At 64.7% G+C, this 223,063-nt stretch carries 219 protein-coding genes, 9 tRNA genes and 1 pseudogene (2 of these 229 only partly in view); 76 read left to right on the forward strand and 153 right to left on the reverse strand.

Annotation, left to right across the window (positions count from 1 at the left end; genetic code table 11):
* The 3 genes in view from AC5P98_RS11440 to AC5P98_RS11450 are tightly spaced (each overlapping or abutting the next) and all read left to right on the forward strand, a layout consistent with a single transcriptional unit that may run on beyond the window.
* On the forward strand, window positions 1-2,440 hold the 3' portion of the coding sequence (locus tag AC5P98_RS11440; protein ID WP_049406197.1) for a TonB-dependent receptor. The gene continues 32 nt to the left of window position 1, outside the view; 2,440 of the gene's 2,472 nt are visible here — the last part of the coding sequence; its start codon lies off the left edge, out of view; it ends in the stop codon at window positions 2,438-2,440.
* Window positions 2,427-3,227 (forward strand): ChaN family lipoprotein, encoded by an 801-nt coding sequence (locus tag AC5P98_RS11445; RefSeq protein WP_049406195.1) that lies wholly within the window; start codon window positions 2,427-2,429, stop codon window positions 3,225-3,227. Before AC5P98_RS11440 ends, AC5P98_RS11445 begins: the two co-directional genes overlap by 14 nt.
* Complete coding sequence (locus tag AC5P98_RS11450) at window positions 3,220-3,933, forward strand: energy transducer TonB family protein (protein ID WP_049406194.1); 714 nt, start codon at window positions 3,220-3,222, stop codon at window positions 3,931-3,933. The genes AC5P98_RS11445 and AC5P98_RS11450 overlap by 8 nt, the downstream gene beginning before the upstream one ends.
* Here AC5P98_RS11450 and AC5P98_RS11455 read toward each other — a convergent pair.
* The 8 genes from AC5P98_RS11455 to AC5P98_RS11490 form a co-directional block, all read right to left on the reverse strand.
* Entirely contained in the window at window positions 3,930-4,364 is a 435-nt protein-coding gene (locus tag AC5P98_RS11455) for a RidA family protein (RefSeq protein WP_049406192.1), read from the reverse strand. The genes AC5P98_RS11450 and AC5P98_RS11455 overlap by 4 nt on opposite strands.
* 181 nt (window positions 4,365-4,545) lie before the next feature.
* Window positions 4,546-5,448, reverse strand: coding sequence for a cation diffusion facilitator family transporter (locus tag AC5P98_RS11460; RefSeq protein ID WP_049406190.1), 903 nt, complete (start codon window positions 5,446-5,448; stop codon window positions 4,546-4,548).
* A gap of 28 nt (window positions 5,449-5,476) precedes the next feature.
* Window positions 5,477-7,765 (reverse strand): Orn/Lys/Arg family decarboxylase, encoded by a 2,289-nt coding sequence (locus AC5P98_RS11465; protein ID WP_049440967.1) that lies wholly within the window; start codon window positions 7,763-7,765, stop codon window positions 5,477-5,479.
* A 20-nt stretch (window positions 7,766-7,785) separates the two neighbouring features.
* Window positions 7,786-9,138: an arginine/agmatine antiporter gene (adiC, locus tag AC5P98_RS11470; protein ID WP_049406187.1), complete on the reverse strand. Its 1,353-nt coding sequence runs from the start codon at window positions 9,136-9,138 to the stop codon at window positions 7,786-7,788.
* A 76-nt stretch (window positions 9,139-9,214) separates the two neighbouring features.
* Complete coding sequence (locus AC5P98_RS11475) at window positions 9,215-10,648, reverse strand: DcaP family trimeric outer membrane transporter (RefSeq protein WP_049406184.1); 1,434 nt, start codon at window positions 10,646-10,648, stop codon at window positions 9,215-9,217.
* 525 nt (window positions 10,649-11,173) lie between these two features.
* Entirely contained in the window at window positions 11,174-12,016 is an 843-nt protein-coding gene (gene dsbG / locus AC5P98_RS11480; protein WP_032957294.1) for a thiol:disulfide interchange protein DsbG, read from the reverse strand.
* Window positions 12,017-12,046: 30 nt separating this feature from the next.
* Window positions 12,047-12,850, reverse strand: a complete 804-nt coding sequence (locus AC5P98_RS11485) for a redoxin family protein (protein WP_032957295.1) — start codon at window positions 12,848-12,850, stop codon at window positions 12,047-12,049.
* An 81-nt stretch (window positions 12,851-12,931) separates the two neighbouring features.
* Window positions 12,932-13,999, reverse strand: coding sequence for a GlxA family transcriptional regulator (locus AC5P98_RS11490; protein WP_032957296.1), 1,068 nt, complete (start codon window positions 13,997-13,999; stop codon window positions 12,932-12,934).
* Window positions 14,000-14,185: 186 nt separating this feature from the next.
* Between AC5P98_RS11490 and AC5P98_RS11495 the strand changes: the two genes are divergently transcribed.
* The 7 genes from AC5P98_RS11495 (at window position 14,186) to AC5P98_RS11525 (ending at window position 15,497) form a co-directional block, all read left to right on the forward strand.
* Window positions 14,186-14,584 carry a heavy metal-responsive transcriptional regulator gene (locus AC5P98_RS11495; protein ID WP_032957298.1) on the forward strand — a complete coding sequence of 133 codons (399 nt, stop codon included), beginning with the start codon at window positions 14,186-14,188 and terminating at the stop codon, window positions 14,582-14,584.
* A 78-nt stretch (window positions 14,585-14,662) separates the two neighbouring features.
* Window positions 14,663-14,738, forward strand: a tRNA-Ala gene (locus AC5P98_RS11500).
* A gap of 54 nt (window positions 14,739-14,792) precedes the next feature.
* Window positions 14,793-14,868: transfer RNA gene (locus AC5P98_RS11505), tRNA-Glu, on the forward strand.
* 184 nt (window positions 14,869-15,052) lie between these two features.
* Window positions 15,053-15,128: transfer RNA gene (locus tag AC5P98_RS11510), tRNA-Ala, on the forward strand.
* Window positions 15,129-15,177: 49 nt separating this feature from the next.
* Window positions 15,178-15,253: transfer RNA gene (locus AC5P98_RS11515), tRNA-Glu, on the forward strand.
* A gap of 45 nt (window positions 15,254-15,298) precedes the next feature.
* Window positions 15,299-15,374 (forward strand) — tRNA-Ala (locus AC5P98_RS11520).
* Between the two features lie 47 nt (window positions 15,375-15,421).
* Window positions 15,422-15,497, forward strand: a tRNA-Glu gene (locus AC5P98_RS11525).
* Between the two features lie 101 nt (window positions 15,498-15,598).
* Here the strand turns inward: AC5P98_RS11525 and AC5P98_RS11530 are convergent.
* Window positions 15,599-16,015 (reverse strand): GNAT family N-acetyltransferase, encoded by a 417-nt coding sequence (locus AC5P98_RS11530; protein WP_014647532.1) that lies wholly within the window; start codon window positions 16,013-16,015, stop codon window positions 15,599-15,601.
* 76 nt (window positions 16,016-16,091) lie between these two features.
* Here AC5P98_RS11530 and AC5P98_RS11535 point away from each other — a divergent pair, with 76 nt between their 5' ends.
* Window positions 16,092-17,048 (forward strand): SOS response-associated peptidase family protein, encoded by a 957-nt coding sequence (locus tag AC5P98_RS11535; RefSeq protein WP_049404942.1) that lies wholly within the window; start codon window positions 16,092-16,094, stop codon window positions 17,046-17,048.
* Window positions 17,049-17,171: 123 nt separating this feature from the next.
* Here AC5P98_RS11535 and AC5P98_RS11540 read toward each other — a convergent pair whose 3' ends face one another.
* On the reverse strand, window positions 17,172-17,552 hold the full coding sequence (locus tag AC5P98_RS11540; RefSeq protein ID WP_032957303.1) for a response regulator: 381 nt from the start codon (window positions 17,550-17,552) through the stop codon (window positions 17,172-17,174).
* A gap of 132 nt (window positions 17,553-17,684) precedes the next feature.
* Here AC5P98_RS11540 and AC5P98_RS11545 point away from each other — a divergent pair.
* Both AC5P98_RS11545 and AC5P98_RS11550 read left to right on the forward strand, forming a co-directional pair.
* Window positions 17,685-17,770: transfer RNA gene (locus AC5P98_RS11545), tRNA-Leu, on the forward strand.
* Window positions 17,771-18,075: 305 nt separating this feature from the next.
* Window positions 18,076-19,515 (forward strand): GGDEF domain-containing protein, encoded by a 1,440-nt coding sequence (locus AC5P98_RS11550; protein WP_049404943.1) that lies wholly within the window; start codon window positions 18,076-18,078, stop codon window positions 19,513-19,515.
* On the opposite strand, the gene AC5P98_RS11555 is transcribed toward AC5P98_RS11550, so the two are convergent.
* A complete protein-coding gene (locus AC5P98_RS11555) occupies window positions 19,512-21,338 on the reverse strand; it encodes a methyl-accepting chemotaxis protein (protein WP_049404944.1) in 1,827 nt (608 codons plus the stop codon). The genes AC5P98_RS11550 and AC5P98_RS11555 overlap by 4 nt on opposite strands.
* 580 nt (window positions 21,339-21,918) lie before the next feature.
* Here AC5P98_RS11555 and AC5P98_RS11560 point away from each other — a divergent pair.
* The 3 genes from AC5P98_RS11560 to AC5P98_RS11570 all read left to right on the forward strand — a co-directional run bounded on the left by AC5P98_RS11560 (window position 21,919) and on the right by AC5P98_RS11570 (window position 23,526).
* A complete protein-coding gene (locus AC5P98_RS11560; RefSeq protein ID WP_495230032.1) occupies window positions 21,919-23,007 on the forward strand; it encodes a DUF5694 domain-containing protein in 1,089 nt (362 codons plus the stop codon).
* Between the two features lie 62 nt (window positions 23,008-23,069).
* Entirely contained in the window at window positions 23,070-23,360 is a 291-nt protein-coding gene (locus AC5P98_RS11565) for a putative quinol monooxygenase (protein WP_075075594.1), read from the forward strand.
* A 19-nt stretch (window positions 23,361-23,379) separates the two neighbouring features.
* Window positions 23,380-23,526, forward strand: a complete 147-nt coding sequence (locus AC5P98_RS11570; RefSeq protein WP_154582529.1) for a hypothetical protein — start codon at window positions 23,380-23,382, stop codon at window positions 23,524-23,526.
* A 140-nt stretch (window positions 23,527-23,666) separates the two neighbouring features.
* On the opposite strand, the gene AC5P98_RS11575 is transcribed toward AC5P98_RS11570, so the two are convergent.
* The 14 genes from AC5P98_RS11575 to ppsR all read right to left on the reverse strand — a co-directional run bounded on the left by AC5P98_RS11575 (window position 23,667) and on the right by ppsR (window position 38,318).
* On the reverse strand, window positions 23,667-25,856 hold the full coding sequence (locus tag AC5P98_RS11575) for a PAS domain S-box protein (RefSeq protein ID WP_495230033.1): 2,190 nt from the start codon (window positions 25,854-25,856) through the stop codon (window positions 23,667-23,669).
* A 207-nt stretch (window positions 25,857-26,063) separates the two neighbouring features.
* Window positions 26,064-28,451: a Tex family protein gene (locus AC5P98_RS11580; protein WP_495230034.1), complete on the reverse strand. Its 2,388-nt coding sequence runs from the start codon at window positions 28,449-28,451 to the stop codon at window positions 26,064-26,066.
* Window positions 28,452-28,658: 207 nt separating this feature from the next.
* Window positions 28,659-28,874 (reverse strand): hypothetical protein, encoded by a 216-nt coding sequence (locus AC5P98_RS11585; protein WP_005410085.1) that lies wholly within the window; start codon window positions 28,872-28,874, stop codon window positions 28,659-28,661.
* A gap of 827 nt (window positions 28,875-29,701) precedes the next feature.
* The gene (locus AC5P98_RS11590) at window positions 29,702-30,154 is read right to left on the reverse strand and encodes a hypothetical protein (RefSeq protein ID WP_049408098.1); all 453 of its coding nucleotides are present in this window, start codon (window positions 30,152-30,154) and stop codon (window positions 29,702-29,704) included.
* A complete protein-coding gene (locus AC5P98_RS11595; RefSeq protein ID WP_014647543.1) occupies window positions 30,151-30,354 on the reverse strand; it encodes a PspC domain-containing protein in 204 nt (67 codons plus the stop codon). Before AC5P98_RS11595 ends, AC5P98_RS11590 begins: the two co-directional genes overlap by 4 nt.
* A gap of 64 nt (window positions 30,355-30,418) precedes the next feature.
* Window positions 30,419-30,787, reverse strand: coding sequence for a YfeK family protein (locus tag AC5P98_RS11600; protein ID WP_032956112.1), 369 nt, complete (start codon window positions 30,785-30,787; stop codon window positions 30,419-30,421).
* Between the two features lie 33 nt (window positions 30,788-30,820).
* Window positions 30,821-31,888, reverse strand: coding sequence for a class III poly(R)-hydroxyalkanoic acid synthase subunit PhaC (gene phaC, locus AC5P98_RS11605; protein ID WP_046431281.1), 1,068 nt, complete (start codon window positions 31,886-31,888; stop codon window positions 30,821-30,823).
* Window positions 31,885-32,964, reverse strand: coding sequence for a class III poly(R)-hydroxyalkanoic acid synthase subunit PhaE (phaE, locus tag AC5P98_RS11610; RefSeq protein ID WP_478443649.1), 1,080 nt, complete (start codon window positions 32,962-32,964; stop codon window positions 31,885-31,887). Before phaE ends, phaC begins: the two co-directional genes overlap by 4 nt.
* Before the next feature lie 22 nt (window positions 32,965-32,986).
* The gene (locus AC5P98_RS11615) at window positions 32,987-33,601 is read right to left on the reverse strand and encodes a CDP-alcohol phosphatidyltransferase family protein (protein WP_014647547.1); all 615 of its coding nucleotides are present in this window, start codon (window positions 33,599-33,601) and stop codon (window positions 32,987-32,989) included.
* Window positions 33,602-34,056: 455 nt separating this feature from the next.
* Window positions 34,057-35,418, reverse strand: a complete 1,362-nt coding sequence (locus AC5P98_RS11620) for an MATE family efflux transporter (RefSeq protein WP_495230035.1) — start codon at window positions 35,416-35,418, stop codon at window positions 34,057-34,059.
* A gap of 118 nt (window positions 35,419-35,536) precedes the next feature.
* The gene (locus AC5P98_RS11625; protein ID WP_478443651.1) at window positions 35,537-36,154 is read right to left on the reverse strand and encodes a DUF2239 family protein; all 618 of its coding nucleotides are present in this window, start codon (window positions 36,152-36,154) and stop codon (window positions 35,537-35,539) included.
* A gap of 124 nt (window positions 36,155-36,278) precedes the next feature.
* Entirely contained in the window at window positions 36,279-36,767 is a 489-nt protein-coding gene (locus tag AC5P98_RS11630; protein ID WP_014647550.1) for an NUDIX hydrolase, read from the reverse strand.
* Window positions 36,768-36,808: 41 nt separating this feature from the next.
* Window positions 36,809-37,318 (reverse strand): DUF1249 domain-containing protein, encoded by a 510-nt coding sequence (locus AC5P98_RS11635; protein WP_032956108.1) that lies wholly within the window; start codon window positions 37,316-37,318, stop codon window positions 36,809-36,811.
* A gap of 178 nt (window positions 37,319-37,496) precedes the next feature.
* Window positions 37,497-38,318, reverse strand: a complete 822-nt coding sequence (gene ppsR, locus AC5P98_RS11640; RefSeq protein WP_014647552.1) for a posphoenolpyruvate synthetase regulatory kinase/phosphorylase PpsR — start codon at window positions 38,316-38,318, stop codon at window positions 37,497-37,499.
* A gap of 144 nt (window positions 38,319-38,462) precedes the next feature.
* On the opposite strand from ppsR, the gene ppsA reads away from it, so the two are divergent.
* Both ppsA and AC5P98_RS11650 read left to right on the forward strand, forming a co-directional pair.
* The gene (gene ppsA, locus AC5P98_RS11645; protein ID WP_032956111.1) at window positions 38,463-40,841 is read left to right on the forward strand and encodes a phosphoenolpyruvate synthase; all 2,379 of its coding nucleotides are present in this window, start codon (window positions 38,463-38,465) and stop codon (window positions 40,839-40,841) included.
* Window positions 40,842-40,989: 148 nt separating this feature from the next.
* Window positions 40,990-41,883, forward strand: a complete 894-nt coding sequence (locus AC5P98_RS11650; RefSeq protein ID WP_049408109.1) for a mechanosensitive ion channel family protein — start codon at window positions 40,990-40,992, stop codon at window positions 41,881-41,883.
* 129 nt (window positions 41,884-42,012) lie between these two features.
* Here AC5P98_RS11650 and AC5P98_RS11655 read toward each other — a convergent pair whose 3' ends face one another.
* From AC5P98_RS11655 to AC5P98_RS11675, 5 genes are all read right to left on the reverse strand, one after another.
* Window positions 42,013-43,128 (reverse strand): alkene reductase, encoded by a 1,116-nt coding sequence (locus AC5P98_RS11655; RefSeq protein ID WP_100450272.1) that lies wholly within the window; start codon window positions 43,126-43,128, stop codon window positions 42,013-42,015.
* A 208-nt stretch (window positions 43,129-43,336) separates the two neighbouring features.
* Complete coding sequence (locus AC5P98_RS11660) at window positions 43,337-44,209, reverse strand: EcsC family protein (RefSeq protein WP_049408113.1); 873 nt, start codon at window positions 44,207-44,209, stop codon at window positions 43,337-43,339.
* Window positions 44,210-44,379: 170 nt separating this feature from the next.
* On the reverse strand, window positions 44,380-44,952 hold the full coding sequence (gene orn / locus AC5P98_RS11665; protein WP_049408115.1) for an oligoribonuclease: 573 nt from the start codon (window positions 44,950-44,952) through the stop codon (window positions 44,380-44,382).
* A 75-nt stretch (window positions 44,953-45,027) separates the two neighbouring features.
* Window positions 45,028-45,552, reverse strand: coding sequence for a tRNA adenosine(34) deaminase TadA (gene tadA, locus AC5P98_RS11670; protein WP_014647558.1), 525 nt, complete (start codon window positions 45,550-45,552; stop codon window positions 45,028-45,030).
* A gap of 75 nt (window positions 45,553-45,627) precedes the next feature.
* Complete coding sequence (locus tag AC5P98_RS11675; protein WP_032961582.1) at window positions 45,628-45,987, reverse strand: winged helix-turn-helix transcriptional regulator; 360 nt, start codon at window positions 45,985-45,987, stop codon at window positions 45,628-45,630.
* Between the two features lie 78 nt (window positions 45,988-46,065).
* Here AC5P98_RS11675 and AC5P98_RS11680 point away from each other — a divergent pair, with 78 nt between their 5' ends.
* Together AC5P98_RS11680 and AC5P98_RS11685 are read left to right on the forward strand one after the other, a co-directional pair.
* On the forward strand, window positions 46,066-46,833 hold the full coding sequence (locus tag AC5P98_RS11680; RefSeq protein ID WP_046431296.1) for an NAD(P)H-dependent oxidoreductase: 768 nt from the start codon (window positions 46,066-46,068) through the stop codon (window positions 46,831-46,833).
* Window positions 46,834-46,901: 68 nt separating this feature from the next.
* Window positions 46,902-47,339: an acetyltransferase gene (locus AC5P98_RS11685; protein ID WP_049408117.1), complete on the forward strand. Its 438-nt coding sequence runs from the start codon at window positions 46,902-46,904 to the stop codon at window positions 47,337-47,339.
* A 33-nt stretch (window positions 47,340-47,372) separates the two neighbouring features.
* On the opposite strand, the gene AC5P98_RS11690 is transcribed toward AC5P98_RS11685, so the two are convergent.
* On the reverse strand, window positions 47,373-47,879 hold the full coding sequence (locus AC5P98_RS11690) for a GNAT family N-acetyltransferase (protein ID WP_049419048.1): 507 nt from the start codon (window positions 47,877-47,879) through the stop codon (window positions 47,373-47,375).
* Window positions 47,880-48,137: 258 nt separating this feature from the next.
* On the opposite strand from AC5P98_RS11690, the gene AC5P98_RS11695 reads away from it, so the two are divergent.
* Genes AC5P98_RS11695 through AC5P98_RS11705 form a run of 3 tightly spaced genes read left to right on the forward strand, consistent with a single transcriptional unit; the run spans window position 48,138 to window position 50,816 of the window.
* Window positions 48,138-48,794 carry a hypothetical protein gene (locus tag AC5P98_RS11695; protein ID WP_049408122.1) on the forward strand — a complete coding sequence of 219 codons (657 nt, stop codon included), beginning with the start codon at window positions 48,138-48,140 and terminating at the stop codon, window positions 48,792-48,794.
* 43 nt (window positions 48,795-48,837) lie between these two features.
* Complete coding sequence (locus tag AC5P98_RS11700; RefSeq protein ID WP_014647564.1) at window positions 48,838-49,491, forward strand: hypothetical protein; 654 nt, start codon at window positions 48,838-48,840, stop codon at window positions 49,489-49,491.
* A complete protein-coding gene (locus AC5P98_RS11705; protein ID WP_049408125.1) occupies window positions 49,488-50,816 on the forward strand; it encodes an XVIPCD domain-containing protein in 1,329 nt (442 codons plus the stop codon). The genes AC5P98_RS11700 and AC5P98_RS11705 overlap by 4 nt, the downstream gene beginning before the upstream one ends.
* 54 nt (window positions 50,817-50,870) lie before the next feature.
* Here the strand turns inward: AC5P98_RS11705 and AC5P98_RS11710 are convergent, their stop codons facing one another.
* The 19 genes and pseudogenes from AC5P98_RS11710 to AC5P98_RS11800 form a co-directional block, all read right to left on the reverse strand.
* Window positions 50,871-52,139, reverse strand: coding sequence for a hypothetical protein (locus AC5P98_RS11710; RefSeq protein ID WP_414614022.1), 1,269 nt, complete (start codon window positions 52,137-52,139; stop codon window positions 50,871-50,873).
* Window positions 52,140-52,235: 96 nt separating this feature from the next.
* Window positions 52,236-53,243, reverse strand: coding sequence for an XVIPCD domain-containing protein (locus tag AC5P98_RS11715; RefSeq protein WP_049408128.1), 1,008 nt, complete (start codon window positions 53,241-53,243; stop codon window positions 52,236-52,238).
* Window positions 53,244-53,300: 57 nt separating this feature from the next.
* Window positions 53,301-53,837, reverse strand: coding sequence for a hypothetical protein (locus AC5P98_RS11720; RefSeq protein WP_049408130.1), 537 nt, complete (start codon window positions 53,835-53,837; stop codon window positions 53,301-53,303).
* Between the two features lie 490 nt (window positions 53,838-54,327).
* The gene (locus AC5P98_RS11725; protein ID WP_049408132.1) at window positions 54,328-55,341 is read right to left on the reverse strand and encodes a hypothetical protein; all 1,014 of its coding nucleotides are present in this window, start codon (window positions 55,339-55,341) and stop codon (window positions 54,328-54,330) included.
* Window positions 55,342-55,707: 366 nt separating this feature from the next.
* Window positions 55,708-56,241, reverse strand: coding sequence for a DUF4189 domain-containing protein (locus AC5P98_RS11730; RefSeq protein WP_321212206.1), 534 nt, complete (start codon window positions 56,239-56,241; stop codon window positions 55,708-55,710).
* Between the two features lie 283 nt (window positions 56,242-56,524).
* Complete coding sequence (locus AC5P98_RS11735) at window positions 56,525-57,049, reverse strand: DUF4189 domain-containing protein (protein ID WP_153643293.1); 525 nt, start codon at window positions 57,047-57,049, stop codon at window positions 56,525-56,527.
* Window positions 57,050-57,079: 30 nt separating this feature from the next.
* Window positions 57,080-58,222, reverse strand: coding sequence for a TrbL/VirB6 family protein (locus tag AC5P98_RS11740; RefSeq protein ID WP_049408134.1), 1,143 nt, complete (start codon window positions 58,220-58,222; stop codon window positions 57,080-57,082).
* An 83-nt stretch (window positions 58,223-58,305) separates the two neighbouring features.
* Window positions 58,306-59,121: a hypothetical protein gene (locus tag AC5P98_RS11745; protein ID WP_053091844.1), complete on the reverse strand. Its 816-nt coding sequence runs from the start codon at window positions 59,119-59,121 to the stop codon at window positions 58,306-58,308.
* A 52-nt stretch (window positions 59,122-59,173) separates the two neighbouring features.
* A complete protein-coding gene (locus tag AC5P98_RS11750) occupies window positions 59,174-61,621 on the reverse strand; it encodes a VirB4 family type IV secretion/conjugal transfer ATPase (RefSeq protein WP_049408136.1) in 2,448 nt (815 codons plus the stop codon).
* A gap of 81 nt (window positions 61,622-61,702) precedes the next feature.
* The gene (locus AC5P98_RS11755) at window positions 61,703-62,011 is read right to left on the reverse strand and encodes a VirB3 family type IV secretion system protein (RefSeq protein ID WP_019660289.1); all 309 of its coding nucleotides are present in this window, start codon (window positions 62,009-62,011) and stop codon (window positions 61,703-61,705) included.
* Window positions 62,004-62,411, reverse strand: coding sequence for a TrbC/VirB2 family protein (locus AC5P98_RS11760; RefSeq protein WP_046431329.1), 408 nt, complete (start codon window positions 62,409-62,411; stop codon window positions 62,004-62,006). The genes AC5P98_RS11755 and AC5P98_RS11760 overlap by 8 nt, the downstream gene beginning before the upstream one ends.
* 579 nt (window positions 62,412-62,990) lie before the next feature.
* Window positions 62,991-63,468 (reverse strand): annotated as a pseudogene (locus AC5P98_RS11765) (lytic transglycosylase domain-containing protein); the annotation flags it as partial.
* Between the two features lie 3 nt (window positions 63,469-63,471).
* Window positions 63,472-64,515 carry a P-type DNA transfer ATPase VirB11 gene (gene virB11, locus AC5P98_RS11770; RefSeq protein WP_049408142.1) on the reverse strand — a complete coding sequence of 348 codons (1,044 nt, stop codon included), beginning with the start codon at window positions 64,513-64,515 and terminating at the stop codon, window positions 63,472-63,474.
* A 14-nt stretch (window positions 64,516-64,529) separates the two neighbouring features.
* Window positions 64,530-65,801 carry a TrbI/VirB10 family protein gene (locus AC5P98_RS11775; protein WP_049408143.1) on the reverse strand — a complete coding sequence of 424 codons (1,272 nt, stop codon included), beginning with the start codon at window positions 65,799-65,801 and terminating at the stop codon, window positions 64,530-64,532.
* Window positions 65,798-66,577 carry a TrbG/VirB9 family P-type conjugative transfer protein gene (locus AC5P98_RS11780; RefSeq protein WP_014037652.1) on the reverse strand — a complete coding sequence of 260 codons (780 nt, stop codon included), beginning with the start codon at window positions 66,575-66,577 and terminating at the stop codon, window positions 65,798-65,800. The genes AC5P98_RS11775 and AC5P98_RS11780 overlap by 4 nt, the downstream gene beginning before the upstream one ends.
* On the reverse strand, window positions 66,574-67,629 hold the full coding sequence (locus tag AC5P98_RS11785; protein ID WP_049408147.1) for a VirB8 family type IV secretion system protein: 1,056 nt from the start codon (window positions 67,627-67,629) through the stop codon (window positions 66,574-66,576). The genes AC5P98_RS11780 and AC5P98_RS11785 overlap by 4 nt, the downstream gene beginning before the upstream one ends.
* Before the next feature lie 89 nt (window positions 67,630-67,718).
* Window positions 67,719-68,165: a hypothetical protein gene (locus tag AC5P98_RS11790; RefSeq protein WP_032957008.1), complete on the reverse strand. Its 447-nt coding sequence runs from the start codon at window positions 68,163-68,165 to the stop codon at window positions 67,719-67,721.
* Between the two features lie 424 nt (window positions 68,166-68,589).
* Window positions 68,590-70,269: a type IV secretory system conjugative DNA transfer family protein gene (locus tag AC5P98_RS11795; RefSeq protein ID WP_014647580.1), complete on the reverse strand. Its 1,680-nt coding sequence runs from the start codon at window positions 70,267-70,269 to the stop codon at window positions 68,590-68,592.
* A 35-nt stretch (window positions 70,270-70,304) separates the two neighbouring features.
* Complete coding sequence (locus AC5P98_RS11800) at window positions 70,305-70,562, reverse strand: hypothetical protein (RefSeq protein ID WP_014647581.1); 258 nt, start codon at window positions 70,560-70,562, stop codon at window positions 70,305-70,307.
* 130 nt (window positions 70,563-70,692) lie between these two features.
* On the opposite strand from AC5P98_RS11800, the gene AC5P98_RS11805 reads away from it, so the two are divergent.
* Window positions 70,693-71,112 carry an HD domain-containing protein gene (locus AC5P98_RS11805; protein WP_032957003.1) on the forward strand — a complete coding sequence of 140 codons (420 nt, stop codon included), beginning with the start codon at window positions 70,693-70,695 and terminating at the stop codon, window positions 71,110-71,112.
* A 127-nt stretch (window positions 71,113-71,239) separates the two neighbouring features.
* Window positions 71,240-72,451 (forward strand): MFS transporter, encoded by a 1,212-nt coding sequence (locus AC5P98_RS11810; RefSeq protein WP_014647583.1) that lies wholly within the window; start codon window positions 71,240-71,242, stop codon window positions 72,449-72,451.
* A 16-nt stretch (window positions 72,452-72,467) separates the two neighbouring features.
* Here AC5P98_RS11810 and AC5P98_RS11815 read toward each other — a convergent pair whose 3' ends face one another.
* A complete protein-coding gene (locus tag AC5P98_RS11815; protein ID WP_032957429.1) occupies window positions 72,468-72,947 on the reverse strand; it encodes a MerR family transcriptional regulator in 480 nt (159 codons plus the stop codon).
* 89 nt (window positions 72,948-73,036) lie between these two features.
* Here AC5P98_RS11815 and AC5P98_RS11820 point away from each other — a divergent pair, with 89 nt between their 5' ends.
* From AC5P98_RS11820 to AC5P98_RS11850, 7 genes are all read left to right on the forward strand, one after another.
* Entirely contained in the window at window positions 73,037-74,275 is a 1,239-nt protein-coding gene (locus AC5P98_RS11820; protein WP_049408534.1) for an NADH:flavin oxidoreductase/NADH oxidase family protein, read from the forward strand.
* A gap of 92 nt (window positions 74,276-74,367) precedes the next feature.
* On the forward strand, window positions 74,368-74,844 hold the full coding sequence (locus tag AC5P98_RS11825) for a hypothetical protein (protein WP_046431353.1): 477 nt from the start codon (window positions 74,368-74,370) through the stop codon (window positions 74,842-74,844).
* A 103-nt stretch (window positions 74,845-74,947) separates the two neighbouring features.
* Window positions 74,948-75,217, forward strand: coding sequence for a hypothetical protein (locus tag AC5P98_RS11830; RefSeq protein ID WP_032957425.1), 270 nt, complete (start codon window positions 74,948-74,950; stop codon window positions 75,215-75,217).
* A 124-nt stretch (window positions 75,218-75,341) separates the two neighbouring features.
* Window positions 75,342-75,587 carry a hypothetical protein gene (locus tag AC5P98_RS11835; protein ID WP_014647588.1) on the forward strand — a complete coding sequence of 82 codons (246 nt, stop codon included), beginning with the start codon at window positions 75,342-75,344 and terminating at the stop codon, window positions 75,585-75,587.
* A 114-nt stretch (window positions 75,588-75,701) separates the two neighbouring features.
* Window positions 75,702-75,950: a hypothetical protein gene (locus tag AC5P98_RS11840; RefSeq protein WP_014647589.1), complete on the forward strand. Its 249-nt coding sequence runs from the start codon at window positions 75,702-75,704 to the stop codon at window positions 75,948-75,950.
* A gap of 16 nt (window positions 75,951-75,966) precedes the next feature.
* A complete protein-coding gene (locus AC5P98_RS11845; RefSeq protein ID WP_172980598.1) occupies window positions 75,967-76,143 on the forward strand; it encodes a hypothetical protein in 177 nt (58 codons plus the stop codon).
* 185 nt (window positions 76,144-76,328) lie between these two features.
* The gene (locus AC5P98_RS11850; protein ID WP_041864224.1) at window positions 76,329-78,032 is read left to right on the forward strand and encodes an ATP-binding protein; all 1,704 of its coding nucleotides are present in this window, start codon (window positions 76,329-76,331) and stop codon (window positions 78,030-78,032) included.
* A gap of 7 nt (window positions 78,033-78,039) precedes the next feature.
* Here AC5P98_RS11850 and AC5P98_RS11855 read toward each other — a convergent pair whose 3' ends face one another.
* Window positions 78,040-79,563 (reverse strand): FAD-dependent monooxygenase, encoded by a 1,524-nt coding sequence (locus tag AC5P98_RS11855; RefSeq protein ID WP_049408532.1) that lies wholly within the window; start codon window positions 79,561-79,563, stop codon window positions 78,040-78,042.
* A gap of 82 nt (window positions 79,564-79,645) precedes the next feature.
* Here AC5P98_RS11855 and AC5P98_RS11860 point away from each other — a divergent pair, with 82 nt between their 5' ends.
* The 4 genes from AC5P98_RS11860 (at window position 79,646) to AC5P98_RS11875 (ending at window position 83,728) form a co-directional block, all read left to right on the forward strand.
* Window positions 79,646-80,290, forward strand: a complete 645-nt coding sequence (locus AC5P98_RS11860; RefSeq protein ID WP_046431363.1) for a TetR/AcrR family transcriptional regulator — start codon at window positions 79,646-79,648, stop codon at window positions 80,288-80,290.
* A 73-nt stretch (window positions 80,291-80,363) separates the two neighbouring features.
* Complete coding sequence (locus AC5P98_RS11865; protein ID WP_049419054.1) at window positions 80,364-82,505, forward strand: TonB-dependent siderophore receptor; 2,142 nt, start codon at window positions 80,364-80,366, stop codon at window positions 82,503-82,505.
* 189 nt (window positions 82,506-82,694) lie between these two features.
* Complete coding sequence (locus tag AC5P98_RS11870; RefSeq protein ID WP_032957416.1) at window positions 82,695-83,261, forward strand: putative periplasmic lipoprotein; 567 nt, start codon at window positions 82,695-82,697, stop codon at window positions 83,259-83,261.
* The gene (locus AC5P98_RS11875) at window positions 83,258-83,728 is read left to right on the forward strand and encodes an outer membrane lipoprotein (protein ID WP_032957414.1); all 471 of its coding nucleotides are present in this window, start codon (window positions 83,258-83,260) and stop codon (window positions 83,726-83,728) included. Before AC5P98_RS11870 ends, AC5P98_RS11875 begins: the two co-directional genes overlap by 4 nt.
* Window positions 83,729-83,808: 80 nt before the next feature.
* Here the strand turns inward: AC5P98_RS11875 and AC5P98_RS11880 are convergent, their stop codons facing one another.
* On the reverse strand, window positions 83,809-84,090 hold the full coding sequence (locus AC5P98_RS11880) for a hypothetical protein (RefSeq protein WP_032957412.1): 282 nt from the start codon (window positions 84,088-84,090) through the stop codon (window positions 83,809-83,811).
* A gap of 210 nt (window positions 84,091-84,300) precedes the next feature.
* Here AC5P98_RS11880 and AC5P98_RS11885 point away from each other — a divergent pair, with 210 nt between their 5' ends.
* The 7 genes from AC5P98_RS11885 (at window position 84,301) to AC5P98_RS11915 (ending at window position 91,258) form a co-directional block, all read left to right on the forward strand.
* A complete protein-coding gene (locus AC5P98_RS11885; protein WP_014647595.1) occupies window positions 84,301-84,975 on the forward strand; it encodes a response regulator transcription factor in 675 nt (224 codons plus the stop codon).
* Window positions 84,975-86,324, forward strand: a complete 1,350-nt coding sequence (locus AC5P98_RS11890; RefSeq protein ID WP_049419057.1) for a sensor histidine kinase — start codon at window positions 84,975-84,977, stop codon at window positions 86,322-86,324. The genes AC5P98_RS11885 and AC5P98_RS11890 overlap by 1 nt, the downstream gene beginning before the upstream one ends.
* Window positions 86,325-86,600: 276 nt before the next feature.
* Complete coding sequence (locus tag AC5P98_RS11895; RefSeq protein ID WP_234413064.1) at window positions 86,601-87,077, forward strand: hypothetical protein; 477 nt, start codon at window positions 86,601-86,603, stop codon at window positions 87,075-87,077.
* 135 nt (window positions 87,078-87,212) lie between these two features.
* A complete protein-coding gene (locus AC5P98_RS11900) occupies window positions 87,213-88,403 on the forward strand; it encodes an efflux RND transporter periplasmic adaptor subunit (RefSeq protein WP_049419060.1) in 1,191 nt (396 codons plus the stop codon).
* Complete coding sequence (locus tag AC5P98_RS11905; protein ID WP_049477348.1) at window positions 88,400-90,364, forward strand: MacB family efflux pump subunit; 1,965 nt, start codon at window positions 88,400-88,402, stop codon at window positions 90,362-90,364. The genes AC5P98_RS11900 and AC5P98_RS11905 overlap by 4 nt, the downstream gene beginning before the upstream one ends.
* A gap of 330 nt (window positions 90,365-90,694) precedes the next feature.
* On the forward strand, window positions 90,695-90,853 hold the full coding sequence (locus AC5P98_RS11910; protein WP_234413066.1) for a hypothetical protein: 159 nt from the start codon (window positions 90,695-90,697) through the stop codon (window positions 90,851-90,853).
* Between the two features lie 27 nt (window positions 90,854-90,880).
* The gene (locus AC5P98_RS11915; RefSeq protein WP_495230036.1) at window positions 90,881-91,258 is read left to right on the forward strand and encodes an EF-hand domain-containing protein; all 378 of its coding nucleotides are present in this window, start codon (window positions 90,881-90,883) and stop codon (window positions 91,256-91,258) included.
* 245 nt (window positions 91,259-91,503) lie between these two features.
* Here the strand turns inward: AC5P98_RS11915 and AC5P98_RS11920 are convergent, their stop codons facing one another.
* The 3 genes from AC5P98_RS11920 to AC5P98_RS11930 form a co-directional block, all read right to left on the reverse strand.
* Window positions 91,504-92,826 (reverse strand): Smlt3024 family type IV secretion system effector, encoded by a 1,323-nt coding sequence (locus tag AC5P98_RS11920; RefSeq protein WP_495230037.1) that lies wholly within the window; start codon window positions 92,824-92,826, stop codon window positions 91,504-91,506.
* A 24-nt stretch (window positions 92,827-92,850) separates the two neighbouring features.
* On the reverse strand, window positions 92,851-93,714 hold the full coding sequence (locus tag AC5P98_RS11925; RefSeq protein WP_053451571.1) for a Smlt3025 familytype IV secretion system inhibitor: 864 nt from the start codon (window positions 93,712-93,714) through the stop codon (window positions 92,851-92,853).
* A gap of 76 nt (window positions 93,715-93,790) precedes the next feature.
* Window positions 93,791-94,198 carry a hypothetical protein gene (locus AC5P98_RS11930; RefSeq protein WP_049419600.1) on the reverse strand — a complete coding sequence of 136 codons (408 nt, stop codon included), beginning with the start codon at window positions 94,196-94,198 and terminating at the stop codon, window positions 93,791-93,793.
* Between the two features lie 632 nt (window positions 94,199-94,830).
* Here AC5P98_RS11930 and AC5P98_RS11935 point away from each other — a divergent pair.
* Window positions 94,831-95,280: a DUF3592 domain-containing protein gene (locus tag AC5P98_RS11935; RefSeq protein WP_049415020.1), complete on the forward strand. Its 450-nt coding sequence runs from the start codon at window positions 94,831-94,833 to the stop codon at window positions 95,278-95,280.
* A gap of 54 nt (window positions 95,281-95,334) precedes the next feature.
* Here the strand turns inward: AC5P98_RS11935 and AC5P98_RS11940 are convergent, their stop codons facing one another.
* Window positions 95,335-95,688 carry a winged helix-turn-helix transcriptional regulator gene (locus tag AC5P98_RS11940; protein WP_049419599.1) on the reverse strand — a complete coding sequence of 118 codons (354 nt, stop codon included), beginning with the start codon at window positions 95,686-95,688 and terminating at the stop codon, window positions 95,335-95,337.
* A gap of 102 nt (window positions 95,689-95,790) precedes the next feature.
* Between AC5P98_RS11940 and acuI the strand changes: the two genes are divergently transcribed.
* Both acuI and AC5P98_RS11950 read left to right on the forward strand, forming a co-directional pair.
* A complete protein-coding gene (acuI, locus tag AC5P98_RS11945; protein WP_014647607.1) occupies window positions 95,791-96,780 on the forward strand; it encodes an acrylyl-CoA reductase (NADPH) in 990 nt (329 codons plus the stop codon).
* A 150-nt stretch (window positions 96,781-96,930) separates the two neighbouring features.
* Window positions 96,931-99,684, forward strand: a complete 2,754-nt coding sequence (locus AC5P98_RS11950) for a UvrD-helicase domain-containing protein (protein ID WP_049419598.1) — start codon at window positions 96,931-96,933, stop codon at window positions 99,682-99,684.
* Window positions 99,685-100,577: 893 nt separating this feature from the next.
* Here AC5P98_RS11950 and AC5P98_RS11955 read toward each other — a convergent pair.
* Window positions 100,578-101,372, reverse strand: a complete 795-nt coding sequence (locus AC5P98_RS11955) for a M15 family metallopeptidase (RefSeq protein WP_049406650.1) — start codon at window positions 101,370-101,372, stop codon at window positions 100,578-100,580.
* Between the two features lie 256 nt (window positions 101,373-101,628).
* Here AC5P98_RS11955 and AC5P98_RS11960 point away from each other — a divergent pair, with 256 nt between their 5' ends.
* Window positions 101,629-103,080, forward strand: a complete 1,452-nt coding sequence (locus AC5P98_RS11960; protein ID WP_088470586.1) for an adhesin — start codon at window positions 101,629-101,631, stop codon at window positions 103,078-103,080.
* Between the two features lie 184 nt (window positions 103,081-103,264).
* Entirely contained in the window at window positions 103,265-103,720 is a 456-nt protein-coding gene (locus tag AC5P98_RS11965; RefSeq protein WP_049406656.1) for a GIY-YIG nuclease family protein, read from the forward strand.
* Here the strand turns inward: AC5P98_RS11965 and mobF are convergent.
* From mobF to AC5P98_RS12020, 11 genes are all read right to left on the reverse strand, one after another.
* Complete coding sequence (mobF, locus tag AC5P98_RS11970) at window positions 103,710-106,544, reverse strand: MobF family relaxase (protein ID WP_049406659.1); 2,835 nt, start codon at window positions 106,542-106,544, stop codon at window positions 103,710-103,712. The genes AC5P98_RS11965 and mobF overlap by 11 nt on opposite strands.
* A 64-nt stretch (window positions 106,545-106,608) precedes the next feature.
* Window positions 106,609-108,495 (reverse strand): helicase HerA-like domain-containing protein, encoded by a 1,887-nt coding sequence (locus AC5P98_RS11975; RefSeq protein WP_049406662.1) that lies wholly within the window; start codon window positions 108,493-108,495, stop codon window positions 106,609-106,611.
* Window positions 108,473-109,231: an ankyrin repeat domain-containing protein gene (locus AC5P98_RS11980; protein ID WP_231347416.1), complete on the reverse strand. Its 759-nt coding sequence runs from the start codon at window positions 109,229-109,231 to the stop codon at window positions 108,473-108,475. Before AC5P98_RS11980 ends, AC5P98_RS11975 begins: the two co-directional genes overlap by 23 nt.
* 113 nt (window positions 109,232-109,344) lie before the next feature.
* Window positions 109,345-109,431, reverse strand: a tRNA-Tyr gene (locus tag AC5P98_RS11985).
* 151 nt (window positions 109,432-109,582) lie between these two features.
* Window positions 109,583-109,786 carry a hypothetical protein gene (locus AC5P98_RS11990; RefSeq protein ID WP_049406668.1) on the reverse strand — a complete coding sequence of 68 codons (204 nt, stop codon included), beginning with the start codon at window positions 109,784-109,786 and terminating at the stop codon, window positions 109,583-109,585.
* Between the two features lie 137 nt (window positions 109,787-109,923).
* On the reverse strand, window positions 109,924-110,448 hold the full coding sequence (locus tag AC5P98_RS11995) for a hypothetical protein (protein ID WP_088470584.1): 525 nt from the start codon (window positions 110,446-110,448) through the stop codon (window positions 109,924-109,926).
* Window positions 110,449-110,535: 87 nt separating this feature from the next.
* Window positions 110,536-113,514 carry a TraM recognition domain-containing protein gene (locus AC5P98_RS12000; protein ID WP_154344371.1) on the reverse strand — a complete coding sequence of 993 codons (2,979 nt, stop codon included), beginning with the start codon at window positions 113,512-113,514 and terminating at the stop codon, window positions 110,536-110,538.
* Between the two features lie 23 nt (window positions 113,515-113,537).
* Complete coding sequence (locus AC5P98_RS12005) at window positions 113,538-113,870, reverse strand: hypothetical protein (RefSeq protein ID WP_049406675.1); 333 nt, start codon at window positions 113,868-113,870, stop codon at window positions 113,538-113,540.
* 65 nt (window positions 113,871-113,935) lie between these two features.
* Entirely contained in the window at window positions 113,936-115,177 is a 1,242-nt protein-coding gene (locus AC5P98_RS12010; protein WP_049406678.1) for a hypothetical protein, read from the reverse strand.
* A 62-nt stretch (window positions 115,178-115,239) separates the two neighbouring features.
* Complete coding sequence (locus AC5P98_RS12015) at window positions 115,240-115,875, reverse strand: hypothetical protein (RefSeq protein WP_049406679.1); 636 nt, start codon at window positions 115,873-115,875, stop codon at window positions 115,240-115,242.
* 28 nt (window positions 115,876-115,903) lie between these two features.
* Window positions 115,904-116,305, reverse strand: a complete 402-nt coding sequence (locus AC5P98_RS12020; protein ID WP_049406680.1) for a hypothetical protein — start codon at window positions 116,303-116,305, stop codon at window positions 115,904-115,906.
* Between the two features lie 766 nt (window positions 116,306-117,071).
* On the opposite strand from AC5P98_RS12020, the gene AC5P98_RS12025 reads away from it, so the two are divergent.
* Window positions 117,072-118,172 (forward strand): HNH endonuclease, encoded by a 1,101-nt coding sequence (locus AC5P98_RS12025; protein ID WP_049406682.1) that lies wholly within the window; start codon window positions 117,072-117,074, stop codon window positions 118,170-118,172.
* On the opposite strand, the gene AC5P98_RS12030 is transcribed toward AC5P98_RS12025, so the two are convergent.
* The 5 genes from AC5P98_RS12030 to AC5P98_RS12050 form a co-directional block, all read right to left on the reverse strand.
* Window positions 118,131-119,327 (reverse strand): AlbA family DNA-binding domain-containing protein, encoded by a 1,197-nt coding sequence (locus tag AC5P98_RS12030; RefSeq protein ID WP_495230038.1) that lies wholly within the window; start codon window positions 119,325-119,327, stop codon window positions 118,131-118,133. The genes AC5P98_RS12025 and AC5P98_RS12030 overlap by 42 nt on opposite strands.
* A 16-nt stretch (window positions 119,328-119,343) precedes the next feature.
* A complete protein-coding gene (locus AC5P98_RS12035; RefSeq protein ID WP_229302645.1) occupies window positions 119,344-119,913 on the reverse strand; it encodes a hypothetical protein in 570 nt (189 codons plus the stop codon).
* Between the two features lie 35 nt (window positions 119,914-119,948).
* Window positions 119,949-120,545: an AAA family ATPase gene (locus AC5P98_RS12040; protein WP_495230039.1), complete on the reverse strand. Its 597-nt coding sequence runs from the start codon at window positions 120,543-120,545 to the stop codon at window positions 119,949-119,951.
* A 113-nt stretch (window positions 120,546-120,658) separates the two neighbouring features.
* Window positions 120,659-121,123, reverse strand: coding sequence for a hypothetical protein (locus AC5P98_RS12045; RefSeq protein WP_049406688.1), 465 nt, complete (start codon window positions 121,121-121,123; stop codon window positions 120,659-120,661).
* Complete coding sequence (locus tag AC5P98_RS12050; RefSeq protein WP_495230040.1) at window positions 121,114-121,287, reverse strand: hypothetical protein; 174 nt, start codon at window positions 121,285-121,287, stop codon at window positions 121,114-121,116. The genes AC5P98_RS12045 and AC5P98_RS12050 overlap by 10 nt, the downstream gene beginning before the upstream one ends.
* Before the next feature lie 395 nt (window positions 121,288-121,682).
* On the opposite strand from AC5P98_RS12050, the gene AC5P98_RS12055 reads away from it, so the two are divergent.
* Window positions 121,683-123,044: a type 4 pilus major pilin gene (locus tag AC5P98_RS12055; RefSeq protein WP_495230078.1), complete on the forward strand. Its 1,362-nt coding sequence runs from the start codon at window positions 121,683-121,685 to the stop codon at window positions 123,042-123,044.
* Between the two features lie 367 nt (window positions 123,045-123,411).
* On the opposite strand, the gene AC5P98_RS12060 is transcribed toward AC5P98_RS12055, so the two are convergent.
* The 12 genes from AC5P98_RS12060 to AC5P98_RS12115 form a co-directional block, all read right to left on the reverse strand.
* A complete protein-coding gene (locus tag AC5P98_RS12060; RefSeq protein ID WP_080356390.1) occupies window positions 123,412-124,173 on the reverse strand; it encodes an AbiU2 domain-containing protein in 762 nt (253 codons plus the stop codon).
* Entirely contained in the window at window positions 124,170-125,087 is a 918-nt protein-coding gene (locus AC5P98_RS12065; RefSeq protein ID WP_049406691.1) for a hypothetical protein, read from the reverse strand. Before AC5P98_RS12065 ends, AC5P98_RS12060 begins: the two co-directional genes overlap by 4 nt.
* Window positions 125,088-125,176: 89 nt before the next feature.
* Window positions 125,177-125,617, reverse strand: a complete 441-nt coding sequence (locus AC5P98_RS12070; RefSeq protein WP_239591828.1) for a DUF6573 family protein — start codon at window positions 125,615-125,617, stop codon at window positions 125,177-125,179.
* Between the two features lie 244 nt (window positions 125,618-125,861).
* Window positions 125,862-126,095, reverse strand: a complete 234-nt coding sequence (locus AC5P98_RS12075) for a hypothetical protein (protein WP_495230041.1) — start codon at window positions 126,093-126,095, stop codon at window positions 125,862-125,864.
* A gap of 359 nt (window positions 126,096-126,454) precedes the next feature.
* Window positions 126,455-126,943, reverse strand: coding sequence for an ankyrin repeat domain-containing protein (locus AC5P98_RS12080; RefSeq protein ID WP_143048163.1), 489 nt, complete (start codon window positions 126,941-126,943; stop codon window positions 126,455-126,457).
* Window positions 126,936-127,220, reverse strand: a complete 285-nt coding sequence (locus AC5P98_RS12085; protein ID WP_088475617.1) for a hypothetical protein — start codon at window positions 127,218-127,220, stop codon at window positions 126,936-126,938. Before AC5P98_RS12085 ends, AC5P98_RS12080 begins: the two co-directional genes overlap by 8 nt.
* A gap of 88 nt (window positions 127,221-127,308) precedes the next feature.
* On the reverse strand, window positions 127,309-127,530 hold the full coding sequence (locus AC5P98_RS12090) for a hypothetical protein (protein ID WP_024956690.1): 222 nt from the start codon (window positions 127,528-127,530) through the stop codon (window positions 127,309-127,311).
* 38 nt (window positions 127,531-127,568) lie between these two features.
* Window positions 127,569-128,072 carry a hypothetical protein gene (locus AC5P98_RS12095; protein WP_049406704.1) on the reverse strand — a complete coding sequence of 168 codons (504 nt, stop codon included), beginning with the start codon at window positions 128,070-128,072 and terminating at the stop codon, window positions 127,569-127,571.
* Between the two features lie 323 nt (window positions 128,073-128,395).
* Window positions 128,396-128,794: a hypothetical protein gene (locus AC5P98_RS12100; RefSeq protein WP_049406706.1), complete on the reverse strand. Its 399-nt coding sequence runs from the start codon at window positions 128,792-128,794 to the stop codon at window positions 128,396-128,398.
* 294 nt (window positions 128,795-129,088) lie between these two features.
* Window positions 129,089-129,571, reverse strand: a complete 483-nt coding sequence (locus AC5P98_RS12105; protein ID WP_049396648.1) for a hypothetical protein — start codon at window positions 129,569-129,571, stop codon at window positions 129,089-129,091.
* Between the two features lie 59 nt (window positions 129,572-129,630).
* On the reverse strand, window positions 129,631-129,993 hold the full coding sequence (locus AC5P98_RS12110; RefSeq protein ID WP_049396649.1) for a hypothetical protein: 363 nt from the start codon (window positions 129,991-129,993) through the stop codon (window positions 129,631-129,633).
* Complete coding sequence (locus AC5P98_RS12115) at window positions 129,990-130,589, reverse strand: hypothetical protein (RefSeq protein WP_231347412.1); 600 nt, start codon at window positions 130,587-130,589, stop codon at window positions 129,990-129,992. Before AC5P98_RS12115 ends, AC5P98_RS12110 begins: the two co-directional genes overlap by 4 nt.
* A gap of 503 nt (window positions 130,590-131,092) precedes the next feature.
* Between AC5P98_RS12115 and AC5P98_RS12120 the strand changes: the two genes are divergently transcribed.
* The gene (locus AC5P98_RS12120) at window positions 131,093-131,371 is read left to right on the forward strand and encodes a helix-turn-helix domain-containing protein (RefSeq protein WP_478416874.1); all 279 of its coding nucleotides are present in this window, start codon (window positions 131,093-131,095) and stop codon (window positions 131,369-131,371) included.
* Window positions 131,372-131,760: 389 nt separating this feature from the next.
* On the opposite strand, the gene AC5P98_RS12125 is transcribed toward AC5P98_RS12120, so the two are convergent.
* Together AC5P98_RS12125 and AC5P98_RS12130 are read right to left on the reverse strand one after the other, a co-directional pair.
* On the reverse strand, window positions 131,761-132,549 hold the full coding sequence (locus tag AC5P98_RS12125; RefSeq protein WP_049396653.1) for a DUF6988 family protein: 789 nt from the start codon (window positions 132,547-132,549) through the stop codon (window positions 131,761-131,763).
* A complete protein-coding gene (locus AC5P98_RS12130; protein ID WP_049396654.1) occupies window positions 132,546-133,247 on the reverse strand; it encodes a uracil-DNA glycosylase family protein in 702 nt (233 codons plus the stop codon). Before AC5P98_RS12130 ends, AC5P98_RS12125 begins: the two co-directional genes overlap by 4 nt.
* Before the next feature lie 175 nt (window positions 133,248-133,422).
* Between AC5P98_RS12130 and AC5P98_RS12135 the strand changes: the two genes are divergently transcribed.
* On the forward strand, window positions 133,423-134,529 hold the full coding sequence (locus tag AC5P98_RS12135; RefSeq protein ID WP_495230042.1) for a hypothetical protein: 1,107 nt from the start codon (window positions 133,423-133,425) through the stop codon (window positions 134,527-134,529).
* Between the two features lie 144 nt (window positions 134,530-134,673).
* Here the strand turns inward: AC5P98_RS12135 and AC5P98_RS12140 are convergent, their stop codons facing one another.
* From AC5P98_RS12140 to AC5P98_RS12155, 4 genes are all read right to left on the reverse strand, one after another.
* Window positions 134,674-134,871: a hypothetical protein gene (locus AC5P98_RS12140; protein ID WP_049396656.1), complete on the reverse strand. Its 198-nt coding sequence runs from the start codon at window positions 134,869-134,871 to the stop codon at window positions 134,674-134,676.
* The gene (locus tag AC5P98_RS12145) at window positions 134,868-135,056 is read right to left on the reverse strand and encodes a hypothetical protein (RefSeq protein WP_049396657.1); all 189 of its coding nucleotides are present in this window, start codon (window positions 135,054-135,056) and stop codon (window positions 134,868-134,870) included. Before AC5P98_RS12145 ends, AC5P98_RS12140 begins: the two co-directional genes overlap by 4 nt.
* Window positions 135,037-135,405 (reverse strand): hypothetical protein, encoded by a 369-nt coding sequence (locus tag AC5P98_RS12150; RefSeq protein WP_049396658.1) that lies wholly within the window; start codon window positions 135,403-135,405, stop codon window positions 135,037-135,039. Before AC5P98_RS12150 ends, AC5P98_RS12145 begins: the two co-directional genes overlap by 20 nt.
* A gap of 223 nt (window positions 135,406-135,628) precedes the next feature.
* Window positions 135,629-135,796, reverse strand: coding sequence for a hypothetical protein (locus AC5P98_RS12155; protein WP_153643641.1), 168 nt, complete (start codon window positions 135,794-135,796; stop codon window positions 135,629-135,631).
* A gap of 241 nt (window positions 135,797-136,037) precedes the next feature.
* Here AC5P98_RS12155 and AC5P98_RS12160 point away from each other — a divergent pair, with 241 nt between their 5' ends.
* Window positions 136,038-137,483, forward strand: coding sequence for an EAL domain-containing protein (locus tag AC5P98_RS12160; protein ID WP_049396727.1), 1,446 nt, complete (start codon window positions 136,038-136,040; stop codon window positions 137,481-137,483).
* A 478-nt stretch (window positions 137,484-137,961) separates the two neighbouring features.
* Here AC5P98_RS12160 and AC5P98_RS12165 read toward each other — a convergent pair whose 3' ends face one another.
* The 10 genes from AC5P98_RS12165 to AC5P98_RS12210 form a co-directional block, all read right to left on the reverse strand.
* Window positions 137,962-138,147, reverse strand: coding sequence for a hypothetical protein (locus AC5P98_RS12165; protein ID WP_154344369.1), 186 nt, complete (start codon window positions 138,145-138,147; stop codon window positions 137,962-137,964).
* A 585-nt stretch (window positions 138,148-138,732) separates the two neighbouring features.
* The gene (locus AC5P98_RS12170; RefSeq protein ID WP_049396660.1) at window positions 138,733-139,347 is read right to left on the reverse strand and encodes a hypothetical protein; all 615 of its coding nucleotides are present in this window, start codon (window positions 139,345-139,347) and stop codon (window positions 138,733-138,735) included.
* A gap of 48 nt (window positions 139,348-139,395) precedes the next feature.
* Window positions 139,396-139,629: a hypothetical protein gene (locus AC5P98_RS12175; protein ID WP_071227533.1), complete on the reverse strand. Its 234-nt coding sequence runs from the start codon at window positions 139,627-139,629 to the stop codon at window positions 139,396-139,398.
* A gap of 208 nt (window positions 139,630-139,837) precedes the next feature.
* A complete protein-coding gene (locus AC5P98_RS12180) occupies window positions 139,838-140,311 on the reverse strand; it encodes a BLUF domain-containing protein (protein ID WP_049396662.1) in 474 nt (157 codons plus the stop codon).
* Window positions 140,312-140,372: 61 nt separating this feature from the next.
* The gene (locus tag AC5P98_RS12185; RefSeq protein ID WP_138927470.1) at window positions 140,373-140,555 is read right to left on the reverse strand and encodes a hypothetical protein; all 183 of its coding nucleotides are present in this window, start codon (window positions 140,553-140,555) and stop codon (window positions 140,373-140,375) included.
* 187 nt (window positions 140,556-140,742) lie between these two features.
* Entirely contained in the window at window positions 140,743-141,177 is a 435-nt protein-coding gene (locus AC5P98_RS12190) for a BLUF domain-containing protein (RefSeq protein WP_049396666.1), read from the reverse strand.
* A gap of 1,013 nt (window positions 141,178-142,190) precedes the next feature.
* A complete protein-coding gene (locus tag AC5P98_RS12195; RefSeq protein ID WP_088470568.1) occupies window positions 142,191-142,394 on the reverse strand; it encodes a hypothetical protein in 204 nt (67 codons plus the stop codon).
* Between the two features lie 2 nt (window positions 142,395-142,396).
* Window positions 142,397-142,852 carry an H-NS family nucleoid-associated regulatory protein gene (locus AC5P98_RS12200; protein ID WP_229302643.1) on the reverse strand — a complete coding sequence of 152 codons (456 nt, stop codon included), beginning with the start codon at window positions 142,850-142,852 and terminating at the stop codon, window positions 142,397-142,399.
* 168 nt (window positions 142,853-143,020) lie between these two features.
* Window positions 143,021-143,434, reverse strand: coding sequence for a hypothetical protein (locus AC5P98_RS12205; RefSeq protein WP_049396668.1), 414 nt, complete (start codon window positions 143,432-143,434; stop codon window positions 143,021-143,023).
* Window positions 143,435-143,465: 31 nt separating this feature from the next.
* Window positions 143,466-143,681, reverse strand: coding sequence for a hypothetical protein (locus tag AC5P98_RS12210; RefSeq protein WP_134950994.1), 216 nt, complete (start codon window positions 143,679-143,681; stop codon window positions 143,466-143,468).
* A 195-nt stretch (window positions 143,682-143,876) separates the two neighbouring features.
* On the opposite strand from AC5P98_RS12210, the gene AC5P98_RS12215 reads away from it, so the two are divergent.
* Complete coding sequence (locus tag AC5P98_RS12215; RefSeq protein ID WP_065427649.1) at window positions 143,877-144,374, forward strand: hypothetical protein; 498 nt, start codon at window positions 143,877-143,879, stop codon at window positions 144,372-144,374.
* Window positions 144,375-144,520: 146 nt separating this feature from the next.
* Entirely contained in the window at window positions 144,521-145,939 is a 1,419-nt protein-coding gene (locus AC5P98_RS12220) for a hypothetical protein (protein WP_088470567.1), read from the forward strand.
* Here the strand turns inward: AC5P98_RS12220 and AC5P98_RS12225 are convergent, their stop codons facing one another.
* The 9 genes from AC5P98_RS12225 to AC5P98_RS12265 all read right to left on the reverse strand — a co-directional run bounded on the left by AC5P98_RS12225 (window position 145,940) and on the right by AC5P98_RS12265 (window position 158,339).
* A complete protein-coding gene (locus AC5P98_RS12225) occupies window positions 145,940-147,175 on the reverse strand; it encodes an abortive infection family protein (RefSeq protein WP_229302642.1) in 1,236 nt (411 codons plus the stop codon).
* Window positions 147,176-147,219: 44 nt separating this feature from the next.
* The gene (locus tag AC5P98_RS12230) at window positions 147,220-148,413 is read right to left on the reverse strand and encodes a GIY-YIG nuclease family protein (RefSeq protein ID WP_049396673.1); all 1,194 of its coding nucleotides are present in this window, start codon (window positions 148,411-148,413) and stop codon (window positions 147,220-147,222) included.
* On the reverse strand, window positions 148,406-150,511 hold the full coding sequence (locus AC5P98_RS12235) for a DEAD/DEAH box helicase (RefSeq protein WP_495230045.1): 2,106 nt from the start codon (window positions 150,509-150,511) through the stop codon (window positions 148,406-148,408). Before AC5P98_RS12235 ends, AC5P98_RS12230 begins: the two co-directional genes overlap by 8 nt.
* Complete coding sequence (locus AC5P98_RS12240) at window positions 150,508-153,267, reverse strand: DNA methyltransferase (protein ID WP_049396677.1); 2,760 nt, start codon at window positions 153,265-153,267, stop codon at window positions 150,508-150,510. Before AC5P98_RS12240 ends, AC5P98_RS12235 begins: the two co-directional genes overlap by 4 nt.
* Window positions 153,268-153,465: 198 nt before the next feature.
* Window positions 153,466-155,661 (reverse strand): fimbria/pilus outer membrane usher protein, encoded by a 2,196-nt coding sequence (locus AC5P98_RS12245; RefSeq protein WP_049396678.1) that lies wholly within the window; start codon window positions 155,659-155,661, stop codon window positions 153,466-153,468.
* A 126-nt stretch (window positions 155,662-155,787) separates the two neighbouring features.
* Complete coding sequence (locus AC5P98_RS12250) at window positions 155,788-156,324, reverse strand: fimbrial biogenesis chaperone (RefSeq protein ID WP_495230046.1); 537 nt, start codon at window positions 156,322-156,324, stop codon at window positions 155,788-155,790.
* Window positions 156,325-156,454: 130 nt separating this feature from the next.
* Window positions 156,455-156,955, reverse strand: a complete 501-nt coding sequence (locus AC5P98_RS12255; protein WP_049396683.1) for a Csu type fimbrial protein — start codon at window positions 156,953-156,955, stop codon at window positions 156,455-156,457.
* A gap of 112 nt (window positions 156,956-157,067) precedes the next feature.
* Window positions 157,068-157,610, reverse strand: a complete 543-nt coding sequence (locus AC5P98_RS12260) for a hypothetical protein (RefSeq protein WP_152905465.1) — start codon at window positions 157,608-157,610, stop codon at window positions 157,068-157,070.
* 249 nt (window positions 157,611-157,859) lie between these two features.
* Window positions 157,860-158,339, reverse strand: coding sequence for a JAB domain-containing protein (locus AC5P98_RS12265; protein ID WP_049396685.1), 480 nt, complete (start codon window positions 158,337-158,339; stop codon window positions 157,860-157,862).
* Between the two features lie 288 nt (window positions 158,340-158,627).
* On the opposite strand from AC5P98_RS12265, the gene AC5P98_RS12270 reads away from it, so the two are divergent.
* Window positions 158,628-159,152 (forward strand): GNAT family N-acetyltransferase, encoded by a 525-nt coding sequence (locus AC5P98_RS12270; RefSeq protein ID WP_088475505.1) that lies wholly within the window; start codon window positions 158,628-158,630, stop codon window positions 159,150-159,152.
* A 54-nt stretch (window positions 159,153-159,206) separates the two neighbouring features.
* Here AC5P98_RS12270 and AC5P98_RS12275 read toward each other — a convergent pair whose 3' ends face one another.
* From AC5P98_RS12275 to AC5P98_RS12340, 14 genes are all read right to left on the reverse strand, one after another.
* Window positions 159,207-159,686, reverse strand: coding sequence for a hypothetical protein (locus AC5P98_RS12275; RefSeq protein ID WP_049396688.1), 480 nt, complete (start codon window positions 159,684-159,686; stop codon window positions 159,207-159,209).
* Complete coding sequence (locus AC5P98_RS12280; protein WP_049396690.1) at window positions 159,683-160,021, reverse strand: hypothetical protein; 339 nt, start codon at window positions 160,019-160,021, stop codon at window positions 159,683-159,685. Before AC5P98_RS12280 ends, AC5P98_RS12275 begins: the two co-directional genes overlap by 4 nt.
* A 298-nt stretch (window positions 160,022-160,319) precedes the next feature.
* Window positions 160,320-160,652: a hypothetical protein gene (locus AC5P98_RS12285; RefSeq protein WP_049396692.1), complete on the reverse strand. Its 333-nt coding sequence runs from the start codon at window positions 160,650-160,652 to the stop codon at window positions 160,320-160,322.
* Complete coding sequence (locus AC5P98_RS12290; protein ID WP_231347405.1) at window positions 160,652-161,227, reverse strand: glycine zipper 2TM domain-containing protein; 576 nt, start codon at window positions 161,225-161,227, stop codon at window positions 160,652-160,654. The genes AC5P98_RS12285 and AC5P98_RS12290 overlap by 1 nt, the downstream gene beginning before the upstream one ends.
* 67 nt (window positions 161,228-161,294) lie before the next feature.
* Window positions 161,295-162,323 carry an ArdC family protein gene (locus AC5P98_RS12295; protein WP_049396698.1) on the reverse strand — a complete coding sequence of 343 codons (1,029 nt, stop codon included), beginning with the start codon at window positions 162,321-162,323 and terminating at the stop codon, window positions 161,295-161,297.
* 63 nt (window positions 162,324-162,386) lie between these two features.
* Window positions 162,387-162,785, reverse strand: a complete 399-nt coding sequence (locus AC5P98_RS12300; protein ID WP_049396700.1) for a hypothetical protein — start codon at window positions 162,783-162,785, stop codon at window positions 162,387-162,389.
* Entirely contained in the window at window positions 162,782-164,464 is a 1,683-nt protein-coding gene (locus AC5P98_RS12305) for a DNA primase family protein (RefSeq protein ID WP_152905463.1), read from the reverse strand. Before AC5P98_RS12305 ends, AC5P98_RS12300 begins: the two co-directional genes overlap by 4 nt.
* Before the next feature lie 132 nt (window positions 164,465-164,596).
* Window positions 164,597-164,857 carry a hypothetical protein gene (locus tag AC5P98_RS12310; protein WP_146256924.1) on the reverse strand — a complete coding sequence of 87 codons (261 nt, stop codon included), beginning with the start codon at window positions 164,855-164,857 and terminating at the stop codon, window positions 164,597-164,599.
* A gap of 539 nt (window positions 164,858-165,396) precedes the next feature.
* On the reverse strand, window positions 165,397-166,239 hold the full coding sequence (locus AC5P98_RS12315; RefSeq protein ID WP_049396706.1) for a hypothetical protein: 843 nt from the start codon (window positions 166,237-166,239) through the stop codon (window positions 165,397-165,399).
* Window positions 166,232-166,891 carry a DNA N-6-adenine-methyltransferase gene (locus tag AC5P98_RS12320; protein ID WP_049396708.1) on the reverse strand — a complete coding sequence of 220 codons (660 nt, stop codon included), beginning with the start codon at window positions 166,889-166,891 and terminating at the stop codon, window positions 166,232-166,234. The genes AC5P98_RS12315 and AC5P98_RS12320 overlap by 8 nt, the downstream gene beginning before the upstream one ends.
* 108 nt (window positions 166,892-166,999) lie before the next feature.
* Complete coding sequence (locus AC5P98_RS12325; RefSeq protein ID WP_049396710.1) at window positions 167,000-167,353, reverse strand: hypothetical protein; 354 nt, start codon at window positions 167,351-167,353, stop codon at window positions 167,000-167,002.
* 105 nt (window positions 167,354-167,458) lie between these two features.
* The gene (locus AC5P98_RS12330; protein WP_049396713.1) at window positions 167,459-168,190 is read right to left on the reverse strand and encodes a hypothetical protein; all 732 of its coding nucleotides are present in this window, start codon (window positions 168,188-168,190) and stop codon (window positions 167,459-167,461) included.
* Complete coding sequence (locus AC5P98_RS12335) at window positions 168,190-169,713, reverse strand: site-specific integrase (protein WP_049396716.1); 1,524 nt, start codon at window positions 169,711-169,713, stop codon at window positions 168,190-168,192. The genes AC5P98_RS12330 and AC5P98_RS12335 overlap by 1 nt, the downstream gene beginning before the upstream one ends.
* 83 nt (window positions 169,714-169,796) lie before the next feature.
* Window positions 169,797-169,886: transfer RNA gene (locus AC5P98_RS12340), tRNA-Ser, on the reverse strand.
* Window positions 169,887-170,010: 124 nt separating this feature from the next.
* Between AC5P98_RS12340 and AC5P98_RS12345 the strand changes: the two genes are divergently transcribed.
* Window positions 170,011-171,084, forward strand: coding sequence for a DUF4241 domain-containing protein (locus AC5P98_RS12345; RefSeq protein ID WP_099476139.1), 1,074 nt, complete (start codon window positions 170,011-170,013; stop codon window positions 171,082-171,084).
* A gap of 55 nt (window positions 171,085-171,139) precedes the next feature.
* Here the strand turns inward: AC5P98_RS12345 and AC5P98_RS12350 are convergent, their stop codons facing one another.
* Window positions 171,140-172,132, reverse strand: a complete 993-nt coding sequence (locus AC5P98_RS12350; RefSeq protein ID WP_005410175.1) for a LysR family transcriptional regulator — start codon at window positions 172,130-172,132, stop codon at window positions 171,140-171,142.
* A gap of 127 nt (window positions 172,133-172,259) precedes the next feature.
* Between AC5P98_RS12350 and AC5P98_RS12355 the strand changes: the two genes are divergently transcribed.
* The gene (locus AC5P98_RS12355) at window positions 172,260-172,847 is read left to right on the forward strand and encodes an FMN-dependent NADH-azoreductase (protein ID WP_014647610.1); all 588 of its coding nucleotides are present in this window, start codon (window positions 172,260-172,262) and stop codon (window positions 172,845-172,847) included.
* A 136-nt stretch (window positions 172,848-172,983) separates the two neighbouring features.
* Window positions 172,984-173,346 carry an SH3 domain-containing protein gene (locus tag AC5P98_RS12360; protein ID WP_049404486.1) on the forward strand — a complete coding sequence of 121 codons (363 nt, stop codon included), beginning with the start codon at window positions 172,984-172,986 and terminating at the stop codon, window positions 173,344-173,346.
* Window positions 173,347-173,412: 66 nt separating this feature from the next.
* On the opposite strand, the gene serS is transcribed toward AC5P98_RS12360, so the two are convergent.
* Window positions 173,413-174,693, reverse strand: a complete 1,281-nt coding sequence (serS, locus tag AC5P98_RS12365) for a serine--tRNA ligase (protein WP_049404488.1) — start codon at window positions 174,691-174,693, stop codon at window positions 173,413-173,415.
* Between the two features lie 113 nt (window positions 174,694-174,806).
* Between serS and AC5P98_RS12370 the strand changes: the two genes are divergently transcribed.
* On the forward strand, window positions 174,807-175,445 hold the full coding sequence (locus tag AC5P98_RS12370) for an energy transducer TonB (protein ID WP_049404494.1): 639 nt from the start codon (window positions 174,807-174,809) through the stop codon (window positions 175,443-175,445).
* A 119-nt stretch (window positions 175,446-175,564) separates the two neighbouring features.
* Window positions 175,565-176,137, forward strand: a complete 573-nt coding sequence (locus AC5P98_RS12375; RefSeq protein WP_046431429.1) for an energy transducer TonB — start codon at window positions 175,565-175,567, stop codon at window positions 176,135-176,137.
* 374 nt (window positions 176,138-176,511) lie between these two features.
* On the opposite strand, the gene aroA is transcribed toward AC5P98_RS12375, so the two are convergent.
* The 4 genes from aroA to AC5P98_RS12395 form a co-directional block, all read right to left on the reverse strand.
* A complete protein-coding gene (gene aroA, locus AC5P98_RS12380; RefSeq protein WP_032961653.1) occupies window positions 176,512-177,819 on the reverse strand; it encodes a 3-phosphoshikimate 1-carboxyvinyltransferase in 1,308 nt (435 codons plus the stop codon).
* 76 nt (window positions 177,820-177,895) lie between these two features.
* Entirely contained in the window at window positions 177,896-179,095 is a 1,200-nt protein-coding gene (gene pheA / locus AC5P98_RS12385) for a prephenate dehydratase (RefSeq protein WP_014647616.1), read from the reverse strand.
* Window positions 179,096-179,146: 51 nt separating this feature from the next.
* Complete coding sequence (gene serC, locus AC5P98_RS12390; protein ID WP_014647617.1) at window positions 179,147-180,232, reverse strand: 3-phosphoserine/phosphohydroxythreonine transaminase; 1,086 nt, start codon at window positions 180,230-180,232, stop codon at window positions 179,147-179,149.
* Window positions 180,233-180,705: 473 nt separating this feature from the next.
* Entirely contained in the window at window positions 180,706-181,512 is an 807-nt protein-coding gene (locus AC5P98_RS12395) for an FHA domain-containing protein (protein WP_049407843.1), read from the reverse strand.
* Between the two features lie 125 nt (window positions 181,513-181,637).
* Between AC5P98_RS12395 and AC5P98_RS12400 the strand changes: the two genes are divergently transcribed.
* The 3 genes from AC5P98_RS12400 to AC5P98_RS12410 all read left to right on the forward strand — a co-directional run bounded on the left by AC5P98_RS12400 (window position 181,638) and on the right by AC5P98_RS12410 (window position 183,726).
* The gene (locus AC5P98_RS12400; protein WP_005417302.1) at window positions 181,638-181,913 is read left to right on the forward strand and encodes a polyhydroxyalkanoic acid system family protein; all 276 of its coding nucleotides are present in this window, start codon (window positions 181,638-181,640) and stop codon (window positions 181,911-181,913) included.
* A gap of 80 nt (window positions 181,914-181,993) precedes the next feature.
* A complete protein-coding gene (locus tag AC5P98_RS12405) occupies window positions 181,994-182,485 on the forward strand; it encodes a phasin family protein (protein ID WP_032961659.1) in 492 nt (163 codons plus the stop codon).
* Window positions 182,486-182,721: 236 nt separating this feature from the next.
* On the forward strand, window positions 182,722-183,726 hold the full coding sequence (locus AC5P98_RS12410) for a restriction endonuclease (RefSeq protein WP_049407845.1): 1,005 nt from the start codon (window positions 182,722-182,724) through the stop codon (window positions 183,724-183,726).
* Window positions 183,727-183,872: 146 nt separating this feature from the next.
* Here AC5P98_RS12410 and AC5P98_RS12415 read toward each other — a convergent pair whose 3' ends face one another.
* The 4 genes from AC5P98_RS12415 to AC5P98_RS12430 all read right to left on the reverse strand — a co-directional run bounded on the left by AC5P98_RS12415 (window position 183,873) and on the right by AC5P98_RS12430 (window position 186,678).
* Window positions 183,873-184,265 carry a type II toxin-antitoxin system HicB family antitoxin gene (locus AC5P98_RS12415; RefSeq protein WP_049407848.1) on the reverse strand — a complete coding sequence of 131 codons (393 nt, stop codon included), beginning with the start codon at window positions 184,263-184,265 and terminating at the stop codon, window positions 183,873-183,875.
* 8 nt (window positions 184,266-184,273) lie between these two features.
* Complete coding sequence (locus AC5P98_RS12420) at window positions 184,274-184,456, reverse strand: type II toxin-antitoxin system HicA family toxin (protein ID WP_080354549.1); 183 nt, start codon at window positions 184,454-184,456, stop codon at window positions 184,274-184,276.
* Between the two features lie 94 nt (window positions 184,457-184,550).
* Window positions 184,551-185,279, reverse strand: coding sequence for a histidine utilization transcriptional repressor HutC (gene hutC / locus AC5P98_RS12425; protein ID WP_032957259.1), 729 nt, complete (start codon window positions 185,277-185,279; stop codon window positions 184,551-184,553).
* A 28-nt stretch (window positions 185,280-185,307) separates the two neighbouring features.
* A complete protein-coding gene (locus AC5P98_RS12430; RefSeq protein WP_049407850.1) occupies window positions 185,308-186,678 on the reverse strand; it encodes a formimidoylglutamate deiminase in 1,371 nt (456 codons plus the stop codon).
* 67 nt (window positions 186,679-186,745) lie between these two features.
* On the opposite strand from AC5P98_RS12430, the gene hutI reads away from it, so the two are divergent.
* The 6 genes from hutI to AC5P98_RS12460 all read left to right on the forward strand — a co-directional run bounded on the left by hutI (window position 186,746) and on the right by AC5P98_RS12460 (window position 195,910).
* Window positions 186,746-187,969: an imidazolonepropionase gene (gene hutI, locus AC5P98_RS12435; protein WP_049407859.1), complete on the forward strand. Its 1,224-nt coding sequence runs from the start codon at window positions 186,746-186,748 to the stop codon at window positions 187,967-187,969.
* Window positions 187,966-189,507: a histidine ammonia-lyase gene (gene hutH, locus AC5P98_RS12440; protein WP_049407853.1), complete on the forward strand. Its 1,542-nt coding sequence runs from the start codon at window positions 187,966-187,968 to the stop codon at window positions 189,505-189,507. The genes hutI and hutH overlap by 4 nt, the downstream gene beginning before the upstream one ends.
* Complete coding sequence (gene hutG, locus AC5P98_RS12445) at window positions 189,504-190,358, forward strand: N-formylglutamate deformylase (RefSeq protein ID WP_049407855.1); 855 nt, start codon at window positions 189,504-189,506, stop codon at window positions 190,356-190,358. The genes hutH and hutG overlap by 4 nt, the downstream gene beginning before the upstream one ends.
* Window positions 190,355-192,022, forward strand: coding sequence for a urocanate hydratase (gene hutU / locus AC5P98_RS12450; protein ID WP_049407857.1), 1,668 nt, complete (start codon window positions 190,355-190,357; stop codon window positions 192,020-192,022). Before hutG ends, hutU begins: the two co-directional genes overlap by 4 nt.
* Window positions 192,023-192,170: 148 nt before the next feature.
* Window positions 192,171-193,607: a serine hydrolase domain-containing protein gene (locus AC5P98_RS12455; RefSeq protein ID WP_495230048.1), complete on the forward strand. Its 1,437-nt coding sequence runs from the start codon at window positions 192,171-192,173 to the stop codon at window positions 193,605-193,607.
* Between the two features lie 194 nt (window positions 193,608-193,801).
* Entirely contained in the window at window positions 193,802-195,910 is a 2,109-nt protein-coding gene (locus AC5P98_RS12460; RefSeq protein ID WP_049408620.1) for a TonB-dependent receptor family protein, read from the forward strand.
* Window positions 195,911-195,956: 46 nt separating this feature from the next.
* On the opposite strand, the gene AC5P98_RS12465 is transcribed toward AC5P98_RS12460, so the two are convergent.
* A complete protein-coding gene (locus AC5P98_RS12465) occupies window positions 195,957-196,475 on the reverse strand; it encodes a hypothetical protein (protein ID WP_099475852.1) in 519 nt (172 codons plus the stop codon).
* Window positions 196,476-197,378: 903 nt separating this feature from the next.
* Here AC5P98_RS12465 and AC5P98_RS12470 point away from each other — a divergent pair.
* Window positions 197,379-197,690 carry a hypothetical protein gene (locus AC5P98_RS12470; RefSeq protein ID WP_262084720.1) on the forward strand — a complete coding sequence of 104 codons (312 nt, stop codon included), beginning with the start codon at window positions 197,379-197,381 and terminating at the stop codon, window positions 197,688-197,690.
* A 34-nt stretch (window positions 197,691-197,724) separates the two neighbouring features.
* On the opposite strand, the gene AC5P98_RS12475 is transcribed toward AC5P98_RS12470, so the two are convergent.
* Window positions 197,725-198,300 (reverse strand): TetR/AcrR family transcriptional regulator, encoded by a 576-nt coding sequence (locus AC5P98_RS12475; protein WP_049408615.1) that lies wholly within the window; start codon window positions 198,298-198,300, stop codon window positions 197,725-197,727.
* Window positions 198,301-198,369: 69 nt separating this feature from the next.
* On the opposite strand from AC5P98_RS12475, the gene AC5P98_RS12480 reads away from it, so the two are divergent.
* Window positions 198,370-198,915 (forward strand): thioesterase family protein, encoded by a 546-nt coding sequence (locus AC5P98_RS12480; protein ID WP_049397600.1) that lies wholly within the window; start codon window positions 198,370-198,372, stop codon window positions 198,913-198,915.
* A 3-nt stretch (window positions 198,916-198,918) separates the two neighbouring features.
* Here AC5P98_RS12480 and AC5P98_RS12485 read toward each other — a convergent pair whose 3' ends face one another.
* From AC5P98_RS12485 to AC5P98_RS12495, 3 genes are all read right to left on the reverse strand, one after another.
* Window positions 198,919-199,596 carry a hypothetical protein gene (locus AC5P98_RS12485; RefSeq protein ID WP_049408613.1) on the reverse strand — a complete coding sequence of 226 codons (678 nt, stop codon included), beginning with the start codon at window positions 199,594-199,596 and terminating at the stop codon, window positions 198,919-198,921.
* Between the two features lie 141 nt (window positions 199,597-199,737).
* Entirely contained in the window at window positions 199,738-200,520 is a 783-nt protein-coding gene (locus AC5P98_RS12490; RefSeq protein WP_049408611.1) for an SGNH/GDSL hydrolase family protein, read from the reverse strand.
* A 49-nt stretch (window positions 200,521-200,569) separates the two neighbouring features.
* A complete protein-coding gene (locus AC5P98_RS12495) occupies window positions 200,570-201,535 on the reverse strand; it encodes a DUF2268 domain-containing putative Zn-dependent protease (protein ID WP_049408609.1) in 966 nt (321 codons plus the stop codon).
* Window positions 201,536-201,673: 138 nt separating this feature from the next.
* On the opposite strand from AC5P98_RS12495, the gene AC5P98_RS12500 reads away from it, so the two are divergent.
* A complete protein-coding gene (locus AC5P98_RS12500; protein ID WP_049408630.1) occupies window positions 201,674-202,657 on the forward strand; it encodes a hypothetical protein in 984 nt (327 codons plus the stop codon).
* A 13-nt stretch (window positions 202,658-202,670) separates the two neighbouring features.
* On the opposite strand, the gene AC5P98_RS12505 is transcribed toward AC5P98_RS12500, so the two are convergent.
* The 4 genes from AC5P98_RS12505 to AC5P98_RS12520 all read right to left on the reverse strand — a co-directional run bounded on the left by AC5P98_RS12505 (window position 202,671) and on the right by AC5P98_RS12520 (window position 206,938).
* On the reverse strand, window positions 202,671-202,991 hold the full coding sequence (locus AC5P98_RS12505) for a hypothetical protein (RefSeq protein WP_041863592.1): 321 nt from the start codon (window positions 202,989-202,991) through the stop codon (window positions 202,671-202,673).
* 118 nt (window positions 202,992-203,109) lie between these two features.
* Window positions 203,110-203,922 carry a hypothetical protein gene (locus tag AC5P98_RS12510; RefSeq protein WP_229653710.1) on the reverse strand — a complete coding sequence of 271 codons (813 nt, stop codon included), beginning with the start codon at window positions 203,920-203,922 and terminating at the stop codon, window positions 203,110-203,112.
* 55 nt (window positions 203,923-203,977) lie between these two features.
* Complete coding sequence (locus AC5P98_RS12515) at window positions 203,978-206,440, reverse strand: S9 family peptidase (protein ID WP_049408607.1); 2,463 nt, start codon at window positions 206,438-206,440, stop codon at window positions 203,978-203,980.
* Window positions 206,441-206,608: 168 nt separating this feature from the next.
* Window positions 206,609-206,938 (reverse strand): hypothetical protein, encoded by a 330-nt coding sequence (locus tag AC5P98_RS12520; protein WP_014647641.1) that lies wholly within the window; start codon window positions 206,936-206,938, stop codon window positions 206,609-206,611.
* Between the two features lie 467 nt (window positions 206,939-207,405).
* Here AC5P98_RS12520 and AC5P98_RS12525 point away from each other — a divergent pair, with 467 nt between their 5' ends.
* Together AC5P98_RS12525 and AC5P98_RS12530 are read left to right on the forward strand one after the other, a co-directional pair.
* Window positions 207,406-208,182, forward strand: coding sequence for a HipA family kinase (locus AC5P98_RS12525; RefSeq protein ID WP_046431494.1), 777 nt, complete (start codon window positions 207,406-207,408; stop codon window positions 208,180-208,182).
* Window positions 208,160-208,552 carry a DUF3037 domain-containing protein gene (locus tag AC5P98_RS12530; protein ID WP_014647643.1) on the forward strand — a complete coding sequence of 131 codons (393 nt, stop codon included), beginning with the start codon at window positions 208,160-208,162 and terminating at the stop codon, window positions 208,550-208,552. The genes AC5P98_RS12525 and AC5P98_RS12530 overlap by 23 nt, the downstream gene beginning before the upstream one ends.
* Before the next feature lie 16 nt (window positions 208,553-208,568).
* Here the strand turns inward: AC5P98_RS12530 and AC5P98_RS12535 are convergent, their stop codons facing one another.
* From AC5P98_RS12535 to AC5P98_RS12545, 3 genes are all read right to left on the reverse strand, one after another.
* On the reverse strand, window positions 208,569-209,945 hold the full coding sequence (locus AC5P98_RS12535) for a serine hydrolase domain-containing protein (RefSeq protein ID WP_234413169.1): 1,377 nt from the start codon (window positions 209,943-209,945) through the stop codon (window positions 208,569-208,571).
* Window positions 209,866-210,516 carry a DUF4952 domain-containing protein gene (locus AC5P98_RS12540; RefSeq protein WP_234413069.1) on the reverse strand — a complete coding sequence of 217 codons (651 nt, stop codon included), beginning with the start codon at window positions 210,514-210,516 and terminating at the stop codon, window positions 209,866-209,868. Before AC5P98_RS12540 ends, AC5P98_RS12535 begins: the two co-directional genes overlap by 80 nt.
* A 104-nt stretch (window positions 210,517-210,620) precedes the next feature.
* The gene (locus tag AC5P98_RS12545; protein WP_049408602.1) at window positions 210,621-211,526 is read right to left on the reverse strand and encodes a LysR family transcriptional regulator; all 906 of its coding nucleotides are present in this window, start codon (window positions 211,524-211,526) and stop codon (window positions 210,621-210,623) included.
* Between the two features lie 118 nt (window positions 211,527-211,644).
* On the opposite strand from AC5P98_RS12545, the gene AC5P98_RS12550 reads away from it, so the two are divergent.
* Window positions 211,645-212,634, forward strand: a complete 990-nt coding sequence (locus AC5P98_RS12550) for a zinc-dependent alcohol dehydrogenase family protein (RefSeq protein WP_049408600.1) — start codon at window positions 211,645-211,647, stop codon at window positions 212,632-212,634.
* Window positions 212,635-212,685: 51 nt separating this feature from the next.
* Here the strand turns inward: AC5P98_RS12550 and AC5P98_RS12555 are convergent, their stop codons facing one another.
* The 6 genes from AC5P98_RS12555 to AC5P98_RS12580 all read right to left on the reverse strand — a co-directional run.
* Window positions 212,686-214,317 (reverse strand): peptidoglycan-binding domain-containing protein, encoded by a 1,632-nt coding sequence (locus AC5P98_RS12555; RefSeq protein ID WP_049408598.1) that lies wholly within the window; start codon window positions 214,315-214,317, stop codon window positions 212,686-212,688.
* Between the two features lie 47 nt (window positions 214,318-214,364).
* The gene (locus tag AC5P98_RS12560) at window positions 214,365-215,453 is read right to left on the reverse strand and encodes a lysozyme inhibitor LprI family protein (RefSeq protein WP_049408597.1); all 1,089 of its coding nucleotides are present in this window, start codon (window positions 215,451-215,453) and stop codon (window positions 214,365-214,367) included.
* Window positions 215,454-215,576: 123 nt separating this feature from the next.
* Window positions 215,577-218,105: a membrane-bound PQQ-dependent dehydrogenase, glucose/quinate/shikimate family gene (locus AC5P98_RS12565; RefSeq protein WP_049408595.1), complete on the reverse strand. Its 2,529-nt coding sequence runs from the start codon at window positions 218,103-218,105 to the stop codon at window positions 215,577-215,579.
* A 131-nt stretch (window positions 218,106-218,236) separates the two neighbouring features.
* Window positions 218,237-220,963: a DNA gyrase subunit A gene (gene gyrA, locus AC5P98_RS12570; RefSeq protein ID WP_049408593.1), complete on the reverse strand. Its 2,727-nt coding sequence runs from the start codon at window positions 220,961-220,963 to the stop codon at window positions 218,237-218,239.
* A 297-nt stretch (window positions 220,964-221,260) separates the two neighbouring features.
* The gene (gene mtnA / locus AC5P98_RS12575) at window positions 221,261-222,325 is read right to left on the reverse strand and encodes an S-methyl-5-thioribose-1-phosphate isomerase (RefSeq protein WP_014647652.1); all 1,065 of its coding nucleotides are present in this window, start codon (window positions 222,323-222,325) and stop codon (window positions 221,261-221,263) included.
* Window positions 222,326-222,372: 47 nt separating this feature from the next.
* Window positions 222,373-223,063: the 3' portion of a DUF3011 domain-containing protein gene (locus AC5P98_RS12580; protein WP_032962032.1), read on the reverse strand. Its footprint extends 41 nt past the window's final position; the window shows 691 of its 732 coding nt (coding positions 42-732); the start codon falls outside the window, past its right edge; the stop codon is at window positions 222,373-222,375.

Genomic DNA, 223,063 nt, shown 5'->3' on the forward strand with positions numbered 1-223,063 from the left:
GTCACTGGCCTGCGCCAGTCCGCTTCCGTTGTTACCTGCCAGCGCACACGCGCAGGCCGCCTCCCGTCACTTCGATCTTCCTGCGCAATCGCTGGCCAGCGCGCTGGATGCCTACAGCCGGCTGACCGGTGTCGATCTGGTGATCGGCGCGGCATTGCCAGGCGGCCAGACGGCGCCGGCACTACGCGGACGGTTCGACGACGCGCAGGCCCTGTCACGCCTGCTGGCCGGTAGCGGGCTGCGCCCCCGTTTCATCGACGCGCGCCGCGCCACCCTGGAACCGGCGCCGGCCGCCCCCTCCGATGGCAGCCGTCGAACCGGCCCGCTGCGCGTACAGGGCGATATCGCACACGGCCATTCCCCCGGTGCAGGCGCCAGCCAGTATGTCCCGGCGGCCCGCGATGGCTTTGCGCCCGCCGTCGGCAGCGAGCGCGTGGCGATGGCCGAACGCCAGGACGGCAACAGCCTGCTGCGTTCGATGCCCGGCACCCACAGTTTCCACTCGCGCAGCCAGCCCGGCCTGCAGGTCAACATCCGCGGCATGACCGGCGCCGGGCGGGTCAACACCATGATCGATGGTGTCACCCAGACCTTCCGCAACAACGCGGGCCATGGCTCCGGTGGTCCGTTCGCCTACGTCGACCCATTCCTGCTGGCCGGTGTGGACGTGCAACGCGGTGCGGTCGCCGGTGGTGATGGTGCCGGCACGCTGGCCGGCAGTGCCAATTTCCGCACGCTGGACATCGACGACCTGCTTGGCGAAGGTCGTGACTGGGGCCTGCGCGCGGGTTACCGCCATGGCAACAACGGCTACGGCAATGGCCGTACCTTTGCCGGTGCCTGGCGCCACAGCGAGGATGGCGGCGACCGCCAGTTCGGCCTGCTGGCCGCTGCCAGCAGCAGCCGCAGCGGCGAATACGCCACCGCGCGCGGGCAGAAGAACACCGCCGATCCGGGCAGCCAGCAGCCCAGCAGCTGGCTGTTGAAAGCACGCCTGCAGCCCAGTGACCAGCATCGGCTGGACCTGAGCCACATGCGCTACGAAAACGACTTTTACCACAACTACCCGTGGCAGATTTCCGCACGCAACCAGCGCGCCAGCTACCACTACACGCCCTACACGCCGTGGATCGACCTGCGCGCGACCTTCGCCGGCAACAAGACCCGGCTGTTCTATCCGCCCGTGGAGGATTCCAGCTACATCGGTCGCCGCACCCACAGCAGCCTGAGCAGCTGGACGCTCGACAACACCAGCCGCTTCGACATCGGTGCACTGCAGGCACGCTGGAACACCGGCATCAAGCACCAGTCGGACGTCTACGTGGCCGACACCCCCATCCTGCGCGGCGCCAACCCGCAGGGCCGCAGCCAGCTGGACAGCGTGTTCAGCACGCTGGAACTGCAGTACGACATCTACGCGCTGACTGCAGGCCTGCGCCAGGATCGCTATGGCATCCGCGGCCACGTCCCGGTGTGCTCGGATGTGCCCGGCCAGTGCGCCGAGATCAACGGCGGCGGCATCGACGTGCGCCGTACCCAGCGCGCACTCAGCCCCAGCCTGGCGGTCTCGTGGCAGGCCACCGACTGGCTGCAACTGTTCGCCGAAGCCTCGCGTACTTCCCGCCCGCCGCGCGTGCAGGAGATGTTCTTCGAGAAGATCCCGCTGGAAGGCATGAGCGATGCCGATGGCGTGGGTGCCAACCCGTTCCTGCGCCGAGAGCGCTCGCGCAACCTGCAGTTCGGCGCCAACCTCAGCGCCTCCTCGCTGCTGACCGACGGTGACCTGGCGCAGCTGCGCGTCACCCGCTTCGACAACCGCATCCGCGACTACATCAAGCCGCAGTACCTGCTGATCGTGCACCCGCCGGAGGTGGGGCCTTTCGTGGTACCGATCGACAGCGATCAGCAGCTCACTGCCTGGACCGATGCGCTGGACGTGGACGACTTCAGCACCACCACGCGCTGGATGAACCACCCCGGCGTGGTGCGCATGCGCGGTATCGAGCTGGAAGCGCACTACGCCAGCGCGCACTACCACGCCACGCTGAGCTGGACCCGCTCGCGCACCAGTGCGCCTGCCATCGAATTCGTCAACCTGGAAGACATCACCGCCCTGCCCGACCGCTTCTGGACGTTGGATGTCGGCGGCCGCTGGTGGCAGCAGCGCGTGCAGGCCGGCCTGCGCGCCGAATACTCCGGGCCCACCGAAGAAGGCTACGACTTCTTCCAGACCCGCAGGACCGGCGGTACCGGTGTACTGCTCGACTTCTACGCCAGCTTCAAGCCCCAGCCCAACACCACGCTGTGGCTGAACATCGAAAACCTGCAGAACAAGGCCTATGACAACAATGCCTCGATCGACAGCATCTTCAGCCCGATCCTGGACCGCGGCAACGGCCGTGGCCGCACCGTCTCGATGGGCGTCAATGTGGCGTTCTAGCCGCCGCTGGCTGCCGCTGTGCCTGCTCGCACTGGCCGCAACGGCCAGCGCGCAGCCTATGCCCGGCACGGTGATCGACCTGGCCAGCGGGCAGCGCCTGGACGAAGCCGCGTTCGTGAAGCGTGCAGCGAACGCCCCGCGGCTGCTGCTGGGCGAACGCCACGACCTGGCCGGTGACCACGCCGCCCAGCGCTGGCTGCTGCACGCGCTGCAACGGCAGCGTCCACAAGGCGCGCTGGTGATGGAGATGATCGCCAGTGAACGCCAACCGCGCCTGCAGCGGGTGCAGCGCTGGCTGGCCAAGGGCAACCATGCCGATGGTGCGCGCCTGCAGGCGCTGCTGGGCTGGGATACACGCTGGCCGTGGGCCACCTATGGCGGGCTGGTACAGGACGCCACCGCCGCCGGCATCCCCCTGTTCGGCGGCAACCTGTCGCGTGCCGAGGTCAATGCGTTGCTTGCCTCCAACACGTCGGTGCGGTTTCCGATGCCCACCGCCCGGCAACGCCTGTCAGCCGTGGTGCTGGCCCAGCACGCAGACGCCGCACCGATGCTGGAAGGGATGCTGGCCGTGCAACAGGCCCGCGACACCCGCATGGCACAGGCACTGACCGCAGCCCCTGCACCCGCGCTGCTGGTGGCCGGCCGCTGGCATGTACTGCGCGGCACCGGCGTGCCGGGCTACCTGCCATCGGAGGTACCGGCACTGGTGATCGCGCTTGCGTCACCCGACGAAGGCGTCGATGCGGTCGACGCCGATCTGCTGTGGGTGCCGGGCGATGAGTGAACGCGGCCAACACTGGCAGGCGATTGCCATCAGCATCGGCCTGCACCTGTTGCCCTTGCTGCTGTTGGTGCACTGGATGGCCGCGCCACCGTTGCTGCCGCCGCCTGAGCAGGATGTGCGCATCAGCCTGCGCCTGCTGGCACCGGCTACGCCTCCCCAGCCGGTCGAAGAGCGCCTGGCCGACACCCCCAGCCAGGCGCAGCAGGCGCGCGCGTCGCAACCGGCGAAGTCGCCCCCTCCGCCAAAGCCCACCGCCGCGCGCGAGGGCGAGGTGGCCGCCAGCGAGCTCGGTGGCCCTGGCCGGCAAGCCCTGCCGGTCGCCCCGCCTGCGGCCGTGACCGATGCCAGTCCCGCACCGGCATCGATCACGGCCGCGCCGCCCGCTCCCGACGCACCACCGGCGGACTTCCAGGCCGGCGCCGCCAGCGACCAGTGGGAAGCCCGCCTGATGGCGCGCCTGGAGCGTTATCGCTACTACCCCGCCGTCGCGCGCTCGCGCCGGCAGCAGGGAACGACCTGGGTCAGGGCCAGCATCGATCGCGAGGGACGCCTGCAGGCCCTGCGGCTGGAGCAGTCCAGCGGCCAACCGATGCTCGACGACGCCGCACTGCAGACGTTCCGCCGCGCGCAGCCGCTGCCGCCCATTCCCATGGAAATGAAGGCACCGCAGGAACTGGTGGTGCCGGTGGAGTACTACCTGCGCTAGGCGGCGTAGGCCTCCGCCTCGATCTCGAACAGCATGCCGTCCAGCGCCAGCCGTGGCACAGGAATCAGGGTGCAGGTCGGCGCTGCGCCGTTCGGCCAACGCCGCCGTACCTGCCGGGCGATGATGCCCAGCCGGTCCTCGTCGTGGTCGACCACCAGGATGCGCAACCGCGCGACATCGGCCAGGCTGGCCTGCGCCGAACGCAATGCGATCTGCAGGTTGTCCAGTGCCTGCTCGACCTGTTCCCCGAAGCCGGGGGAGAGATGACCATCGGCATCCTCACCGCCCTGCCCGGCGATATGGATCACCCGGGCGGGAAGGCGCACCACCGCCACGTGCGAGTAGCCGTTGGCCGAGGGATCGTAAAGCCCCGCAGGATTGAACAGTTCCAGCAGGCCGTGGCCCAGGTCCGGGGTGGTCAGCAGGTTCATGCCGCATGCCTCATGGGGAATGCGAGGCAGTCTGCGACCTCAACCAGAGTTGAGGTCAAACCGATCCGCTGCAACAGTCCGGTCCGCCATGCGCAACGATCGTGCCCACGTGTAGAGCCGAGCCCACGCTCGGCTGATCAGCGCGGCAGCCGAGCATGGGCTCGGCTCTACCGTTCCCGGCTCACGTCCACGCCGGATCCGCCGTGAAATCGATGGTCAACCAGAAAGTACTGGCCCGCGCATCCAGCCGCACCGCGATCTCATCGCGCATCGCATCGACTTCGCCTACCGACCCCAGCGGCGTGATCGGGTCAGCCAATACATGGATCTCGATGAAGCGCATCCGCCCCATCTTCGCCACATGGCTGGTGAAACCGGCATAGCCACGCTCGGCCACGAACGCCTGCATCACCTGCTGCACGCGCCGGTCCAGAACATCCGGCGCCACCTGCAGCACTTCGCGCATGGCCTTCCACGCGCTGCGCGCCGGCACCGGCAGCATCGCCAGGCTGATCAATGCCAGCACGATCGAATCCAGGTACGGCACCCAATGGTGCCACTCACCACCGTGCAGGACCAGCGCCAACACGAAGGCCAGCACCACTGCCAGGCTCATCAACCCGCCCAGCAGCCAGCCACGCACATCCAGCCATAACAGCGCCGAGCGCAGATGCCGCGCCCGCTGCGCAACGAACGCCGCCATCGCCAGGTTGCTGGCACTCAGCAGCACCGCCCACCACAGCGCGGGCCCGAATTTCACTTCGTGCCCGCCCGTGGTCAGGCCGATCACCGCGTTGGCCAGCGCATACACGCAGGCCAGCGACAGGATCACACCACCCAGCGCTTCGACCATCGGCTCCAGATGCCAGTAGCCGTACTGGAAGCGCGGGCTTTGTTCCCGCGCCACCAGCCGCAGCACCGACAACGACACCAGGGTCAGGGCGACGTCGACCAGGCTGTACACGCCGTCGAACAGGATGGCCTGCGATCCCACCAGCAGGCCACCGCCGAAGCCGACCGCGCTCACCGCAAGGGTGACCCCGATCGAGAACGTCAGGATGCGTTGCTCGCGCGCGGTATCCATCGTTCGCCGATGAGCCGACCGTTACGGGTCAGGCCTTCAGCACCTCCACCTTGTACGAGACCGCATCACCCTCCTGCTCGATGATGAGCCCGTGCACGTCCGATTCGAAGCCCGGGAAACGGGCGTTCTGCTCGCGGGCGATGCGCAGCGACTGGATGATCGGCTCGTCGCTGTCGCCGAAGCGCTCGCCCGGCATGATGGTCGGGATGCCCGGCGGGTACGGCACCAGCATGGTCGCCGCGATGCGGCCACTGATCTGCTCGATGTCGACCCGCTCGATCTCGCCCTTGACCAGGTGGTTGTAGGCATCGGCCGGGGTCATCACCGGCGTCGGCAGGTCCACGTACATCTCGCGCATCACCTTGGCCACGGCAAATTCCTGGTTGAACGCATGCAGCGCGTCGCACAGGTCACGCAGGCCCCAGCCGGCGTAGGCATTCGGATAATCGGCGGCCAGCGTCGGCAGTGCCTGGCTCAGCGGCGCATTGCGGTCGTACAGTTCCTTGAACGCCATCAGCTCGGTGACCAGGGTGCTCCACTTGCCCTTGGTGATGCCCATCGAGAACAGGAACAGCACCGAGTACAGGTTGGTCTTTTCCACGGTGATGCCGCGGCCCCACAGGAACTTGCTCAGCACCGCCGCCGGGATGCCCAGCCTGCCCATGCTGCCGTCCATTGCCAGGCCCGGGGTCAGCAGGGTCACCTTGATCGGATCGATCAACACATAGTCGTCAACCAGGTTCTCGAAGCCGTGCCAGTGCGCGTCCGGCCGCAGGTACCACTCCTCGCGCTTGGCCACCAGCGGTGCCGGCGTATCGCCCTTGTCCAGGCTGCGCTCGACCTGGGTTGGCTGCCACACGCTGAACCACCAGTCGTCGCGACCGAGATCATCGCGGACGTGCAGCATCGCGCGGCGGAAGGCAATTGCCTCGTCATGCATTTCCTGCACCAGCGAGCGCCCGGCATCGCCTTCCATCATCTTCGAGGCCACGTCACAGGCGGCAATCACGCCGTAGTGCGGGCTGGTCGAGGTGTGCATCATGAACGACTCATTGAAGCGCTCGGCATCAAGGTTGCGTTGCGCCGAGTTGCGGACGTGGATCATCGACGCCTGCGAGAACGCAGCCAGCAGCTTGTGGGTGGAATGCGTGGTGAAAATGATCGCATCCTGCTCACGCGGCTTGCCCTTGGCCATGCCGTAGTGGTTCTCGTAGAACGGGTGGAACGCGGCGTAGGCGTACCAGGCTTCGTCGAAATGCAGGAAATCAACTGCGCTGCCGATCTCGTCGGCGATCTTCTCGGCGTTGTAGCACAGGCCGTCATAGGTCGAGTTGGTGACCACCGCGATGCGCGGCTTGGAGCCGGCCTTGTAGGCCTGGCTGGCCAGCGGATTGGCGGCGATGCGCTGCTGCAGCGACTCCGGCGTGAACTGGTCCAGGCTGATCGGGCCGATGATCCCGTGCGCATTGCGGCTGGGCGTGAAGTACACCGGCACCGCACCCGTCATGATCAGCGCGTGCAGCAGCGACTTGTGGCAGTTGCGGTCAACGAACACCACGTCGCCGCGGGCCACCGTGCCATGCCAGACGATCTTGTTGGCGGTGGAGGTGCCATTGGTGACGAAGAAGGTGTGGTCGGCACCGAAGTTGCGTGCCGCCTCGTTCTCGGCATCCTTGATCGGGCCGGTGTGATCGAGCAGCGAGCCCAGCTCCGGCACCGAGATCGACAGATCGCTGCGCAGGGTGTTCTCGCCGTAGAACTGATGGAATGCGCGGCCGACCGGCGACTTGGTGAACGCCACGCCGCCGGCATGGCCCGGCGTATGCCAGGAATAGTTCGACTCGGCCGCATGATGGATCAGCGCCTTGAAGAACGGCGGCAGCAGGTTCTTCATGTAGTCTTCGGCCGCGCGCATCACCTGCCGCGAGATGAAGCTCTTGGTGTCTTCGAACAGGAAGATGAAGCCGTGGATGTACTTGAGCAGCTTGCTCGGCACCTTCTCGATGGTGCGGCGCTCGCCGTACAGGAACACCGGCAGATTGGCACGGCGCGCGCTCTGCTCGCGCAGGAAGGCGGTCAGGCGCTGGAACTCGCCATCCACCTCTTCGCTGCCATCGATGGAGATCAGCACGGCCGAGGCCGCCACGTAGGTGCGGGCACCGGCCCGGGCGTCATCCAGGTTCAGCCCGCACAGCACGCGCTGGTCGTTGCTGCGCAGCTCTTCCACCAGCGCACGGATCAGGATGCCACCGATGCGCGGCGACTCGTAGTCGTTGTCGATGACAATGACCGGGTAGTCCAGGGACTTGAAGTACACGTTGATTCTCCTTGTCGAACTCAGGATTGCCGGGCGCCGGCGCTGATCGCCGAGGCCTCGCGGGCGCGCTGCCGCTGCTGGCGGCGCTCCTCGCTGAAGAAGGGATAGAACACGGTGATGAACAGCACGAACAGGAAGGCGTACTGCACGATGGTCCCCGAGGAGCCGTAGATCGCCCACAGGCAGTACACGACGGTCAGGCTGGTCAGCGTCCAGAACGCACCGGTGTGGACCAGGGTGTGCGAACGCTCGACCACGAAGTAGCACGCCACGCACGAGTAGATGTAGGGCAGCAGGGTCAGCACCACGGCCGCCGACGTGATCACGTCGAACTGGGCCGACGCGGTTTCCGAGGTGGAGGTCACCAGCACCGCCAGGGTCATCAGCACCGCCACGATCAGCACGCCCTTGACCGGCACGTCGTCCTTGTTGGTCTTGCTGAAGATGCTCGGGAACAGGCCGTCATCCGACGCTGCCTTGGCACTCTGCGCGGTCAGCAGGATCCAGCCACCCAGCGAGCCGGCGGCACCGATGAAGGCGCACAGGCTGACCAGCGCGCCGCCCCAGCCACCGACCGCCTTGGCCGCCGCCAGCGCGAACGGTGCGTCGGACACCTGCAGTTCCGCGTTCGGCACCATGCCCATGATCACCGACGAACTGGCGATGTAGGCGATGGCAGCCAGGAACACGCCGGCCAGCGTCGCGCGGGCGACGTTCTTCTCCGGATTTTCGACCACACCGGCAGTCACCGATGCAGACTCGACGCCGATGAAGGCCCACAGGGTCAGTGCCGCAGCGCTCGAGATCGCACCGAAGTTCGACTCGCCAGACACGTTGTAGGCGCCCTTGAAGATGTCGGCATCGAAGAAGAACCAGCCGAAAATGGCGATGCCCAGGATCGGCACCAACGCAAAGCTGGTGGTGACCGTCTGCACGCGGCTGACGAAGGCCGGACCGATCACGTTGGCAAAGCTCAGTGCCCACACCAGCACCAGCACCGCGATGCAACGCACCAGCGGCTCGGACAGGATCGGGAAGAAATAGCTGAAATAGCCCACCGCCGCGATCGGAATGGCGACGTTGCCGATCCAGTTGGCGAACCAGTAGATGGTGTTGGTCTGGAAGCCCATGTACGGCCCGAACCAGTCGCGCGCGTAGGCATAGGGACCGCCCGCCTTGGGTGCGAGCTTGCCCAGCTTGGCGAACACGAAGGCCAGCAGCAGCGCACCGGCGGTGGTGATCAGCCAGCCCCAGATCGAGGCGGTACCGATCTTGGCCAGGCTGGACGGCAACAGGAACACGCCTGAGCCCATCATGTTGCCGGCGACGAGGAAGGTGGCTCCGACCACCCCGATTTTCTTTGCTTCTGCCATGACGATCTCCGGTACTGGCATGAGCCCGGCAGCACCGGGCGTGGGGACGGTTACGCTGGCGTACGACCGCTGGCGTCTATTTGATGAAGTTGTATTGCAGGCTGCCCTGCACCCGGACCGTGTCGCCGCGTGCGCCGCCCTGCTGTTCCAGCCGGCCGTACAGCAGCTCCATGCCCATCGTCCAGGACGGCGCCGGGCTCCAGATCAGGTTGAACACGCCGTAGCGGCTCTGCCGGAATGCATCAGCGGCGAGTGCGGCGTTGCGCTCCAGGGTCAGCTGGCCAAAGATCAGGTTGGAGCGCCACAGCGCGGACCAGTAATGGGTGTAGCCGACGAAACCGCCGTGCAGGTCCAACGCGGCGAGGCGGCCATCGGCACCGACCACCGCGTCCAGTCCGGAACCGGTCAGATCGGCGGTGTAGCGACTGAGGCCGCGCCCGCCGAGTACGCCGAACAGCAGCAGGTCGCGCTCGCCCACTGACGCCGAGCCGCTCAGCTGCAGGCCACCGGCCATGCGCCGGTCGCGCTCGCCATCGCCGTCGTAGGCCAGGCTGCGTGCCACCGCGCCCAACTGCAGGTGGCCCCAGTCGCGCTCCAGGCGCGCGGTCACGGTCACATCGGGCAGGCGGTTGACTGCCGTGCGAGCATCGCTGGCGCCGGCGAGTTCAGTCTTCGGGTCTTCAGCGGCGACGGTCAGGGTGTTGCCCTTGCCTATCGCAAAGCTGTGGTGGATGCCCGCCACCAGCAGGTATCCGGCACCGCCAGGCCCTGCGAAATCCAGTGTGTCCGGCAGGCTGTCCGGGTCCATGAAGCTGGAGTAGCCATAGCCGGCATAGGTGTTGCCAAGCTGCCCATAGGCGTGTCGCAGGCGGAACTCATACCCCTCACTGCTGCCGAAGAAATCGTTCTCCAGGTAGAAACGCAGGTTGCCGTGCGTGGTCGGGCGCCGCGCCTCGAAGCTGAAGCGGGTCTGCTTGGCATGGATGTTGAAATTGGAGACATCGCGATGGCTGCCACCCACCGGCATCGACGACGGAATGAACTGATCTTCGTCACCGGCCGCACGCGAATCGGCAATCGCATCCAGCTTGGCGTAGCCGCCGATGCGGATCACCGTATCGGTGCCGGGAATGGCGAAGAAGCCTTTCAGATCGGGGTCGGTCGGACCGGCTGCACTGTCGGGACGCGACGCCGCCGTTGAGGGATCGGCCACCGATTCGCGCTGCGGCAGCACCGGTTGCGCCACGCCCGGCACCTGGGTCGGGTGCAGCATGCTGGCGCTGCCGCCCGCCGTTGCTGCCAGGGTCGGGGCCTGCGCCACGGCGGCAGGCGCTGAGCCCTCGCGCTGCTCAAGCCGATCCAGGCGCTGCTGCATGCCTTCCAATGCCTGGCGCATGGCAGCGATTTCCTGCCGCAACGCCTGCGCATCTTCCTGGCCATGCTGCTGCGCATACGCTGGCGCGATCGCCAGTGCGGTCGAACAGGCCAGACTCAGTACCGCCAAGCGCATTGCATCCTCCCTGGACAAACATTCGCAGCGCGCTGGCCGGATACAGGCGCACAGTGCCCTGGCCTCGCGTCGCCGTTGCTGGAAATGCGGATACTGCGTTGACGACACCGGCCAGCCTGCATCCGGCAGGCAACAGGACGATGACACTGCCCTGCCCGCACCGGTGTCGAGCCCATCAAGGCCGCGCTGCCAGAGAGGTGGCGACCGCAGCGGTCTGGGTAACAATCGGGGAGTGAGAGTGTCGTGAATGGCTGTGCCGACCGCCCTGGTTCAAGGCATGTCTGGCGCGGCATCCATGGCGCGTTGACGCTGTATTCCATGCGTCAACAGGCTAATCCGCCTGTCGTTTTTGACCTTGATTGGAATCAAGGCGCGATGCTTGATGTCAGTCACGATTCAGATGTGACGACGAACAGCTGCTGCGCAGCCCTGCTGCCCTCTCCGCCCGCCGCAGGAGCGCCGAAATGCAACAGGCCCGCATGCTGCCATGCGGGCCTGTCGGTTACATCACGACGTTGGCGGCGATCAGCGCGGACCCAGCACCGTCTGCAGGTCGGCGCCCTGCGGCAGGCCCGCGCGACGCTGCACCTGCCCCTGTGCATCCTGGAACAGGATGCCCGGCGTGCCCTGGAAGCCCATCTCGATCATCAGGACCTGGTTGGCATCAAGCTTGCCTGCGATCTCGCGGCTGATGCTCGGTAGCGCCTTGATGCCGCCACGGTCGAACTGGTGCTCATTCTCCAGCAGCGCCGCGCTCGGATCACGCGCGGCGAGGATGGCGGCGGCCTTGGCCGGGCTGTCCTCGCGGATCACGCCAACCATGATGTGGCGCAACTGCACCTTGCCGGCGTCAACCCACGGACGCGCCGCTTCCCAGAACTTGTGGCAGTACGGGCAGTTGGCATCGCTGAAGGTATAGACCACACGCGGTGCATCGGCCTTGCCGTCACGCACCCAGGCGCTGGCTTCCAGCTTGGTCCACATCTTGGCCGACATCGGTGCAGCGACCAGCTTCTCCACCGCCTCGGCGGCCACATCGTTGCCTTCGGCATCGAACAGGCTGCCCACCAGCACATGCTTGCCGTCGGCGGTCACGTACGCGGCGGCGGGCTGCTGCCCCCCCACCACGCCGGCGAAGCCACGCAGGCCACCCGGTGCATCAAACTCGGCAACGACTTCGAAGCCGTGCTTCTCGATGCCTTTCAGCACTGCGGGACGGTCGCCCTTTGCCGCGGTGGCCGGAGCGCCGGCGGCCGGCGCTGCCGCCGTCTTGCCCGGCGGGGTCTGGGCCTGGCTGCAGGCGGCCAATGCCAGCATGACCGGCAGCAACAGCACCGCCGGAGCGATGCGCAGGGAAGTCGACAACATGGGAACTCCGTAATGAGATGCCCGCGCAGGCTACCGCAGCCGGCGCAGTTTGTGTTCAAGACCCGCCGCCGTCAGTTCGCCAAGGTGCAGTTCACGCAGGCGACCTTCGGCGTCGAAGAACAGCGTCGACGGATAGGCCTGCACACCCAGCACGGTTGACGCCGAGGCGGTATCGTCCAGCAGTACATTGCCCAGCCGGAGCTGTTCGGATGCAATGAAACCCTTCACTTCGTCCAGGGTTTCCCCCTGGTTGAGGAACACGAACTGCACGTCGGTGTGGGTCTGCTGTGCGGATGCCAGCACCGGCATCTCGCGCCGGCAGGGCCCACACCAGCTGGCCCAGAGATTCAGCACCAGTGGCTTGCCCCGGAACTGCTGCAGGTCGATCACGCGCCCCTGCAGATCGGCCACCTGCACCGCCGGCAGCGGCATCCGCTGCTCCTGCCAGGCTGACAGCAGGTGGCTGCCCACCACCCACGACACCACGCCCACCAGTGCGCCCGCCAGCACCGGCGCACGCAACGCGCGCCAGAGCCGCAGCCGCCAGGTGCCCCACGCCAGGCCCGCAGCCAGCACGACTGCAAGGTGATACCCACCGTCGGCGATCTGCAGGATGCTCCACGGGGCCTCACGGTAAAGCGCGAAGTTCAAGGCGACGAAGCTGATGCGTCCGCACAGCAGGCCGATCAGCAACATGTCCAGAACCAGGCTGGCCGCGGAAGGCACTGCCATCCCGTCTTTCCGACGCGGCCACAGGCGTGCTACCGCCATGGCCAGCAGCACGCACATCAGGATCAACACCACCGGCATCGGCACCGGTCCCACACTCGACATCAGCCCACCTGCCCCATCATCCGTTACCTGCATGGTCGAAGCGTCGCGCCCAGGTTGCAAGCGCGACGCCTACTGCAGGCATCAGGCCACGCTGCGCGGCATCTGCATGCCGGGCGCCGGTTGCAGCCCGCGCAGGCTGCCTGCCACCGATGACAACAGCGGCCGCTCGCGCCGCTTGTTGTTGACCAGCCGGCGATAGTTGGCCGGCGTCATTCCAACAATGCGCAGGAACAGGCGACGGAATGCGCTCTGGTCGGCATAGCCCACGCCCCAGGCCACTTCATCGATGCCCGCCCCCTGCTGCAACAGCGTCTGCGCCTTGGCGATACGCAACCGCTGGCAATACTCGATCGGGCGCAGGCCGGTGGCCTTCAGGAAGCGCCGCTGCAGGGTTCGCGGCTCCAGCCCGGAAATCTCACAGATCGCACCGAGCGTGGCGCCGCGCGCAGCGGTGGTATGCAGCCAGCGTTGCGCCTTCAGTACGTCGCGATCGCCGTGGGCGAAGTTGGCACTGAAACGCTCGAGATCCTGCTGGATCGCCGCCGGAACCGTGATCCCCAGCTGCTGCGCCACGGAACTCGCCACGCCCTGGCCGTGCAGCCGGTACAGCAGGCGCAGGGCGAGGAAGCGCCAGGCCTGGGAACCGGCCACCGTCAGCAGGTCGCCGTCATCGACCAGCGCGCGCTCGCTGGGTACCCAGCTGGCCGACTGCCCCTGCAGGCCCGGATGGCGCCCGAGGTCCGGACCACTGACGGTGCGCCCAGCCAGCAGACCGGCGCGTGCCAGCATGCTGACACCGTCGCTGGCGGCAGCCAGCAGACTGCCACCGTCGTAATGCGCGCGCAGCCAATCCAGCAGCACCTCATCGGCGCGCAGGCAGACGCCCTGGCTGATCTGGCCAGGCACGGCGATCACGGCGGGGATGTCCGCCTCGAGCATCTCCGCGCCGGCAATGCGATGCACGCCGGTCTGGCTCGCCGGCACGATCCAGCGGGTCACCAGGACACGCTTGAACGGACGGCGCTGCTGCTGGGCAAGCCGGTTGGCGACATGTGCCATCTCGGTCAGCACGGAGGCGGCCGACGGGTCGCCTCCCGGGTATTCGACCACCGCGACCTCGACGAATCCTTCGTTCCTGAATCCTTCCACAGACCATCTCCTCGGTTCGTTGCAGGCCGTCCAGCGGCCGGTTCAGGCGCAGGGTAGGAACTGCCACGACGGTGGGGCTATGAAGAAAGTTGCAAAGTGCGCTGAATGCGCCGTCAGCGACGGGACCTTGACCCTGGACCAGACTCAAGGCTTCACAATGAGCGGCAGCATCCGCAGGAATCCGCCATGAACATTGGTCAACTGGCACGCCAGGCCGGCGTGCCGATCGATACGGTGCGCTACTACGAACGCCAGCAGTTGCTGCCCACGGCGGCACGCTCGGCCGGGGGCTACCGCATCTTCGGTGAGCAGGACCTGCGCCGGCTGCGCTTCATCCGCCGCGCCAAGACGCTGGGCTTCAGCCTGGAAGAAATCGCCGAACTGCTGGCGCTCAGTGACCGCCACTCACAGGACATGGGCAGTGTGCGCGACACGGCGCAGGCCCGACTGCAGGACATTGCACAACGCATGGCCGAACTGCAGCGCATGCACACCGCGCTTTCTCAGCTGGTCGACGCCTGCCCCGGCCACGGCACGCTGGATCAGTGCCCGATCCTGGCGGCGCTGACCGACGACGCGGCATAACAACGCGCGTGAAGAAAAGTGCAACAAATGCTTGCCAACCCCCGGGGGCAAGGCTATTATTTCGCTCCTCAGCGACGTGGGGCCATAGCTCAGCTGGGAGAGCGCCTGCATGGCATGCAGGAGGTCAGCGGTTCGATCCCGCTTGGCTCCACCAATCTTTCGGCATTAGGCCGTCGAAAGGTCGCTAAAGAACATTGATGAGAATTGCGTCCCCATCGTCTAGAGGCCTAGGACATCACCCTTTCACGGTGGCGACCGGGGTTCGAATCCCCGTGGGGACGCCACTCATCACGAACAACGAGGACCCGGCCGATAACCGGGTCTTTTTTGTTCACCGCCTACCGGCATTCAGGTTGTGGCGTTGCGGTTCCCCTGCCCTCGTGGCGACGGTCGAACCGGAACGAAAAAAGTTCAAAAAAAACTTCCACAAACGTGAACACGCAGGTATGATAGGCGGCTCGGTAACACGGGGCCATAGCTCAGCTGGGAGAGCGCCTGCATGGCATGCAGGAGGTCAGCGGTTCGATCCCGCTTGGCTCCACCACTTTCGACATTAGGCCGTCGAAGGTTCTACAACTTGAAGTTTTTCGTGCGTCCCCATCGTCTAGAGGCCTAGGACATCACCCTTTCACGGTGGCGACCGGGGTTCGAATCCCCGTGGGGACGCCAGTTTCAAAACGGACTCTGCTCCCGGCAGATCATCCGGAGTTTCATGGGGCCATAGCTCAGCTGGGAGAGCGCCTGCATGGCATGCAGGAGGTCAGCGGTTCGATCCCGCTTGGCTCCACCACTTCGACATTAGGCCGTCGAAGGATCTACAACTTGAAGTTTTCGTGCGTCCCCATCGTCTAGAGGCCTAGGACATCACCCTTTCACGGTGGCGACCGGGGTTCGAATCCCCGTGGGGACGCCAATTCTTGAAAACCCCGACTCCGGTCGGGGTTTTTCTTTGCCTGTGATTCCTGGGAAGGCCCTATCCACGCATGGCGTGGATGGCTTCACCCCGATTACGGCTCAGAACCGCCGATACATCCCGATCGATGCCGGTGCCGTGGGCGCGAAACCAAACTGTGCGTACAACCGATGCGCCTCGCCATCGGCCAGCAGGCTGACGTACGCCGATGGCGGCAGGTTGGCCTGCATCCAGCCATCCAGGCGCCGCATCACTTCCTTGCCCAGGCCCTGCCCCTGCAACCGCGGCAGCACCGCGATATCACAGACCTGCAGGTGGCAGCCGCCATCGCCGACGATACGGCCCATCGCCACCAGCTCAGTGCCCTGGTAGGCACATACGCCGAACAGCGTATTGGGCAGCGCGCGGGCGGCCGCTTCCCGGGCCTTGGCACTGAGGCCTGCAAGCACGCGCAATCGGCAGTAGTCCTCGACCGTGGGCACGGCTTCGCGGAACTGGCAGGTGATGGAATCAGTCATGCGGCATCTCCAGATGGGTCGGGCTATCCTGCCGCATCCACGTCGCAGCCGCTGCGACCCAGGCCCCCAGAGTCCCATGTGCTATTCCGCCCTGATCCGCGCTGACTACGCCAAGCTGGTACGCGAGTTCGGCGCCATCCTGTCGCTGGAGGAGTTCGCCGAACTGTACGCACACGATCCAGGCAAGAAGCGGCCGAAGACGCCGAAGGCGATGGATGACGGGTTCGCCGGTGCGCGTACCGAACAGGGCCGGGACATCGTGGCGAAGATCCAGCAATGGCATGCGCAGGAGCAGCAGGCGCTGGAGGCTGAACTGGTCCGGCAGCGCGAACGACGCGATATTGCCCATGCCACGCTGGCCACCCGGCCCACGCAGAAAGCGCGCAATGACCTGCGCGTGGCCGGCAACCGCATCGAGCGCGCGCAGGCCCGGCTGGACGACCTGCATCGGGTGCAGCTGCTGCCGCGCGACAACCGCATTTTCCCCGGCACCTACGCACCGGTGATGGTCAGCGAGAACGGCCGGCGCGTGATCAAGCCGATGCGCTACCAGTGCCGGTTGCCGGACAAGCCGGCGCGCAACGACGTGCTGTACCCCGGCACCTACAACGCGCGGCGCGACAGCCTGGAAGGTTACTGGCGGGGTGCGTTCGGACTGCGCCACGGCGTGGTGGTGGTGCAGGCTTTCTACGAGCACGTGCCCCGCCACGCCATCGCCGGCCGCAGCCTCGGTGCCGACGAAAAGGAGCAGGACGTGGTGCTCGAATTCCGCCCCGATCCACCCCGCGACCTGCTGCTGGCCTGCCTCTGGGCGGAATGGGAAGGACCGGAAGGCCGCCTGCTTTCGTTTGCCACGATCACCGACACACCGCCCAGCGACGTCGCCGCTGCCGGGCATGACCGCGGCGTGGTACCGATCCGCAGGGAACACCTGGACGCCTGGCTCAACCCCGAACCGGATGATCTGGCGCGCCAGTACCGCATCCTCGATGACCGCGAGGAAATCCGTTACGTGTACGAGGAAGCGGGCTGAGCGCCGGACGCGAATGAAAAACCGCGCGTGGGCAGGGCTCCTGGATCAGGGGTTGCCGCCGCGCATCGCAGACGTGAGGATTCAGCCCCCGCAGCTTCCCCCTGCCGGTGCGTGGCGAGCGGCTCAGGCCTTGGCGCTGGAGCGTCCCACCGCACGCGCCAGCGCCCGCGACAGATCGGCCGACAGGTACGGCTTGACCAGCAACAGGCCGGCCAGCATCGGCGCAGGCAGCTGCTCGGCCAGCATCCCGGTGGCCAGCACGAACGGAATGCCACGCGCCGAAAGCGCTGCAGCCACTGGTTCACTGGTCTCGTTGCGGGCCAGCCGGTAATCCAGCAGGGCCACGTCAGGAGTGCTCTGCTCCAGCAGCCGCAGGGCCTCGGACACACTCGCGGCAAGCCCGACCACAGTCGCACCGGCATGCACCAGCTGCATCTGCAGCAGGGCCGCACTCATCTCGTCGTTCTCGACCACCAGCACCCTCAGGTCCTGCAACACTGTCATCAGCTACCGCTCCTGGAGGCAATTGCACGTCGGGAGTATAGCTACCAAGGGGCCAATGCCGACAGGAACCGCCCTGATAGGCTCTCCTACTAGGCATCTCCTGCCGACCTCGGTTACACTCGCATGCTGCCTGCCGGTGTGGCGGAATGGTATACGCAGCTGACTCAAAATCAGCCGGGGGTGACCCCATGAAGGTTCGAGTCCTTTCACCGGCACCACTGCATCAAAGGCCAGGTCCATGACCTGGCCTTTTGCATTTCCCGGACCGGAGCGCCGGCACTGGCGAGGATGCCCCAGCATGCCCCTCCCACGCTCGCCGACATACTGCGCGCCCATCGCCACGTGCGGGGGCAGCCCCGCGACTTCTGGACCTACACCCACGTCAACGCCGTCGTGTCACCCCGCTGAAACGAAAATGTGACAGCCGGCAAGGTTGCGAATAGCACTAGCGCACACTTTTCTTGCCAGCCTCACCTACTTCTGCCTATCGTGATCCCAGCCGGATCTGGGGGCGGGGGAATGCATGACGTTGCGTGCGGCACTGTTTTTCATGGGCACGCACGCGCTCGTCATTGCCTTGATCGGCCCGCAGGACCCGGTTGGCTCCTACCTGATGCTGATCACCGCCCCCCTTCTGGCCGCTCTGGCCTGCGTGCGACGCGCGCGCGACAGCCAGGCGGCCTGCAAGTGGCGAACGCTGGGCGCTGCCGTCGGCCTGTTCTCGCTGGCCCTGCTGGCCCTGCTGTATCGCAATGTGGCCGGCCTCAGCCCTGCGCAGATGACCGCCTCGTCGCTGATCCTGTATGTGTTCTACCGGATTCCGCTGACCTACGTTGCCGCCAGCCCAGGCGGCGGCAACCGCTGTATCCGTGCGGTGGACCTGGCGGTCATCGCGCTGCTGTGGGTGCTGTACTTCGTGCATACGCGGGCGATGGCACACCTCAACACCGCATTGTGGACGCAATGCCTGCATACCATGAGCAACGTGCAGAACAGCCTGGTGTTCTGCTTCGCGCTGATCCGCTTCCTGGCCGAGGACAATGCCGACCGCCGCGACTTCTTCCGCACGTTGACGATCTACGCGCTGGGCTACTTCCTGATGGCGCTCTACATCAATACCTGGCAGCCGCAGGTACCCGATGGTGGCTGGGGCGACCTGCTGATCAGCGGGCTGTTCGTGCTGCTGGCAGTGCTGGCCGGCAGCACGTACCGCCCACCGGCGGTGGCTGTGCCGCGCAACCTCCGCCGCATCGTCGATGCCGGCGTGCCGCTGATGCTGCCGTTGCTGCTGATAATGGTGGCGCTGCTGGTGGCACGCCTGCAGCCGACCCTGGCCACCGTGGGGTTCATCGGTGCCATGCTCGGCCATGCCCTGCGCAGCGTGCTCACCCAGGTGCAGATCCAGCGTGAGCGCGACGAGCTGGCGCTGCTGGCCCGGCGCGATCCGTTGACCGGGCTCGGCAACCGGCGCAACTTCGATGAAGCGCTCGGCAGCGCGCACGGCCGCGCCCGTCGCCAGGGCGTGGGGCTGGCGGTGCTGATGATCGATATCGACCACTTCAAGCGACTCAACGACACCTACGGGCATCCGGAAGGTGATCGCCGCCTGCAGGCGGTCGCCGCGATCCTCGACGGCTGCCTGCAACGCGGTGATGACCTGCTGGCCCGCTACGGCGGCGAGGAGTTCATCGCCGCCCTGCCCGCGCCCGACATCGGCCACGCCCTGGGCTTGGGCGAGCGCCTGCGCGCCGCCGTGGAAGCCGCCGCCCTGCCCGCCGCCCAGGCCCGCGTGACCATCAGCATCGGCGTGGCCTGGCAGGCCGCGCATGATGAGGGTGACCCGCGCAGCCTGGTCGAGCGTGCCGACCAGGCCCTGTACCGGGCCAAGCATGCCGGCCGCAACTGCGTGCACGCCGCCCCGGCCGTCGAGGCCGGGGAACAACACGCCGACCGCCGCGCCTAGACCGCGCGCAGCACCGCCGCACCATGCATGTGCCCCGCCCCACCCTGCACGCGGAAGCTGGCCACCGTCTGCAGCAGCTGCGCCGACTGTTCTTCCATGCTGCGCGCCGCGGCCGAAGCTTCCTCGACCAGCGCGGCGTTCTGCTGGGTGCCCTGGTCGATCAGATCGACGGCATGGTTCATCTGCTGGATGTCGTCGCTCTGCTGCTGCGCGGCCGTGCTGATCTCGGACATCAGGTCGCTGACCCGGCGCACGTTGACCACGATCTCGTCCATGGTGCGGCCGGCGCTCTCAACCTGCGCGGTACCGGCACCGACATTGGCCACCGACGCATCGATCAGCTGCTTGATCTCCTTGGCGGCACTGGCCGAGCGCTGCGACAGTTCCCGGATCTCGGTGGCGACCACGGCGAAGCCACGCCCGTGTTCGCCCGCACGCGCGGCTTCCACCGCGGCGTTCAGGGCAAGGATGTTGGTCTGGAAGGCGATGCCGTCGATCACGCCGATGATGTCGACGATGCGGCGCGAGGACGCGTTGATCACCGCCATGGTTTCCACCACTTCGTGCACTACGTTACCGCCGCGCGCGGCGACATCGGCGGCACCACCGGCCAGCTGACTGGCCTGCCGTGCGTTGGTCGCGGTGCGCTGCACGGTCTCGGCCAGGCCCTTCATCGACACCGCGGTCTCTTCCAGCGACGCTGCCTGCTGCTCGGTGCGCTGCGACAGATCGCTGTTGCCCTGCGCGATCTCGGTGGCGCCGACGGCGATGGTGTCAGCGGCGAACTTGATCTGGCCGATGATCGCGGCCATCGCCTCGACCAGCGAATTCACCCCTTCGCACAGCTCGGCGATCGGCCCGTTCTTGTCGGCGGTGGCCACGCGCCGGGTCAGGTCGCCCTCCTTGGCGGCCGCCACCACTTCACGGGTCTGCGCCACGGCACGCTGCATGGCCTGGTTCTCATGCACCTGCGCGGTGATGTCGGTGGCGTACTTGACCACCTTGAACGGCTTCCCGTTGAGGTCCAGGATCGGGTTGTAGGACGCCTGGATCCAGACCTCGCGTCCGCCCTTGCCGAGGCGCCGGTACTGGCCGGCATCATATTCGCCACGGCCGAGCTTTTCCCAGAACTGCCGATACTCGGCACTGCTGCGATACTCAGGTTCGACAAACAGCGAGTGGTGCTGGCCACGCACATCATCCTGGCTGTAACCGGTGGCAGCCAGGAAGTTGTCGTTGGCCGACAGGATGCGGCCATCCATGCTGAACTCGATCACCGCCTGCGACTTGTCGATCGCCGCCAGCTGGCCGGCCGAGTCGGCCGCCTGCAGCTTCTGCGCAGTGATGTCAGTGGCGAACTTGACCACCTTGTACGGACGCCCCTGCCGGTCCAGCACCGGGTTGTACGAGGCCTGGATCCAGATCTCGCGCTGGTTCTTGCCAAAACGCCGGTACTGGCCCGCGTCATATTCGCCACGACCCAGCCGCGCCCAGAAGTCACGGTATCCGGCGCTGCGCGCCTGCTCGGGGTCGACGAACAGGGAATGATGCTTGCCCTGGATCTCCTCCAGCCGGTAACCCATCGCCTGCAGGAAGTTGTCGTTGGCCTGCAGGATGGTGCCATCGAGGGCGAACTCGATGACCGCCTGGACCCGGTGCAGCGCCGCGACCTGCGCCTCCAGCTCGGCACGGCCATCGGCCGCCGCCTCGACGCCGCTGCGGTGCTGCGGTGCCAGCGCGCCCAGCAGGGCGCGCCACGGCGACCAACGGGTATGCAGCTCGGCCGGCGCCTGCGCGCCCGCCGTAAAGCCTGGAATGAGCATTGTCTGATCCTCGGTGTCCGGTAAGCGGTTGCGACCCGACGGGCGGGATGCCCGGCGGCAACTTCAGTTGCTTGGGACTACAGGTACCGGCAGGCACCCCTCGAGCGGCTGGCAAGAACGTCTGGTGCGGGTGCGATCGGCATAGGGAGCGGCGGAACACACAGCGCGGGCCGCCCGTCGGGGGCAGCCTGGGGTCCTGCAGCGGGCGACTTGAGCGGGATCCAGAGGGAATATCGGCGATGCGATCGGTGGCTTTAGCCGGATTCCGCGACGTCCGTCGCATCTTCAGATGCTGCTGCAGGGATGCGGTAGACAATCGCGATGCACTTCACATTCTGCTCACGCGCGACAGGGGCGCCGCCGAGCGGTTTCGCCAGGTGCCGGCTGGGCAGGTTCTGCTCGGCACCGGGTGTCGTCAGGGCATATGTCGCGCGTTGTCGCCGTCACTGGGCACAGCCTTGCCCGGCACGCGGATGCAGTTCAAGCGGAAAAGGTTTGCATGACCAACGGGAGATCCGGTGGCAGATGAAACTGGCCAGCATGCAGCGAACCGCAGGACGCTCACTGACACGGAGATCGCATGTTCCCACGCCTGGCCAGTTTCCTCATCCTGGGCCTGTGCAGCAGCGGCGCCTTCGCTGCCGACGCCACCTACCGCCCCAGCTTCCATCCCGACCAGCTGAAGGGCCCGCCTGCCGGGCGCCCGAACGAAGTGCTGGTACTGGGCACCCCCCACTTGTCCGGCCTGCCCAAGTCCTTCCAGCCCGCCTTGCTTGAACCGTTGCTGCAGCGACTGGTCGCCTGGAAGCCCGAGCTGATCGCCACCGAAGACCTGTCAGGCCTGCAGTGCGATTTCATGCGTCGCTACCCGGCACGCTATGCGGAGAGCGTGGCCACCTACTGCTTCGACACCACCGCTGCGCAGGCTGCGACCGGACTGGACGTGCCTACGGCGAACACCCAGGCCGAGCACCTGCTTGCGACCTGGCCGGACGAGCCGACGCCCGCCCAGCGTCGTCGGCTCGCAGCATTGTTCCTGGCAGCGGGTGAACGCGGCTCGGCGCAGGTGCAGTGGCTGCGCCTGCCTGCGTCCGAGCGCAAAGGCGGTGATGGACTGACACCTGCCCTGGTCGAGATCCTCAAAAAAGGCCTGGTTCGCCGCAATGAAACCCACCTGATCGCCGCCGAGGTCGCCGCCCGCCTCGGGCAGGAACGCCTGTGGGCCGTGGACGACCACACGGCCGATTCGCCCACGCCCGCCGAGGATGAAGCGGCGGCCAGCGCGGCCATCACCGGTGCCTGGAACAATACGCACTCGCGCGCGCGGCGGGAGGCCGATGAACGCCTCGTGGCCGATCTGGACAAGCCCGGCGGTGTCATGGCGCTGTATCGGGACTACAACAGCGCGGCGGCGGCGATGGCCGCCTACCAGAGCGACTTCGGCGCGACGCTCGTCGAGCCGTCCTCCAAGGCGTTCGGCCGGATGTACGTCGGTTACTGGGAAACCCGCAACCTGCGCATGGTCGCCAACATCCGCGACGTGCTGAGCCAGCATCCTGGCAGACGCATGCTGGCCATCGTGGGTGCCTCGCACAAGGGCTACTACGAGGCCTACCTCAATCAGATGCATGACGTGCGGCTGGTCAGTGCGGACACGGTATTGCGTTGACGGGAACAGGTGCCGGCCATGCGCCGGCGCTATCCTGCAAGGCCCGATTCGCAGGTGCCGACATGTTGAAAGTGATCGCCGAGGATTTCATCCATCCCGATGCGGTGGACACCGTGCTTCCCCTGTACCGGGAGCTGGTCGCGTGCACGCTGCGCGAGCCGCTCTGCCTCGGCTATGAACTGTTCGTCGACCAGAAGGATCCGGGCCACTTCATCTTCATCGAGCTGTGGCCCGACCGCGCCGCGCTCGACCTGCACTGTGCCAGCGAACACTTCCAGCGCCTGGTGCCACAGATCAATGCCTTCCAGTGTGCGCCGTGCCGGGTCCTGCTGATGGATGCCGTACGGGTGTAATGCCTGCAGCGGGATGCACATGATCGCTGCGGCCATGCCGCCACAGCAACAGGCAGGCCGCAACCGTGCAGGACAGGCTCAGGACCAGCAGCGCGACCGCACCTTGCTGCAACACGGGCAACAACGCCCGTGCGTGCAGGTCGCCGCGCAGCTGTTCGGCGCGTAGACAGGCGGCCAGCGCCAGGCACCAGCCGATCAGGGCCGGAATGAACTTGCGTACCGCAACCGGGTTCCAGGCATTCATGGAGGTTACCTGCGTGAGTGGAGTGCGCGCAGTATTCGCGCGCGTCCTCTCACAGGCTGAGATCAGTCCTCCGCGGCGTCGGGATCGTCACCCGGAAGCTGGGACAACTCGCCCTGCACCTGCACGTTGTTGCGCCCCATCGCCTTGGCCCGGTAGCACTGGGCATCGGCCGCAGCCACCGCCTGGTCCACGCTCATGCCGCCGGCCAGCGGCGCGATACCGATGCTGGCACCGATCCGCAGCCGGTCCTGGTCCCACGGAATGGACAGCGCGGCCAGGGTGTGCAGCAGCTCGCCCCCGATGCGGGCCGCACGCCGCGGCGTGCAACCGGACAGGATGACCGCGAATTCGTCGCCGCCCAACCGTGCCACCACGTCCGAATCGCGCACGCCATGGCGCAGCACGCTGGCCACCGCCCACAGCACGGCATCGCCGGCCAGATGGCCCCAGGTGTCGTTGACCGGCTTGAAGCGGTCCAGATCGATGTACATCAGCGAGGCGGCCTGGCCGGTGCGCTCCACGCGGGTGATCGCCTGCTGCAGGTGCACCTCGAAACCGCGGCGGTTGCTCAGTTCGGTGAGCGGATCGATCTCGGCCAGGTGGCGGGCTTCGCGCTGGCGTGCCCGCTGCTGGGTGTCGTCGCGCAGCACCCACACCGCGCCGCGCACGTGGCCTTCGTCATCGCGCAGCCAGGCGCGGGTCAGGTCCACCGGCACCGTTGCCGTGCCCAGGCGCAGCAGCAGGTCGGCGTGCAGGTCCACCGCGTTGCTCTCCGGGTCCAGCAGCACCGTCACATCCAGTACCGAACCGGGCGCGTACTCGGTGGTCAGCGCCAGCACGTCCTGCACCTTGTGCCCGGCCAGCGACAATGCGCCATCACCGGCCAGGGTGCGCACCGCAGCCGCGTTGGCGTAGTCGATGCGGCCATCAAGGCTGACGCTGAGCACCAGGTCGGCCACCGCATCCAGGGTGATTCGGCTGCGTTGTTCACTCTCGAACAGGCGCTGCTCGCTGCTGCGCTGGGCGGTGATGTCCTGGATCTGCGACACGAAATGCAGCGGTTCGCCATGCTCGTTGCGCACCAGCGACACCGACAGCCGCGCCCAGATGATGCGGCCGTCGCGGTCGAGGTAGCGCTTTTCCAGGTGATAGTGGCTGCGTCGCCCGGCCAACAGGTCCTGTACCAGGGCCAGGTCGGTCTGCAGGTCATCGGGATGGGTCAGGCGCTGGAAATCGACCTGCAGCAGCTCTTCTCGCGGGTAGCCCAGTATCCGGCACAGCGCGTCGTTGACATCCAGCCAGCGTCCTTCCAGCGACACCAGTGCCATGCCCAGTGCGGCGGAGGTGAACGCGCCAGCGAACTTCTCTGCCGACAGTCGTGCTTCGGCGCGTGCCTGCAGGATCTCGGTAATGTCGATGGCCATGCCGACGTAGCCGATGCGCGTTCCATCGGCACTCTCCATGCGGCTGATCGACAGGCGTACCTGGCGTGACTGGCCATCCTTGCGCAGCAGCGTCCACTGCCGCGAGTAGGTCTGCCCGTCGGCACGCGCGCTCAGCGCCTCGAACACGTCGGGAAGATTGCCATCAGCATCGGCCAGCGGCTGCAACCACGCTTTCAGTTCGGCTGGATCGTGGAAGGCGTCGAGCCGGCGCTGGCCGACCACCTCCGCCGCGCTGTAGCCCAGCAGGCGCTCCGCCCCCGTGTTGAACAGGGTGATGGTGCCATCGGTATCGGTGGCGATCACCGCCACCTCATCGGACGCATCGACCACGGCCTGCAGGCGTTGCCGGGTCTCGGCCGCGTCCTGCCTTGCCTGCTGCAGCTCGGTGACATCGGCATGGGCACCGGCCATCCACAGCGGCTTGCCGTGCCCGTCCCATTCAAAGACCCGGCCACGGTCCTGGATCCAGATCCACTGGCCGTTCCTGTGGCGCATGCGCAGCAGGCAGGCGTAGTTGTCGCTGCGCCCTTCGAAATGGTCGTCCAGCGCTGCATCGGACAGCGCAATGTCATCGGGATGGACCAGCTTCAGGAACGTCTTCTGGCAGATCGGTTCCAGCTCATCCAGGCGATAACCGACAATCTCGGCCCAGCGCGCATTGACCCGCATCTCGCCGGTCTGCACGTTCCATTCCCAGGTACCCGCAGCGGTACCGTCGATGATCATCGCCAGCCGGCGACGCTCTTCCGCCAACGCCTGCAGGCGGCGCTCCAGCAGTCCATTGCCGTGGGTGCCCTGGCCCGGCATCACTCCGGTCCCCTGCCGGCACGGGCAGGCGCCGACCGCAGCGGAGCGCTGCGGCCTGCAACGAAGACGGCGGGTCGTGCTGGCGTCATGGTCCTCCCCAGCGACAGCGGGGAGGCCAAACGCCCCCCTCAGGCGCAAGTGTGCGCAATCACCGGGAAAACCGACAAGCCCCCCGCCCCGGATCAACCGTGACGGGGGGCACGATCCTCAGCTGCGCTTGGCCCGGGCAAAGGCTTCGGCCAGGGCATTGTTGGCCGGCGGCGCAGACTGGGCCGGACGGCCGCCAGCGCCCTGGCCGCGGTTCGGTCCACGGTTCTGGCCGCCAGCGTCACGGCGCGGCCCTTGGCCCTGGCCCCGCTCATCGCGCTGGCCCGGGCGGCTGGTGGCCTGGCCCGGGGTATCGTCCAGGCGCCGGGTCAGGGCGATGCGCTTGCGCGCCACGTCCACCTCCAGCACCTTCACCTTGACGATGTCACCGGCCTTGACCACGTCGCGCGGGTCCTTCACGAAGGTATCGGCGAGCGCCGAGATGTGGATCAGGCCGTCCTGGTGCACGCCGATATCGACAAAGGCCCCGAAGGCGGCCACGTTGCTGACCACGCCCTCCAGCACCATGCCCTCGCGCAGGTCCTTGATGTCCTCGACGCCCTCGGCGAAGCGCGCCGCCTTGAACTCCGGGCGCGGGTCGCGGCCCGGCTTTTCCAGTTCCTTCAGGATGTCGCGCACGGTCGGGACGCCAAAGGTGTCGTCGGTGAACTGTTCTGCCTTCAGGCCACGCAGGAAGCTGCCGTCACCGATCAGCGCCTTGATCGGGCGCGCGGTGCTGGCCACGATGCGCTCAACCACCGGATAGGCTTCGGGGTGTACCGCCGAGGCGTCCAGCGGCTGGTCGCCATCGGCGATGCGCAGGAAGCCGGCGCACTGCTCGAAGGTCTTCTCGCCCAGGCGCGCGACCTTCAGCAGGTCCTTGCGGCACTTGAACGGGCCGTTGTCGTCGCGATGGCGCACGATGTTCTCGGCCACCGTGGCCGACAGGCCGGACACCCGGGACAGCAGCGCGGCCGAGGCGGTGTTGACATACACGCCGACCGCGTTCACGCAGTCCTCCACGCGCGCGTCCAGCGCCCGCGCCAGGCGGTACTGGTCCACGTCGTGCTGGTACTGGCCGACACCGATCGCCTTGGGTTCGATCTTGACCAGTTCGGCCAGCGGGTCCTGCAGGCGACGAGCGATCGATACCGCGCCACGCAGCGACACGTCCAGCCCCGGGAACTCCTTGGCCGCGAACTCGGAGGCCGAGTACACCGAGGCGCCCGCCTCGCTGACCACGACCTTCTGCAGCTTCGGGTTGGCGGCAGCCTTGATCGCTTCGCCGGCCAGCTTGTCGGTTTCGCGGCTGGCGGTGCCATTGCCGATCGCGATCAGCTCCACGTTGTGCTTGGCGCACAGCTGCTTGATCGTCTGCACCGACTGCTCCCACTGACGGCGCGGTTCGTGCGGGTAGATGGTGTCGGTGGCGACCAGCTTGCCGGTGGCATCGACCACGGCAATTTTGCAGCCAGTACGGATGCCAGGGTCCAGGCCCAGCACAGTCTTCGGGCCGGCCGGTGCGGCCAGCAGCAGGTCCTTCAGGTTGTCGCCGAACACCGCGATGGCTTCGGCTTCGGCCTTTTCGCGGGCCTGGTTGAACAGGTCCAGCAGAAGATGGGTGTGCAGCTTGGCGCGCCAGGTCAGGCGGCAGGCATCCAGCAGCCAGCGGTCGGCAGCACGACCCTGGTCGGCGATACCGGCCTTGCGTGCCACCCGAGCCTCGGCGTACTGGTGGCCCGCTTCGGCATCGCTGCCCGGGTCCAGTTCCAGGAACAGGATCTCTTCGCGGCGCGCGCGGAACAGCGCCAGCAACCGGTGCGAGGGAATCTTCGCCAGAGATTCGGCGTGTTCGAAATAGTCGTGGTACTTGGCGCCTTCGGTTTCCTTGCCCTCGGCCACGCGGGCACGGATCACGCCGGTCTCGCCCAGCCAGGTGCGCAGCTCGCCAACCAACGCGGCATCTTCGCCCCAGCGCTCCATCAGGATCGCGCGGGCGCCTTCCAACGCGGCCTTGGTGTCGGCCACACCCTTGTCGGTATCGACGAAGGTGGCCGCGAACGTCTGCGGGTCCTGCGTCGGATCGGCCAGCAGGCCATCGGCCAGCGGCTCCAGACCGGCCTCGCGGGCGATCTGGGCGCGGGTACGGCGCTTGGGCTTGTACGGCAGGTACAGGTCTTCCAGCCGGCTCTTGGTATCGGCGGCCAGGATGTCATTGCGCAGCTCGTCGCTGAGCTTGCCCTGCTCGCCGATGCTGGCCAGCACCGCCGCACGGCGGTCCTCCAGCTCGCGCAGGTAGGTCAGCCGGGTTTCCAGGTTGCGCAGCTGGGTGTCGTCCAGGCCACCGGTCACTTCCTTGCGGTAGCGTGCGATGAACGGAACGCTGGCGCCCTCGTCGAGCAGGCCGACGGCGGCGCGTACCTGGGCGGACTGGGCACCGATCTCGTCGGCGATGGTCTGGGCGATCTGCTGGGCGAGCGCGCTCTGGGCGTTCTTGGCGTCGTGCATTGCTTCAGGTCTGAGCCGCGTTACGGGAAGACCCCATTCTGGCAACCGACGACGGAGCCGGACAAGGCATTGACAGGGGACGAGGTTCAGCGCCGTAGCCGGAGTGGACGCCGGCATCCTGGCAAAGAGCGGGCCCGGACTGGCCCGGGGCTGGGATGCCGGCGCGGGCGCGCGATGGTGGGCGCGCCCTGCCGCGTGTTGCGTAGGTCAGCGGTAGTGGCGGGCGGCGCGCTGCATGACGATCTCGTCACGCATGCCTTCCAGGGCCATCAGGCGGACCTTGCCGACACCCTGCAGTTCCATGAACCGCTCCGTGTAGAACTCCGGCCCCAGCGCGGTGTCGGCGCGGGATTTGCTGAAGCCGTAGGGCACCACGCCCTTCTCGCCATCCTTGCTACCACCGACATAAAGAACGATTGCCATGTGATGTATTCCTCCAAATTGCTACTGCGTACTGCACTCGATGAGCGATGCTGCGAGCTCATCGGGGGAGAGCTTACCGCGTCGAACCTGACTGGAACGTCACGAAGGCTAATGACGATCGGTTGCATGCAGATGACTGCGGGATCGCAGCAGAATGCTTACGGATCTTTAACTTCCGGCTAACGAATCCAGGGCCGTTCCCGCCGACGGCGAAGCCCTCGTGGGTGGTCGCGAAATGCGCTTCATGTGAGTAGGTCGGTCGGGGTGGGTTCGCGGGACACGCCGTAAACCCGTCCATGGGGGCTCGATGGCGCCATCCATGGCGCCAACGGTCCCGCGAACCCACCCCGACCGGCCCCTGACAGTTTTTCGGGCACGTTCACCCACGGAAAAGAAAAAAGAAGATCAAAAGCAAAAACAGCTTGGCTGGCCGCTTTTTGTAGAGCCGAGCCCACGCTCGGCTGCTTTCAGGCCAGTCCGCGATACCGAGCGCAGGCTCGGCTCTACACGAGCAAGCGCAGCGCGCGACCCGCTTTTGCTGTTCTTTATCTCTTCCGTGGCTGGACGCGCACGGAATCTGTCAGCGGCCGGGTGGGTGGGGGTGGCGGGGTATCCGCGGCATGGGTCGGGCGCATGCGCCCGACGGGTTGGGCAGGACGCCCAACCCCGGTCTTGCCGTGTGCGCAGGACAGCGCACACGTGCAAGCCGCGGCCAAGCCCCCATGGATGGGTTCACGGCGTCCGCGCTGGCCCCACCCACCCGGCCAGCCCCCAGGAAGCAGGCATTCCGCGACCAAGCGACGAGGGGCGGTGCCGTTGGCTGGAAACTACGGCCACCAGCCGTGCCCGAACCGGGCGAAATGATCGGCCGCCCGCTCGAACGGATTGCGCGCACTCACCCCGCCACACAGCAGGTACACCGGCAGGTACAGCGGCCCCAGCACCATGTACTGGTAGACATGCGCACGCTCATGGTCGTCCAGCCGGATCAGCGGCTCCACGCCCCACCCCGCCTGATGCGCGTAGGTCCGGCAGGAAATGCCAAGATCGTGGCCCGTGTGCAGGATCACATTGCCCAAGGTGATCGCCCCACCCGGCCCCCACGGCCAGCGGTCGAACACCAGCGCGCAGTCACGCCGGCTCCAGCGCAATGTCGCGCCGCCGAGCATGCCGGCCAGCCCACCCATCAGGCCGATCAGGGTGTTGGGCAGGGTCCACACTGCGCCCAGCACCTGCAGCGCGCGCAGCCAGATCGGCCAAGGCCGGGAGGCGGTGTTCAATCGGCCTCGTTCGGCATCAGCAGCCACAGGATCAGGTAGACCAGGATGCCGGGGAAGGCCGCCGAGGCCAGCGACAGCAGCACGTAGACCACCCGCAGAAGGGTGGCATTCCAGCCGAAGCGATGGGCAATGCCACCCATCACGCCGGCGATCATGCGGTCGTTCAATGAACGCGACAGTGTCTTGGGCGTGGTGTTCATGGCGGCGGCTCCGGGCAACGGACAGGGCAGTCGAGCGTGGCTCGACTCTACACCCTGCCCATGTCTACGGCGTGCGGTGACGCAGCGCCTGCAGGCGCGCACCGAACCAGGCGGCTGCGGTCTGTTCAGGCTGCCCCGGGCACTGGATGCGATAGGGTTTGCCGCTCATGCTGCTCTGGCTGGCGGCGCGCTCGATGAACTGCTCGGCGCTGTCCACCATGTCCTTCTTCAGCAGATAGTCGTACTTGCGCTGCAGATGCGCGCGCGCATCGCCGCCGTCGTACCAGCTGCCATTGCGCTGGAACCGGCACTGGGAGCCGTCCAGGCTGGCGATCAACTGGGCGATCTCCCGCCGTGCATCCGCACTGGGTGCGGCCTGGGCAAGGGGCGCTGCCAGCAGTACCGCAAGAATCAACAAAACCCGGTACGTCATCATCCCTCCAAGTCAGTCGAGCAGGGCTCGACTCTACAGGTCGCGCGCTTTCAGCCAACCATCGATCGTGGCCGGCACTTCGCGCTGCGCGCGCCCGGACACGTAGATGCCGATATGGCCACCGCGGAAGCTGGACTCGGTGTAGTCGTCCGTGCCCAGGCGCCCGCGCATCGCGCGCGAGGCGTCCGGCGGCACCAGATGATCCTGCTCGGCGTAGATGTTCAGCACCGGCAGCGTCACCTGCGACAGGTCCACTGCTTCCTCGCCGATCCTTACCGTGCCCTTCATCAGGCCATTGGCCTGGTAGAACTGCTTGATGAAATCGCGGAAGGCCTCGCCCGCCAGGTCCGGCGAATCGAAGATCCACTTCTCCATGCGCAGGAAGTCCTCCAGCGCCGCCTTGTCATCGAGGATGTCGAGCAGGCCGACGTACTTCTGCACGTTCAGGCGGAACGGCTTGAGCATCAGGTAGCTGGCGTTCATCAGGTCGGCCGGGATGTTGCCCAGCGTATCGACCAGCAGGTCCACGTCCACCTGCCGCGCCCAGTGCGAGAGCATGTTGTCGGCGGTCTGGAAATCGACCGGGGTGACCATGGTGATCAGCTTGCCCAGCTTCTGTTGGCGCAACGCTGCGTAGCAGAGTGCGAACACGCCGCCCTGGCAGATGCCGAGCAGGTCGACCGGGCCACCACTGCGCACGCGCAGCGCATCGACCGCTCCGTCGATGTAGCGCAGCAGGTAGTCCTCCAGGGTCTGGAAGCGTTCGGACCGGTCCGGGTAGCCCCAGTCCAGCACGTACACGTCCTGGCCCAGCGCCAGCAGCTTCTGCACCAGCGAACGGTCGGCCTGCAGGTCGACCATGTACGGCCGGTTGACCAGCGCGTAGACGATCAGCAGCGGCGTGCGCCGGGTCGGCGCCTGCTCACCGACGAAGCGATACAGCACCACCTTGCCGTCGCGCCAGACTTCCTCGCGCGCGGTCACGCCATAGTCCACGTCTTCCACCTGCGGCAGCAGCTTCAGCCCTTCCATCAGCTTGCGCTGCATGGCCAGGCTCTCCTGCATCAGGTCATCGGCGTTGAAGCCCAATGGTCCCTTCATCGGTCACGCGCCCGAGCGGAAGCGCGAGGTGCGGCCTTCTTCGCAGATGCCTTCTTCGCAGATGTCCTCTTCGCAGGCGCCTTCTTTGCCGGCGCGGCCTTCTTCGCGGCCTTGCGCGCAGTTGGCTTCACCTTCGCCGGCGCCGGCTGCGCCACCGGATCGACCTCAGCGGTTCCGGCCAGCACAGCCACCTGCGCCTGCAGGCGGCGCAGGCTGCGCTCCAGCTCGGCGATGCGGCGGTGTGCGGCATCCATCTCGCTGCGGGTGGGCAGGCCGATCCGTTCACTCATCTGTTCCACCTCCCGCTGCAGGCCGGCGCGCAGGCGCATCTGCGCGTTGCCCAGCGAGGCGTACACCTGCTGGAACGGTTCGGACATGGCGACCTTGGCGTAGGCCTCCTCGGCAACTTCGATCCACAGGTCGAACATCGCGCGGGCGCTGGTCAGCTGGCTGCCGGGCTGTTCGTGCTCGGCCAGGCGCTGCTCGAACAGCGCAAAGGCTTCGTCCAGTGCCTGCTTGATCTGATCGACATAGGCGCGCGAATGCTGCTGGTATTCCTCCTGCGCACGCAGCAGGGCCTGCCAGCGCGCCTGGTGCTCGCGGCCGGGGCCGAATGCCGGGCTCTGCAGCCACGGGCCCGCCTGCAGCTGGAACTGCTGCAGCCAGGCGGCGAATTCGGGTACCGCGGCGCCGGCGTGCGTGCTGCCACGGGCGCCCTGCAGCATCCACTGGAGCATGCCGTCGCCCTGCCCCTGCACCGCCTCACGCCAGGCTTGGGCCACATCGGCACTGCTGGCGTCGCGGCCCGCAAACCGTGCGGCGACCTCCTGCATGGTGCCGTACCAGCTGCCCGCCTGTTCGCGGAACCGGCGCACGGCATCTTCCGGCGCGCCCTGCGCCTGCTCGGGCAACAGCTGGCCCCACCAGTCGAACAACCGCTGCCAACTGCCGGGATCGTCACCGGCGGGTGCGCCGGGCGTGCTCGCATGGCGCAGGGCATCGCCCCAGGCGCCGAAATACTGCCGGGCCAGGGTTTCGAAATCGCTGCTGCCGGTGTCGTGGGCCGAGCTGGTCATCGCAGGCCTCCGCAGGGCTGGCTCATGGCTTGGGAATACGCAGGGTCTTGCTGATCATCAGCGACCCGGACAGGGCGAACAACAGCACCATCGGGTGCAGCTGCCACGGGCCGATCTGCCACTGGCCGAACCAGATGTTCTGGCCGATGGCATCGGTGCCGGCGGCAATCGCCAGTACGATCACCAGCACCAGGCTGGTCGGGATCGGGGTGCCCTCGAAATACGTGACCTTGCCCTCGTCGCCGGCGAGCGCCTCGGCAGTGACGTTGTAGCGTGCCAGGCGGCTGACGCCGCAGCAGACGAAGTAGCTCAGCACCAGCCAGTCCCATCCGCCCTGCATGCCGCAGGCATAGGCCAGCGCCGCCGGCGCCACGCCGAAGGAGATCACGTCGGACAGCGAGTCGAGCTCGCGGCCCAGGGTGGAGCTGGACTTGCGCCAGCGCGCGATGCGCCCGTCGAGGGCGTCGAAGATGAAGGCCAGCGGGATCAGCGCCATGCCGAACAGCAGATAGCCGCGCTCGCCGTCCTGCAGGAAGCGCATCGCGGCAAAGACCGCACCGGTGCCGCAGAAAGCATTGGCCAGGGTGAACCAGTCGGCCAGCTGGAATTCGCGCAGCATCGAGAAGTGACGTTTCATGGGGTCTCACGGAGCATCAAGGCCCACAGGTTACCGCGAGCGCCGCTGCTGGCGACAGCGCTGGCTCAGCCGATCCTTCACCGCCCCCTCACCCGTCGTCACCGGCGGTGAATTTTTCGCCACCCATCTTGACAGCCTAGGGGGGTGGCGCCTGTCGGGGCTTATCCACAAAGTTGCCCACGCGTAATCCACACCCCCTGTGGACAACCAGATCTCACCGACTGCGACGGTGGACATTTCCTCATCACTCTTCCGCGGGGTTTCCCTACTTCCCAAGCCGCAGAGTCGGCGCTATGGTCACCGGCGGGCCCGCCGCCGCCGCGTCCGATTCCTGGTGACGGGCGGCGATGATGCCGGATGCTTCCACCTGCCGCTGGCGCAGCGGCCCTGAAGTGGCAGAGCCGGCCGCTGGCCGGCTGCCCCGACCGTTCCGCGTTGCCGGCCAGCGGCCGGCACTACCCAGCCTGCACCCGCCGCCAGCGCTCGAAACAGAACACCTGCATCACCAGCATCGCCAGCAACCCCAGCGGCCACGCCCACCACACGCCGGCCAGCCCGTGCTGCGCCTGCATCCACATCGCCAGCGGCAGCTCCAGCAGCAATACCGCCGCCATGCCCAGCAGCGCTGGCCGCCATACCGTGCCACTGCCGCGCATCACCCCTACCAGCACGGTGCTGCCGCCCATCGCCAGCACGCCCCATGCCACCGTGCGCAACTGCAGCGTCGCCAGTTCACGCGCTTCGGCAGCCACCAGGATCAGGCCGGTCAGCCAGGGCGCAAGCGCCATCACCAGCAGCACCACTGCACTCAGCATCGCCAGTCCAAGCAGCACGCCGGTGCGGGCGATGGCCGGCAGCCGTGCCGTACGCCCCGCGCCCATCGCATGCGCCGCAAGGATGGTGGCGGTAATGCCCAGTGACATGGCCGGCAGCTGCACCCAGCTCATCAACTGGTTGACCGCACCGTAGGCCGCCGTGGCCGTGTAGCCGTAGCGGTTGATCCAGCCCAGCAATACGATCTCGGCAATGGCCAGGCTGAGCATCTGCAGCGAAGACGGTACGCCGATGCGCAGCATCGCGCGGATGAGCGCGCCATCGAAACGGATGGCACGCAACAGCTCGCGCCCTGGTGCCAGGGGATGTCCTACCCGCTGCCAGCGCCACAGCAACCAGCCCAAGGCCAACAATGAGGCAAACGCCGCCGATACAGCCGCACTGGCCGACCCCAGCCGCGGCAGGCCGGCCCAGCCCAGGATCAGCAGCGGCGTGCACAGCAGGCCGACCACCGTGGCCAGCAGCAGCGCCTGCAGCGGCGTCTTTGCATCGCCCACCGCGCGGCTCACGGCAGTGGCCAGCCACAGCAGGAAGAACACCGGAGCCGCCAGCAACAGCACGCGCGCGTACACGATGGACTCGCCGAGGATCGCTGCCGGCGTGCCCAGTGCCGCCAGCAGCTGTGCCGCGAAACCGCCGCCCAGGGCCATCACCAGCACCGACAACAGCAGGATCAGCGCCACCGCGCTGCCGGCCACCGCGCGCGCCTGTTGCGGGCGGCCCGCGCCCCAGGCCTGGCCGATCAGCACCATCGCGCCCGTGGCCAGGCCCATCACCAGGGCCAGCAGCAGGAAAAAGACCGGGAAGAACGCCGCGGCCGCAGCCACCGCCTGTGTGCCAAGCAGGTGGCCGAGATAGATGTTGTCCAGCGTGCCTGCGGCCAGCTGCAACGCATTGGTCAGCAGCATCGGCAGCAGCAGCGTCAGGTAGGTGCGCCACAGCGAGGGTGCTGCCGGAGGTGTCGGATGTACAGGGGGACTCATGGGATTCTCTGGGCAAGGCGCCGCCCTGCCCGGCGTTTCCGCCAGCAAAGCAAGCACAGGGGAAGCGGGCCGCGGCCCGCGATCAGATGACGCCGTCGCTCAGCAACGGCGCGATGGCTCAGCCGTCAGCGTCTTCGAACGCCAGGCGCAGGGCGTGGTCGCGCACATCCCTGGGCCAGGAATGCAGCGCCGCTTCCAGGCCCGCGCGGTCATGCGCGAACAGCACCCGAATGGCCTCCTCGAAGCCCGGCAGGTCACCGGCGATGGCCTGCAGGAAGTGATAGGTACGCTCGCTGTGGCGGCGCTGCCGGTCCTCGTCGGCACCGGCACGGATGGCCGCTTCCACCAGCCTGCGCAGCACCACCGAGGCCCCACCCGGCTGTTCGGCCAACCACGCCCAATGCCGCGGCAGCAGCGTCACTTCGCGGGCGACCACGCCCAGTCGGGGGCGGCCACGGCCACGCGGGGTTGCGGGCGCCTCTCCGGTAGTGACGTCGGCATCCGCCTCCACGGCGGAGGGAAACGCTTCGGTCACCCGCGCCAGCAGCTCTGTGTCGCTGCCGCGCGTGTCGAAATCGCGGGTTCGCCCGCTGGCGTTGTCGAACACCAGCAGCGGACCGGCTGCGTTCTCGGCACGCAACTGTTTCAACGCCAGCGCTGCCACTTCCGGGGTACCGGAAGCGACCAGGCGATGGCCGTTGAAACAGCTGAAGGGAGGAAGTCGGGACACAGGCATGGCAATGGCATCAGAAGCGGTGCGCGAATAATGCCCGGGTAATTTGCGGGAGTCAATATTGCCCGGGTATTAATTCGCCAGAAGAGCGTGCCAACCAAGGTTGGCACCCACCCGATTCGTCACCTCACAGCCGGCTGTAGGACCAACTGACCATGCGGCCGTCCTTGTACGGCATCACGCCGTGGAACGGGCGCGGGTCGGCGTCGAACACCAGCGGCAGGAAGTTGCGGTCGCCCTCCCACATCGGCAGCGTGTCCAGCTTGTCCAGGTCCACCCACTCCAGCGTGCCTTCATGGTTGCCGCCGTGCGGGGTGCCTTCGAAAGTGTCGATGACGAACACGAAGCCCAGCCAGTCTTCACCGTGCTTGCCGAAGCCCGGCCAGCTGAGGGTGCCGCGCAGGCGCATGCCGGTGCAGTCGATGCCGGCCTCCTCGGCGATCTCGCGACGCATGCTGGCTGCCACGTCCTCGTCCGCTTCGATCTTGCCGCCCAGCCCGTTGTACTTGCCCAGGTGGTGGTCACCCGGACGGGTGTTGCGATGGATCATCAGCACCTGGCGACGATCAGGCGACAGCACGTAGCCCAGGGTGGCGACGATCGGGGTGTACGGCATGGGCGGCATCCAGCGGCAGGTCAGCCGTGGATTATGGCCGATCAGCGCACCAGCGACAGGCGGCGCTCGGCGGGTGTGCCTGCGCCATCGGGATCGCGGCGCAGGGTGGCCACGCCGTGACCGCGCTCAGCCAGGTATTCCAGCCACTTGCCGAGGAAGGTGTTCATCCGCATGCGGTGGCTGATCAGCTCGGCCGGCGGCGGGTACAGGCCCATCGTGTCCTGCCAGCGGCGGCCGACGTAACAATGGGTGGTCTCGGCCTGGCGTGCGTCACGGTAAAGGCGCACATACGCCGAGGGATCCGGCTCACCGGTGACCGGGTCAGCCAGGTCGTAGGTCAGGCGCAGTTCCACCGTGTAGCGGTGGCACTCGATCACGTCCAGGCGTACGTCCAGGCCGTCGCCGATCGAGGAAATGTAGCTGCCCGCCACCAGTCCGGCCGGTTCGAACAGGCGCACCAGATGACGGTAGTTCTCCGCGTACAGGCCCATGAGCCAGCTCAGCCGGCTCAGGCGGGGAATGCGTTCGGTGCGGGGCGAGGCTTGGGCCATGGGTCGATCCTACACGTTGGTGCTTCAACGTGGGGGCGCCTCAAGCCACAGCCAACCCGTCAGCGACGATCCCCGTGTAGAGCCGAGCCCATGCTCGGCTGCTGTTCGGGAAGAACCCGGCGGCCCAGCCGAGCGTGGGCTCGGCTCTACAGGGCGAAGTGCAGCGCGCCGGAACGGATCAATACAGCTCGCGCTGCAGCCCCAGCGTCGCCAGCACCTTGCTGGAAATCTCCTCGATCGAGGTATGCGTGGTGCTCAGGGTCGGGATCCGCTCCATGCGGAACATGGTCTCGGCCGCAGCCACCTCGCGCTTGCAGGTCTCCAGGTTGGCGTAGCGCGAGTTCGGACGGCGCTCCTGGCGGATCTGCTGCAGCCGGTCCGGATCGATGGTCAGGCCGAACAGCTTGCGCCGGTAATTGCGCAGTCGCGGCGGCAGGCGATCGCTTTCCAGGTCTTCGTCGGTCAGCGGGTAGTTGGCCGCGCGTACCCCGTAATGCAGGGCCAGGTAGATGCAGGTCGGCGTCTTGCCCGCGCGCGACACCGCCACCAGGATCACGTCGGCATCGTCGTAGTTCACCGCGATGCCGTCGTCATGGGTCAGGGCGAAGTTCATCGCGTTGATGCGACGGTGGTAGGTATCGAAATCGACCATGCCGTGGGCCTGGCCGACCCGGGCCAGGCGCGGGCTGGCCAGTTCACGCTCCAGCGGCTCGATGAACGGCGCGAACACATCCAGCATCAGCGCCCCGCTGTCGGCCAGGATCAGGCTCAGGCTCTGGTCCACGCAGGAGTTCACCACGATCGGCCGGACCTGGTAGCGCTCCCCTGCTGCCTGGATCCGGGCACAGGCTTCACGCGCTTTTTCGGGGTCGTCGACAAACGACATGCGGTCGGTAATGAAGCTGAACCCGGAGAACTGGGTCAGCAGGCTATGCCCAATGGTTTCAGCGGTGATACCGGTTCCATCGGAAACGTAGAACACCGGACGGATGGTCGACATGCGCGCTTTTACCCCCTACGAAGCTTAAAAAGGCCGCCAGCACAAGCTTGTGCCGACGGTGCTCTGCCCGGCATCATATCGGCTTCTTCCTACGGACGCGGCCACTCAGCCCGCCTCGGGCGATGGCCAAACGGAGCATCGCGCTTGAACGAGAACATCCTGTGGTTGCACGAACTGCGTCTGGCCGATCTGGCCCGCGTAGGCGGCAAGAATTCGTCGCTGGGCGAGATGATCGGCAACCTGGCCGGTCTGGGCGTTTCGGTGCCGGGCGGTTATGCCACCACCGCTGAAGCCTTCAAGGACTTCATTGCGCACAACGATCTGTCCAAGCGCATCTTCGACAGGCTGGCCACGCTGGACGTCGAGGACGTCAACGCGCTGACCGCCGCCGGCAAGGAAATCCGCAGCTGGGTGATCGATGCGCCGCTGCAGCCGCAGCTGGACCAGGACATCCGCACCGCTTACGCCAAGCTGAGCGCCGACAACGGCGGCGGCGATGTGGCCGTGGCCGTGCGTTCCTCGGCCACCGCCGAGGATCTGCCGGATGCCTCCTTCGCCGGCCAGCAGGAAACCTTCCTCAACGTCACCGGTGCCGACGACGTCGTGCACAAGGTCAAGGAAGTGTTCGCCTCGCTGTACAACGACCGCGCCATCGCCTACCGCGTGCACCACGGCTTCAAGCATGAGGACGTGTTCCTGTCCGCCGGCGTGCAGCTGATGGTGCGTTCGGGCGTCGGTTCGTCCGGCGTGCTGTTCACCCTGGACACCGAGTCCGGCTTCCGCGACGTGGTGTTCGTCACCTCTTCGTTCGGCCTGGGCGAAATGGTCGTGCAGGGCGCGGTCAATCCCGACGAGTACTACGTCTACAAGCCCACCCTGCAGGCCGGCAAGCCGGCGATCCTGCGCCGCTCGCTCGGCAGCAAGGCGATCCGCATGGTGTATTCGGATGTTCCGGGTGAGCGCGTCAAGATCGAAGATACCCCGGTCGAACTGCGCAACACCTTCTCGATCAGCGACGAGGACGTGCAGGAACTGTCCAAGCAGGCGCTGGTCATCGAAAAGCACTACGGCCGCCCGATGGACATCGAGTGGGCCAAGGACGGCGTCAGCGGCAAGCTGTTCATCGTGCAGGCGCGCCCGGAAACGGTGAAGTCGCGCAGCCACGCCACCCAGATCGAGCGCTTCGCGCTGACCGAAAAGGGCGGCAACGTGCTGGCCGAAGGCCGCGCCGTCGGCGCCAAGATCGGCTCGGGCGTGGCCCGCGTGGTGAAGACGCTGGACGACATGAACCGCGTGCAGCCGGGCGACGTACTGATCGCCGACATGACCGATCCCGACTGGGAACCGGTGATGAAGCGCGCTTCGGCCATCGTCACCAACCGTGGCGGCCGTACCTGCCACGCCGCGATCATCGCGCGCGAGCTGGGCGTGCCGGCCGTGGTCGGTTCGGGCAACGCCACCAAGGTGATCGAAGATGGCCAGCTGGTCACCGTCAGCTGCGCTGAAGGTGATACCGGCTTCATCTACGAAGGAAAGCTCGGCTTCGAGCGCACCACCACCGATCTGGGCAACATGCCGCCGGCACCGCTGAAGATCATGATGAACGTGGCCAACCCGGAACGTGCCTTCGACTTCGGCCAGCTGCCGAACGCCGGCATCGGCCTGGCCCGCCTGGAAATGATCATCGCCAGCCACATCGGCATCCACCCGAACGCGCTGCTGGAATACGACCGCCAGGATGCGGCAACGAAGAAGAAGATCGACGAGAAGATCGCCGGCTACGGTGATCCGGTCAGCTTCTACGTGGACCGCCTGGCCGAAGGCATCGCCACGCTCACCGCCTCGGTTGCACCGAACCCGGTGATCGTGCGCCTGTCGGACTTCAAGTCCAACGAGTACGCCAACCTGATCGGCGGCAGCAACTACGAGCCGCACGAAGAAAACCCGATGATCGGCTTCCGCGGCGCCAGCCGTTACGTCGACCCGAGCTTCTCGGCCGCCTTCGCGCTGGAGTGCAAGGCCGTGCTGCGCGTGCGCAACGAAATGGGCCTGGACAACCTGTGGGTCATGATTCCGTTCGTGCGCACCCTGGAAGAAGGCCGCAAGGTCGTCGAGGTGCTGGAACAGAACGGCCTGAAGCAGGGCGAGAACGGCCTGAAGATCATCATGATGTGCGAAGTGCCGTCCAACGCACTGCTCGCCGATGAGTTCCTGGAGATCTTCGACGGCTTCTCGATCGGCTCCAACGACCTGACCCAGCTCAGCCTGGGCCTGGACCGCGACTCGTCGATCGTCGCGCACCTGTTCGACGAACGGAACCCGGCAGTGAAGAAGCTGCTGTCGATGGCGATCAAGGCCGCACGCGCCAAGGGCAAGTACGTCGGCATCTGCGGCCAGGGCCCGTCCGATCACCCGGATCTGGCCGAATGGCTGATGCAGGAAGGCATCGAGTCGGTGTCGCTGAACCCGGACACCGTGGTCGATACCTGGCTGCGCCTGGCCAAGCTGAAGGCCAACGGCTGATGCCGTAATGGGCTGACGTCGCTTTCATCGACGTCCGCACATACTGCTGCCGCACGCAAGCCCCGCCTCTGCGGGGCTTGCTGTTTCTGGCGTCCGTGCACGCCACGCGCACCTCGCGCCTGTCCCTCAGCAGCAAAGGAACTCCCGCATGATCGCCGCCGCCCGACCCGCCCCCGCCGCAACGCCCTGGTTCCACTCGCTCAACTGGGAGCGCCTGCTGGAAACCTACGGCGTACCGTTGCTGGCCGCGATCGTGGTGCTGCTGGTGGGCCTGTGGGTGGCACGGCGCCTGTCCAACGCGATGCCGCGCGCTACGGCTCGCATGGGCGTGGACCCGATGCTGGGCAGCTTCCTGCGCAACGTGGTGTATGCCGCATCGCTTGTGATCGTGGTGGTGCTGGCGATCGGCACGCTGGGCGTGCAGATCACCCCGCTGCTGGCCGTGCTCGGTACCGCTGGCCTGGCCGTCGGCCTGGCATTGAAGGATTCGCTGTCCAACATCGCCTCGGGCGTGATGCTGGTGACGCTGCGACCGTTCCGCGTGGGCGATGTGGTCACCGTGGCTGGACAGACCGGCACGGTGCGTGAAGTGCGCATCTTCCAGACCGTCATCACCGGTGCCGACAACCAGCACACCACCATTCCGAACACATTGATCACCGCTGCACCGATCATCAACCTCACCGCCGAACCGACCCGCCGCGTCGAACTGGTGATCGGCATCGGCTATGAAGACAACATCCAGCTGGCGCGCGATACCGCGCTGGCGTTGATGAAGGCCGACCCACGCGTGCTGCAGACACCGGCACCGGACGTGGTGGTGTATGAGCTGGGCGCGCACGCCATCAACCTCGGCATCCGCTGCTACGTGAAGTCGGCCGACTGGTTCGGTACCAAGGTCACGCTGCTGGAGCAGCTGAAGCTGGGCTTTGACAAGGCCGGCATCAACATCCCGTACCCGCAGCAGGACATGCACCTGTACCTGCATGGAAAGGATGGCGGCGTGATAGAGGCTGACGCGCTGGTGCGCGACAAGCCCTGATCCATGCCGGTAGTGCCGACCAACGGTCGGCACCCCCCCATCGGCGATACGACATCGGAATGCCGGCCAGCGGCCGGCACTACCCCTCGCCCACTGGTAGTGCCGGCCGCTGGCCGGCAGCGTCCAGGATCAGGCCGCGACGCTCTCTTCCAGCGTCGGATAATCGGTGAAGCCCGCCGCGCCACCGCCAAAGAATGTCGCACGATCCGGCGGATTCAGCGCCGCACCGGTACGCAGTCGCTCCGGCAGGTCCGGGTTGGCGATGAACGGGCGACCGAAGCCGATCAGGTCAGCCCAGCCTTCAGCCAGTGCCTGCTCGGCGCGTTGGGCGGTGTACTTGCCGGCGTAGATCAGCGTGCCCGGGTAGACCATGCGCAGCGCCTGCTTGAACGCCACCGGCATCAACGGTGCATCGTCCCAGTCGGCTTCGGCGATGTGCAGGTAGCCCACGCCCAGCTCACCCAGCAGGTGCGCCGCGGCCAGATAGGTCGCCTGTGGCGTATCGTCCACCGCGCCCTGCAACGTCGTCAGCGGCGCCAGACGGACACCGACGCGGTCACCACCGGCTACGGCCGTCACCGCCTGCACGACCTCGCGCAGGAACCGCAGCCGGTTCTGCAACGCGCCGCCATAGCCGTCGGTGCGCCGGTTGGCCTGCGAGTCGATGAACTGGTTGATCAGGTAGCCATTGGCCCCGTGCAGCTCCACGCCATCGAAGCCGGCGGCCAGTGCATTGCGGGTGGCCTGTGCATAGTCGGCGACGATGCCCGGAATCTCGTCTTCGCGCAGCGCGCGCGGCATCGAGTGCTGGATCATCTCGCCTACGCCCGCTTCCGGGCCAGCGCCTGCAGGGTCGACAAACACTTTCACGCCTTCGGCCAGCAGCGCCGACGACGACACCGGGGCGGCACCACCCGGCTGCAGGGCCACATGCGAGACCCGGCCCACATGCCACAGCTGGGCATAGATGCGGCCGCCAGCGGCGTGCACCGCATCGGTCACCCGGCGCCAGCCCTGCACCTGTTCCGGGCTGTGGATGCCCGGGGTCCAGGCATAGCCCTGGCCCTGCGGGCTGATCTGGGTGCCTTCGCTGACGATCAGGCCAGCACTGGCGCGTTGGGCGTAGTAGGCGGCCATGTCCGCGGTGGCGACGTTGCCGTCGGCGGCACGCGAGCGGGTCATCGGCGGCATCACGATGCGGTTGGGCAGGGTCAAGGCGCCCAAGCGGTGGGGAGTGAACAACATGGCGGCGATCTCTTGCGGGGGGGACTGCCGCAAAGGATGGGGATGCCAGCTGCCAGGCAACAGGCATGCACTGGCAAAACAATTGTTCCCCCAAGGCAAGGATGACCGGCCGGGGGGCAGAGCCCCTTCCTGCGGAACGGGATCCGACCCCGCGCGCAACCGGGGTCGGATCCCTTTGCAGCGCAAAGGGCTCTGACCCCGAAGCCGGTTACAGCGTGGGTTCGATCAGTACTCCGCCATACGCCACGCGGTCATAACAGGCGCGCACCACGTCTTCCCCGTACTTCAGCTCCAGCCGGCGTACGATGAAGTGACCACGCGCCATGTCCTGGTAGTAATCGGTGAACATGGTATTCAGTGTTGCACCCGCGGCCGCACCGACGATCGGCACCGCCTGTGCGGCAAATTTCTCGGTAACCACCACGCCGAAGCGCGCCGCCACCTTCTCCACCATCTTCGCCAGCAGCTTGCCGGCCTCCTTCGGTGCCACACCCAGGGTCAGGTCGCGGCCGGTCACCACGCGCCCGGCCAGCTCGGCCGACAGGTGGCGCATCACATCCGTGGTGAAGCCGCGGGCCAGGTAGTAGCCGGTCTCGCTGGCATCATCGCGCGGCGAGTTGCCGCCCAACGCGAACACCTCCAGGCACGCCTGGCGGGTGCTGAACTCGGACAGGTCGAAGCCCTCGCTGCGGGCCACGTCGGCCACCGCACGCATCATGATGGTGGTCGACACCGGCAGCTCGATGAACAAGGCCGCGAAGCCGAAGGCCCCACCGACCGCGCCCGAGGTGGCCGCCGCCAGTTTGTGCCAGCGGGTGGACGCCCCCTTGCCGGGGGTGTTGTCCATGCTCCACAGCGCGGCCTGCGCCGATTTGCTCAGCGCCGCCTGCACAGCGCCGTGGATGCGGTTGGAGACCGAGCTGGGCAGCGCCTTCACCGCGAACTCCAGCGGCGTGCCGACCAGGTTGGCCATGCGCGCGGTCAGGGTCGGCGCTTCCAGCAGGGCCACCGCGCGCTGCAGGTCGGACCAGTCGCGGGCGTCATGGGCGATGTCGCGGGGGAGCAGGATCGGCTCGTTCATGGCGCCGATCTTAGCGCCAGGAAGTTGAACGGTTCGTCGCGGGGTACGACAGAGGGGGCAGAGCCCTTTCCGCAGGAAAGGGATCCGACCCCGGCGCCTTGCCGGCCAGCGGCCGGCACTACCCGTTGGCGTGTCATCCGATAGCGCCGGGCCATGCCCGGCGTCGTTGTTCAGGCAACCGGCAGCCCCGACAGCGCGCCCATGAACTGGCGGTAGTGGCGCAGCTCAGCGATCGAATCGTGCACGTCGCTCAGCGCGGTGTGGTTGCTGTTCTTGCCGACGCCGGCGGCCACGCTCGGCGCCCAGCGCTTGGCCAGTTCCTTCACCGTGGACACGTCCAGGTTGCGGTAGTGGAAGTACTTCTCCAGTCGCGGCATCTGGCGGTGCAGGAAGCGGCGATCCTGGCAGATCGAGTTGCCGCACATCGGCGACAGGCCGGCCGGGATCCACTGCGCCAGGAAGTTCACCGTCTGCGCCTCGGCCTGGCCCAGGGTGGTGGTGCTGTCCACCACGCGCTGCCACAGGCCCGAGCGGCGGTGCTGGTTGCGGTTCCACTCGTCCATCGCTTCCAGCGTTTCCAGCGGGTGGTGGATGGCGAATTCCGGCCCTTCGGCCAGCAAGTTGAGCTGGGCATCGGTAACCACGGTGGCGATCTCGATGATCGAATCGTTGTCGGTATCCAACCCGGTCATTTCCAGGTCGATCCAGATCAGTCGCTCGTTGGCCGCGCCGTTGTCCGCCATGTGTCGCCTCGTTGCTGGGCAGGCGCGCGGCCTGCCGGTGATGGAAAGAGGCGCCCATCATACCGGTTCGCCCCCTCAGGCCTCGCCGGCATGGTCTTCCAGCAGCAGCGGCGGCTTGCCACGCTTGGCACGGAAATAATTGGTCAGGCGCATGCTGGCCTCCTTGGCCAGCACCCCACCGTGGATCTCCACCCGGTGGTTGTGGCGGGCATCGCCCAGCAGGTCGAACACGCTGCCGCAGGCGCCGGTCTTGGGGTCGCTGGCGCCGTAGACCAGGCGGGCAACGCGTGCATGCACGATGGCCATCGCGCACATCGCGCACGGTTCCAGGGTCACGTACAGGGTGCTGCCGAGCAGCCGATGATTGGCCAGCCGCGTGCCACCGGCCCGCATGGCCACGATCTCGGCGTGCGCACTGGGATCGTGCGAGGCGATGTTGAGGTTCCAGCCCTCGCCCAGCAGCTGGCCATCGGCGCCCACCAGTACCGCACCAACGGGGATCTCGTCGTACTCGCGCTGCGCACGCTCGGCCAGCGCCAGCGCATGGCGCATCCAGTGTTCATCGGCGTCGTGCACCGGTACACCCAGGGCGTCGGTCATGGCGGTTCTCGCGTGTCTGCAGGGCCAGGATGGCCGCCGGGGCCGCATTGTACGCCCGCGGCCGTGCAGGCGCCGCTAACGTGCGTCGAAGCGCTCACGGGCGGCGTCCAGCGCCGGGAAGTTGTGCTCGGCCCAACGGTCCAGGGCGGACAGCGTGTCAACCAGTCCACGTGCGACCTCGGTCAGCCGGTATTCCACATGCAGTGGCTTGCTGCCCCGCTCACACCGCTCGACCAGGCCGTTGCGCTCCAGCTGCCGCAGGGTCTGGGTCAACACCTTCTGCGAGATGCCTTCGATCTTCCTCAGCAGCGCGCCATTGCGTTGCGGGCCCTGCGCCAGCGCCGGCAACAACAGCATCACCCACTTGCCGGAGATCAGCGCCAGCGCATCGCGTGCCGAGCAATCGGCGGCATAGACATCGCCCGGATAGGCCATGGTTACCTCAAGGTGCGTAATTGCCGGGGCATACCGGCGCCGCGAGGATGGTCGCACACTCCTCGAACACCTCGCCCCATGCGCGCCCTGATCCTGCTTGCCCATCCCGAACCCCGCTCCTTCAACGCCCACCTGGCCGCGCAGGCCGCGGAGCAGCTGCGGCATGACGCGCTGCAGGTGGACGTGGTCGACCTGTATGCAGAGGGCTTCGATCCGCTGGAAGCGGCCCACCATCATTCAAGTCGCCTGCAGCCCGGCCGTTTCGATGCCCAGCGCGAACAACGCCACGGCGCCGAACAGGGCCGGCTGCCCGCCGATGTGCAGCGCCATCTGCAGCTGCTGCAGGCCGCGGATCTGGTCATCCTGCAGTTCCCGCTGTGGTGGTTCGCGCCGCCGGCAATCCTCAAGGGCTGGCTGGATCGCGTGCTGGTCTACGGGCCGATGTACAACAGCCGCCTGCGCCACGAGCACGGCGCGATGCGCGGCAAGCGTGCGTTGCTGAGCGTCACCACCGGCTCATCGGCACGGGCCTGCGCCGTCGACGGCCGCGAGGGAGATACCCGGTTGTTGCTGTGGCCCTTGATGTACAGCCTGCGCTACGTCGGCTTCGACGTGCTGGAGCCGCATCTGGTGCATGGCGTGCGTTCCGGGCTGGCAGCGGAGCGCGTGCAGGCACACGACGAGGCATTGGCTGCAGCAACCCACTACTACCGCGAACGCCTGGCGCAATGGCCGCGGTGGCCCACCGTGCCCTTCAACGACAGCGGCGATTTCGAGGATGGCGTGGTGCTGCGCGCGGAGGCCACTGCCTACAGCCCCTTCATCCGCCATCGCAACACCGGATGAATCCACGCCTGCGCGCTGGGTCGGGACGCGCCATACTACGCGCTCTTTGCAAGCACCTTGGTGAACCCATGACCACCCTCCGTCCCTCGCGCCCCGACGACGGCGCCGCCCTCGTCGACCTCTGGCGCCGCGCCGTCGACGCCACCCACAACTTCCTCAGCGCCGACGACCGCCAGGCCATCGATGTCGAAGTCGCCGGCTTCCTGCCGCAGGCTCCGATGACCGTGGCCGTCGACGCGCAGGACCGCCCCCTTGGCTTCATGCTGATCGACGGCACGCACATGGAAGCGCTGTTCATCGATCCGGACGTACGCGGCACCGGTATCGGCCGGCAGTTGCTGCAGCACGCGCTGGCCCTGCATCCGCAGCTCAGTACCGACGTCAACGAACAGAACGCGCAGGCCGTCGGCTTCTACCAGCGCATGGGCTTCGTCGAAACCGGACGTTCACCGCTGGATTCGCAGGGCCGCCCGTATCCCCTGATCCATCTCCGGTACAACGGCTGACATTCGACGGATGTTCGAGGCCCGCCCCGATCATCAGGCCGTGGCCTCGAATGCCGGCGAGTACTGCACCTCTCCCTGCGCCATCGGTGGCCGCAGGCACAGCGCCTGGAAGTACTCTGGCGGCACACCCGGCAGCACCAGGCCCGGCTCGGCGCGGAATCCGAATCGACCGTAATACACGGGTTCTCCCAGCAATACGCAGCCCTGTGCCCCCTGCTCACGCAATGCGCCGAGCGCCGCGTGCATCAGCGCCGCACCGATGCCCTGCCCCTGCCAGTCCGGCAGCACCGAGATTGGCCCGAGGCCGAACCAGCCGGTGCTGCCATCGCTGATCGTCACCGGCGACAGTGCGATGTGCCCGACGACCTGCCCGTCCTTCTCGGCGACCAGCGAAAGACTCAACTCTCCACGCGAACGCAGCGCATCCACAATGAACTGCTCGGTGTGGCTGCTGTGCGGGGCTTCGCGGAAGGCCGCCTCGGTGAGTGCGTGGATGACCGCGTGGTCTTCGCGGGTTTCAGGGCGGATCGTGCAGTTCAAGGACAACACCTTTGATGAAGTGATGGACATGTGAATGATCGATTCCGGTCACGGATTCAGCTGCGAACCTGCGTCGGCGTCAGAGCCAACGCGACGATCGGATGCCCTGTGCGGCAAGCGATCTGCCGGCGGCGCGCCCCGGGAGCGTCAAAAATCCGTCTCCAAGGGTGGCACAGGGCTCCCGGCACGTTCCATAATCGAGAAACCTGCCACCCAGGAAGGATAGACGGACATGGACGCACGATGCAGGATCGGGCCATGGGTGTAGCGCACCTCGCACACAGGGGACGGCCGCTGCTGGCAGTGGTCGCCCTCGTCCTGCTGGCGGCATGCTCGCCCTACGCCGATGCCGAGCGCGACGTCGCCGCGGGTGGACGCGGCCTGGCCAAACTCAACCCGGCGCCGAAGCAGGCCTATGAGCTGGTGCTGACACTGAAGGGCGCGCCAGGCCCGTTCGCGGTTGTTGAGGGCGTGGCCCAGTATGACGCCATCAACTACGCAGACTGTGGACGGATCGTGCCTGCAACAGGCACTGCAGGCCGCATCACCAGCCAGGAGCCCATCACCCTGCACAAGGTCAGCGAGAACGAGTACCGCGGTACGTTTTACCTGGACCGTATGCTGGATGAGGACTACTACGGGCGTGGCGTCTGCCATTGGACGCTGACGGGTGTCGGTGCGATGTTGCGCGCCACGACCAGCAAGGCGGATACGCGATTCCTGACGTTCATCGACAAGAAGCGCATGGAGAACGACTCGCCTCTGACGCTTTATTACCCGAACCTTGTCTATCCGCGCGCCGACACTGTCGCCAACTTTGGCGCCAGTGGCGAGGAAGCTCCGTCGGGGTACAGCGAAGAGCTGCGCAATGCGCTGTTCTCAACCACCACCACTGTGCAGAAGCTCGTGCCATGAGCCGCCAGTGCCACATTCACCCTTACACACCAGGAGGCCGACATTGCGCCACAAGATGATTCCGTGCCTTGCTCTACTTCTGTTGACCGCCTGCCATCCGGAGACCGCCATGAACCAGGAACGTGCCGCTGCTGAAGCCGATGTCGCCCAGGGTGGGCGCGGCCTCGCCAAGCTCAACCCCAGCCCGCGCAAGGCCTATGAACTGGTGCTGCGCCTGAAGGACGCCCCGGGCGATTTCGCGGTGGTCGAAGGTGTCGCGCAGTACGACGTCACCAACGAAGACCAGTGTGGCTATATCGAGCCGGCCACCGGCACGGCTGCACGGATTACCAGCCAGGAACCGGTGGAACTGCGCAAGGTCGCTGATGGCGAGTACCGGGGCACTGTATACATCGACCGCATGCTGGATGAGGATTACTACGGTCGCGGTGTCTGCAAGTGGGAGTTCACCGGTGCAGGCGCGATGCTGAAGGCGACGGGGGCCGAGGGCGAGACGCGTTTCCTTTCATTTATTGAAGCAGCGCCATTCGTGAAAGGCGAGACCGAGACTCGCCACTATCCTCGTTCGGACTATCCGCGCGTGAACGAGATTCCTGACTACGGCGCAAGCGGCCAAGAAGACCCCACCAAGTTCCGCCCTGAGCTGCAGAATTCGCTGTTCTCGGCTTCACTTGAAGCCAATGAGGTCCGCCAATGAGCCTCAGCAGCCAAGACTATGCGGGTATTTCCGACGACGTGTACAAGGACCGTGCGGTCGGTCGACGCGCTCCCGGCAAGGAAGAGCTCGTAGCGATCAACGGGCATGAGTACAAGATCCTCGAGCACGTTGATAATCGATTGAACGGTTATCAGGGAACGATCTACCAGCGAGTCGACACCAATGAAATTGTCGTCGCACATCGCGGCACCGAACAGATCGCCCGCGATGCGATCCTGACCGATGGTGGCATGGTTGTCGCCCGCACCAACGTCCAGGCACCGGACGCCATCGCGCTGACCCAACGCGCCCTGGCCTACGCCAAGAAGGAGGGGCAGGATCTCGGACAGCGCCCACCCGAAGTCACCGTCACCGGCCACTCCCTCGGCGGCGCTCTGGCCCAGATCACCTCGCACCATTTCAACGTCAAGGGCGAGACCTTCAACGCCTATGGCGCGGTCAGCCTCAGCTACCGCATCCCGGAAGGCGGCAACACCATGATCAACCATGTCATGGCCTCCGATCCGGTCAGCTCGGCCTCCCCGCACTTCGGCCAGGTGCGCATCTACGCCAAGCCGGATGAGATCAAGACACTCGCCGCAAACGGCTTCAGCAATCACTCGTTGCGCGCCCTTATCCCGGACAGCCCGCTCGTCGCAGCAGGCAGTTCGTTCGGCGCGCACAAGCTGGGCAACTTCCTCGGCGACGGCTCGGTGCTGAAACACCCGGAAACGCAGAAGCTGGCAAAAGACAACGCCAGGATGATCGAGGAGTACCGCGACGACGTTGAATCACTGCGTCGTGGTGTCACCCGCGCAGCGCGCGGCATTCCGGGCGGCGCGGTCGATCTGTACGACCATATCCGCGGCCCGCTGCAGCCCGGTGAGCCGGCACGCCGCGAAGCGGAGAAGAACGGCCATCACACCAGCATGCTGCGCATGGACGACGCCAACCATGTGGGCAACCCACTGTTCAACGACGCGATCCGTGGCGTGCACGCGCAGGACGTCCGCGTCGGCCGGGTACCAGACGTAATGAGCACGCAACTGGCCGGCAGCCTGGCCGCCGAAATGCATGCGGCGGGCGGCAAGCGCATCGACGAAGTGGTCATGAATGCCGATGCCTCGCGCAGCTTTGCCGTGCAGGGCCAGGGCGGTGACCCGGCCCACCTTCGCGTATCAGTGGATACGGCGGTGGCGATGAACACACCGCTGGAACAGAGCAGCCAGCGCATCGACCAGCAGGCCGCAGGTCAGCGCCTTGCACTTGAGCGCGACCAGCAGCTGGAACAGCAGCAGAATCAGACCCGCAGCCTGCAGGCCTGATGGACAGCACGGGAGCCGGTCTTTCCGGCTCCCGTTGTACATCGGCACTCTGGTTCAGGGGCTGGAGGCCGCCACCGGCAGCGATGCTCCGGCCGTCACGAACAGATCCGGCCCGGAATCCGGGAATCCACCGCAGGCGCGATCGCCGGGCGCCACCGGATCACAGGGCCACTGCGCCCGCGCGACTTTGTCGCGCAGCTCGAAGCGATCGCCGGTCCAGACCACGAACGCGATGTGCTCGCGGTTCCAGTCACCGTAGGCGCGCGGACCACCCTTCTGCGCCGACTCCGGATACTGCACGAACCAGCGCATGACCGGGCCATACTGCAACTTGCTGTGGTCCAGGCTGATCCGTCCCTCACGCGAGAGCTGGCGCGCACGATCAGCTTCCGCCTGCTGCGGCATGGCCGGCATGGCATCGGTGGTTACATCCCTCGGCGCCGCATCCCCGCGGACCTGGTACACACGCTGGGCCACATAGGCCTCGCGGCATTCACCCGCTGGCACGCGGACCGGCTCCGCGCCGTACTCATCCCGGTTGGCGACCTGGTCGCTGCAGGTGAACGGCGCCGACACCAGGTAGAACGTGCTGTCGGCGTCGCGCCCTTCCAACGAGCGCACCCAGATGTCGCCCATCCGCACGATGAAGTCCGGGCGCTGGCCGTAGCCCGGCACCGCCTTGAACCAGGCCTTCTGCCGCACCTCACGCTCGCGCCAGCTGCGCGGCAGGTGGACGTCCTGCTCGGGCAGCGCGACCAGCATCGCAGCCAGATGCGCCGGCATGGTGCCCTGGCAGGCGCCGATCAGCAGGTCGCCCTGGCTCGCCAGCCGCCCGGCCAGATCCACCGGGCAGCGGGCACCGAGCGCACGCTCGGTCGCCTGCTCGGGCGGCAACGGCACGATGGCCAATGCAGGCGGTGCCGGCGCTACCGCCGGGACCGCTGACTCGACGACTGTGGGCGGTGCAGCCACAGGCGCCGCCGCTGCGGGCGGAACGGGCGCAGGCGCCGGGTCCGCAGCCGGCGCCGGCTGCGTGTCCACCACCGGTGTCGCAGGGGGTGTCGCGGCAGCCGGTACTTCGGGAGCCGGCGCCGCGACAACGGCGTCGGCCGCCGCGGGCGCTGCAACGGGCGCCGCCCCTGCAGGCGCCTCAACGGTAGCCTCGGCAGCGGGGCGCGTCTCCACGACGGGCGCCGCTGCCTCCTGAGCCTGTGCCGACGCTGCGGCAAGTCCAAGTGACAGCAGCCAGAGCGGCGGCAGGCGGCGCACGGGTGCATTGCAGCGGGCAGCGGCGTGGCGGGCATTCGGGGGAACGATTCGCATGTGGTGTCCTTACGGGTGGGTTTCCATGTCGGCGCCACAGGGCGCCACGCGTCGTACGTAAAGCGCCAGCGGGCACCCTGCCCGCCGGCATCGGTGTTACAGGGATCGAGAACGCTGCTCCTGCTCGCGGGCGAGCGCGGCCGCCGGGTCCTGCTGGGCGACATTGGCAGCCAATTGCTGGCTGCTCTGCGCCAGCGGCTGCTGCGCCGCCTGTTCGCGATCGACCGATGCGCGCAGCATGGCCGGATCGCCTAGCGCGCCCTGTACAGCAAACAGCGTGCGACCGTCATTACCCGCCAGGAGATGATCGATGCGCGACATCCCCGCCTTCTGCGCGCTCAGCGCCAGTGCGCCGGCGGCATTGTCCAGTTCCTGCACGCTGCGCAGACCGCTTTGCGGCCCCATCTGCTGCAGGTGCTGGCGCGCTCCCGAGAACAGCGTGTATCCCGGCTCGCCCGGTTGCGACATGTCGCGTCCCGTTGTGGGCTGGGCAGGCGCCCCCACTTCGCCACGCTCCAGGCGCGCCATCACATCGGGGGTCAGCTTCTGCTGCCACACGTCAAAACGCTGCTGGCGGGCTTCGATGCCGTTGAGCGCGCCATTCAGGGCACGCGTCGCTTCGCGCACGTCCTCGCGCGCCGCTTCCGGCACCCGCGTCTGCCACTGCCACACGGCAATACGGCCTGCGTGCTCGGGTTGCGCGGCCAGCTCCGGCTGATTCACCAGGTCCAGGTCCAGCGCCTTGCCGGCACGCTCGTAATTCTCCTTGCCGACCAGCGGCAGATAGCCACGGCCGTGATACTTCAGTGCATCACCGGGCGCGTCATTGCCCATGCGCCCGCCATACATCAGTTCGGCCAGGTTCTCCGGCCGCCCGCGCAGCGCCTCCTGGCGGGCGCTCTCAAGCGCGCCATTGCCATTGCGCCACGCTGCTTCCACCGGGATCTGCGAGATGCCCCGGGTGAAGTTGAAACTCTCATTGAGCCGGCTCAGGCCACGGGACTCGTGCCCGGCCTGCGCCATGAAGTTGGCCAGTTCCCGGGACGAGGTCATGCCGGCCTCCGTGGCCTGCCGCAACAGCTGCGACTCTCTATCCTGCGACACGGTGAAACTCCTGCTCGATCATCGTTGGATACTCCCGCCTCCTCACGGGCATGGCACTCAGGGCAAGCTGACGTCGGCGACGACGGACGGATCGAAATCCTCGAACCGCACCCGGCCAAGCTCGGCCGCGGAGAAATCGCGCGTGTGGGTCGCTTCGGTTTCGGTGTCCACCACCTTGCGCTGCACGCCATGCACCCAGCACGCCTGCTCGGCAGGTGCATACCGGAAGGTGTAGACGCTGCTCCAGCGTTCGCGGCTGCCGCCGTTGGTGATCACGCTGAACGCGCCGTCTTCAATCGTCACGTAGGCGAAGGGGTCACCGGCAATGCCACCGCGCGTTGAGCACGGCACCAGCTTGTCGTTGCGTGCCGCCAGCTGCCAGCGGCCCGTGGCATCGCCCAGCAGCAACAGCAGGACCCGGTTCGGTCCGTGCTCGCCGGGCAGCAAGCCCTCCGGAGGAGGTTGGTCGATCACCAGCAGCTGGTCCTGGAAACCATTGCCGGTCAGATCGCCGCGTACGGCTTCCAGCAGGTTCGCGCCGGACGGAACGAACGCCAAGGCATTGTCCATGTGCGTGCCACTCCCCTTCTCCATCCCCTGCAACTCCTTCAATCCCGTCTTGCCAGTTCCCGAGCGGAGGCCGGAAACGGGGCGATGCCTCGCACGTGCACTGCGGCCGCCATGGCGGATGATAGCCCCGAGCCAACGGCGACCGCGATGGTGGCAAGCGTCACCCGCACCGCGGGGGGACACAGTCCTCATGGACGGAAAAGCTCCTGTGTTCGATGGCACCGGCGCGTCGGGATTTTGACGCGCACGCAGCTTACTTCGAGGAGGCAGCGCTCGTCGAAGGGTGCTTGGGATGAAAAGCGCACTTGATCACAGAAACAGCGCGGTTAACGTGAATGGTGGCTTATCCGACTATCAGACACGCGGTGGATGGCACCGCAGGTATGGCTCGCATTCCCACATACGGTCTGGTCCGGCCGGGGCGATGTTGCACGGAAAGCCTACGCCGCTTAAGTCGATGGGTGCGGGACCCAGCACAAGCCATGCTTCCTCGCGTTGTGGCCAGCAATCGCGCTCAGCGCAACTGCTGGGCGCATGCGGCCCCCTGTGTGGCGTAGTCGCGGACGTAGCCGTCCGTCGTCAGCACCGTGATATCGCATCGATTGTTTACGTCGCTGACGACATGCCCATAAGCATTCAATCCCTGCACACGCTCGCCACGATGCAGGTACAACGTGCGCGAACCATCGGCGCCGTTCTCCACACGATCCGGTGGGCCCCACGTCCGCACGAATTCCTGCTCTGTCTTGCCGATCCACAGGTCCATGAGATTGTTGCGACCCACTCGGTTGGCTGCGCGCCGCGACTCATCCAGAGCTTTGCTGGTTTCACTCTGGCCGCGCGCCACAGTCGCTTCCAGGCTACGCACAGTACGATCCATTTCAGCGTCGCCCGGCAGATAGGTGAATGCTGGACGTTTGCCGTCCTTCCACAGGCTGGCCCAGATGAAATCCACAGGCGATTGCCCGACGTCACCGATGGAAAGGAAGCCACGCTTCATCATTTCCGCTGGCGCCTTGGCCTTGGGATCAGGCCCAACTAGACAGGCAAACCGCACCAGTTGCACCTGCCAGGGAGCAATCGCCTCGGCCTGCGGTTCGTACTTATCCGGTGGGACGTTCTCCATTGGCCGATCGCGCCACTGGATCAGACTCGTCCTGATGGCCACGCTGTTCTGTGAACAGTTCACCCAGTACTTTCTGACCAGTCGATTCGGTTTGGTCGCGTTCTCGTAGACGGTATTGACCTGGATTTCGTACACCGGCTCCGGACCCGCAACTGGGTCACCGGGCTTCGCCGGCTCCCTGCGGCGCAACTGCTTCAGGTACGCGTTCTGCTCTGCCGGCGTGGCACGCTGCAGAAAACCGACCAGATCCGAGCGGTCGGCGAGCGATTGTGCATCGACCACCCACGCCTCGCGGTTCGGCGTTTCGCCACCGGTGAAGATGACCCAGCTATCAGCGGCATGGGCCGACGAGGCGAACAGCAGTCCGCCAATCAGCGAGGCAACACGGCCGGGATTCGGCATGATTCGTTCCTTCGAATGGCGCGAAGACCCACGGCATCGCGAATGGGGCCTTATAGCACGGTCTGGCGCGTCGCATCGAGGGACGCCCACCTAAGCGCAAAGCCTGCGCATCAAGCGAGAGCAAATGAGGGGCTGAAGCGTCAACATTTTTGACGCGAACGCACCCTACTTCGAGGAGGGATTGGTCGCCTAACGGAACTTGGATTGAGAGGCGATCTTGATTGAAAAAAAGCGCAATCACCATGAGTGGCTACCTACGTGACTCAAGCGCCAAGCAGCAGTCTCACCTAGAGACAGATACCACCAATCTGCCAGAATGCGATAGACGCTGGACGTCGGATGTATCAACGCAGCTCCATCGAGCAATCAGAATTCTTGGAAGATCGGCTCACTGCAATCGGTGTACTTGATCGTGCACTGCCCACCGCCGTGAGCAGCACAGTACTTCAGAACCTCAGTGGAAGCAGCCTCTCTCGTTGGGCCGCCGGCCATTGAAATCAAGCCTTTAGAGCCCGGAGCCGGATCCGCGCAAGCGACACACTGGTTCTTATACGTTATCCCTACAGTGCAATCCTTCGCACCATATGTCGCACACCGGGACTGAGCCTCAGCGACAGCCTCGGCCTTTGATCTCTTTCCCACCGAAGCTCCCACATCACCGGTCGCAACAGAACGAGATATGGCTCCCCAGGTTTTGATCCACTTACCTATCGCACGCGGCCCGGAACTCCCCTCACCCTGAGAGGCTGGAATCGGGGCACAGCCACCAACACCCCGGCCACCGATGGGATACTGACCAGGTGGACACCGCCCCTCTGCCCGGACCGACTCAGAGGTGAGCGCAGCACCCGCCACCCCAATTGCTGCGACCAAACTTGCCGCCACTGAACGCCTGATCACATCGGGAATCTCCCAACACAAAGAATAGAGATTTTTTCTTAGCGGGCAGAACCAATCTCGCCAACAGCCAAGCTATTTCCATTCCTAGCCATTGGAATGACAGGCGTAATGGCATGATCTGTACTATTGCCATCAGCGTGAGAAAGATGAGGCTCCGGCCGGCACCCATACGGGGACCCGATCACGTGATCAGGACTTGCGACTCGATCGGCGCAGAGAAGAAATGATCCGCTCAATACCGGCCATTCCACTGCCGGATCATCAGAATAACGCGAGCAGTGACTCAGAACTTCTCAAACTCCGGTTCGGTGCAATTGGACATGACAATCTCACATGTCTCTTTGGAACCAGCACGACATTGCGCCAAGGATAGACCTGCCGCCTCTTCCTTTGTGGCTGCGGCAGAGTAGAAGGTTCCCCCATTTCCCGTATTTGAGACAGCCGCCGTTGCGCACTGATTCTTATAGGTGAACTTCACTCGACAATCCCGGCCGCCGGCATCAGAGCAGGACCTCACTGCCGCGTTTCCCGCATCCGCCTTCTTCCTCCACCCGCTTGCCGCTCCTGCGATACCGGAAGGCGAGGCAGCAAATGCTCCCCAAGTCTTGATCCACCGCCCCGTTGGACGCGGGCTTTCCGCTCCTGATCCACCAGCAGGAATCGGTGCACATCCGCCGGCGCCCTGCCCACCAATCGGATACTGGCCTGGAGGACACCGTCCTTCGGCGAAGGCAGCGCTGTTCCCCCCAAAAATTAGGACTGCCGCAAGAGCGCACCTCAGAACTTGAGCTGCCCAGTCAATATTCATACACACATCCTTCAACCTAAGTCAGAACCATCAATCCGCCAAGCCATACTGCCCCTGCTTCTGATTAGACGGCGTGTAAGTACTTGGAGCAGAGTTCCTTACAGTGACACCACTATCCTGGTGACTCGAATGCCCTTCGCTCTTCGATGGCGAAGGAGGCGTGTAAGTGCCCGGGGGCCGACCATCAGCACTAGGAGTTGAGGCCGCACTGCCACCTATCTGCGAATATGCCATGAAGCTACCCAAGGTACCCTGGAAGAACATGGCCGCCATTGGGGGCGCAGTCAGAATCAAGGTCGTCAGGATCAATCCCATGCCGCCCTGCTGCATCGCCTGGCTGGTCATGCCGTCGCTGGAGGCGCCTTCGAGCAGGAACTTGTTGACCAGGGCGGTGGACCAGAACGCGGTCGAGACACGGATCACCATGTCCAGCGCGATCGATACCATCGCTGCCAGTACCGCCATCGAGAACATCGTGCCGATGCCGTAGAACAGCCATCGCTGGAACAGCTGCTTGGTCTGGTCGAACAACAGACACAGAATGAACAAGGGACCCAGGCCGATGAACAGCGCCAGCGCGACCTCGTAGAGCAGCAACATCGCACCTGCGGTGACCGCCGGGCCGCCCGTGCCCAGGCCGATGAACCACAGCGCCCGGGTCTTGTCCGCCTGCAACCCTGGATCATTCAGGATCTTGATGCCATCAATGCTCGACAGCGCCACCTGCATCCACGCCAGGCTCTTGTCGATCTGGTCTTCCGGCTGCTGGTCCTTGCCGGTCACCACGTGGGTGATCAGGCCTTTGACGTCCTCGTTGAGGAATTTCTGCAGGTTGCTGCCGAACATCGCCATGCTGGTGGCAACACTCACAATCAACGCCGCGCGCGCCATATTGGTCACCAGCACCATCATGGAGTCGCGACTGCGGCCGGTGACGATCCGGAAGCCCTGGATCAGTACCCACAGCGTCATCAGCACCAGTGCCATGCCACCGACCCAGGACATCATGCGCCCCATCAGGTCGATGCCGTAGTCACTGATCCTGTCGCGCAGGTAATCCATGATCAGCTTGAAGAAGACGAAATCGCCGATCGACTGGACACGCACCGCGTAGCCCAGCAGATCCTGCAATCCGCCTGAGAAATCAAAGTTGGCCAGCCACCTGATCGTCATTTCCACAATCCCTTGGTAATTCCGTTACTGCATGAAATGCCGCATTGCTTTGCAGCGCATGTCTACGTATTAGCGGCCTGCGTTCACTTGACGCTGAGCGCGGCCTTCAGTGCGGTGGTCTTGACCATGTCGCTGATCAGCTGCTTGGTCGGGTCCCCCTTCAATGCGGCCTGCGCCACCACCTTCTGGTTGGCCTCCATGACCTCGATATAGGCATCATAGGATTTCATCCGTGCTTCCCAGCTCTGGGCAAGTGCGGCAATGTCATTGGCGGTGCGGAGCGATTCGCTGTCGGCACCCTGCACGGTGCCCTGATCGTTGTTGGTCAGGCGGATCTTGAGGATGCGGGTCAAGGAGTTGTTGATGCGCGGAACGGTCTGGGTCAGGAAATCGATCGCGTCGTTGTACTTGCGGTTCTGCATCATCCGGATGTTGACGCAGATCTGCATCTGCTGCTCCTTCACATCCGCCTGCGGATTGAACACGAACACCTTGAAGGCGGACTCCAGGCTGAAGTCCAGCGCCTTGCCGCAGGTTTCGGCAACCAGATAGTTCGGTGCCACCGGCACCAGCGGCGCGCTGTCGGGCATGCCGAAGCTGTTCACCGCCGCCTGCACCTGGATCAGCGCCTGGCGATACTGCTCCAGCGTGCGGATCCAGCGGGTGTTCTGCTCGACGTACTCGGCCGCGTCCTGCGCTTTGGCCGCGTAGACGGTCGCCTCGGTCTTGTAGGTGTTGATCTGATTGAGCAGGTGCTGGATGAGGCTGGTACCGGTCTCCTGCACGGGAATCCAGGCGCTGACATTGCCGGTGCCGAGCGCCATCATGGCTGCCACGGTCATCGCTGCAAGACGGGGCGCGCGGCGGCGGGGCGAGGAAGCTTGCTTGGTATTGTTCATATCAGTCTCCATTGATCGGAACTCGTAGTCTTCGGGCAGGCCGTCTCGCGGATCAGGTAACAGTGTCGCGCGCTGCGACAGCCGCCTTGCCCGAGCCCTTTCGATTCTTGTAGAAATCTTCAAGCCACTGTTCCGGCGTCAGCTCATCCACCGTCACCCGTGCGCGTACCGCAGCTGTCTGCAATACCCGATGCATGATGTCGATGTTGTCAGTGGACGCCGAGATCACCGACAGAATGTCATCCATGCCGCGCAGGTTGAGCTGGCACACGCTGGACGCGTGACCCTGCTTGACCAGGAAGCAGCGCGAGCGCTCGTCCAGGGCAGTGACCACCTTGAACTCGGCCTCGGTCAGTTTCAGGCCGTCCATGTAGTCGCTCTTGCTGGCGTTCGGGTTCGGCAGCAGGATCAACGTGGCAGTCTGCTCGATCAGCGCTGCCGAGATGTCGCTCTTCAGCGCGTCCTCCGGGCTCTGCGTCGCGAAGATGCCCAGGCCATTCTGCTTACGAATGGTCTTCTGCTTGTTCTTCGCGAACTCCTTCAGGCCACCTTCGCCATCCAGGATCTTCCAGAATTCGTCCATCACGTAGATCAGCGGACGACCATCGATCAGCGACTCCAGGCGGTGCAGCAGGTAATTGATGACCGGCACGCGCACTTCGGGATTGTCGATGATGTCGGTGTAGTCGAAGCCGATGATATTGGCCTTGCTCAGATCAACGGTGTCGACCGGATTGTCGAATACCCAGCCCAGCGAATTGCCCGAGGTCCAGCGGCGCATGCGCGCGTAGAGCCCATCGTCGCCCATGTTGGGCAGGCTCTTCTGGAAGTTGGTCATGCTGCGCAGGTGCATCGGCGTATCGAGCATGCTTTCCACCGCGCGGTAGATGTCCTCTTCCTCGCGCGCACTGTACTCACGCTTGCCGGCCAGCACCTTGATCAGGTCGGCCAGGAACTGCACGTTGGCTTCGTTGTTCTCGCACTGGAACGGGTTGAAACCGGTCGGCGCGCCGTTCTCCAGGGCCAGATAGTTGCCACCGCAGGCGCGCACGAAGATCTCCGCACCACGATCCTTGTCGAAGAAGAAGATGGTCGGTGACGGCTCGTACTTCTGAACCTGGCTGAGCAGGAAGTTGATCAGCGCGGTCTTACCGGTACCGGACTTGCCGATCACCATGGTATTGGCGATCGCCTTCTCGCCCAGCGAGTTTTCCGACGGATGGGTCGCGTGGAAATTGAAGTAGTACGGCTGGCCGTTGGTGGTCTGCAGCGTGGTGACGCAGTCGCCCCACGGGTTGTTGTGCTGCTTGCCGGTCGCGAAGTTGTGCAGCGGCGACAGGCCCAGGAAGTTCAGCGAGCTGACATTGGCCAGGCGGGTACGATAGCGCCAGTTGCCCGGCAGCTGCGAATAGAAGGACGAGGTGACCGCAAGGTCTTCCTTGGTCGACACGAAGCCGGCGTTGGACAGCTCGGCGCGGGTCGATGCGACGTTCTGCGATAGCTTGGCCTGAGTGTCACCGTAGACCGCCATGATGAAGTGGTATTCACCCAGCACGAAGTTGCCGGACGACAGCTGATCCATGGCCTGGTCGAGCTCGACGATCTGGCTGACCGCCTTGTCGCCGGAGGAGATCATCATGCCCTTGGTGCGATCAAGCACCTTCAGCGCGTCCTGCCGCCCCATCGGGCTGAACGAATGGGTGATGACGTACTCGTAGTCGAGGTACTTCAGGCCGTTGAGGATGCCCGGGTAAGTGCCCTCGGCATACTCCTTGATGTTCAGGATGGCGCCGTAGTGATTGGCACCATTGGGGGTATTGATCGCGAAATCGCCGGTCTTGGCCGAGAACATATGGCGGCTGACAGGCAGGTAGTCCTTGATCGGTGCCGACAGCACCGGCACCGGCTCGTCGATGCGATTGATCAGGTAACCGAACAGCTCCAGCGTTTCCGAGAACACCACGCCGTTCTTGGCCTCGTACATTCCCAAGCGGTATGGCGCATAGTCCCGGATGACGGCCTCGACGTTGCCGGCCAGCTCCATCAGCTTTTCGACCGCCTGCTCCTGCTCGGCGCGCAGCTTGTCCACGTTTGCCGACTTCTCTACGAAGCGCTTACCCGCCACCACGGGGCGGTAGATCATGGTCAGGTACAGCTCGTTCTGCATGATGCGCTGTGAGGACAACATGCCCATGTACTGATCGGACACATCCTGGTTGAAGCGCTGCTTGTAGTTGCTCTTGCCCTTCAGGGTGCGGCGACGACGGATGTCGTGCACCCAGAAGGCGACGTTGACGAAATCCGGCGCGCGCAGCGTCTGCAGCAGGCGGTTGAACGTGTTGTGGCGATGTTCGAGCTCCCACTCCTCGCGGCCGACGAACGGCAGCCCTTCCAGATGCCAGGTCAGCAGGTAATCGCCGCCCGTGGTCTTGACCACGTTCGGAGCGACATGCGACGACAACGGAATGAACTCACTGATGGAGGTGTCAGGGCTGAACATACGACTGCTTCCAAAGAGGTAGTGCCAAGGAGTTACAAAAGACCCGGCGGGCGCAGACGCCCGCCAGGCCGGATCCGGACCTCAATCCATTCGGGCCGGCTTGTCGCGGTAATGGTTGGGGTTGAATACCCACATGCCATCGTGTTCCTGCACGTTGCGGACTTTCAGCTTGAACATCAGGCGCAGGCCCAACAGGCGGAAGATCATTTCGTCACGCTTGGCCATCTGCCGCATGATGAAGACCGCCACCGGAATGGTGAGCAGGAACCAGAAGTTCGTGTACATGCTGAGCAGCAGCAACCCACCTGCCACCATGAAAAATGGCAGGTAGGGGACGCCCAGGAACATCGCTGGGCGCGTGCAGCCGCGGAACACGACGTTCTTATGCACTGTAGTACTGGATCACGTGGTTGATCAGGTAGGAGGTGCTGGTGCCACCACCGCACTTGCCGTCGCTACCCTCGCCCAGCAGCATGCGCGCAATCTGGCCGGCGGCACCGATCAGCACGCCACCGATCAGGATCGGCGCGACGTCACCGATGCGCTTGTGCGCGAAGGCGATCTGGTAGCCGGCGAAGATCACCGCAATTGTCACGACGGCGATCGAGGCCATGTTCAGCAGGCCGTTGATGTTGGAGAAGAAACCGCAGACCTTCTTGTCGGTGCCGCCGAAGTCGGTGCCGGTTGCGAACACCTGCGGGGCGAACAGTGCGCCAACGAAGATCGTGGCCATCAGCAGGGTCTTCAGCGTGCGCTGGGCCTGGACGAGGTCGAGATTGGATCGCTTCATGGATTGATTTCCTTGTTGATGGACTAACACAACTGAATCGGCCAGCCGGGGGACTGGCCGCACCACGACTTCGTCAGAACACGAAGGCCGCATCCCCTGCGGGAATCTGCTGCACCGGCGCAGCCTGCACCGGTGCGTTGAATGAATTGTCGCCACCGGCGACAGGCTGGTTGCGCTCGCTCCAGGGCCGCAGCATCACTGGCCCCTCATTGCCGGCGCCAGCCGCGCCCGGCAATTGCTGCGGCATGGCCATCGCCTGTGCGGGGCCCTGCTGTGGCAGCTGCTGCGGCATGCCGCCGGCCTGCTGCTGCGGATAAGCGCCCGCCTGGGCCGGCTGCGCCTGCAGCTGCATCATCCGATCCACCGAACCCAGTACCACCTTGGACAGTGCCTGGTCGGCGATGTTCAGGAGGCTGCCCCGCGCCATCGCCCCGGTGGACGGGTACACGACATAGGCGCGTGCGGGATCTTCCGACGGCACGTACACGGGGCCATTGGATTGAGCAACGATGCGCGCCTGCGCCGGCGAAGCCAGCTGCGGGTGATGCTCGACCTTCACCGCGCGGCGCTCCCCCCGACTGACCACGTCGATCGGTGCGACACCATTACTGGCGACCTGCTGCCCGCGGCGGATCGAGTCGTAGATCTTCTGCACGTAGCCATGACGGAAGCCGGTCTCGAAATTGCCCGAGTAGTAGCAGCTGAACGACTTGCCCCAGTCACCACCGGAGCGCTTGTAGCACTCGGCGAGGATGCGCGAACCGGCCTGCAGGTTCGGGCACTGCTGGAAGGCCTTCTCGTAGGAATCCAGGCCGTACTTGCCCAGGTTGTAGCGATTGACCTGGGCCAGCCCGATGGAGAAGTTGTAGCCCTTCTCTTCCAGCATGCGCACCGTCGCCAGTGCTTCATCCAAGGCCTTGGGCTGGCGCACCAGTGCACCGCCAACCACGCCGATCGCGTAGGGATTGCGCGACGATTCGACGTTGATGACGTGCTGCATCACATCCATCGACACGGCCATCTCCGGGCACGCCATCATTTCCAGTCCTGGCAGCATCCTTCAGCCCCCCTGCCCCTGGGCACGCCCAGGATTGAAGTCGATGCCGGTGATGTAGCGCGAGCCGGCATGCGCCTTGATATGCACGACGATGTCGATGGTCATCATCAACAGTCGCTTGATCACGTTGAATTCCAGGCCCGAACCTTCGGTCGAGGCCTTCACCATCAGCGCCAACTGATCCCAGGTCTGCTCCGGGCTGCCCGCATGGCAGCTGGTGATCGAACCCGGATGACCGGACGCGCAGTTGCGGATGAAGTAGAACGCCTCGTCACCGCGCAGCTCGGCCAGGATGATGCGTTCGGGCTTCATGCGCAGGCAGGCTTCCATGCAGCTCTTGGCGCTGACATTGCTGGTGCTTTGTCCACCCTTGGAATACAGCAGGTGCACGACGTTGGGCTGGGTCAGGAACAGTTCGCGCGCGTCCTCGATCGTGACCAGGCGCTCGCTGTCCGGGATATGGTTGACCAGCGCCTTCATGAAGGTGGTCTTGCCGCTACCGGTCGCACCCGATACCACGATGTTCTTGCGGTACATCACCGCACGCCGGAAGAACTCGGCGTACTCGCGCGAATGGCGCAGCTCCAGCAGCTCACGATCCTGCTCGCTGATGCTGCCATCGGTTTCCAGGATCTGATTGAAGAAGCCGTCTTCGTGATACTGGCTGAGCGACTTGGTGTGCTTGGACGGCAGACGGATGGTGATCGACACCTTGCCTGCATCACATGCCGGCGGAATCACGAACTGCGCACGCTGGCCAGTGGGGAACGTGAGCGACACGACCGGATCGGCATCGGTGATGCGCTGGCCGGTGTTGCTCTCGTTCACCACCGCCGTGCAGAACTGCCGGGCCCGCTCGAAGGTCAGGCTCGGCACGTCCACCCGCTGCCACCCCGCCCGGGTTTCCAGGTACAGCTCACCGGGACGGTTGATGCAGATTTCCGTCACTTCCGGAGACGTCATGTACTCGGCGATGCCCAGCACTTCGTACTGATAGCGCAGGAAATCGCTGGAGACGAGGGCGAGGGGTGACACTTCGGCGTCCATGATCGTTCGTTGGGTTACCGGCGGGGGTGCAGCACGTTGGTGAAGTCGACGTCCTTGGCGACGTAGACGTTCACGATCGTGCCCTGGTTGATGGTGACGGTCGGCGGACGACGGTTGCTGCTGAGTGCCTCGTTGGCCAGGCGCTCCATCGTGCGTGCGGTAGCACTCTCATAGGGCGACTGCACCGTCATGCCGTTATTGGCGATGGTGGTGGTCTCCGGACCGTGTTCGGCGGCTGCGTACTTGAAGGCATCGGAAATCAGGCTGATCATCAGCGCCGAGGCGATACGGCTGCCCCAGTGCGCGCTGTACTGGCCCGGATGACCGGCGCCACCCAGCTGATCCACGCCCGGGCTGGACATCGCAACGTCGATGCCATTCGGAGTGGTGATGCGATCCCAGATCACTTCCACGCGCTTGCCCATCGGACCGCCGCCGTAGGCGCCATAGATCTTGGAGCCCTTCGGCAGCAGCAGGTTGCGACCGTTGATCGAGTACACCGGCTCGGTCAGCAGGCACGAGGTATAGCCGGCGAGATCGGTGATGATTCGGGTTTCCAACACGCAACGCAGGTAGGTGCCACGCACCAGCAGCGCGTCGGGGCTCTGGATGTAGGTGGCGCTGGAGACATCCTCGACGTCCGGGCCGCGGCGAACCTTTGCCGGCGCCGCCTGATTGTTGGGCAGCTGGGCCAGCATGGCACGGGTGTACTCATCCATGCCGCGGCCGCCATTGCTCCCGTTGCCATCCTGTCCATCACCACCACCCACCCCGCTCCCGGAGCCGATGCGGCGGTCCAGCAAAGTCGGGCCACGGTCAATCTCGCGCGCCGAATCGGACTGGGGAACGAACAGCGGGGTGGAATCCAGCGGCGGCGGCGGTAGCGGCGGCGTCATCGGAATCGGATCAACCGGTTGCATGGCCTGGGAGGGCACCGGACTCGTCTGCACGGCGTCCGGCAGAGTCGGCGTAGACACGCGCGCAACGTCCGGCACCTTCTGCACAGCGTCCTTGTCATCCTGGCCCTTGCGGAACAGCAGGAAACCCATGGCCACCAGCAGCACCACGATGCCGCCCAGGAACAGCAGCGCCTTTCGGTTCAGCCGCTGCTCTTCGGCCGAGCGCAGCTGCGGCGCGGCCGCATCCAGATCCGGCGCAGGCTCGGCCTGGGTCGTGCCGAAGTACGGGTTCGACGGCGCGTCCGCGGCACCCTGTGCGCCGTACGGGCTCTGGCTCTCGTCGCGTCCGTTGTTCGGGTCGTTTCCGGGAGTGTTCTGCTGGCTCATTTCTTCACGTTCCTTCGCAGGCCGACGACGAAGTCGCCGTGGCGGATGACCAGGTACGGGTGTGTCCCGTGCACGATCAGCGTATTGCCTTCAACCGTGGTGTTGACCACGAAGTCTTCACCGTATTCTGTTTCACGACCAAACACCGCCGGGAAGATGCCGGTCTTGTACTCCGGCGAATTCGGCAGTTTCAGGTAGGTGAAACGACCATCGTCATAGGCGTTGACCGGGATCAGCCACCCCATCTTCTTCGCCTTGCTGGTCGAATAGGAGTAGTTGAAGTTGTACTGGCGGTCCTTGGCCAGTTCCGAGCTCAGCAACGGCTTGGCCTCTTCCTCGACCGCTTCCTGGGCGACGCCGAACACGGTGTCGTTCGGATAGACGAAGGCGATCTTGTACTGCACACCGGCACGACGGGCCTGTTCCAGCTGGCGCCAGTCGGTGGCCACCACCTTCAGCTCGAAGATGTAGGAATGGGTCTCGGTGCGCACCATCATGTTGGTGTCGACGTCGACGTTCTTCGGCTTGAGGTAGAACACGTTCTCGCGACGGGTCAGTTCCCAGCCGCTGCTGAAGCCGGTGCTGTAGTCGAGGATCTTCTCGTTCGGGCTCAACTCGATCTGGGTGGTCAGGCCCAGGCCGGTGCGAACCGGATAGATACGGTCCTTCTCGTACTCGTAGTGGTCAACCGCCTGCGCCATCGCCGCTGCTGAGAACAGCAACGACAACATCGACAGCAGCGCCAGCGCGCTTCCCCTGATATTTCGACTACTCATCGGTTGCTTGCTCCATCAGCAGTTCCGGTGGAATTGTTCTGCGCCGGCCTCATGGCCGGCTGTCCGGGCATGGCCTGCCCCGGCATTGCTTGCCCCTGCACCGGCTGACCCGGCATGGGTTGACCCTGTACCGGCTGGCCCGGCATTGCCTGGCCCGGCACCTGGCCGTTGACCGGAGCCGCGACCGGCTGGCCGGTGGCCGGATCGATCATGGTGGCCGCGGCCGGATTGTTGGGATCGTAGACACCCTGTGCCTGCTGCGCCGCCTGTGCGGCCTGCTGCGCCTGCGCCTGCATGGCGCCGTCATCCGGCACCGGCACGCCACGCGAGTAGTCGTTGTCGACGCGGTACTCGGTGACCTGGAACGCCAGTGGGTTCAGGATGCGATCCTGTTCGGACAGCGCCAGGTTCTGGTTGTAGCTGAAGCGCATCGTCACCAGCTGGTTGTCCAGGTAGGTAGAGACGCCGGTGCGCTTGTCCAGCAGGCTGCGCTGTATGCGCACCGAAGCGCCGCGGAAGCTGCCGTTCGGCTCGGCCCCCAGTGGCGTGATGCTGAGGATCTTGACCCGGATGGCGCGCTCGCGACCGTACATCACGAACGGGTTCTGCGGATTGTTGCCGGCATAGCGGACACGCATGGACTGCGCCACCGGATCGGTGGACATCACGAACACCAGTTCCCAGTCACGCAGGCCCATCACCGCCGAGTCATACGATTCGCGCGCGAGCACGTACTGGGCAACGTTGCTGCGATTGATCGCTTCGTTGGTGGTGATCGTCTCGCCCTGGAACGTGCCACTCAACCGCGCGACGGTCGCCGTACCCGTGTAGGCATCGGCCATGACCAGGAACGGCACCTTTTCCTTCAGCGGCAGCATGTAGTAGTAGCCGCCCGCCAGTGCGAGCGACATCAGCAACGAGCCTGTGGCGACCCACCACGCACGCCGCTCGCTGCGGCGCGCCATGTCGGCCACGGTGATCTCGTAGCTGACCGCCTTGGCGACCGACTGCTCGACCTTGGGACTATTGCCGGGATCCTTCTTGCGGAACATGGATTCTTCCGTACTGCTGAAACATCAATGGGCGTGGCACCCCTGCGACAGGCGCGGGGAGCGGCACGTTCGATGATTTCGAGGTGGACTCAGGTGCCGCTGTTTGAATCAGCGCCCTGTGCCGACGCGGTCGGCGTCGAGCCAGCGCTCTGCACAACGATCTGGTTGCCAACGATGGAGACGGAGATGCCCTGCGCTGCATAGGCCGCCGTCAGATCGATCACGGCCTGCTGAGCGTTGGTGGTGTCGATGCTGGAGACCGCGCCGTACAGGGTGAAGTCCGAGCTCAGGCGGTAATCCAGCGTGCGTCCGGAATCCTTGGCCCAGCGCTCGAGCATGGCTTTGAGCGTGCCATCCATCGGCGAGGCCTGGTAGACGTAGCTGGAGTACAGCGGGATCTCGGTGGGTGCCGCAGCAAAGCGGTTGACCGGCTTCCAGCGGCCTCCGAAATCGGGAGCGGACTTGGTGGCGCAACCGGCCACCATCAACGCCGCCACTGCGGCGATGGACATTTTCGCGATAAACGCCTGATTCATACGGGCTTCACTTTGACGTACGAAAAAGCAGTCCCGAGCATTGGCCCCCTGGTCGTCCGGCGCTGCGTCGCGCACGCCGGAATCGGAGCGACGCACTGACTGGCAGCACACCTGCTCCGGCTCCCCTGCAGCCAACGGCTGCCAACCAAGTCGCGGGGCCGCCAGACACTGCCGACGACACACCCGCATACCTCACCAACGTCGAAACCATCCTTGTTTCATGGCACAAACTCCTGGCCACCCTGCTCTACAACATCTGCCATCCATCACACATTTCTGAACGACATGCACAGGGTCGCACAACCACGCGTCAATTCCATGTCAGACAAGTCTGAAAATCCATGAACAAATGCCAAATTCTTGACCGAAATCACGAATTCACATTCTTAACTACGAATTGTGATCACAAATTCAGCGACGTGAATTAGACGTTCAGCATCGGAACGTCCACCTTCGGCAGCAGCCTCGAGGTGAAGTAGCGATCCTTGTAGTACCGGATCTTGTCGCACTTCACCGGGTGAGGTATCCCCTCGTACAGGAACACCTCCATGTCCGGCCCCATCGCCTTCAGCTCCTGCGGCAGCATCAGCGCGCGCCGTTCCTCGGTGAAGTTGTGGGTCTTCTCGCGGGCATGGGTGACGTTCTTCCTGCGCACCGTGGTGTAGCCCAGCATGTCCGAGTAGTCGTTGGCATCCTGCTGTTCGCGCGGCGCGTACAGGATCTGCAGCGCGTGGTTGGTGATGATCGTGCGAGAGACTTCCCGGCCGTAGGTGGCGTCGAGCTGGGACATGCTCTGGATGATCGGCAGCAGGCGGATGTTGTAGCCGGCCATGTAGGAGACCGCCGAGGCGATGATCTCCACTTTGCCGATCGAGGTGAATTCGTCCATCAGCAGCAGGCACTGGTACTTCAGGTCCGGGTTGGACTTGGGCAGTTCCTTGGTGTTGAGGTTGATCAGCTGGCTGAAGAACAGGTTGATGATCAGCCGGCTCTCGGCCAGCTTGTTGGGCTGGATGCCGATGTAGATGGTCATCTTCTTCTTGCGGACGTCGGTCAGCAGGAAGTCGTTGCTGCTGGTGGCCTTGTCCAGCACCGGGTTGATCCAGGGATTGAGCGGCTCCTTGAAGGTGCCCAGGATCGAGGCGAAGGTCTCATCGGCCTGCGACAGCATGTTGGCGAACGCCGAACGGGCATTGGCACTGAGGAACGGTCGCTCCGACAGGGTCTTGAGGTACTTCTTCAGGTCGGTGCCGTCGCCGGAGGACAGACGGTACACCGCACCGAGCGTGGGCGTGCCGGCGCCGCCCGGGAAACCGCTGCTGCGCTCGTCGTCCCAGTTCTCGAACAGGTACAGGGTAAAGGCCATGAACGCGTTGCGTGCCTGGCTGACCCAGAACTTCTGGTCCTCGGCCCCGTCTGGGTACAGCATCGCGGCGATGCTCATCAGGTCCGACACCCGGAAGGCCGGATCGTCGGAGACGTAGCTGAGCGGGTTCCAGCGGTGCGTGCGCCGGTCCTCGGCGAAGGGGTTGAACAGGTAGATCTCCTGGCCCTGGCTGGCGCGCCAGCCGCTGGTCAGGTCGAAGTTCTCCTGCTTGATGTCCAGCACCACCAGCGATTCGCCGTACTCCAGCAGGTTCGGGATGACCACGCCCACGCCCTTGCCCGAGCGGGTGGGCGCGGCCAGGATCACGAACTGCTGGCCATCCAGGCGCACCAGCTTGCCGCCATGGCTGCCGACCACGATGCTCTGGCCGGTCTTCTTGAACATGCCGTGCTTGGCCAGGTCGGCGCCGGTGGCGAAGCGCGCGTCGCCGTGCAGCGAGCGCTTGTCCTTCTTCAGCAGCAGCACCAGGCCGGCCACCAGCAGCACCAGCAGGGGCAGGCCGAAGCCTACGTAGCCCGCCCATTTGATCTTGCCCACGAAGGGCGCGACCTGCGGTTGGCCGATGGCGTGGACGTACTGGTAGTAGGTGTTCCAGGTGAACAGCTGGGTGTCCAGCCCCAGGAACAGCAAGGTCAAGTAGCCGGAAAACACGAAACCAAGCAACAGGGTCGCCAGCGTGATGATGGCGATGAGCAGATACTTCTTACTGGGCAACACCCGAATCCTCCATGATGCGCACGCGGCGCGACGGCCTAGCGGTGGCGCCAGCGCGACGCCTTCTTCCGCAGGTGGTTCTCGTTTTCCAGCCCGGGCTCCTCGCCCTCTTCACGCACCAGTTGCAGCAAGCGTTGGCGCGCTTCGGCCAGTGATATCAGGTCGGTCAGACGATCCCCATCGTCGGCGACGACCGCATGGCCGACCACATCGCCGGGAGCGTACACCGGCTCGTGGGACACCGCTACCAGCTGGTAGCGGCCACGGGTTTCCAGCACATGCCTGAATTCCTGCATCGCACTCCTCCTTGTCGGGGCAACACTGCGCCCCCTGCCCCGCCATCATGCCGGTGGCAGCGTCATGGGCGCATCCACAACCGCTGCGGCTTCTGCGCGAAACTGTGCGCGGATATCCAAGGAGACCGCAATGGACTGGGTAGCACTTGCCCGCACGCTGGCCACCGAGGCCCACGCGGGGCAGATCGACAAGGCCGGCCAGCCTTACATCGGCCATGTGGCGCGGGTGGCGGCTGCGGTGCGCGGCGACGATGACGCCGAAGTGGTGGCCTGGCTGCATGACGTGGCCGAGGACTGCCCGGCGTTTGCCGCGCGGATCGAGGTATTTCCCGCACCGCTGCGCGAGGCGGTGCAACTGCTCAACCGCGATGCAGCACCCGACGCGGACAGCTACTACGCGCGCATTGCCGCCCACCCGCTGGCACTGAAAGTGAAGCGCGCCGATCTGGATGACAACGCCGATCCGCAGCGGCTGGCGATGCTCGATGCGGCGACGGCCGCACGCCTGCACGGAAAGTACGCTCATGCCCGGGCGGCGCTGGGCATCTGAGCCGGACGCGACGAGGCGCGGCGGGCCGGCGTGTCACCGATCAAACGCTGATTTACCCTGAGTGCTGCTGCTCCTGCTGCAGTGCAGCAGTACAATGGGCGGCTCCCGCCCCCCATCGCGCCCCCGCATGAGCCCCAACTCTTCCCTGGCTGCGCGGCTGACGCCCCGCCAGCGCACCCTGATCATCCTCGCCCTTTCACTGGGTGGCTTCGCCATCGGCACCAGCGAGTTCGCCAGCATGGGCCTGATGCTGGAGATCAGCCGCGGCCTGTCGATTTCCGAAACCCAGGTCGGGCATCTGATCAGCGCCTATGCCATCGGCGTGGTGGTCGGCGCCCCGATCCTCGCCTTCGTCGGCGCCAGCTTCCCGCGCCGCAAGCTGCTGCTGGCACTGATGGGCTTCTACGCGGTCGGCAACCTGGCCAGCGCGCTGGCACCGAACTACGGCACGATGCTGGTGGCGCGCTTCGTCGCCGGCCTGCCGCATGGCGCCTACTTCGGCGTGGCGATGCTGGTGGCCGCGGCGATCAGTCCCGCAGGCCAGCGCGGCCAGGCGATGTCACGCGTGCTGCTGGGCCTGTCTATCGCGATCCTGGTCGGCAACCCGCTGACGACCTGGCTGGGTCAGCAGCTGAGCTGGCGCACCGCCTTTGCCCTGGTCAGCGTGCTGGCCATCGCCACCGTGGCGATGATCGCGCGCTTCCTGCTGCCGGACCCGGATGAAGTACGTACCTCGCCGATGCGCGAGCTGCGCGCCTTCAACACGTCCCAGGTGTGGCTGGCGCTGGCGATCGGCGCGGTCGGCTTCGCCGGCATGTTCTGCGTGTTCACCTACCTGGCACCGACCCTGGTGCAGGTCACCGGCGTGGCCGAATCGTGGATGCCGCTGGCGGTGGGCGTGTTCGGCATCGGCGCGATCATCGGCAACATCGCCGGTGGCTGGCTGGTGGACAAGTTCCACTTCAAGGCCGCCGCCGTGGTGCTGCTGTGGTCGATCGTGATGCTGCTGCTGTATCCGCTGGCCGCACAGTCGGTGTGGACCATCGGCCCGATGATCATCACTGTCGGCACCATGGGCGCACTGGCGGCGGTGCTGCAGACCCGCCTGATGGACGTGGCCGGTGAGGCGCAGACGCTGGCGGCGGCCTCCAACCACGCCGCTTTCAATACTGCCAACGCACTCGGCCCGTGGCTGGGCGGCATGGCAATCAGCGCCGGCTTCAGCCCGGCCAGTACCGGCTATGTCGGCGCGGCTACCGCGATCGGCGGCCTGCTGCTGTGGTGCGTGGCGGTGATGCTGGACAAGAAGCGCAGCACCGCCGTCGTCGGCAGCCACTGAACATTGCGCCGGATCGTCAGTCGCTGCCTCTGCGGCGACGGCGATCTGGTCGCAGCAACGCTGTATCGCCGGCCACCAGGGTCGGCCGCGCCAGCTCACCGCGCTTCACACGGTCCAGCACCCGCCGCGAATTGGCTGCACAGTCGATGCCGTCCGGCCGCGCCTGGATGTCCTCGATCAGGGCCAGCAGATGCGCCCGGCTCTCTGCCAGCCGCAGCTGCAACGCTTCGATGTCAGCCACCTTCTGCTGCAGCATCGTGATCAACGCCTCATGCTGCCACTGGCCCATGTCCGGTGGCAGCAGGGCGCGGATCTCTTCCAGGCTGAAGCCTGCACGCTGCGCGCCCGTGATCAACTCCAGCAACAGCACCGCCTGTTCCGGATAGTCACGGTAGCCATTGGCCTGGCGCTGCACCACCAGCAGCCCCGCGTCTTCATAGAAGCGAATGCGCGACGCCGCGAGGCCCGTGAGGCGGGCCAGCTCACCGATCTTCATCTGCCTGAATCCTCGCCATGGGAGTCTGTTGACCTTCAATAAAACTTGAAGGTTAGCGTAGCGCCATTCCCCTGTCCTGGAGCTGTCCGATGTCGCTGTTCTCGCCCCTGGCACTACCCTCCGGTGCCATCATCCGCAACCGCATTGCCAAGGCCGCGATGGAGGAAAACATGGCCGACGCCGACCACGCGCCGTCCGCTGCGCTGCTGCAGCTCTACCAGCGTTGGGCCGATGGCGGCGCAGGACTGATCATCACCGGCAACGTGATGGTCGATGGCCGCGCCATGACCGGCCCCGGCGGCGTGGTGCTGGAAGACGACCGCCACCTTGACCGCTTCATCGCCTGGGCCGAAACGGCACGCTCACGGGGCGCGCAGATGTGGATGCAGATCAACCATCCCGGGAGGCAGATGCCGGCCGCACTCGGCCAACCGGCACTCGCGCCGTCAGCCGTCGCCCTGGAGATGGGCGCGCTGTCCAGGCAGTTCGCACCGCCGCGGGCGATGACCGAGGCGGACATCGAAGAGGTGATCGGCCGCTTCATCCGCAGCGCCGAGCTGGCCGAGCGCGCCGGGTTCAGTGGCGTGCAGATCCATGCCGCGCACGGTTACCTGCTCAGCCAGTTCCTGTCGCCGCTGTCCAACCGCCGCGACGACCGCTGGGGCGGCAGCCTGCACAACCGTGCGCGCCTGCTGCTGGAGATCGTGCAGGGGGTGCGCGCCACCGTGTCGCCCACGTTCGCGGTGGCCGTGAAGCTCAATTCCGCCGATTTCCAGCGCGGTGGCTTCTCGCCCGAGGATGCGCGCGCAGTGGTGGAAATGCTGGCGCCGCTCGGCGTGGACCTGGTCGAACTGTCCGGTGGCAGCTACGAAGCACCGGCCATGACCGGTGCCGCACGCGACCAGCGCAGCCTGGCCCGCGAGGCCTACTTCCTTGAGTTCGCGCGTGAGATCGCCACGGTGGCAACCATGCCGCTGATGGTCACCGGTGGCATCCGCCGTCGCGCCGTGGCCGATCAGGTACTTGACAGCGGTGTGGCCATGGTCGGCGTCGCAACCGCGCTGGCGATCGAGCCGGATCTGCCACACCGCTGGCAGCAGGGCCGCGACCCGGTGCCGACACTGCGCACCATCGACTGGCGCAACAAACCGTTGGCCGCCAGCGCACACATGGCCGCAGTGAAGTACCAGTTGGCGCGGCTGAGCAGGCTCCGGCCCACGGCGCCGGGTGTTTCGCCCGTCTGGGCACTGCTGCTGGCACAGGCGGCCGCAAAGTGCCGGACCCGCCGCTACCGGCGCTGGATCGGTGCACGCGCAGGAGGATACTGAGCGGGCAGGCTTCTCATCACCGAATCGATGCTCCACCATCTGCACGATCGGCGGCAGCCCGTCGCCGGTCGCAACACGCAGAAGGAACCCTCGTGGCAGCAGGACCAACCAGGAACCACGAAAAGCTGCTCGATGACCTGCTCTCACTGGGCCGCAACTGGGCGCTGGCCATTGCCATCGCGGGTGCCGGAGCTGCGGTCCATTACAGCGAGTCGGTCTACGAAGCAGGCATCTGGCGCGACCTGCTGCCCACGCTCTGCTTCCTGGTCGCCATCGTCTGGATCGTGCTCAGCATCATCCGCTTCGACCTGACCATCCAGCAGCACTTCGAGCGGAAATTGTCACGCTGGCTCAGCCGTCTGCTGTATGTCGTGCTGCTTGGCACCGGCATCACTGCCGTGTTCTTCGTCACCGAACTGGCGGAGAACAATCACATCGCGCGGATGTGCGACTCGGTGGCCAATGAACCCGGCAGCCGCATCCACAGGTCGGCCGAGTGCCAGCGCCTGTACCAGCACCGCGCGGCGTACCGGCAGCGCCTGGAATCGGCCGAGGGTGAGTTCGACTGAACGGGCTTCATCGCGGTCTTCGCGCGCGATGAACACATTTCGTGGATGTGCATTTGGGCACAGTGCAGCCGACGCCGCGCTCTCGGCCCGTACCGGACCCGCAATGCACCCCCATCGCGCACCTGCCCGCCATGATGCCATCGCCTTGCAGGCCGGCATGCTGGGCAGCGTGTTGGGCGTGGCGCTGTTCAAGGCCATCGCACTGTCTGCGTTGGCGACGGGTTCGATGATGGGTATCGGGCTATGGGTGATGGCCTGCGCGCTGCTGGCAGCGTGGGCGCTCGCAGCCTATCTGGCCTGCCTGGCACTGAGCCGACGCGTGTTCGTGCTGATGCTGGTGCTGTGCACGGTACTGGTGATCTGCATCGCCTGACGCCGGCAGGGGCCGGACTATCGCGCATCTGTTATAGGATAACAAGTGCGGTTGGTCCGATTGTGCATGCCCGGTGTCACGGATTTGAATTCCATGGCCATCCTGGCATCACCCGAGGCCCCCCATGAACCTGCAGCCCCCGCTCCGCGCGACCCTCATTGCCATCGCCCTCGCATCGCTCAGCGCCTGCGCCACCTATGACGACAGCAACATGCATCAAGCCTGCCAGGAGTCGCCGCACCTGAAGGACCTGCCGCCCGAGGTCGCTGCCCGCGAGAGCCGCTGCAACAAGGGCATGGAAGTGTGGTCGAGCGAGCGCAAGGGCAGTGACAAGCCGCTGGACCTGAGCGGAAAGAAGAACAATCCCTGACGAAGGTGCGCGCCCGGTTGCCGCGCCTGTCTTGATCGCGCCCATGCATCCGGCTGACTGCTCCATCACAGCCGGCGCGCGACGATGAGGTCTCCCCACCCTGTCGAGACTCAGATGCCGGACACTGCCCACCCTGTCATTCGCGCGTTCGAGGCCGTGTTCGATCTATCAGGCAGCGTGCAGCGCATCACTGCGCTCACGGTCACCTGCCGGCATTGCTCGTCGACCAGCTCTGCCAGCGAAGACAACCTGGTGCAACTTCCGGGCGGGGCGTTGTTTCGTTGTGACGGGTGCGGCTGCCATCAACCGGTCAGCCACGCCCGCCTGTCGGACTGGCAACCGGCGTCGTTGCTGGGTATCTGAGGGCCGCCACGTGGAAATGACTGCGGAACAGCGGAAAATACTCCAGGCAATCGCCGCTGCAGAGCCGGTGCGCGGCGATGCCGCAACGTGGGCGGTGACCGCCGGATGGGCGGTACAGGCGGAAGACGGGGATATCGATCTGACCGAGGCTGGCCGGGATGTGCTCACCGCGCAGGCAGGTCGTAAGGGCTAGACCCGCCGATCAGGCCAGCTTCGCCTCCCTTCGCGCTGCGCCGCGATAGCGGCAACCTGCGGAACAAGGGGTGCATCCCTGCCACGTCAACGGCGAAGTGGCGAGGCCCTTCATGCCGAGGGTGTGCAGGGCATCATGACATGCGCTCGGCTATGCTGCGCCACCTCCCTGCGCCAATGGCGGCCATGCATCCTTTTCCCCTGCCAGTCTCTGCACCTGATCAGCTCGCCTACCGACTGCTGCAGGACAGTGACTGGGCCCGCTCGGCCACTGCCGCAAGCGCACCCGCCGAACTTCGCACCTTGCTGGCGATGATCCTGGATTCGCCGGAACCCCTGTGGCTTGCCTGGGGCAAGGAAGACAAGGCGTTCTTCTTCAATGATGCCTATCTGCCGATGCTGGGGGAAAAGCTGCACGGCGCGATGGGCAACCGTCTGGAGGATGTCTGGGCGGACGTATGGCCGGACGTGGTGCATGCCGTCGACGACGCCTTTGCCGGCACCAGCCGCAGCTTCAAGAACCTGCCATTGATGATGGATCGCGACGGCACGCTGCGCGAAACTTTCTGGACGTTTTCCTATTCACCGCTGCGCGTCGGCTGCGGCAGTGTCGCCGGTATCCTGTGCGTGGTCAGCGAGCAGACCGAACGGGTGATCGAGCGCGACCTGCACAGCCGCCAGGTCGCGGCGATCACCGAGCAGGCGCGGGAGGCCCATCTGGAACTGGTGCGCGCCCGCGAGCAGCTGCGCCAGTCGCAGAAGCTGGAGGCGATCGGCCAGCTCACCGGCGGTGTGGCCCACGACTTCAACAACCTGCTGCAGGTCATCACCGGTTCGGTGGACATGCTCCTGCACACGTGGCCGTCAGACGACACCCGGCGCCGCTACATCCAGGCCATTGCCACAGCCTCGGACCGCGCCACCAAGCTGACCGCGCAACTGCTTGCGTTCTCGCGTCGCCAGAGCCTGTCGCCGGAGGTCTTCGATCTCTGCGAGAGCGTGCACGCGCTTTCGGACATCATCACCACGGTACTGGGTGCACGCATCCAGGTGTCGTTGACGTTGCCCGGCACGCCGTTGCCGGTGCTGCTGGACCGGACCCAGCTGGACACTGCATTGATCAACATCGCGGTCAACGCGCGCGATGCGATCGAGGGACACGGCAGGGTGACCATCGAGGTGGAGCAGGTAACCGCGGTGCCTTCGGTGCGCTTCGCCGCGCCGATGAAGGGCGACTTCGCCGCGATCAGCGTGACCGACACCGGAGCAGGCATCGACCCCGCCGTCGTCGACCGCATCTTCGAGCCCTTCTTCACCACCAAGAGCGTCGGCGCCGGAACCGGCCTCGGCCTCAGCCAGGTGTTCGGCTTCGTCAAGCAGTCGGAAGGCGAGGTGGACGTGCAGAGCCAGGCGGGCGCCGGTACCCGCTTCACCCTGTACCTGCCGCTGGCGCAGGCGAGAGAAATGACGGAACGGCCGGCGACGCTACCGGGGCTGCAGCATGGTCACGGTGTCTGCGTGCTGGTTGTGGAAGACAACGTCGATGTGGCCGAATTTGCCGTCGGCGCCCTGCGCGAGCTCGATTACAACGTGGTACTTGCGCACAATGCGGACGAGGCCCTGGCGGAGCTCGAACGGGATGCCTCCCGCTTCGATGTAGTGTTCAGCGACGTAGTGATGCCTGGCATGAACGGCCTGGATCTGGCCCGTACCATCCGCAGCCGCCTGCCTGGGCTTCCAGTGATCCTTACCAGCGGCTACAGCGAACTGCTGGCCCGGGACCCTGGCCATGGCTTCACCCTGCTGCGCAAGCCTTACTCATTGAAGCAGCTGGCCTCGGTGATGACCGAAGCCGGGCGCTGCGCGCAGGCCGTGGTGGCGTCGCCCTAGCGGGCGGTCACCGCAGCGAACCGAACCAGCGTTCCAGCGAAGGCTCCAGCCCCGACGTGTCACCGCCAGCATCGCAGGCCCAGGCGACGATACCGTCGGGGCGGACCAGCACGGCGCCCAGTCCCAGCGTGTCGCGCGCCGTGGACATCACGCAGGTGACCGACCGCTGCCAGCGCTCAATGATCGGACCGAGCGAATCGCCGGTATCGAGCCCCAGCAGCACGCCCTGCCCTGCACGCAGCAGCTCTCCCATCCGACGGTCATCAGCCAGTTGAACGTCCGGTGCGCTTCGGCCAACCCGCGGATGGCTGCCGTCGAGCACCGGTGGCGGTGCCACACCCCACAGCCGCTCGGCGAGATAGGTGGCACCGTCGCGGGTCGCGGCCAGGTCGGCGATGACCGCCGCCAGCGCGCGCGACCCGGGGCCTGGCCGCATCAACGCCACCTGCGCACGTGACCAGTCGAGCACCTGGGCGCCGATCGGATGGCGCTCAGCCTGATAGCTGTCCAACAGCGACTCTGCCACATCACCTCGCACCACCGCGGCCAGCTTCCACCCCAGGTTCATCGCATCGCCGATGCCGAGGTTCAGCCCCTGCCCGCCCAACGGCGAATGCATGTGCGCGGCATCACCGGCCAACAGCACGCGGCCGCTGCGATAGGCCGTGGCCTGGCGCGCGGCATCGGTCCATGTGGTGGCCAGATGCAACGCCGTGATCGTTGCCTCTCGCCCGGACACACGCCGCAGCAGCGCCTGGGCGGTGTGCCGGTCCAGCGGCGTGCGATGGCCGGCGCCACCGTCGAAATCGGCCAGCGCCAGCATGCCCGGCGGATTGAAATTGCACATGCCGTGTTCGGTGAACTGACGCCCCGGGACGAGCACCGACGGGTCTGCCAGTTCGACCTGCAGCGTGTGCCCGGTGAACTCCGGCGCCGTCCCTGCGAACACGAACCCCGATTGCTTGCGTACCGTGCTGCGGGCGCCATCGCAACCGACCAGCCAGCGGCCCCGCATCAGCCCGCGACCGGTCTGGACCACCATCTGTGCTTCGCGTGCGTGCACCGCCTGCACCGTGCAGCCACGCTCGATCTGTACACCCAGCGACACCGCACGCTCGGCCAGCACCGCCTCCAGCGACTGCAGCTCGACCGCCATCTGGGTGGGCACCGGCGTCGGCAGGCGATGGCGCCAGCGCGCACTGTCCACGTTGTCCAGCGCAAAAGGAATGCCGGCGAAGTGGCCGCCCAGTGGCCGCGGTTGCGCCAGCCAATGGGCGGTGCCGGGCGGCGGTGCGCCGTTGTCCGGCTTCAGCACCTGACTGGCGGCAACCGCATCCAGCAGGCCACGTCGATCCAGGGCCTCCAGGGTGGGCGCATTCAAGCCGCGCAAGCCAAAGGGCAGGCGTTTCAAGGGCGTCTCGGGCGACGCTGCCTGCTCCAGCAACAGGACCGAACAGCCGGCCTGGGCCAGCTCGCACGACAGGAACAGGCCGACCGGGCCGGCCCCGGCGATGACGACGTCGTACAACATGGGATTTCCCTGTGAGCGCCGGGCCGGCGCTCTGGCGACGCCAATGTTACACTCGGTGTACGTTTCCACCAGTGAACCGCCCATGATCCCGCCCCGGGGCCGCCGCGAGCAGCGCAAGACCGAGACCCGACAGACCATTTCGGACGTCGCCACCGAACTGATCATCCGCCGCGGCTTCGAAGCCGTGTCCATGTCCGAGATTGCCAATGCGGCGGGGGTCTCGCGCAAGACGGTCTTCAATTATTTCGCCAGCAAGGAAGACCTGGTGTTCGACCGCGATGAGGAGGCCCGGACCCTGCTTCGCGAAGGCATGGCGGCGCGCCGTGGCATGGCCCCGCTGGCCGCCTTCCAATCGCTGGTGCGGGAGCTGCTGGACAGCGGCCATCCGCTGTTACGGATCAACTCCGGTGCAGCGGCCTTCTGGGCAACCGTGGCCGACAGTCCGGTGCTGGTGGCGCACGCGCGACGGCTGCAGGCACAGCTGGCCGACGACCTGGCCCAGCTGATGGCCGACGCGGCCGGTCGGCCCGCGCAGGACGCGGAGGCACGCCTGGGCGCAGCCATGCTGCTGGCGTCGATGGTGGCCGCCTATGAGAGTGGACTGGCCAGCCAGCAGAGGGGCGAGGATCCGCGCCAAGCGATGCTGCAGCTGATCGTGCGCGGTGGCACCGGCGTGCTGGTGGCCTTGGCCGGCACCCCATATACCGACCCGGGCCTGCGTCCATAGCGCACTCGGGGGATAGGTCACGAAGCGTTGCAAATGCTAATCCTTCTCATTTGCAGCCCGCCCCGACCCCCTCATGCCGCTTCCAACCCCGCTCAAGCACGCCCTCTGCCTGGCGCTGCCCCTTTCCCTGGCTACGCCTGCACTGGCCTCCGAGGCCTCCGCTGACACCCTGAAGGACCTGGACAAGGTCGAAGTCCGCGGCCGCGCGCAGACCCTGTACCGCGCCAACGATGCGGCCGTCGGCACCCGCACCGATACCCCGTTGGAACTGGTGCCGCAGTCGATCCAGGTCGTGCCGCGCGAGCTGATCGACGACCAGGCCGCGCGCCAGGTCACCGATCTGTACCGCAGCATCAGCGGCATCAGCTTCTTCAGCTATGCCGGCGTCACCCTGCGCGGGTTCCGCCAGGAGAACGTTCTCTACGACGGCCTGCGTGGTGATCCCTATGCGGGCTTCTCGGTGCCGCAACTGTTCAATATCGAACGCGTGGAAGTACTGAAAGGTCCGGCCGGTGCGCTGTACGGCGGTGGTGATGCGGGCGGTGTCATCAACTATGTAACGCGCAAGCCCAAGGCGCGCGCCGAACGCCGCATCGAGCTGCAGGCAGGCGACAAGGACTTCCGCGCCGGATCGATCGAAGGCACCGGCCCCTTGAATGCCAGCGGCAGCATTCGCTATCGCGCCGGCCTGTATGCCGACAGCGAGCAGGGCGTGCGCTGGAATGCCGACAGCGAAAGCGTGATCGGCGATGCCTCGCTGGCCTTCGATGTCGGCCAGACCGGCGAACTGGTGCTGCAGTTCACCGACATCACCCAGAACCTGGGCGGCAACCGCCTGCGCGGCGTGCCGGTGAACGATGCCGGCAGCTTCCTGACCGACCGCCGCTGGAACCACAACGAGGCCAGTGACTTCCTCGACATGCGCGCCAAGGTCGCACTGGCGCAGTATCGCTTCGCACCGCGCGACAACCTGGACGTGGACCTTGCTGCGCGCTGGTTCAGCAACAACGAGCACCAGATGTACCACGAGCCGATGGGGCTGATTGATCGTGACCGCGACGGCGTGGCCGAGTGGATGACGCGCCAGCTGCGCAACCAGATCCGTGACAACACTGCCTTCACCGCCAGCGGCAATGCCGTATGGCGGATCAACACCGGCCGTATCGAACACAAGGTGCTGTTCGGCGCCGACGTGTACCAGCTCGACGCCGACTTCACCGCGCAGACCGCCAACAGCGCCGACCTGGCACGCGGCGCCGGCCCGGTGCGGGGCATTGACCTGTTCAACCCGGTCTATGGCGCGAGCACCTGGCATGACTACAACCTGGCCGCTCTGCCCTGGCGCAGCACCGCCACCCGCAGCAAGCGCTACGGCGGCTACCTGCAGGATGAGCTGGCACTGGGCGCGCGCTGGCATGTGCTGGCCGGGCTGCGCTGGGATGGCTTCAAGGATCAGGACCGCATGGGTGGCGGCAGCGTGGATGGCAACGATCTCAGCTGGCGCCTGGGCAGTACCTTTACCGTCCGGGACGGCGTGAACCTGTACGCCAACATCGCCAGCGGCTTCGTGCCGCAGAGTGCCACCAACCAGAACCCGGCGGCCGGCGGACCGTTCGACGCGGAGCGCAGCAGGCAATGGGAAGTCGGTCTGAAGTCCCTGCTGGCCGACCGTGTGACCCTGAACATGGCGGCCTACCGCATCGACCGCAGCAACATCGTGCAGGCCACCGGCGAGGTGATCGGCGGGGTAAACCAACTCGCTGCGCTGGGCCTGGTACGCAGCACGGGCATGGAACTGGACCTGCTGGCCGACGTGACCGAGCGCTGGGTGGTGAACCTGACCTACGCCTACAACGACGCACGGGTGAAGGATGCCGGACCGAACGGCATCACCAATGCCTCCGGCGACCGCTTCGCCAATGCGCCACGCAACAAGCTCGGCGTGTGGACGCGCTACGACCTGCCGTCGATCAACTCGGCCATCGGCTTCGGCGCCGACCATGTGGGCGAGCGTGTCAGCCTGGATGGGCAGGCGGTCAAGGCATACACGGTATTCGACATGAGCTGGAAGACCACGTGGAAGCAGTGGCAGTTCCAGGCCAACGTCAAGAACCTGTTCGACAAGGTGTACGCGGCCAGCGGCTTCATCGAGCGCAACGGGCATTTCCCGGGCGAGCCGCGGCGGGTGTATGTGCAGGCGGCTTACAGCTTCTGAGCGGAGCCACCTGCGTCGCCGGCATCTCGTGCCAGCGTGCCGCCTGCCCGGACGGTAGACCACCCCAATTCAGGTATCCTTGCGCGCAGTCAGCCACGTCTTCATGCGACCGCTGCGGTGCAGCATCGACGTTGCCGACGAACATACGATTCACCATGGATGTTTCAACGTAGTCACAGGGGAAAATGGATGAAGAAGTTCCTGTTCGCGGCGATCATCGCCGTGTCGCTGGCGGGTTGTACCACCAATCCGCCGCTCAATTTCTCGGTCCCGAACGTCGGGGTCAGCAGCAAGAAGATTGATGGCGAACTGAAGTCGCTGACGGTCACGCTGGCACGTCCGGATGAAGCCAAGGGCAAGATTCCCGCGCAGGCCCAGCACGAAGTGCCGCAGATGTGGCAGAACGCGCTGACCGAAGCGCTCAATAAGATGGCGGTGTTCCGCGACGATGCACCGGTGAAGTTGAGCCTGTCGGTGAAGATTCTGGCGATCGACATTCCCAGCTTCGGTGCATCGATGACCACCAAGACGATCGCCCGCTACGAGCTGATCGATCGTGCAACCGGCAGCATCGTCTACACCCAGGATGTCAGCGCATCCGGCGAAGTTCCGTTCAACTATGCCTTCGCAGGGGTAATCCGTGCCCGCGAGTCGATCAGCCGCTCAGCACAGAACAACATCGCCCAGTTCCTGCAGGCGCTGGAAACCGTGGACATTACCAAGCCGATGTTCCCGAACAAGCAGGAAGCGCCATGAAGCGCCTGCTGGTGGCTGCATCCGTTGCTGCGATGCTGACGGCCTGCGCGCCAAATGTGCGTACGGACAGTTATTCCATCGGTTCAGTGGGACAGGTCAATCGAACTGTCGGCGGTACGGTCATCAGCGTCCGCGCGGTCAGTATTGACGGTTCACAGGGCGGCGGTGCCGTTGCCGGCGCTGCGGCTGGCGGTGTGGCCGGCTCCACCATCGGCGGCAGCGACCAGGGGGCGGCCATCGGTGCCATTGGCGGCCTCGTGGTCGGAGCTATTGCCGGTGCAGCCTCCGAACGCGCACTCTCGCAGGCCAAGGGCCTGGAATATGTTGTGCAGACGGAGAACGGCAACCTGATGACGGTTGTGCAGGGCCCCGATCCGGTGTTCACCACCGGCATGCGGGTCCTGGTGCTGTATGGATCGCCCTCGCGCATCATTGCCGATCCGCGACAAGCGAAGACAGCGCCGTAACCCCCAACAATGCCCCTTTCGAGGGGCATCGTTGTATTGGATATCGAGGGGGAGGTGGCAACCCACCTCCCCTGCCCAGGTCAGTGCGAGCAGGACACCAGCATCGAGCGGGTGGCCATCTGGGTAGAGGTGAAGCCGTTCCTGTTGCCCACCGCGATGGCATTTCCTTCATCGCCATCCTTGCTGAAGACCACATAGCCGCCTGGGCACATCTGCCCGGCCTTTTCGTAGCAGCCACTCCAGGAACTGGAACCGCTGCAGTCGATGGAAACACCACGGCGGCCATCGGGGGTGACGGTCATTTTGGCAGTGGTGCAGCCACTCAAGGCGGCAACCAGCAACAGCGGGACGAACAACTTCATGGGCACTCCAGGGGTTGGGGATCAGCGAACGGGCGCCAAGGCTGGAGTGCGCGGATTGCGCGAACCTTGCGCCGGGCGGCCCGCGCCGCAGCGGGTGTTGCGGCGTCACCGGCAGGCCCCGAAGGAACGCCATGTTCACGCAATGTTCCTGTAATACGGTGCCGGCGCTTGCCGCCCGCCTTATGCCTCCTTCCCGCCTGACGCCTGCCGATGCACATCCTGCTGATCGAAGACGAAGCCGAACTGGCTGCCACCCTGAAGTCTGCCCTGCAGCGGGAGCGCTACGTCGTGGACCTGGCCAGCACCCTGGCACTGGCCCGCCAAGCAGCACTTTCCGGATCACACGACCTGGTGCTGCTGGACCGCACCCTGCCCGATGGTGACGGGCTGGGGCTCATTCCCGTGCTGCGCGGGCGCAATCCGGGGGTGCCGATCATCGTGCTCAGCGCACTGGGACAGTTGCCGGACCGCATCGCCGGCCTGGATGAGGGCGCCGACGACTACCTGGCCAAGCCCTTCGCGCTGGAAGAACTGTTCGCGCGGATCCGCGCGGCCGGGCGCCGGCCGAGCGGCATGCAGGTGGAGCCGGTGAGCATCGGCCGGCTGCTGTTCGACCCCACCTCGGGCGAAGCCAGCGTGGGCGGACAGCGACTGGAGCTTCCGCGCCGCGAGATCCGCGTGCTGGCGGCCCTCGCCCGCCGGCTGGGCCGCACCGTGCTTCGCGAATCCATCGAGATGGCGGTGTACGGCTTCGACGACGGCATCCATTCCAACACGCTGGACTCGCATGTCTCACGCCTGCGGCGCAAGCTGGCCGACGCGGATGCGGGGGTGGAAATCCATGCCATCCGCGGTGTCGGCTATCTGATGCGGGAAACGAAGTAATGGCGCTTCGTCCCTCACTGAAGCGCCCGCTGATCGTCAAAACCCTGATCTACCAGCTGCTCGCACTGCTGGTGGCCTTCTTCGCATTGCTGATGGTGCTGGTGCGTGTCGACAGCGGCGGCTACTACACCATCCAGACCTTCGCCCCGGTGGCGGCAGAGGCCGTTCGTCGGGACAGCAAGGGCGAGCTGTATGTGGAACGCACGCCGGCGCTGGACGAGCTGCTGAAGATCGTCCCCGGCGCGTGGTTCATCGCCGAGGATGAGCAGGGCCAACATGTGACATTCGGCCACGTTCCGCCCGCCTACGCCTCGCTGGTCGGCGCCCTCGACGGCATTCCCTATGGCGACCTGCGCGGACGCGGCCGCAACGACGGCCTGGCCGTGGTGATACGCCAGCACAGCGGTCCGGCCGGCAAGCTGACCATCATGGCCCATGGCGAAACCGATTCGCTGACCTGGCAGATGGCGCTGGCCGCACACATCATCACCCTGCCGATCTTCCTGCTGCTGGGCCTGGCCACCATCATCCTGACCCCGATCATCGTGCGCCGCGCCCTGGCTGGCGTGGAGCGCATCGCGCAGGAAGCCCGCAACATCTCTGCCAGCCGTCGCGGCATCCGTCTGACAGAGACCGCCGTACCGGTAGAGATCGCCCCCCTCGTGACCGCGGTGAACGAAGCGCTGGACCGACTGGACGAAGGGCACGAACGGCAGCGCCGCTTCATCGCCGCCGCCGCCCATGAGCTGCGTACACCGATCGCCATCCTGCGGGTGAAGATCGATGCCACCGACGATTCCACCTCACGCAGCCTGGCGGTGGAAGTCGCTCGGCTGGCAACGCTTGCCGAGCAGCTCCTGGACCTGCACCGCATGGAAGCCGATGGACCGAAGGACTCCCTCAACCTGGCCCGCGTGGCCAAGCGGGTCGTCGCCGATCTGGCCCCCCTGCTGATCCAGTCCGACAAGACGGTCGCCGTGGCAGTGGAACCGAACTTCCCGGTGCTGGGCGAGTCCGGTGCCATCGAACGGGTGCTCTCCAACCTGGTACTGAATGCCGCCGAGCACGGTGGACGTCATATCATCGTGCGCGTGCAGGGCAGCTGCCTTGAGGTGGAAGACGATGGACCCGGCATTCCGGTCGACCAGCGCGAACGCGTGTTCGAGCCCTTCCAACGCCTGCGGCCCCGGCAGACAGGCGCCGGATTGGGATTGAACCTGGTGCGGCAGGTGATCGACCGCCACGGCGGCCACGTCACGATTCTGGATGCGCCCGGTGGTGGCGCCCTGATCCGCGTCGAGTTCCCCGTGCATCCAGGCGTCACCAGCGCATTGGCGCCGGAGTACTGAGCGCATCGCTTCCACGTGGATGACTATGCGCGGATGACTACTGGCTGTCCGCGCGCCAGGACTGCGGTTGATGCGCAAGGTTGCGGCAATGTTCGCTGCCCAGCATCCAGGTGAGCGGCACAGCAGGTGCTGCGTCCGGAACTGACAGGAAGCCTGCATGTGACACAGGGAGCTCCTCCACCGCCCTCTTCCCCCCCTGCCCCGCCGCCTCGGAATACGCCCAGCCTGACCGCCGCAGCATGGAACTGCCGCGCGCATGCAGGCCGCACGCGTGGGTTGGAACACTGGCCGCACTGGCTGCGGATGATTCCCGAACGCGAGCGGGCCGGCGTGCTGATCCGCCTGTTCGCCGCGCTGTTCCTGCTGCTCCCCGGCCTTGCGCTGGTGGCTTCCGCGTATCGGCACGCGCATGCAACGGCCACTGCCGTGCTGGTGTTCGTCGCCGTGCATGCCGCACTGCACATGCTGGTCGTGTGGCGAGGGGCTGCACTGCGCCCGGCTCCCCCGCTGCTGCGGGCCCTGGATACGCATGCAGCCACCGTGATGCTTGCTGCCACGTTGATGATCATCGCGATCATCGCCGCCACCGCAACGCTGCCGATTGCGGTCTGCGCCGTGCTGCTGGTCGGCGCATTGTGCCACCTTTCGACCTTGCCCACGCCGGCGCAACGCCTCCGCCACGTGCTGTTGGCGCTCGGTAGCATGATCCAGTTCATCGCGATGGCACTGCTCACGCAGGGCATTGCCCACTGACACGCCTGCACCATCGCAAGGTTCGCGCAATCCAGCGCATCGAGACTCGACCACCATCCACACCTGTCGCCCCAGGCGTGCATTCCAACAGTCTCGAGGATCCACGATGCCCTGTCTCTTCCGGATGCCGCGCCGATGAGCGCCACACCGCGCAGCCGCCGCCGTGTGCTGATCATTGCTGCCGCACTCCTCTGCACAACGTTGGCACTCTTCGCTTGGCTCCGGCCCGTACCACCACCGAAGCTGCAGGTGGCACCGGTAACCCGGGGCAACATTGAACAGGTCGTTGAAGCCACCGGAACACTGAAGCCCTCGCGGCTGGTGAGCGTGGGCGCGCAGGTCTCCGGCCGCATCGAGGCCCTGCATGTGAAGCTGGGCGACAAGGTGAAGGCCGGCGATCCGATTGCCGATATCGATTCGCGCACCCAGCGCAACGCATTGCTGAGTGCGCAGGCAGCACAGCGCACCGCGCGCGCCAACCGCGATGCGCTGGCCACCGACCTGCGCCAGTTCGAGCTGACATTGCATCGACAGCAGCAGCTGGTGACCTCGCAGTTGGTGGCACGCGCCGACGTCGATGCGGCCAAGGCCAAGGTCGATGCCACCCGGGAACAGATCGCCGCGCTGGAGGGTGAGATGGTGCAGCGGCAGACCGCCGTGGATATCGCACAGACCAACCTCGAGTACACCCGTATCACCGCCCCCACCGACGGCACCGTGCTGGCCGTGGTGGCGCGCCAGGGGCAGACCGTGAACGCGGTACAGAGCGCACCGACCATCGTGATGCTGGGCAACCAGGACGTGATGACGGTCTACGCGGAAATCTCCGAGGCGGATGTTGTGCACACGTCCGTTGGTCAGGAAGCGTACTTCACCATTCTTGGCGATGCGGGACGTCGCTACAGGAGCACGCTGCGCGACATCGCCCCGGCTCCGGAATCGATCACCCAGGAAGACGCCTCCGCCCTTGCTTCACCCGCGACCGGCGGTGGCAGCCGCACCGCCATGTACTACAACGGGCAGTTCGACGTCGCCAACGCCGATGGCCGCCTGCGCAGCTACATGACCGCGCAGGTGCGCATCGTGCTGGGTCGCGCCGACAACGTACTGACGCTGCCCTCCGCTGCGCTCGGTGCACGCGCGGCCGATGGCAGCTACAGCGTACAGGTGCGTGGCGCGGACGGGCACGCCCATGCGCGCCGCATCACCATCGGGCTGGACGACCAGATCCAGGTGGAGGTACGCAGCGGCCTGAAAGAGGGCGAACAGGTGGTGCTGGCGCAGGCCCGGGACGAAGCCGCTACCGCACACGCGCCGTCGAAATGAGCACATCCACCACCGCCCCTTTGCTGCGCGTACGCGGCATCCGCCGCGAGTTCGCGGCCGGCGAACAGACCCTGGTCGTGCTCGATGGCGTGGACCTGGACATCCACGCAGGCGAACTGGTGGCCATCGTGGGCCAGTCCGGCTCGGGCAAGTCCACGTTGATGAACATCCTCGGCTGCCTCGATCGCCCTTCCGCCGGTGCATACCAGATCGCCGGACGCGAAACCGCTCAGATGTCGCCCGATGAACTGGCCGAACTACGCCGCGAGCACTTCGGCTTCATCTTTCAGCGCTATCACCTGCTGACCGACCTGACCGCATTGGGCAATGTAGAAGTGCCAGCGATCTATGCCGGCATGGCGGGGGCCACCCGCCGCGCCCGCGCGGCCGAGCTGTTGGCGCGGCTGGGCCTGAGCGAACGTATGCAGCATCTGCCTGGCGAGCTGTCAGGTGGCCAGCAGCAGCGTGTTTCGATTGCGCGCGCACTGATGAACGGCGGCGCGGTGATCTTCGCCGATGAGCCGACGGGTGCACTGGACACCCACTCCGGCAGGGAGGTGATGAAGATCCTGGGCGAGCTGCATGCCGAGGGCCACACCGTGGTGCTGGTGACGCATGACATGGCCATGGCCGAACATGCTCATCGCATCATCGAGATCCGCGATGGCCGGATTGTCGATGATCGCGCCACGGGCAAGGTCTCTGCCGCGGATGGGTCAGCGGCGGCCCCGCCGCAGCGCGGCGGTGGCAGCGGCTGGCAGGCGGTGCGTGACCGCCTTACGGAGGCGTTACGCATGGCCCTGCGCGCAATGAACGCGCACCGCATGCGCACCTTCCTGACCATGCTCGGCATCATCATCGGCATTGCGTCGGTCGTCTCCGTGGTCGCGCTGGGTACCGGCGCGCGCCAGGCCATCCTGTCCAACATTTCCTCGCTGGGCACCAACACCATCGAGATCTATCCCGGGTCCGGCTTCGGCGACCTGCACTCGGCGCGGGTGGAAACGCTCACCCCCGGCGACAGCGTGGCCCTGGCCGGGCAGCCGTTCGTGGACAGCGCTACACCCGGCGTGGCCACCACCGGCACCGCGCTGCGCGGCAACCGCTCGGCCAGCGTGCAGGTGCAGGGCGTCAGCGAGCAGTACTTCCGCGTGCATGGCCTGCAGCTGGGCGAAGGTGCCTTCTTCGGCCCGGCCGCCGTGGCCGGCTACCAGCAGGTAGTGGTGATCGATGCCAATACCCGCGCCCGCTTCTTCGCTGCGGTGGACAATCCCATCGGCCAGACCCTGCTGCTGGGCAACGTGCCGGTGCGCGTGGTGGGCGTGGTGAAGAAGGACGCCGGCGCGGTCGGCGATGCCTCGCTGCTGCGGGTGTGGCTGCCCTACACTACCACCATGGCGCGCATGCTCGGGCAGAGCCACGTTTCCAGCATCACCGTGCGTGTCTCCGATGCCATCAGCATGGAGGCGGCCGAGCGCGCCATCGGACGATTGCTGGCACGCCGCCATGGCAGCACCGATTTCTACATGAGCAACAACGCGCAGATCCGCCAGTCCATCGAACAGACCACCGGCATCCTGACCATGATGATCAGCTCCATCGCCGCCATCGCGCTGGTAGTGGGCGGAATCGGAGTGATGAACATCATGCTGGTGTCGGTGACCGAGCGAACACGCGAGATCGGCGTGCGCATGGCGGTGGGCGCGCGGCGCAGCGACATCCTGCAACAGTTCCTGATCGAATCGGTCCTGGTCTGCCTGCTCGGTGGCGTGCTCGGCATCGGCGTGGCCCTGGCATTGGGGGCGGGGTTGGCGCTGGCCAACGTGGGTTTCAGCCTGGTGTTCTCCGCCAATTCGATCCTGGCCGCCTTCGCCTGTTCCAGCCTGATCGGTATTGGCTTCGGCTTCCTGCCAGCACGCCGCGCCGCGCAGCTGGACCCGGTCGAAGCACTGGTTCGATAGCCAGTGACCTTACCTGCAGTGACGGCAGGTTCGCGCAATGTCTGCGGGCTCTACTGGAGCTACCAACAATGTCCGCACAGGAGCTGGACGATGTCTCTGAAACCAGGAGGAACCGCACTGCTGCTGGCAGCGGCTGCACAACTGATGCTGCTGTTGCCCTACTCCGGCGACGCCCATGCGCAACGCGGTAACCGCTACAACCCGTAGTGGGACCAGGACTACCGTGACCGCGATCGTGATGCATGGGAGCGTCGTGAACGCGAGCGTGAGCGTGACCGGGAACGTGAGCGCCGCCACGATGCCAAGACCACCGGTGTGGTGGTGGGCGTGGTGGGCGCAGCCGTCGTGGCCGGTGTGATTGCCGCAGCCGCCAAGCGCGAACGCGAGACCCGCGAACGCGCCGACTACTGCATTCGCCGCTACGGCAATTATGACCGCCGCAACGATACCTATCGCGGCGCCGACGGCTACACCTATCCCTGCCGCTGACCTGCACATCTCAAGGACATACGACCCATGAAGAAGACCGCTCTGTTGATCGCATTGTGCGCCGCTCCGCTGGCCTCCCAGGCCGCGCCGGCTGACCCGAAGCAGGCCTACATCGACTCCACGTTCACAGCGATGGACACCAACAAGGATGGGCGCGTCGACAAGGCCGAATACACCAGATTCCAGCAGGGGCGCTTCAGCAAGCAGGCCGATTCGATCGACGCCGCGTTCAGTGCCATGGACACGAACAAGGATGGCAGGATCAGCAAGGATGAAGCCACGTTGGTGCCGGAGATTGCGAAGTACTTTGCGGGCCTGGACACCGATGGTGATGGCTATCTGTCGCTGAAGGAGATGCAGCAGGCCATGGTGGCCGCGCAGACGGCAGACGCCCTGGCGAGGTAGCGCCCCGGTACTGGATGCCAATCCACATCGCCTTGGTGGGTGCCCACCTTGGTGGGCACGGCTGCGTCACCGCGCGCCAGGGCCAGAATGCCCACCAAAGTGGGCGGCTACCGCAGCGGTGAAATGGCATCCACCCAGGCGGACATCTACCCGGCTGGTACGCGTCGGTCGCCAAGCGAACTTAGCAATGCCCGCGCACCGAGTTGCAAAGACCGCGTGAGGCGAAGCTGCGACAGGCCGGGACCCTAGCCCATCCGTATCGCCGGGATGTCGCGCGCCTGCGCATCGACCTCCTGCTGGCGCTGCGCGTGTGCCTGTTCACGATCCGCACCGACTGCCTGCAGGGCCTGCAGTGACTGCTCGACCGGCGTCTGCACCGCCCGGTCCGTGGGCATGGAGGCCCGCAGATGCGCCGGATCATTCAACTCGCCCTGCACCACGAACACGTTGCGGCCGGCCGGGTGATCGGCAGTCTGCGCGCTCAGCAGCACATGGTCGGCGCGTTCGAACTGGTTGTGGCGCGCCAAGGCCATCACGCTCGCCACCAGGCGCTCGCTGTTCTCGTCGTGGGTACGCCCGGCGCCGGCATCGATCGCGGCCACGCCTTCGCGCACCTGCTGCATCAATGCGTACTCACGGTGGCCGGGTCCAATGTCGGCCAGACGGGTCGCTACCTGCGCGGGATCCGGCACGTCGTCCACGGCTGCGGTCAGCGGGCTGCGGGTGATGGTCCGGTACGGGTCGTCCGGGTGGAACTGGGTACGTTTTTCCTGCCGTTCCAGACGAACGTCCCGCGCGTCGTTGAGTTCAGCGATGCGGGCGGGGTCAGTGATCTCCCGCATCGACATATGGCCGCCACCCGCGCTGACACTGGCCCACTTCCTGTCCGCTTCGAAGTACATCGCGTAGTAGCTGTTGCCACCGATGACGTTCGGATCGACCGCCGAGCGTCCTTCCAATGCCTGGGTAGCTTCCAGCACGCTCAACCGGGTCAAGTACTGGCCGCCTTTCGTCCATCCCATCTGGCTGATGGCATCGACACTGGTGTTGCCTACGCGCGGGCCGCCGGCGTAGTCGTTGTTGAGCATGTTGGTCCAGATCTGCTCCAGCTTCGCGGGGCCGCTCTTGTCCGAGGCGGCTTGCAGGAGCACTCGAGGAGTCCAGCAATTGGGGTCCAGTCTGTGCTGCTCGAAAGCGCGGTCATGAGCCAGCATGACGTCAGCGCCAGGCAGATTCAGCGCGAGATCCGCACGTCCGTTTCCCATCCACGCCTGTCGAAGCTCCAGATCTTCCCGCAGCAGTGTCCGCCCGAATGCTTCCCACTGGCGCTCGCTCAGCTCGGCATTTGGAAAGCGCGAACCTTCGTCATTCTGAGATCTGGCATGGCTTTGCGCGTAGGCATTGGCCACGCGTCCAGGCAAACTGTCATTACGTACCACACCTAGCGCCAGCGTACCGTAGCCGTCCGAACCCGGCAGTTGCGACAGGTAGTTCCAGTACAGCTCACGATTACCGGCATCTGCATAATCGATGAGGATTCTGATGTCCTTCTGGGTCAGGCCGCTCATTGCTTTCTCCTTGAGCCTCGTCGTTTAGCGCGTCCGTGCTGCAGCAAGAACATCGCGAACAGCATCTTCCATGCGTTTCCAGTCTTTCAAGAAAGCTCTCTTGTAATGCAGGGAGATGGATAGGCTGTCAGAGATATCGACAAAGTAGTGAACGCATCCGGCAGCCACAGGATCGTCCAGATCAATGACCTCGTCCTGCGTCAGGCGCACTCCGTCCCCCAGGAACGTTGCGCTATCGCACTTGATGAAGCTTGTCAGTCCCCCAGCACCGTCCCGTGCAACATACCAGTCGCGCTCGAATGCCGGATTGCGGACAGGCGGCTTCCCATACCGGGCCTCGTACTTCTTCGCGTACAACACCATCTTCGCTTCATCGATTGCATAGGGCGTCAGGCCCAAGGTCTCCGGCTGTGCAACGCGTTGATCGAGACGGTCCCTGGGATCCTCCCTTTCCACAGAACCCTCCTCCGTGATGGCTTCATTTGAGGAAAGCCTTGAAAGCGAAGTCTCAATTGGAATGCGATCGATGTAGTTGATACGAACAGCAATCTCCTTCCGGAAATCATTCGTACGCGGATTGGCCCGGGCACCCGGCGGCGTCGGCTTCATGTCCGGCCACTCGATGACCAGCGTCACGCCCTCGCCGGGCCACGGTGCGATCTGGCTGTCCAGGTAGTTGGCCGGAATGCGGAAAGTGTTCGGCCCGAGCTTCACGTCCACGGGGGCATCGGTATAGGTGTGGCCGTTGATCGTGCGGCCTGTCTGGGGTGCGCCGGACATGGCGGGATTCCTTTCGTGTTCGGTGGACGGCGGCCGCGCACACGCGCCGGCACTCACCGCGACGGCAAGTGCAAGCGTCAGGCAACGGCCGGGGGACATCACGTGCATGGGCATTCCATTGCAGGGTTCCAGCGCCACTATAGGGAACCGGGCGTCAACGGAACAGGAACCGCGTCGCAGCCCTTCACGGCACCAGGCAGCGTTCCACCTGCAGCGACAGCGCCTGGCAGGCGTTGAACAGACCTTCGACCACGGCGGCGGAGGGACAGCAGGCAGGATCGTCGTTCTCCCGTGCCACATGCGCGGCATGCAGCACCGCGGTCAACGCCGTGATGCCCGAAACGCTGCGGGTCGCCAGGGCCATGTCGAAGGCGCGGCCGGGGCTCAGGCACATTTCACTCCAGGCCTCGCCATCAGCGCGCAGGTTCCTGCCGTGGCCTTTCAGTTGTGCAAAGAATGCCGATGGGGTGACGAACTCGGCTGATTCGCGGAGCGCGTCCTCCAGCGTTTCGGCCAAGGCAGCGGGAAGATCAAGTACAGCGGCACCCAGCAGCGCGTGCAGGCGGGGATGGTCGGGAAGACGTTCGGGCATGACGGCAACCTCACGATGTGGCCACCTGCAGATGCAAGGTGGCGGACGGTGCGGGTTGGCGTGCCGGATACGTACCGCTAAAGCCGGCGGATCGGAAGATCCCCACGCACCGTCCACCATGAGCCGGTAGGCGGTGCATTGTCGCGGTTGCAGCTTCGGCTGCAATCGCGACCGGTAGCGGTACGTAAGTTCGGGACGCCAATCCCGGCCAGGGCGAGTGCCTTGGCGCGGCGATGATGGGCGCACTCCATCGCCGAAGCAAAGTAGGAAAAGTCCGCGCTGACGCGTTCCTACGCTGGTTGCGTCACGGGATGGCGAACCGTCCACCGACTGACGTGCTTCGTTGATACATCGCGCCTGCCTGCGCGTACTACCCAACGATCACATCGAGCCGAACGCGACACGCCGACCATGGCGATCGCGCAGAAAGTCGCAATACGCACGGCCTTCGTCCTCAGCTCGAGCACAGACGTTCCGCGCTGGATGCACACCGGGAACGCTTGCATGGAGGAGCCCACAGGCACATTCGAGCGCGATCTGATCACAACGAAATGTCTGCGCCACGCCATTTTCGTACGAGATCCGCGAGGTGAGGACTATAGTCGCCGACCTCAATGGATCAAGAGCTCATTATGGAATTCACTTCCTGGCGCAACATTCTTGTTGCCGCTGGCGTGGCGGTCGCACTTTCCGTGGCCGCCTACAACGACCATCACCGTCATGCCCTCACTGACGGTGCCGAAGGGCGCGATGCAGTGGGCCTCGTCACCGAGGTGCATTGGGATGAGAAAAGGGGCAGAAAGAGCAACTTCGTCCTGAATGTCGAGTTCGAAACCGAAGACGGCCAATCACGCGTCGAGAAGATCGCGGTCTCCAACGACCTTGGCAATCGGATGCGTGCCACCGACGAGGCGGAAGAGATTGATATCCGCTACAACGCCAAAGACCCGTCCGTGGCGATGGCCGTTGGCGAAACGGACAACTCCCTGCTGTTGTTGTGGCTGGCCATCGCCTCCGGGCTGGTCACCCTGGCGCTGCTGGCCACCCGGGTGGTGCAGGGCCGGAAAGCGCAGCCGGCCTGACCCATCCAGGCGCGAGCGCATCCAGAATGCGCTCGCGCAGGACCAAAAGTGTCTTCAACGCTGGCAATCGTCTTCCGTGCTTCCATGGCCACGATAGGTTTCACCCCACTCGCGCATGGCCAGCAGCACCGGTACCAGCGTGCGCCCGAACTCGGACAGCTCGTATTCCACTTTCGGCGGCACTTCCGGGTCCACGTGGCGGATCACCACGCCATCGGCTTCCAGTTCACGCAGCTGGCTGGTGAGCATGGACTGGGTGGCATTGGGCACCCGTCGCGTCAATTCCATGAAACGCCGCTTGCCGGTCATCAGGTGAAACAAAATGATCGGCTTCCACACGCCGCCGATCACCGACAGCGTGACTTCCACCGCGCAACCGCTCTTGCCATCCCAACGCTTGCTACGCATGCATACTCCGGAAAACCATAGTACCTACGGGAAATCGTCGTTCTTGTTGCGATAACGGTGCGAGCCTAGCATGGGGCCATCCACTGAACGTGAGCCCCCACCATGAGTTTCAAGGCACTGCTGACCCGCAAGACGAACGACGGCGTATCCACGGAACTGGTCGATTTCAATGAAGCCGACCTGGTGGACGGCGACGTCCTGGTACAGGTCGAGTACTCCACGCTCAACTACAAGGATGCGCTTGCCCTCACCGGCAAGAGTCCGGTCATCCGGACGTTCCCGCTCATTCCCGGCATCGATCTGGCAGGCGTGGTGCTGGAATCCAGCAGGGCCGACTTCAAGCCAGGCGACCGCGTCGTGCTCAATGGCTGGGACCTGAGCATGGGCCACCACGGCGGCCTGGCACAGCGCGCCCGCGTCCGCGGCGAATGGCTCAACCGGATTCCCGGCAACCTGAGCACCCGCGACGCCATGGCCATCGGCACCGCTGGCTATACCGCGATGCTGTGCGTGCTGGCCCTGGAGCATGCAGGGGTGACGCCTGCACAGGGCGATGTGCTGGTTACCGGTGCCAACGGCGGCGTCGGCTCGATTGCGGTGGCGATCCTTTCAAAGCTGGGTTATCGCGTGGTGGCCGCCACCGGGCGGCCGGAGCACGCCGAGTATCTGCACAACCTGGGTGCGGCCGAGATCATCGATCGTGCGCAGCTCTCGGAGCCGCGCGAGCGGCCGGTGAGTGCCGAGCGATGGGCCGGCGTGGTGGATGTGGCCGGCGGCCCAACGCTGGTCAATGCCATCGCCGAAACGAAGTACCGCGGTGCCGTGGCCGCCTGTGGCCTGGCCCAGAGCGATGCACTGCACGGCTCGGTGCTGCCCTTCATCCTGCGCAATGTGACCCTTGCGGGCGTGGATTCGGTGAATGCCCCACAAGAGGTTCGCCAGCGCGCCTGGGATCGGCTCGCGACCGACCTGGACCCGCAGAAGCTGGAAAGCACCGTGCAGCAGATCGGTCTCGCCGAGGTGCTGGATGTCTATGAGCAGATCATCCCCGGCAAGGTGCGTGGCCGCATTGTCGTGGATGTGAACGCCTGACGCCTGCCGCGCCGGCGAGGGTGCAATGCCATCGCTGGCGCGCGTGCGCGAGTGACCGGAAACCCAGCGTGCCATGCCAAGCGGCCTTATCATGGGGCGGCAAGGGCACTTTACGCCCGGTGACGTACGCAAGGCAGTATCTGGATGTCTATGGAATGGCGCCCCTCGGGCTGGGGCCAGCGTGTGACCCGCTCGCCGGACTGGCAGTTGCGGCTGGATGGCGAACAGCTCGCGCTTTTGATCGACGGCAGGCAATACCACCAGCATGTGGCGAACGAACACAGCGTGCGGGTCGTTCGCGGCGTGCTCTGGTCCCGGGTCGAACTGACGACCGAGCGCGGTGAAGCACTGTCCGTGGATGGGCTGCCCAACAGCCAGGGCTCCCGGCTTGCGGCGGCGCTGCAGCAGGTGCGCTTTGCGCGCACCACACGGGGACGCAAGGCCCTGTTTGACACGATCCTGGAGCAGATCCAGGCGTGGTTGCGCGCTGCCGATGCGCTCATCGACCGCGGCAGTGCCGGCCGCCGCTGGATCACCCACGAACAGCAGCAGGCGTTGCTGGCCGACCGCCCCGCCCTGCCCCTGCCGCCCGCCGAGCTGGAGCAGCTGTTCCTCGACGAGGAGGTGCACGACGACCTGCACGCGCCCGGCCACCGCATGGCGCTGGACGCCCTGCACGACTGGCAGCTGGATTGGCCCGCCGTCTGGGCCGAGGCCAACGCGACCATGGCAGAGCGCGAGCGGGTGCTGGCCAAGGACTTCCTGGACCGGATCGAGAGCAAGCCCCTGACCGAGGAACAAGCCCACGCCGTCATCTGCTTCGACAACCGGGTACAGGTCGTGGCCGCGGCCGGCTCTGGGAAAACCTCCACAATGGTCGCCAAGGCCGCGTATGCCATCGACCGCGGCTTTGTCGAACCCGAACGGATCGTGATGCTCGCCTTCAACAAGGACGCCGCCCAGGAGCTGGAGGAGCGCGCGCAGCGATGCTTCGACCGGCTCGGCATGGGCGACACCGTGGTGGAAGCCCGGACTTTCCACGCCTTGGGCCTGTCCATCATCGCCAAAGCCACAGGGCGCAAGCCGGATATCCCGGAATGGGCGGTCGACGCGACGCTGGGCTTCAACAAGCTGGCCGAACTGGTGGACGACCTGAAGGACCACTCGACCCATTTCCGCACCCAGTGGGACATGTTCCGCCTGGTGTTCGGGCGCGACCTGCCGCCGTTCGGTGCCGACATGATGGCCGATGGTTACGACCGCGATGGCACGCCCTACATCCGCACCCTGAAGGGTGAGCGGGTGAAGAGCCTGGAGGAGTGCGTCATCGCCGATTGGCTGTTCTACAACGGCGTGGCGTACGACTACGAGCGGCGCTACGAATTCGATACCGCGACAGACACCCATCGCCAGTATCGCCCGGACTTCTACTATCCGGACGCCCAGCTGTATCACGAGCACTTTGCGCTGGATGCCGATGGCCAGCCGCCGAAGCACTTTGCCAACTACAGCGAAGGAATGCACTGGAAGCGCCAGCAGCATGTGGCGCGCGGCACCGCTCTGGTCGAGACGACGTCGTTTGGCCTGCGCAGTGGACAGGCCCTGCAGCATCTTGCCGAGCGGCTTGGCGCGTCTGATGTCGAGCTTGACCCGAACCCCGACCGCGAGCTGCCCGATCAAGGCACCAAGCCGATGCCGGACGCAGACCTGATTGGCCTGATGCGCACCTTCATTGCGCATGCCAAGAGCAACTGCTTGACGCTGGACGATATGGCGGCGCGTCTGCGGCAGATGCCTGAGGATCAGTTCAAGGAACGCTACCGGCGCTTCCTGGAGATCGCCGGGCCGGTTTTCCAGGCCTGGGACAACGCACTGGCTGACGAGCGCAGCATCGACTTCGAAGACATGCTCAACATGGCCGCCGGGCTGCTGGAACAGGGCCACTATGAGTCGCCCTACGACCTGGTGATGGCCGATGAGTTCCAGGACGCATCGCGCGCCCGCGCGCGCCTCTGCCGTGCGCTGGTCAGCCAACCGGGCCGCTATCTGTTTGCAGTGGGCGATGACTGGCAATCGATCAATCGCTTCGCTGGCGCCGACGTTGCGGTGATGACTGGATTCCGCGAATGGATGGGCCATGGCCAGGTGCTGAAACTGGAGCAGACGTTCCGCTGCCCACAGGCACTGTGTGATGTGTCCAGCCGCTTCATCAGCCGCAACCCCGCGCAGATCGCCAAAAACGTTCGCTCTGCTGCGCCGGCAATGGGCCCGGTGCTGCAGGCGTTCCAGATGAACCGGCGCGAGGAGGTGCAGGATGGCGTTCGCCAGTACCTTGCGAAGCTGCACCAGCAACTGTTGTCAGGTGCAGTGCCGCAGGGCCGCACCGGGCGCGTGACGGTCTTTGTTCTGGGGCGGTATCGCGCGGATCGCGGTGCGATGCCTTCGGATTGGAAGACGGCCTTCGGCAGCACGATGGACGTCGAGTTCCTTACCGCACATCGATCGAAGGGGCGCGAGGCGGACTACGTGATCCTGCCGGGCATGATCAACCGCAGCTTCCCGAGCCTGCGCGCGGATGACCCGGTGCTTTCGCTGGCAATGCCGGACGGCGATACCTATCCGCTGAGCGAAGAACGGCGCCTGTTCTATGTCGCGCTGACGCGTGCGCGACGGTCGGTCGCGATGTTCACCCTGCAGGGCAAGCACTCGCCATTCCTGGATGAGCTGGTGAAGGACGGGGCAGTGGAAGTAACCGCGATTTCAGGCGCGGCCATCCACGATGAGCGCTGCCCGGTGTGCAAGGTGGGCGTATTCGTGGACCGGAATGGGCCACATGGGGCTTTCCGGTCGTGCTCGAGTTACCCGTTGTGCCACAACAAGCCAACAGGTGGGCGTCGGGGCTGATTGCCGCTCCCTCCACATATGCCTGCCTGCATCAGGGCACATAGGCATCGTCTCGGTTTCGCCCCCGACACGATGCGCGCCATGGCGTTTCCGGAAACGAAAAAGCCCCGGCAGGACCGAGGCTTTTGTCTGGAGGGTGGCAAGGTTGCAGGGTATCGCAAGGTCCCCACACGTCCCCGCCGCGCCCTGCTACGGGATAATGCAGCCGTTCAGACGCAGGCATTGCATATAGTTCCGGGTGCAGATACTCAAGTTTGTACCTGACGCCTCGCATGCAATGTATTGGACCTCGCAGACGGAACAAGGGCCAGGGGCCTTCGCCGTAGCGCTGCTGATTCCAAAGGTCAACGCACAGGCCGCAACAGCAACAGAAAGCTTGAATCCAATCTTCATGCCATGACTCCGTTGGTCGCCCTCCTTGGGCATCCGAAGCCTAGCGCGGGTGTCTGGCACATTCAAATTGCCCGGCGCCAACGTCAGCGCTTGTGCACCTGCAACGATTACGTCCTTGAATGAAGCAATTCCCCGTTTGTCAGAGGAATGCACCGGTTCATTCGTTCACCTGACCTTGGTTGCCGGATGGCTGGCCAGCAAGGGCCGTAGAAACAGAAAAGCCCCTGCTTCCAGGGGCTCTTCCGAACTTCTTGGCGGAGAGAGTGGGACTTCCTTGAGAAGTGCCCTACCCCCTTGGGCGGCTTGGGTTTCACCCATCTGGGAGGTGCCCTGGAATGTGCCCGCGACGAGCATACTCCTTGCGGTGCAACGGATCCAGCCGTTCTCGCCGCCCTTGGAAGTGCCAATCTCGATCCCCTCCAATCCGGCGCGATCAGGGCAGATGACCCGTTCGCCCCCACTCTCCGCCGAAAAGGGAAGCAATCCGGTGGACCGCTTCCTCATGTGTGCCTCAGGGCAATTGGGGCCATGGGACAGGACGCCTCAGCAAACGGTTCTGGACGGAGTCCTTTCAACGGCGGCCTTACGCCATAGCTCCAGGCCCGGCTCACCGTCGCCCAAGAAACACTGCAAAGAACTGACTCGCACGCCCAGTCCGGCGCCAGCTCAGAATCAACACTCCAAGCCCATCGAGGTGCCTTCGGTGCGTCAGAGACTGACTCCGCCTTGGCAATCACTGTTTGCATTGATCGGCGGGGGGCAGATCCGCCACGAATGGCCACCAGGCACTCGCTGCGCATCTCGACGTGGGGCATGTCCTTGAAGTCTTTCCAAGCGCCGCCCCACCTCAACCCCGCCTGCTGGGCCAACTCCCCGTAGCGCTGGTAGCCCTGCCGCACTTGTTCGTCCTTTAGGTCCCAGGATGGACGGCCGCGCCTGTAGATAACCATATCCGCCGCCCAGCCGTGGTTGTGGCAGCTGCTGCCTGGCCCCACCTGGGTCACGCCCTTTTGGCTAGCGAGCAGCGCGGCCTGGCGCTTTTCAGACCGGTAGCCCTCCATCAGGCGCAGGTCGTAGCCCTCGCCCTTCATCTGCAAAGCGATCCGTTCCAGCGTTGAGCGAAGCTCGGGCTGGACACCGTCCCACTGCGGGGCGTCTTTGTGGCGGTGGAACAGGCGTTTGAAAAACCCAGGCTTCTTGCCGTGAACCTCGGCGGAATCGGTGGCTGGCGCGTGGGCGTAAACCATGACGGGAGCGCTGGCCAGTGCGAGCGCAAGCACAAAGCGTTGGATCATGAGTAGGCCTCCTTACTCACATGAGCGATACATCCATGCAAGCGGAGAATCGAAAACGCGCAAGGGGGCTTGCGGAATCTTTTCCCTGACGTAGAAGAACAGGGGTGGGGAAAAGTCGGCCCCACTGCTTCCCGGCCCAACGGCCCCTCCTGCCGTTGCGTCGGGAAGTTCCGTTGGGGGGGGGCTTGCGCATTCCAGGATCTGATCTATTCGTGAGTGCACGCGCTCACTCATTTCAGACCCAGGAGGCCACCCCATGAAACGCTCCCTCATCCACTGCGCTTTGCTGGCAGGCCTTGTTGCTGGCACGGCGCAGGCCCAGGTTCAAGTGGGCAACGGTGCACATGCGACTGAGTTAGGTGCCACGGCAGTGGGCGATCTGGCCGGTGCAAAAGGAGGCGGCAACGCCGCGTTTGGTTACTCCGCTCAGGCGGATGGGGGGCCCACCCCTACTGGCCACTGCATTGGCGCGACCGCAGCGGGCGCTTACGCCTCTGCACAAGGGTGCAATACCTCTGCTTTTGGGGCTTTCAGTCGTGCGACGGTGGGGGACTCCACGGTCGCGGGAGCGTATGCCGAAGCAACCGCGAGCGACGCTGCGGCTTTTGGTCAGTATGCGAAAGCAACGGCGCTCAGCACCTTGGCGGTTGGTGGACACGCCCTTGCTGCTGAAATTGGAGGCACCGCCGTAGGCCCCGGCAGTCAAGCCAACGCAGAAAATGCCGCAGCCTTTGGGCTCAGCGCGAAAGCCAACGCCAAAGGCTGCGTCGCCTTGGGCACGGGCACGACCTGCGACCAAGAGAACACGGTTGCCGTAGGTAACCGACGCTTGACGCAAGTTGCCCTGGGGCAGGCGAACAACGACGCCGTGGTCGTCAGCCAACTGCGGACCGCCGTGGAAACCTTGGGCGCTGGCGCTACCGTAGTAAACGGTGTGATCGTGGCTCCGAATTACCAGCTGATCAGCGGGAAACATTACAGCACCGTTGCCGGCGCCATCTACGATCTCGATGGGCGCGTTCACCAACTGGAGCAGAACCCTGGCAGCGGTGGTGGCGCCACCGGTCCACAGGGACCCGCCGGTCCGCAGGGCCCAGCAGGCCAGGACGGTAAGGACGGCGAAAGCAGCACCGCGGTGGCCGGGGCCAACATCGAAGTCACAGACAACGGGAACGGCACCCAAACCGTTGCCCTGAAAGACACCGTTGAGCTGCCCGAGCAGGGCTCGGTCCAAGTGGCCAAGGCCATCCACAACAGCGACGGCTTCACCGTCCAAGGCGGCCCATCGGTCACCCGATCCGGGATCAACGCCGGCAACCAGCGGGTAACCGGAGTGGCAGCAGGAGCGATCGCTCCAGGGTCCACGGACGCGATCAACGGTGGTCAATTGTGGGATTACCAGCGGGAGCAAGACGACCGCTGGAACCTGACGGACCGCCGTTTCCGCCAGCTCGACAAACGGGTGAGCGGTGTGTGCGCCATGGCCCAAGCCAACGCGCAGATGGCCACCTCGACGTCGGCTATCCATGGAGAGAACCGAAACCGCCTGGCCGTGGGCGTCGGTGGCTGCAGCGGCCAAGCCGCCATTTCCATCGGCTACACCCGCGACGTGACCACCCCACGCGGATCTCCATCGGCTTTCTCGATCGGCGTTTCCCGCAGCGGGCAGGACACGGCCGTGGGCGCAGCCTGGGCCATCGGTTGGTAACGAATTAAAGAATGTCAGCGGCGAAAGGGAGGTGATCGTGTCTCGGCAAGGGCCCTTCGGGGCCCTTGTTCGTTAGCAGGAGCTTACAGGAATAGCTGTAGGCGTCTTGAACCCTTCGCAGCAGGCTTGCCAACTCAAGATTCTGATCTATTCGTGAGTGGGTCATTTTACTCACGGAGAGAACATGCCCCAGCGCCACCACCTAGGACGCAGCGAGAAGTATCACGCCCTGCCCCGCACCCTTTACGCCCTGCTATTCGACGACGGGGGATGCTACGTCGGCCAAAGCTCAAACCCGCAGCAACGGGAGAAGCAGCACCGTTCCCGGCAAGGTGGCTGGCACCGGCCTTTTCGCTTTCATGCGCTGGAGGTGGTGACAGCCACCAGGGCGGAAGCCGAAGCGCATGAGCAGGCGTGGCGGGTGAAGGCCTCCCGGGAGGGGTGGCGTATCTACGCCAAGCCGCCGGGGATTGTGGTCAACCCGAACCGGCGGGCAACGCCGCACGTGCGATGGCTGGCCCACCAACGGCGGTGGCAGCTGGGAACACCGGTGAAGGCCCCTTCCGAACGCGTGGGGTGGTGGCCATGGGTAGTGGTGGTGATCAGCGTGTTGGCGCTGGCCCGATGCGTCACCGGGTAAGCCTCATCTCGCGCAATTCCGCGTTTGTGATTGGCACCCGGGGTTGCGGTTTCAATCCTGCCAGCAGCTCTTCCACGTCCTGGACCAGGTTGCGCACCGGAGCAGCCTGGGTCTCGGACAAGCCGACGCTCAGCGCCATTTCTTTATGCCGTTCGGTTCCCAGCCGTTCGGCCAAGCGATCCATCACGTTGTCCGTCGTATACATGCGGTAGCTGCCCTTGGTGAGGCGGGTGAACGCCACCAAGGCCGACTGCTGGTCGAGCATGCCCATGTTCGTGGCCAGGTGGTAAACCTCGGATTTCCCCTGCCCCTGCGCCTTGTGAACGGTCATGGCATACCGGTGGGCCAAGGCGTTGTGCTCGCTGGTGTTGAACTTCAGGATGCGCCCGTTCTCTTTCGGGTTCGAAGAGTCGATGCGCACCACCAGGTCGTAGCCACCGGATTTGTCCTTCCGAATGCTCTCCACCGTGCCCTCGGTGCCGTTGATGACGCCCAAGTCGTTGTTGGTCGCCGTGAACATCACACGGTCGCGGCGTGAGAGCGTTAGGTCCTCCCATTGCCCTTTCACGATCGAGCGGAAGGTGAACTCCTCTTTGTCCAGCACGCCTTGCTCCTGGAGCCCCTTTCGGATTCCTGTGGTGAGCGCCTTGACTTCAGAGCGCGTGTGGGCCAAGACCAGCTTCTCGTCCATGGGCGTCTTGTCTTTTAAGTAATCGTCCACCAACGCTTTGATGGCCTGCTTGTCCGTGCCGAAGTCGTCGATGCAGTCGCGTTGCTTGAGGTTGTTCAGGATTTCTTCGCCCATATGGAATGTGCCTTGGCGGCTGCGGTGCCCGCGTCGCATGTTCTTGACCTTTCCCTCGGCGTCCCGCTCGTAGAAACTGTTGGCGGTGATCAGGTCATCAGCGTTCTTCTGCCGGCGGATTTCGGTCAGTTTCTTGTCCCCCAAGGCCATCTTCGCCAGCTCAAAGCCGTTGCCCGCGGCAATGGGCTGAAGCTGGTCACTGTCCCCCTGCATGACAAGCTTGGCGCCCACCCCCTGGCAGTAGGTCATCAGCTTCAGGGTGTCATCGGTGGCCACCATGCCGGCTTCATCGAGCACCACCACGTCCTTCTTCGTCAGAGCAACCTTGCCCTGGCGCACTTGGGAGAAGAACCTGGCGACGGACATGCTGGGCATGCCCGACTCATATTCCAACTTCTCAGCGGCCCGCCCCCCCACCGCCAGTCCCATCAACCGCCTTCCTTCAGCTTCAAAGCACTGCTTGTAGACCTCGGCCACGGTGGTCTTGCCGGTGCCAGCCAACCCCGACATGACCCCCACGCCGGCCGTGTCGAAGGTAAGGTGGCCGATGGCAGCCCTCTGCTCACTGGTGAGGGTAAAGCCCTTGCGCTTTTCGTAAGCGGCGATCTCCCGATCCACGGTGGAGCGGAACAGCTTGAGATCCGTCTCATTCTCCCGCTCCTTTGAGCGGCGGATGATCTCGGCCTCCAATTCGACCATCCATGTGGCGGAAAAACGGTCTTCACTGTGCCTTCGTGCCAGCGTATCGCCACGGTCGTCTTTGTGAAGGTATTCGGCTTTCACGCGCACCAGATCGTCCTGTTCGGTGAATTCCTTCGCCATCTGGAGAATTTCTTCCGAGTTCTTTTGTCCGGCGAACTCCATCCCCAACTCCCGGACCAGGTCATGCTCGCAGAACATCGCCTCGTTCTCGTGCATACGCTGCAAAACCTCGTCAAACGTATGCGGGTCCAGGTGCTGGCCTTTCGTCTTCTTGAGCGACTGGGTGGTGGGAACCAGATCCGGGTGCTCTTTAGCGATGTTGGACAAGGTTTGCTGCCAGTCCTTGACCACCTGCTCGAAGGGCGGTTCTTCCTTCTTTTTGCGGGTGGCCTTGCAGGCCTCGTCGTGGCTGGCGTTAGGGTGCTCCTTGACGTAGTCCAGGATTTCCTGGCGGCGGGTCTTCATCTTAAGCACCAGCTCCCGGTCGATGCCGGCAACCGTGGTGAGGATCTGGCCCGTCTCGTGCCCCATCACGTCCACCTCACGCTCACGCTGAATCCCATAGCCCAGCGCTTTCATCGCGGCGTAGAGCTCTGCCTTGTAGAGGTGGTCAGCGGCGCGGGTATGACGATAGATCTCAATTGCGTCGTAGGTGCCCCAACGACCGTCCTCGCCCCTCGAGATCCCGTAGACCAGGTGATGGGTGTGTAGGTCGGGTTCCACGTTCCGGTTGCTGACGTGATCGGCGGCTGTCCAAACCAATCCCGCAGTGCCTATAACGTCTACGCCCGCTTCTCCGCGCCGGGTCTCTACCTTGCTCTCGATGTAGCGCATCGCCACGGCGCAGGCCTGGCGGTGGGCCTCTAGGATGGCCAGCTTCTCGCGATCATCCGCCAGCGCGAACGCCACGCTCACGTCCCCGGGGGCGGAAATGGTCAGATCGAATCCCACCCGATGGCCACCCTCCCACTTCTCCATCGGCTTGCCGTCGTCATCCAACCGCACGTTTCCCCAACGATCCGTTTTGATGACCAATTGGGGCTCCTTGCCCGCGTTTTTGCACAACGGCCTTCCGGTGGGAGAAAAGCCCTTGCCAAGCTTTTCCATCACCTCGCGGGTGACCGGCTGCCCTTCCAGGCCGAGTTCGGCGGCGAGCTTGCCGCCCCAGTTGAGCGTCTGCCGCGGATCGGGACCGCTGCCGGCGTAATAGGCCACAGCGCTGTCGATGGTCAGGCGCTCGGTTGCCAACATGTAATCGAACATGTTTGCGCTGTGCGAGTTCTGGCCCTTGGCATTGATGGGCGTGCGATTGATCATGGGGCTCCCCTAAAGAACGTTGACTGTTCCAAGGTCCCAGAAAACGGAGAGTTGGCAAGGCCGATCACCGCTGGAAAAGCGCGTCGATTTCCTCGGGTGTCATGGTCAGCACCCGCTGCACCGCATCGATGCCTTCGGCGCTGGTTGCGAAGGCGGACGCGCCAGCGCTTGCAGGGGACGCGGCCGGCGATGGCCGTTCGGCCTCGGCCACAGATCCGGCTGGCTTGGAGGTCCACGCAGCGGCCACCTGCCCCTCGCGAACCGTTGGGTGGCTCTTCCCGGGCCATGTCAGCAACAGCACGTCCCCGCCCATCTGCACGATCGCGTCGATGCCCCACCTCTCGGGACCGTAGCGCTTGCCCATTCGGAAGCCCAGCCGGTCGGTGAGCTCACCGCTAGAAACCAAGGCGCGGCTTTCCTCGTGAACCTGGGCTTTGTCCTCGTGCCCGCGCCACGCGATTTTCCGCTTGCCGAGCTGGCTGGCGAGCTTGTCGCGGGTGGCCCCCATCTGCACTTGGCACACCACGTGGGTGCCCACCAGCGATGAAAAGGCCTGCGCGGTCTTGTCCCCGTAGACCAGCTCAACCTGGGAGTGATCCTGGACCGCCATGATGGCCACCACGCCTTTGCTGCGCCCCAACGCCAGCAAGGGATCGATGTTCAAGCGCCCGGCGCTGGTCAGCTCGTCGAATACGAAGTAGAGCCCACGCCCGCCCTCGTTGTCCGGCAAGCCCGGGCCAATGAGATCCGGCACGGCCACGTTGATCATGGCGGCGATGTAGGCCTTCGTCAGGGTTGGGTCCGGTCCGGATTGAACAATGACCTGCTTGCGCCCGTTGTAGCCGTCCCGTATCCACTCGGTCATCGAGAAACGGCGCTTGCCAACCTTGGGCCATGCGGTGGCCAGGTCGTCGATGAGGCGGGTGAAGCCCCCCAGGGAAGACAGCACGCTGGACGTGGTTTGGCTCTCCGGGTCACGCACCAGTGCCGCGCCGCGGGGGTAATGGGGGCGCATGCCTGCGGCCATCTCCGCGACCGGGCGGCGCACCAAGGCCGCCAGATCGGGCCACCCCCACTGACCAGGCCGGGTGTTCTGGAGTTCGCGCACGCACCCGATCAACAGGTCTTGCGCGGCCATCGTCCAGAACTTGGCGTTCCCGTCGCCCTCTGGGATGAGAGAGGCGGCGAACGCCGCCGCTTGGGTCGGGGTCCGCACGTCGGCGGCGACGTCCCACACGTGGGAGCGCGCATCGAAGGGCGACACGATGATGGGCCTTTTGAAAATCGACGTGAAATCACCCTTGATGTCGTAAAGGAACAGCTTTGCGCCCTTCAGTCGCGTTAGCTGTTCCAGGATGTGCTTGAGGATGACGCTCTTGCCCGAACCCACCGAACCGGTGATCAGGACGTGGCGCGCCCAATGCTGCTTCGGCAACCGCAGATCGGGGTGGAGGGACAGGGCAAAGGGATCCGCCTTGGCGTCTTTAAGGGTTATCGAGCGGTGCCGGGCTTCGTCCACGGCCTCCTTTCCTTCCAGCAACCGCGGTCCGGACAGGTGCCAAGTGTTGCTCACCGGCTCAGCTGCCTTGAGGAACGTGCGAAGGCCAAGGCCCACCGCCAGCAGAAGCGACGCCCCGATCCGGGCCCACGTCGCCGCCGGATGGTGGTAGGACACCAGTTCGATGAACTCCCGTGCCGGAGCACGTGCCGAGATTCCAGCGGTCAGGAAGTGAAAAGCGGTCACCAGACCACCTTTCAAAGCATCGGCGAAGCGGATGAGCGAGCCATCGGGATTCGGGATGAGCCAGGCAACGCCCATGCTCCCCACGTAGACCAAGCCAAAGACGAATGCACCGGCAAGAACGGCGCGGTGCCAGTATCGGACCGGCTGGGAAGGCGCAACGCTGCCGGGCACGTCGCCCAGCGCGTCAAAGGGCTTGGGTTTGCTCATGTCGCTGCATGCGCGTTGGGGTCCGCCCTCGCCACCCTGGCTGCTCAGGATCGGCGCCGTGGGCCATCAGGTGGAGGTAGGCCCGGGCGTGCTTGTGAAGGGCGGCAAGGTGGAGCGGTGCCCACCCGTGGGCGTTGAGGGCCGCCACGTCGGCGCCCGCTTCAACCAGAGGCGTGACCAGCGAGGCGTGACCAAACCGGGCCGCGTGGTGCAAAGGCGTGTTGCCGCTGGCATCGGGCAGCCGGGCGTCCGCGCCCATGCCGATGCAGGCCAGCAGTGCTGCTTCGTGGCCCGCCCGGGACGCCCCCACGAGCCAGCCCTGCCACGGTGCGTTCTCCCGCAACCGGTTTGCATCGGACTGCCGTGCCCGCGCTTCCTCCACCGCCATCGCCATGCCTTGGAAGAGCGAGGCGTGCTCTGCCATGGACAACCCAGCCACCTTCTCTGCCAGGGTGCTGTAAACCATCGGTTCGTCACGGTCCGCCAAGCGCCTCTCGTAAGCACGCACCAGGTCCCGTGTGGACGCCCGCGTGGGCGCGTCGAACCCAAGCCTAAGCAAGCCCCAGCGCAGGTCCACTTGGGGCGCATCATCGTGCTCCCGCTGGCGCACCTGCCAGACCAGATCGCCCAACTGCCCCCCTACAGGAGCAATGCTCAGTGCGTGGGCGCGCGCCAACACTTGCGAATCGTGAAGGCCATTGGATGCGCCGGCTTCGCGAGCGAGCGCGGCCGCCAAGGCCTCCGCTCGTTGGAGGTCCAGGGGACGCAAAAGGCGCAACAGAGATTCTTGAGTGTCCATCCCCATGGTTGTAGCGTTGAATCGCTGGCCGTCAAGCCAACACGCAGAAATGGTGGGTCAGGCAGGACTTGAACCTGCAGGGGAGTGAACCAGCAGTTTTACAGACTGCCCCGGCTTCGTTACCGGACTACTGACCCGAACGCTAAACGCTGTCGGGTGGGCCAAAGACGATCCAACCCAACATGTAGAAAATCAGCGCGGGGTAGAACCAGAAATCAAACCCCTCCCAGTCAAACCGGCGCCAACGCTTCCTGCATCTTGCGCGCAGCTTGAGCCAGCGCCGGCGGCTCACCGGAAGGAACTCTGGACCACCACCCCGATGGTCACAAAGCCCACCACCGCCATGGCCACCACTTTGAGCAGAACCGGAACGGCCGGAGGGTAGGCGAGGACGGCCGTTGCGAAGGCCGCGATCAGCAGGAACAAGCCGGTCAGCAGTGGGACCGCGTTCTCGAAAGTGAAGTCTTTGATGGCATTGAACAACGTGGACATGGCGGCTCTCCTTGGTATTTTTATGAGTAGGTCTACCTACTCGTTACATAACCAGTAAAACACCATAAAACTGGACGTCAAGACGCAAAAATGCCCGATTCTGCGAAGAACCGGGCAGATTTGAACATCGGTAAAGATTACTGTCGGAAGACGTTCGGCTGGGCCTGCTTCTGGTGCTTCTCCCAATCGTAATTGGCAGCGTAGTCCTTCATGAAAGCCGCCTGCTTCAACGAACTGCGGGCGTAATCGGCGTATCCCAGGCGACCGGGCCCGTTCTCCATCCGCTGCTCACGGGTCAACATGGGAGGGCTCTCCTCCCGCTGGCCCCCGCGTTGCTGCCGCCACTGCGCAACGGTCGCATGAACCACCTGCTCGTGCTTGTCGTCCGGCTTTGCATCACGAACGGCTTTGTCGGCCTCCTGGATCTTTGCCTGGAGCGCGGCGATCTGATCGGGCGAGGCCTTCTCTGCCCAATCCAGAACGCGCTGTCGGCGTTGCTCGATGGCGTCTTGGTCTTGGGCCACGGCCTGCTCGAAGTCCGCCCGTGCCGCGCTGTCCTTCTGGGGCGGTGGGCGATCGCCCAGAAGCCGCTCGTTGCGCTGCGCCTGGAGTGCTCGCAGCTCGGTCATTTCTTCGATGGGTTGGGAAGGGGTGTCGCTCATGTTTGTTTCCTCCGCTGGGGTGAATGGGTTCATCGTTGATCAATCCGTGGGTTTGGCAAGGGGGGGGAGCCCCCTTGCCTATCCGCATCAATCCGCATCGGGCAGCAGCTCCGCCAAGTCGATTCGCTTGATGCCGGCACGGTTCAGCGCCACGATGGCGTGACCACGGGGCTCAAGAAGGGCGGAGTATTCTTCCTGCAGGAAGAGCGGCTGCACCTCGCGCTTGCCCCCGGTGGGCATGTCAATGTCGCGCGCGATCTCGTCTTGGCCCAGCGTGTCCTCCGACCCAATCCGCCAGCGGCGGCCCGTCACGGCGTCGATGCGCGAGGCCGTCAACCGCCCGGCCCCTTCCATTCGCATCTTGTCGTAGGCGGACGCGTAGGCATGATCCGGGTCGTTGAGCACGGAGTGGCGCCAATTGTTCATGCCGCCTTGGTAGTCGATGCCCCGGGTGCGCTGTTTGAACGTGGTCAACGTTGCCTGTCCGAACCGCTTTTCCAGGTATTCGTGGGTGTTGTGCGAGCACTTCAGCGCGATCACCGACTGCATCGTATTGGCCATGAGATCCGCCTCGTTGACCGACCCAAAGGCGTTGACCAAGCTCTCAAAGCCTTGCGTTGCAAGCACGGGCATCAACCCCAGCGAGCGTGAGATGGAGAACAGGTTGATGTCATCGGTCGTCAGCAGCAGGTGGGCCTCGTCCAGCATCAGCATCACCTCTGTTTGGCCGGGCAATGTTTCGCGCCATTTGTCACCGTATGCACCGCGCGCTTTGATTCCGTTCATGACCCGCTGCTTGAGCAGGCGCATCATCATTTCACCCGCCTCACCGAACTGCGTCGGCGGCAGGAAGAGGCCTACCATGGCACCGTAGAGCGCATCGGACACGTCCACCTCGCCCTCCTCGATAGAATGCCAAGGCATGTCCGTTCTGCTGTCACGCAGTTTTTCGCCTCGCAAGAGCTTCTCCAGCAGCCCTCGCGAGTTGAGCGTGAACGACTGCCTCTGATCCGGATGCATATCGGGAATCTCCTTCAGCGCCCAATTCAGCGAACTCTGCAGCTGGGACATGGGACGAAAGAGGTCTGGGTGGATGGTCTCGGGGGCGTTGTGCTGACGAAGGCGGTGCTGTTGCAGGTAGGCCGCGTAGGCCAGCCGCCCTTCTTCGTCATGGCTCGTGTCCGCCTCTTCCAGGCCCAAGTATTTCACCACCTCCATCAGCTTTGCATTGGCACGAGGCGCGGGGCTGGCGGGAATTACGCGTTCCACAATGGACAACAACTTGGCGTGGTGGAATGGCGTGTATTGCCATTGCCTGTCGTCGCTCACAGGGATTCGATGGATGGCGATCTGCTCGGCGACCCGCTCGAGCAAAGCCTCAGTCTCGGCCACGTCCTCGTCCAGCTTGCGCTGTTTGACCAGCTCAAGCTCCGCGTCCAACTGTGCACGCTCCAGCCCTTCCAGCTTGGCCGAACACCAAGACCTGTAAGCCATCTCGTGATCCACGAGCGCACGAAGAATGATGCCGGTGTGGTAAAGGAACGCATCGCCACCATCCGTCCAAAGCTTGGATTTCTCGTCCACGCGCCCACCCGATGCGCCGCGCAATGCCCGGACGATTTGATCTGGCGCCAACCCTTCGTAGGGCCCCACGCGCATTCCTGGCTTGACGACGATGTCGAACAACCCTTCCAGATCCGCGATGATTGCTCCGTCTTTACCGTCGGCGATGAGAGCACCGCCGGCCAGCTTCTGCCGCGTCAAACGCTCCCTTACATCGCCTTGTTCCGACGCCACACACGCCATTGCCAAGGCGGCTTTACGGAACCGACGAGCGATGGGTCGCAACGCGGCATAGGATTTGCCCGAACCGATGGCCCCGAACACGAGCAGGCCCTGCTGGCAATCGCGCCATGAGAACATCATCACGGTGCCCAAGTCGGGCGAGTAGCCATAACCTTTGTCGGACAGGTGCCCCGTGGCGCGCCCGATGGTGATCAGCGGGGTCTTGTCCCGCAGGGCCGCCTCGGCTTGCTGTTCACGTGCCTTGACGTGTGAGTTGATCAACGCCCCTTGGGTAGCCAGGTTGTTGTCGTTGTTCTGCAGGTAGAGCCGGGCGGCGTTTTGGACAAAGTTGCCTTCGGCGTACTGCATCGCATACATGCAGGCCAACACGTAAGGTGCCGCCTCGCCCAAGCCAAACGGCAGGACCTTGGCGACAACCAAGGCGGCAAAGATGAGGCCCACCCACTTCATCGCTTGAATGAAGCGCGCGGCTGTCCCGCCAATGACGCCCCGGTGCGGGTGCGAGGCCGCCGCCACAAAGCAAACCACAAACAGGACGCCGACCAAGCCAAAGGCCCACCACAGGTAGGTCTTGGCCATCTGGGCATACACAGCCATGCCACCGGCTTGCATTGCCACCTCGGTGCCGCCCTTGCTGTCGCCGACCATGAACTGAAGCGCCATCGGGACCCATTGCAGCAGCACCAGGGCTTTCAGCGACTCCTTCATGCCCTCGCCTTGCTTGAGGGCAATGAAGTAAGGAATGGTCAGCAACAGAGCTGCCCAGCCTGCCCAGCCGATGAGGCTCACCAGGAAGGTTGCCAGAACGCCGATCACGGGGAAGGCGAGATACATCAAGGGAGTGGCCAGGCTGTCGCCGCCCTGCCCCATGTCGTTGCCCTGCAGGAAGCCCTCAGCACGCCGTCCAAGCTTCGTCGTGATGATCCGCGATTGGGTGTCACGCAAATCTTCCGGAACCTTCGGCCACCACTCCTGGAATTCGTCCTCGCTGCGTCCATCGGGCACCTTGAACACTTGGGCGTTCTCGTCCCAGACGGCGCCGCACTCCAGCGCGAAATCCCGGTCAGCCTCTGGCACATCGAGCTCTCGACTACGGACGCGATCAGTCACGTCAAAGCGCCCCACCAGGTTTTCATACTCCTCGGCGGATTTGACGATGATTTCTTCCTTCACGTTCGAAGGCTCGCCGCTCTTCCGCCGGAACTTGCGCCCCAGGCCGCTCGTCCAGTCAAGCACGTTGAACAAACTGATTGCTGCCATCTCTGTCTCCCTCCCCTGTCAGATCAACGAAGCCAATGCGCCAAGACGGCAAGCACCAAGCAAAGCGGCGCGCACGCCAGAAAGCCCGCTTTGGCCACCCAGCGCTCTGCGACCTGCTCAACCTTGCTCGCGTAGAGCCGATCCTTGGTCCATGCCTCATACGCGGCGTCGTCTCTGACCGGAGGCCTGCGATCGGCGCGCAAGTAGTAGAAAGTGCGGCGAACGCCTTCGCCCAGGTGGCCCATGCCAAACGATTCAGGGCTGCCGAGGAACAAGCGCCCGTGCAGGTTCAGCCACTTTGAGCCGAAGTGAAGTTTTCCGGGTTCCCGGTATTGCGTGAACAGCCACTTGAACATGTCTCCCCCCTATTCGTGAGTAGGTCACTTCTTTCTAGATCGAATCCGCGGATGCGCAAGGGGGATTAGTCGATCCCCGACTTCTTCGCCCAGGCGTCCAGGTCTGCATTGGCTTTTTGCTGCCAGTCGTTCCGCGGTTCGGCGGCTGGTCCGGTGGCCTTCCTCGGCAACGGGGCGATCGCACGTTTCGGCGAAGGCTTGGGCTGGGACGCAATCGTCGCTGACGCTGTCACATCGGGAGCGGCGACCGGCTCTGGCTTCTCGATCGCAGGTTCTGGCTCGGCCTGCTCTGTAAGCACTGCTGGAGCAGGCGCGACCACGGGGGCTTCCACCACCTCGGGCAACTGCTCGGGAGCGGCTGGAGTGGCAACCGGCGCCACGGGAGCGGGCGCGCTTGGCGGCGCCTTGTCGTTCTTCCCCAGGAGGGAATAGATCGCCCCAGCGACCAATGCCACCGCCACCAAGCTGGCCAAGACCCAGGGCCAACGAGAGCGGGGGCTGGGTTGGATTGGAGTTACTGGCTGCTCTGGTGACGCGGCCTCCGGGGGCCGGCTGGACCCTTCAGGCGCTGCGGAAACGGACAGGACTTCCACTGCGTCCTGCTGAGACAGGTCGGCCAAGGGTGCCGCACCTTCACCGGCAAGTGCCGCTGGCACATGAATGGTCGAATTCGCGCCCAGCGCTTCTTTTGCGGCCCCACGAAGTCCATCCATTCCATCGGATACCACCCCGCCGGAAGGGAGCAGGACATTGCTGGTCATGCCAGCCCCTGTCTCACCAAACAGAAACTGCTCACTGCCGAGCTGTGATTTCGTTAACGAGGTAACAGCTCCAGGGTCTAGCACGAAATTGTTCGCACCGTCCAATCCCTCTGCAACCTGTGCGCCGGGCTCTCCAAATTCAACGGTAGACATTCCCTTATCACCCGCTCCTACGAGAACCGGCGCAGCTGCATCGGACGTCAGTTGCCTGACCAACATTTCCTGCTCCACGGTGAGCGGAGCGTCTTGAGGCTTCTCTTCGACAGCACGATGTTCCTGGGCTTCCCGGGCGCGCTTCGCGTCCAGCTGTGCCTTGGCCTCCTTCGCCTTCTCTGCAGCGGCAGCAACGCCTTTCTGGGTCAACTCGGCAGTGCGCTTGCTGATCACTCCAGCCCAGTGACTGGCAGCTTTCAGGTTCTCTTTCATGCCGTCGGAGATCAGCCGCTCTTCTTGGGTGGACGATGCGGCCGGGGTTTCCTTGGCACGCTCAAGCAGCTCCTTGCGCTTGCGCTGCAGCATTATTTGGTTCTTTTCTTCTGGGGTCATGTGGGCTCCTGGGAAGGGGGGGAAGGAAGCCTGGGCATCGCAAGACACCCGGGCAATTGGCGTCAGCGGACGTCAGGCACCGGGGTCACGATGATCACGGGCTCACCGCTGCCGCAGCGGTCGTCCACCGTGACCTTGGACAGCGCGCCACGCTTGACCAGCTCCACGATGGGCACTTGGCAGGCGGCCTTGTCGGATCCTTGGAACACGACCGTCAAACCGTTGCTGGACTTGTTCAAAAGACCCGCGAACTTGTCGAGGAACGCCCGTGTGTCGCTGTCCAACCGCTTCATGTCGGTGGGGTTGTAGTTCAAACGTAACGAATCCAGGACGGCTTCCTGCTTGCCCTCCACGGTTTCGGTCTTGGTGACCACTTCGGCCTTTATGCCAGCCGCACGGGCAGCGTCGGCGGCCTGCTCGGCGTGTTCCCGCTGCTGCTTCACGTAGGACGCGGAAGCACCCACTGCAGCACCCGCGGCGCAAGCGCCCAAGGCCTTGTCTTTCTTGCCTGTGAGCAAGGCGATGGCTCCGCCGGCCACGCAACCGATGCCTCCGGCCTTGAACAGGCGCTTCTTATCGGCCTTGGGCTTGCCATCCTCCGCCGCAGCATGCACCGCATCAGGGGTGGCCTGGGCGAAAACCTGAAGCGGCATGCAAGCCACCAGGCAGAGAGTGAGAGGAAGGGAAAAACGTTTCATGGGATGGATCTCCTGCTGTGGGGGAAAGTTAGGTGCGTGGAGCAGTCATGGGTCCTGCTGCGGGCACCTTTGCCGCACCAGAACCTTTGGGAGAGGGTTGCGAGAGGGCCGCAGTCACCACCTTGCGAAGTGCTTCTTCGTAGCGCTGGATGGCGCTGTCCTGCGCCGCCTTCGTTTCGTCTCGCAGCCGCCGCAGGTCTTCTTGGAGCGAACTCCGGAACAACGCGTTCTCTTCCCGCAACTTGTCGATGAGCTGTTCCAAGTGAGCGTTGGAGTTCTCCAGCACACTCGCCACAGACATGGAGGTGTTGTGTCGCTCCAGCGCCTCTCGCACGTAGGCGCTGAACCCACTGCCCGATTCACGGGCAAGCCGCTGAGCAAGCTTCAGTTGCCCACGGTCGAGGTTTACGTTTTGACGAACGAACGCCATCGGTCGAGTAACTCCGCATCGGGATTACTCCACCGATACCGCGAATCTCGGAGTTGGCAAGACCCCACCGCAGGAGCCTGAAAAACAAGGGCCAAATGAGCTAACAACCACTGACGCTGTCTCCATTCGCTGGTGACACGGTCAGGCCTTGATTGCATTGAGGTTTCGGCAGATGTGAGGCCGATTTTTGGGCGAAAAACGCACTCCCACTTCAGTGCGTCATGTGTATGACGACTCTAGGGAACCGTCAGGGCTCTTGCTTCTCTGCCACTGCCGACATTGCTTCCACCCACGTTGGGCTCTTGCAGTTGCTTTTCTGCGGCCCCTTGCGTGTTGCCCCAGGTGCGCTATTGGTGGTCTACGCCCCCTCGCCCCACAGGACCACCGCCAACGCCATGCCCACGCAACGCTCCCGCTCTTCCAGCCCTCACGCCCACCGATGCCCCACCCCGGGAATCCGTGCAGAGTTTTTCAGCCCACCGTTTCCCATTGCCCCGGATCCCCAGGACAGGTTGCCCTCGCCCATCCGCAGCACCGCCCCAAGAGACCCAAATCACATTGGTTTTAGTCAAACGTGTGCAGTGCCCTTGGATACACCGACACCGTGTTTTCCGAACCACAAGTGGGGAGCCAAAGAACCCTTGGAAGGAAATCGCAGATCCCTCGTCCCATTTCGTTTTAGTCAAACAAGGGTGCGCGCCATGGCCTTCATTCACCGCCATTGGCCCATCAATGATCCACCTGCTTTCGTTTCAGGAGCGCTCCCATGACCACCGCTGACGTGGACGCGTTTGCCCACCGCGTGCGGGCCTTCCATGCCGCCCGTGGGCCTGCCACCCCACGTTGGGCGCTGGACGTGGCCCGCCGCTCCGAGAACCCTGCGTGCGCTTTCTGCACCGCCCCTTTGAACGTGGATCATCGCCATTCGTGGGGGCTTTCACCGCTCGTTCCGTTGAACCAGGGCGGCCCGGCGGACACCGAAAATCAGCTCATGGCCTGCAAACGCTGCATCGCTGAACGCGGAAGCCGAGACCTGTTGGCCTGGCCCGAGTTGAGCCAGCGGCTGCCACCAGACGCCCTTGACGCCCTGCTGGCCGACAGGCTGTTTGTCCTGCAGCGCTCCGACAACCACCTGGTCGAGGTGGGGCGCTTTGCCAAGCCAGCCACCGTCCTTGCCCAGCTCCAAGAGCGCTGGATGCACCCCCGGTTCGTCGTTCACGTCGAGCGGCATTCGGACAGCTGGATGTTGGGGTGGCCGCTGGCCCAGCGTGCCCATCTGACGCGAAACGACTTGGCCGCGCTCTTGCGCAACGTGCACCAGGGCGAATGGCTGGAACACCCCGAGGTGGTGGCCTTCCGGCTGAGAGAGGATGTTTTTCAATCGGCGGTGTGGCACCTGATCGCCCTTCACGCGTTGGTCGTCCCCCTGCCTCTGGGGACTGACACTCCTTCCGACCGCTCCTTTGAGAACCGGTGGATGGCCCGGTATCCAAGCCTGCGCCAGATCCGCCTGCGGCGGCAGGGCACGCACGAAACACCTTGGCCCAGCCAGGGCAAAGACCATGTCCCGGCTTATAGCGACAAGCCCAACGCCGTTCGCATGCGAACCCAACGTCAAGCCACACGTGAGGGGGAAACGAAAGCCCGGTGGTTGGAAGCAAGGCGGCGTTTGGCGAAGCGAGACGCGGGCGTGGCCAAGGGGACGTTGAGGACATGGCTGCCTGGAGAGCGGGCAGCCATGCAGGCCGATGTGGACGATCTTGCCCAACAATGGCTTTCAGCGCGCCGTCTATTTACTCGGACGCTGAAAGAAAGCCCAGCAGCGCTAATCCGCTCTTGTTCCTTTAATGGACTGATAGATCAGTGACTTCAACTCGTCCAGATCGAGCGCTTCGCTCTTTCCTTGAACTTCGAAAATGTGTTCGAAGGACAAAGGTGGGTTGAGTTCCTGGGCGAGTATCCGGACCTTAAGAAGATGGGGACCAGGAAGTTCCGGGAGCACGGCCAAGGCCTCGTCCCCAAATGCTGACTCGCCCGGCAACAGGCTGCCCAATCGGACACGGCATATGTGATGGCCTTCCTTGGTGTCCACTTCCATCTGAGGTGCGCGGCTCCCGTGTCGAGCTACCGGAACCATGTGTCGCATTTGATGGGTCATGATGTTCCACCTCGGCGTGGGCATCTCTGGCAACTCGTCCACCAGATTTAGATCCACAGCCATATCACTCGGCCCAAGTGCCCATACCTCCAGCTTTGCGCCATTCAAGGCGAACTCTGATCGATTGGTTACCTTCACTCGAACAGTGACGAGGCGGCTTCTCAGGAACAGGTGTTCCGCGGCTTCCCTCCAAAAATGCCGATTGTCTTCGTGCGTCTTGATGTAAAGAGGCGTCCTGTCGAAGGGGTCATATGACCGCTCTTCCGTGCTGAAGTCAGGATAGGGAGTCGATGGGCTGTAGAATGCCAGTTGGAAGTTCTGATCCAACGGAAGGTTGCCGTCTCCCATTAGCTCGAGGTCAATCTTGGCTGGCGGCCGGATGGCATTGCCGGCCCCCATCATGGCCACTTCACGCGGGGAAGCTACCGCAGTCGAGCTTCCACGCCGGATATAGACCGTGTCCTTGGGCAACTTGCCGTAAGACTTCTTGAGATAGAACGGACGCGATTGCTTGGGGATCGCAATGACTGCCACATGCTTCCCGTCGAAGATTCGCTCTTCATAGCGGAAATCCAGCTTGCTCTCCAGCTTCTCGTTAACGAACTGCTGGATTCTTGAATCGTCGATTGCGCCCTCTGCCAGGACACCCACCACTTCAGCTGGGTGCGGCGAACTTTCTTTAAAGCCGATCAGGATATAGGCCGTGCCGTCCCGATGGGCATTGGCCATGGCCAGAATGTCCTTCAGCAGCTCTGACTTAGCGTCATCCGTGGCGGACGCGAACGGGTAGCGTTCAGCCTTGTAGTCCAGATCCGAGCCTTCACCCTTGTATCGAAGCTGATCCAACTGGTCATCCGTGAGCATGGCGGGACACTCCCTGTCAGTAGATCTTTCCGTTCTTGCTCATCCCCAAGTTCCGCACCGCCACCCGGGCGGCCTTGCGGTCCTCCGCGTGCTCGTCCACCGGCGAGCTCACGATCAGCAGCGTCTTGTCCTGGATGAGCGACGCGGCCGCGTAGTCTGCCAGCGCCACCATGGCGGTGGTCAACGCGACTTCACTGCCGGCGTCCTCCGAATCGTCAAAGCCGAACAGCTTGGCGATGTTCTCGCGGAGCTTTGGCGGGATAGTCACCATGGCCCGGTGGTGGCGCAGCCCGTCCTCCTTACGGCGGTAGTCGTGCAGGGTGACCGATCGGGGCATGACCATGTGAACCCGCTTGCCTCCCACGCTTCCCGCCTTCTGGCTGTCGTCGTAGTCAAAATAGGATTTGCGCTCCGGGTAGTCGCCCGGCCCCAGCAACAGGTGCTCGGGGATGCGGGCGATCGGAAGGCTTGCCGCTTTGCTGGCCCTGCGGGGCTTGGCATGGGTCACGTCCTTGACGTCATCCAAGGTGCGCTTGACGGCCTTCTTCTTGGCAGCCTTCTTGGCAGGAGCTTTGCGAGTGGCCATGGGTAGGTCTGGGAGGGAAACCAAAGGAAGCTCCATCATGCCGCAGCCCTCCGGCCTGCACCAGCGGCCAAGGTATCGCGCACCCGGACAGCCAGGGCGTGGATCTCCTCCTGGGCCACCCGGGCCCAGCGGCCGTTGGTGTCGAACACGGTCTTTCCCTCCTCGTAGCAGTCCGCAAACAACGCTCGGTCCCGCACCAGGACGGCGCCCGACATCTTGGGGTGCTCTAGGCGGCGGCGATGGGCTGCCCGCTTCTCGTTGGCCCGGTTGGCGATGGGCAGGTAACGCTTTCCCTTCTTTTCAAGAACATCCACGGTTCGCAGGAAGATGAGGAAGCTGGCCCCGTCGAGCAACGTTGGCACCAGGTAGAGGTCCGCCTCGGGAATCACCTCGTTGTCGGGCAGACGCGGCGGAGTGTCGGTGATCTCCACGTCGAAGCCCGGGGAGCGCGAGCGCCCGACACTGAACGGTGTTTCGTCCGACAGTGAGGCAAACGCGCAGGCCCCGCCTTGGGGGTCCCGGTCATTGACCAGCACACGCAGGCTGGGGTCACGGGCATAGCACCCGGCTAGATTCAGGGCCAGCGTCGTGCGGCCGACGCCACCCTTGAGTGAGAAGTTGCACAGTCGCATAGGGCATCCTTTCGTGAGTAGATAGGGGTTCCCCCGAATCTACCCCGACGCCGCCATGGCGCAAGTGCATGCTTTTGCAACCCTTTGGGGCCGTTCAGCCCTTGGATTCTTCTCTATTCTTCCAGAGAGGCGACTGGACGACGGCTGTCCCACCGAATCGTGTGGGCGGTGTTTGACGCAGAGCAATGCAGATCGAACGGCTGAGAGGCCATCCATGCTTTAACAGACGGCGGCGCAGCGCCATGCAGTGCTTCAATGATCGTCCAGCGTTGCTTTGCCGGGCCGAACTCCGCAAACACGTCCGCCCCGGCTTCGGCCAGCGTTCCGGCCATCTTGTCGTAGCACTGCCGCTTCGCCGGGTCATGCTGGTTCACGTGCCACGCCATGCAAGCGACGTGGAAAGCGGTTATTCCGTTGGGCCCCACCGGGTGGTCCAAGGACGGGAAAGCCGTCAGGCCCCTCCAAGCCTTCAGACGTGCCTCGTGGATGGCCGCAATGGTTCTTTTCAAAGCCTGTGGGTTGCGGTGTTCGATGGCCTCCAGAAGCCGTTGAGCGCGCCGATCGGTGGTCATTTCCATTTCAGCTCCTTGCGCAGTTGGCGCTCGAAGTGGCCTTGCTGGCGGGCCAGGCGGGCTTGCCGGCGAAGCTTGCCTTCGGGCAGGAACGCGGGAGCCGTGGGTGGGATGTGCGCGAAGGGAAGGCCAGCAATGGGGCGGGCCGAGCGGGTGGGGCTTTCAATCATGGCGGCGGTCTCTTGGGTTATTCAGAACGGTTTTCGTGAGTAGGTCACCCCACTCCCTTAACCCCATGCAACCAGACCACCAAGCAATGTCAAGACGGAAAATCCAACTTTTTTGACTAAAAACAGGGGCTTGCGGAATCCAAGGTGCATCGCATGCTGAATGCATGACGCACACGATCCGCCCCCGCTGTTCGCCCACCCTCACCCGCCTTTCCAAGGGCGTGCGCAGCTCGCTGGGCTTCACCCTCACCGAGGCCCTGCTGGCGCTGGGCGTTGTGACCGCCGCCACGGGCACGATGTTCCTGTTCTTCGGGCAGGTCGATGCAAAGGCCAAGCTGGCCAGCGAAACGCGCAACCTGCGCGAGCTGTCCCGACGCATCGAGAGCAGTTTTGGGATGGTGGGGACATTCCGCGGGGTGAGCACCACCGCCGTGGTGGTCGATGGCTTGGCCCCTGATTCCCAGCTCGGCGCCGGGGAAAGTGTCTTGACCAACGCGTGGGGCGGCGCGGTGAACGTCCAGCCTTACACGGTGGATCGCTTCGGGGATTCATTCTCCGTCAGCTACGCCGGCCTTCCTCGCCAAGCATGCGTGGACCTGGTCGCGGCCAACGCGAGCGGGGTGTGGGACGCGCAGGTGTCGGACGTGTCGGTGATTCGAAACACCGGCGGCCAGCTCGACGTGGGGTTGCTGGGTAGCACGTTTGCGGACAAATCGCGCGTGGTCTTCGTCTACCACAGCGGATTGTTGGGGGGCGAATGGACCGGATCGCTGCTGGTGTTGCCACCCGTCCCCCCCTCGATCCCCCCGCCCGTTTCTCCACCCGTGGGAACCCCAGTAGGGCCCGTGGGGCCGGTCGCGCCTTCCACGCCGGTGCCGCCCCCAACCGCCCCGCCACCAAGCGTTCCTCCCACGACGCCCCCACCGACCACTCCACCCGCTCCCCCGGTGACCGTGACGCCTCCGGCCCCGCCCACGTCACCGCCCACCACGCCACCACGCCACCACCGCCGACAAGCACCGTGCCGCCCTGTCAGGAGTGGAGCGAGAACCGAACGATCAGTTGCCCCTCGGGCCAGGTGGGCCAGGTGTTCGAGAACCGCCGTCACCACTGCGGAACCGACCCAAACGTTTACGAAGCATGGGCGGGATCCACGACGGCCGGCAGTTGGACCACGACCAGCAGCACCTGCGCACCGTGCCCTGCTCCCGAAACGCGCAACCTGGGATGCCCTGCCGGTCAGTTTGGCGCGATCGGCCAGCAGCGGACCTTCTCATGCACGGGCACCGGCTCGTGGAACGCCTGGACGCAAACCAATACCACCTGCACGGCTTGCCCAGCGCCTTTCCCACAAGCCGAAACCCAGTGGGTCACCACTCTGGCCGCTTGCCCGGCGGGCCAGAGTGGATCGCACACGTGGCAGGCCGAGCAGCGGCGGACGAGGACTGGGACATACAGCTGCCCGGCCACGACGTGGTCGCTGCCAAGCCCGACGTTCACCACTTGGACAAAATGGGCGGAGACGGGGGTTCGTCGCAACGAGGCCAGTACATGCACCCCCAACGCACCACCTCCGACGTTTCCCGAATACACCGGGCGATCTTGGCATTCGTGGGGAGACGGAGGGCACTACGGCTGGGCGATCTTCTGCAACGCTCCCCGGACCCTGGCCGAGCTTCAAGCCACCTCGTTGGCATACACTTGGCAATACGAAACGAACGACACCCCCACGTTTACGCCAGAGCCACCTGGCGTGACCCGCCCAACACCGGCTTTGGAAGCCTGTGTCTACGCGCTGCGTGCCAACTTAACTCCGATGCCAGGTTACGGCTTCGTCAACCACCCAGGCACCGCGGTTTGGCCGGCGGCTTGCTCGTGCAGCGTCGTGGGTCCAGGCGCACGGTTCTACTGGCAAGACCTGGGAGCGAGCGACTGGGTGGGCTTTGAGTTCAAGTGCCCCTGACGGCAAAGAAGGCGGGGGCATCCCTCACGTTCGAAGTGGCAAAGCTTCGGATCTCCAAAACCGACCGGAGGCAATGCCCTCGCACCAAGCGTGCTTTTCAGAAGGCAGGTGGCTTGGCCACCTGCGGCGGCTTCTGGGCTCTTCGCTGTTGTGCCTCGAAGTCAAACCCCAGCCAAGGTTTTCCACATCGCCTTGCCCTGGGCTTCGTGAACCGATGCGTATTGCTGTGGATCCCAACTGGTTCCGGTCAAGAGCAGCCCCAGCTCTGCCACGGTGGCTTGGCAACGATCACCAAAAGCCAAGACCTCATTGAACGTCAACCCAAGCGTGTTGATGTCAAAGGCGCCGGGCTCCTCGTCCAACTTTCGCATTTCCAGGTGGGCATGGTGCTTGTCCCGCAAGGTCTTGATCTTCGCTGCCACGGGATCAGCCGTAAGGCTCACCATTTCATTGGAGACCTTTTCCCAGCCACTATCGAAGCGCGAGTAATTTTCGTCCCGATCGCTCTGTCTGAACTTCTCCTGGAAAACAGCCGAGCTTTCGGGCGGCAGGTCACTGATAGGCTCGTCGTCGAAGTGGTCGAACATTCGACCGTAGGCTTCTCGGTAGTGCCTCTTGATCGCGGGATCTGCCTGGAGCTTGCGCCAAAGGTTCGTCAGGCTTCCGGACCGCCAATGGTTGTCGAGGAAAAGCCGTGACTGATCGCGCACCAAGTCTTGTCCAAGAAGCGGCGCCAGGTGGTTCCAGGCATTGGCACCCGGCGTCTTGTCCAGCTTGGTTTTCAGCCCTGCCTGGATCTCGGGATCTTGAATGAGTGGGGACAGGATGTGCCGGCGCTCGTCGAGGATGTGGCACTCCTGCGTGAGCACCCGAACGAATCCATCGATTTGGCGAATACGTTGCTCCAGTTCCTCAGGCTTCATTCTTGCTCCGCCTCCAGCGGCACTTGCTGGAACCGCACCTGCAGCCGCTTGATGAGCGCCCGGGTTTCCTTGTTTGGCGCACGCGTGCAGACCAAGATCGCCTCCCCGTTGGGCACGTGACGGATCGTCTTCTGCTCGGCCCGAAGAACGGCGCGGTATTTCACCGCTTGGTAAACGCCGCGCTGGAGCTCGTCCTCTGAGCACTTGCTGGTTTTAACTTCCACCGCCAGACGATGTCTTCCGTTATCGAAATGCGCGTCCAGTCGGTCACCCGAGCTCAACAACTTCTCGTTGCTCCCCGCGGGGAAGCTCCCAAAGTCCACGAACTCTTCGGGATGGCTGACCACCCACGCCTTCAACGCTTTGTGCTCATCGCTTTCTGGCCTGCCACCCTCCTGGACTTTAGGAAGGGGAAGAGGCGCATCCGCTGCCACCTCTTCAACCGCCCCGGCGGACGGGGTCAGCATGGTGGCTCCCAGAGCGCGGGCGACCTGGTCCCAATTGGGATAGGTGAAAACGTCTTCCATCGCCTCTCGCAAGTGCGCGCGGCGCTCTTCCTCGGTGTCCAACTTCTTGCCCGCGAAGTAGGCCGGCGAAATCGTTATGGCACCCTCGCCAGGGTGTTTCGTGTTCTTGTTGACGACGATTGCGTGGAGGGGCGGGATGGGTTCCTTCCACTGCTCGCTGAGCCACTGCAGGGCCTGGGCCACTCCCCCGGCGACGGTGCCGTAGAGGTCTTTGCGGGGTTTGATCTCGTGTCCGAAGGTGTCGTGCAGCTCTTGGGCCAGGTCGCTGTAGGAATGAGCTTCGCCCTCCTGCGCCCACCGGATGAGGATGGGCAACGCGTCCGGGATAACCCGGCTCCGCCAGGGTGTGCGTGCAAACTCCACCTTCGACCAATCGAACTTTTCCATCCCCTACTCCTCCCTTGTCGTCTCGCCATGGTAGCGGCGGGACCAGCACGGGAAAACGATGGGGGGCCGATGTCCTGCACCCTCCTTTCTCAATCCGCGTTGGGCAGCATGATGGTGACCACCGGCTCCAGGGCGTCCCCGGGCCCACACAGTGCTTTCAAGGTAACCAGGCGATGGGTGGACCGCGTCAGGCCAGACCCGGCCTCCAGGTGGGCTTCGTTCGACAACCAGTCGCCGGCATCGGGCAGAGCCACGTGGAGCTGGTAGTGGATCTCCGAACCGTTGCCCTGTTGCCGCTTGATGGCCACGTGGAGCATGAAAAGCACGTCCCAGAGCCGGCCGTCCACCGACTGCCCACGCACCTCCAGTCCCGCTGGCACTTCGACGTAGCGTGCCCACGCAGTGCGGGTGATGGCCACGGGCAACTTGAGGCCGGCTTCTTTGGCCACGTCGGACACGTCCACCAAGACGCCGTCCTCGATCGCCTGGGCGCGGGTGTAGGAATGGATAAGGTCGAATTCGTCAAACATGGAGCGCACCTCGCTGATGAGTAATGGCCCGGTCCAGGGCATCCGGTCCGGATGTCCTGGAATGGAAAACCCACCGCCCCACCGCTCGGCGCGGTCAAGGGAGGAAATGGAAGGGCTGGCGCGGCCCGCAGCGGAGCGAGGACACGGGCCCTGGAATGACCCTTGACCGGAGAGCCGGGCGATGGGGCCGCGCGGAGCGCGAGGGGCTTGAATTGGGCAGTAGCTTCGCCATGAAGTTGTGTGCCTAAGCCACAGCAGCTTGCCTAGCCATCGGACGGTTCGCACCCATCCACGCCATCTGCTTGTATTCGTCCTGGCTGAGTAGTTTTGACACCCCCAACCATTGCACCAGGTGGTAGGGCGCGATCGTTCGTGGGTAGCGCTGAATTCCCTCGTGCAACAGTTTTGGCAGGTAACACACAGAGCCATCGCGGCGCTCGTATGCGTAATAGCGGTGGCGGGCGGCACGCGTGGTCATGGCGTTTCCCTCAGTGCGCCCAAAGGGCACGATCGATGCAGCGTTCAAGGCGCTGGGCCAACCAAACGCTGAAAGGAAGGGCGATGGGGGCAGCGATGGCGAGAAGAGAAAGGGTCATGTCGGCGGTTCCAGTCGGTGGGAAGAGCGTTGCGTTCTTCCTGATTCCAAGGTAGACCGCCCTGGAAATCTGTCCACGGTTGTGGTGGACAAAATCTTGACTAAAAGTAAAAACTGCGGAGCCAAGGCCGCAGTTATTCCTAACATCACTTCTCGCGCCGAAGGCGTCACCTGCTCTTTTCCACCCCTGCTTTTACAGAATCCGGCGCGTAGCGACCGGTGGCGGCGCTGGGCCGTTGGCTCTACAGCCTTGTCCGCTTTGCACTGACACTTCCCCGGGCAGCCCATGCCTGCTCCAGATGGACAGCGCGTTGTTCGGCTTCCACCGTGGCCACCACGTGCGGCATCGCCGCCTTCAGCGATGGCGTGTTCCAGAACGGGCCGCCCCGGTGAGGGTTGCCGCCCAGCCGCAACAGCAGCAACGCCGTCTGTTCAAGTCGGCTGCGCTCGTCGGCGTCGTCGCTCAGCTGGTAGTCTGCCGCCAGCTTTTCCAGCGGGCGCTCGCACCAGTGGTTCCTCTCTTGAGGGTGCGCACCAGCTTGCAGGAGGGCTTCGACGATGCGGGGCCAGGCAAGTGCGGAATGGAGCGCAGGACCTTCGTTGAGGCGCCACGCATTGGGGTTGGCGCCCTGCCGCAGGGCCTGTAGAGCGCGGAAAAGACTTCCATCGACGCACGCGTGAATCAGCTCAGCGCTCGGACTTCCTGGCGGTGGTGGGCGGCGGTCACCCATGCCGGCTGCCCCGAACCTGGTTCCGAAGCAGATGTCCTTGGACGTAGTCCCGGATGATCTGGCGCACCGCTTCTGCGGTGGAAATCCCCGCGTTCACCGCGCCCTGCTCCACCGCCTCCAAGACGCTGCGCTGCAGCGGAAGGTAGGCCAGGCGCACGTCCCTCTCCCCACCCAGCCGACGCTTGCTCAGTGCGTAAGGGTGGGCGGCATACATGGCGAGCACTTGGCGCACGGCTTCGTTTCGGGTGACCTGCGCGCGCGCGGCGGCCGCCTGCAAGCGCTCCAAATCACGGGAGTAGCCCCGGGAGGACGGAAGGGTGACAAGTTTTGGGGAAGGGACAGGTTGAAGCACGTCGCGCTCCGGCTTAGGACGCCGCGTCCAACGGCTTGGCGGCCGCCTCTCGGACCACCGCGATGGCACGCCAACGGTTGATCGCAGCGCCGGCGAAATACAGGGCGTCCACCAGTTCTTGCGCGGCCCCCTTCTCAAGCAGGGCCCGGTTGCAGGAGGCGAACCCTGCAAGGATTCCGTAGCGGTCCGCGTCGTCTTTGGCTTTGTTCATGGCTTCCGCAATTTGAACGTTCATGTCGAATCTCCTGATTTTTGCTGGTGGGTGATCGGCGGTTACAGACGCACGCGCTGACGGGGAGCTTCCAGAGCGTCCGCCGGAGCTGGCGCTTGGTTCGGCACCTGTTGGCGCGGGTTCCACACCTGCCCACCGATGATAATGCTCGGACCACCTGCAGCAGGAAGGACCTGCGAAAGCCTGGCTTGCTTCGCTGCGGCGTTGAGCGCACGCGCGGTGTCCTCCTCCATGCTTTTGGCTTCGTAGATCACCGGCCCCTTCAAGTGACCCTGCGCTTCGTCCACGAGGGCGGCAAGGGTTTGGCCGAACTTTGACTTTGGCCCTTGGTTGCGAGCATCGACGTCCCAACGCTCGATCACTTCGAACGCCTTCTCGTGACGGTGGCCAGACTTGTTGAGCTCGCAAAGCGCCGCTTCAGCGTCTTGCACGTTGAAGCGAATGGCGGAGAGCTTCACCGGGTGCGCGTAACCACCACCACTCGATGCCGATTGCGTGATGGCAACCGCTTGGTTTCCGTCGCTGACCAGGTGATGAATTTTCATGTTGATTTCCTTGCTGGTTTTCGGAGGGCGCCATTGCCCATCCACAAATTCAAGGTAGATCGCCCTAGAGATTTGTCCACGGCTACAGCGGACAAAATCTTGACTAAAAGTTAAAACTGCGATGCTGAGGCCGCACTTTTTCCTAGCATCACTTATCGCGCCGAAGGCGTCATCTACTCTTTTTCCACCCCCGCTTTTACAGAAGCCGGCGCGAGGCGACCGGCAGTAACCCTGGGCTTTTCTCTGCACAAAAAAAAGGCCCCCTGGTGGGGACCTTAAAGGACATGGATTGATCTTGCACGATCAGTTCCTGTCAGCACGTCTCACTCCGCGCACTCCACGCCGATCCATTCTTCATCGAACCATTCGTCCAGCGTCGCCAGGTCTTTGACCTTGCAATTGGTGCCGTAATCCGACCCTTCGGTGTCGAACCCCACTTCATAGAGGAGCTGCCCGTCCTCTTCACGCTGCACATTGACAGAGACGGTTTGCTCAGCCAGCAGCTCGTCGTCTTCGCGTCCCAACTCTGCCCAATTGCGGTTCAGCAGGAAAGCCAGCAATGCGTCTTCTGCGGAAGACTGGAACGCGGGATAGCCCGCGGCGCCGGTCGAATAGGTATACCCAGACAACTGGTCAAACAAAGTGTTGGCAGCGGCATGCGCAGCTTCGTGGGCTTCCTTGACGGTGATGGTGTCGTTTGTGATGAGCATCGTGTGGTTCATGGCGAGATCCTTGTTTGTCGGTTGGCACTATTGCCTTCCCATGTAACCAAGGTAGATCACCATGAAAATTTGTCCACGGTTGTAACGGACAAAACTTTGACTAAAAGCAAAAACTGCGAAGCTAAGGCCGCAGTTTTTCCTAACATCACTTCTCGCGCCGAAGGCGTCACACGCCTTTCTTCCATCGCCGCTTCTCAGAAGCCGGCGCGAAGCGACCGACGGTGGCTCTGGGCTTTGTTTTTTGCACAAAAAAAAGGCCCCCTCGCGGGGGGCCCGAAAGGACATGGATTGATCTCACAGGCTGGTGGAGCGCCAGAGCTTGCCTACAATCCCACCCACGATCAGCGCCACCGGTATGAGCGCCGTTAGAGCCATCGGGGGCACGGAGGTGAAGAAGTTTCGCTCGCCCTCTTCCAGGCCCGGGTAGAGCAGGCCCACGGCAATGCTGACCAGCTGCAGGGCAACGACGAAGAGCAAGCCCACCAGGGCGCCCTTTCCAAAGCCACCTTTGCGCTGCGAAACCGGGAGCCCGCTGGCCCTTGCCGCGCGCACGCGGGCCGCGCGCCAGTTCAACACGTAGAGCAGAAGCAGCAAGAGCAGCACGGCTGCCCCACCAGCGGCTGCCAGGCCGGCCTGCCAGCCGTAGCCCACGTTCTGGCCGATCTCTTGGGCCCCGGCAAGAAACAGCAAGCCCGCACCACCCAGAATGACGGTGGCCGGTGCCAGCAAGCCCCACTGCATGTGACCGCCGGGGGTGTGGTGAGCGTTGTAAGACATGGGACCTCCTTGAAGTGGTGTTCCCTCAATGCATAGTGCGATTCCGCGCCTTGGCAAGGTCAGCCCTTCTTTTGGGCTCCAACCGGCACCCAGCCGGTGGGCTGCTTCTCAAAGACGAAGTCGTAAGCCGACGGCACGGGAACGGGATCGGGCTTCAACTGCTGCCCGCCCTGGAACCCGACCACGTCCAACGTTCCACCGGTCACGCACGTGGCCCGCTGGGGACCACTGGACGTGCACTCCGCGGTGAGGTCTTTCCAACCCCGAACCTCGATTCGTTGGCCCATTTGGCTGGAGAGGTTGGCATTGGCGTGCGCCTCGTAAGCTTGGGCAACTTGTTCAACGGTGGGCAAATCCGCCTTGCTGCTGCAGGCGGCCAACCCTGCGGTGATCAGGGCGAGGGAAACGAGGGTTGCTTTCATGTTGGAGCTCCTTGCTTATGGGTTAAATCAACGTCGATGGTTTCGTCGCGGTATCCGAGCCGAACCTTCTCTATCGTCACGTCCATCTTCGGCACCGTGCCGTCCACCCAAACCCGGTTGACGGAGAACACCACCAGGTCGTCTCGGTAGCTGCGACCTTGTCGCGCTAGGTTGGCGGCCTCTTGGGCGTCCATTCGGACCAGCAGGTGGAAGCGGCCGGCGTTGGGTGGGCTGGACACCCCTCCGGCGGTGCGGTGCACCCACGGCACAAAGCCCCTGCCTGTGACGCTTTGCCCGGCCGCAGACACCTGAGGCATGGGGATGAATCCTTCCAGCACCCCACGGTCGGCCCGGTAGGCAACATCGCCCAGGGCTTGGAACGTGGGACGAACGGCAAACCGTCGGATGGCCTTGAAGCGCTGCAGGCGCGCGTCGAAAGCGGGCCCATAACGGCGCTCGATGGCAGCCGGATCATCGCCTGAGATGCCGTTGGCGCCCTGGGCCTTCGTGTCCATCAGCCACCATTGCCTCAGGCACCATTGGCGCTTGTCGACGTCGATGCGATACGACGAATGGGCCATGGCGAGCAGCTGCATGTCGCAAGTGTCCACGCCACCACCGCCTACGGCCGTCACCCCGGCCCGCAGGTGCTGAGCCCCTTCCAAGTTCTCCTGGTCCAGGTCCCAGTAGGTCCCGGCCGGCTCAAGGTAAGGGCTCCTTGCCCTATCACTGACCACCTTGGGCGTGCCTTGGATGGCTCGGCCGATCTGGCGAAGCAGATCCGATCCAGCCCCCGATTGCGCCTGCGCTCCAGCCGCCGCAGTCAGGGCAAACGCCCCGGTCAGCACGGCCCTTCTAACTCCCTTCATGGAACCCCCTGTTCCCACCAATGGATTTGGGATCTTGCAGCCAACTTACGCGACACGTAGAGTCTACCCGGGGCGTAGCCTCTGGGTCATCCTGTCCGCATGCCTGCATTGCATCCGTTCAGCCCGTGACCGCCGCCCCGCCCGCTCCCCGAGCCGTGGTGGCCGCGCGTCTGCGCCAAGCCCGCGTCCTGCGGGGCTTGAGCCAACGCGAAGTCGGAGTGCGGATGGGGATGGACAAGGACACGGCGTCGGCCCGCATCTCTCGGTATGAATCCGAGGGCATGTCGATCAGCTTGGAAGCCCTCTTCGAGCTGGCCCAGGCCTTGGAGGTGCCCCCGGCCTATCTCTTGGCGACCAGCCCAGCGATGGCCGATGCGATCTTGGCTTTGGGCGAGCAGAGCGCGGCCCAGCAGGAACGTTTTGCCGAACTGCTGGGCGTTTTGGGTGAGCTGCCGGCAAAGAAGCGCAACGCACTCATCGAAAAAGTGTTGTCGCCCACCAAGGACTAGGACATCGGCGAACAAGGACGAATCGACCCCATGTGGACATGGATCACCAACCTTTGGCGCGGCAAGCGGACGGAGCCCACCCGGTCCGCCATTGCCATGGCCACGCTGATCGAACTAAACATGCTAGAGCTCAACGCAGCGGAGGCCCGCAGCCGCGTTGCACTGAACCCACCGGTCCATGAAGCAGCACTCCTTGAGAGATTCAAGGCATCTGCCCAGCTTGTCCTCAGCGAAAAGCCTCCATCCGACGCAGCAGACTCAACCTGGGAATCCCTTGGTCAGAAGGCACGCCGCCTAAACCGAGGATTCGCAGACCTCCGATTGCAACTCTCCCCGCCAGCGATCGTTGGTGGGGATACAGAGCCGCGCGACAATGTGCGTCCGGTCCTTTAAGGCGGCCAGGCCAGCTCTTCCATGCGAGCTTTCCTCCGTTGCATGTAGTGCAGCATTCCGCTGGCGCACTGCTCAACAACGGGGCTTTCCTCAAAGGCCCCAACCCCAACCGCTGTCAGTGCTGCAATGACGCACAAGTTGGTTGTGGCCACCGCGTTGACGGTGGTCTGAAAAAGAATGGCTGCCGGCACGTGCGCCCCGATCTGCCCATTGGGATCTTGATACATAACCCGAATGGCCTTCCCGCCATGAACCAGTCCGCAAAGAGGATCCCACGAATTGGTCACCGTCCGAGCCAGCTTCTGAGGCCCATCGTCCTGCCCGATGCGTGCAATGGCCTGCTCCACGTCTGCGGCCAAGTCTTTGAGGGCAATAGCCACCCACTTTCCTTTCTCGTTCTTCTTTCGGGGGCCGCGATCTTCCTGGAGAAAGTCCTCCAGCTGTTCGTCGTCGGCAAGGAACTGGACAAACACCGCCCGCAGGAATTGCTCAATCTGGGAGCGGTGCATTGCCAAGGCCACCGCTGGAAGATCGACGGGATGGGTCTCTAGGAGGAACAGCAACGCACGCCCGTAGTCCATTGACGCCCGCAACAGCTGGAAGGTCACCCGATGGCGCTCACTGCCGGCGGGAACAGTGATGCGGGCCATGCAGGACATGTTCGATTCCAGGCTGGCCTTGGCCTCTCTGGCCTCCTGTGCGATGTCCAACGCCGTGGGCTGCCGCGTGGCAGCACGCGGCTCCAGCGCATCGCGGATCGCATCCTTCAACGAATTGTGCGTCATATCCTTTGCCCTTCATTCGCGCATTTCAAAAGATGCCTCAGAGCTGCGGCACGATCTTCCCAGCAATCTACGTTCCAAGATGGATGGTAGACCCAAGTCATCCACGCCCCCCCGTTGCCATAATCGAGAGACCATACGTGGCGCTCCTCCAGATAGCGCCGCCTCCTGCCCTCTGAGTTTGCATGGCGAGCCTGGAAGGTAGGCTGGTCCGACCGCTTCCCGTGATCGAACATTCGCCAAGCGGTGCGGCCGAGCACCAGAATCACCTCTGGCCGGAGCAGAGGGAGGATCACCTCTACCAACAACTTCCCGCCTTGACTGAAGTCGGTTCCTGACGGACGGTGTCCAGCTCTCGTGCCGGCAAAGCGCTGGGACAAGTTGCAAAATGCAACGTGCTGCCAGGCGTGGGCGGCATCCACAACATTTGGGCTGCTTTGACCAGTCAGCAGGCGATCCAGCTCATCAAAGAACTTGCCACCGCCTTTCCTGTTGCAAGTCTGCATGTCGCCAAACGTTTCACGGGTGAAAGGACGAGTGACGACGGGGTCGTCGGTCCACCCAGCCTCCCGGTAGTGGGACTCGCCCAGTAGCAAGACGCGGCGCCCTTCAACTCCCTTCCAGTAGCCGCGGCCGACGTAGGGCACGAAGGCCACCTCAGCCGGCCACGCTTCCATGTTCAACTCAGCCGGATCATCCATGCCATTGACCTTCGTATGATGGTGTCAGGCTACTCCACACCGTGCTGCCATGCAGCTATTGCACGCCATCCCATGCCATCCCATTTTTCCGCCACATTTGGCCGACAGAAAGCTCTTGCATACCGCTCGCACGTGCTTTAACTGTATGGGCCTTCAAGGATCATGCGGAGGCCCCATGACAACTCACCACGGCTGGCAGGCGTGCCGCGCATGCCATGGACCAGGACTGGATGTGCGTGTAGAGGGAGGCTGGCACCTCCGTGCCAATCCCGGCTACTGGGGAACCAGCGTCCCTAAAACCTTGGTCCTGGGGTTTTCCAAGGGGGCCACCCAAATTGCCGCCGCCCAACACGGGAGCTTCGATGCGGTCGCCTTTGCAGGTGCCATGCGCCCTCGCCTCGCAGCCGTGTTGCACGAGCTTGGGGTTGATCTGGGTGGGCAGACGATCGACGACGCCCTGACCGCCGAAAGCCGCCACATGGGCGCCGCCTCCTTGGTGCGCTGTGGGTTGTCGGCGATGGAGAAAGGCAAGCTGGTGAGCAGTGGCACCATCATGCCCAAGGCCATGCGATCGTCGTTGCCCTTGGAAGCCATGAAAACATGCGTAGCACGCCACTTGGACCCGCTTCCTGATAGCGTGGAGCGCGTGGTCTTGTTGGGGACCACCGATGCCTACGTGAAGGGGGTCAAGGCGCTCATGCGCCAGCAATTCAACGATTTCCATGAAATCAACGAGGTAGCCTTTAGCGCCCAAGGCCGGACATGGGTGTTTGCGTCGCACCCCAGCCCGGCCAACGGGACCTTTCAAGCGTGGATCGACGGTGACACCGCCACCCAACCGGGCCGCAAGAAGTGGCTGGCGCGCCAAGCGTTGGGCCACATGACCCCAGCGCGGCCCCTGTCAGCTCCGCCTCGCCCGGCACCGGCACCAGCACCAGCACCAGCACCAGTCAAGCGTGCCACGCCGCCTGCGCCGATTGCGCCCATTAGGGCGTCCAACGGCGACCGTTTTGCCCGAGCCTTCCACCTGGTTCGCCACGATGGAAGGGTGATCGTCCCGGTGCGGATGAGGGACCGAGACACGGGAAACGTGGCGTTCCGGGTGGCCAAGATGGGCAACACCAAGGATGGCCAGCGCGAGATCCACGACGAAGCTGAGTTGTTGCGCTTGTGCGAGAGCGGGCAATACCAGGTGCGCGCCCAACCATTGGACAAGTCCACGCCGGCCAACTTTATTCGGCCGCTGCTCAACCACCGGATCGTGAAGCGCCCTGCCCATTGATCGCCGCACGGCGTGCCAAGCCCTCGCAGAGCAACAAGCGAACCATTTCGCTGGCATGCAGCCCCTCCCGGGCTGCCGCCTGTTCCAGCCGATCTTTCAGCTGCCGTGGCACGCGAACGGCCATCTGCACATAAGGTGGCCGGCTCACGTGGACAGCCTCGCCACGGTGAGCACCCACGCCAACGCCAAACCGGCCAGAATTTGGGCCCGCAAGCGGTAGCGCTCACGAAGCGCCCCGCTGGCGTGCCGGGCGTTGACCCAATGGATACCGGCCAGGCCCAGGACAGCGGCCAGGAACGCTGCAGCCAACATGGCGGCCAGCATCGCGCCCACGGTGGTCATGCCAGCGCTCCGGCCATGGTGGCCAGGACGAACCACTGTCCAGCGATGAGGCCGTAGCCGATAAGCAATCCCTCCAAGCCCGCCCAACGTTGGCCCGGGGTGCGCAGCAGCGCCGCGCTGTCGTTGAGCAAGGACCACCCGGAGAGGATGGACAGCCACTCAAAATCAATGGTCGTAGCGGTCATAGATCGAGCCCTCCCCTCCAGCGGAATTGATGGTCGAGGGCAGCATCACCTCCTCGTTTTTCACGCGCCCGAGCACGCTGGCAAAAACATCCATGAGCTTGGTGCTTTGCGCCGCGTCCAGTTCGGCCTGGCGCGCATACTCGTCCAACCCCGACGGGAACACCTGGCGTGCGCCGTTGACGGCCCCGCGCAACCCGCTGGCGTTGGGCATGTTCGCCCCAAAGGTGCGGTTCCACGTGTCGGAATACCGGTCCAAGCCGTCCATGCCCATAAACAGCAATCGCGCCAGCACCAGGGCAACCACGACGTTGACGACAAGCCGCTTCGTCAGTCTGAATCCAATGAACATCTCTCCCCCTTTGCATTTCGTTGGTCGGTGTCAGACGCACGCATCACGAACGTCATACATCTGGGATACACCGACACGCGAAACCCACAAGGGGGTTATTTTGACTAAAGCTAAAAATTGGGAGAAAAGCCCGATCACGCTGCAGGCGCGGCTGCACTTGCCCGTCAGCCGGCGCTCGACTGGGGCAATGCTTTGAACGGTCCGAGTGACCAAATTGGCAGGGCTAAATCGGGCCCAAGTCTTTGACCACCGCCTGGCCAGGCTTCAAAAAGCCCAATAGCAACCGTCCGCCAGCGACGGTCCGCCCCATGCTGGCGTTGAGGTATCGAGCCTGGAGCTGCGCTGCCACCAGCAGGTCCTGGGTGGCCATGCTGGCGATCGCCGGGCTCACGGCCTATTGCTGTACAGTTCAGACGCAGATGCATGGTTGTTCGATCGAGGCTTGCAAGCCAGTGGAGCTGGGGCTGAAGTTCATGGAAAGCTTGCCGATAAATCTGTAACAAGGTAAATGAGGCGAGAAGCCAAGCGAAGCGATGGCGCGTTTCAGATCGGGGGTTGCTTTGAGCGTTCGAGAAAATCGGCGTCGCTACGTCTTGACCGTAATAGGAGCCACGGCGGTGTGCCTCTTGGCGATGCTCGCGGTCGCCCAAGCCATCCTCTACGTGCGTGACAAGGAAGGGGCGGAGGCAGTGGCGGAAGCCGCGGTGACGCGCGCGGAGGCCATATCTCGTAACCGGCGCGTAGCGGCCGAACAAGCCTCTCGCATCGGACAGCCGCCTTGCTCCGACACCGACATCGACTCACTAAAGGAGATCGCGTTCCGCTCCATCTACATGAGCGACATCGGTCGCATCCGAGACGGACGCCTTGTCTGCAGCGCTCTCTGGGGGCGCTCGCGCCCCTACACCCTCCCCGCCCCACGCTTCTCCAGCGGCGCTGTCCGGCTTTGGCACGCGTCGGATCTCGTTGCCTCCCCCTACACCGGGTCCAATCTGATCGCCCAAGGCGACACGTTCACCGTGTCCTCCCCGTCTGCCTTCGAGAGCTTGGACCCTGCGCGCAGCAGCTCCATCAGCATCGAAACGAAGGACCGATCGTTTACATTCCGCACCTTGTCCCCGACCAGCCGCGTCGGCACCCCGTCTCTCGTCCAAGCTCAACATTGCAGCCGGGTGGCCGACGTTTGCGCGTTCGTTACCAGCCCTAGGCACGTGGTGTCCGAACTGCCCTCGGCGTTGCTCACCACCATCCTGGCAGCGGGTGCCTCGGTAGGGCTGTTGCTCGCGTTCTTGCTGATCAAACACCAAATCACGGCTCGGCAAACCATCCAGCAACGGTTGGTGCTTGCACTGAAGCGCAGCGAGATCGAACTGGCCTACCAGCCACTGCGTCGAATTGGCACGCGGGAGCTCGTGGGATTTGAAGCGCTCAGCCGCTGGCGCCCGCCGGGAGACGATGAGATCCCGCCGGCCATCTTCGTGCCCATTGCCCACCGATTCGGCCTGAGTCCTGATCTTTTTCGATACGTGCTGGCCCGTGCCATGAATGATCTCGCCCCCGCGCTGAGGGAGCATAGGAACCTCTACGTAAGCATCAATGCCGAGCCCGTGGACATGGCCCAAGAGTGCGTCGTTCGCTACATCGGCAGCGTCACCAACGATTTTGGCGTGTTGCCAGAGCAAATTCGCATCGAGATCACCGAGCGGGAAGAACTCGTGTCCGCTGCCGCAAAGAGCAACATGCAGGCCCTCTCAGTTCTGGGATACCGGTTCTTGATCGACGACTTCGGGACCGGCAGCGCCAACTTCTCCCACCTCGCCCAATCGCCATTTCGAGGAATCAAGATCGATCGCATGTTCGTGGCCGCTATCAACGAGGACTCCCCCCTGCGGCCCGTTTTGCCAGGGATGTATCGCATCGCACGTGAGCTTGGGCTGGATGTCATCGCAGAAGGCGTCGAATCAGAGGCGCAAGATTTGCTGCTCTACCGGATTGCTCCAGAGGCTATTGGCCAAGGGTGGCACTATGGCTGCCCTCTCTCAACCAAAGACGCGCTTGCCGCCATCCAAGTTGGGTAGCCCTCGCGCACGGGTCGACCCGAGCGCGTTCACTGGCGCTTGACGTTCGCCCTAGCAAGATGTCCGTGCGTCCGATGGACGCGACAATCGTGAAAAACTCCGCTAATGGCGCTGACCCCAATTGGCGCCGCCGAACCAACGGGGTGACTCCCCCTCGCCCTAGGTGACGCCCCGGCAGTTCAGGGCATCGTCGTGATCGGCACCCCTAGCAGGCGGCCTCTTTAGGGCAACGCGCGACACACACCCTCAGCAGTGGTCGCAACCGACTGGCCGCCGGTCTGGCCTTTTGCTGGTTAACGAACTGGCTCAGCGCTTTCCAACAGCGCCGCTCGGTGACTTCCCTGTGCCTAAGGCTGTCGCCGTGCAGCCCGCCTCTTTATCATGCTCCTGCGACGGCAATAGAGGAATCGGACAGCGGTATCTGGCGTGCGGACTGCGCGGACGACCCCGTAGATGAATTCTTCAGAATCCAATTTTCTCATCTGGTTCCGGTGGGGTTGTCGCGGTGCATCATATGCATTCCGCTCTGTTCAGCTTTTTGTTCATCTTCATGCCCAACATTGGACGTTTCTTCATCGATCAGGTTGAGGGTGTGCGGCGGGCCGACGGCTCGCTCTTGCAGGTCACGCGGATCAGTTGCGCTTGTCTGGAATGCGGCCGCCAACTGCGATTGGTTCCAGGGCGTGACCTGCTGGACTTGGACGGCGCCGCCGTGCTCACTTGCCCGCTCTGTGACAACCGCTAGGCGGTGGCACGCGCGAGGTTGGAAAAGCTTTGCCCCCAACCTAACCACCCGCGCATGGCGAGTCGTGATTGAAGAGTGGACCGCTGTGTGCTGGCCCGAAAGGGCCGATTGACGGTGCAGTCAAGCGGAACGCTCACCGGTTTCCAACGCTTGAGCTTGGGGCCACCCTGCTGCCAGACCGCGATTCGGTGGCCAGCCAATGGAGGAGGGGTATGCACAAGGCTGAGACGGAGGCGTTGGTCAAGTTGGAGCTCAGCCTGAGCGAGTGCGAGAGGCGCCTGCCCAACGCTGAGGGCAAAACCAATGCCTTGTAGTATGCGGTCAGTGCTTTGGTGGCCAGTTCTGCCAATCCCACCACGGTGCGCCTTGCATGGGCCCACCTGATGCCCATGATCGTCGACATCCATGTGCCTCCCCAGCCAACGCTCCAATGCAGACTTTCTGCTTGGCTTGCGTCATGGACTGAGGTCCGTGGCCGAGCAAATCGACGCTTTGCCCTGCCCCCTAGAGACCTCCCAGATCGAGAACGGTTGCTTGGCCCTTTGAGAGAATTGCTGCCAACAGACGACCGCCCGCTAATGGCCGCTCGCTGTCGCCGTTGAGGTAAGCGGCTTGCAAGCGTCCTGCTGCCATCAACTCCGCCCGTCCCATGCCTGCTGGCTGATTCCGCAAGGGCTCTCCTGGCGACGCCAAGCCTCCCACCAGCGCTTGGACCACGGCGGGACGGCCATCTTCGGACTTTGCATAAGCGGTGGCAACCATGCGCTGGCCGTGTGCCGACCAGCCGCCCAAAACCAACTCGGTGTGCATAGCGCTGATGGGTATGCCAGCGGCTGCCGCCGCGCTCACGTAGTTTGGCCAGAGGCGATCAATCACGCCGCCAAGCTCGCCGGACAGCCGCTCTATCGTGAAGTCTGCTCGAAAACTGGCTTGGAGACAGAGCTCGTAGATTCTTAGGAAGAACTGGGCCGACCCACGCGTGGCCAAGACGGCGTTGTGCTGAGGCAGCAGAAGCAACTTGGCGCCCTCTGAGTGCGCCCCGGTTTGAGCATCTTGCGCAAGGGTATCGACGGTCACAGCCAAGTGATCGGCACTCAGCAACACGTTCAAAATGCTCATCTGCCGTCCTTGGGATCCATTCAGTCGATTGAACCTTCCAACGCCAATTCAGCCATTGGGGTTGTTGAGAATCTCAGACGCAATCCGCTCTCCCGCGTCCAACGCATGGAGGCACGACGACGCTTTGATGCTCAAATCCGAGCGCCCTCCCACGCCGTGGACCTCGACAGCGAGAAGAACCCAACGGCTTTCACTGAGCCGCCAGATCTCGGAGGTGTAAACGTGCTCTCCCACCGACAAGGTGACCCGTTCTAAATCTTTGCCCGGCTTGGAAGTACCCATGGCCCTCGAACCCTGACTGTTAAAAAGCAGTGTGCACGCGAACGCCGCTGGCCTCAACCAATCCCGTATGTTCCACGCTTGCCCTTCCTGCGACGCGGAAAGTCAGGCTCAGACGACTGCAACCTAGCAATTCATCCCTCACTGGCGGCCGGCAATGTGACTCCGAGCGTCGCTTCGTTCCTGTGTAGCAGACCGCTTGCCTAAATGCTCAGTTCGCCCCTCCTTTGCTAAGTGGCCTAGACAGGGGCCCAACGTAGACCGAGGCAGCCGGCCCACCTGTGAATCGCACAAGGAGATCCATCGCCGTAGCATTCATTGCTTCCGCATCGCCCCGCTGCGCGAAGCCGGCCCAGCCCGCCATCGCGATGCTCTGCAGCTGGCCCTCATTGGCCTCAAACAATCGCATTGGCCACCGCGGCAGCCGGCGTTGCGAGACACGTCCGCGTGCCAACTCAATCAAGTTCAGGTGGCTGCGCGCTTCGGATGCCCTGGCGTATGCAACGCGAAGGCCGTCCGGTGCACCTTCCATGTAGGACAGGAAGCGGGCCCCGTCGTAGAGGGTCACACCAGTCACCCCGGCTTGCCTGTTGAACCGCTCAGCATCGGCCATCAACTCAACCAGTCGGCCAGCGGAGAGGTAGGGGCTGGCCTCGCTCACAAAGACCACCGCACGATTTGGCATGACATGCTCCAATGACTGCTTCAGACCAAAAAAACTGCCGGGTCGTGGAGAGCGACACGCGCTACTCGGCACCCTTTGATTTTGCCTTCCAAGCGCCGGTTTCCAAGTCCTTCCGCAGCACCCAATCCTTAGCGGGAATCTTTGCACCACGGGCGGTCAGGTAGCTCGGCATGGAAAGAATGATCTCACCGTCTTGAACCAGACAATTGGTCGAAAGGACCACGCCATCGCTGAGCTCGACCAAGCACGTGGTTCCCTCGCCCGATTCGGCCTGCTCTCCGTTCAGGGTCGCTGCGGCCCCAGGGTAGATGTGGCTGTGAGTGAATTCCAACCGCATGGCAGGCCCCTATCGACTGTGCCAAATTGCCAACGCCCGTGCTTCCGCTTGTCCGATCTCAACCGCGGGACCTACAGGCAAGTCCGCTACCCCGTCATCGCGGGATGTCATTCATCCGATTGTTGACCAATTCGGCAAGCCGTTCCATTCCCGTTTCAGGCACGAACTTCCCACCGAAGCGCTGGGAGAAGTTAACCCAGTCCGACCTCATCAACCCTTTCATCTCGGCCTCCGACACTGGCAGGAAGAGCAACGCATGCGCAGGGAACCGCAACTGCTGGATGGAGCCCCGCGCCAGCTCAACGATTTCGGTATGCAGGGTGAAGGACTGGGTGTAAACGGAGCTCGCAGCCACCGCACTCGCTGTGCCTTCCAAATACGTTAAAAACCTGCTGCCGTCGAAGCATACAACTGCACGCGAGCCGCACTTGGCATTGAACTCTCGGCCTGCACGCATGACTTCGGGCAAGCGCTCCTCACCGATCTCTTCCACAGCCGCGCTTACGAACACCACCGCACACTTAGACATTACGGGCTACCTTTCACTCGGCACCAGTGCAAGCCGGCCAACGTGGATCAGCTGTGTACAAAACGCAGGCCAGCTTGAATTTCAGTTTTCAGTTGCGCTATTCCTGAACCTTTAAGAGTGCTCCATGGCTAGCCCCGTCCCCGACTCAAGTTGGCTGCAAGAGCGATGACCTCGCTAGGGATCACGGCCCCGAGGTGCGCGAGAACCGCGGCTTTCGTCCCTCTTGTGGCTCCGTGGGCGGCGCGAACTGCGAGCTACGAACGATGGACAGGATCAGTATCCGACAGCGGCAGCGGTGAGAGCAACGCCTGCGCGCCGCCCGTCATTTCGGCCGTCCGGGTAGATGGGCTCACCGCACCACAAACGGCCGATCTGTAAGCGAAACAAACCGAGCGGGTTGTGTAGGGCTTAAATCCTTTGGCGGCCCGCCAGGCTCAGCCGAAGCGATCATTGCTCCGCCGATTCAGGCCCCCGGTGCACGCGAGACAGACGCCAGCCACCGTGCGACTTGAAATAGCCGGTGTCGCCCGTAAACGAATAGCGGACTCCGGCCCAAATCGATGTCGCTACGGAGCTGTGCCAATCGCGAGCCTTCCGGTAGGCGTAGTGAAACGAACGCATCATCTCGCTCTCCTACGGCGCAACCATTCCCGGCAGGACGGCGGCTTGAAGAGCGCGATCACAAGCTGGAGCAGCGCCAGACCAGTTGCGCAGGCCAAGATAACCATAGCAAGACGCAAAAGTAGTTCCATGATGGGATCCTACAGGCCCGCGGGTGGCAGCAAGTCAAGGCGCCCGGGCCATTGGCGCTCAGCAATCTCCTGTTCGCTTGGGGTGAAGATCGCCATAACCGCGTGACAGTGGCGTGAAAGTCGTGTGGCGATCGCAAGTAGCTGGCGCATAGCGAGCTGCCGTCCGGACGCAGGTTGGCCCCCGTGTGCGCAGCCATGACCGCAGCCCCCAACAGGTGCACCTGGGTGCGCCCGTTGTCCTGCCACCCTTTGGGCAGCGATTCAATGGCCACCAAGGCTTCTTGCCCTGACAGGCATTGGATGCAGGTCAGGTAGGACCATTAGGCACACTTCCTCGCGCAAGCGCCTGCCTGCGGGCTTCTCGTCCAATCGCCCCTCGGCACTGTCCAGCAGCACGTGGGCGGCCGCGATGGCGTTGCCTTGCGGCGAGAGCCGGCTCTTCTTCTTGGGGAACAGGCCGCGCATGATCAGGCCTTCTTGCTGGCCTTCTTGGCGACGGCTTTCTTCGCAAGTTTCTTGACGGCCTTCTGGGCGGCCTTCTTCACCGGCTTGCCCGCCTTCTTGGCCACCCTGGCGGGAGCTTTCTTCACCGTCCCATCCGCCGACGGGAACTTCGCTCCGGGGTTGGCCTGAGCCCACGCCTTGCCCTCGGCGGACTTGGCCCATGCGGTGAAGGCCTTGGGGGCCAAGCCGCGACCTGCCCAGGTCTCACCGGTTGAAAGGCGATACTTCGGCGCCACCTTCCCGGGCTTGCGCCCTTCGAGGGGACCCGCGGCAGCCTTGGCGGCACGCGCCGGCTTGGCGTCGATCGTTTCCCCGATGAGCTTGGCCACCTGCCGCCGCTGGGCCGGACTGAGGACCTTCGCATACTTCTGGAGGACCGCCAGGGCTTTGGGCACCTCACCGTCGCGCTTCTCGACCACCTTTTTCTAGGCTTCGAGCTGTTTGCTTTCGGCGTTGAGAGACTTCAGGGTGGTCAGGGCCAAGGGAGGGCTCCATTAGGGAATTCAACGGTTATAGCCGATCCCCCTGAAGTCTTCCATCCTAAGCACCAGCTCTCGACGCCTCTCGCTCCTTGAGCGAACCACGGGTCAAAGAGCCGGCACAAGTGCCACGTAGATCTTCGTTCCCTTCGGCAGGGAGGCACGCACCTTGCCGACCATCTGGCCTTCCTTCAAGTCAAACCAGGGGTCCATGTAACCCCCTGGGACCTTGAGGACGTAATGAAAATCGCGGTAGCGAACTCTGCTGTAGATACACAGGATGGCGCCGTCAGGGACTGGCGAAGAGGGATTCCAGTCGGCAATCAGCTTCGTCCCCCTTTTAAACAGGGCGTTGGCTATCTCGTCGATTTCGAACCCATAGGGCTTCTCCGACACCGACAGTCCCTTCTCCTTCTCCAGCCATCTTTTCGCTCGCGCATACGGAATGGCCATGAGAGAGGCCACGCAGGCGGCTGCGCAGCCCCATGGATCTTCCTGGGAAACCTCTTGGTATCGATGCATCAGCACTGATTCTCAACCGGAAGTCCAGAGCTCAGCGCTCGTCTTTTTCAGCCACGATGGTCCAGACCACGCTGACCACACCGGGCTTCGCTGGATCCAATGAGCTTTGCGGAAACACGGAGACCACCCGCCAACCCTTCGCGTAGAGCTGCGCGACGGTCACCGCCCCGATCGTCTTGCAGCGAAAGACGGTGGCGTCCTCAAAAGGCTTCATGATGCCAGCGGGCGTGTTCTGGCTATCTGCCAAGCACACCTCCCCCTGACCCGCCCAAGCCTGACCACAAACGGCTAGCAGAGCGCCAGCCAACCACATGCTCTTCCTTTGCATATGCATCCCCTGTAGACCGCCGAACTAGGCGGCCTCGACACGTTAAACTATTTGTTGGACATACAGGCGTGCCAATGGCGATTTAGTGGCGAAAAGATGGGTTACGATGCCGGCATGCCGGTGTCCGACCACTTCGCCTTTCCTCTGCTTCGCATCTTTGGCCGTCTAGAGGCCAAGCTGAAGCACCGCCCCAGATTTATCCGCCAAGGGAAACGCGATGCCATGGTGGATTGGTGGGCGGTCAACGCCGTTGTTTCCGCATTGCCCCCCGCCGCGTTCGTGGAGCGGCTGGACGACGACACTCGGGACAAGATTCTTGCCGGAGAACGCGACCGGCCCAAGGTCCAGGTAGTCGTGGAGGTGGAGGGTCTACGGCGGGCGCGTTTCCGCCAGCGCCCCTTGGATCGGCCCGACCACGATCCATCGGATGCCATTGCTTTGGTAGAGGCAGCCCGACGCGTGCGCAACAACCTCTTTCACGGTGGCAAGGAAGATCCGGGTGATCAGCCGTTCGACGGCGATGACGACGAATGGGGGCGCGCCGCCTTGGACGTGGCCAAGATCCTGTTGGATCTGGTGGAACATGGCGCGTTTGGGCCAGCCGAACCTTGAGAACCCGCCGCACTTGCAACCGCGCCGCATACGCCTATGAACCTAACGGAACAGGCCAAGGCATCCGGCCGCGGCATCATCAGTTGAACAAGATGCGCCGATGAGAAATTTGCGGTAAATTTTCCAGATTGGCACCAGGGGAAAATATGGATATTCAAACCGTCGCTGCAATGGCGGTCGCGGCCGTGTTTGGCGGCACTGTCGTATGGGGTATCACCAGCCGACGCCGCCCTGTAGTGAACGAACAGTTGAAAGGACAGTGGGATGCAGTCTCGCTCAAAGCCCAGCTGCACGAAACCAGCCTGAGCCCTCCCGGCCCCTTGCCCTTACCGGCAACCACGTCGTTGATCGTCGAGAATCAGCAGGGTGAAAGAGCCCTCGCTGTGACGCAGCTACCGCTGGCCTTGTTTGACAAAGTCTCCGGCAAGAGCCGCAAGCCCCCCAAAGCGGTCGGCCGCTTGAACGCCCTTCTCCAGGCAGGTCCCACGAGCGCATTGGCCGCCCAAGGGGTTCCAGAAAACGTTTTTGAGGTAGCGATCAACGGTCCTCTGCTCAACGCTAAAGATTCGGCGGGCAATGTCATTGAGGGAACCTACCGGGCGATGACCAACGGCGGAAGCGGTGGCATCAAGGAACATGGGTTGCTGACCAAGGCCGATAGCTTGAGCAACGCTATGAATGCAGCCGCGATTTGGCAGGTCGCTTCCGTCGTAGTCGCCCAAAAGCACTTGGCCGATATCAGTGAAAAACTGGACGGCATCGTGAAGACCATCGGACGAGTGGAGGGCAAGCTGGATGCTCAGCGCCGCGGTGTTTTGATGGGTGCCATGGATACGCTGAGGGAGGTATCCGTGCCCATCTTGCAGGGTGAGCACACCCCTCATAACCGACAGACCCTTGAAGACCAGTATCAAAAGATGATGGACAAGAAGCACGAGATCCATCAATTGCTAAGGGAACGCATCCAAGCCTTGACCGACCTTCAGGACACCCAGACATTTGGCGCCTCAGACTTTCCCCAGAAAATTCGCGAGGAAATGAGCGAGATCGAAACATTGTTCCAAGAGGCCTTGCTTTGCTCTCGCGTCCGATTCCAAGCATGGTCACTGCTAACTGCACTTCCTGGCGAAGCGCTGCTGAAGCAGGAACGGTATCGCACCGTGCAGCATGATTTCGATCAGACCTTTTCACCCCAAGGACTCCGGGAATTGTTCGAGCAGAACATCACTGATCTGATCATGCGCGTTGACTCCAAGATGGTCTTCAAAACAACGCTGGCCACCCACCGGACAGAGCTCACCAAAGAGCTCCGCTCAACCCTTCAAACACTGGATCAAGATATCCGGGCAGAGCGCTCGATCATTGCGCAAGGGGAAGCGCTATTGAGCGATGCGACCCAACCCACCCGTGTTCTCGTCAAAACCCAGGGCACTCGGGTAACTGCGTTCAAGCACCTGCCTGCCAACGGCACGCCAGAGTTGCTGGAGCACGACATGCAACCGTCGGTTTTCCCGGCACACCTGCTACAGACGAGCGCTGCCCCCGTGCTCATTGATAGGCGTTGATCAGCGAACGGTGGACGTCGGTTTCGCCTTGACCTGCCGATCCCGGTAGGTCTCGGTGACGAAGTCCACAAATGCCACGGCAGACGCCACCGCCAAGCGCGCATGCCGGGGCTGCAGCCCACGGTGCTTGCCGTCTTTGCCATGGCCGGTGCCGTAGAGGCGGCGAAGGTTGGCCAGGTTACCGGCGATTTGGTTCAGGTTGCTCAGGATGCGCTTGATGCACTCGGCCCCCTTGGCTTGGTCATCGATCCCTTCGGGCACCAGGTCCAAGCTCTTGGCCAGCTTCTTGGCCAAGTCGTTCATGTCGTCGCTCTTGCCTATCTCCACCCCCATCTTGCCCAGGATGGTCTTGCAGCACGACTCCACCAGCTCCTTGGCGCTGCCGATGGCCAGCTCCGGATCTTTCTCGACCGCGTATTCCATGCGCTGTATCTGCTTGGCGATGGCGCCCGCGTCCAAGGAATCGGCGGCAGACCTTCCCCTCTCAAAGGATCGGTGACCATTGGAGGTCAATGGGCGGGGTTCATACCGGGCCCTTCCTGCGATCCGCTCGACTTCGACCAAGTGCCAACCCGCTTGCCGCAATTGGTCGTTGAGGTGCTCAACGATGGTGGCGGCCTCCTCCCGGTCAGGCCTCACCACCGGGTGGACCATTTCCGCCAGGAACCGTAGGAAGGTATCGGCCGGACCATCCAGCAACGGAAATCGGTCGTCGTCGAAGATCCAGTAATCGTCCCAGTCAAAATTGTTGACCCGGTGCTGGTAGATGTCCCCCGCGGCGTCCTTGTAGCGCGAATCGGTGGATGGCAACCGCCGCAGCTCGTAGATGCGGCTTAGAAACTCGGTGTCGTCCAACGCGCCGAACACGTTCACCTGCTCCAATCGGAGCCCATCAAAGATGTTCCGACGAACGGCACGGGGAATGACAACTGGAGAGGAGGAGCGCCAGTCTTCGTTCTGGCCCACGATGGGAATCAACCGGGCGGCGAACAAGTCGTGGCCATTCGGGGGAATGGCTTCCGTCAATGCCTCGGTGATCTGTTCGCAAACGTCCTTGAGCTTGGGCCGCAAGCGCGCAAACTCCGGCGCTGGCACCTCCAGCAGGACGTTCCAGTAGTTCGTTCCCCCGTTCCAGTTGTCAGAGGTATCGTGCTGGATCACTGCGGTCGCGGTGCGAAGAAGATCTGCCGCGTCGGTGTGCCCGCTCTCTTGGAGCAGCACGTAAGCGGCGCCCAAGCACCGCTCCAACACCTGATCATCGAGAGGGCTCGTCAGCACTATCAGCTCCGGCGAACCAGCATCGCTTGGGCAGGGTCGTAGACGTAGTCGGTGATGCTCCCGTCTTGGATGCGCTTGACGGCCTCGTCAATCACAGGAAGAGGAACCAAGAACCACTCGCGAGGTTTCACGGGGTTGCCGAAACGATCCTCGATCGTCAGATCCAACCTCACGTCTTGGAAAATTCGGTGGAACAGGTTCTCCAGGCGTGCACGATTGAGGTTGGACAGCTTGTAGGTCGCCACCACCTCGACCTTGGCCAGCATGTATGTGGGATCCTTCTCGGCGTTGCCGACGCGGGTCTCGACCCTGCCCCCGGTAATGCCGATCTTGTGAATCAGCTCGCGGTGCTCGACCACGTAGGAATTGTTGGACAGGCTACGCAGGACGTAAATGGTCCCATTGACGATGTCATTGGGCTCTAGGGTGTCTCCAAACAAAGGGCCATGATCATCGTCGGTGATGCGTCGGCCGGTATCGTCCTTGTAGAGCGCCCGCTGCAAGGAGCGCTCGAGCAAATCGCTCTCGGTGCCGTTGGAATAGATCACCCGCAGCCTGGCGTTGGATTCTCCATTGGGTGTGCGCACCGGCTCGCCCACCTCGGCGACGTAAGCCATCTGCCCGCCGAGAATGAAGAAGTTGCCCTTCTCCACGCTGGCGTCGCGGCCAAACCGCAAGGTTTTCCGGAGCCCCGACTTGAGATCCCCTTCCACGCGCTCAAAGAGCGGCACAAAGCGTTCAAAGTCTGCGCAAGGCGTGCGGCTGGCAATGTCTTCCAACGCCTTGCGTTCTTCATAGGACCGAACGTGACGCAACTGGGTGATGTCGTCCTCGGATCCTCCTTCGCTCACACCCAAGTCGGCCAGCAGGGCGTCATCGTCTACCGATTCACCTCGCCCGGTGGCAGCAAGGGTGGGGGCTTCTTGGAGCAGTCCGTGCGTATCCAAGGGCATGAGCAACGGATGCGCATCGGCAAGCGACCGCAGGCGGTCCAGGCGCACGGCGAACAGGCGTTCAAAGATGTCGCGTTCCTCTCCATGCTGCGGAGAACGCCCATGCTCGTCCACGAACCGGAGGATTTCTTCGAAACCGGCGATCAGCCGTTCTTCCTGGGGCGTTCGCGCAGCGGCCTTGATCGGGGCCAGATCTTGCCCCAGTTCGGCCAACAAGGCCTCGTCTTCGTCCCAATCAGCCATGATCGCTACCTCGGGCCTCGGCCGCCTTGCGTTGCTGGACGTGCTTGGCCAAGGCCACCACGCCTTCGGCCATTTTTCGCTCCCAAGGGTCTGGCGAGTTGATGTCGGGGGCGCGCTGCTTTTCTGCCTTGAACGCGCGGGCTCGCAGGGCCAACGCCTTGGCCTCGTCGTAAGGAATGGCCACGCGCTTGGCTGAAATGCTGGCCTGGACCTGACGGAGAATCTTCTCATCCATGGCCTTGGCCAACACCGCGTAGGCGGCATCGAACGGGTTGATCCGGTCGATGAGGTCAATGTTCAAGTCCCGCACGTTGACGAACTTTCGCACCCCGTCGATGAGCGAGGTGTTGCCCTGCTCCCCTTGGGCATCGTCTTCTGCCAGCCGCTGCTTGGCCTGTTGGGTCACGTTGAGCGCGGCGATGGCGTGCTGACGGATGGCCTCTTGATCTTCCGCGGTCAGGTCAGGGTATCGGTCACGCACGATCTTGCCGAGCTGAACCTGGGTCAGGTCTTCGGGCAGGGTGTTTTCCTTGTCGAACAGCCCACGTTCCACCGCCGTCTTGTCTTGAATGAAGGTGGTGACCACCTCGTTCAAATCCTCGCGGCAGATCCGTGCCGCTTCGGGCGAGGTCGGCATGGCCAGCCCCCCAATCTCCACGTGAACTTGGCCGGTGGTCGGATTGACACCCACGTTGGGACCGTCCTCTTGGTAGCCGTCCTCGCCGTAGTCAAAGCCGTCCATCTTGCCGGCATTCTTGGGCGTGAACTCGAACCGCGGGGCCAGGACCTGCTCCATGAGCAAGCTGGCCGCGATGGCCTTCAGGGTGTCGTTGACGGCGTCCACGACCGCGGCCTCGTCGGCAGCGGGTTCGGCGATGAGGTTGGTGAAGCGGGAACGCTCCTTGCCGGGTGCATCGCGGGTGGCGCGGCCGATGATCTGAACGATTTCGGTCAAACTGCTGCGGTAGCCGATGGTCAGCGCGTGTTCGCACCAAATCCAGTCGAACCCTTCCTTGGCCATCCCTAACGCAATGATGATGTCGACGTGGTCTCGGTCGTCCTTGTGCGCCGGATCCTTCAGCGCCGACAGGACCTTGGTGCGCTGTGCAGCGTCGGTGTCGTCCACCAAGTCGGCAACTTTGAGCACGCGTCCGTCGGCCAGCTCGACCTGATGGAACCCCGTGGCCGGGTCCAATCCCTTCCAAGTGCCTAAGCGGGACATGATTTCCTCGACCTCGCGGTGCTTGTCCTTGAGGCTCTCCCGGGCATTGACGTTGGGGATGTGGACGATGGTTTTCAGGCCAGGATCCAGCACCTTCATGATCGCGTCCAGGTAGCGGCCCGTGTAGAAGAAATAGCCGATGTCCAGGGACTTGAGGTAGGTGTAGCCGTTGAGCTGTTCGTAGTAGGTGTAGGTCACCGTTTCAAAGCGTGCCTCGTCCGAGGGCGAGAGCACCGCCACGGTGTCTCCACGGAAGTAGGAACCGGTCATCGCCACCACGTGGACCTGTCCATGCGCGATGAGCTGACCCAGCTGACTGCCCAGCTTGTTGTCCGGGTTGCTGCTGACGTGATGGAACTCATCGATGGCGATCAAACGGTTGTTGAAGGCCTCGATACCGAACTCGTCCACCGCGAAGCGGAAGGTCGCATGGGTGCACACCAGCACCCGATCATCGCTGGATAAAAACTCGCCAACGGCCTTGATCTTGGACTTGGCGACCTTCCCGTTGTCTTCGCCCGGTGCGTTGCACAAATTCCACTGTGGCCGAACCACCCAATCGCTCCAGAACCCGTGCTTGCTCAGCTCTTCGTCGGCAAAGCTGCCCCCGATCGAACGTTCGGGCACCACGATGAGGGCCTGCTTGAGCCCTTGGTTCTCCAGCTTGTCCAACGCAATGAACATCAGGGCTCGTGACTTGCCCGAGGCCGGAGGCGACTTGATGAGCAAAAACTGCTCACCCCGCGAGGCGTAAGCTCGTTCCTGCATGGGCCGCATGCCCAGCGCATTGACCTTGTTCGACTCACCGGTGCGAGCGGCCGTGATGGAGACGGACGGCACGGTGTGCCGATTGGTCGGATTGGTTTCCATGGTCATTTCGCCCTTCCCCCCTTCTTGGGCTTGGCCGGCGTGGCCGTCATCTTGGTGTAGAGATCGAACAACTTTTCCAGCCGCTCAGTGTCGTTTCGGAATCTGCGACCGATGTAGATTCGATCGATCACATCATCGTTCCGTTCATGAGCTTGGCGCAGATCCTCCGGCATTTGATCAGCGACATACAAATCCGCGATGGTGGATGGATAGTGCGCCTCTCTCGCCAGCAAAATCTCTTGGGCACAGGTCATTAGATCTATTCGATTCTGATCCGTTAACAGCGGAACAGGAAAGCTGTTGTAGCAGACGCCCGATGAGTAGCGAAGATCTGATTTCATTCGCCCCGCAGTCAACGACACCCAAGCAAGATGCATTCGAGAACAAATCAGCGACAACACATACAGCGGCGCATCATAGATAGCTTGGGCAGCGTCGGATATCACAACATCATTACCCAGCAGGCCAACCGGAATGTGCGGCCGCTTTTCCGATGAAACGCGCGGAACAATTATCGAAGTGGCCTTAGCCGTGATCGTGCGCTCAAAGCGATGTGGCGTATCAACCCCTAATTTGCCCCGCTCGCTACCACCCTCTCTATAGGCGACAATCGCGTCCAACCGTTTCTTGATGAATGGGATCGAGTTCGCCAAAGCCGCCTTATCGTCATCGATCCAAAGGCAATAACGCTCAATCCCATTGATGAACTCCATGGAGCCAAGAATTTTCCTTACGAGAACCGCAGCCTCCGGATGACCTTGGAGCAACTCTTCCTTTTCATTAGAACTAAGCATGAAGTTACCAAGATCCCGAGGAATATTTCCCGCAACCATCTCAGGCAGGCCTGAAATAGACTGCGAGTGCTTTTCCACGATGACATTTGGGCCATTCACCAAATAAGCATTGATATTCCCAACGACCTGCCGCTGAGAATCCCTGTAAATGTATTTGTCACCAACCCTCCCACTCGAAACCCCAACAACCACACAAATTACGTTCGCGTTGTTGCTTGCATTATTGGACCAATAAAAGTCCTTATGGGCGAAAAATATTTCCTGACCCCTAGCAAAAATTTGAGGCCAAATGATGGGAACCTGAACCCCCTGGCAAATTGAATTCGTTGATACGAACGCAAATGCCCCGCCCCTTTCGATATATTGAGATGCTTTCCAGAACCATCCGGCAATGTAGTCCATTGCTTTGTGTTTGCTCCTAGGCCCTAGCACAGATTTCAAATCAGCCTTTTGAGAGTCTGTCTGGAACTTATCTCCCACATACGGTGGATTTCCGCAAATGTAGGTTTCTCCCCCCTCGTTTTCAAAGTCGATTTCGGACTGATCTGCGGGAGCAGTGAACAAGTCGTCGCCCTGGAGGTTGACCTCGGTTCCTGTCGGCGGACAAACGGAGAGCCAATCGATGCGCAAGGCGTTGCCGCAGGTGATCCAGTTCTTGCTGTCGAGCGGAAGGACGGTAGCCAACGCCTGCTGCTGCCCGCGGTAAAGCACGTCGCACTGAAACTCGGCGATGATGAGCGCCAGCCGGGCAATCTCGGCGGGGAAGTCGTTGAGTTCAATGCCACGGAAATTGTTGATCGGGATCTCGGACTTCCGATCCTCCTCGCCGCGCCGCCGGTTGATCTCCGCCTCAATCTTGCGCATTTCCTTGTAGGCGATAACCAGGAAATTGCCGGACCCGCACGCCGGATCGAACACACGGATGTGCGCCATCCGCTTGCGCAGGTTGAGCAGCTTGGCCTTGTTGTCCTCCGCGGATTCCAGATGCGATCTCAGGTCATCCAAGAAGAGCGGGTTCAGCACCTTCAGAATGTTCGGCACGCTGGTGTAGTGCATGCCCAACGATCCGCGCTCCTCCTTGTCGGCCACCGCCTGAATCATGGACCCAAAGATGTCTGGGTTGATCTGGCGCCAGTTCAGTTCACCGATCCGGAGCAGATACGAGCGTGCAGCCCGGGTGAACCGCGGAACTTCTGTGCTGCCTGAGAACAACCCGCCATTGACATAGGGAAATGCCAGCGCCCAACCATGAAGGCCCGCGCTGGGACGATCATCGGATTTCAAGTTCATCGCCGTGAACAGCGTTCCGAGCACGGCGTCCGTGTTCGATCCGTCAGGAGCCGACATCCGGTCCACGGTGCGCGTGAACAAGCTATCGCCGTGGAAAATGTCCGTGTCCTCGGCGAAGAAGCAGAAGATCAGTCGGGCCATGAAGTGATTCATGTCCGATCGCCGCTCGTCGGTGTCCCAGTCCGGGTTGTGGGTCAGCAGCTCCACGTAAAGCTTGTTCAGACGGCCCGTCGCCCGGACATCGATCGGGTTTTCCTTGATCTCCTGAACGGTGGTGATGCCAGCGAAGGGCAGGAAATAGCCAAAGTGCTCGGCCAGCTCGGCATAGGGGCATGCCAAAGGCTCCCCTGTGGCCAGATACTCCGCCTCAAGGGATTCACCGTCGGTGGCAAGGACGAGCTTGATCCGATACGTCGAGTTCTTGGCGCTGGCCTTCAACGCTTCGAACGTCTCACGCACCTTTCCTCGTTCGCACACTGCCAAGTGGATGTGGTTGCGTTGAAGAATGGCCCCTGGAACGTCGGAAAGATTCGTCCCGCCGGACCCGACTTTTCTCAGGCGCTTGAGGGTGACCTCGTTGTTGCCAAACGCCGCCAAGAACTGGAAGGGGAACTCTGCAGAATCAAAGGGAGCCTGGGCCAGCTCGTAGATGGCCTCTTCGATTTCCACCGCGTTCATACGGCCAAGATCCACGACGAAGCCCCGCCGTGACAGGCGCGGCGGAAGGGAGGATGGGAGCAGTCTACGTGGCGTTGAAGCAATGACATCCGGCAACTCTCAAAAGACAGGTCCCAAGTATCGTTCAGCCCCATGGTAGAGGGCCACTTTCGCGGCACCTGCGACGTAGCAAGCCTTTGTTTCCAAAGGCCCTCCCCATCAGCGGCAAGCCACCTCGGCCACCGTTTGCGCAGCCCCAAGGTCCGCGGGCAGCTGGGCCTTGCAGACCCCTTCCACGTCCACCGTCAGGCCGGGTCGCGGCTGCTCCAGGTAGAGCACCCCGTCGTAACCCACCTGGGTGGTCTCGGTCGCCGTCTTGGCCACCGTGCCCGCTTCGATGGCCGGGCCAGTGAGGCGGAAGGTTCGTGCGGTCTCGGTCAGGACTGGGAAGGTGAGGTGCATGCCGGCTTGGCGGCCAGCGGTGGCGGTTTGCTCGATCTCGGCCAACTGGGTGCCCAGTGGCAGCGCCCGATCGTCTACGCGGACCTCGGTGGGCACCATTGGGGTCACCTCGCCCACCACCAGGCGGCCCTGGGCGTTGGTCTTCCCCACCAATCGGCCGCCCACCCTCACCGGCATCCCGGCTTGGCCGGGCACGTCCACCACGGCGAAGGATTCGGCCGGACCTAGGGACGTCACGCCCTGGCGGTCCAGGTGAACGGCACCGGCCATCGAACCGGAAGTCCAGGTGCCGCTGGGCCCGTGCTCGGCGTTGATCTGAGCCCACCCTGCCCGGGTGGTCCAGTTGGCGTTGGCCCGGGCCGTCTGGCCAGCCGCTCCCTCGTCTACCGACAAGGACAAGCCCACCGGGGTTCCAAAGATCGTGGGGCGGGCGCGTCCTTGGACGGCCCAGGCCGTGGCATCCGGGGCTTGCCGGGCCCTAACGCTCACGCCCTTGCCCCGGCCGAAATCGTAGCTGTAGCCCAACTCCACCCGGGTTTCCTTGCGCTCCAGATCGCGCAACGCGGAGACGGCCACGGTGTGCCCGTAGCCACGCCAAGTCAGCCCGGCGTCGGCGTAAGCAGTGCGAAAGCGCGGCGTGCGCACGTCCGAATAGCTGGCCCGAAGGGACCACTGCGGCGTGGGCCCCCAGAACACCGAGCCTCGGGTGCGCTGCTCCACCTCCACCGCACTGGGGGCGCGCAGGCGCCAGTAGTCCTGTTGGCGCTCGTGCTCCAGGCGCACGCCAAACCTCGGGCCGCGGTAGTCGTAGGCCACGGCCTGCCGTTGGCCGCCTTGCGTGGAAGTGCCCAATTCCATATCGAACGTGCCGTAGGTGCCAAGCATCGTCGTGGCCCCCAACGCCACGTTGGCCTTCCCATCCGTTGAGGTTTGGGCGGTGCCGCGCAAGGTCCACCGGTCGTTGAGGCCCCACGCCACCGACCCGGTCGCGCCCAACGTCCCGTAATCGCTCTCTCCTTGGCGCACCCGGCCGGCCGCGACCTCCCAGGTGGTGAGCCCTTGGCGGAGCAACGTGGGGGCGACGTAGAAGCGCTGATCGCTCACCACCGTTTCGCGGCCGTAAGGGTCTCGCACGACCACTTGGGTTTGCTGTGCACCGGTGCCCAAGGCGCTGCCATCGGCGGTGAACGGCCCTTTCCCCACCCGGCCTTGCAGCACGCGGGCGCGGTTGGCTAGGACTTCGACCGTGGCCGGATCGAACGCCACGCCGCCGAGCATCGGGACCGGATACGTGGGCGTCAACGGGTCCAACGCCCGCGGGTCCTTGGCCACGCGCACCCCACCCAGGTTGACCGGCGAGGACGACGGACCAGCGAACACATCGCCGGCTTGGTAGGTCACCAAGCGGTTGGGATCGTCTTTCTGCCAGCGCGTCACGCCGCGAACGTAGCCGGTGCCGGCCGTGTCTGTGTTGACCTGCCCGCTGGTGCTGACAACGCCCCAACGCCCCGCCTTGCGGACCTCGTGGCCCAAGGAGAGCGCCTGCTGTTGCACGGACACCATGCCCGCCAGGCTGTAGTTCAGCAGCACCCCGGGAGCGGGTGGCGCGATGGGTCCGCGCTCGGTGCGATCACGGGCCACGCGTTGGGCCTTGAGCCGATCGGCCGGCAGATCCAGGGCGACCGTGGCGGTGGCCTCGTCCACAACAAAGCCCACAGCCAACGCTTGGGCGCTCATCGGCTCCGTTTGACCCGGGGGAAGTTGGAGCCCGACCTCGCGCCACGTGGCCGGCTCGGCGAACCACTGACTGCCTTGCCGCCAGAACGTGAGCGGATCCGCCTTGGCCTTTCCGCCGATGACCGGCACCAGGAACGCGGGCGCCACGCCGTCGGGCACCGCAGCGCTGGCCGACGATGCAGCCAGCAACAACAACGCCAAGGCTTGGCCACGCATCGATCACCGCCCCACAGGGACGGTGACGGGCTGGCCGTTGATGGTGATCGAAAGCACCTCGGCGCGCTGGCCAGGCTGGGTCTCGTAGGTCATCGAAGCCCCCGGCAGCGTCCAACCCAACGCACCCTAGCGCCATGGCTTCGCACCGGCCGGGCCGATGGACGACACGCGGGCGGCGGTCTGGCCGTGATTGATCAGGCGGTAGCCCTTGGCCACCGCTTGGACGGTCACCTGGGGGATGGGTGCGTTGGTGGCTTCAAAGGCCACGGGCAAGTCCTGGTTGACCAGCAACTGGACGCCTTGGACGTTGGGGTCCTTGAGCTGCATCAGCAGCACGCGGTAGTAGCGCCGCTCGCCCAGTGCGCCCACCCGCATCAACCGGGCGGTGCGCTTGGATTGGGGCGGGACGTCCACGAAGGTGGGCGCCCCCACGATCTCCGTAGTGGGTGAAAACACGTTCTGCCCCGTGGCCTGATTCCACCCCACGGCTTTCACTTGGTAACGCACCGAGGCGTCCCCGCTGTTGTGCAGCGTCACGGCGACGTGCTTGGCCGAGGTATCGGCCATCAGGGTGGTGGGGCCAACGGAGATGGAACCGGCGGACGCCGAAAAGGACAACAAGGACGCGGCGGCCACGGACAAAAAACGTTGGGATTGGGTCATGGGGTCTCCTTTTGGGGGTGTCTCCATTCAAGCTAGATCGGAATACCATTCCGTCAACCCATACCTACTCATCTTTTCGGCAACAAAAAGCCCCCAGGGCAAACCGGGGGCTTAGGGACAACGGAGGGGATCAGTTGTAAGTGGCGGTGACGGTGACCGTGTCGGTGTAGTTGCCGCCCACGGCCTGCTTGAGAGCCAGGAAGCGCACCGCGTAGTTGTAACTTTGGACGGTGCCGTCGCCAACGCCGGTGAACGCGTCGGTGTCATCCCCCCAGACTTGGCTTCCCTGCGGGTCCTTGAAGAAGCCGTAGGGGATGTAAGCCCCGGCGCCGTTGGTCACAGCCCGGTAGGTCTCATACCCGGAAAGCAGGCCGAAGTTCTGCCCCTGGCCCGGCGAAATGGAGTAAGTCGTGCCCGCGTTGCACACGATGCTCAGCCCGGAGGTGCGTGCAGCAGCTTCAGAGATGCCCGACCAGTCCATGCCTTCGATGGAGGTCACGGACAGCTGGCAGGTGTTGGTCAAGGTGCCCTGAATCGTCAGGTCCGCGGTGGTGTCGGCGGCGAAGGCGGGCACCGCCAGCGAGGCCAGGGCCATGGGCAGCAGGGCGCGAAGGAAGGTCTTGCGTGTCATGGGTATCGTCTCCTTGAGAGGGGTTGAGTGGGGATGAGTAGCCCCCAAAAGGGCCATCCCCTTACCGATACCTCGAATCTGAAAACGCGCAAGGGGGCCATTGAGCCAGCGGTCAGAGCCTGGGTCGTTTGCCACCTGCGGTGGCTGACTGTTCCCATACCCGATCCAGCTCACGCGCCCGGTGCTGAGCCATTGCCTCCTTAATCATGCGCTGAAGGACGAACGCAAAAGCGTCAGTCACAAAAACGCCCACCCCGATCCCATAGTTATCCGGCAGGCTGGAAATCTCTCTTATCGATGGCTGGTAAATGACCTCATCGAGCTCAGGAGGCAACGGGTCCACGAACGTGTCAATGAACGCGCTCACCTCGGTTTCGGCTGCTTTACAGAGGTCAGCGTCAGTGAGCAGCGCCCGCAAGTCGGCAAGCGTGGGAAGCCACACCGTATTGAAGAGCGGGCTACCCACCGTGGGACTGATGAAATGAATGCCGTGAAGCACGGTTGCCCTCTCACTCTTTCCGAGCTCTCCATCTCCCCAATGTCCGTTCATCCGAGGGGTCAAGTTACCCATCACAACCGCTGGTTGTTTGGCCTGGGAGGGATTCAGTCCTCGTTCGATCATCGCGGCTTCGTTGGTTGTGACGGTTGGGCTCATGTGACACCTCTTGACTTGGTCGGCGGAATTGCCCCCATGAATTCAAAGTAGATCGCCACTGGATTTCGTCCACACCATGAGTGGACAAAGCTTTTTCTAAATACAAGAAGTGCGAAGCAAAGGCCGCAGTTTCTACTGGTTTTGGCGCCGAAGGCGTTGTGCTTTCCATCCATGCGGATGCTTTTTCCGGTGCCGGCGCGCAGTGGCGGAGGCGGCTTCCGGCATAGGCTTTTTTCGCCCAAGGGGCGGTCACACCCACCCCCGCGAAGCCATCGACACGTGCGAGGTGCCCGCGATCACCAGGTGATCCAGCACTCGGATGTCGAGAAGGGCAAGAGCCTGTTTGAGGCGGTCGGTGATGGCGCGGTCGGCCGCGCTGGGCTCGGGGTTTCCGCTGGGGTGATTGTGAAAAAAGATGACCGCGGCAGCGTTGTGGACCAGCGCCTTCTTGGCGACGATGCGGGGATGGACTTCGCACCCGTCGATGGTGCCTTGAAAGAGGTGTTCGGTGGCCAGGATGCGGTGGCGGGTGTCTAGGAACACCGTGCCAAACACTTCGTGATCCAGGTGCGCGCAGCGGGCAGTGAGGTAGCTGCTGGCGCTGGCAGGGTCGGTGATGGCCCCTTGGCGGTGGAGGCGACGCTCCAGGATGTGCGAGGCGGCCAGGAGGATGCCCTCTTCGTCCATGACCAGCTGGTATTGGGCCCGCATGTCGTTGGCTCGCTTCATTTGCTTTCTCCACCGGCGCGGGATGCGCCTCGTGGGGACCGGTGGGCGAAGCGTTGGACGAATCCGCACCCGGGAGAGAGCACCGTCAGGCGCGCAGCGAAGGGCCGGAACAGCGTGAAGGAGGCCTGCCCTTGCGGCTGCGTCAGCGGAGCCAGGATCCCCGTCAAAGAGGCCACTGTCCGGTTGGGGATTGCAATCAAGGCGAGCAATCAGCGTTCAAAAAACGTGCCTGGATGCAAACGATCCGATACATTGAGTGATCAAGGACCGCAAACAGGGGACACAGGAATGTTCGGCAAGTTCAAAAAGCAGGCAAGCAAGCCTATGACCGGGGCGGAGCTGGCGGAAGAAGGCCTTCGGCAGGTGGCCATCGCCGCCAAGAACGGGGACATCGATTTCCAGCGCGGGCGGGTTCACGAAGACATCTTTGCGCACGCTGATCAACCTGCTGGAATGATGAGGCTGACTTACGTCATGATCAGCCCCACCGTCGAGAACGAAGTTATCGCCCGCTGCGTCATGCTGCTCGATCGCGTCGAAGCAAACACGCCGGTGTTTCAGATGGACTGGGCGGTTCTGGAAAGCTACAGAGGGCAAGGCTTTGGCATCGCCGTGGCATTGAAGTCATTGATGGAATTCACCAACGGCATGCAGGGCAAGCTTAAGAGTGGATACGTCATTGAGGCGGTGGTTGACGAAGGCAACGACGCGTCGCTGAAGATCGCCCGCAAGATTTTGGGTGGAGAGAAGGTCCTACCGAATCCTGCCATTGGAAAGAACACGCACAGTTTTCTTCGCGTTTTTCCTGCATAACAAGCGCACCGCCAAAGGCTTGGGCAAGACACCGCTTCAAGCCCCATAGGGCGGTCATCGCATCCCCTGCCGTGGGGCGTCCTTGGGCGCCTCCAGGGGAACCTCGACAACGTCGTCTGACGCACGCCACACCTTCCCTCCGCGCACCATGCCGGGGCCCCTGGAACGTGCGATGGCGACCTCTTTGGCGGTTGGTGGGTTCCATGACCGATGTTCGTCCAGGTAGCGCTCCAGGGACGGCCTCAACGGCCGACCGATGTTGGGCAAGGGCAATGCCCGATCATGGCGTTCGTCTTGCTGACGGGCATAGGCGACTTGCTCGGGCTCCCCAAACGCCTCTCGGTGGGCATCGAGCATGCGATCAATGGCGTCCACGTCCCCGCGGGCGTGGAGCGATTCGGTGTAAAGCGCTTGAAGCAACGAATCACGCTCTTGATGAGCTTCCTCGCCCGTGACTTCGCCCTGAAACAGCCCATCGTGGCGAGGGCGGGCGTCGACGGCGTCTGGGCGGAACCGCCCGTGACTGGTCCTCATGCTCGCCTCCGGGCCAGCCCGCTGCCCTGAAGCAGCCCACACGTCATCGAATAGACGACAAGCGCCAGCGTGGATGACAGGTATAGGTTGGAAGGATCCAACCAGACTTGGCTCACCACATGCTGTAGCTGGTAAGCCAGCAGTGCCAGGCACGCGTAGAACACGGCCAAATGCCACACCAACGCAACCACGGATGGGACGTCTTCCCGGCCGGCTTGGAACGCCTCCCAGCCCCTGCGTGCGCTGCGGGCTTTGGAGGCGCACAGCCACGCGATCCCGAAAGTGACCGCGGAGAGGACGAGCTCAGACAGCACGACCACCAGAAAAAGGGTCATGGCATCCTCCTCTGGTTTGGGAGCAGACCATGGGCCTGCAGATAAGCGTGGACCGCCTGCCGGGTCACGCCCAGGCGCTTGGCAATTGCAGGGCCGTTGTTCCCCTGCTCCAGGAGGCGCACCACCAGGGCGTGCTGATTAGCCAGTGGGCGCCGGGGCTTTTGACGCAACCCCAGGTGAGCCAGGTCGGCGCTCACCACGGGTGACGGAATGCCCAGGGCTTGGGCGATGGCCGCCCGGCGGTGTCCCTCTCGAAACATCCGGGCGACCTCGGAGCGGCGGTGGGCAAGGTCTCGGCTCAATCCTGGCTTCTCAGTGCTGCCCGGCTCCATCCTTTTTGGAAGAGCAGAGCGTCCACGAGGACAACTGCGAGTAGAACAACCACTTTGGAAGCTGAGATTTCCGTTTGCGCCCCTGAGAACAAGACCAACCAGATTCCGAGCAGGAACAACACGCTGAGCAGCCCAGCCAAAGCATTGAGAACGACGACCGTGGAGATTCCCTTGCGTCGTCGGCGCAGTCCGTCCCACACCAGTCGGAAACGGTGCCCGGCCCAGATCGGCGCAAACGCGGTTACGTAGGCAAACGCGCCAAGGAACAAAACAGCAAGGATGGGGTTCGCGATGTCCATCAGCGCATGTCCCCTAAACTCACGCCACAAGCGCCCACCCCGCACGCACTTGCGTTCTCGGCACTACCCCACGCTGCGTTCTCGGCACCACCCCACGCTTCAATCCGCGCCATCGGCACCACCCGGGTCTTCTTACCCTTCCCCACCAGGAACACCCGATCACCTTCGCGCACGTCCACGTCGGCGTCTTGGACCACCGCGAGGACGCGCTGGCGGCGATCAGACAAGTCGCGCACGTAGATCTCCACCGCACGCCGGCCGCTGAGGCCCTTTTGAACCGCGGTTCCGGCGACCCCACCGATGACGCCACCGGCCACGCGGGCAGCATTGCGGTAGTCCCGGCTCTTGACTTGATTAGCAGCCCCATAACCAACGGCCGCCCCAATAGCAGAACCAGCGTTGAGCCGCTGGTCGGACTTCAGTTGAACCGTGCGAACCATCAGGACCTCGCCCAGTCGGGCGTCCTGGACCGACAGGGCTTCGGACGAACCATAGCGGCGAGCGGAGGTGGAATCGGCGGCAAAGGCAGCTGGAGCAGACGACGCCAATGCAAGGGCCAGGACGATGGGTTTCAAGGTGCACCTCCATTTCGTGAGTAGGTTCACCTATGCATAGATCGATTCTGGAAATGCGCAAGGGGGTTCAGACCACCATCACGTGATTCCGCCGCCGGGTCTTCTCACGCGCTTTCGTGCGGGCCTTCGTGCCGTTAGGTTTTTCAAGCTCCTGCTGGTTGGCTGCCACGAGCTGCCGCTCCTGCTCAACCTTCGGGAGCGGCTCGCGAACCAACTCGGGCACCTTCAGGAACTCCACCACCCGCTCGGCCGCCGCCGCGGCTCGGAAGAGCTCCCTGGGATCGTCCCGGAGGATCTGGATCCAGGACTTCACGTAAGCCGCGTGCTGGGTTGGATCGTGGCCAATGCCCAGGCGTTCGCCCATCAACATGGACGACACCTCCGCGACCAGTTCTTCCTTGGCGTAGTCGATGCTCCCAAAAGCCCCCTTCTGATCGCGGTTGAGGCGGGTGGGAAAGCCGGTCCAGTGGCCCAGTTCGTGCAACGCGGTGGCGTAGTAACCGCTGGCCGAGTGAAAGGTGTTGCGCTGGGGCAAATGGATGCTGTCCGTCATCGGCCGGTAGAACGCCTGGTTGCCCCCGTCGTGGTGGATCTCGGCTCCGCTGTCATTGAGCACCGCTTCGCAGGCCTGATGGACATCGGGCTCTGGCCGCGGGGCTGGCAAGACCAGTGCCGGCAACCCATCGATCTGCATCGCGTTGAACACCCGGGGAAAGAAGACCTTGGGGTAGGCCTTGGCGATGAGATCGGGGTCCCCGCTCTTCTTGGCCTCTTCGACCGGCGACCAATCCCAATACTCAATCACGCTGGCCTTCTCACCTTTGCGCACCTGAGCGCCCACGGCCGCGGCTTGCTTGTAAGTCATCCACCGGTTGTCCTGGGTGTCCCAGGCGCTCTGCAGGGCCCACAGGTGGAGAAGGTTTCCGCCCCGGTAGCTCTTGCCCGTCGTGGGGTTCATCGGCAACCCGAGGTCCACGCGGGCGTCCCAGGGTTTGAGGAAGGGACCGGTGCCCTCCTCCATTTGGCGGATCAGGCGTTCGACGACGTCGCGGGAGTGGCACTGAAGGAAGCTTTCGTTGGGGGTGGCATCGGACACGGACAGGCTCTCCTGGAAGGCAAGGAAAGGCGCCTGTCGGCAACGCCAAGGGGGTTGGAAATTTCAATCGTGAATGGTGACGGCGCGTCCCTGCTCCAATAGGTTCTCCAGCAACGCCAAGGCCCGGTCGATGGTCAAACCGGTGCCGGGGTCTGTGTCGCCCTCCTGGAGCTGCACACGGACTCCATCCGGCGTTCGTTGCACGGTGAAACGGGGGGAGGCCGCCAGGGCGTCCTGGCGGTCCATGCTGTCGTCCACAAAAGCATCGGAAGGGGTCATGGTTTCAGCATGCGACAGGATGGGGATTTGGCAAGCCCCCGCCACGACCGCACCTGCTGACAGGGCGCCTCTAGGGCTGGATGAGAAATGGGACCACTGCTTCCGCCTGCGGCTGACGGCATTGAGCCCCAACCTCTCTACAAGCCAGCCAACCGCAAAATGGTTGTTGTGGAACTGGCTCACACGGGCGTTTCCAAATCCGCCATGTCCCGCAGCGGCTTGATCCCAGCAATTCGAATCTCGGCCACTCGAGGCTTCTTGCCCCCATGGGAGATTTGGTAGATGCCGGCCTCGGGAAACTTCTCGCGAACGCGCTTCCAGAAGTCCTCCGCGTTGACAGGCTTCTTGCCCAACTCTTCCAACACGTATTGGCGGTAGTCGGCGTAAATGGCAGTCTTGTCGGTGCAAACACCGCTGTCGTAGGAAGCGTCGCGGTCCGCCATGTAGGCCATGGTCGTGTCCGATTCCATTCGGTTTTGCTCGGCCAGCGCCAGCACGGCGTCGGGCAGCTTTTCGGAAAACCCGCCACGCTCCATGAGGCGCAGCGCCCCTTCCAGCACCCAGTCCAGCACCTGGGCCATTTCCTCCTCGCTTTCGGTGATCTGCAGGTGGAAGTCAGGCTCACGCTTCTTTCCATTTCCACCCTTCGCTCCCTCATGGGTCTTCTCACCCATGCGAACATTGAAGGGGATGGCCAGGACCTTTCGCCAGAACCCGTGCTCATGTCCGGAAACCGTGAACCAGGCGTTGACGCTGGCGAACAGTGTGCCGATCGGGAGGGTGGTGTATGCGTCCTTGCGCTTGGCCTCGACTTGGATCGGGTCACGGGAAATGAGCGCTTTCAGGACCTCCTGGATAGACGCAGCAAGGACCTTTGGCGTCTCCGTGACGATGTAGGCACTCTTGCCCACCAGTGGGGCCATGGCAAAAGTCCCGTCCAGCTTCTCCAGACGCAGCGACACGTTGCGGGGATGAAGGGCGCGCAGGATGTGGAGGAACGTGGATTTGCCATTGCTGCCCGACCCGACCAGGAAGAAGGCCTTCTCAAAGCAGATCGACATCAACGAGCTGGCCACCGCCTCCTGAAGGAGTGCACGCACCTCCAGGTCGGGCTGAAAGAGATCCAGATATTGACCGAACTTCGAACTGGGATCCAGCGGCTTGGGAGTGTAGTAGCCATCGCCGTCAACTTGGTCCATCCGCAGCGTGGCAGGGACCTGGTAAGTGATTCCATGCCCCTTGGTGGCCGCGAGGACCCGAATGCGCGTCCTAGACGGCGTCTCGTCGTTTTGAAACAGGAGTGCTTGGCGCGGGCCCAAACTCTGTCCATAGGTCGGGGAGAAAACGTCCTGATCAACGACCTCTTCTCCAACCGCCGCTGCGCGAGCACAACGCGGTTCGTCAGGCTTGACGATCTCCAGGTAGCCCCCCTTGAGGGGAACGATGGCCCTGCGATCAGACTTTTTGGGCAACCAGCATTTCCGATCCCCCATCAACTCAAGCACCGCCGTGTTCATGCAACTGGTTGCATGACCTGCGTTCGCCTTGTCCTTGCGCTCCAATCGCAGCCAGGAAAGCGCCTTGGCCGCCATGTCCTTCCCCGAGCAACGGTCCCAGTAGCCTTGCTCTGGAAGCCAACGGAAGAAGCTGCAGTCGTCGTCGCCATCCGGCATCTTGCCTCCGATCGCATACTCCTCCGTCGCTTTCAAGTAGTCGGCAAAGTCGGCCTCGAATGCTTGATCGCTCAAGGTTGCCTTGGGCGCTGGTGCTCCAAAAGCCGCCTTGGGGGCCGCATTCCCGCGGAAGGAAAGGACATTGCTGGGGCGCCCATTGACACCCGAAGTTGGTGTTGTATCGTTCATGTGTGTGTTGTCCGTTTTCTTGAACCCCGGTTGGCGCCGGGGTTTTTTGTTGATTACGCGGCCTGCTGGACGCGACTCATCCATTCCACCAGCGCTTGACGCATGGCTTCCGATGAAGTCTTGCCCTGGGCATCAGCCGCCGCTTGAAGCCGCCGCTTGAACGCTCGACTCACCCGCGCCTTCAGCATTTCGTCTCGCGGTTGCGTCGCCTTCTTCGATGTGGGGGAGTTCGTCATTGCTCGTTTCCTGGGTGATGTGGTCCCGTTGTGGCCACAACCCCATCCAAACAGAGCTCACGAACTTGTCCAGATCGACTTCTTGACTAAAACCAATATCCGTTGCCTCAACAGCATTTTTTGCATAAACGAGAGGCAATTCACGCTTTTCAGCCAAGGTGTAACAGGTGCTTGTTACACCCCTTGTTACGGCTGAAACCCTTACCAGACAAGGGTTGTCACGGGTGTAACAGGTGTAACAAGTAGATCCATTGATTTGAAAAAAGTGATTGGCCCTGACGCCAAAATCTCTGATGCAGCTGCAAGTAATACCTACCCACCCGTTACACCCGTTACATGCGCCTTCGCCTCTGCAAAGCCATTGAATCCATTGGACAAACTGCCGTAACAAGCACTTGTGACGGGTGTAACGGGTGCTTGTTACGTCTCCGAGAAGATCACTCTTCGCCGGCGTCACTCGCGGATGGCAAAGAACTTTCCGCACACCCGCACGCAGCTGCCGGTCGCTTCGCGCCGGCTTCTAAAATCTAAAAGCCCGCTTGGAAGTGAATAACTCCGCCTTCGGCGCGATAGCGACAGGCCCGGGTGGGCACCACCGGCGTTAACCGTCACTGGCACCCGGCAAGGGTTGAGCCCTGGGCGAACCGCACGGCAGCTTTGACTGGGACACTGCCCCTATCCGCAACCATTTGCTTGCTACAAATCGTCCCGCACGAGTTCGAATGGGCAATCCTCGCGACACTCCGACACAAACACCGGCACCAACAGGTGACGCTGAGCGATGATGTCTTTGCATTCCACGTGAACGGCTCCGATGGGGCGCTTCCAGACCAACTGATTGATCAACAGCTGGAGAGCGGTCATTGCAGCGCAGAGCGGATCCCTGTCGTTGGCCGACACCACCAGGTCCATCAACGCGTCCGGATCGTTGGATTGGCTCCAAAGAAGGGCATGGACACGGGCCAGAAGCAGCGTTCCAGCACCGCAAGTGAAATCGTTGAACAGCGGTTCCTGACGCCCATCGCCCAAACCCCTGGGAAGAAACCTCATCGCGCCCTGAGCAAGGGCCCACGGGGTGAAGTCCTGGCAATCCCTTTTCTTCTGACCCGATCCCGCCAGCTCGTTGAACACCCACCCGAGGATGCACTCAAACGGCTCAGCGCTTCCGATGGCGGCGATGTAGGCGTCGGCCACCTCTGCCCCCCAATCCCCGTCTTCAAGATCCACGTCGCTGAGCAGGCCCACGTCCATCCAAGGCAACACCGATACCCCCACCCCGTTCTTGCGCTTTTCCAGCTGCTTGTGAACGGCCGCCCTAAGACCGTATGCCACGAATTTGGACATGCGTTCGCGAGGCGAGAGGGCAGGAATACAGTTGACGGCCTTCACCAGCCGCTTGTAAGCCTGCGCCTTCTTTTGAAGTTCGCGTTCCTCCCATGCCTTCGCAACATTGATTGCGCCATCGCACCCCTCAACCCTGCCTTCCATATCGCTCATCCACTGAAGGATATGGAGGGCTGCTTTGGTCTGGTTACTCATCGTTCGCACTCCCCTGGTTCGCAGTGGCCACCTGCGCCACCCGCTGGAGGGCAAAGAACTTCCCGCGCAGCACACCGCTTGCGTGCGCTTGCTGAAGGTGACCGGCGGCGCGCTTGCCGTAAGCCACCACCAACGATCCCGAAGGCGCCGCACTGCCGGTGGATCCGTCGGGACGCACAAACTTCAGCCTCCCACGGGTGAACAGGATCGCCGTCGCGCTGGGGTGGGAAAGCACGCAGTCGTGCATCCATCCCGTCTCCATGTTGACCGGCACCAGGGCGATACCGCCGCCGGGGTGGTTGGCCAGCTTGCTCAGCCATTTCTCCATGCCCTTGCCGTAGGGCGGGTTCATCCAGACGAATGCCTGCTTGGGCCACGGCGTGAGCAGGCCGTCCTGGCTCGGCGGGAACATTCGGCGGGCCGTGGGTGCCGGCAGCCGCAACGGGTCTTCGGGCGTGCAAGGATCGAGGTCAAAGCCGCGCTTGCCCCCCAGCGCCTTGACGATGGCAGGCGGGGTATACCAATCGACGCTCGTGTGGGCCTTGTCGCTTGCCTTGTAGCAAACGGAGGTGAGCCGGGTGGGTTTCTGAGCCAGAAGGCGCTTGGAGCGGGTTGCTGCGTTGAACGGCAGAACGTTGGACTTGGGCTGCATGAGGATTCTCCAGGCAATGCTCCGCCAGCACGGCTGCGTTGCCGCGTTGAAGGAATGGGTTTTGGGAGTTGGGCTTGAACTATCCCGAGAGGCGCTGCTGACTGCGGGTTACCACCAAGAGTCGTAGAACACGTTCCAACCGTCGTTGATCAGTGCGCGGGCCTGCGCAATGAAGTCCAGATCTTCTTCAGCTCGATCGGGATCCGATTCACCGAAGAAGAAGCCTTGGGTATAAGGCAAATCATCGTTCAGGACAGCCCGTTTCAACGCATCAAGATCGTCCAATCCAAGGAATACGGGAACTTGGTTGAAGTCGAAGGGATCAACCTGCCCCGTCCTAGCACTGTGCAACTTGCACATCCAACCGTGAAGGTTCGGATGCTTTCGCCAGTAGAAAAATAGTTCTTGAGTGCGATCTCGCACATCAGTGCGGGTCTTGACCGCATACATATCGAGGCCCATCGGCTTGCTCCATCGCCCCGACCACCGAGGCGTTGGAGTAATCATCCGAACTGAGAGCTTCCATCGATACGGATATTGGAGGCCTCCAATATCCGTTAGCGGCCGTTACATTCGCCCATTGCGCTTGTCGGGCATCTTTGGAGGCGCCGGCTGCAGGCGTTCGTCCAGCGCTTGTTCGATCACCCTAGCTCGCGAGGCGTCGAGCTGCTGAGCCAGGTATCGCAGACGGCTGGCCTGGGCTTGGGCTGCGTTGTTGAATGCGTCCACCCACTGGCGCTTTACGTCAGGGTTTTGCCAAGGCTGGGCGAATGCCTCGGCCAGCGTGCAGACCCGAATCCCAAGCCCGATCTGCGCGCCCAATGCTTGGAGCCGGCGAATTAGCGCATCGGTGATCGGTTGGTCAGTCAGTGGCTCCAGGAAGAGCTGCTTAGCCTTGGGCCCTTTGGCCACCAGAAAAGGCAGTTCTGCAGTTAGGAGGGTGTCGATCGCAACGCCCCGTTCGCTCAACGGCTTCCAAAGGCCCTTAGCCTTGAGCTCGGCTGCCCAGGCCATCAACGGGACAAGGGTGGTCGAGCGCTTGCGAGTTCCCTTCACCGTGAACAGCGTCCCCGTTGGGGAGTGTTCCTTCAAGAGGTGTTGCAACTGGGCCGTGCTGATCGCCAACACCCCAGCGGCCTCATTGAAGCTCAGCTCCACGTCCACCGTGGGGCGCAACTTCGCTAGGCGCAGATGGTCTGCAACCTTCTTCTCCATCTGGCCCACGGTTTCGGAGCCAGAGAGTTTGCCGAGAAAGCGGTCGATGGCTCGTCGGTGGGCATCGGCGGCAGTGAGGGCCATTAGTTCGGCTCGCTCCCCTTACGGCCGACCTTTGAAGAGCGCGCGGCAGCATTGCTGCTGCGCCGCCCGACCTTGCGCGCCGGCAGGGTGCGCAGCGCCTCCAGGTCGATTCCGTAATCTATGACACCCAAAGCTGGCGTTCCTCCTGCACCGTTGAGCTTCTCACTCACCGTAAAGGGCCTGCTGTAAGTCGCGTGGTGTTCGTCGTCCAATTCGTGGCCGACGATTTGGGCTCGCATCTCAGAGGCCACACCGCTGCCCTGCATCTCCTGAATCACGGTCTTTCGGAGACTATGGAAACCACGCTTCGCTTTCGGCCACCCACCACTGTGCTTTTGGAGGTAGTAGCTGAACGCCTTCGATATCCAGTTCCCCGCACCATTCTTCGCCTTACTGTCAGCCTGCGGAAACAATCGCCAGTCCCCGCTCTCCCTTCGTTCGGCGACGTAGTCCAAGAAACCGAGCTTGATCAGGTCGGGATGCAACGGGACGACCCGATTGGAAACATCGGTCTTCAACCGCTGATCCTCCCCCTCATCGGTAAACCGTATGCACGGGATCCCCTCCTCCTCCTTGACGTCGAGGGTGAACAGCTGCCCCACCTCACCCGCCCGGGCTCCCGTATACAGGCCCAACAAAGCCGCCCAGCGCGCTCCCGTTGAAAGCTGCCTGAAGCTATCGGGTGCGAAGAGTTGATGGACCTGCTCCAAGGTAAAGGCCTGGAAGCCAAATTTTCTACGCTTGCGCTTCTCGGCCATCGAAACGCTGACGTGACCTGCGGCGACATTGTCTCCCTTGAGCACATAGCCTGAAGCCATTGCCCAAGTGAAGAATCCTCTCTTTCCTGCGAGGTAGCTCTGGCGATTGTTGAGCGTAGAACGCGTTAACCCGCGCTTGGCCAAATGGTCGTAGAAGCGGGCCATCTCAGGCCGCGTGATGGTATGCAGCTCGCGCTCGGCGCCCAAGAACTCGATCAGCTCTGTCACGGGAAGCAGTTTGATGCCGACCGTTTTGACCTCAATGTCCTCGGCGGCGACTTTGTCCTGCCAGATTCGCTTCGCATCGATCAGGCTGATCGTCTCAGCTGGCAGGGGCTGCGCCGCCACTGATTCCAACAGTTTTGGCCCATCCGCCGCCGGTACTGCCCCCGCATCACGGAAGTGGAACTTGCCGATTTCTTCCAGCGCCTCCATTGCTCGAGCATGGTCGGCCGCATCCGTGGTCCGGAGACGGAAGCCCGGCAAGTCAATTTCATAACGCCGGGAGCCGTTCTCCGCGACGCTGCGCAGAACATCCTCAACCGTGAGTCCCTTCTTGGTCATGCACCCATCCCTGATGGCATCGAATGCTTGAGCATAACGCTGTGCGATGGCCAAGGCAGCCACCCTTGCGCTATGCAGGTGGATGCCTAGGGGATGCTTGACGAAAGGTTTGCCGACGATGCCGCGCATGTCAGTCGGAACGCGCATGCGAAACTGGTAACGACCAGTGGAAGAGCGAGTGAGATAGCTTGGTAATCGCATCGGAGTTGTGCCCCGATTTGTGCCCCAAGCCGCCCTTCATGACCCTAAAAAATGTCGTTTAAAAACAAACACTTACTAAGGGTTGGCGGAGAGAGTGGGATTCGAACCCACGGAAGGTTTAACCCTTCGCCGGTTTTCAAGACCGGTGCCTTAAACCGCTCGGCCATCTCTCCAATCGGGTCCCGGTCGCCCGGGCAGCGCCGTATTCTCGCACGTGAAGGGCATTTGCCCAAGACCACCTTGCCCCTGCCCTTCGCATCCGGCACGGTGGGGGCCTTCACCGCACTCGGAGCCGCCATGGCCCATCTCGATCTGGCCAACCTGCGCACCTGCTTGCTGGACGACACCCAGCTGGCCGCTGTGGCCCTGCACCGCACCTTCGCCGGGCACCTGCCGGTCAGCAGCGGGCACGTGGTGGTCTGCGATCCGCTGGTGCAGGCCGAGGCGCCTGCGCTGGCCGACTACACCGCCCCGCTGGGCCGGCATCCGGTCGAGATCATCGTGCACAGCGGCCGCCCGGCGTTGGCCGTGGTCTGGTTCAAGCCACGCGAAGCTCTCACCGCGACCGCCCTGCACTGGCAGATGGCGCGCTGGACCACGCAGGATCTAACCGGCCTGGATGAGGACAGCTTCATCGGCTACCCGGTCGACGCCGGCATCGGTTGCTTCATGGACACCGACACCCAGCAGGCGCTGCTGGCCCTCATCGAACAGGCCGATGGCGACGAAGAGAGTGAATGGTCGGATGCACTGATCGACCACGATGGCCTGGATGAAGGCGCCGAGTACCGCCCCTGGGGCGAGGACTCGCCGCACGGCCTGGTGGTGTTCACCAGCGGCTGGGGCGACGGTGTCTATCCCAGCTACTGGGCGCTGGATACGTCCGGCATTCCGGTCGCCCTGGTCACCGATTTCCTGTGCATCCAGGGCGGCGATGGGCGCGACGAGCGCGAGATTGCCGACCAGGCCTATCGCGACAACCTGCCAGCTGCGGAAGCCGAGGCGCTGGCGCGGCTGGTGGCTGCAGTAGAACGAGACGACGCGGAGGCATTGCAAACCCTGTTGGAGGATGCGCCGCAGCGCGCCAACCTGATCGAACCGGGCTGTGGCGGCACCGCCCTGTACGAGGCGATCCGCCTGGATCGTCCGCAGGCATTGCGGGTGCTGTTGCAGGGCGGCGCATTGCCGGCAATGCCCGAACGCCTGCACATGAGCAAGGTGACCAGCTATCTGGACTATGCGCGATTCCTGAAGAAGCCGCGCAGCGCGGAGCTGATGGCGGTGCTGGAAGCGCCCGTCGTTGCAGCCGGACCGCCACCGGCCGCACCGCGACGCCGTAGTTTCTGGGACCGGCTGTTCGGCCGGAACTGATCGGCGCCGGAATACAGCAACGCCGGGCATGGCCCGGCGCTACCTACCCGCCTTCTCAGCCGGCATCCACCGCCAGCGCACCCAGTGCACTGGCCTTGATCCGCTCCTTGGCCTTTTCACAGGCGCCACCGCAATCCAGGCGCGAGGCCTCCAGCTGCGGCGGCAGGTGCTCGGCCAGGAAGTCGATGAACACGCGCACCGCCGGCAGCAGGCCGCGGCGCGAGGCGAACACGGCGTGGCACACGCCCTGCGGCAGCGACCAGTCCGGCAGTACCACTTCCAGCTCGCCATTACGCACGGCGTCGGCGCACACGGTTTCCGGCAGCATGGTGATGCCGAAACCGTCCTTCACCATGCTCTGCAGCAACGGGAAGTCGAAGCCGGCCACGCGCGGCTGCAGGTCGACCCGGCGCACTTCGCCTTCCGGGCCATGCAGTTCCCAGCGCTGGCGGGCTTCGTCTTCGCTGATGCTGAGGGTCACGTGCTGGGTCAGCTCTTCCGGGTCCTTGGGGCGGCCGGCGCGGTCGAGGTACTTCGGGCTGGCCACCAGCAGTTCCTGCACCTGGCCGAAGCTGCGCATCACCAGGCTGCCGTCGTCGTCCAGGCGCGAACGCACGCGCAGGGCCACGTCGTAGCCTTCGTTGATGATGTCCACGCGGCGGTTGCTGATGTTCAGCTGCAGCCGCACCTTGGGATACTGCTCAAGGAACTTGGGCAGCAGCTTGGGCAGCTGCATCTGCGCCAGTGACACCGGCACGCTGGCGCGCACCACGCCGCGCGGTTCCGCGCTGAGGCGGTCCACTACTTCGCGTGCGGCCTGCGCTTCGGCCAGCATCGTCTGCGCATGCCGGTGCACGCTGGTGCCGACGTCGGTGACCGCGAAACGGCGCGTGGAGCGCTGCAGCAGGCGCACGCCCAGGTCGGTTTCCAGCTGGCTGATGCGGCGGCTCAGTCGCGACTTGGGAATACCCAGCGCCCGCTCGGCGGCGGCAAATCCGCCGTGGTCGACCACCATCGCGAAGTAGTACAGGTCATTCAGGTCATGCATGCCCAAGTTCCATATCTAGAACAATACGTGGCATTCAATCACCTTTATTCCGCCTTTGCAACAACCTATCGTTCTCTCCGTCGGCGGGGCCACCCCGCCCCTTCCTCCCAGAACATAGGTGACTGCCATGAAGCTTCTGCATCTCGACGCCAGCGTGCTTGGCGACAACTCCGTCTCGCGCCAGCTGTCGGCCGCCGTGGTCGCCCGCCTCGCCAGCCAGATCGACGGCCTGCAGGTCGATTATCGCGATCTTGACGCCAATCCGGTACCGCACCTGCGCAGCAGCTCGCTGGCCAAGACCGACGCCGCTGAAGCGACCGATGCTGAACAGGTGATGCAGCAGTTCCTGGAGGCCGACATCGTGGTGATCGGCGCGCCGATGTACAACTTCAGCATCCCGTCCACGCTGAAGGCCTGGATCGACCGCGTGGCCGTGGCCGGCCGCACCTTCAAGTACACCGAGAACGGCCCGGTGGGCCTGGCCGGTGGCAAGCGGGTGATCATTGCCAGCAGCCGCGGCGGCATCTACACCGACTCGCCGGCCGACTTCCAGGAGCCGTTCCTGCGTCAGGTGTTCGCCTTCATGGGCATCAACGAAGTCGAGTTCGTGCGCGCCGAGGGCATCGCCTACTCGCCGCAGCACCGTGAAGACGCCATCGCCGGTGCGCTGGCGGCGCTGCCGTCGCACGAAGCGGCCGAAGCCGTCGCGGCGTAACGCGTTCCAACGTTCGGCGCCCCTCTCTCCTCGTCTGGGCGCTGAACGCGGGCCGGGATCCCCTCCCCCTCCCGGCCCACCCTGGCGGCCCCGCTGTGCGGGGCCGTTTTCTTTTGCGGCGCGCTAGGCTGGGGGCATGAACTACATCGTGACGGCTGCGCACCGCAGCGAATTTCCGCACCCGATCATCCTGCGCCGCGGCCAGGCGCTGGTGGTGGGCGAACGTTATGAAGGCCCGGAGGGCTGGGACGACTGGTTCCTCTGCGAGGCCGAGGGACAGCAGCCCGGATTCGTGCCGACGCCGGTGATCGGCGGCGATGCGCAGGGTGGCGCGTTTGCCACGCAGGATTACTGCGCGCGCGAACTGGATGTGGACCCCGGGCAGACGCTGCGCGGGATGCGCACGCTCAATGGCTGGGCATGGTGCGTGCCGGAGAACGGTGAACCGGGATGGGTGCCGCTGGAGAAGCTGAGGGCCATAAAGGAGAGCCGAGCATAGGCTCGGCTCTACACAGATCTGTAGCGCCCGAGCCCATGCTCGGGCGGCGGCGCGCAGCGCCGGCTATCAGCCAATGGTTTCCAGGCCACCCATGTACGGGCGCAGGGCCTCCGGCACGGTGATGCTGCCGTCGGCGCTCTGGTAGTTCTCCATCACCGCGATCATCGCGCGGCCAACGGCCACGCCCGAGCCGTTCAGCGTGTGCGCCAGCTCCGGCTTGCCGGTGGCCGGGTTGCGCCAGCGCGCCTGCATGCGGCGGGCCTGGAAGTCACCACAGTTCGAGCACGAGGAAATCTCGCGGTAGGTTTCCTGCGACGGCAGCCAGACTTCCAAGTCGTAGGTCTTCACCGCCGAGAAGCCCATGTCGCCGGTGCACAGCAGCACCTTGCGGTACGGCAGGCCCAGCTTTTCCAGCACCACTTCGGCGCAGCGGGTCATGCGCTGGTGTTCGGCGTCGCTGTCTTCCGGGCGGCTGATCGAGACCAGCTCGACCTTCTCGAACTGATGCTGGCGGATCATGCCGCGCACGTCGCGGCCACCGCTGCCGGCCTCGGCACGGAAGCACATCGAGTGGGCGGTCATGCGCAGCGGCAGGCGCTCGGCGTCGACGATCTCATCGCGCACGATGTTGGTCAGCGGCACTTCCGAGGTCGGGATCAGGTAACGCGTGGAGTCGCCCACGGCGGTCTTGAACAGGTCGTCCTCGAACTTCGGCAGCTGGCTGGTGCCGCGCAGCGAGTCGGCGTTGACCAGCAGCGGCACGTTGGTCTCCTCGTAGCCGTGCTCGCCGGTGTGCAGGTCGACCATGAACTGGGCCAGGGCGCGGTGCAGGCGCGCGATCGGGCCACGCAGCACGGTGAAGCGCGAACCGGACAGCTTGGCCGCGGTCTCGCCGTCCAGCCAGCCGTTGCGGGCGCCCAGTTCGACGTGGTCGAGCACCTTGAAATCGAACTGGCGCGGGGTACCCCAGCGCGCCTGCTCGACGTTGTCGTTCTCGTCGGCACCGGCCGGCACGTCGTCGGCCGGCAGGTTCGGAATGCCCATCGAGATCGCTTCGATCTTCTCGCGCAGTTCGTCCAGCGCCACTTCCGAGGCCTTCAGCTCGTCGGCGAAGGCAGCGACCTCGGCCATGATGGCCGAGACGTCCTCGCCCTTGGCCTTGGCCTGGCCGATGGCCTTGGAACGGCTGTTGCGCAGGCTCTGCAGCTCCTGGGTCCGCACCTGGATGCGCTTGCGATCCGCCTCCAGGGACTCCAGGGCAGACACGTCGAGCTCGAAGCCGCGGCTGGTGCGCAGGCGTTCGGCGAGGTCGGCGGGCTGGTGGCGGAGCAGGGCTGGATCAAGCATGGCAGGTGTCGTGGTGGGTATCAGGGATGGGATTATCGCTTGTTATACGGATTTCTGCCGCCCGGTTCATTCCTGGCGTGGCAGAATCGGGCTATTCCGTACTGGTCCGGTCCATGTCTGCACCCCGCTCGTCGTCCGCCAAGTCGTTCACTGTGCATATCCCGCGCAACGCCCTGAAGATCGCCGGCATCGCCTTCGGCGTGGGCGTGCTGTTGTTCGTGCTGGTCTGGTTGACCGGCCGCGACAAGGAGTTCTTCCGTGCCGATCCGGCCGCGCAGACCCCGCAGGAGACCGCGCAGGTGGAACCGCTGCCGGAACCGCTGGCCGCCGCCGCAGGCTCCAGCGACATGCCCGATGCCAAGCCGGCCCCGGTAGAGGACGACGCCCCGAAGCTGGTCGAAACCGCCCCGCCGCCGCCGGCGCCCACCGCTGAACCGGCCCCGGCCACGCCGAGCCCTGCGCCAGCCGCCACCGGCAACAGCCAGCCGATGCCGATTGCCGGCCAGTCGCCGCCGCCGGCCTACCCGGCCGCGGCCCTGCGCGCGGGCGAGACCGGCAGCGTGGTGGTGCGCGTGGACGTGGATGCCACCGGCTACCCGAACAATGCCACGGTGATCCAGCGCAGCGGCTCACGCGAGCTCGACCGTGCCGCCACCGACGCCGTGCGCCGCTGGCGTTTCACCCCGGCGCAGAGCAACGGCCAAGCCGTACCGGGCAGCATTGAAGTGCCGTTCGACTTCAAGACCCAGTAACTGAACGTTTCCCGGCAGGCAACCTGAACCCTGCCGGTGACGTTGACGCAACGCTGACACTTCCCGCCACTGGCCCGCGCAACACTCTCCCCGTCGTCCATTGACGGAAGGAGTTTGCGATGACCGCCACCACCCACGAAGACCTTCATTCGCCGCAGCTGCAGCAAGACGCCAGCGAACAGCACAAGCCCACGTCGCCCTGGATGTGGATCGCGCTGATCGTGGCGATGTTTGCCGCCGCGCTGCTCTGGCTGCGTCACTCGAATCAGGAAGACGTGGCGCCGGCACCGGTCGGCGAGCGCATGCTTCCCGCCCCCGAGCAGGCGCCGGTGGCCGACGCGCAGGAGCCGGCGGCCCGCCAGGCCGCACCGGTCGGCAACCAGCGCAAAGCCGCCCCTGCGGTACGCAATCGCGAGGCGCGCCCGCTGGCAGGCAACATCAAGCCGACCTACCCCGCCGCCGCGCTGCGTAATGGCGTACAGGGCAGCGTGATCGCCAGCCTGAATGTCGATAGCCGCGGCCAGGTGACTAATGCCGCGATTGTTTCGCGCAGCGGCGAACGCAGCCGTGACCTGGATCGCGCGGTGCTGAGCGCCGTGCAGAACTGGAAGTTCCAGCCGGCGATGCATGAAGGCCGTGCAGTGGCCAGTGTGGTGCGGGTCCCGGTGGATTTCCGTACCGAACAGCGTTGATCGCGGACGAGGGGTTCGTGATGTTTAGACGGAGGCTTCGGCCTCCGTCCTTTTATCTGGAGGCGTGCCAACCAAGGTTGGCACCTACCGGGCGATGTGAGCGTGCCAACCAAGGTTGGCACCTACCGGGCGATGTGAGCGTGCCAACCAGGGTTGGCACCTGCCGGGCGATGTGAGCGTGCCAACCAAGGTTGGCACCTACCGGGCGATGTGAGCGCGCCAACCAGGGTCGGCACCTACCGGGTGATGTGAGCGTGCCAACCAAGGTTGGCACCTACCGGGCGATGTGAGCGTGCCAACCAGGGCTGGCACCTACCGGGTGATGTGAGCGTGCCAACCAAGGTTGGCACCTACCGGAAAACGCGATCCGCCGATCAGGCCAGGTTGAAGCCGGCGCTGCGCGCCAGGCCATCGAAGTCCGGGAAGGACGTGGCGACGTTGGCGATGTCGTTGATGCGCACTTCGCCGTCGCTGATCTGGCCGGCAATGGCGAATGCCATGGCGATGCGATGGTCGCCGTGGCTTTCGATGGTGCCACTCCCCAGCCGAGCCCCGCCATGCAGGGTGGCGCCATCCTCGGTCTCGTCCACCTGCATGCCCAGCGCGCGCAGGCCAGTGGCCATCGCCGCAAGACGATCGGATTCCTTCACCCGCAGTTCGGCAGCACCGCTCACCACGGTCTGGCCTTCGGCGGCGGCGGCGGCCACGAACAGCGCCGGGAACTCGTCGATCATGTCCGGCACCAGTGCTTCGGGAATACGCGCGCCCTTCAGCGGAGCGTAGCGCACCACCAGATCGGCCACCGGCTCACCGCCCTGCTCGGCCGGATTCTCTTCGGTGATATCCGCCCCCATCAGGCGCAGCGCGTGCAGCAGGCCGGTGCGACGCGGGTTCAGGCCGACCTGCTTCAGGCGCAGCTCGGAGCCGGGAATGATGCTGGCGGCGACCAGGTAGAACGCCGCCGAGGAAAAATCGGCCGGCACCACGATGTCCGTGGCGCGCAGGCGCTGGCCGCCCCGCAGGCGCGCCTTGCCCGGCGAGAACTCGATGTCCACGCCGAACGCGGACAGCATGCGTTCGGTGTAGTCGCGGGTCGGGTGGGGTTCCACCACGCGGGTTTCGCCCTGCGCGTACAGGCCGGCCAGCAGCACGGCCGACTTGATCTGTGCGCTGGCCACCGGCGAGGCGAAGTCGATGCCATGCAGCGTCTGGCCGCCATGCACGTGCAGCGGCGGCGTGCCGTCGTCCTGGGTATCGATCCTTGCGCCCATCTGCGACAGCGGGCCGGTGACACGGCGCATCGGGCGGCCGGACAGCGACTCATCGCCGATCAGCGTGCAGTCGAACGCCTGGCCCGCCAGCAGGCCGGCCAGCAGGCGCATGCCGGTGCCGGCATTGCCGCAGTCCAGCGGTGCCTCCGGTGCTTTCAGGCCGTCGATACCCACACCATGCACGATGCGCTGCGATGGGCTGGGGGTTTCGATGCGCACACCCAGCTGGCTGAAGATGCGCGCGGTGGCGCGGGTGTCCTCGCCTTCCAGGAAGCCTTCGATATGCGAAGTGCCATCGGCCAGCGCGGCGAACATCACCGAGCGGTGCGAGACCGACTTGTCGCCGGGAATGGTCAGGCTGCCCTGCAGCGGCTGGCCCTTGCGGGCGATCCAGTGTTGCGCGTTGCTCATCGTTCGATCGTTCCGTAAACGCCGGCAGCGCCGGCGATGCATCAGGGAGCGGCGGCCAGGGCCGCCACAGCAGCACTCAGGGCACGGCCACCGGGTAGGAGCCCAGCACCTTGATCTGCGCCGAGTGCGCTTCCAGTTCGGCCAGCGCCGCCTGCATCGGCGCGTCGTCGATGTGGCCGGCCAAGTCGATGAAGAAGCCGTATTCCCACTTGCCGTGGTGCGACGGCCGCGACTCGATGCGGTTCATGCTGATGCCGTGGCGGGCGAACGGGCTGAGCACATCGAACAGCGCACCGGGCTTGTCATGGATGAACACCAGCACCGAGGTGCGGTCGTGACCGGAGGTCGGGAAGATGTTGCGGCCCACCACCAGGAAGCGGGTGGTGTTGTCGGCATCATTCTGGATCGGCTTGGTGACCACCTTCTTCAGGCCGTACACGTGGCCGGCACTCTCGCCGCCGATGGCCGCTGCGTCGTCGGCGTTGCGCGCGCGACGCGCACCCTCGGCATTGCTCGAGACCGGAATCTTCTCGGCCTTCGGCAGGTTGGCGCGCAGCCACGCCGAGGTCTGCATGAACGACTGCGGATGCGCGTAGATGCGCTCGATGTCCTCGATGCGGCCGCTGCGCGACATCAGGAACTGCTGCACGCGCAGTTCCACTTCGCCACAGATCTTCAGGTTGGAGGTCAGGAACATGTCCAGGGTGATCTGGATGGTGCCCTGTCCCGAATTCTCCACCGGCACCACGCCGAAATCGGCGTTGCCCGCTTCCACTTCCTGGAACACTTCCTCGATGCTGGCCATCGGCAGGCCCAGCGCGGAGCGGCCGAAGTGCTTGAGCACGGCCTGCTGGCTGAAGGTGCCTTCCGGGCCGAGGTAGCCGATCTTCAGCGGCTCCTGCTGGGCCAGGCAGGCCGACATGATCTCGCGATAGACATGCACCAGCAGCTCGTCGCTGAGCGGGCCTTCATTGCGGTCCACCACCATGCGCAGCACCTGCGCTTCGCGCTCGGGGCGGTAGTAGTCGACAGCGGCGGCCAGCTTGCCCTTGGCCTTGCCGACCTGGTGGGCGAAGCGCGCGCGCTCGGCGATCAGGCTCTGGATGTCACGGTCGATCTGGTCGATCTTCGAGCGCACATCGGCCAGCGCCAGCGGTGCCAGGGTGGGTGCCGGGTTCGAGGCGGCCTTGGCCTTGCCCTTCGCCTTGCTGGGCGCGCTGTCCTTGGCCGGTTCGGCCTTCTTCGGCGCCTTCTTGCTGGATTTGCTGCTTGCCATCGGAATTCCTTGTTGCGGGACCCGCACCCGACGGTGCGCGCCGTTCATTGCTCAGCCGTGACGCTGCTGGAAATCGGCCATGAAGGCGACCAGCGCCTCGGCCCCGGCCAGCGGCATGGCGTTGTACAGCGAGGCACGGATGCCCCCGACCACCTTGTGTCCCTTCAGCGCCAGCAGGCCGGCAGCCTTGGCTTCGGCGACGAAGCGGGCATCAAGCCCGGCATCGGGCAGGAAGAACGGGATGTTCATCCGCGAGCGTGCCGCATGCGCGACCTCGTTCCGGTAGAAGCCGCCGGAGCCATCAATGGCGCCGTACACCAGTGCCGCCTTGGCGGCATTGCGCCTGGCGAATTCGGCCACGCCGCCTTCGGCCAGCATCCACTTGAACACCAGGCCGGCCAGGTACCAGTTCCAGGTCGGCGGGGTGTTGAGCATCGAATCGCGGGCGACATGCGAGCGGTAATCGAAGATGTCCGCGCGCGGCTGGCCAGTACGCTCGAGCAGATCGCGGCGGACGATCATCACTGCGATGCCGACCGGGCCCAGGTTCTTCTGCGCGCCGGCATAGATCACACCGTAGCGGCGTACATCCAGCGGCTCGCTGGCGATGGACGAGCTGAAGTCCGCCACCAGCGGCACATCGCCGGTATCCGGCACATCACGGAACTCGACGCCGTGGATGGTCTCGTTGGCGGTGATGTGCACATAGGCGGCGTCGGGCGAGAGCTGCCAGTCGGCGCGGGGCGGCAGCGTGCGATAGCCGTCGGGCTCGCTGCTGGCGGCAATGTTGACGTCGACGTAGACGCCGGCCTGCTTGACCGCAGTCTTTCCCCAATGGCCACTGACCACGTAGTCGGCGCGCTGGCCGGGGCTGGCGAAGTTGAGCGGGATCAGCGCCTGCTGGGTGGTGGCACCACCGGACAGGAACAGCACCGCGTAGTCGTCGGGGATATCGAGCAGGCGGCGCAGGTCGGCCTCGGCCTCGGCGGCCACGGACATGAATTCCGCGCCGCGATGGCTCATTTCCACGATCGAGGCACCACTACCGTGCCAGTCCAGCATTTCCGCCTGCGCCTGGCGCAGGACCGATTCCGGCAAGGTCGCAGGGCCGGCACTGAAGTTGAACGCGCGCGTCATGTCACACCTGTGGGGCAAGACCCCTAGTATGCCGCAGTGCACCAGCCTTGCGGCCTAGTGCGGCAAGGGAAATTTGGTTTCATTGGAATCCATTCGCCGCCGGCGTGGCGCCGGTAGTCGCCGACCTCGGTCGGCGTACGCCGTCAGGCGTCATGCCCGCCGAAAAAGCGTGCCGACCAAGGTCGGCACCTACCAAAGCCATGCGCCGTCAGGCGTCATGCCCGCCGAAGAGGCGTGCCGATCAAGGTCGGCACCCACCAGCGCGCGGACCCAGCGGATTCAGATCAGCAGCAAAGCCCCGGTAGTCGCCGACCTTGGTCGGCGTCCGCCGTCAGGCGTCATGCCCGCCGAAAAAGCGTGCCGACCAAGGTCGGCACCTACCAAAGCCGTGTGCTGCCGGGCGTCAAGCCCGCCGACGGAGCGTGCCGATCAAGGTCGGCACCCACCAGGGCGGCGGACCCAGCGGATTCAGATCAGCGCGCGCCGAACCAGAGCAGCAGGCTGAGCAGTGCGGCCAGCAGCAGCGCACTCACCAGCAGCCACGGCCAGCGCCGGACCCTGCGCGGCGCGGCCGGCAGCACCGGCGCCTGCTCGGCCTCGTGGCTGGCGTCGTCCTCGGCGGGCAGCGGCCGCCGGCGCGGATCGTGCGGCACTTCCAGCACGAACCGGTGCTGGCCATCGAACACGACCTGGTCGCCGGCCTGCAGCCAGCAGTGGCGCACGGCCACGCCGTTGACCCGGGTACCGTCGGCGCTGCCCAGGTCGCGCAGCAGCACGCGCTCGCCGTGCACTTCCACGCGGGCATGCTGTTCGGCGAAGGCCGGGTCATCGATGGCGATGTCGGCCTCGTTGCCGCGGCCGATCAGGCGGGCCCGCGACAGGGTGAAACTGCGGCCATGGTGCAGGCCGCCGACACCGCGCAGCAGTCGTTGCTGCTCGTCGCTGCCATCCTCGTTCTTCGGCGCAGGCGCCTGCAGCAGGCTCTCGACTTCGCCCTGCAGCACCATCTCCACGCCATCCACGTATACCGCATCGCCCGCGCGCAGCAGGGCCATCCGGCGCACCGGTCGACCATTGACGTGGATGCCGCGGATGCCATTGCCGACCTGCAGCCAGAGGCCGCGATCGTCCATGCAGAACTGGGCCAGCAGCAGGGCGCCGTGGCCGGCATCACCGAGCCGCACACTGCCGTTGGCCTGGCGCACGATGCGCTGCACCCCGGGCCGCAGGGGCTGGTCGGGCTGTTGTTGCTGACTGAAGTGAACTAGCAGGTTCTGCACGCGGCGCAGCCTAGCAGGTTGGTCGCCAACGAAGAAGAACCCACGATGAGTGCTTGGCGCGGCGGCCCTTGATGCGCACAATGCTCGCCCTCTTTGATCATCCCCGCCCTGCGCCAGGAGCCTGCATGTCCACCATCGATGTCCGCCACGCCCACGCCCTGCCCGACGCACAGGCGCGCGCCGCGATCGAACAGGTCGCTGCCAAGCTGTCCGAGCGCTTCGGCCTGAAGTCGTCCTGGACCGCCGACGTCCTGAACTTCTCCGGCAGCGGTGTGGACGGTGCGATCGAACTGCAGCCGGGCGCCGTGCGCGTGACCGCCAAGCTCGGTTTCCTGCTGTCGGCGATGAAGGGCATGGTCGAAGGCGAGATCCAGCGCGTGCTGAAGGAAAAGCTGGGCTGAATCCTGGCGGCGGCCATCACGGCCGTGCAACGCCACCGCGCGCTACTCTCGGGGCAGGCCCAACTCCCACGGGAAGTGCGATGAACCACTACGAGAACGACGACCGCCGCAACGACGACGCCTCTTTCGGTGACCAGGCCGAGCGCTTCTCGCGCAAGCTCAGCGATTCGGCGCAACAGGTCTGGCTGGCCGGGCTGGGTGCGCTGGGGCGCGCGCAGGCCGAGGGCAGCCGCTTCTTCGACGGCCTGGTGAAGGAAGGCGAAGCCTGGGAAGCCCGCCGCCGTGAACGCAGCGGCGAACAGGGCCCGGGCTGGCGTGACAACGTCGAAACCTCACTGGACGAGGCCCGCGAGAAGGCCTCCGGCACCTGGAACAAGGTCGAGAAGGCCTTTGATGACCAGGTACAGGGCGTGCTCAAGCGCCTGCATGTACCCACTGCCGACGAGGTGACCGCGCTGGAAGCCCGCATCGATGCCCTGCACGCGCGCCTGGCCAGGCTGGAAAACCGGGCAGCTTCGGGTGCAGATGCCCCCGCCCCGGGCAGCCATCAATCGCCGGACAGCATTCCCTGAGCGCAATTGTTGCAATGCAATAAATTTTGATTGACAATCGCGAGCAACCCGCCAATCGCTTCGGCTGCCGTTTGTTCCCTCCCCTCACGGCTTCAGGATTGGCGGGTTTTTCGTGTCCGCCGTATACCGATCTGCGCGCTCCATCACGCTTCCTGTCAGGAACATCCTGACCCAGCCGGGCACCGCGACCTTTACACTGTCGCTCTCCGCTTTCGCCCCTTCCGCCCTACTCCTGCATGCTCCCCTGGATCCTGGCCCTGCTGTCGGCCCTGCTTACCTGTTCCCTGGCCGTTGTCTATCTGTGGTGGATCAAGCGGCGGCAGAAGGAGATGCAACTCGGCCTGCAGGCCCTGGCAGGCATGCACTGGCGCGAATTTTCGGTACTCGTCAAGCGCATGCTGCGCGAGCAGCGTGGCCTGCGCGAGCTGGTCGATCCGGCCGAAGATGCCCGCGAGCCGAGCAGCGACTTCCTGCTCAGCGATGGCCCCAATCAATGGCTGGTGTCGTGCAAGCACGGCCTGGCCTACCGCATCGGCACCGCCGCAGTGAACGAACTGGGTGCGGCCGCGCGCCTGGCCGGCGCCAAGGGTGGCGTACTGCTGACCGAAGGCCGTATCGAGCGCGACGGCCGTGGCGCCGCCGAGAAGCAGGCGGTTGAAGTGCTGGACGGGCCGCGCCTGTGGCCGTTGCTGCAGCCCTACCTCCCTGCCGATATCGAAGCGCGCGTGCGCGCCAGCGCCCGGCACGAAGCGCTGCGCCGCATTGCCATTGCCGCACTGGGTGCGGCCACGCTGGGGCTGCTTGTCGGCCTGGGTCTGCAGGGCCTGCATGTGGACGAGGCCGCGCCGGTTGCTGCGGCACCGGTGGTGGCGACGCCTTCGGCCGCGCCTTCAGCCGCACCCGCCCCGATCGAAGCAGTCCCTGCGGCCGCCCCCGCTCCCACGCCTGCCGTCGCCCCCGCGACCGACGCGCGCAGCAATCCCGACCCCGATGCCGCCACGCTGGAGCGCTTCCAGGCCGATCTGGCCCGTGCCCTGGCCGGCAAGCCCGGCATCGCCAGCGGGGTCTGGCTGACCCGGCAGACGCTGGCGATCAACCGCACCGGCGAGCTGGAAAAGGTCTGGCCGCAGGTCTGCGAGGAAGTGCTGCACTACCCCGCCCTGCGCAACGTGCGCATCCAGCTCAACGCCCGCCCCGGCGTGGATGAGCCGGTGCGCTGGCGGCAGTGCGCCACGTACTGATGGGGCTGCATCCACGCGTGGCGTGGATTTACTGAACCCCGATGCGCGACCCCTTGGTAGATCCACGCCACGCGTGGATGCCTTTGCAGAGTTGAGCCACGCGCGAACAGCAGCCGAGCATGGGCTCGGCTCCACATGGCGCGTGCTCAGCCCAATGCCGCGAGATGGGCGATGTAACTGGAGCGCGATTCACCCGCCGCTCTGGCCTGCGCATCCAGCCTCGCCAGGATCCGGCGTGGCAGGCTGATATTGACCCGCTCGATGGTGTCGTCCAGCAGAGCCGGATCAATGCAGATGTACGCAAGAATCCAACAGATGTCCTTGGATGCCTCGGCGGCGATCTTCTGCGGCGCGGAAGGTGTCGGAATCGAGCGCCCCTCATCCAGGGCCACATCAATCCAGGCGAGCGCCGCCTCTTCCGCCGCAGTGAGCGCATCATCAAGCGTGTCGGCCGCTGAGAAGCACCCCGGCAGATCTGGAACGACCACACCCCACGCGTTGCGCTCATCGCCTGCCTCGATCAAGACTGGATATCGCATGGGCCCTCCTACGTCAGTCCTGCGAGCTTCCGCAACGCCTGCACCAGCCCTTTCCCCAGATCCTTCCTTGGGTGAGGAACGGTGAGGATGTGAGGGTGCTGCGGGCGCACGAATACATGATGGGATCCGCGGATCCGACGACAGATCCAACCTGCCGCTTCCAGTTCCCGGATGAGGTCCCTGCTCTTCATGCAGGGACGATACACATCGTACACACGCCCCGACAGAGTTCAAGGCGACAGTCGTTTCGGCAGAGTAGATCCACGCCATGCGTGGATGGAATCCCTATCGCGCGCCCGGCGCGAAGCGCGCCACCAGGTCCCAGGCATCCCCCAGGAACACCTGGCGCACGCGGGTGATCGGCTGTTCGCCACGCCAGGTCAGGCGTTCGATCACCAGGCAGGCGGTACCGGGCTTCACATCCAGCAGCCTGGCGGTGGCAGTATCCGCGCCCCAGGCACTGATGCGATGCTGGGCGCGGGTCCAGGACACGTTCTGCAGCAGCCAGCTGCCCGGGGCGGTGGTGCTGAAGTCGACCTCCAACACCTCGGGCACGCCCACCGGGCTGATCAGGCGGTGCTCCAGTGCCAGCGGGCGGCCATCGGCCAGGTGCAGGCAGCGCATCGCCAGCAGCATTTCGCTGCCGGCCAGCTCGACTTCGCCGGCATTGCCGGCATCGGCCAGGCGCAGATCGCGCTGCAGCAGTCGATAGGCGTACTGATGTCCCCGCGAGCCGACTTCCATCGCGATATCGGGAATCTCCAGCGCCACCTGCTCCAGGTGCGGTGGCTGACGCGCCACGAACGAACCCGCGCGACGGCGGCGCTCGATCATGCCGCTCTCGGCCAGTGCGGTCAGCACCTTGTTCACTGTCATCCGCGAGCAGCCGTACTGCTCCATCAACTCGTGCTCGTACGGAATCCGGAAGCCCGGCGCCCACTCTCCACTGAGGATGCGGCTTTCCAGATCGCTGCGGATACGCTGGTTGAGCGTGGCGGACTTGCTGGCCTTCACGTAATGGGGTCTCGGTGGCGGGAGGCGATCAGCCCAGCACGCCGCGCAGGGCGGCGGTAAAGGCGGTGGTGATCGCCTCGCGCTGCAGGTGGCGGCCCTCGGCCACGCATTGGCGGCCATGGCGCCAGACCGATCGCAGCGCGCCATTACGTGCGGCGAACACCCAGCTGTCAAGCCATGCGTCATCCTGTCGCGCCTGCAGCGCCGGGTGCCCGGCGTCCAGTTCAACCAGGTCGGCACTGGCGCCGACCTGCAGGCCGGCGGCCACACCCAGCGCCTGTGCGCCACCGTGCAGTGCACCTTCAAACAGGAAACGACCGCTGCTGCGGGTGGCATCCGGCGCCAGCACGTTGCGCCCGCGCAGGGTAAGCCGCTGGCCGTACTCGAGCAGGCGCAGTTCTTCGGCCGCGTCGATCAGCACATTGGAATCGGAACCGACGCCGAAGCGCCCGCCCTCGCGCGCGAACGCCTGCATCGGGAACAGGCCGTCGCCCAGGTTGGCCTCGGTGATCGGGCACAGGCCGGCCACGGCCTGGCTGGCGACAATGGCCGCGCGCTCGTCATCGGTGATGTGGGTGGCATGCACCAGGCACCAGCGCGCATCCACCGGCGCATGGTTGTACAGCCACTGCACCGGGCGCTGGCCGCTCCAGGCCAGGCAGGCCTCCACTTCGCGCACCTGCTCGGCGATGTGGATGTGGACCGGGCCGTCGGTCAGCGGCAGCAACGCACTCAGTTCCTCGCCGGTGACCGCACGCAGGCTGTGCGGTGCGATGCCGAGCACCGCGTCGGGCAGCGCGGCCAAGGCCGGCTTGGCGGCCTCCAGCAGCTGCGCGAAGCCGTCCACGTCGTGGATCAGGCGCCGCTGCGCTGGATTCGGCGCCGCCCCGCCGAAATCGGCATGTGCATAGAACACCGGCAGCAGGGTCAAGCCAATGCCGGTCTGGTCGGCGGCGGCGGCGATCCGCGCACTCATCTCGGCGCGGTTGGTATACGGCCGGCCGTCGGCATCGTGGTGCAGGTAATGGAACTCGCCGACGCGGGTGAAGCCACTTTCCAGCATTTCCATATAGGCCTGGGCGGCAATGGCCTGCACCGCGTCTGGGCGCAGGTGGGCCAGGAAACGGTACATCAGCTCGCGCCAGCTCCAGAAGCTGTCACCGTCGCCGCCGCCGATCTCGGTCAGCCCGGCCATGCCGCGCTGGAAGGCATGGCTGTGCAGGTTGGGCAGGCCCGGCACCAGGATTCCGACGCGGGTGTCGCCCGCCTGCGCGCCCTGCCCCGTGCTGATGGCCGCGATGCGACCGTCCTGCACCTGCAGGCGGACATCGCGGACCCAACCTTCGGCCAGCAGGGCGTGGGCGGCATGGAAACTGTGCGGGGAACGCGAATCGGACATGGCTGGACAACCCGAAATGGACGCCTATATTGTATAGACATATAAGCACAGCCGCGTTGTGGATGCCATGCACGTCGATACCCTCTGGTCCAACGTCCACCTGATCACCCTTGATGGCGAAGGGCTGGGTGTCATCCGCGATGGCGTCCTGGCCTGCGCCGACGGCCGCATCGTCCACGTCGGCGCGGCCGGCAGCGATGCCCACCTGCAGCCGACCACCCGCATCGACGGCGAAGGCCGCTGGATCTCGCCCGGCCTGATCGACTGCCACACCCACCTGGTCTACGCCGGCAACCGCGCCAATGAATTCGAGCAGCGCCTGCAGGGCGTCAGTTATGCCGAGATCGCCCGTGCCGGCGGCGGCATCGTCTCCACCGTGCGCGCCACCCGTGCTGCCACCCCGGAACAGCTGGCCAGCGAAAGCCGGCCGCGCCTGCTGGCGATGCGTGCCGAAGGCGTGACCACGATCGAGATCAAGTCCGGCTACGGCCTGACCCTGCCCGACGAACGCAAGCAGCTGCAGGTCGCACGCGCGCTGGGCGAGGAATGCCGGGTCAACGTGGTGACCACCTTCCTCGGCGCACACGCGGTTCCGCCAGGCCGCGAAGCACAGGAATACACCGACGAGGTGTGCAACGTGATGATTCCGGCCATCGCCGCCGAAGGCCTGGCCGAAGCGGTGGATGTGTTCTGCGAGAACATCGCCTTCTCGCCGGCGCAGGCGCGCCAGGTCTTTGAAGCGGCGCGCGCCAACGGGCTGTCGGTGAAGATCCACGCCGAGCAGCTGAGCAACCAGCATGGCGCCGAACTGGCGGCCCGCTTCGGGGCACTGTCGGCCGACCATATCGAACATCTGGACGATGCCGGCATCGCCGCGATGGCCGCTGCCGGTACCGTCGCCGTGCTGCTGCCCGGTGCCTTCTATTTCACCCGCGATACCACCCTGCCGCCGATCGCCGCGCTGCGTGCGGCCGGCGTACCGCTGGCGCTGGCCACCGACAGCAACCCGGGCACTTCGCCGCTGACCAGCCCACTGCTGGCGATGAACATGGGCGCCACCCTGTTCCGCCTGACCGTGGACGAGTGCATCGCCGGCTTCACCCGTGAAGCGGCGCGCGCACTGGGCCATGGCGAGCGCATCGGCCGCCTGGCGGTGGGCATGGACTGCGACCTGGCGATCTGGGACATCGATGCCCCCGCCGACCTGGTCTATCGCATTGGATTCAACCCGCTGCACGCGCGCGTGGTGCGCGGACAGCCCGACCTGCCTGCCTCCTGGAGCAACACATGAGCAACACCCTGGTTCTTCGCCCCGGCCATGTCACTCTCGCCCAGTGGCGGCAGGTCTATCGCGGTGCGCCGCTCGCACTGGACCCGGCCGCGCTGCCGGTGGTGCGCGCCAGTGCGGCGGCGGTGGCCGCCATCGTCGCCAAGGGCGCGCCGGTGTATGGCATCAATACCGGCTTCGGCAAGCTGGCCAGCGTGCGCATCGAGCGCGAAGACCTGGCCACCCTGCAGCGGAACATCGTGCTCTCGCATGCCGCCGGCGTGGGCGAGCCGATGCCGGCCAGCGTGGTGCGCCTGATGATGGCGCTGAAGCTGGTCAGCCTGGCGCAGGGTGCGTCAGGCATTCGCGAGGAGACCCTGCTGCTGCTGGAAGCGATGCTGGTCAAGGGCGTGCTGCCGGTGGTGCCCGCACAGGGCTCGGTGGGTGCCTCGGGTGACCTGGCGCCGCTCTCGCACCTGGCCAGCGTGATGCTGGGCGTAGGCGAAGCCTTCATCGGTGACGAGCGCCTACCGGCAGCCGACGCACTGGCACGTGCCGGCCTGCAGCCGATCGAACTGGGCGCGAAGGAAGGCCTGGCGCTGCTCAACGGCACGCAGTTCTCCACCGCCTATGCGCTGGCGGGCCTGTTCGAGATCGAGACCGTGTTCCAGGCCGCGCTGGTCACCGGCGCGCTGTCGGTGGAAGCGGCCAAGGGTTCCGACACGCCCTTCGACCCCCGCATCCACGCCATCCGCGGCCAGCGCGGGCAGATCGCCACCGCCGCCACCCTGCGCACGCTGATGCAGGGCTCGGACATCCGTGAATCGCACCGTGACAACGACGTGCGCGTGCAGGATCCCTACTGCCTGCGCTGCCAGCCGCAGGTGATGGGCGCGGCGCTGGACATCCTGCGCCAGGCCGCTACCACGCTGGAAATCGAAGCCAACGGCGTCTCTGACAATCCGCTGGTGTTCACCGATACCGGCGAAGCGTTGTCCGGTGGCAACTTCCACGCAGAGCCGGTGGCCTTCGCGGCCGACATGCTGGCGATGGCGGTGTGCGAGATCGGTTCGATCAGCGAGCGCCGCCTGGCGATGCTGGTGGACCCGGCGCTGTCCGGCCTGCCCGCCTTCCTGACCCCGCGCCCCGGTTTGAATTCCGGTTTCATGATTCCGCAGGTGACTGCCGCGGCGCTGGTCTCGGAAAACAAGCAGCGCGCCTACCCCGCCAGCGTTGACTCGATCCCGACCTCGGCCAATCAGGAAGACCATGTGTCGATGGCCGCGCACGGCGCGCGCCGGCTGATGCAGATGGCCGAGAACGCGGCCAACGTGATCGGCATCGAGCTGCTGGCCGCTGCGCAGGGCTGCGACTTCCACGCCCCGCTGCGCTCCAGCGCCGCGCTGGAAGCCGTGCGCGCCACCCTGCGTGCGCAGGTGCCGACGCTGGAAGAAGACCGCTACTTCCATCCGGACATGGTGACCGCCACGAATCTGGTGCGCAGTGGCGCGCTGGCGCAGGGCCTGACCGACCTGCTGCCAACCGTGGAACCGCAGGCATGAATACCCAACCCGAATGGCTGACGGTGCACGAAGGCGACGCCCCCCTCATCGTCAGCTTTCCGCATACCGGCAGCGAGCTGCCGCACGACCTGTTCGGCGACTACCACTCACCGTGGCTGGCCCGCCGCGACGCAGACTGGTGGGTACACGAACTGTACGACTTCGTGCGTGGCATGGGCGCGACCACGGTGCGCTCGGCGATTTCGCGTTCGGTAATCGACCTCAACCGCGATCCCAGCGGCGTCTCGCTGTACCCAGGCCAGAACACCACCGGCCTGTGCCCGCTGACCACCTTCGACAACCAGCCGCTGTATCACGCCGGGCGCGAACCGGACGAAGCGGAAATCGCCCGTCGCCGCGACACGTATTTCCTGCCTTACCACGATGCGCTGGCGGCGCAGATCACGCGCCTGCGCGCACGCCACGCTACCGTGGTGGTGTACGACGCGCACTCGATCCGCTCACACATCCCGCACCTGTTCGAAGGCGAGCTGCCGCAGTTCAACCTGGGTACCGCCGGCCCGTCCGGTGCACCGGACACCTCCTGCGACAACGCCTTGAGCGATGTGGTGGAGAACCTGCTGGCGCTCAGTGGCATGAGCCAGGTGCGCAACGGCCGCTTCAAGGGCGGCTGGATCACCCGCCACTACAGCAACATCCCGGGCGGCGTGCACAGCCTGCAGATGGAACTTGCCTGCCGCGGCTACATGCACGAGCCGCTGCCCGACCAGGTGGACGAACACAGCTGGCCCACCCCGCTTGACCCCGCCCACGCCGCACCGCTGCGCCACACCCTGGCGCAGGTGCTCAACGCCTGCCTTGAATTCGCTACGAACCGGAGCGCCGCATGACCCGCAACGACCCGTCCCGCACCATTGCCGCGCCGACCGGCACCACGCTCAACGCCAAGAGCTGGCTGACCGAAGCGCCGCTGCGCATGCTGATGAACAACCTGCACCCGGACGTGGCCGAGCGCCCGCAGGAACTGGTGGTGTATGGCGGCATCGGCCGCGCCGCGCGCGACTGGGAGAGCTTCGATGCCATCGTCGAGACGCTCAAGCGCCTGGACGACGACCAGACCCTGCTGGTGCAGTCGGGCAAGCCGGTAGGCGTGTTCCGCACCCACGCCGACGCACCGCGCGTGCTGATCGCCAATTCCAACCTGGTGCCGCGCTGGGCCAACTGGGACCACTTCAACGAGCTGGATAAGAAGGGCCTGGCCATGTACGGCCAGATGACCGCCGGCAGCTGGATCTACATTGGTGCGCAGGGCATCGTGCAGGGCACCTACGAGACCTTCGTGGAAATGGGGCGCCAGCATTTCGGCGGCGACCTGAGCGGCAAGTGGCTGTTCACCGGTGGCCTCGGCGGCATGGGTGGTGCACAGCCGCTGGCTGCCGTGATGGCCGGCGCCTCCTGCCTGGCCGTCGAGTGCCGCAAGAGCAGCATCGACATGCGCCTGCGCACCGGCTACCTGGATACCTGGACCGACAACCTGGACGAAGCGCTGCGCCTGATCGACGAGTCGTGCAAGGCCGGCACGCCGAAGTCGGTGGGCCTGCTCGGCAATGTGGCCGACGTGCTGGCCGAACTGCTCAAGCGTGGCGTGAAGCCGGACCTGCTGACCGACCAGACCTCCGCGCACGACCCGGTGAACGGCTACCTGCCGCAGGGCTGGACGGTCGAACAGTGGGATGAGAAGCGCGCTTCCGCCCCCAAGGAAGTGGAGAAGGCCGCGCGTGCATCGATGGCCAACCACATCCGCGCCATGCTCGGCTTCCATGCGCTGGGCGTGCCCACCGTGGATTACGGCAACAACCTGCGGCAGATGGCGCTGGAAGAAGGTGTGTCCAATGCCTTCGATTTCCCGGGTTTCGTGCCGGCCTATATCCGTCCACTGTTCTGCCGCGGCATCGGCCCGTTCCGCTGGGCCGCACTGAGCGGTGATCCGGAAGACATCGCCAAGACCGATGCAAAGGTGAAGGAACTGATTCCGGACAACCCGCACCTGCACCGCTGGCTGGACATGGCCGCCGAGAAGATCAAGTTCCAGGGCCTGCCGGCACGCATCTGCTGGGTCGGCCTGGGTGATCGTGATCGACTCGGCCTGGCCTTCAATGAAATGGTGGCCAACGGCGAACTGAAGGCACCGGTGGTGATCGGTCGCGACCATCTGGACAGTGGCAGCGTCGCCTCGCCGAACCGCGAAACCGAAGCGATGGCCGACGGCTCCGATGCGGTGTCCGACTGGCCGCTGCTGAACGCCCTGCTCAACACCGCCAGCGGCGCGACGTGGGTGTCGCTGCACCACGGTGGCGGCGTGGGCATGGGCTTCTCGCAGCACGCCGGTATGGTGATTGTGTGTGATGGCACCGAAGCGGCGGCGAAGCGGATTGGCCGCGTGCTGTGGAACGACCCGGCCACTGGCGTGATGCGCCATGCCGATGCGGGGTATGAAGTAGCGATCGACTGCGCGAAGGAAAAGGGACTGGATCTGCCGGGGATCCTCGGCTGATCACGGAGGTGCCGGCCAGCGGCCGGCACTACCGAAACGTGTGGTAGTGCCGGCCGCTGGCCGGCTCTCCCCGATGCGGGAATCGGCGGCCTTGACCCGCTCGTCGGTCGTGACCAACATGCGCCATCACCGCTGATGGATCACCGCGATGTACCGCACGCTCGCTGCCGCATTGCTCTGCACGCTGTTTGCGATCCCGCCCGCTTCGGCGCGTGACGTCCCCACCACACTCTCCACTCAGCTAGACGCCCAACTGCAGAGCAACCGCGAGCGCTACGGCATTGCCGGCCAGGCGGTACTGGTCGCACACAACGGCCAGGTGCTCTACCAGGGCGCCAGCGGTGAACGTGATCCCGCTGCCCTTGCCCCTGCCACCGTCGAGACCATCTTCGCCGCGCAGTCGATGGCCAAGCTGCTGACCAGCACGCTGGTGATGCAGTTGGTCGATCAGGGCAAGGTGGATCTGGATGCGCCGGCCAGCCGCTACGTGCCGGGCCTGCCGTTTGCATGGCAGGCGATCCACGTGCGTGATTTCCTCAACCACAGCTCCGGCATCGGCGAGTACTACGACCGGGTGGATAACCGCTGGGTGAGCAAGGGCTACCCCGGTGTAGCGCCTGACCTTGGCGCGGCACTGAAGGTGGCCGGTGCGGCACCGATGCAGTTCGCCACCGGCAGCCGCGTGCAGTACACCCAGGCCAACTACCTGGTGCTGACAGCGCTGCTGGAAGCACACTACCGCACGCCCTACCCGGCCATCGCGCGCGAACGCATCCTGCAGCCATTGAAGATGACCAGCACGTCATGGGGCATCGCCAACGTGCCGGTCGAGCGCGCGGCGGTGCCGTACATCGGCAAGGATGGCGCGTTGCAACCGGCCAATGAAGATCCCTGGCCCAACTACGGCTGGGGGCATGCCGACCTGCAGACCACCGTGGGCGACATGAACCGTTTCCTGCAGGCGCTGGCGACCGGCAAGCTGGTGCGCACGGCGACCCTGGAAAAACTCTGGCAGCCGCAGAAGCTGAGCGGTGGCGGCAGCAATTTCTTCTCCACCGGTTGGGATACCACCCGCAGCGATGGCTACACCCAGGTCGGTCATGATGGCGGCACCCGCGTTCGTGCGCGGTTGGCCTACAAGGGCACGCTGGCCAACGGTTACTGGGTGTTCGTGTACCTGACCAATGGCAGCGCCCGCAATGTCTGGTCCAGCACGCTGGTGGAGAGCACGATGGCGGTGGTTGCGCCCGGGGAGTTTCCGCATGCGGTGTTGTCCGAGCGGCTGATCGGCTATGCGCTGGATGACAGCACCGATGCGAAACCGCAGATGCGTAGCTGGCTGCGCGACAGCAATGGCGTTCCCAACGGCGAACTGGAACGTGCGATCAACAGTGATGGCTATGCCATCCGCGAAAGCCTCGGTGCACGCAAGGCGCTGAAGGTGTTCGCGCTGAACACCGAGCTGTATCCGCAGTCCGCCAACACGTGGGACAGCCTGGCCGAGTGCCACGCTGCATTGGGGGAGAGGGAAGCGGCTGATCGGCTGTACGCGAAGGCCAAGAAGCTGGCGAAGCCCTCGCCATAAACCCTGCTGTAGAGCCGAGCCCGTGCTCGGCTGATCTTCGCCGCGATGGCAGACAACCCGCGCTGCGCGCGATTAGCCGAGCGTGGGCTCGGCTCTACAGGAACACGGCGGGCGGCCATACGCCGCCGGCGGGTGACGCGGCGCTGCCGACCTGTTAACTTGCGCGCCACTTTCGTGGTTTACAGCATTCCCGCATGTCGCTTCCGTCGTACCGCCCTCACCCGTCGCTGCTGTTCCTGGCTGTTTCCCTCGCCCTGGCTTCCACCGCCGCCGCCGCCCCACAGGCCACCACGCTGGACGCCGTACAGGTCACCGCCGCCGGTGCCAACGCGCAGGCGCGCGAAGCGCTGAAGCGCGTGCCGGGCGCCAGTAACGTCATCGACGTGGCCAAGGCCGACAGCCGCCTATCCACCAGTGCGGATGTGCTGGCCTATCAGCCGGGTATCAGCGCGCAGTCGCCGGGCAACGAAGGCACCAGGATCTCGATCCGTGGCTCGGGCATCAATCGTGGCCCGGGCGCGCACGCCTCGGGCATTGCGGTGTCGATCGACGGCCTGCCACTGACCGGCCCGGGCGGCACGCCCTACGAGCTGCTGGAACCACTGTGGCTGTCGCGCGTGGAAGTGCTGCGCGGCGCCAACGGCTTCGAGCGTGGCGCGCTGGCGCTGGGCGGTGCCATCGACTACGTCAGCCGCAGCGGTCGTGATTCGGCGGGCGTGCAGCTGCACTACGAAGCCGGCAGCCGTGGCTATCAGAAGCGCGGCATCAGCTGGGGCGGCGTCAGCGGTGATGTCGACTACTTCCTGGCCTACACCGATACCGAATTCGACGGTTACCAGCGTCATGCGCGCGGCGACGGCAAGGGCGCGATGGCCAACATCGGCTGGCAGATCACGCCCGACCTGCAGACGCGTTTCTTCGTGCGCTACCGCGAAACCAATCATGAAACGCCCGGTCGCCTGACCCGCGATCAGATCCGTAACGATCCGCGTGCCGCGAATGCGGCCAACCTGGCCATCGATGCGCGTCGCCCGCAGCCGGGCAGCACCTGGGTGGGCAACGTCACCACGCTGCAGATCGATGAGGACTCCTCGTTGCAGGCCGGGCTGGTCTATCACACGTACCCGATGGACTTGAACGAGAGCCTGTACCGGCAGCAGCTGGACTACGCCAACCTCAACGCCACGCTGGACTACCGCCATCGCCACCAGCTGTTCGGCCTGGACAGCGAAACCACGGTCGGCCTGCGCGCCACCCACGATCTGGACGCCGATGTGCGCGAGTCGCTGCGCTTTGCCAGCAACGGCTTCGCTGCCGGCACGCGCACGCGTGACTTCCGCCACCACGGCACCGTCAGCACGCTGCACGTCAGCAATACCCTCGCCTTCAATGACCGCCTGCGCATGCAGACCGGGCTGGCGCTGATCAACACCCGTCGCGATGTGCAGGTGACCTGGCCGAGCAGCGGTGGCCGCCTGCGCGACCACGACTGGGACTACGCGCCGCGACTGGGCTTCACCTGGCAGCACAGCGCCCAGACCCAGTGGTTCGGCAACCTCAGCCGCTCGGTGGAGGCGCCGCACCCGTGGTCGATGATCTGGGGCTCGAACCAGTACTTCGGGCCAGGCAATGGCCCGTCTACCGGCCGCCAGCGCGCGCCGGTGCCGATGCAGAACCAGACCGCCACCACGCTGGAACTGGGCGCGCGCGGTGACGCGGCGCTGGGCCGCTGGGAACTGACCGGCTACTACGCGCACGTGAACCACGAACTGCTGAGCGTTGAACTGCAACCGGTGCCGAACCTGTTCATCGCCGAGAACAACGCCAGCCCCACCGTTCACCGCGGCATCGAGGCCGGATTGGACAGCACGCTGTGGCAGGCTGCACCGGGCCGGCTGTCGCTTCGCCAGGCCTATACCTTCAGCGATTTCCGCTACCGCCACGACGCGCGTTTCGGCAGCAACCGCCTGCCCGGCCTGCCGCGCCACGCCTACCACGCCGAGCTGCGCTTCGATCATGCATCCGGCCTGTACGCCGCGCTCAATACCGAATACGCCTCGCGCATCGCCGTCGACTACGCCAACAGCTACTGGGCCGACAGCCATGTGATCTTCGGCAGCCGCATCGGCTACGACGCACCCGGTGGCCGCTGGCAGGCCTGGGCGGAGATGCGCAACCTCGGCAACCGCCACTACGCCGCTACGGTCACGCCGGGTTACGACGACGCCGGCAAGGATGTCGCGCGCTCGACCCCGGGCGAAGGTCGTGGCGTCTATGCGGGCATGCGCTGGCGCTTTGACTGATTGCCGCAGGCGGCGCCGGGTGTGATCCGGCGCCGCCGTTCCAGTGTCAGCCGATACGCCAGGCCGGCAGGCGCTCGCTGCGCTTCCAGATGGAAGGCGCCAAGCCGATCAGCACCAGTGCCGCCAACCACTTCGGCGAGGTACTGAGCAGTGTCGAGGTGAGCGAGCCATCGGCGGGGGCGGCCATTTCCTGCCACGGGTTGTAGCCCAGGTAGACGACGCTGCCAGCCCACCACAGCAACGCCACACCGACACCCACCAGCAGCAGGGCCAGCGTGCGGCAGGTCCAGCGCTGCGAGGTAGTGCCCCATTCCCGCGACGCCGCGGTCAGCAGGCCCACCACCAGCAGCGACACCAGTGCCACCAGGCCGATATCGACCTTGGTTCCAATGCGCTCATAGGTACAGGCGCGGCACTGCGCCTCTTCCGCGGCGGCGGCGGCTTCGGCGCCATCGGCCTGCCCGGCTGCGGGCTGCGCCAGTGCTGCAAACGGCAACAACGCCGCCAGCAGCGTCACCATGATCCAACGAAACAACGTCCTGTTCCTGCGTGCAGCGACATCCATGCGCTCTTCCTCGTCAGTGGTTGTGTGTCCCAGTGGGCGTCCGGCCATCCAGCGCCCCTGTTTCAGACGCAGTACGACAAGCTCCCGATAGGTGACACCGCCGGGACACGAATCCCGGCCGACCGCGATCATAGCCCACTGTTCAGTGCAGCTGAAAACGGGGCGGGTCCAGGCGATATGAAGGAGCCAACCGCACTCCCCCCCCCGGATGACCTGCAGCAGATGGCTCGCACCCGGCACGCATTCCTGCGCGAGCCAGCCCAGTACGGCGAAAAACAGCAGCAGGCCGAGCAGCGGCCAGATCGTATGCGACACGCATACCCGCCACCATCCCTGTTCCTGCATGCCCTGCATGCGAGGCGATGGGCTGCCACCGCCCACATCCTGCGACAGTCCCTCCAGTACGTTGCCCAGCGCCAGCGGATCCAGATCCACACCAGCAGCAGGAACACGCCATAGGCCAGCAACACGGCCATCGGGTAGCGAAGCAACATCGCGTCGATGCCGGCCAGGCGCAGCAGGTACGAGGCAAGGAATCCGGCCGCACCGGTCAGGGCGACGATCAGCGCCATCTGCAGGCGTGGCCAACCCCGCTGCTGCAGGTACCGGCGCGCACGCACGACTTCGCTGCCGTGGTTTACGGGCAATTTCAGTGGACTGCGTGAAAAATGGCGTGAGCGCTTCATTCCGCCGCCGGGGGCCGGAGGCAGCGCGGCCAGGGACTTCGGGAACCTGATGCTGCATGCGGACATCCTTGCCGGGCACGCGTAGGCGGTGGTGGACGGATTCCAGCGCGATGGGGCCGTGGGTCCATCACCCACAGGCCGCACTGGCGCCGGCCTTGTACCCGCGCGCCGGCGGCTGGATCATGACTTTCCGCTACGAAAAAGTATGCTCTACGGCATGCACGTCTCCCAGCTCACCCGCTCCACCGCCCTCGTGATGTTCGTTCCAATGATTGGCCTCGCCAGTTGGGGTTCGTGGTTTGGTAGCCGCTGCATCAGCGATGGCTGCCTCGGCGTCCTGGTGGCATGGCTTGCCGCCGTGGCCACCTTTGCGGTGCAGGCGTTGCTGGTGCTCCCGACGCATGCCTGGGCCCTCAAGCGGCAGGGATCCCCCGCCTCCCGCAGCTACCTGCGTTGGTTGGGCGCGTCGGCCATCGCTGCCTTCCTGCCCATCGTGCTCGGCTGGGGCTATCTGATGATCTTCCGATGACCTGCTGCGCGTCTTCCGCACGCGGATAGCCGGATCAAGGACGCGCGGCCGCCTTCAGCAACTGCGCGGTCACCTGGTCGAACGGGGCGATGTCCTGCAGTGCGCGGCACATCGCCACTGCGCCTTCCACGCTGGCAATCACCAGGCTGGCCAGCCCGTTCGCAGCCGACTGTTCGTGGCCGTCGGCAATGAAGGCTGCGGCGAGATGCCCCTGCCAGCGCGCGAACACTTCGGCAGCGGCAACGCGTGCCTGGCTGGGCACGGCCTCCACCGGCTCTTCCACTGCCGCGGCCAGCACCGGACAGCCCGCGCGGAACCCGGAACGCAGCAAGCGCTCACGCCACATCGCCAGGAACTGCTGCAGGCCCTGCACCGCCCCACCCTTCAGCAGCTCCACCAGCAGCGTTTCTACCTTGTCGCCAGCCATGTGGGTGGCGCGCGCCAGCAACTCCTGCTTGCCGCCGGGAAAGTGGTGATAGGTGGAGCCCAGCGGTGCCTCGGCCAGCTTGGTCACCTCACGGATGCTGGTGGCATTGAGACCCACGCGCGCCAGCATCTGTGCCGCAGCATCAATCACGCGTTGTGGCGCATCAGAGGGACGCGGGCTCACGGTGGGCTCCTTGCTAAGACAGTCGTCATAGATTAGCGTACCGGCGATTCTATAACAGTCGTCATAGCCATGAATCTCTGGTTCCGCCTGCTCCACCTGCTGCTGTGCAGCCTGTTCCGGCCGAAGCTGGAGGCCCCGTTCGGGGTCTCGCGCCTGCAGTTCCGGGTGCTGCCCAACGATCTGGACAGCAACCTGCACATGACCAACGGTCGCTACTGGAACATCTTCGACCTGGGCCGGCTGGACCTGATCCTGCGCATGGGCCTGGGCCGGGTGGCGCTGCGCGAGAAGTGGGCGCCCATCGTAGGCGCCGGCACCATCCAGTTCCGTCGCGAGCTGAAGCCGTTCCAGCGCTTCACCCTGGAAACGCGCCTGGTGGGCTGGGTCGGCTCGCGCGGCATCATGGAGCAGCGCGTGCTGATCGGGCCCGAGCAGAAGATCGCCACGCGCGCGCTGCTGGTCACCGGCATCTACGACCGGCGTGCGCGCCAGTTCCTGGGCATGCCGAAGATGATGGAAGCGATCGGCGTGGTCGCCCCGCCGTCGCCGCCGCTCAGTGCGGCCGCCGAAGCGTTGCTGGCCGCCGATGCGGCGTTGAAGCAGGACGACGCCTGAGCTTCAGGGGGCCGCCACCGGCACCGCGTGCGGTTCGCGCGACACGACCTGGGTGCGCCCTCCCACGTGCAGCACGTACTCGAAGGACTGCCGCATGCGGCTGTATGCGCCGCCATCCGGCACGCCGTAGTTGGCACCCACGCTGAGGGTATGCCGGCCCGGCGGCAACGGCTTGAGCATTACCCAGTAGCCGTCGGCGGCGGCCAGCCGAGAGTGTTCGTCGTCGGCATCCATGCGGAAGCAGCCTTCGCTGCGGACCCGATGCCTGCGCATGTCGCCCAGTGGCTGGCCGTCCAGCAGCACCACCGCGCTGATCAGGTAATCGTTGTTGACCGCCGCCCCCGCCTGCAGCTCCTTGCAGGACACAGCCTCATCCACCTGGTAGTGCGCCATGTTGATGATCGGCAGCAACAGGTACTTGCCAGCCGGCACCACGCATTCGCGATGTGGCCGGAAACGGCCATTGGTGCCGGCCAGGTTCCAGACCGGGCCTTCCTGGCCCAGATCACACACACGGCCATCCGGGTCGAGATAGGGCGCGCCGCCCTGGGCGTCGGCCCAGCGCCACCAGCGGGCGGTCCATTCGGCCAACGAAACGCCGCCCACCGGTTCACGCGTCAGCGGCGAAGGCACCGCCGTGTCTGCACTGAACGCCGGCACGGCGGCCAGCAGCAAGGCCATCGTTGCGCCACTGCGGCAAAGCCATCCCTGGATTCCCTTCCGCATCACCCACCCCATCGTCCCTGGCGGCCACGCGGCGTGGCCAGCTTCGGCGCCACTGTACCTTGGCGGGCTGGATCCTGTGCAGTGCGGGTACTGTGCCTACTCCAGCGCCATTGCGCGCTTGACCGCCGCCTCGGCCAACGGCGCCATCACCGCATAGCCCTTCGCCGTGGGATGCACGCCGTCGTCGGCCAGCTGCGGATCCAGCCCTCCGGCGGCATTGGCCATCGGCGTGTAGTAGTCCAGATAGACCAGCTGCTTCGCATCGGCATAGCGCTTCAATGCCGCGTTCAATGCGCGCACCTTGGGCGCAGGTGCCGTGCCCGGCAACCACGGGTAATCGCTGACCGGCAGCACCGATGCCAGCACCACGGCAATGCCATGTGCACGAGCCAGGTCCACCATCGCGTGCAGGTTGTCTTCGATCATCGCCTGCGTGGTCGGGCCGGTGTTGCCGGCGATGTCGTTGGTGCCAGCCAGGATCACCACCACCTGCGGCTTGAGTGCCAGCACGTCCTGCGGGAAACGCACCAGCATCTGCGCCGTGGTCTGGCCGCTGATCCCGCGATTGAGCCAACCCTTGCCGGGAAAGAACGTCGCGCTGCCCTCCCTGCCCCAGCCTTCGGTGATCGAGTCACCGAAGAGCACCACGCGTGGTTGCCCCGGTACGGCGGCAGGCAGTCGCGCGTTGGCATCGCGGTAACGCTGCAGTTCCGGCCAATCGGCCAGGCGCTGCTGCATGAAGCGCACCTCGTCCGGGCGCAGTCGCTCGACAGGTTCCACCAACAACGGGTTGACGGCGGGCACGTCGGCCGCCATCCCATGGGCGCTCATCGCGCTACCGAGGGCAACCGCGGCCAGGCCAGCGGACAAGGAACGCATGGGGTCTCTCCGTTGAATGTCTGCGCCAGTCTAGCGCGCGGCCCCGCGCTCAGCGTGCCGCCGACCGAGCCGCCACGCCGGTCACCTTGGCCGGCATCCACATGCCTGGCGTCCAGCCGCTGGCGGCGAGGATCGCCTTCGGATTGTCCTGCTGGATCAGCGCACGTACCGCATCGCGCTTGTCCCTGGCCTGCAGGTAATAGGCCTTGGCGATGCGGTAGCCCACCCAGTAGCCCAGGTCGTAAGGCTCCTGCGAGCCCGGCTTGTAGTTGTACAGCCACGGCGACAGATCGGTGCTGTCCACATCCAGCGCGAAGGCGCTTTCGATATGCACCTCCCGGCCACGGGTCCAGGCGGCGTGCCGGCCGTTGCCGACGTTCCCGGAAATCAGTTCGGCGATGAACTCGGCAATGCCTTCGCCCAGCGAAACACGCAGCACCGTCGCATGCAGGTCGCCCGGCTCGAAATCGGTCAGGCCGGTCTGCTGGATGTGCACGTACTCGTGCGCGATCACGTGCACGAAGCGGTCCTGCACATTGGGATTCATGAAATCGGCTGCGCACAGCGCTTCCAGGCCGATGATCACGCCGCTCTTCGAGGTCAGCCCGACCGGCCGGCCACGGCCGACCGCGATGGTCACCGGCGGAAACGTGGCCTGCGGATAGATCGCCTGCAGGTTGCCGAACACCTGCACCAGGCGCTGCTTCACCGCCGGCAGCTCCGCAAGGCAAGCGCGGCCCTGCGCATACACCTCGGGCTGGCTGGCGATGGCCTCGGCAATACGCTCGGGCGTGACCCGGCGCGCCTTCGCCAGTTCACCCAGGCCCGCACTGCCTTCGGCCAGGTAACCTGCCAGCTGGGCGACGCTGGGCTTGCCGCCGGTGCTGTCGTAGAGCGCGTAGAAGCGGCTGGCATCGGTGGTGAGGATCTGCGGCCCCGGCAGGGTACCCGCCGACGCCACGCCGACCGCCCCGGCACAGGCCAGGGCAAGCAGGCAACGCAGGAAACTGGACATCGCTCCGTCCTTGGTGGAGTGCATGCGAAGCGCGCAATCTACCACTCCGCCCCGGCCACCGCAGCGGGCATATGCAGGCCCTTCGGGGCTGTGCCAGACTCACTCAGGCACCTGCCATGGATGATGGAGCACCGCACGATGATGATCGTTCCCGCGTACTGGGCCGAGGCCCGCCTGCAGGCCCGTTTCCGTGGCCGGCCGGTGGTCGTGCGCCGCTTCGGCTGGTCCGACGAGGGACCTGCCCAAGCCCAGGCCCACGCCGACGCACGTGCCCATGAAGCCCTCAACGCCATCATCGCCGGGCAGGTGCTGCCGCGTCGCGAAGTGCGCAGCAACTACGGTGTGGAGGGCGTACCGATCCGCGAGCAGATCGTGCAGCGCGACGGCGATGTCATCATCACCCGCAACAGCTATGGCGCACTGTGCCTCAACAGCCCCGACGTGCTGTTCGCCGACATCGACCATGCGCAGCCGCCGGCTGGATGCGTGATACCGGCCATCGTCGCTGCGGCCGTGCTGCTTGCCGGCGCCATCATTGGCACCGTGCTCTGGCATTGGCTGGTGGGCCTGGTACTGGGCGTGGCGGCAGTGCTGCTGGTCAACGCGGCACTGCTGATGCGGCGGAAGCAGCGTCTGGCCGCTGCCGGCGGTGCCGAAGGGCTTGCGCTGAAGCGCGTGGACGCCTTCAGCGAACAGCATCCCGATTGGCACCTGCGCGCCTACCGCACACCGGCGGGGCTGCGCGTGCTGGCGATGCATGCCACGTTCTCACCTGAGGACGAGCAGCTGCAGGCATTCTTCAAGGCACTGGGCACCGACACCCTGTACGCGCGCATGTGCCGGCTGCAGCATTGCTTCCGTGCACGACTGACCCCGAAGCCGTGGCGCGTGGGCCTGAAGTACCGCATCCGCCCGCCGGTAGCCGCGTGGTCCGCCGAACAGGCCAACAATCCGGATCGACTGGCCTGGATTGCCGACTACGAAAAGAAGAGTGCCGGCTTCGCGGCCTGTGCCTACCTGCGCAGCTTCGGTGATACCACCCGGGTGCATGCCAAGGCCGAGCATGTGCGTGACCTGCATGACCGGCTGTCACGCGCGCAGGATCGCCTACCGCTGGCGTGAGAGTGGCAGACGCTCAATCAGCGCCCTGCACGAACGGCTGCCCTGCCAAGGTAGTGCCCAGCTGCACCGCGATCTGCTGCCCGCCCTTCTCGAAGGTTGTCGCGCACTGCTTTCCGCCCTTCTGGCATCCGACTTCGGGAAAGCCCTCAAGTGACTCGGGGGCGCCCTGTGCCGGACTCGCCTGCCAACCTGCCGCATCCAGCAGGCGCTTGGCCTTGGCATAGGGCATGCCGGCGACGATGCCCAATTGCGTCAGCTCAGCAGGAAACGACTGGGCATGGGCGGTTGAAACCAGGGCCAACGACAACGTTGCAGCAAGGAGAATGGCTTTCATCGCAGTGACCTGAAACGAGCTATCAGGTTCAGCCTAGATCATTTGCGTGGCGTGCGAATGTGCCGGTAACACGCCGTTACCGTGTCTCCACGGTTGATTTCAGGACATGCGCAATTGATCACATGGCGGATTCCCTGCCCCTGGCGCCACAGTCCAGCGACTCCATCGCGAGATCCCTGCGCAGCCGGTCATGCAACCAGCGCGTCTGGAAACGCCTGCGTGAGTCTTCCCCTTCCGGCAGCAGGGCAATCACCGCTTCGCTCAGTTCCGGGTGCCACTGCTCCTGCGCGTTGTCCAGGTCCTGCTGCTCGAAAACCACCGAGGGCAGGCGTTTCCAGGGCAGCATCATTACCTTCTGTGAGGTCGACACCAGCACCACATCCGGACGCCCCGGCCGGCTCACGACAACCGTCATCATCGGCACATCATCGGTCCAGAGCCCGGAGAAATGCCGGTCGACACGCGACTGCAGGCTCCGTCCGGACAGCGCCTTGCGCGCCCACGCGCGCTGCTGTGCGAACGAGCAGGCATCCGTGTCCAAGCTGTGCAGCCCCGGGTCCAGGGACAGTATTTCGGCGCGATCCAGCCGCGAAGCGATCCGCTGCACCGCGGCCGCCCTGGTCAGCGGGGCGGTCTGCAGCGCGGTGTCGAGCGCCGCCATGGCGCCAAACGGCAGCAGCTCCGGCAATCGCGCCTTGCCGTCGGGCCTCTCCACCACCTGCACGCGGGTGGTCAGGCCATAGGCATCGCGCCGGATCACCCAGTGCTCCGATACCGAGCCCCAGCCGTACCAGTCGTATCTCACATCGACGCTCATCTGTGGCTGTGCCGCCATCGCCGCAGACGATGCGCACACCGCTGTCAGTCCCAACAACCAAGTCTTCATGGAGCTGCCTTGCCTCTGGGGTTCCGACGAACGGCAGCCGAGCATGGGCTCGGCTCTACAGAATGCAGGAAGGCCGCTCTGAGGCGGGCTTCCTGTTCCTTCACTTGGCGTTCTTCACGTAGGTATCGAACCAGTTCAGCATTTCCGCCACCAACTGTTCGTTCGATTCCAGCGCGGTGTACCAGTGCGGCTCGTTCGGCAGCATCACCAGCCGGGTGGTGCCGCCGTTGCCGCGGATCGCCTGGTACAGCTTGCGCGACTGGAACGGCTCGGTGCCCGGGTTGGCGTCGTCCTCGCCGTGGACCAGCAGCAGCGGCAGCTTGATCTTGTCGGCATAGAAGAACGGCGAGGCCTTCAGGTACACGTCCTGCGCCTGCCACACCGAGCGACGCTCGTTCTGGAAGCCGAACGGGGTAAAGGTCTTGTTGTACGAACCGCTGGTCGCCACACCGGCCTTGAACAGCTTGGTGTGCGCGATCAGGTTGGCGGTCATCAGGCCGCCGTGGCTGTGGCCGGTCACGCCGATGCGGTTGCGGTCAACCACGCCCATGTCCACGGCCTTGTCCACCGCCGCCTTGGCGTCGGCTTCCAGCTGCTCCAGGTAGGTGTCGTAGGCGTTCTTCGGATCGCCCACGATCGGGAACGAGGCGTTGTCGATGATCGCGTAGCCGGCCAGCAGCATCAGGCGGTACGGCTGCAGGCGGGTGAAGGTCTGCTGCGAACCGGACACCTGCCCCGCCTGCGCGGCGTTGGCGAAGTCGGCCGGATAGGCGTACAGGATCGCCGGCACGCGCTGGCCTTCCTTGTAGCCCGGCGGCGTGTACAGGGTGAACGACAGGTCCACGCCGTCGGCGCGCTTGTAGGTCACCAGCTGCTTCTTGATCTGGCGCACTTCCGGTGTCGGGTCGACCAGCTTGGTCAGTGCGGTCGCGGTGGACGCGAACTGCGCTTCGCCGGCCTTCGCATCAGCCACCGCCTCACCCTGCTGGCGGACGAAGGCATTCGGCGGATCGATCACCGACTGATGCCAGGTCAGGTAGCGGCCCGGCGTGTTGCTGAAACCGAGGAACTGTTCGTAGGCGTCTGCACTGCTGCGGAACAGGCGCTCGCTCTTCAACGTGGCCAGGTCGAGGCGGTCGAGGAACGGACGGTCGCCCTGCGGCGAGGCACCGCGGCCGCTGAGGAACACATGGTTGCCCTCACGGCGCACCACCTGCGCGCCATTCGGCAGGCGGGTGAAGACCAGATTGCCAGGGTTGCCGTACAGCTCATCGCTGGACATGTCCCACAGCAGGCGGCCTTCCTTCTTCGGCTGGTCCACATCCACGATGCGGGTCTGCATCCAGTGACGATTCTCGTCGTTCTCGTACTGGAAGGCCACGGCCGGATCGGCGGTCCACGCGAAGCCTTCGAAGCGCTGCGCGGTGCGGGTGATTTCGGTCGGCTTGCCGTTGAACGGCGCCTTCAGCATCAGCACGCGATCACGATGCGGCACGTTAACCTTCCAGTCGCCCTTGTCCAGCGCTTCGGCGTAGACCAGGGTAGCCGGATCAGTGGCGCGCCAGTCGAAACCGCGCGGGCCTTCCGGCACGCCGTGCACCGGCACGCGGTCGGCCAGCGGCAGGCTGGCGATCGGCGTGCTGCGGCCACTGCTGATATCCAGCACGGCCACGTCGTTGGCGAAACGCTGGTAGGTCACCGCGTGCGAATACGGTGCCTTGATCGATTCAGTCAGCACGTGCACGCCATCGGGCGCGGCGCTGACTTCGTTGAACAGTGCCGGCTGCCCGACCGGGCGCACGCTGCCTGCGGCGGTATCTACCACGGCCAACTGCGAGGCACCGTAGTAAGCGAACAGCTTTTCGTCGTGCACGCTGGTCAGCGTGTCGCGGGCCTCATAGGTGCTGCTCTCGCCACTGCTGCCCAGCGACTCCTGCGCATCCGGGCCGGTCGGCACGCCACCGTTGGACGGCGCCGGGCCCTGGTTGGCCGGGACCAGCTTCACCAGCAGGTTCTGGCTGCCGCCCAGCCACTGCACGGTGTTGCCGAAGATCGGGTTCAACTGCACGTTCAGCACCTGCTTCACCTGGCCGGTGGACGCATCGCCCACCCACAGCTGCACGCTGGTATCGACCGCATTCTGGAAGGCGAAGTGGCTGCCATCGGCCGACCAGAGCGCGCCGGTGGCGCAGCCCTGCGGCAGGTTGACCTTGGTCTCCTTGCCACTGCCGATGTCGACCAGGGTGAAGTCGGCCACGCAGGCCGGAATGCCGTAGCCACCAGGCGTGTCATGGCGGCTGCGGTTCTTCGGCTCCAGCCGCACGCCGGCCAGCTTCAGGTAGGGCTGGGCGACGCGGCTGATCGAGGGATAGGTCTGCGCGGTGGTCAGCAGCAGGCGCTGGCCGCCCGGGGCCACGTTCGGCGCCGGCGGTGGCGGTGCCTTCAGCACCTTGAGCAGGTGTTCCGGCGGCTTGGCGTAGTCGGCCAAGGCCGGGCCAGCGGCCAACAGGCCGACGGTGGCAACGGCAACAGCCGCCGCCAGAGAGGTTCGACGGATCAGCATCCTTATCCCCTGGGTGTGAATGGGTACCCGGAATCGGGCATGGACCCGAATCTAGCACCGCAGGGGATGGGGTGAATGGGCCGGAAGGGCTAGAGGCCGGATGGGGCAAAGTGGGACACGCCCGGAGAGGCTGGCGATGGACCGGCATCTGCCAGGCGTGGTCTGTCGTCACTGCTGGGCGTGCAGGTCCCAGGCGGTCAGGTAATCGGGGTCGACCACGATCATGCCACTGTTCCGCATGCGGTATTCGCCTGGCTCGGCCCGCTGGTACTGGTCGAGCATGGGCGGCAGGTAGCGCTCATGGCCATCGTCTTCGTCGGCCAGCACCACGCCTTCGTCGGCGCTGATGCGCAGCACGGTGCCCGCGTACTGCTCCAGACCCTGCACTTGGCCGTCGCCACCATAGCGGGTGACACCCACCAGCACGACCTTGCCGATCATTTCCTCGGCCTTGGCATCGTCCAGTGGGGGCAGCATGGCATTGAATTCGTCGTTCATCGGTGCACCTCCAAAGCCTGTGGGGATAGCGTGGGTTCGGCGGTCCCACGCTGCCAGCGTCGACGGCAACGCAGGAATCTCTCTCGGGGCGCAAGTAGCTGGATCGCAGGCCCGACCGGGAAACGCGGGGGTGCGATGGGTGAAAGGTGTCTGGAACTTGGCTGGAACTGCGGCGGATGGCCATCTGCGCCGATGGCGTGACCGTGTCAGGTCAAGATCAACACCACGCGTTGCGTTGCATACACGGTGAAGCGTGACAGCTGCACTGTAGTGGCATGAGCGCCTCCTGTTGAAGGTCACACGCGGGTGCGTTGCTCCGTTGGAACGAATGCTGCCACTCCACGCGGAAGGAACAAGTGAAGATTGCAGGCGACCTGCAACAAGCGGTTCGCGCGGTACCCGTTCATTAAGCTGGCGCCCCGCTCTGCTGCGGCACGCCTGCCCTGGCAGGACGCTAGAATGCGTCCATGCGCACCGTACATGCCCTCCGCTACATCACCCCGTTACGGGAAGGCGGCTCCCTGCCCGCCGTGGTCGAGACCGACGACGACGGCATGGCCGTGCTGAAATTCCGTGGAGCCGGCCAAGGCCCGAAGGCGTTGATCGCCGAGCTGATCGCCGGCGAGATGGCACGCACGCTGGGCCTGCCGATTCCGGAAATCCTGTTCGTCGAACTGGACCGCGAGTTCGCCCGCACCGAGCCCGACCCGGAAATCCAGGAGCTGATCCGCGCCAGCGAGGGCCTGAACCTGGGCCTGGACTATCTGCCCGGTGCAATCAATTACGACCCGGCCGCGATGCCGGTGGATGCCGAGCTGGCCTCGCGCATCGTCTGGTTCGATGCATTCACCAGCAACGTCGATCGCACCACCCGCAACCCCAACCTGATGGTATGGCATCGCAAGCTGTACCTGATCGACCACGGTGCGGCCATGTACTTCCACCACGACTGGGCCAGCGCCGGCGATGCCTGCGAGAAGCCGTTCGTGCTGATCCGCGACCACGTGCTGCTGTCGTTCGCCAGCCGCATTGCCGAGGTGGACGCAGAACTGGCTGCGTGCCTGACCGATGCCGAAATCGAGCGCATCGTTGGCCTGGTGCCGGACAGCTGGCTGGTGGACGAACCGGCGTTCGACAGCCCACAGGCCTATCGCCAGGGCTATATCGACTATCTCAAGCACCGCCTGAAAGTGCGTGCAGTGTTCGTGCAGGAGGCCATCCGTGCCCACGCTGCACACGTATGACTATGCGGTCATCCGCGTCGTGCCGCGGGTGGAACGCGAGGAATTCATCAACGTCGGGGTGATCGTCTCCTGCCCTGGCGCGCGCCATCTGGAGGCGGCCATCGAAATCGATCCTGAGCGCCTGCGTGCCTTCGCGCCGGCGCTGGACCAGGACGCGCTGCAGCCATGGCTGGATGCAATCGTGGCCATCTGCCGTGGCGACGCCAGCGCCGGACCCATCGCAAAGCTGCCCGCGCGCGCCCGCTTTCATTTCCTCACCGCCAAGCGCAGCTCGGTTGTGCAGATGTCGAGCACGCATGTCGGCCGCACTGCGGACCCGGCGGGTGTGGTGGAACACTTGATGACGAAGATGGTGCGGGTACCGGAATGAACGGCACCTGCCGCGTTCACAGTGGCAACCTTCGCGCGATGTAGTTGACCACATTACCGATCGCATCCGGATCGACATTGGCCAGGCCAACGATCACGTAGCCCTGCGCCGGCAGCACCACGATGGCACTGTTCGATCCGGGCGCACCGCCTTCGTGGCCGTACTGATGCTCCCTGCCCTCGCCCTGAACCACGAAACCAAAGCCATACCAGCCCTTGTGGTTCTGCGCCGTAGTGGCCTGCTGCAGCAATGCAGGTGAAACCAGCTTCCCGCCTTGCAGTGCCTCGGCGAATTTCACCATATCGGCCACTGTGCTGTAGCCACCACCGGCCGACATGCCGCGCCAGGGCAGCGACTTCGTTTCACGGACCCATTGCCCATCGTGCTTCGTGTAAGCGACGGCACGCTTTGGAACGCTCGCTGTTTCCGGCTCGAAGCCGGTGCCGGTCATGCCCACCGGGTGCAGGATGTGCTCCTCCACATATGCGTAGTACGACTGCCCCGATACCGCCTCGATGATGCGTCCCAATACGATGAAGCCATAGTTGGAGTAGCTGTCCTGGCTGCCGGGCGTGAACTGCGGCGCATCCCTGGCGAACCGCTGCACGTAGTCATCCAGCGTCTTCAGGGACGCGGAATACTGTTCGAAACCATCGCCAAAGAAGTCCCCCAGGCCACTGGTGTGTGACAGCAACTCGCGCACGGTCACGCTGCTGGCGACAGCCTTGTTCGGATAGTCCGGCAAGTGCTTGCCGATCGTGTCATCGAGACTGAGCCTGCCATCCTGCACCAGCTGCAGGATGGCCACGGCGGTGAACATCTTGTTGGAGGACGCAAGGCGGAACTGCGTCTCCACGCCCACTGCAATTCCAGTGCTGCGATCGGCATCACCACCGCGCCAGTCCAGCAGCACCTTCCCATTCTGTGCCACCTGCAACGCGCCCGACAGCGCGTCCTGTGCCCGCAGCGCCTCCAGCCTTGCTGTGACGTCGGCCATCAGGGCAGGCAATGCAACCCGTGCCGGCTTGTGCTTGTCCGGCGTTTCAGCGCCCTCGATCTGGAACTGCATCAGGTGCGACGGATTGGCCGGGTCCATGACGGCGGTCACCCACATCGCGCGTTCGTTCATCTGGCCCATCACCAGCAGCTTCGCTTGGCCGGGTGCACTCTCGGTTGATTCGAGTACGCGCAAGGGGCCTGTGCTTTCGCGGAACTCGAGATAGTCCTTGGGACCGCTGCCTTGCTTCTTCGCGTATCTATCGGCGAATGCCTGCAACCCCTCGAGGCTGCCCGCATTGAAGGCCGCAAGCCAGTCACCGATGGCGTCCTGCGCACGCGGATGTGCACGCACGCTGGAGGCGGCGCCCACTGCCGGAACAGCCCAATGCGTCATCAGCACCGAACAGGCCAGTACTTTGCAGAGCAGCAGGCATCCAACAGCCTTCATGGCAGTTCCTTTGCGGGTATCCCTGGGCGCATCCTAGGTCATGGAACCGCCCGCTGCATCCATGCCAGGGACCCTGCCGCAGCACCTCAGCCGTGACGATGAACGCCTCGATGCGATGCCAATCGCCCCGCTCATGCGGCAGCGATTCCACGCCCATGCCGATCTGGTACCTCACCGCATCCGGGCCGTCGCGCCAGTAGTACGGCGCGCCATTGCTCCAGCCGCAACAGGCGTAGCGCAATGCAGGCATGGCAAAGGTCTCGCGCAGATAGGCTTCCACCTTCACTGCCTGGGTACCTGGAACGCGGTAGTGGGCCTGCATGGGTTTGATGCAGGACGCGTCGTCCTGGCTGCAGCCGCTGTATGCCAGGCCCGCAGGCTTCCGGCCCATCGCCTGCAGGAAATCCTGGCATTCGATATCCGGTCGCGCCAGGCCATCCGCACGCCCCTGCGCTTCCCACGCGGCCAGCGCCTGCGCAGTCGTCTGCTGCGCAATCACGTTGGCGGCGAACAGCAATGCCGCCAGCCCCAGCAGCAAGCGCGCGCTACGCAGCGGCAACCGGCCAATCGTCTCAGGGCGATCCTTCGCAGGCAGTCACAGGAATGCCAACCGATGCCGTGCTATCGCCGTGCCATCGTCTGCTCGCTGAAGCGTGCCACGCAGAAGTCCAGGAAACTGCGCAGCTTGGGCGTCAGCTGGCGGTCGCGCGGGTACACCAGGTTGATCCACGTCGACACCGGCACGTAGTCCGGCAGCACTTCCACCAGTTCACCACGCGCCAGCGCGGCGGCAAGCATTTCATGGGGCTGCAGGATCAACCCCAGCCCACCGACTGCCGCGGTCAACAACGGCTCGGCCTGGTTGACCATGAAGCGGCTGGACACCGGCACGCTCAGCACGCTGCCGTCAGCATCGCGGAAACTCCAGCGCGTGCGGATGATCGAATGGGCGAAGCCCAGGCACTCGTGCCGACTCAGATCGGCCGGATGGACAATGGCCGGGCGCGATGCGAGGTACGCCGGCGATGCACACAGCACCAGCGGATACGGCCCCAGCCGTCGCGCCACCAGCCCACTGTCGGCCAGATCACCGGTGCGGAACACAAGATCAAAGCCGTCCTCGACGATGTCCACCAGGCTGTTGGACAGGTTCAGATCAACCTGCACGTCCGGGTACTGCTGCAGGTAGGCCACCACCGCCGGTCCCAGTGCATGCACGCCGAAGGTGACCGGTGCGCTGACGCGCAGGCGCCCCATCGGCCGCCCGCGCGCCACTTCGGCCAGCTGCTCGGCGCCTTCCACCTCCTCCAGGATCACCCGCGCACGGGCCAGATAGGCCTGGCCGAAGTCGGTCAGGCTCTGCTTGCGCGTGGTGCGGTTGAGCAGGCGCACGCCCAGGTGTTGTTCCAGCGACTGCACGTGTTTGCCGACCAGCTGCGGCGACAGGTCCAGCGCGTCGGCGGCAGCGGCGAAGGAGCCGACCTCGGCCACTTTGACGAAGGTCCGCAGGGGAGCGATCAGGTCCATTGCAAACAATTGGTTTTCAATGAAACGCCAGATTACCCCTTATTCTGGAGGCAGGCCACGCGCACAGTAGCCTCCACCTTTCCGCCGGCCCTGCGCCGGCCTTGCCCAGGAGTCCCCCATGAGCCAGGTTGTCCGCATCCACGAATATGGCAGCGCCGATGTGCTGCGCATCGACGACATCGATGTTCCCGCCCCCGCCGCCGACGAGGTCCAGATCCGGGTCAAGGCCATCGGCCTGAACCGTGCCGAGGTGATGTTCCGCAACGGCGCCTATCTGCAGGAGGCGCAGTTCCCCAGCCGGCTGGGCTATGAAGCGGCCGGCATGGTCGAGGCGGTCGGCAGTGCGGTGAGCGGATTCGCTGCTGGCGATGCGGTGAGCGTGGTGCCGCCGCTGGACATCGCCCGCTGGGGCACCTACGGCGAGCTGGCCAACGTGCCGGCGCGACTGCTGGTCAAGCACCCGCAGGCGCTGGGCTTCGAAACGGCGGCTGCGGTGTGGATGCAGTACGTCACCGCCTGGGGCGCACTGTTGGAGCAGGCGCAGCTGGCCGCCGGGGATTCCGTCATCATCACCGCTGCCAGCAGCAGCGTCGGCCTGGCCGCGATCCAGATCGCCAATGCAGTGGGTGCCACGCCGATTGCGGTCACCCGTGGCCCGGGCAAGCGCCAGGCCTTGCTCGATGCCGGTGCCGCCCATGTCATCGCCACCCAGGAACAGGACCTGGCAGCCGAAGTGGCGCGCATCACCGGCGGTGCCGGCGCCCGCGTGGTGTTCGACCCGATCGGTGGCCCGCAGTTCGTGCCGCTGACCGAGGCAATGGCCCGTGGCGGCATCCTGCTGGAATACGGCGCGCTGAGCAGCGAACCCACTCCGTTCCCGTTGTTCAACGTGCTGGGCAAGTCGCTGACGCTGAAGGGCTACCTGTACTCGGAAATCGTCTCCGACGATGCCGCGCTGGCACGTGCCAAGGCGTTCATCGTCGACGGCCTGGACAAGGGCACGCTGGCGCCGAAGATCGCGAAGGTGTTCCCCTTCGCGCAGATCCAGGACGCCCACCGCTACCTGGAATCGAACGAACAGATCGGCAAAGTGGTGGTGACGCTGTAAACACCCTGCCGGCAGCGACGGACCCACTGCGGGCACGTCGCTGCCGCAGGCTCAGGCCATTGAAGGCCCGCGGTTCTCATGCTGGCGGCTTTCGAGGGTGAGCTGGTGCTCGCGCTGCCGGTCGTCACCGGCCAGATCATTCACCGTTTCCTCCATCGAGCGCGCGGGCTGTGCCGTATCCACACTGGCGCGCTCACCGGGAATCAACCCGGCAACCCACAGGCGATCTCCGGCCATCATCACCCGGTCGACGCGCGCGGCATCATCGATGCCGTTGCGCTTGGACTCCAGCACTGCCTGCATGACGTGCTCGTCGCCGATGGTGCCAGGTACCCCCTGGCGGATGCGATCGAACAGCGCGGCGTCCCTGGGCGACAGCGATTCCATGCCATTGGACTGCGGTGCGGGCTCCGGCGCGGCCGGACCAGCGACCGGTGCATTCGCCGCTGCCTGCTGCCGCGCCTGCACCTGCTCCGGCTGGAACTCCGCCCGCGTATAGGGCGGACGCTGCGGCGGCCAGTTCTCCGCGCGGTCGAACTCGGTGGTCGGCGCATGCTCGCGAGCGACGGCGGCATCGTTCAACTGCCGGCGCGCATCCGTGTCGATGACGCCGCCGGGGCGCAGCGGCAGGCCATAGTCCTGCTGGAAGTTGCGCATGGCCGCCTGCATGCCGGCATCAAACGTGCGCGCATCGCGCTCGGCACGTGGGTTCGGCTCGGTCAGGTACCCCAACGCCTCCAGCTGCCGGCGCATTTCGAACACCGGCTCGCCCTTCTCACCGGGGCCCAGGTTGCCGTCGGCCAGCGGGCCGGTCAGGTCGGTCACCGTCCGGCGCTTGAAGTCCGGATCGACCGCCAGCGTGTCGCTGCGCATGCGTTCCAGCAGCGCATCGTCGATGCGGCCATTGGCCGGGCTGATACCCCGCTCGGTCTGGAAGCGGCGCACGGCCTGCTCGGTGGAGGCGCCGAAATCACCGTCGGGCTTGATCGCGGCATTGGCGTTGTCGCGGATGTCCAAGCGCTGCAGGTACTGCTGCGCTTCCAGCACGTGCTGGTTGGCGTCACCCCGGTGCAGGTCCATCGCCCCGGTGGGCGCCTGGGGGGTCGGCACCGGCATCTGGAAGCCTGGTTGCTGCACACGCTGGACCAGGCCGGCAACCTGGGATTCCCATTCAGTGGCCCGTGTGGCGATGGCGTCTGGATAGGGACTGCCGTTGTTCAGCTCACCGCCATTGACCGAGGCCCGCGCCTGCCGGTAGTCGGCATGGTTGGCGTTGACGTTGTCGGACAGCCGCGCACCGAACAGGCCGTCGCGCATCCCCACCACCAGCACCTTGGTGGCGATGTCTGCCCGGGCAGCCCGTTCCGGATGCTCGACCAGCTCGCGGCCGATCCCCAGCGCCTCGCCCAGCCGCTCGTAGTTGTTGACGTGGGTAAGGTGGGCAAAGCCCCGGCCGAAATACTCCTCGCCGCCGAAGTAGCGCAGGTCCACCGCCTGCTTCCTGCCCCAGTCTTCCTCGGGCGCGGCGAAATCACGCGATTCGTGCTGCGCCGTGGCCAGCACATAGGCAATCTGCCGATGGTCGGTAACGCCGTTGTCGATGCAGGTACGCACGATCATCTCGACCGACTGGTCCCGGGTCAGGCCGAAGCCCGACCCACCTTTTCCATAGCCTTCGCTCATCCTTCAGCTCTCCAGTTCCGGAACGCATCCATTCGTCGGGGGAAGACCTACTTCAGCAGGTCCGATTCGGTAGGGGCCTCGCCCCTGCAGGTGTCATAGCGGCGCTGCAGCAGCGTGCGCGTGCCGGTTCCGCGCAGCTGGATGACCTTGTCCTCGCGCTCGCACGGGCTGACCTTCGCGCGAAGCACGAACCGCCCATTGTCGATATGGTCGATGTCGCGCCCACCGATGGCCGCTTCCAACGCCTTGGCACGCACATAGCGGTTGCGCTTGGCATCGAACAGGTAGAACGCATGCACCGGAACGTTGTAGACACCGCTGTTGTCCTGCCACACCTGCAGGTCCGGCACGCCATCACCATTGAAATCCGAAACGGTCAGCAGCACGGCGGTCGCACCCTGGGCACCGGTGCCGGCGCGGGTCAGGCGCGGCTGCACGTCCGTGACCACCACGTTGCGCCCACCACGGGTCACGCCCATGCTCCGCACCTGGCAGGTCGTCACGTTGTCGGTGCCGCTGCAATCGGTCACCTGGAAGACCACCTGCAGTGCCGGTGTGAGCCTGCCCTCGCCGGGCCGCAGGACGATCCTGCCCTGCTTGTCGGGCGCGGCATCGGCGGCATGCACAGCGGCCTGCGCCGGCGCCGGGGCCGCCTTGGCTTCCGCCACCAGCGCCGCCGCACCGCCGCCCTGCAACTGGCGGGCACGCAGCAGGGTCATGTGCGTGCGGCACTGCTGTGAATCCAGCTGGGCAACGGCCGTGCTGCCTTCCGGGCACCGGCTGTCGCGCTGGTGCAGCCATTGCCGCTGCAGATCGCGCAGCACCTGCTGATCACTGGCGGTCAGTGTGGAGCGCGCCGCGCTGTAGGCGGCATTGAGTGCATCGTCGTGCACCTTGAGTTCAGCGTCGGCACAACGGCGACGGGCGTCCAGCGCGGTGCCTGCGGCCGCCATGCAAGGCGCATGGGCGGGGCTCAGAGAGCGCGCATCGCCTGCGATCAGTTCGGCACCGCTGGGCACCTTGCGTGCGGCGGGCTGGGGCGACGCCTGCGCGCTTGCCCACAGGCAAGGGCCAAGCAGAAGCAGTCCTGCCAGCAGCCGGGTGGCACGCCCCGGCAGGCGTTCGGAGTTCAGCATGCGTTTCCTTCCCTGCGGGCGTTGGCCGGCCCCGTCCTGTTCCGATGATGGATGCTGCCCGGTCGCCAGCGCAACTTCAGCGACAGCGGTCACAGCCCGCAGGTCGCATTCAGGCCGGCAGCGCTATTTCGGCAGCGCGTAGGCCATCACGTAATCGCCGTTCGGGGTTTCCATGAAATGGTGGCCGCCAGCCATGATCACCACGTACTGGCGCCCGCCCTGCGCGTACACCATCGGATTGGCCTGGCCACCCGCGGGCAGCTTGGCATGCCACAGCTCCTTGCCGGTCTTCAGGTCGATGGCGCGCAGCAGGTCATCAGTGGCGGCGGCGATGAAGATCAGGCCGCTGGCGGTGACTACCGAACCGCCATTGTTCGGCGTGCCGATCTCGATGGGCAGGCCCGAACGGATGCCGAATGGTCCGTTGCCGCGCGCACTGCCGAACGGACGGTCCCACAGCAGCTTGCCGGTGCGCAGGTCGATGGCCCGGATGCCGCCATAGGGTGGCTGCTTGCACAGCAGACCAGTGAACGGCAGGCGCCAACCGGCGTTTACCTGGATGGCGTAGGGCGTGCCCACCTGTGGGTCGCCCGCGCCTTCGGCGCCGCCCTTGTCGAACCGGACCTTCTCGCGTGGCAGCCAGCCCAGCCTGTCGGCCTCGGCGCGTGGCACCAGCCGGTTGTAGTTGGGCATGTCGTTGTAGTTGGCCACGATCACGCCGCGGCGCGTATCGATGGACACACTTCCCCAATCCGAACCGCCGTTGTAGCCGGGATATTCGATGGAATGGCGATCACTGCTCGGCGGGGTGTAGAAGCCTTCGTAGTACGCCTTGCGGAACTGGATGCGGCAGATCAGCTGGTCGACCGGGGTGATGCCCCACATGTCGCGCTCGGTCAGGTCATGCTGCCGGCGCAGCGTGTGATACAGCGAGAACAGCTGCGTGGGTGAGCGTTGTTCCGGTTCGACACCGCCGACCGGCACCCTGCGCTCTTCGGCGGCGGTCAGCAGCTGGCCGTTGCGGCGGTCAAGGATGTAGAGATCACCCTGCTTGGTCGGCAGCAGGAGCGCCGGCACCTTGCCTGCCGCCGTCGGGTAATCGATCAGGCTGGCCTGCGAACCCAGGTCGTAGTCCCACACATCCTTGCGCACCGCCTGGAAATGCCAGGCCGGCTTGCCGGTGGCCACATCGATCGCCACCAGCGACGTCGCATAGCGGTTCTGGTTTTCCGTGCGTGAGCCACTCCAGTAATCGCCAGCGGAATTGCCCAGCGGCAGATAGACCAGCCCCAGCGCCTCATCACCGGTCGCGGTGGTCCACATGTTCGGCGTGCCGCGCGTGTAGGTCTGCTCATGCGGCGGCAGGCCGCTGCGTTCGGGCTGGTCCATGTCCCACGCCCAGCGCAGCTTGCCGGTGATCGCATCGTAGGCCTGGATCACGCCCGATGGCGCGTCGCGGCGCTGACCATCCAGCACCTGGTGGCCGGTGACGATCACCCCGCGCACGATGGCCGGTGGCGAGGTGATCGACACATAGCCCGGTGGCACCTCGCCCATGCCCAGGGTGATGTCGACCTGGCCGTTGTTGCCGAAATTCGCGCAGGGGCGGCCACTGTCGGCATCCACCGCGATGATGCGCCCGTCCAGCGTGCCCTCGATGATGCGCGCCCAGCATGCCGGACGACTGCCCGGTGCAGCGCTGCGGGTGGCAGTGGGCGGCGGTTCCGGCAACGCCAGATCAGCAGCGGCATCGGCCAATGCGGCATCGGCGAGGATCGGCGTGGCCGGCTGCTCGTAATAACTCACGCCACGGCAGGCGGCGGTGTATGGAATCGAAGCGTCCTTTACCTTCGGATCGAACCGCCACACTTCCTTGCCGCTGGCCGCATCCAGTGCGATCAGGCGGTTGCGGGCGGTGCACAGGTACAGACGGTCGCCGATCTTCAGTGGCGTGGTTTCCGCACCCCAGCGCTTGTTCGGCATATCGCCGGTGCGGAACTGCCAGGCCAGCTGCAGCGTGGCCACGTTGGCCGGGGTGATCTGCTGCAGCGGCGAATAGCGGGTGGCGGCATTGCTGCGCCCCCACGCCGGCCAGTCCCCTTCGGCAGGCTGGTCGGCCGGCTGCAGGCCGGTGGTGTCGCGGGTCGGTTCCAGCCCGACGCTGGCCGCGCCTTCCGGGAACGGCTGGTGCACGTCCACTTCGCCGTGCGGCGCGAACGCCAATCCGAAGGCAGCGACGAACACCAGCATCAGCACGCCGGCCACGCTGCGCGACAGGCGCCTGGAAACCGGTTGGTGGAGGGTGGGCGCCAGCAGCGCCAGCACGATGCCAAGCGCGGTCACCAGGCCGAGCCGCGGTACCCAGCGCCAGTAGTCGCTGCCCGACTCCCACCAGGTCCACAACAGCGTACCGGCGAACACCAGCGCATACAGCAGCGCGCCGCTGCGGCGATTGCCGAACAACAGGAGGCCACTGGCCAGCAGGCCGGCCCCGGCGATGGCGTAGTACGCCGAGCCGCCCAGGCTGAGCAGCCATGCGCCGAGCCCGCCGATGACCAGGCCGAGCAGGACCAGCAGCAGCGACAGCACGGTAACGAGAGGATGCCGGGAGGCGCGGACGGGAGCAGGAGCGGACGGCGGCGTGGCGGACATCGTCGATCTCCGGGGGCAGCATGCGCCGTTATCCCACCGCCGACGTGAAGCGCGTGCGTATGTGCGGCATCCGGATACGACGACGCCGGCACAGGGCCGGCGTCGTCGCGTAACTCAACCTTGCGGCAGGATCACTCCTGTGCGGCGTCCTCGCTGCTGGAAGCCGCCGGGGCGCCATCGGTCGTGGTCGCGGCCGGGGCCGGGGCAGGCACTGCCACCTCATCCTCGTCCTCGTCGATCGAGGCATCCATGCGCTCCACCGCCTGCAGCTTCTCGTCCTTGGACAGGCGGATCAGGGTCACGCCCTGGGTGTTGCGGCCGACGCGGCTGATTTCCGAGCCACGCGTACGCACCAGGGTGCCACCATCGGAGATCAGCAGGACTTCGTCGCTGGAGCCCATCAGCACTGCGGCGACCAGCTTGCCGTTGCGCTCGGTGGTCTGGATGCCGATCACGCCCTGCGTACCACGGCCCTTGCGCGGGTAGTCCGGCAGCGGGGTGCGCTTGCCGTAGCCGTTCTCGGTGGCGGTAAGGATGTACTGCACGCTGCTGTCATCGGCGCCGTCGATCACCGCGTCGCCATTGGCGACGGCTTCCTCGGCACCGTTGTCGTCCTCGTTCTCGTCCTCAATGCCACCGGCACTCTCGGCCACGATCAGGCTGACCACTTCCTCGCCCGGCGGCATCTTGATGCCGCGCACGCCGGTGGCGGTACGGCCCATCGAGCGGACCTTGTCCTCACCGAAGCGCACGGTCTTGCCGTTGGAGGCGAACAGCAGGATGTCACGCTCGCCATCGGTCAGGCCGACACCGACCAGCGCATCGCCCTCGTCCAGGTTGATCGCGATCTTGCCGCGGGCGAGGCGGAAGGCGAACTCGCTCAGCGGGGTCTTCTTGACCGTACCGTTCTTGGTGGCGAAGAACACGAACTGGCCATCGGCGTACTCGCGCACCGGCAGCACGGCCTGCACGCGTTCGCCCGGCTCCAGCGGGATCCAGTTGATGATCGGACGGCCGCGGGCGTTGGAACCGGCTTCGGGCAGCTGGTAGACCGGCAGCCAGAACACCTTGCCCGAACTGGTGAAGGTCAGCAGCGTGTCGTGCGTGTTGACCAGCCACAGCTGTTCGATGAAATCCTCTTCCTTGGTCGCCGCCGCGCTGCGGCCACGGCCACCACGGCGCTGTGCGCGGTACACGCTCACCGGCTGCCGCTTCACGTAACCGGCATGCGACACGGTAACCACCACGTCTTCCGGCGCGATCAGGTCGAGGATGTCCAGGTCCTCTTCGCTGTGGCGGATTTCGGTACGACGTTCGTCGCCGAATTCGGCCTTGACGTTGACCAGCTCCTCGCGGATCACCTGCAGCAGGCGGTCGGGATCTTCCAGGATGTGGATCAGCCCGGCGATCACTTCCAGCAGCTGCTTGTACTCGTCGGTCAGGCGGTCCTGCTCCAGCCCGGTCAGGCGGTGCAGCCGCATCTCCAGGATCTGCGTGGCCTGGATCTCGGTCAGCTGGTAGCCGCCCTCGATCAGGCCCACGCCCTTGGGCAGGTCTTCCGGACGGGAGGCCTCGGCACCGGCCGCACCCAGCATCGCACCGACCAGGCCCGGCTCCCACACGCGGGCCAGCATGCGCTCGCGGGCTTCGTTCGGGTTCGGCGAGGTCTTGATCAGTTCGATCATCTCGTCGATGTTGGCCAACGCAACGGTCAGGCCTTCCAGCACGTGGGCACGGGCGCGCGCCTTGCGCAGCTCGAACACGGTGCGGCGGGTGACCACTTCGCGACGGTGGCGGACGAACGCCTCCAGCATCTGCTTGAGGTTCATCAACTGCGGGCGGCCATCGACCAGCGCCACCATGTTGATGCCGAACACCGATTCCATCTGCGTCTGCTGGTACAGGTTGTTCAGCACAACCTCGGCAGATTCACCGCGCTTGATCTCGATGTAGATGCGCATGCCGTCCTTGTCGGACTCATCGCGCAGCTCGCTGATGCCTTCGATCTTCTTTTCCTTGACCAGCTCGGCGATCTTCTCGATCAGACGCGCCTTGTTCACCTGGTAAGGAATTTCAGTGACGATGATCGATTCGCGGCCGTTGTCGGCCACTTCGATATCGGCCTTGGCACGGATGCGCACGCGGCCACGGCCGGTGCGGTAGCCGGCGACGATGCCGGCAGTGCCGTTGATGATGCCGGCAGTCGGGAAATCCGGGCCCGGGATGTATTCCATCAGGCCGTCGACATCGATGTCCGGGTTGTCGATCAGCGCGATGCAGGCGTTGATCGATTCGCTCAGGTTGTGCGGCGGGATGTTGGTCGCCATGCCCACCGCGATGCCAGCCGAACCATTGACCAGCAGGTTCGGGAACCGGGTCGGCATGACCGTCGGCTCCAGTTCCTTCTCATCGTAGTTGGGCTGGAAATCGACGGTTTCCTTGTCGATGTCCGCCATCAGCTCATGCGCCAGGCGCGACATGCGCGCCTCGGTGTATCGCATTGCTGCAGCGGAGTCGCCGTCGATCGAACCGAAGTTACCCTGGCCGTCGACCAGCATGTAGCGCAGCGAGAACGGCTGTGCCAAGCGCACCAGCGTGTCGTACACCGACTGATCGCCATGCGGGTGGTACTTACCGATGACGTCACCGACGATACGCGCCGACTTGAAGTAGGGCTTGTTGCTGTGCGCGTTGAGTTCGTTCATCGCGTACAGCACGCGGCGATGCACCGGCTTGAGGCCGTCGCGCGCATCCGGCAGCGCGCGGCCCACGATCACGCTCATGGCGTAATCGAGGTAGCTCTTGCGCATCTCGTCTTCCAGGTTGACCTGGATGATTTCCTTGGCGGTTTCTGCCATTCGGGTTCCGTTGTCTGGTAGCGGTCCAGTCCGGCGCAGCCCTCTGCGGGAGGGGGTCGCGCCGGAACCTCGATTCAACCTGTGGATACTACCACAACAGGCCGTTTTCCGCCTCCCTTTACGGGGATTTTACCGGCACAAATCAGGAACTTAGGGCCCCATACCGCCCCTGTAGAGCCGAGCCCATGCTCGGCTGCGCGAAATCAGTAGATCCGCGCCGTGCGTGGATGAGGCCTGCCTGGGGTCAGAGCCCTTTCCTGCGAAAAGGGGTCCGACCCCGGGACCTTCCTGCCCGCCTCAGCCGCCGAAGGCGGTGCGCATGTTCCCGGCGGTCGGGTTCAGGATGACCCCGCGCTCGGTCACGATGGCGTCGATCAGCTCGCCCGGGGTGACGTCGAACACCGGGTTCCAGGCAGCAATGCCCTCGGCGACGGTACGGGTACCCCCCACGCCGTACAGCTCACCCGGGTCGCGCTGCTCGATCTCGATCTGGCTGCCGTCCACGGTCTCCATGTCCACGGTCGAGGACGGAGCGACCACCATGAACTTGACCCCGTGGTGGCGGGCGGCGATGGCCAGCTGGTAGGTGCCGATCTTGTTGGCGGTATCGCCATTGGCGCAGATGCGGTCCGCGCCCACGATCACCCATTGCACGGCGCCGGTCTTCATCAAGTGCGAGGCAGCCGAATCGGCGATCAGGGTGGCATCGATGCCGTCCTGCTGCAGCTCCCACACGGTCAGGCGCGCGCCCTGCAGCCACGGCCGGGTCTCGCCGGCGAACACGCGGGCGATGCGGTGCTGGGCCATGCCGGCACGGATCACGCCCAGCGCGGTACCGAACCCCGCAGTGGCCAGCGAGCCGGTATTGCAGTGGGTCAGCACGCCGCTGCCAGCCTCGATCAGGCCCGCGCCCAGTGCACCCATGTGGCGGTTGGCGGCCAGGTCTTCCTCGGCGATGGCCTGCGCTTCCGATTCCAGCAACGCCTTCCAGTCGGCGCCGGCGGCGTTCAGGCAACGGCGCATGCGCGCCAGCGCCCAGGCCAGGTTGACCGCAGTCGGGCGCGACGCATTGAGGCGCTGCAGGGCCGGTTCCAGCTGCTGCAGGGCGTGCGCACCATCGGCGGCCTGCACCTCGCGTGCAGCCAGCACGACACCCCAGGCAGCGGCAATGCCGATCGCCGGCGCGCCACGCACGGTCAATGCGTGGATCGCGCTGGCAACCTCGTCACTGTCATGGCAGACCACGTGCTCGACCACGAACGGCAGCTTGCGCTGGTCCAGCAGTTGCAGGGCATCGCCGGTCCACAGGATCGGGCGGATGTGGTCGTAACGGGCGTAGTCGATGTCAGAGGCAGTGTTCATGGGCCCATTGTAGGGCCACGCCCCGCAGGGTTGGAGCCTGCCCGGGCTCAATTCACCGAGAATTCGGCGCGGCAGCCGCCGTCCACCCAGATCCCGTTGCGGCTCCAGCCCCAGGTGCTGCCTTCCTCGCAGGGCGTGCTGGACAGCTGCTCGGAGACCACGGCGCCAACCGAGATGCTGGCACCGCAGAAACGCCGCTTCTTCGACTTCGATTCGCAGGTCAGGCGGCGCGGCATGTCGACGAAGCGGCCATCGTCATCGGCCACTTCGAAGTCACCCTGGCAGCCACGGCTGGTCCAGACTTCATTGCGCTTGTAGCCCCAGCCCTGCCCTTCGCGGCACGGCAACACCGACAACTGGCGCAGCAGGCGCACCGGCGCGCCATCGAGTCGTACCGGGCAACTCTGCGGACGGCCATTGGACTCGCAGCGCACCACACGGCGCACCAGGCGCTTGCCCGAGCTGCCAGCCGGCGGCGCCGCGCCCGCTGCGCGCCGGGCGCGGAACTCGGCACGGCAGCCCAGGGTGACCCACACACCACTGCGGTCAGTACCCCACTCGCTGCCGCGGATGCAGCTGTTGCTGGACAGCTGGCGCACCAGGTCGACGCCATTGGCAACCTCGATATCGCAGTGCACCCAACCCATGTCGCGTGATTCGCAGGTCACCACTTCATCGTCGTAGCCCACCTGCTGGGCCGACGCCGGCGACGGCAGCCAGGCACCCCAGAGCGCAATG

The organism is Stenotrophomonas sp. YJH_SMC_135, from assembly GCF_059372355.1.

What these genes read in the sequence shown, in the direction of transcription:
- AC5P98_RS11595 (WP_014647543.1), bottom strand. Translation starts at nt 30,354, where the DNA reads ATGAACACCACGCCCAAGACACTGTCGCGTTCATTGAACGACCGCATG.
- AC5P98_RS11790 (WP_032957008.1), bottom strand. Translation starts at nt 68,165, where the DNA reads ATGAATCAGGCGTTTATCGCGAAAATGTCCATCGCCGCAGTGGCGGCG.
- AC5P98_RS12335 (WP_049396716.1), bottom strand. Translation starts at nt 169,713, where the DNA reads ATGCGATTACCAAGCTATCTCACTCGCTCTTCCACTGGTCGTTACCAG.
- AC5P98_RS12400 (WP_005417302.1), top strand. Translation starts at nt 181,638, where the DNA reads ATGTCCACCATCGATGTCCGCCACGCCCACGCCCTGCCCGACGCACAG.
- AC5P98_RS11855 (WP_049408532.1), bottom strand. Translation starts at nt 79,563, where the DNA reads ATGTTGTACGACGTCGTCATCGCCGGGGCCGGCCCGGTCGGCCTGTTC.
- AC5P98_RS12140 (WP_049396656.1), bottom strand. Translation starts at nt 134,871, where the DNA reads ATGACCACCGTGGGCGCGATGCTGGCCGCCATGTTGGCTGCAGCGTTC.
- AC5P98_RS11685 (WP_049408117.1), top strand. Translation starts at nt 46,902, where the DNA reads ATGACCACCCTCCGTCCCTCGCGCCCCGACGACGGCGCCGCCCTCGTC.
- AC5P98_RS12430 (WP_049407850.1), bottom strand. Translation starts at nt 186,678, where the DNA reads ATGTCCGATTCGCGTTCCCCGCACAGTTTCCATGCCGCCCACGCCCTG.
- AC5P98_RS11880 (WP_032957412.1), bottom strand. Translation starts at nt 84,090, where the DNA reads ATGAAGTTGTTCGTCCCGCTGTTGCTGGTTGCCGCCTTGAGTGGCTGC.
- AC5P98_RS11630 (WP_014647550.1), bottom strand. Translation starts at nt 36,767, where the DNA reads ATGCCGTACACCCCGATCGTCGCCACCCTGGGCTACGTGCTGTCGCCT.
- AC5P98_RS11785 (WP_049408147.1), bottom strand. Translation starts at nt 67,629, where the DNA reads ATGTTCCGCAAGAAGGATCCCGGCAATAGTCCCAAGGTCGAGCAGTCG.
- dsbG (WP_032957294.1), bottom strand. Translation starts at nt 12,016, where the DNA reads ATGTTGTCGACTTCCCTGCGCATCGCTCCGGCGGTGCTGTTGCTGCCG.
- AC5P98_RS11495 (WP_032957298.1), top strand. Translation starts at nt 14,186, where the DNA reads ATGAACATTGGTCAACTGGCACGCCAGGCCGGCGTGCCGATCGATACG.
- AC5P98_RS12505 (WP_041863592.1), bottom strand. Translation starts at nt 202,991, where the DNA reads ATGAAAGCCATTCTCCTTGCTGCAACGTTGTCGTTGGCCCTGGTTTCA.
- AC5P98_RS11620 (WP_495230035.1), bottom strand. Translation starts at nt 35,418, where the DNA reads ATGAGTCCCCCTGTACATCCGACACCTCCGGCAGCACCCTCGCTGTGG.
- AC5P98_RS12065 (WP_049406691.1), bottom strand. Translation starts at nt 125,087, where the DNA reads ATGGAAAAGTTCGATTGGTCGAAGGTGGAGTTTGCACGCACACCCTGG.
- AC5P98_RS11555 (WP_049404944.1), bottom strand. Translation starts at nt 21,338, where the DNA reads ATGCTCATTCCAGGCTTTACGGCGGGCGCGCAGGCGCCGGCCGAGCTG.
- orn (WP_049408115.1), bottom strand. Translation starts at nt 44,952, where the DNA reads ATGGCGGACAACGGCGCGGCCAACGAGCGACTGATCTGGATCGACCTG.
- AC5P98_RS11460 (WP_049406190.1), bottom strand. Translation starts at nt 5,448, where the DNA reads ATGGATACCGCGCGCGAGCAACGCATCCTGACGTTCTCGATCGGGGTC.
- AC5P98_RS11810 (WP_014647583.1), top strand. Translation starts at nt 71,240, where the DNA reads ATGAGCCCCAACTCTTCCCTGGCTGCGCGGCTGACGCCCCGCCAGCGC.
- AC5P98_RS12470 (WP_262084720.1), top strand. Translation starts at nt 197,379, where the DNA reads ATGCACGTCTCCCAGCTCACCCGCTCCACCGCCCTCGTGATGTTCGTT.
- AC5P98_RS12110 (WP_049396649.1), bottom strand. Translation starts at nt 129,993, where the DNA reads ATGAAAGCAACCCTCGTTTCCCTCGCCCTGATCACCGCAGGGTTGGCC.
- AC5P98_RS11925 (WP_053451571.1), bottom strand. Translation starts at nt 93,714, where the DNA reads ATGCACGTGATGTCCCCCGGCCGTTGCCTGACGCTTGCACTTGCCGTC.
- hutI (WP_049407859.1), top strand. Translation starts at nt 186,746, where the DNA reads ATGCACGTCGATACCCTCTGGTCCAACGTCCACCTGATCACCCTTGAT.
- AC5P98_RS12055 (WP_495230078.1), top strand. Translation starts at nt 121,683, where the DNA reads ATGGTGGGGACATTCCGCGGGGTGAGCACCACCGCCGTGGTGGTCGAT.
- pheA (WP_014647616.1), bottom strand. Translation starts at nt 179,095, where the DNA reads ATGGCAAGCAGCAAATCCAGCAAGAAGGCGCCGAAGAAGGCCGAACCG.
- AC5P98_RS12325 (WP_049396710.1), bottom strand. Translation starts at nt 167,353, where the DNA reads ATGGGCCTCGATATGTATGCGGTCAAGACCCGCACTGATGTGCGAGAT.
- adiC (WP_049406187.1), bottom strand. Translation starts at nt 9,138, where the DNA reads ATGGCAGAAGCAAAGAAAATCGGGGTGGTCGGAGCCACCTTCCTCGTC.
- AC5P98_RS11995 (WP_088470584.1), bottom strand. Translation starts at nt 110,448, where the DNA reads ATGAGCGACACCCCTTCCCAACCCATCGAAGAAATGACCGAGCTGCGA.
- AC5P98_RS12265 (WP_049396685.1), bottom strand. Translation starts at nt 158,339, where the DNA reads ATGAAGCGAGCCAACGACATGCGGGCCCAATACCAGCTGGTCATGGAC.
- gyrA (WP_049408593.1), bottom strand. Translation starts at nt 220,963, where the DNA reads ATGGCAGAAACCGCCAAGGAAATCATCCAGGTCAACCTGGAAGACGAG.
- AC5P98_RS12480 (WP_049397600.1), top strand. Translation starts at nt 198,370, where the DNA reads ATGAATCTCTGGTTCCGCCTGCTCCACCTGCTGCTGTGCAGCCTGTTC.
- AC5P98_RS12495 (WP_049408609.1), bottom strand. Translation starts at nt 201,535, where the DNA reads ATGTCCAGTTTCCTGCGTTGCCTGCTTGCCCTGGCCTGTGCCGGGGCG.
- AC5P98_RS12025 (WP_049406682.1), top strand. Translation starts at nt 117,072, where the DNA reads ATGACCACCGCTGACGTGGACGCGTTTGCCCACCGCGTGCGGGCCTTC.
- AC5P98_RS11760 (WP_046431329.1), bottom strand. Translation starts at nt 62,411, where the DNA reads ATGAAGCGATCCAATCTCGACCTCGTCCAGGCCCAGCGCACGCTGAAG.
- AC5P98_RS11940 (WP_049419599.1), bottom strand. Translation starts at nt 95,688, where the DNA reads ATGCGTAGCAAGCGTTGGGATGGCAAGAGCGGTTGCGCGGTGGAAGTC.
- AC5P98_RS12420 (WP_080354549.1), bottom strand. Translation starts at nt 184,456, where the DNA reads ATGAAGAGCAGGGACCTCATCCGGGAACTGGAAGCGGCAGGTTGGATC.
- AC5P98_RS11650 (WP_049408109.1), top strand. Translation starts at nt 40,990, where the DNA reads ATGATCGCCGCCGCCCGACCCGCCCCCGCCGCAACGCCCTGGTTCCAC.
- AC5P98_RS12255 (WP_049396683.1), bottom strand. Translation starts at nt 156,955, where the DNA reads ATGACACGCAAGACCTTCCTTCGCGCCCTGCTGCCCATGGCCCTGGCC.
- AC5P98_RS12510 (WP_229653710.1), bottom strand. Translation starts at nt 203,922, where the DNA reads ATGCTCGGCTGCCGTTCGTCGGAACCCCAGAGGCAAGGCAGCTCCATG.
- mobF (WP_049406659.1), bottom strand. Translation starts at nt 106,544, where the DNA reads ATGATCAATCGCACGCCCATCAATGCCAAGGGCCAGAACTCGCACAGC.
- AC5P98_RS11835 (WP_014647588.1), top strand. Translation starts at nt 75,342, where the DNA reads ATGAACCTGCAGCCCCCGCTCCGCGCGACCCTCATTGCCATCGCCCTC.
- AC5P98_RS12350 (WP_005410175.1), bottom strand. Translation starts at nt 172,132, where the DNA reads ATGCATGACCTGAATGACCTGTACTACTTCGCGATGGTGGTCGACCAC.
- AC5P98_RS11900 (WP_049419060.1), top strand. Translation starts at nt 87,213, where the DNA reads ATGAGCGCCACACCGCGCAGCCGCCGCCGTGTGCTGATCATTGCTGCC.
- AC5P98_RS11710 (WP_414614022.1), bottom strand. Translation starts at nt 52,139, where the DNA reads ATGCGAATCGTTCCCCCGAATGCCCGCCACGCCGCTGCCCGCTGCAAT.
- AC5P98_RS12160 (WP_049396727.1), top strand. Translation starts at nt 136,038, where the DNA reads ATGCTCGCGGTCGCCCAAGCCATCCTCTACGTGCGTGACAAGGAAGGG.
- AC5P98_RS11845 (WP_172980598.1), top strand. Translation starts at nt 75,967, where the DNA reads ATGACTGCGGAACAGCGGAAAATACTCCAGGCAATCGCCGCTGCAGAG.
- AC5P98_RS11675 (WP_032961582.1), bottom strand. Translation starts at nt 45,987, where the DNA reads ATGGCCTATCCGGGCGATGTCTATGCCGCCGATTGCTCGGCACGCGAT.
- AC5P98_RS11560 (WP_495230032.1), top strand. Translation starts at nt 21,919, where the DNA reads ATGTTCCCACGCCTGGCCAGTTTCCTCATCCTGGGCCTGTGCAGCAGC.
- AC5P98_RS12490 (WP_049408611.1), bottom strand. Translation starts at nt 200,520, where the DNA reads ATGCGTTCCTTGTCCGCTGGCCTGGCCGCGGTTGCCCTCGGTAGCGCG.
- AC5P98_RS12280 (WP_049396690.1), bottom strand. Translation starts at nt 160,021, where the DNA reads ATGACCCTTTTTCTGGTGGTCGTGCTGTCTGAGCTCGTCCTCTCCGCG.
- AC5P98_RS11905 (WP_049477348.1), top strand. Translation starts at nt 88,400, where the DNA reads ATGAGCACATCCACCACCGCCCCTTTGCTGCGCGTACGCGGCATCCGC.
- acuI (WP_014647607.1), top strand. Translation starts at nt 95,791, where the DNA reads ATGAGTTTCAAGGCACTGCTGACCCGCAAGACGAACGACGGCGTATCC.
- AC5P98_RS12535 (WP_234413169.1), bottom strand. Translation starts at nt 209,945, where the DNA reads ATGACGCATTGGGCTGTTCCGGCAGTGGGCGCCGCCTCCAGCGTGCGT.
- AC5P98_RS12230 (WP_049396673.1), bottom strand. Translation starts at nt 148,413, where the DNA reads ATGGCTGATTGGGACGAAGACGAGGCCTTGTTGGCCGAACTGGGGCAA.
- AC5P98_RS12045 (WP_049406688.1), bottom strand. Translation starts at nt 121,123, where the DNA reads ATGGAAATGACCACCGATCGGCGCGCTCAACGGCTTCTGGAGGCCATC.
- AC5P98_RS11720 (WP_049408130.1), bottom strand. Translation starts at nt 53,837, where the DNA reads ATGGAGAAGGGGAGTGGCACGCACATGGACAATGCCTTGGCGTTCGTT.
- AC5P98_RS12135 (WP_495230042.1), top strand. Translation starts at nt 133,423, where the DNA reads ATGACAACTCACCACGGCTGGCAGGCGTGCCGCGCATGCCATGGACCA.
- AC5P98_RS12250 (WP_495230046.1), bottom strand. Translation starts at nt 156,324, where the DNA reads ATGACCCAATCCCAACGTTTTTTGTCCGTGGCCGCCGCGTCCTTGTTG.
- AC5P98_RS11530 (WP_014647532.1), bottom strand. Translation starts at nt 16,015, where the DNA reads ATGACTGATTCCATCACCTGCCAGTTCCGCGAAGCCGTGCCCACGGTC.
- AC5P98_RS12195 (WP_088470568.1), bottom strand. Translation starts at nt 142,394, where the DNA reads ATGCGCGGCCTGTTCCCCAAGAAGAAGAGCCGGCTCTCGCCGCAAGGC.
- AC5P98_RS11920 (WP_495230037.1), bottom strand. Translation starts at nt 92,826, where the DNA reads ATGAGCGGCCTGACCCAGAAGGACATCAGAATCCTCATCGATTATGCA.
- aroA (WP_032961653.1), bottom strand. Translation starts at nt 177,819, where the DNA reads ATGAGCAACGCGCAACACTGGATCGCCCGCAAGGGCCAGCCGCTGCAG.
- AC5P98_RS12015 (WP_049406679.1), bottom strand. Translation starts at nt 115,875, where the DNA reads ATGAAACGTTTTTCCCTTCCTCTCACTCTCTGCCTGGTGGCTTGCATG.
- AC5P98_RS12020 (WP_049406680.1), bottom strand. Translation starts at nt 116,305, where the DNA reads ATGGCGTTCGTTCGTCAAAACGTAAACCTCGACCGTGGGCAACTGAAG.
- AC5P98_RS12465 (WP_099475852.1), bottom strand. Translation starts at nt 196,475, where the DNA reads ATGGATGTCGCTGCACGCAGGAACAGGACGTTGTTTCGTTGGATCATG.
- AC5P98_RS11535 (WP_049404942.1), top strand. Translation starts at nt 16,092, where the DNA reads ATGTGCTATTCCGCCCTGATCCGCGCTGACTACGCCAAGCTGGTACGC.
- AC5P98_RS11860 (WP_046431363.1), top strand. Translation starts at nt 79,646, where the DNA reads ATGATCCCGCCCCGGGGCCGCCGCGAGCAGCGCAAGACCGAGACCCGA.
- AC5P98_RS11695 (WP_049408122.1), top strand. Translation starts at nt 48,138, where the DNA reads ATGGGTGTAGCGCACCTCGCACACAGGGGACGGCCGCTGCTGGCAGTG.
- AC5P98_RS12485 (WP_049408613.1), bottom strand. Translation starts at nt 199,596, where the DNA reads ATGGCCTTGCTGCTGGCCGCCGTGCCGGCGTTCAGTGCAGACACGGCG.
- AC5P98_RS12500 (WP_049408630.1), top strand. Translation starts at nt 201,674, where the DNA reads ATGATGATCGTTCCCGCGTACTGGGCCGAGGCCCGCCTGCAGGCCCGT.
- AC5P98_RS12000 (WP_154344371.1), bottom strand. Translation starts at nt 113,514, where the DNA reads ATGGCAGCAATCAGTTTGTTCAACGTGCTTGACTGGACGAGCGGCCTG.
- AC5P98_RS12285 (WP_049396692.1), bottom strand. Translation starts at nt 160,652, where the DNA reads ATGGACATCGCGAACCCCATCCTTGCTGTTTTGTTCCTTGGCGCGTTT.
- AC5P98_RS11660 (WP_049408113.1), bottom strand. Translation starts at nt 44,209, where the DNA reads ATGAACGAGCCGATCCTGCTCCCCCGCGACATCGCCCATGACGCCCGC.
- AC5P98_RS12090 (WP_024956690.1), bottom strand. Translation starts at nt 127,530, where the DNA reads ATGAACGTTCAAATTGCGGAAGCCATGAACAAAGCCAAAGACGACGCG.
- AC5P98_RS11850 (WP_041864224.1), top strand. Translation starts at nt 76,329, where the DNA reads ATGCATCCTTTTCCCCTGCCAGTCTCTGCACCTGATCAGCTCGCCTAC.
- AC5P98_RS11805 (WP_032957003.1), top strand. Translation starts at nt 70,693, where the DNA reads ATGGACTGGGTAGCACTTGCCCGCACGCTGGCCACCGAGGCCCACGCG.
- AC5P98_RS12545 (WP_049408602.1), bottom strand. Translation starts at nt 211,526, where the DNA reads ATGGACCTGATCGCTCCCCTGCGGACCTTCGTCAAAGTGGCCGAGGTC.
- AC5P98_RS11615 (WP_014647547.1), bottom strand. Translation starts at nt 33,601, where the DNA reads ATGAAACGTCACTTCTCGATGCTGCGCGAATTCCAGCTGGCCGACTGG.
- AC5P98_RS11585 (WP_005410085.1), bottom strand. Translation starts at nt 28,874, where the DNA reads ATGGCAATCGTTCTTTATGTCGGTGGTAGCAAGGATGGCGAGAAGGGC.
- AC5P98_RS11950 (WP_049419598.1), top strand. Translation starts at nt 96,931, where the DNA reads ATGGAATGGCGCCCCTCGGGCTGGGGCCAGCGTGTGACCCGCTCGCCG.
- AC5P98_RS12080 (WP_143048163.1), bottom strand. Translation starts at nt 126,943, where the DNA reads ATGGGTGACCGCCGCCCACCACCGCCAGGAAGTCCGAGCGCTGAGCTG.
- AC5P98_RS12220 (WP_088470567.1), top strand. Translation starts at nt 144,521, where the DNA reads ATGGATATTCAAACCGTCGCTGCAATGGCGGTCGCGGCCGTGTTTGGC.
- AC5P98_RS12180 (WP_049396662.1), bottom strand. Translation starts at nt 140,311, where the DNA reads ATGCCAAATCGTGCGGTGGTCTTTGTGAGCGAGGCCAGCCCCTACCTC.
- AC5P98_RS12205 (WP_049396668.1), bottom strand. Translation starts at nt 143,434, where the DNA reads ATGCATCGATACCAAGAGGTTTCCCAGGAAGATCCATGGGGCTGCGCA.
- AC5P98_RS12270 (WP_088475505.1), top strand. Translation starts at nt 158,628, where the DNA reads ATGTTCGGCAAGTTCAAAAAGCAGGCAAGCAAGCCTATGACCGGGGCG.
- AC5P98_RS11935 (WP_049415020.1), top strand. Translation starts at nt 94,831, where the DNA reads ATGGAATTCACTTCCTGGCGCAACATTCTTGTTGCCGCTGGCGTGGCG.
- AC5P98_RS12105 (WP_049396648.1), bottom strand. Translation starts at nt 129,571, where the DNA reads ATGTCTTACAACGCTCACCACACCCCCGGCGGTCACATGCAGTGGGGC.
- AC5P98_RS12175 (WP_071227533.1), bottom strand. Translation starts at nt 139,629, where the DNA reads ATGGGTACTTCCAAGCCGGGCAAAGATTTAGAACGGGTCACCTTGTCG.
- tadA (WP_014647558.1), bottom strand. Translation starts at nt 45,552, where the DNA reads ATGACCGACGCCCTGGGTGTACCGGTGCACGACGCCGATGAACACTGG.
- AC5P98_RS11580 (WP_495230034.1), bottom strand. Translation starts at nt 28,451, where the DNA reads ATGCACGACGCCAAGAACGCCCAGAGCGCGCTCGCCCAGCAGATCGCC.
- AC5P98_RS12235 (WP_495230045.1), bottom strand. Translation starts at nt 150,511, where the DNA reads ATGACCATGGAAACCAATCCGACCAATCGGCACACCGTGCCGTCCGTC.
- AC5P98_RS12565 (WP_049408595.1), bottom strand. Translation starts at nt 218,105, where the DNA reads ATGTCCGCCACGCCGCCGTCCGCTCCTGCTCCCGTCCGCGCCTCCCGG.
- ppsR (WP_014647552.1), bottom strand. Translation starts at nt 38,318, where the DNA reads ATGTCGACCATCCGTCCGGTGTTCTACGTTTCCGATGGAACCGGTATC.
- phaC (WP_046431281.1), bottom strand. Translation starts at nt 31,888, where the DNA reads ATGAAGGGACCATTGGGCTTCAACGCCGATGACCTGATGCAGGAGAGC.
- AC5P98_RS12050 (WP_495230040.1), bottom strand. Translation starts at nt 121,287, where the DNA reads ATGATTGAAAGCCCCACCCGCTCGGCCCGCCCCATTGCTGGCCTTCCC.
- AC5P98_RS11575 (WP_495230033.1), bottom strand. Translation starts at nt 25,856, where the DNA reads ATGCCGGGCCAGGGCACCCACGGCAATGGACTGCTGGAGCGCCGCCTG.
- AC5P98_RS11915 (WP_495230036.1), top strand. Translation starts at nt 90,881, where the DNA reads ATGAAGAAGACCGCTCTGTTGATCGCATTGTGCGCCGCTCCGCTGGCC.
- AC5P98_RS11455 (WP_049406192.1), bottom strand. Translation starts at nt 4,364, where the DNA reads ATGAACCTGCTGACCACCCCGGACCTGGGCCACGGCCTGCTGGAACTG.
- AC5P98_RS11570 (WP_154582529.1), top strand. Translation starts at nt 23,380, where the DNA reads ATGATCGCTGCGGCCATGCCGCCACAGCAACAGGCAGGCCGCAACCGT.
- AC5P98_RS12070 (WP_239591828.1), bottom strand. Translation starts at nt 125,617, where the DNA reads ATGTTTGACGAATTCGACCTTATCCATTCCTACACCCGCGCCCAGGCG.
- mtnA (WP_014647652.1), bottom strand. Translation starts at nt 222,325, where the DNA reads ATGAACACTGCCTCTGACATCGACTACGCCCGTTACGACCACATCCGC.
- AC5P98_RS11865 (WP_049419054.1), top strand. Translation starts at nt 80,364, where the DNA reads ATGCCGCTTCCAACCCCGCTCAAGCACGCCCTCTGCCTGGCGCTGCCC.
- serS (WP_049404488.1), bottom strand. Translation starts at nt 174,693, where the DNA reads ATGCTTGATCCAGCCCTGCTCCGCCACCAGCCCGCCGACCTCGCCGAA.
- AC5P98_RS11600 (WP_032956112.1), bottom strand. Translation starts at nt 30,787, where the DNA reads ATGACGTACCGGGTTTTGTTGATTCTTGCGGTACTGCTGGCAGCGCCC.
- AC5P98_RS12415 (WP_049407848.1), bottom strand. Translation starts at nt 184,265, where the DNA reads ATGCGATATCCAGTCTTGATCGAGGCAGGCGATGAGCGCAACGCGTGG.
- AC5P98_RS11450 (WP_049406194.1), top strand. Translation starts at nt 3,220, where the DNA reads ATGAGTGAACGCGGCCAACACTGGCAGGCGATTGCCATCAGCATCGGC.
- AC5P98_RS12520 (WP_014647641.1), bottom strand. Translation starts at nt 206,938, where the DNA reads ATGAACGACGAATTCAATGCCATGCTGCCCCCACTGGACGATGCCAAG.
- AC5P98_RS12125 (WP_049396653.1), bottom strand. Translation starts at nt 132,549, where the DNA reads ATGACGCACAATTCGTTGAAGGATGCGATCCGCGATGCGCTGGAGCCG.
- AC5P98_RS11885 (WP_014647595.1), top strand. Translation starts at nt 84,301, where the DNA reads ATGCACATCCTGCTGATCGAAGACGAAGCCGAACTGGCTGCCACCCTG.
- AC5P98_RS11565 (WP_075075594.1), top strand. Translation starts at nt 23,070, where the DNA reads ATGTTGAAAGTGATCGCCGAGGATTTCATCCATCCCGATGCGGTGGAC.
- AC5P98_RS11475 (WP_049406184.1), bottom strand. Translation starts at nt 10,648, where the DNA reads ATGCGCTTGGCGGTACTGAGTCTGGCCTGTTCGACCGCACTGGCGATC.
- AC5P98_RS12170 (WP_049396660.1), bottom strand. Translation starts at nt 139,347, where the DNA reads ATGAGCATTTTGAACGTGTTGCTGAGTGCCGATCACTTGGCTGTGACC.
- AC5P98_RS11975 (WP_049406662.1), bottom strand. Translation starts at nt 108,495, where the DNA reads ATGAGCAAACCCAAGCCCTTTGACGCGCTGGGCGACGTGCCCGGCAGC.
- AC5P98_RS12275 (WP_049396688.1), bottom strand. Translation starts at nt 159,686, where the DNA reads ATGAGGACCAGTCACGGGCGGTTCCGCCCAGACGCCGTCGACGCCCGC.
- AC5P98_RS11965 (WP_049406656.1), top strand. Translation starts at nt 103,265, where the DNA reads ATGCCCCAGCGCCACCACCTAGGACGCAGCGAGAAGTATCACGCCCTG.
- AC5P98_RS11890 (WP_049419057.1), top strand. Translation starts at nt 84,975, where the DNA reads ATGGCGCTTCGTCCCTCACTGAAGCGCCCGCTGATCGTCAAAACCCTG.
- AC5P98_RS12120 (WP_478416874.1), top strand. Translation starts at nt 131,093, where the DNA reads ATGGACAAGGACACGGCGTCGGCCCGCATCTCTCGGTATGAATCCGAG.
- AC5P98_RS11705 (WP_049408125.1), top strand. Translation starts at nt 49,488, where the DNA reads ATGAGCCTCAGCAGCCAAGACTATGCGGGTATTTCCGACGACGTGTAC.
- hutG (WP_049407855.1), top strand. Translation starts at nt 189,504, where the DNA reads ATGAATACCCAACCCGAATGGCTGACGGTGCACGAAGGCGACGCCCCC.
- AC5P98_RS12515 (WP_049408607.1), bottom strand. Translation starts at nt 206,440, where the DNA reads ATGCTGATCCGTCGAACCTCTCTGGCGGCGGCTGTTGCCGTTGCCACC.
- AC5P98_RS12010 (WP_049406678.1), bottom strand. Translation starts at nt 115,177, where the DNA reads ATGACCCCAGAAGAAAAGAACCAAATAATGCTGCAGCGCAAGCGCAAG.
- AC5P98_RS12330 (WP_049396713.1), bottom strand. Translation starts at nt 168,190, where the DNA reads ATGGCCCTCACTGCCGCCGATGCCCACCGACGAGCCATCGACCGCTTT.
- AC5P98_RS12240 (WP_049396677.1), bottom strand. Translation starts at nt 153,267, where the DNA reads ATGAACGCGGTGGAAATCGAAGAGGCCATCTACGAGCTGGCCCAGGCT.
- AC5P98_RS12245 (WP_049396678.1), bottom strand. Translation starts at nt 155,661, where the DNA reads ATGCGTGGCCAAGCCTTGGCGTTGTTGTTGCTGGCTGCATCGTCGGCC.
- AC5P98_RS11840 (WP_014647589.1), top strand. Translation starts at nt 75,702, where the DNA reads ATGCCGGACACTGCCCACCCTGTCATTCGCGCGTTCGAGGCCGTGTTC.
- AC5P98_RS12345 (WP_099476139.1), top strand. Translation starts at nt 170,011, where the DNA reads ATGGCCCATCTCGATCTGGCCAACCTGCGCACCTGCTTGCTGGACGAC.
- AC5P98_RS12100 (WP_049406706.1), bottom strand. Translation starts at nt 128,794, where the DNA reads ATGAACCACACGATGCTCATCACAAACGACACCATCACCGTCAAGGAA.
- AC5P98_RS12555 (WP_049408598.1), bottom strand. Translation starts at nt 214,317, where the DNA reads ATGAGCGAAGGCTATGGAAAAGGTGGGTCGGGCTTCGGCCTGACCCGG.
- AC5P98_RS12260 (WP_152905465.1), bottom strand. Translation starts at nt 157,610, where the DNA reads ATGAGCCCAACCGTCACAACCAACGAAGCCGCGATGATCGAACGAGGA.
- AC5P98_RS11745 (WP_053091844.1), bottom strand. Translation starts at nt 59,121, where the DNA reads ATGAACAATACCAAGCAAGCTTCCTCGCCCCGCCGCCGCGCGCCCCGT.
- AC5P98_RS12560 (WP_049408597.1), bottom strand. Translation starts at nt 215,453, where the DNA reads ATGCTGAACTCCGAACGCCTGCCGGGGCGTGCCACCCGGCTGCTGGCA.
- AC5P98_RS11740 (WP_049408134.1), bottom strand. Translation starts at nt 58,222, where the DNA reads ATGACGATCAGGTGGCTGGCCAACTTTGATTTCTCAGGCGGATTGCAG.
- AC5P98_RS11830 (WP_032957425.1), top strand. Translation starts at nt 74,948, where the DNA reads ATGCACCCCCATCGCGCACCTGCCCGCCATGATGCCATCGCCTTGCAG.
- AC5P98_RS11875 (WP_032957414.1), top strand. Translation starts at nt 83,258, where the DNA reads ATGAAGCGCCTGCTGGTGGCTGCATCCGTTGCTGCGATGCTGACGGCC.
- AC5P98_RS12150 (WP_049396658.1), bottom strand. Translation starts at nt 135,405, where the DNA reads ATGTTCATTGGATTCAGACTGACGAAGCGGCTTGTCGTCAACGTCGTG.
- AC5P98_RS12455 (WP_495230048.1), top strand. Translation starts at nt 192,171, where the DNA reads ATGTACCGCACGCTCGCTGCCGCATTGCTCTGCACGCTGTTTGCGATC.
- AC5P98_RS11735 (WP_153643293.1), bottom strand. Translation starts at nt 57,049, where the DNA reads ATGAATATTGACTGGGCAGCTCAAGTTCTGAGGTGCGCTCTTGCGGCA.
- AC5P98_RS12095 (WP_049406704.1), bottom strand. Translation starts at nt 128,072, where the DNA reads ATGAAAATTCATCACCTGGTCAGCGACGGAAACCAAGCGGTTGCCATC.
- hutH (WP_049407853.1), top strand. Translation starts at nt 187,966, where the DNA reads ATGAGCAACACCCTGGTTCTTCGCCCCGGCCATGTCACTCTCGCCCAG.
- AC5P98_RS11485 (WP_032957295.1), bottom strand. Translation starts at nt 12,850, where the DNA reads ATGTCGAGTGTGGGACCGGTGCCGATGCCGGTGGTGTTGATCCTGATG.
- AC5P98_RS12035 (WP_229302645.1), bottom strand. Translation starts at nt 119,913, where the DNA reads ATGGCCACTCGCAAAGCTCCTGCCAAGAAGGCTGCCAAGAAGAAGGCC.
- AC5P98_RS11990 (WP_049406668.1), bottom strand. Translation starts at nt 109,786, where the DNA reads ATGTCCACGTTGTTCAATGCCATCAAAGACTTCACTTTCGAGAACGCG.
- AC5P98_RS11540 (WP_032957303.1), bottom strand. Translation starts at nt 17,552, where the DNA reads ATGACAGTGTTGCAGGACCTGAGGGTGCTGGTGGTCGAGAACGACGAG.
- AC5P98_RS12370 (WP_049404494.1), top strand. Translation starts at nt 174,807, where the DNA reads ATGTCTGCACCCCGCTCGTCGTCCGCCAAGTCGTTCACTGTGCATATC.
- AC5P98_RS12060 (WP_080356390.1), bottom strand. Translation starts at nt 124,173, where the DNA reads ATGAAGCCTGAGGAACTGGAGCAACGTATTCGCCAAATCGATGGATTC.
- AC5P98_RS12315 (WP_049396706.1), bottom strand. Translation starts at nt 166,239, where the DNA reads ATGAGTAACCAGACCAAAGCAGCCCTCCATATCCTTCAGTGGATGAGC.
- AC5P98_RS11930 (WP_049419600.1), bottom strand. Translation starts at nt 94,198, where the DNA reads ATGCCCGAACGTCTTCCCGACCATCCCCGCCTGCACGCGCTGCTGGGT.
- AC5P98_RS11680 (WP_046431296.1), top strand. Translation starts at nt 46,066, where the DNA reads ATGCGCGCCCTGATCCTGCTTGCCCATCCCGAACCCCGCTCCTTCAAC.
- AC5P98_RS12405 (WP_032961659.1), top strand. Translation starts at nt 181,994, where the DNA reads ATGAACCACTACGAGAACGACGACCGCCGCAACGACGACGCCTCTTTC.
- AC5P98_RS11955 (WP_049406650.1), bottom strand. Translation starts at nt 101,372, where the DNA reads ATGATCCAACGCTTTGTGCTTGCGCTCGCACTGGCCAGCGCTCCCGTC.
- serC (WP_014647617.1), bottom strand. Translation starts at nt 180,232, where the DNA reads ATGACGCGCGCGTTCAACTTCAGTGCCGGCCCTGCGACCTTGCCGGAA.
- AC5P98_RS11750 (WP_049408136.1), bottom strand. Translation starts at nt 61,621, where the DNA reads ATGTTCAGCCCTGACACCTCCATCAGTGAGTTCATTCCGTTGTCGTCG.
- AC5P98_RS12360 (WP_049404486.1), top strand. Translation starts at nt 172,984, where the DNA reads ATGAACTACATCGTGACGGCTGCGCACCGCAGCGAATTTCCGCACCCG.
- AC5P98_RS12005 (WP_049406675.1), bottom strand. Translation starts at nt 113,870, where the DNA reads ATGTTCAAGTGGCTGTTCACGCAATACCGGGAACCCGGAAAACTTCAC.
- AC5P98_RS12030 (WP_495230038.1), bottom strand. Translation starts at nt 119,327, where the DNA reads ATGCTCACGGATGACCAGTTGGATCAGCTTCGATACAAGGGTGAAGGC.
- AC5P98_RS12375 (WP_046431429.1), top strand. Translation starts at nt 175,565, where the DNA reads ATGACCGCCACCACCCACGAAGACCTTCATTCGCCGCAGCTGCAGCAA.
- AC5P98_RS11550 (WP_049404943.1), top strand. Translation starts at nt 18,076, where the DNA reads ATGACGTTGCGTGCGGCACTGTTTTTCATGGGCACGCACGCGCTCGTC.
- AC5P98_RS11870 (WP_032957416.1), top strand. Translation starts at nt 82,695, where the DNA reads ATGAAGAAGTTCCTGTTCGCGGCGATCATCGCCGTGTCGCTGGCGGGT.
- AC5P98_RS12215 (WP_065427649.1), top strand. Translation starts at nt 143,877, where the DNA reads ATGCCGGTGTCCGACCACTTCGCCTTTCCTCTGCTTCGCATCTTTGGC.
- AC5P98_RS11820 (WP_049408534.1), top strand. Translation starts at nt 73,037, where the DNA reads ATGTCGCTGTTCTCGCCCCTGGCACTACCCTCCGGTGCCATCATCCGC.
- AC5P98_RS12525 (WP_046431494.1), top strand. Translation starts at nt 207,406, where the DNA reads ATGCGCACCGTACATGCCCTCCGCTACATCACCCCGTTACGGGAAGGC.
- hutU (WP_049407857.1), top strand. Translation starts at nt 190,355, where the DNA reads ATGACCCGCAACGACCCGTCCCGCACCATTGCCGCGCCGACCGGCACC.
- AC5P98_RS11775 (WP_049408143.1), bottom strand. Translation starts at nt 65,801, where the DNA reads ATGAGCCAGCAGAACACTCCCGGAAACGACCCGAACAACGGACGCGAC.
- AC5P98_RS11960 (WP_088470586.1), top strand. Translation starts at nt 101,629, where the DNA reads ATGAAACGCTCCCTCATCCACTGCGCTTTGCTGGCAGGCCTTGTTGCT.
- AC5P98_RS11625 (WP_478443651.1), bottom strand. Translation starts at nt 36,154, where the DNA reads ATGCCTGTGTCCCGACTTCCTCCCTTCAGCTGTTTCAACGGCCATCGC.
- AC5P98_RS12190 (WP_049396666.1), bottom strand. Translation starts at nt 141,177, where the DNA reads ATGTCTAAGTGTGCGGTGGTGTTCGTAAGCGCGGCTGTGGAAGAGATC.
- AC5P98_RS12320 (WP_049396708.1), bottom strand. Translation starts at nt 166,891, where the DNA reads ATGCAGCCCAAGTCCAACGTTCTGCCGTTCAACGCAGCAACCCGCTCC.
- AC5P98_RS11725 (WP_049408132.1), bottom strand. Translation starts at nt 55,341, where the DNA reads ATGCCGAATCCCGGCCGTGTTGCCTCGCTGATTGGCGGACTGCTGTTC.
- AC5P98_RS11815 (WP_032957429.1), bottom strand. Translation starts at nt 72,947, where the DNA reads ATGAAGATCGGTGAGCTGGCCCGCCTCACGGGCCTCGCGGCGTCGCGC.
- phaE (WP_478443649.1), bottom strand. Translation starts at nt 32,964, where the DNA reads ATGACCAGCTCGGCCCACGACACCGGCAGCAGCGATTTCGAAACCCTG.
- AC5P98_RS12040 (WP_495230039.1), bottom strand. Translation starts at nt 120,545, where the DNA reads ATGCGACTGTGCAACTTCTCACTCAAGGGTGGCGTCGGCCGCACGACG.
- AC5P98_RS12130 (WP_049396654.1), bottom strand. Translation starts at nt 133,247, where the DNA reads ATGGATGATCCGGCTGAGTTGAACATGGAAGCGTGGCCGGCTGAGGTG.
- AC5P98_RS12460 (WP_049408620.1), top strand. Translation starts at nt 193,802, where the DNA reads ATGTCGCTTCCGTCGTACCGCCCTCACCCGTCGCTGCTGTTCCTGGCT.
- AC5P98_RS12145 (WP_049396657.1), bottom strand. Translation starts at nt 135,056, where the DNA reads ATGACCGCTACGACCATTGATTTTGAGTGGCTGTCCATCCTCTCCGGG.
- AC5P98_RS12075 (WP_495230041.1), bottom strand. Translation starts at nt 126,095, where the DNA reads ATGACCACGCGTGCCGCCCGCCACCGCTATTACGCATACGAGCGCCGC.
- AC5P98_RS12355 (WP_014647610.1), top strand. Translation starts at nt 172,260, where the DNA reads ATGAAGCTTCTGCATCTCGACGCCAGCGTGCTTGGCGACAACTCCGTC.
- AC5P98_RS12550 (WP_049408600.1), top strand. Translation starts at nt 211,645, where the DNA reads ATGAGCCAGGTTGTCCGCATCCACGAATATGGCAGCGCCGATGTGCTG.
- AC5P98_RS12305 (WP_152905463.1), bottom strand. Translation starts at nt 164,464, where the DNA reads ATGAACGATACAACACCAACTTCGGGTGTCAATGGGCGCCCCAGCAAT.
- AC5P98_RS11655 (WP_100450272.1), bottom strand. Translation starts at nt 43,128, where the DNA reads ATGTTGTTCACTCCCCACCGCTTGGGCGCCTTGACCCTGCCCAACCGC.
- AC5P98_RS11800 (WP_014647581.1), bottom strand. Translation starts at nt 70,562, where the DNA reads ATGCAGGAATTCAGGCATGTGCTGGAAACCCGTGGCCGCTACCAGCTG.
- virB11 (WP_049408142.1), bottom strand. Translation starts at nt 64,515, where the DNA reads ATGGACGCCGAAGTGTCACCCCTCGCCCTCGTCTCCAGCGATTTCCTG.
- AC5P98_RS11445 (WP_049406195.1), top strand. Translation starts at nt 2,427, where the DNA reads ATGTGGCGTTCTAGCCGCCGCTGGCTGCCGCTGTGCCTGCTCGCACTG.
- AC5P98_RS12115 (WP_231347412.1), bottom strand. Translation starts at nt 130,589, where the DNA reads ATGCAGCTGCTCGCCATGGCCCATTCGTCGTATCGCATCGACGTCGAC.
- AC5P98_RS11635 (WP_032956108.1), bottom strand. Translation starts at nt 37,318, where the DNA reads ATGGCCCAAGCCTCGCCCCGCACCGAACGCATTCCCCGCCTGAGCCGG.
- AC5P98_RS12410 (WP_049407845.1), top strand. Translation starts at nt 182,722, where the DNA reads ATGCTCCCCTGGATCCTGGCCCTGCTGTCGGCCCTGCTTACCTGTTCC.
- AC5P98_RS11780 (WP_014037652.1), bottom strand. Translation starts at nt 66,577, where the DNA reads ATGAGTAGTCGAAATATCAGGGGAAGCGCGCTGGCGCTGCTGTCGATG.